At 46.3% G+C, this 230,686-nt stretch carries 202 protein-coding genes, 2 tRNA genes, 4 pseudogenes, 1 riboswitch and 1 other annotated feature (2 of these 210 running past the window's edge); of the genes and pseudogenes, 86 read left to right on the top strand and 122 right to left on the bottom strand.

Annotated elements, in window-relative coordinates; genetic code table 11:
* Both VV1_RS13140 and cspE read right to left on the bottom strand, forming a co-directional pair.
* On the bottom strand, nt 1-2 hold a 2-nt sliver of the coding sequence (locus VV1_RS13140; protein ID WP_043921104.1) for a DMT family protein. The gene continues 349 nt to the left of window position 1, outside the view; just 2 of its 351 coding nucleotides fall inside the window; the start codon is cut by the window's left edge — 2 of its three bases fall inside, at nt 1-2; its stop codon lies off the left edge, out of view.
* A 122-nt stretch (nt 3-124) separates the two neighbouring features.
* Nucleotides 125-337 (bottom strand): transcription antiterminator/RNA stability regulator CspE, encoded by a 213-nt coding sequence (gene cspE / locus VV1_RS13145; RefSeq protein ID WP_011080595.1) that lies wholly within the window; start codon nt 335-337, stop codon nt 125-127.
* A gap of 567 nt (nt 338-904) precedes the next feature.
* Here cspE and VV1_RS13150 point away from each other — a divergent pair.
* A complete protein-coding gene (locus VV1_RS13150; RefSeq protein ID WP_043921039.1) occupies nt 905-2,071 on the top strand; it encodes a GGDEF domain-containing protein in 1,167 nt (388 codons plus the stop codon).
* 146 nt (nt 2,072-2,217) lie between these two features.
* Here the strand turns inward: VV1_RS13150 and VV1_RS13155 are convergent.
* The 4 genes from VV1_RS13155 to VV1_RS13170 form a co-directional block, all read right to left on the bottom strand.
* A tRNA-Val gene (locus VV1_RS13155) sits at nt 2,218-2,294 on the bottom strand.
* 35 nt (nt 2,295-2,329) lie between these two features.
* Nucleotides 2,330-2,406, bottom strand: a tRNA-Val gene (locus tag VV1_RS13160).
* A gap of 147 nt (nt 2,407-2,553) precedes the next feature.
* Nucleotides 2,554-3,345, bottom strand: a complete 792-nt coding sequence (locus VV1_RS13165) for a hypothetical protein (RefSeq protein ID WP_011080597.1) — start codon at nt 3,343-3,345, stop codon at nt 2,554-2,556.
* 65 nt (nt 3,346-3,410) lie between these two features.
* Complete coding sequence (locus VV1_RS13170; RefSeq protein ID WP_011080598.1) at nt 3,411-4,076, bottom strand: DUF2726 domain-containing protein; 666 nt, start codon at nt 4,074-4,076, stop codon at nt 3,411-3,413.
* Between the two features lie 238 nt (nt 4,077-4,314).
* Between VV1_RS13170 and VV1_RS13175 the strand changes: the two genes are divergently transcribed.
* On the top strand, nt 4,315-4,494 hold the full coding sequence (locus VV1_RS13175; RefSeq protein WP_011080599.1) for a hypothetical protein: 180 nt from the start codon (nt 4,315-4,317) through the stop codon (nt 4,492-4,494).
* A gap of 61 nt (nt 4,495-4,555) precedes the next feature.
* Here VV1_RS13175 and VV1_RS13180 read toward each other — a convergent pair whose 3' ends face one another.
* Genes VV1_RS13180 through hppD form a run of 5 tightly spaced genes read right to left on the bottom strand, consistent with a single transcriptional unit; the run spans nt 4,556 to nt 9,344 of the window.
* Nucleotides 4,556-5,371, bottom strand: a complete 816-nt coding sequence (locus tag VV1_RS13180) for a substrate-binding periplasmic protein (RefSeq protein WP_011080600.1) — start codon at nt 5,369-5,371, stop codon at nt 4,556-4,558.
* A gap of 34 nt (nt 5,372-5,405) precedes the next feature.
* Nucleotides 5,406-6,074 carry a maleylacetoacetate isomerase gene (maiA, locus tag VV1_RS13185; RefSeq protein WP_011080601.1) on the bottom strand — a complete coding sequence of 223 codons (669 nt, stop codon included), beginning with the start codon at nt 6,072-6,074 and terminating at the stop codon, nt 5,406-5,408.
* 7 nt (nt 6,075-6,081) lie between these two features.
* The gene (locus VV1_RS13190) at nt 6,082-7,101 is read right to left on the bottom strand and encodes a fumarylacetoacetate hydrolase family protein (RefSeq protein WP_011080602.1); all 1,020 of its coding nucleotides are present in this window, start codon (nt 7,099-7,101) and stop codon (nt 6,082-6,084) included.
* A gap of 40 nt (nt 7,102-7,141) precedes the next feature.
* Nucleotides 7,142-8,278 carry a homogentisate 1,2-dioxygenase gene (locus VV1_RS13195; RefSeq protein WP_011080603.1) on the bottom strand — a complete coding sequence of 379 codons (1,137 nt, stop codon included), beginning with the start codon at nt 8,276-8,278 and terminating at the stop codon, nt 7,142-7,144.
* Nucleotides 8,271-9,344, bottom strand: a complete 1,074-nt coding sequence (gene hppD / locus VV1_RS13200; protein ID WP_011080604.1) for a 4-hydroxyphenylpyruvate dioxygenase — start codon at nt 9,342-9,344, stop codon at nt 8,271-8,273. Before hppD ends, VV1_RS13195 begins: the two co-directional genes overlap by 8 nt.
* A gap of 410 nt (nt 9,345-9,754) precedes the next feature.
* On the opposite strand from hppD, the gene VV1_RS13205 reads away from it, so the two are divergent.
* The 4 genes from VV1_RS13205 to pilW all read left to right on the top strand — a co-directional run bounded on the left by VV1_RS13205 (nt 9,755) and on the right by pilW (nt 15,007).
* On the top strand, nt 9,755-10,861 hold the full coding sequence (locus VV1_RS13205) for a M20/M25/M40 family metallo-hydrolase (protein WP_011080605.1): 1,107 nt from the start codon (nt 9,755-9,757) through the stop codon (nt 10,859-10,861).
* A 230-nt stretch (nt 10,862-11,091) separates the two neighbouring features.
* Nucleotides 11,092-12,996 carry a bifunctional metallophosphatase/5'-nucleotidase gene (locus tag VV1_RS13210; RefSeq protein ID WP_011080606.1) on the top strand — a complete coding sequence of 635 codons (1,905 nt, stop codon included), beginning with the start codon at nt 11,092-11,094 and terminating at the stop codon, nt 12,994-12,996.
* A 160-nt stretch (nt 12,997-13,156) separates the two neighbouring features.
* Nucleotides 13,157-14,098: a homoserine O-acetyltransferase MetA gene (gene metA / locus VV1_RS13215; RefSeq protein ID WP_011080607.1), complete on the top strand. Its 942-nt coding sequence runs from the start codon at nt 13,157-13,159 to the stop codon at nt 14,096-14,098.
* A gap of 174 nt (nt 14,099-14,272) precedes the next feature.
* Nucleotides 14,273-15,007: a type IV pilus biogenesis/stability protein PilW gene (pilW, locus tag VV1_RS13220; protein WP_011080608.1), complete on the top strand. Its 735-nt coding sequence runs from the start codon at nt 14,273-14,275 to the stop codon at nt 15,005-15,007.
* Between the two features lie 92 nt (nt 15,008-15,099).
* Here the strand turns inward: pilW and VV1_RS13225 are convergent, their stop codons facing one another.
* The 3 genes from VV1_RS13225 to VV1_RS13235 are packed head-to-tail and all read right to left on the bottom strand — an operon-like array spanning nt 15,100 to nt 16,978.
* The gene (locus VV1_RS13225; protein WP_011080609.1) at nt 15,100-15,315 is read right to left on the bottom strand and encodes a hypothetical protein; all 216 of its coding nucleotides are present in this window, start codon (nt 15,313-15,315) and stop codon (nt 15,100-15,102) included.
* A gap of 56 nt (nt 15,316-15,371) precedes the next feature.
* A complete protein-coding gene (rlmF, locus tag VV1_RS13230; protein WP_011080610.1) occupies nt 15,372-16,466 on the bottom strand; it encodes a 23S rRNA (adenine(1618)-N(6))-methyltransferase RlmF in 1,095 nt (364 codons plus the stop codon).
* Entirely contained in the window at nt 16,466-16,978 is a 513-nt protein-coding gene (locus VV1_RS13235; RefSeq protein WP_013571934.1) for a YgjP-like metallopeptidase domain-containing protein, read from the bottom strand. The genes rlmF and VV1_RS13235 overlap by 1 nt, the downstream gene beginning before the upstream one ends.
* 134 nt (nt 16,979-17,112) lie before the next feature.
* On the opposite strand from VV1_RS13235, the gene VV1_RS13240 reads away from it, so the two are divergent.
* Nucleotides 17,113-17,343, top strand: coding sequence for a glutaredoxin family protein (locus VV1_RS13240; RefSeq protein ID WP_011080612.1), 231 nt, complete (start codon nt 17,113-17,115; stop codon nt 17,341-17,343).
* A gap of 6 nt (nt 17,344-17,349) precedes the next feature.
* Here the strand turns inward: VV1_RS13240 and VV1_RS13245 are convergent, their stop codons facing one another.
* The gene (locus VV1_RS13245; protein ID WP_011080613.1) at nt 17,350-18,219 is read right to left on the bottom strand and encodes a LysR family transcriptional regulator; all 870 of its coding nucleotides are present in this window, start codon (nt 18,217-18,219) and stop codon (nt 17,350-17,352) included.
* Between the two features lie 94 nt (nt 18,220-18,313).
* On the opposite strand from VV1_RS13245, the gene VV1_RS13250 reads away from it, so the two are divergent.
* From VV1_RS13250 to VV1_RS13260, 3 genes are all read left to right on the top strand, one after another.
* Nucleotides 18,314-19,522 (top strand): MFS transporter, encoded by a 1,209-nt coding sequence (locus tag VV1_RS13250; protein WP_011080614.1) that lies wholly within the window; start codon nt 18,314-18,316, stop codon nt 19,520-19,522.
* Between the two features lie 72 nt (nt 19,523-19,594).
* Nucleotides 19,595-20,155, top strand: a complete 561-nt coding sequence (locus VV1_RS13255) for a DUF1415 domain-containing protein (protein WP_011080615.1) — start codon at nt 19,595-19,597, stop codon at nt 20,153-20,155.
* 148 nt (nt 20,156-20,303) lie between these two features.
* The gene (locus VV1_RS13260; RefSeq protein ID WP_011080616.1) at nt 20,304-20,879 is read left to right on the top strand and encodes a nucleoside triphosphate pyrophosphohydrolase family protein; all 576 of its coding nucleotides are present in this window, start codon (nt 20,304-20,306) and stop codon (nt 20,877-20,879) included.
* Nucleotides 20,880-20,976: 97 nt separating this feature from the next.
* Here the strand turns inward: VV1_RS13260 and btuD are convergent, their stop codons facing one another.
* The 8 genes from btuD to cobT form a co-directional block, all read right to left on the bottom strand.
* Entirely contained in the window at nt 20,977-21,741 is a 765-nt protein-coding gene (gene btuD, locus VV1_RS13265) for a vitamin B12 ABC transporter ATP-binding protein BtuD (RefSeq protein ID WP_011080617.1), read from the bottom strand.
* Nucleotides 21,731-22,726, bottom strand: a complete 996-nt coding sequence (gene btuC, locus VV1_RS13270) for a vitamin B12 ABC transporter permease BtuC (protein ID WP_011080618.1) — start codon at nt 22,724-22,726, stop codon at nt 21,731-21,733. The genes btuD and btuC overlap by 11 nt, the downstream gene beginning before the upstream one ends.
* Before the next feature lie 118 nt (nt 22,727-22,844).
* Entirely contained in the window at nt 22,845-23,873 is a 1,029-nt protein-coding gene (locus VV1_RS13275; protein ID WP_011080619.1) for a succinylglutamate desuccinylase, read from the bottom strand.
* A 242-nt stretch (nt 23,874-24,115) separates the two neighbouring features.
* Nucleotides 24,116-25,915, bottom strand: coding sequence for a M3 family oligoendopeptidase (locus VV1_RS13280; protein WP_011080620.1), 1,800 nt, complete (start codon nt 25,913-25,915; stop codon nt 24,116-24,118).
* 24 nt (nt 25,916-25,939) lie between these two features.
* Nucleotides 25,940-26,578 carry an alpha-ribazole phosphatase gene (cobC, locus tag VV1_RS13285; protein WP_011080621.1) on the bottom strand — a complete coding sequence of 213 codons (639 nt, stop codon included), beginning with the start codon at nt 26,576-26,578 and terminating at the stop codon, nt 25,940-25,942.
* Between the two features lie 9 nt (nt 26,579-26,587).
* The gene (cobU, locus tag VV1_RS13290; RefSeq protein WP_011080622.1) at nt 26,588-27,148 is read right to left on the bottom strand and encodes a bifunctional adenosylcobinamide kinase/adenosylcobinamide-phosphate guanylyltransferase; all 561 of its coding nucleotides are present in this window, start codon (nt 27,146-27,148) and stop codon (nt 26,588-26,590) included.
* Nucleotides 27,149-27,150: 2 nt separating this feature from the next.
* The gene (locus VV1_RS13295; protein ID WP_011080623.1) at nt 27,151-27,918 is read right to left on the bottom strand and encodes an adenosylcobinamide-GDP ribazoletransferase; all 768 of its coding nucleotides are present in this window, start codon (nt 27,916-27,918) and stop codon (nt 27,151-27,153) included.
* A gap of 1 nt (nt 27,919) precedes the next feature.
* Complete coding sequence (gene cobT, locus VV1_RS13300) at nt 27,920-28,948, bottom strand: nicotinate-nucleotide--dimethylbenzimidazole phosphoribosyltransferase (protein WP_011080624.1); 1,029 nt, start codon at nt 28,946-28,948, stop codon at nt 27,920-27,922.
* 536 nt (nt 28,949-29,484) lie between these two features.
* Here cobT and VV1_RS13305 point away from each other — a divergent pair.
* The 6 genes from VV1_RS13305 (at nt 29,485) to VV1_RS13330 (ending at nt 34,787) form a co-directional block, all read left to right on the top strand.
* Nucleotides 29,485-30,183 carry an oxidoreductase gene (locus VV1_RS13305; RefSeq protein WP_011080625.1) on the top strand — a complete coding sequence of 233 codons (699 nt, stop codon included), beginning with the start codon at nt 29,485-29,487 and terminating at the stop codon, nt 30,181-30,183.
* 73 nt (nt 30,184-30,256) lie between these two features.
* Entirely contained in the window at nt 30,257-31,678 is a 1,422-nt protein-coding gene (sbcB, locus tag VV1_RS13310; protein ID WP_011080626.1) for an exodeoxyribonuclease I, read from the top strand.
* Between the two features lie 46 nt (nt 31,679-31,724).
* Entirely contained in the window at nt 31,725-32,096 is a 372-nt protein-coding gene (locus VV1_RS13315; protein WP_011080627.1) for a CidA/LrgA family protein, read from the top strand.
* Between the two features lie 2 nt (nt 32,097-32,098).
* Nucleotides 32,099-32,776: an LrgB family protein gene (locus tag VV1_RS13320; protein WP_011080628.1), complete on the top strand. Its 678-nt coding sequence runs from the start codon at nt 32,099-32,101 to the stop codon at nt 32,774-32,776.
* 312 nt (nt 32,777-33,088) lie between these two features.
* Complete coding sequence (locus VV1_RS13325) at nt 33,089-33,481, top strand: SulA-like leucine-rich domain-containing protein (protein WP_011080629.1); 393 nt, start codon at nt 33,089-33,091, stop codon at nt 33,479-33,481.
* 202 nt (nt 33,482-33,683) lie between these two features.
* On the top strand, nt 33,684-34,787 hold the full coding sequence (locus VV1_RS13330) for a phosphoribosylaminoimidazolesuccinocarboxamide synthase (RefSeq protein ID WP_011080630.1): 1,104 nt from the start codon (nt 33,684-33,686) through the stop codon (nt 34,785-34,787).
* 73 nt (nt 34,788-34,860) lie between these two features.
* Here VV1_RS13330 and VV1_RS13335 read toward each other — a convergent pair whose 3' ends face one another.
* The 3 genes from VV1_RS13335 to VV1_RS13345 all read right to left on the bottom strand — a co-directional run bounded on the left by VV1_RS13335 (nt 34,861) and on the right by VV1_RS13345 (nt 38,818).
* The gene (locus VV1_RS13335) at nt 34,861-35,265 is read right to left on the bottom strand and encodes a hypothetical protein (RefSeq protein ID WP_011080631.1); all 405 of its coding nucleotides are present in this window, start codon (nt 35,263-35,265) and stop codon (nt 34,861-34,863) included.
* Nucleotides 35,266-35,503: 238 nt separating this feature from the next.
* A complete protein-coding gene (locus VV1_RS13340) occupies nt 35,504-36,271 on the bottom strand; it encodes a phospholipase A (protein WP_011080632.1) in 768 nt (255 codons plus the stop codon).
* A 201-nt stretch (nt 36,272-36,472) separates the two neighbouring features.
* Nucleotides 36,473-38,818, bottom strand: coding sequence for a helicase-related protein (locus VV1_RS13345; protein WP_011080633.1), 2,346 nt, complete (start codon nt 38,816-38,818; stop codon nt 36,473-36,475).
* A gap of 249 nt (nt 38,819-39,067) precedes the next feature.
* Between VV1_RS13345 and VV1_RS13350 the strand changes: the two genes are divergently transcribed.
* From VV1_RS13350 to VV1_RS13360, 3 genes are all read left to right on the top strand, one after another.
* Nucleotides 39,068-40,756 (top strand): NAD-dependent malic enzyme, encoded by a 1,689-nt coding sequence (locus VV1_RS13350; protein WP_011080634.1) that lies wholly within the window; start codon nt 39,068-39,070, stop codon nt 40,754-40,756.
* Nucleotides 40,757-40,889: 133 nt separating this feature from the next.
* Nucleotides 40,890-41,627 carry a SanA/YdcF family protein gene (locus VV1_RS13355; protein ID WP_011080635.1) on the top strand — a complete coding sequence of 246 codons (738 nt, stop codon included), beginning with the start codon at nt 40,890-40,892 and terminating at the stop codon, nt 41,625-41,627.
* A 205-nt stretch (nt 41,628-41,832) separates the two neighbouring features.
* Complete coding sequence (locus VV1_RS13360) at nt 41,833-43,203, top strand: SLC13 family permease (RefSeq protein WP_011080636.1); 1,371 nt, start codon at nt 41,833-41,835, stop codon at nt 43,201-43,203.
* A gap of 298 nt (nt 43,204-43,501) precedes the next feature.
* On the opposite strand, the gene VV1_RS13365 is transcribed toward VV1_RS13360, so the two are convergent.
* Nucleotides 43,502-44,830 (bottom strand): GGDEF domain-containing protein, encoded by a 1,329-nt coding sequence (locus VV1_RS13365; protein ID WP_011080637.1) that lies wholly within the window; start codon nt 44,828-44,830, stop codon nt 43,502-43,504.
* Nucleotides 44,831-45,159: 329 nt separating this feature from the next.
* Here VV1_RS13365 and VV1_RS13370 point away from each other — a divergent pair, with 329 nt between their 5' ends.
* A complete protein-coding gene (locus VV1_RS13370) occupies nt 45,160-45,984 on the top strand; it encodes a DUF2797 domain-containing protein (RefSeq protein WP_043921040.1) in 825 nt (274 codons plus the stop codon).
* A 38-nt stretch (nt 45,985-46,022) separates the two neighbouring features.
* Here the strand turns inward: VV1_RS13370 and VV1_RS13375 are convergent, their stop codons facing one another.
* Both VV1_RS13375 and VV1_RS13380 read right to left on the bottom strand, forming a co-directional pair.
* Nucleotides 46,023-47,267, bottom strand: coding sequence for a cysteine desulfurase-like protein (locus tag VV1_RS13375; protein ID WP_011080639.1), 1,245 nt, complete (start codon nt 47,265-47,267; stop codon nt 46,023-46,025).
* The gene (locus VV1_RS13380) at nt 47,251-47,910 is read right to left on the bottom strand and encodes a 2OG-Fe dioxygenase family protein (protein ID WP_011080640.1); all 660 of its coding nucleotides are present in this window, start codon (nt 47,908-47,910) and stop codon (nt 47,251-47,253) included. Before VV1_RS13380 ends, VV1_RS13375 begins: the two co-directional genes overlap by 17 nt.
* A 674-nt stretch (nt 47,911-48,584) precedes the next feature.
* On the opposite strand from VV1_RS13380, the gene trxB reads away from it, so the two are divergent.
* The 3 genes from trxB to cydC all read left to right on the top strand — a co-directional run bounded on the left by trxB (nt 48,585) and on the right by cydC (nt 53,153).
* Nucleotides 48,585-49,544, top strand: a complete 960-nt coding sequence (gene trxB, locus VV1_RS13385) for a thioredoxin-disulfide reductase (RefSeq protein ID WP_011080641.1) — start codon at nt 48,585-48,587, stop codon at nt 49,542-49,544.
* 107 nt (nt 49,545-49,651) lie between these two features.
* Complete coding sequence (cydD, locus tag VV1_RS13390; RefSeq protein WP_011080642.1) at nt 49,652-51,439, top strand: heme ABC transporter permease/ATP-binding protein CydD; 1,788 nt, start codon at nt 49,652-49,654, stop codon at nt 51,437-51,439.
* The gene (gene cydC / locus VV1_RS13395; RefSeq protein ID WP_011080643.1) at nt 51,432-53,153 is read left to right on the top strand and encodes a heme ABC transporter ATP-binding protein/permease CydC; all 1,722 of its coding nucleotides are present in this window, start codon (nt 51,432-51,434) and stop codon (nt 53,151-53,153) included. Before cydD ends, cydC begins: the two co-directional genes overlap by 8 nt.
* Before the next feature lie 126 nt (nt 53,154-53,279).
* On the opposite strand, the gene serC is transcribed toward cydC, so the two are convergent.
* A complete protein-coding gene (gene serC, locus VV1_RS13400; RefSeq protein ID WP_011080644.1) occupies nt 53,280-54,374 on the bottom strand; it encodes a 3-phosphoserine/phosphohydroxythreonine transaminase in 1,095 nt (364 codons plus the stop codon).
* A 123-nt stretch (nt 54,375-54,497) separates the two neighbouring features.
* A complete protein-coding gene (locus tag VV1_RS13405; RefSeq protein ID WP_011080645.1) occupies nt 54,498-55,760 on the bottom strand; it encodes a DUF945 family protein in 1,263 nt (420 codons plus the stop codon).
* 189 nt (nt 55,761-55,949) lie between these two features.
* Here VV1_RS13405 and VV1_RS13410 point away from each other — a divergent pair, with 189 nt between their 5' ends.
* The 3 genes and pseudogenes from VV1_RS13410 to VV1_RS13420 all read left to right on the top strand — a co-directional run bounded on the left by VV1_RS13410 (nt 55,950) and on the right by VV1_RS13420 (nt 59,137).
* Complete coding sequence (locus VV1_RS13410; RefSeq protein ID WP_011080646.1) at nt 55,950-57,893, top strand: ATP-binding protein; 1,944 nt, start codon at nt 55,950-55,952, stop codon at nt 57,891-57,893.
* Nucleotides 57,886-58,381, top strand: a pseudogene (locus VV1_RS13415) (response regulator). Before VV1_RS13410 ends, VV1_RS13415 begins: the two are co-directional and overlap by 8 nt.
* Nucleotides 58,382-58,588: 207 nt before the next feature.
* Nucleotides 58,589-59,137, top strand: a complete 549-nt coding sequence (locus tag VV1_RS13420) for a hypothetical protein (protein WP_011080648.1) — start codon at nt 58,589-58,591, stop codon at nt 59,135-59,137.
* Between the two features lie 326 nt (nt 59,138-59,463).
* Here the strand turns inward: VV1_RS13420 and VV1_RS13425 are convergent, their stop codons facing one another.
* The gene (locus VV1_RS13425) at nt 59,464-60,051 is read right to left on the bottom strand and encodes a TfoX/Sxy family DNA transformation protein (RefSeq protein ID WP_011080649.1); all 588 of its coding nucleotides are present in this window, start codon (nt 60,049-60,051) and stop codon (nt 59,464-59,466) included.
* A gap of 359 nt (nt 60,052-60,410) precedes the next feature.
* Here VV1_RS13425 and VV1_RS13430 point away from each other — a divergent pair, with 359 nt between their 5' ends.
* From VV1_RS13430 to VV1_RS13450, 5 genes are all read left to right on the top strand, one after another.
* Nucleotides 60,411-61,331: an HDOD domain-containing protein gene (locus VV1_RS13430; protein WP_011080650.1), complete on the top strand. Its 921-nt coding sequence runs from the start codon at nt 60,411-60,413 to the stop codon at nt 61,329-61,331.
* A gap of 346 nt (nt 61,332-61,677) precedes the next feature.
* Nucleotides 61,678-62,583, top strand: coding sequence for a LysO family transporter (locus VV1_RS13435; RefSeq protein ID WP_011080651.1), 906 nt, complete (start codon nt 61,678-61,680; stop codon nt 62,581-62,583).
* Nucleotides 62,584-62,780: 197 nt separating this feature from the next.
* On the top strand, nt 62,781-63,293 hold the full coding sequence (locus VV1_RS13440) for a hypothetical protein (protein WP_011080652.1): 513 nt from the start codon (nt 62,781-62,783) through the stop codon (nt 63,291-63,293).
* 115 nt (nt 63,294-63,408) lie between these two features.
* Nucleotides 63,409-65,070, top strand: coding sequence for a pyridoxal-dependent aspartate 1-decarboxylase PanP (gene panP / locus VV1_RS13445; RefSeq protein WP_011080653.1), 1,662 nt, complete (start codon nt 63,409-63,411; stop codon nt 65,068-65,070).
* Between the two features lie 310 nt (nt 65,071-65,380).
* Entirely contained in the window at nt 65,381-66,235 is an 855-nt protein-coding gene (locus VV1_RS13450; protein WP_011080654.1) for a MurR/RpiR family transcriptional regulator, read from the top strand.
* Nucleotides 66,236-66,298: 63 nt separating this feature from the next.
* Here VV1_RS13450 and VV1_RS13455 read toward each other — a convergent pair whose 3' ends face one another.
* A complete protein-coding gene (locus VV1_RS13455; protein ID WP_011080655.1) occupies nt 66,299-67,546 on the bottom strand; it encodes an iron-containing alcohol dehydrogenase in 1,248 nt (415 codons plus the stop codon).
* A 274-nt stretch (nt 67,547-67,820) separates the two neighbouring features.
* Between VV1_RS13455 and VV1_RS13460 the strand changes: the two genes are divergently transcribed.
* The gene (locus tag VV1_RS13460) at nt 67,821-68,084 is read left to right on the top strand and encodes a GrxA family glutaredoxin (RefSeq protein WP_011080656.1); all 264 of its coding nucleotides are present in this window, start codon (nt 67,821-67,823) and stop codon (nt 68,082-68,084) included.
* Between the two features lie 170 nt (nt 68,085-68,254).
* Nucleotides 68,255-69,937 carry an aspartate:alanine antiporter gene (locus VV1_RS13465; RefSeq protein WP_011080657.1) on the top strand — a complete coding sequence of 561 codons (1,683 nt, stop codon included), beginning with the start codon at nt 68,255-68,257 and terminating at the stop codon, nt 69,935-69,937.
* Nucleotides 69,938-70,051: 114 nt separating this feature from the next.
* On the opposite strand, the gene fabV is transcribed toward VV1_RS13465, so the two are convergent.
* The 7 genes from fabV to VV1_RS13500 form a co-directional block, all read right to left on the bottom strand.
* Nucleotides 70,052-71,254 carry an enoyl-ACP reductase FabV gene (gene fabV, locus VV1_RS13470; protein WP_011080658.1) on the bottom strand — a complete coding sequence of 401 codons (1,203 nt, stop codon included), beginning with the start codon at nt 71,252-71,254 and terminating at the stop codon, nt 70,052-70,054.
* 181 nt (nt 71,255-71,435) lie between these two features.
* Nucleotides 71,436-73,721 carry an acyl-CoA dehydrogenase gene (locus VV1_RS13475; protein ID WP_011080659.1) on the bottom strand — a complete coding sequence of 762 codons (2,286 nt, stop codon included), beginning with the start codon at nt 73,719-73,721 and terminating at the stop codon, nt 71,436-71,438.
* Between the two features lie 62 nt (nt 73,722-73,783).
* Entirely contained in the window at nt 73,784-74,410 is a 627-nt protein-coding gene (gene psrA, locus VV1_RS13480; protein WP_011080660.1) for a TetR family transcriptional repressor PsrA, read from the bottom strand.
* Nucleotides 74,411-74,880: 470 nt separating this feature from the next.
* The gene (gene nhaA / locus VV1_RS13485) at nt 74,881-76,050 is read right to left on the bottom strand and encodes a Na+/H+ antiporter NhaA (RefSeq protein ID WP_011080661.1); all 1,170 of its coding nucleotides are present in this window, start codon (nt 76,048-76,050) and stop codon (nt 74,881-74,883) included.
* 275 nt (nt 76,051-76,325) lie between these two features.
* Nucleotides 76,326-77,450, bottom strand: a complete 1,125-nt coding sequence (locus tag VV1_RS13490; protein WP_011080662.1) for a lipocalin-like domain-containing protein — start codon at nt 77,448-77,450, stop codon at nt 76,326-76,328.
* Nucleotides 77,451-79,904, bottom strand: coding sequence for an ABC transporter permease (locus VV1_RS13495; RefSeq protein ID WP_011080663.1), 2,454 nt, complete (start codon nt 79,902-79,904; stop codon nt 77,451-77,453).
* A complete protein-coding gene (locus tag VV1_RS13500; protein ID WP_013571971.1) occupies nt 79,885-80,556 on the bottom strand; it encodes an ABC transporter ATP-binding protein in 672 nt (223 codons plus the stop codon). Before VV1_RS13500 ends, VV1_RS13495 begins: the two co-directional genes overlap by 20 nt.
* Nucleotides 80,557-80,796: 240 nt before the next feature.
* Between VV1_RS13500 and VV1_RS13505 the strand changes: the two genes are divergently transcribed.
* On the top strand, nt 80,797-82,245 hold the full coding sequence (locus VV1_RS13505) for a DUF2867 domain-containing protein (RefSeq protein ID WP_193387256.1): 1,449 nt from the start codon (nt 80,797-80,799) through the stop codon (nt 82,243-82,245).
* A 105-nt stretch (nt 82,246-82,350) separates the two neighbouring features.
* Nucleotides 82,351-84,846 carry a cation:proton antiporter gene (locus tag VV1_RS13510; protein WP_011080666.1) on the top strand — a complete coding sequence of 832 codons (2,496 nt, stop codon included), beginning with the start codon at nt 82,351-82,353 and terminating at the stop codon, nt 84,844-84,846.
* A 40-nt stretch (nt 84,847-84,886) separates the two neighbouring features.
* On the opposite strand, the gene VV1_RS13515 is transcribed toward VV1_RS13510, so the two are convergent.
* From VV1_RS13515 to rsuA, 3 genes are all read right to left on the bottom strand, one after another.
* On the bottom strand, nt 84,887-85,549 hold the full coding sequence (locus tag VV1_RS13515) for a DUF2913 family protein (protein WP_011080667.1): 663 nt from the start codon (nt 85,547-85,549) through the stop codon (nt 84,887-84,889).
* On the bottom strand, nt 85,549-86,751 hold the full coding sequence (locus VV1_RS13520; protein WP_013571975.1) for a Bcr/CflA family multidrug efflux MFS transporter: 1,203 nt from the start codon (nt 86,749-86,751) through the stop codon (nt 85,549-85,551). The genes VV1_RS13515 and VV1_RS13520 overlap by 1 nt, the downstream gene beginning before the upstream one ends.
* Nucleotides 86,752-86,989: 238 nt before the next feature.
* Entirely contained in the window at nt 86,990-87,691 is a 702-nt protein-coding gene (gene rsuA, locus VV1_RS13525; protein WP_011080669.1) for a 16S rRNA pseudouridine(516) synthase RsuA, read from the bottom strand.
* Between the two features lie 73 nt (nt 87,692-87,764).
* On the opposite strand from rsuA, the gene radD reads away from it, so the two are divergent.
* From radD to VV1_RS13560, 7 genes are all read left to right on the top strand, one after another.
* Nucleotides 87,765-89,507, top strand: a complete 1,743-nt coding sequence (gene radD / locus VV1_RS13530) for a DNA repair helicase RadD (protein ID WP_011080670.1) — start codon at nt 87,765-87,767, stop codon at nt 89,505-89,507.
* 84 nt (nt 89,508-89,591) lie between these two features.
* A complete protein-coding gene (locus VV1_RS13535; RefSeq protein ID WP_011080671.1) occupies nt 89,592-89,981 on the top strand; it encodes a PepSY domain-containing protein in 390 nt (129 codons plus the stop codon).
* 11 nt (nt 89,982-89,992) lie between these two features.
* A complete protein-coding gene (locus tag VV1_RS13540) occupies nt 89,993-90,652 on the top strand; it encodes a response regulator transcription factor (RefSeq protein WP_011080672.1) in 660 nt (219 codons plus the stop codon).
* Complete coding sequence (locus VV1_RS13545; RefSeq protein ID WP_011080673.1) at nt 90,642-91,991, top strand: ATP-binding protein; 1,350 nt, start codon at nt 90,642-90,644, stop codon at nt 91,989-91,991. The genes VV1_RS13540 and VV1_RS13545 overlap by 11 nt, the downstream gene beginning before the upstream one ends.
* A 180-nt stretch (nt 91,992-92,171) precedes the next feature.
* Nucleotides 92,172-92,450, top strand: a complete 279-nt coding sequence (gene rplY / locus VV1_RS13550; protein ID WP_011080674.1) for a 50S ribosomal protein L25 — start codon at nt 92,172-92,174, stop codon at nt 92,448-92,450.
* Nucleotides 92,451-92,959: 509 nt separating this feature from the next.
* Nucleotides 92,960-94,588, top strand: a complete 1,629-nt coding sequence (locus tag VV1_RS13555) for a DUF1800 domain-containing protein (protein ID WP_011080675.1) — start codon at nt 92,960-92,962, stop codon at nt 94,586-94,588.
* Nucleotides 94,582-95,895 carry a DUF1501 domain-containing protein gene (locus VV1_RS13560; RefSeq protein WP_011080676.1) on the top strand — a complete coding sequence of 438 codons (1,314 nt, stop codon included), beginning with the start codon at nt 94,582-94,584 and terminating at the stop codon, nt 95,893-95,895. The genes VV1_RS13555 and VV1_RS13560 overlap by 7 nt, the downstream gene beginning before the upstream one ends.
* Before the next feature lie 14 nt (nt 95,896-95,909).
* Here VV1_RS13560 and VV1_RS13565 read toward each other — a convergent pair whose 3' ends face one another.
* Nucleotides 95,910-97,502 (bottom strand): sensor domain-containing diguanylate cyclase, encoded by a 1,593-nt coding sequence (locus VV1_RS13565; protein WP_043921043.1) that lies wholly within the window; start codon nt 97,500-97,502, stop codon nt 95,910-95,912.
* A 692-nt stretch (nt 97,503-98,194) separates the two neighbouring features.
* Between VV1_RS13565 and VV1_RS13570 the strand changes: the two genes are divergently transcribed.
* Nucleotides 98,195-98,416, top strand: coding sequence for a hypothetical protein (locus tag VV1_RS13570; RefSeq protein WP_011080679.1), 222 nt, complete (start codon nt 98,195-98,197; stop codon nt 98,414-98,416).
* A gap of 61 nt (nt 98,417-98,477) precedes the next feature.
* Here the strand turns inward: VV1_RS13570 and VV1_RS13575 are convergent, their stop codons facing one another.
* Nucleotides 98,478-98,726 carry a DUF1289 domain-containing protein gene (locus VV1_RS13575; RefSeq protein ID WP_011080680.1) on the bottom strand — a complete coding sequence of 83 codons (249 nt, stop codon included), beginning with the start codon at nt 98,724-98,726 and terminating at the stop codon, nt 98,478-98,480.
* Between the two features lie 196 nt (nt 98,727-98,922).
* Between VV1_RS13575 and VV1_RS13580 the strand changes: the two genes are divergently transcribed.
* The 8 genes from VV1_RS13580 (at nt 98,923) to VV1_RS13615 (ending at nt 108,366) form a co-directional block, all read left to right on the top strand.
* Nucleotides 98,923-99,369 carry an META domain-containing protein gene (locus VV1_RS13580; RefSeq protein WP_011080681.1) on the top strand — a complete coding sequence of 149 codons (447 nt, stop codon included), beginning with the start codon at nt 98,923-98,925 and terminating at the stop codon, nt 99,367-99,369.
* A 278-nt stretch (nt 99,370-99,647) separates the two neighbouring features.
* Nucleotides 99,648-100,793 (top strand): ABC transporter substrate-binding protein, encoded by a 1,146-nt coding sequence (locus tag VV1_RS13585; protein ID WP_011080682.1) that lies wholly within the window; start codon nt 99,648-99,650, stop codon nt 100,791-100,793.
* 38 nt (nt 100,794-100,831) lie between these two features.
* Nucleotides 100,832-102,532: an ABC transporter permease gene (locus VV1_RS13590; protein ID WP_011080683.1), complete on the top strand. Its 1,701-nt coding sequence runs from the start codon at nt 100,832-100,834 to the stop codon at nt 102,530-102,532.
* Nucleotides 102,498-103,148 carry an ATP-binding cassette domain-containing protein gene (locus VV1_RS13595; RefSeq protein ID WP_011080684.1) on the top strand — a complete coding sequence of 217 codons (651 nt, stop codon included), beginning with the start codon at nt 102,498-102,500 and terminating at the stop codon, nt 103,146-103,148. The genes VV1_RS13590 and VV1_RS13595 overlap by 35 nt, the downstream gene beginning before the upstream one ends.
* Complete coding sequence (locus tag VV1_RS13600) at nt 103,138-103,761, top strand: CDP-alcohol phosphatidyltransferase family protein (RefSeq protein WP_011080685.1); 624 nt, start codon at nt 103,138-103,140, stop codon at nt 103,759-103,761. The genes VV1_RS13595 and VV1_RS13600 overlap by 11 nt, the downstream gene beginning before the upstream one ends.
* A gap of 105 nt (nt 103,762-103,866) precedes the next feature.
* Nucleotides 103,867-105,396 carry a nitric oxide reductase transcriptional regulator NorR gene (norR, locus tag VV1_RS13605; RefSeq protein WP_011080686.1) on the top strand — a complete coding sequence of 510 codons (1,530 nt, stop codon included), beginning with the start codon at nt 103,867-103,869 and terminating at the stop codon, nt 105,394-105,396.
* A 203-nt stretch (nt 105,397-105,599) separates the two neighbouring features.
* A complete protein-coding gene (gene hcp / locus VV1_RS13610) occupies nt 105,600-107,261 on the top strand; it encodes a hydroxylamine reductase (RefSeq protein WP_011080687.1) in 1,662 nt (553 codons plus the stop codon).
* Between the two features lie 61 nt (nt 107,262-107,322).
* Nucleotides 107,323-108,366 carry an FAD-binding oxidoreductase gene (locus VV1_RS13615; protein ID WP_011080688.1) on the top strand — a complete coding sequence of 348 codons (1,044 nt, stop codon included), beginning with the start codon at nt 107,323-107,325 and terminating at the stop codon, nt 108,364-108,366.
* A gap of 68 nt (nt 108,367-108,434) precedes the next feature.
* Here the strand turns inward: VV1_RS13615 and VV1_RS13620 are convergent, their stop codons facing one another.
* From VV1_RS13620 to VV1_RS13635, 4 genes are all read right to left on the bottom strand, one after another.
* On the bottom strand, nt 108,435-109,367 hold the full coding sequence (locus VV1_RS13620) for a class I SAM-dependent methyltransferase (protein WP_011080689.1): 933 nt from the start codon (nt 109,365-109,367) through the stop codon (nt 108,435-108,437).
* A 20-nt stretch (nt 109,368-109,387) separates the two neighbouring features.
* Nucleotides 109,388-110,083 (bottom strand): TIGR01621 family pseudouridine synthase, encoded by a 696-nt coding sequence (locus tag VV1_RS13625; protein WP_011080690.1) that lies wholly within the window; start codon nt 110,081-110,083, stop codon nt 109,388-109,390.
* 113 nt (nt 110,084-110,196) lie between these two features.
* On the bottom strand, nt 110,197-111,813 hold the full coding sequence (locus VV1_RS13630) for a methyl-accepting chemotaxis protein (RefSeq protein ID WP_043921044.1): 1,617 nt from the start codon (nt 111,811-111,813) through the stop codon (nt 110,197-110,199).
* 133 nt (nt 111,814-111,946) lie between these two features.
* On the bottom strand, nt 111,947-113,374 hold the full coding sequence (locus tag VV1_RS13635; RefSeq protein ID WP_043921045.1) for a sodium-dependent transporter: 1,428 nt from the start codon (nt 113,372-113,374) through the stop codon (nt 111,947-111,949).
* Between the two features lie 352 nt (nt 113,375-113,726).
* On the opposite strand from VV1_RS13635, the gene cls reads away from it, so the two are divergent.
* A complete protein-coding gene (gene cls, locus VV1_RS13640; protein WP_011080693.1) occupies nt 113,727-115,181 on the top strand; it encodes a cardiolipin synthase in 1,455 nt (484 codons plus the stop codon).
* A 124-nt stretch (nt 115,182-115,305) separates the two neighbouring features.
* Nucleotides 115,306-116,514, top strand: a complete 1,209-nt coding sequence (locus tag VV1_RS13645) for a cystathionine beta-lyase (RefSeq protein ID WP_011080694.1) — start codon at nt 115,306-115,308, stop codon at nt 116,512-116,514.
* 71 nt (nt 116,515-116,585) lie between these two features.
* Here the strand turns inward: VV1_RS13645 and VV1_RS13650 are convergent, their stop codons facing one another.
* From VV1_RS13650 to pspA, 7 genes are all read right to left on the bottom strand, one after another.
* The gene (locus tag VV1_RS13650; RefSeq protein ID WP_011080695.1) at nt 116,586-117,155 is read right to left on the bottom strand and encodes a DNA-3-methyladenine glycosylase I; all 570 of its coding nucleotides are present in this window, start codon (nt 117,153-117,155) and stop codon (nt 116,586-116,588) included.
* A 60-nt stretch (nt 117,156-117,215) separates the two neighbouring features.
* Entirely contained in the window at nt 117,216-120,323 is a 3,108-nt protein-coding gene (gene vmeI / locus VV1_RS13655) for an efflux RND transporter permease subunit VmeI (RefSeq protein WP_011080696.1), read from the bottom strand.
* Nucleotides 120,316-121,431, bottom strand: a complete 1,116-nt coding sequence (locus VV1_RS13660) for an efflux RND transporter periplasmic adaptor subunit (protein WP_011080697.1) — start codon at nt 121,429-121,431, stop codon at nt 120,316-120,318. Before VV1_RS13660 ends, vmeI begins: the two co-directional genes overlap by 8 nt.
* Nucleotides 121,403-122,434: an efflux RND transporter periplasmic adaptor subunit gene (locus VV1_RS13665; protein WP_011080698.1), complete on the bottom strand. Its 1,032-nt coding sequence runs from the start codon at nt 122,432-122,434 to the stop codon at nt 121,403-121,405. The genes VV1_RS13660 and VV1_RS13665 overlap by 29 nt, the downstream gene beginning before the upstream one ends.
* Before the next feature lie 163 nt (nt 122,435-122,597).
* Complete coding sequence (pspC, locus tag VV1_RS13670) at nt 122,598-123,017, bottom strand: envelope stress response membrane protein PspC (RefSeq protein ID WP_011150055.1); 420 nt, start codon at nt 123,015-123,017, stop codon at nt 122,598-122,600.
* Nucleotides 122,980-123,213, bottom strand: a complete 234-nt coding sequence (pspB, locus tag VV1_RS13675; protein ID WP_011080700.1) for an envelope stress response membrane protein PspB — start codon at nt 123,211-123,213, stop codon at nt 122,980-122,982. The genes pspC and pspB overlap by 38 nt, the downstream gene beginning before the upstream one ends.
* A gap of 15 nt (nt 123,214-123,228) precedes the next feature.
* Nucleotides 123,229-123,900 carry a phage shock protein PspA gene (gene pspA, locus VV1_RS13680; protein ID WP_011080701.1) on the bottom strand — a complete coding sequence of 224 codons (672 nt, stop codon included), beginning with the start codon at nt 123,898-123,900 and terminating at the stop codon, nt 123,229-123,231.
* A 230-nt stretch (nt 123,901-124,130) separates the two neighbouring features.
* Here pspA and pspF point away from each other — a divergent pair, with 230 nt between their 5' ends.
* From pspF to VV1_RS13715, 7 genes are all read left to right on the top strand, one after another.
* Entirely contained in the window at nt 124,131-125,168 is a 1,038-nt protein-coding gene (pspF, locus tag VV1_RS13685; RefSeq protein ID WP_011080702.1) for a phage shock protein operon transcriptional activator, read from the top strand.
* 176 nt (nt 125,169-125,344) lie between these two features.
* Entirely contained in the window at nt 125,345-126,961 is a 1,617-nt protein-coding gene (gene sapA / locus VV1_RS13690) for an ABC transporter substrate-binding protein SapA (RefSeq protein ID WP_011080703.1), read from the top strand.
* Nucleotides 126,961-127,923, top strand: coding sequence for an ABC transporter permease (locus VV1_RS13695; RefSeq protein WP_011080704.1), 963 nt, complete (start codon nt 126,961-126,963; stop codon nt 127,921-127,923). The genes sapA and VV1_RS13695 overlap by 1 nt, the downstream gene beginning before the upstream one ends.
* Nucleotides 127,910-128,797: a putrescine export ABC transporter permease SapC gene (sapC, locus tag VV1_RS13700; RefSeq protein WP_011080705.1), complete on the top strand. Its 888-nt coding sequence runs from the start codon at nt 127,910-127,912 to the stop codon at nt 128,795-128,797. The genes VV1_RS13695 and sapC overlap by 14 nt, the downstream gene beginning before the upstream one ends.
* Complete coding sequence (locus tag VV1_RS13705; RefSeq protein ID WP_011080706.1) at nt 128,797-129,792, top strand: peptide ABC transporter ATP-binding protein; 996 nt, start codon at nt 128,797-128,799, stop codon at nt 129,790-129,792. Before sapC ends, VV1_RS13705 begins: the two co-directional genes overlap by 1 nt.
* On the top strand, nt 129,789-130,574 hold the full coding sequence (locus VV1_RS13710) for a peptide ABC transporter ATP-binding protein (protein ID WP_011080707.1): 786 nt from the start codon (nt 129,789-129,791) through the stop codon (nt 130,572-130,574). The genes VV1_RS13705 and VV1_RS13710 overlap by 4 nt, the downstream gene beginning before the upstream one ends.
* 52 nt (nt 130,575-130,626) lie before the next feature.
* A complete protein-coding gene (locus VV1_RS13715; protein ID WP_011080708.1) occupies nt 130,627-131,409 on the top strand; it encodes a DUF2927 domain-containing protein in 783 nt (260 codons plus the stop codon).
* Nucleotides 131,410-131,502: 93 nt separating this feature from the next.
* Here VV1_RS13715 and VV1_RS13720 read toward each other — a convergent pair whose 3' ends face one another.
* Both VV1_RS13720 and VV1_RS13725 read right to left on the bottom strand, forming a co-directional pair.
* The gene (locus VV1_RS13720) at nt 131,503-131,892 is read right to left on the bottom strand and encodes a DUF2750 domain-containing protein (RefSeq protein ID WP_011080709.1); all 390 of its coding nucleotides are present in this window, start codon (nt 131,890-131,892) and stop codon (nt 131,503-131,505) included.
* A gap of 131 nt (nt 131,893-132,023) precedes the next feature.
* Nucleotides 132,024-132,929: a manganese-dependent inorganic pyrophosphatase gene (locus tag VV1_RS13725; protein ID WP_011080710.1), complete on the bottom strand. Its 906-nt coding sequence runs from the start codon at nt 132,927-132,929 to the stop codon at nt 132,024-132,026.
* A gap of 178 nt (nt 132,930-133,107) precedes the next feature.
* On the opposite strand from VV1_RS13725, the gene VV1_RS13730 reads away from it, so the two are divergent.
* Nucleotides 133,108-134,322 carry a putative manganese transporter gene (locus tag VV1_RS13730; RefSeq protein ID WP_011080711.1) on the top strand — a complete coding sequence of 405 codons (1,215 nt, stop codon included), beginning with the start codon at nt 133,108-133,110 and terminating at the stop codon, nt 134,320-134,322.
* Between the two features lie 101 nt (nt 134,323-134,423).
* On the opposite strand, the gene VV1_RS13735 is transcribed toward VV1_RS13730, so the two are convergent.
* Complete coding sequence (locus VV1_RS13735) at nt 134,424-136,163, bottom strand: glycoside hydrolase family 36 protein (RefSeq protein ID WP_011080712.1); 1,740 nt, start codon at nt 136,161-136,163, stop codon at nt 134,424-134,426.
* Nucleotides 136,164-136,399: 236 nt separating this feature from the next.
* Here VV1_RS13735 and VV1_RS13740 point away from each other — a divergent pair, with 236 nt between their 5' ends.
* Complete coding sequence (locus VV1_RS13740; protein ID WP_011080713.1) at nt 136,400-137,317, top strand: sulfotransferase; 918 nt, start codon at nt 136,400-136,402, stop codon at nt 137,315-137,317.
* A gap of 89 nt (nt 137,318-137,406) precedes the next feature.
* On the opposite strand, the gene VV1_RS13745 is transcribed toward VV1_RS13740, so the two are convergent.
* The 5 genes from VV1_RS13745 to torE form a co-directional block, all read right to left on the bottom strand.
* Entirely contained in the window at nt 137,407-138,396 is a 990-nt protein-coding gene (locus tag VV1_RS13745; protein ID WP_011080714.1) for a porin, read from the bottom strand.
* A 741-nt stretch (nt 138,397-139,137) separates the two neighbouring features.
* Entirely contained in the window at nt 139,138-139,290 is a 153-nt protein-coding gene (locus VV1_RS25495) for a hypothetical protein (RefSeq protein ID WP_332178885.1), read from the bottom strand.
* A gap of 272 nt (nt 139,291-139,562) precedes the next feature.
* Nucleotides 139,563-142,025 (bottom strand): trimethylamine-N-oxide reductase TorA, encoded by a 2,463-nt coding sequence (torA, locus tag VV1_RS13755; RefSeq protein ID WP_011080716.1) that lies wholly within the window; start codon nt 142,023-142,025, stop codon nt 139,563-139,565.
* A gap of 24 nt (nt 142,026-142,049) precedes the next feature.
* Nucleotides 142,050-143,234, bottom strand: coding sequence for a pentaheme c-type cytochrome TorC (gene torC, locus VV1_RS13760; protein ID WP_011080717.1), 1,185 nt, complete (start codon nt 143,232-143,234; stop codon nt 142,050-142,052).
* A 50-nt stretch (nt 143,235-143,284) separates the two neighbouring features.
* Complete coding sequence (torE, locus tag VV1_RS13765; protein ID WP_011080718.1) at nt 143,285-143,464, bottom strand: trimethylamine N-oxide reductase system protein TorE; 180 nt, start codon at nt 143,462-143,464, stop codon at nt 143,285-143,287.
* A 578-nt stretch (nt 143,465-144,042) separates the two neighbouring features.
* Between torE and VV1_RS13770 the strand changes: the two genes are divergently transcribed.
* Entirely contained in the window at nt 144,043-144,837 is a 795-nt protein-coding gene (locus VV1_RS13770; protein WP_043921047.1) for an ABC transporter permease, read from the top strand.
* A 418-nt stretch (nt 144,838-145,255) separates the two neighbouring features.
* Here the strand turns inward: VV1_RS13770 and focA are convergent, their stop codons facing one another.
* Entirely contained in the window at nt 145,256-146,098 is an 843-nt protein-coding gene (focA, locus tag VV1_RS13775; RefSeq protein WP_011080720.1) for a formate transporter FocA, read from the bottom strand.
* A gap of 300 nt (nt 146,099-146,398) precedes the next feature.
* Entirely contained in the window at nt 146,399-147,784 is a 1,386-nt protein-coding gene (locus VV1_RS13780; protein ID WP_011080721.1) for a DNA repair ATPase, read from the bottom strand.
* Nucleotides 147,785-148,143: 359 nt separating this feature from the next.
* Here VV1_RS13780 and VV1_RS13785 point away from each other — a divergent pair, with 359 nt between their 5' ends.
* Nucleotides 148,144-148,377, top strand: coding sequence for a TIGR02647 family protein (locus VV1_RS13785; RefSeq protein ID WP_013572011.1), 234 nt, complete (start codon nt 148,144-148,146; stop codon nt 148,375-148,377).
* A gap of 138 nt (nt 148,378-148,515) precedes the next feature.
* On the opposite strand, the gene VV1_RS13790 is transcribed toward VV1_RS13785, so the two are convergent.
* Nucleotides 148,516-148,941, bottom strand: a complete 426-nt coding sequence (locus VV1_RS13790) for a PACE efflux transporter (RefSeq protein WP_011080723.1) — start codon at nt 148,939-148,941, stop codon at nt 148,516-148,518.
* 89 nt (nt 148,942-149,030) lie between these two features.
* On the opposite strand from VV1_RS13790, the gene VV1_RS13795 reads away from it, so the two are divergent.
* From VV1_RS13795 to VV1_RS13805, 3 genes are read left to right on the top strand one after another with little or no spacing between them, the layout of a single operon-like run.
* Nucleotides 149,031-149,906, top strand: coding sequence for a LysR family transcriptional regulator (locus VV1_RS13795; protein WP_011080724.1), 876 nt, complete (start codon nt 149,031-149,033; stop codon nt 149,904-149,906).
* 2 nt (nt 149,907-149,908) lie between these two features.
* Nucleotides 149,909-150,739, top strand: a complete 831-nt coding sequence (locus tag VV1_RS13800) for an SDR family oxidoreductase (RefSeq protein WP_011080725.1) — start codon at nt 149,909-149,911, stop codon at nt 150,737-150,739.
* Nucleotides 150,736-151,374 carry a YdcF family protein gene (locus tag VV1_RS13805; RefSeq protein WP_011080726.1) on the top strand — a complete coding sequence of 213 codons (639 nt, stop codon included), beginning with the start codon at nt 150,736-150,738 and terminating at the stop codon, nt 151,372-151,374. Before VV1_RS13800 ends, VV1_RS13805 begins: the two co-directional genes overlap by 4 nt.
* 102 nt (nt 151,375-151,476) lie before the next feature.
* Here the strand turns inward: VV1_RS13805 and VV1_RS13810 are convergent, their stop codons facing one another.
* Both VV1_RS13810 and cysS read right to left on the bottom strand, forming a co-directional pair.
* Nucleotides 151,477-152,055, bottom strand: a complete 579-nt coding sequence (locus VV1_RS13810; protein WP_011080727.1) for a thymidine kinase — start codon at nt 152,053-152,055, stop codon at nt 151,477-151,479.
* Nucleotides 152,056-152,135: 80 nt separating this feature from the next.
* The gene (cysS, locus tag VV1_RS13815) at nt 152,136-153,518 is read right to left on the bottom strand and encodes a cysteine--tRNA ligase (protein WP_011080728.1); all 1,383 of its coding nucleotides are present in this window, start codon (nt 153,516-153,518) and stop codon (nt 152,136-152,138) included.
* Nucleotides 153,519-153,723: 205 nt separating this feature from the next.
* Here cysS and VV1_RS13820 point away from each other — a divergent pair, with 205 nt between their 5' ends.
* From VV1_RS13820 to VV1_RS13835, 4 genes are all read left to right on the top strand, one after another.
* A complete protein-coding gene (locus tag VV1_RS13820) occupies nt 153,724-154,218 on the top strand; it encodes a peptidylprolyl isomerase (RefSeq protein ID WP_011080729.1) in 495 nt (164 codons plus the stop codon).
* A gap of 59 nt (nt 154,219-154,277) precedes the next feature.
* A complete protein-coding gene (lpxH, locus tag VV1_RS13825) occupies nt 154,278-155,009 on the top strand; it encodes a UDP-2,3-diacylglucosamine diphosphatase (protein ID WP_011080730.1) in 732 nt (243 codons plus the stop codon).
* A gap of 107 nt (nt 155,010-155,116) precedes the next feature.
* Nucleotides 155,117-156,331 (top strand): EAL and HDOD domain-containing protein, encoded by a 1,215-nt coding sequence (locus VV1_RS13830; RefSeq protein ID WP_011080731.1) that lies wholly within the window; start codon nt 155,117-155,119, stop codon nt 156,329-156,331.
* 75 nt (nt 156,332-156,406) lie between these two features.
* Nucleotides 156,407-156,910 carry a YchJ family protein gene (locus VV1_RS13835; RefSeq protein WP_011080732.1) on the top strand — a complete coding sequence of 168 codons (504 nt, stop codon included), beginning with the start codon at nt 156,407-156,409 and terminating at the stop codon, nt 156,908-156,910.
* 231 nt (nt 156,911-157,141) lie between these two features.
* Here VV1_RS13835 and hisIE read toward each other — a convergent pair whose 3' ends face one another.
* From hisIE to tet(35), 9 genes are all read right to left on the bottom strand, one after another.
* The gene (gene hisIE / locus VV1_RS13840) at nt 157,142-157,777 is read right to left on the bottom strand and encodes a bifunctional phosphoribosyl-AMP cyclohydrolase/phosphoribosyl-ATP diphosphatase HisIE (protein WP_011080733.1); all 636 of its coding nucleotides are present in this window, start codon (nt 157,775-157,777) and stop codon (nt 157,142-157,144) included.
* Entirely contained in the window at nt 157,774-158,547 is a 774-nt protein-coding gene (gene hisF, locus VV1_RS13845) for an imidazole glycerol phosphate synthase subunit HisF (protein ID WP_011080734.1), read from the bottom strand. Before hisF ends, hisIE begins: the two co-directional genes overlap by 4 nt.
* Nucleotides 158,529-159,266 (bottom strand): 1-(5-phosphoribosyl)-5-[(5-phosphoribosylamino)methylideneamino]imidazole-4-carboxamide isomerase, encoded by a 738-nt coding sequence (hisA, locus tag VV1_RS13850; RefSeq protein WP_011080735.1) that lies wholly within the window; start codon nt 159,264-159,266, stop codon nt 158,529-158,531. Before hisA ends, hisF begins: the two co-directional genes overlap by 19 nt.
* A 12-nt stretch (nt 159,267-159,278) precedes the next feature.
* Complete coding sequence (gene hisH / locus VV1_RS13855; RefSeq protein WP_011080736.1) at nt 159,279-159,893, bottom strand: imidazole glycerol phosphate synthase subunit HisH; 615 nt, start codon at nt 159,891-159,893, stop codon at nt 159,279-159,281.
* Nucleotides 159,894-159,919: 26 nt separating this feature from the next.
* Nucleotides 159,920-160,993 carry a bifunctional histidinol-phosphatase/imidazoleglycerol-phosphate dehydratase HisB gene (gene hisB / locus VV1_RS13860; protein ID WP_011080737.1) on the bottom strand — a complete coding sequence of 358 codons (1,074 nt, stop codon included), beginning with the start codon at nt 160,991-160,993 and terminating at the stop codon, nt 159,920-159,922.
* Nucleotides 160,994-161,062: 69 nt separating this feature from the next.
* Nucleotides 161,063-162,103, bottom strand: a complete 1,041-nt coding sequence (gene hisC, locus VV1_RS13865) for a histidinol-phosphate transaminase (protein WP_011080738.1) — start codon at nt 162,101-162,103, stop codon at nt 161,063-161,065.
* 13 nt (nt 162,104-162,116) lie between these two features.
* Entirely contained in the window at nt 162,117-163,412 is a 1,296-nt protein-coding gene (gene hisD / locus VV1_RS13870; RefSeq protein ID WP_011080739.1) for a histidinol dehydrogenase, read from the bottom strand.
* A gap of 5 nt (nt 163,413-163,417) precedes the next feature.
* A complete protein-coding gene (hisG, locus tag VV1_RS13875) occupies nt 163,418-164,314 on the bottom strand; it encodes an ATP phosphoribosyltransferase (RefSeq protein ID WP_011080740.1) in 897 nt (298 codons plus the stop codon).
* A 43-nt stretch (nt 164,315-164,357) separates the two neighbouring features.
* Nucleotides 164,358-164,494, bottom strand: a sequence feature (His leader region).
* Between the two features lie 180 nt (nt 164,495-164,674).
* Nucleotides 164,675-166,276 (bottom strand): tetracycline efflux Na+/H+ antiporter family transporter Tet(35), encoded by a 1,602-nt coding sequence (tet(35), locus tag VV1_RS13880; RefSeq protein WP_011080741.1) that lies wholly within the window; start codon nt 166,274-166,276, stop codon nt 164,675-164,677.
* A gap of 106 nt (nt 166,277-166,382) precedes the next feature.
* Nucleotides 166,383-166,562, bottom strand: a riboswitch (Lysine riboswitch).
* Between the two features lie 489 nt (nt 166,563-167,051).
* Here tet(35) and VV1_RS13885 point away from each other — a divergent pair.
* Nucleotides 167,052-167,459 carry an H-NS histone family protein gene (locus VV1_RS13885; protein ID WP_011080742.1) on the top strand — a complete coding sequence of 136 codons (408 nt, stop codon included), beginning with the start codon at nt 167,052-167,054 and terminating at the stop codon, nt 167,457-167,459.
* Nucleotides 167,460-167,504: 45 nt separating this feature from the next.
* Here the strand turns inward: VV1_RS13885 and VV1_RS13890 are convergent, their stop codons facing one another.
* Together VV1_RS13890 and VV1_RS13895 are read right to left on the bottom strand one after the other, a co-directional pair.
* On the bottom strand, nt 167,505-168,809 hold the full coding sequence (locus VV1_RS13890) for an inosine/guanosine kinase (RefSeq protein ID WP_011080743.1): 1,305 nt from the start codon (nt 168,807-168,809) through the stop codon (nt 167,505-167,507).
* Between the two features lie 116 nt (nt 168,810-168,925).
* Nucleotides 168,926-169,195, bottom strand: a complete 270-nt coding sequence (locus VV1_RS13895; RefSeq protein WP_011080744.1) for a hypothetical protein — start codon at nt 169,193-169,195, stop codon at nt 168,926-168,928.
* A 189-nt stretch (nt 169,196-169,384) separates the two neighbouring features.
* On the opposite strand from VV1_RS13895, the gene mnmA reads away from it, so the two are divergent.
* The 3 genes from mnmA (at nt 169,385) to purB (ending at nt 172,656) form a co-directional block, all read left to right on the top strand.
* Complete coding sequence (mnmA, locus tag VV1_RS13900) at nt 169,385-170,509, top strand: tRNA 2-thiouridine(34) synthase MnmA (protein ID WP_011080745.1); 1,125 nt, start codon at nt 169,385-169,387, stop codon at nt 170,507-170,509.
* A 10-nt stretch (nt 170,510-170,519) separates the two neighbouring features.
* Nucleotides 170,520-171,137 (top strand): high frequency lysogenization protein HflD, encoded by a 618-nt coding sequence (hflD, locus tag VV1_RS13905; protein WP_011080746.1) that lies wholly within the window; start codon nt 170,520-170,522, stop codon nt 171,135-171,137.
* Nucleotides 171,138-171,285: 148 nt separating this feature from the next.
* Entirely contained in the window at nt 171,286-172,656 is a 1,371-nt protein-coding gene (gene purB, locus VV1_RS13910) for an adenylosuccinate lyase (protein ID WP_011080747.1), read from the top strand.
* A 164-nt stretch (nt 172,657-172,820) separates the two neighbouring features.
* Here purB and VV1_RS13915 read toward each other — a convergent pair whose 3' ends face one another.
* The 9 genes and pseudogenes from VV1_RS13915 to htpX all read right to left on the bottom strand — a co-directional run bounded on the left by VV1_RS13915 (nt 172,821) and on the right by htpX (nt 180,014).
* A complete protein-coding gene (locus tag VV1_RS13915) occupies nt 172,821-173,354 on the bottom strand; it encodes a DUF3833 domain-containing protein (RefSeq protein WP_011080748.1) in 534 nt (177 codons plus the stop codon).
* Nucleotide 173,355: 1 nt separating this feature from the next.
* A complete protein-coding gene (locus tag VV1_RS13920) occupies nt 173,356-173,919 on the bottom strand; it encodes a chalcone isomerase family protein (protein ID WP_043921048.1) in 564 nt (187 codons plus the stop codon).
* Nucleotides 173,876-174,391 carry a DUF2878 domain-containing protein gene (locus tag VV1_RS13925; RefSeq protein ID WP_011080750.1) on the bottom strand — a complete coding sequence of 172 codons (516 nt, stop codon included), beginning with the start codon at nt 174,389-174,391 and terminating at the stop codon, nt 173,876-173,878. The genes VV1_RS13920 and VV1_RS13925 overlap by 44 nt, the downstream gene beginning before the upstream one ends.
* A gap of 4 nt (nt 174,392-174,395) precedes the next feature.
* Nucleotides 174,396-175,652, bottom strand: coding sequence for an SAM-dependent methyltransferase (locus VV1_RS13930; protein WP_011080751.1), 1,257 nt, complete (start codon nt 175,650-175,652; stop codon nt 174,396-174,398).
* A gap of 35 nt (nt 175,653-175,687) precedes the next feature.
* On the bottom strand, nt 175,688-176,455 hold the full coding sequence (locus tag VV1_RS13935) for a DUF1365 domain-containing protein (RefSeq protein WP_375294732.1): 768 nt from the start codon (nt 176,453-176,455) through the stop codon (nt 175,688-175,690).
* Nucleotides 176,456-176,457: 2 nt separating this feature from the next.
* Nucleotides 176,458-177,750, bottom strand: coding sequence for an NAD(P)/FAD-dependent oxidoreductase (locus VV1_RS13940; protein WP_011080753.1), 1,293 nt, complete (start codon nt 177,748-177,750; stop codon nt 176,458-176,460).
* Nucleotides 177,751-177,766: 16 nt separating this feature from the next.
* Nucleotides 177,767-178,492, bottom strand: coding sequence for an SDR family oxidoreductase (locus VV1_RS13945; protein WP_011080754.1), 726 nt, complete (start codon nt 178,490-178,492; stop codon nt 177,767-177,769).
* The gene (locus VV1_RS13950) at nt 178,489-178,908 is read right to left on the bottom strand and encodes a nuclear transport factor 2 family protein (protein ID WP_011080755.1); all 420 of its coding nucleotides are present in this window, start codon (nt 178,906-178,908) and stop codon (nt 178,489-178,491) included. Before VV1_RS13950 ends, VV1_RS13945 begins: the two co-directional genes overlap by 4 nt.
* A 240-nt stretch (nt 178,909-179,148) precedes the next feature.
* Nucleotides 179,149-180,014: pseudogene (gene htpX / locus VV1_RS13955) on the bottom strand (protease HtpX).
* 352 nt (nt 180,015-180,366) lie between these two features.
* On the opposite strand from htpX, the gene VV1_RS24960 reads away from it, so the two are divergent.
* Entirely contained in the window at nt 180,367-180,534 is a 168-nt protein-coding gene (locus tag VV1_RS24960; RefSeq protein WP_013572034.1) for a hypothetical protein, read from the top strand.
* Nucleotides 180,535-180,584: 50 nt separating this feature from the next.
* Here VV1_RS24960 and bioD read toward each other — a convergent pair whose 3' ends face one another.
* The 4 genes from bioD to bioB are packed head-to-tail and all read right to left on the bottom strand — an operon-like array spanning nt 180,585 to nt 184,267.
* Complete coding sequence (gene bioD, locus VV1_RS13960) at nt 180,585-181,268, bottom strand: dethiobiotin synthase (RefSeq protein WP_011080758.1); 684 nt, start codon at nt 181,266-181,268, stop codon at nt 180,585-180,587.
* A complete protein-coding gene (bioC, locus tag VV1_RS13965; RefSeq protein WP_011080759.1) occupies nt 181,265-182,074 on the bottom strand; it encodes a malonyl-ACP O-methyltransferase BioC in 810 nt (269 codons plus the stop codon). Before bioC ends, bioD begins: the two co-directional genes overlap by 4 nt.
* Nucleotides 182,074-183,231 carry an 8-amino-7-oxononanoate synthase gene (bioF, locus tag VV1_RS13970; protein ID WP_011080760.1) on the bottom strand — a complete coding sequence of 386 codons (1,158 nt, stop codon included), beginning with the start codon at nt 183,229-183,231 and terminating at the stop codon, nt 182,074-182,076. Before bioF ends, bioC begins: the two co-directional genes overlap by 1 nt.
* Nucleotides 183,215-184,267, bottom strand: a complete 1,053-nt coding sequence (gene bioB / locus VV1_RS13975) for a biotin synthase BioB (RefSeq protein ID WP_011080761.1) — start codon at nt 184,265-184,267, stop codon at nt 183,215-183,217. The genes bioF and bioB overlap by 17 nt, the downstream gene beginning before the upstream one ends.
* A gap of 140 nt (nt 184,268-184,407) precedes the next feature.
* Between bioB and bioA the strand changes: the two genes are divergently transcribed.
* Nucleotides 184,408-185,685: an adenosylmethionine--8-amino-7-oxononanoate transaminase gene (gene bioA / locus VV1_RS13980; protein ID WP_039553314.1), complete on the top strand. Its 1,278-nt coding sequence runs from the start codon at nt 184,408-184,410 to the stop codon at nt 185,683-185,685.
* Between the two features lie 62 nt (nt 185,686-185,747).
* Here bioA and serS read toward each other — a convergent pair whose 3' ends face one another.
* The 5 genes from serS to lrp all read right to left on the bottom strand — a co-directional run bounded on the left by serS (nt 185,748) and on the right by lrp (nt 192,768).
* Complete coding sequence (gene serS / locus VV1_RS13985) at nt 185,748-187,055, bottom strand: serine--tRNA ligase (RefSeq protein WP_011080763.1); 1,308 nt, start codon at nt 187,053-187,055, stop codon at nt 185,748-185,750.
* A gap of 91 nt (nt 187,056-187,146) precedes the next feature.
* Nucleotides 187,147-188,496 carry a replication-associated recombination protein A gene (locus VV1_RS13990; RefSeq protein WP_011080764.1) on the bottom strand — a complete coding sequence of 450 codons (1,350 nt, stop codon included), beginning with the start codon at nt 188,494-188,496 and terminating at the stop codon, nt 187,147-187,149.
* A gap of 6 nt (nt 188,497-188,502) precedes the next feature.
* A complete protein-coding gene (gene lolA / locus VV1_RS13995) occupies nt 188,503-189,099 on the bottom strand; it encodes an outer membrane lipoprotein periplasmic chaperone LolA (RefSeq protein ID WP_011080765.1) in 597 nt (198 codons plus the stop codon).
* A 72-nt stretch (nt 189,100-189,171) separates the two neighbouring features.
* Nucleotides 189,172-192,129 carry a DNA translocase FtsK gene (locus tag VV1_RS14000; protein WP_011080766.1) on the bottom strand — a complete coding sequence of 986 codons (2,958 nt, stop codon included), beginning with the start codon at nt 192,127-192,129 and terminating at the stop codon, nt 189,172-189,174.
* 144 nt (nt 192,130-192,273) lie between these two features.
* The gene (lrp, locus tag VV1_RS14005) at nt 192,274-192,768 is read right to left on the bottom strand and encodes a leucine-responsive transcriptional regulator Lrp (RefSeq protein WP_011080767.1); all 495 of its coding nucleotides are present in this window, start codon (nt 192,766-192,768) and stop codon (nt 192,274-192,276) included.
* A 155-nt stretch (nt 192,769-192,923) separates the two neighbouring features.
* On the opposite strand from lrp, the gene ald reads away from it, so the two are divergent.
* Nucleotides 192,924-194,048 carry an alanine dehydrogenase gene (gene ald, locus VV1_RS14010; protein ID WP_011080768.1) on the top strand — a complete coding sequence of 375 codons (1,125 nt, stop codon included), beginning with the start codon at nt 192,924-192,926 and terminating at the stop codon, nt 194,046-194,048.
* Between the two features lie 116 nt (nt 194,049-194,164).
* On the opposite strand, the gene VV1_RS14015 is transcribed toward ald, so the two are convergent.
* Nucleotides 194,165-195,367, bottom strand: a complete 1,203-nt coding sequence (locus tag VV1_RS14015) for a methyltransferase (protein WP_011080769.1) — start codon at nt 195,365-195,367, stop codon at nt 194,165-194,167.
* A 58-nt stretch (nt 195,368-195,425) separates the two neighbouring features.
* Nucleotides 195,426-196,400, bottom strand: coding sequence for an HTH-type transcriptional regulator CysB (cysB, locus tag VV1_RS14020; protein WP_011080770.1), 975 nt, complete (start codon nt 196,398-196,400; stop codon nt 195,426-195,428).
* A 336-nt stretch (nt 196,401-196,736) separates the two neighbouring features.
* On the opposite strand from cysB, the gene VV1_RS14025 reads away from it, so the two are divergent.
* From VV1_RS14025 to VV1_RS14035, 3 genes and pseudogenes are all read left to right on the top strand, one after another.
* Complete coding sequence (locus VV1_RS14025; RefSeq protein WP_011080771.1) at nt 196,737-197,501, top strand: hypothetical protein; 765 nt, start codon at nt 196,737-196,739, stop codon at nt 197,499-197,501.
* A 71-nt stretch (nt 197,502-197,572) separates the two neighbouring features.
* Nucleotides 197,573-198,346, top strand: a complete 774-nt coding sequence (miaE, locus tag VV1_RS14030; RefSeq protein ID WP_011080772.1) for a tRNA isopentenyl-2-thiomethyl-A-37 hydroxylase MiaE — start codon at nt 197,573-197,575, stop codon at nt 198,344-198,346.
* A gap of 131 nt (nt 198,347-198,477) precedes the next feature.
* A pseudogene (locus tag VV1_RS14035) lies at nt 198,478-199,778 on the top strand (IS4 family transposase).
* Between the two features lie 80 nt (nt 199,779-199,858).
* Here the strand turns inward: VV1_RS14035 and VV1_RS14040 are convergent.
* Nucleotides 199,859-200,257 (bottom strand): hypothetical protein, encoded by a 399-nt coding sequence (locus VV1_RS14040; protein ID WP_011080776.1) that lies wholly within the window; start codon nt 200,255-200,257, stop codon nt 199,859-199,861.
* 249 nt (nt 200,258-200,506) lie between these two features.
* On the opposite strand from VV1_RS14040, the gene VV1_RS14045 reads away from it, so the two are divergent.
* Entirely contained in the window at nt 200,507-201,175 is a 669-nt protein-coding gene (locus VV1_RS14045; protein ID WP_011080777.1) for a DUF2982 domain-containing protein, read from the top strand.
* A 58-nt stretch (nt 201,176-201,233) separates the two neighbouring features.
* On the opposite strand, the gene VV1_RS14050 is transcribed toward VV1_RS14045, so the two are convergent.
* The 7 genes and pseudogenes from VV1_RS14050 to VV1_RS14080 form a co-directional block, all read right to left on the bottom strand.
* Entirely contained in the window at nt 201,234-201,890 is a 657-nt protein-coding gene (locus VV1_RS14050; protein WP_011080778.1) for an MBL fold metallo-hydrolase, read from the bottom strand.
* 69 nt (nt 201,891-201,959) lie between these two features.
* The gene (gene mepK, locus VV1_RS14055) at nt 201,960-202,505 is read right to left on the bottom strand and encodes a peptidoglycan L,D-endopeptidase MepK (RefSeq protein ID WP_026130720.1); all 546 of its coding nucleotides are present in this window, start codon (nt 202,503-202,505) and stop codon (nt 201,960-201,962) included.
* 163 nt (nt 202,506-202,668) lie between these two features.
* Nucleotides 202,669-204,225, bottom strand: coding sequence for a L,D-transpeptidase family protein (locus tag VV1_RS14060; protein ID WP_013572045.1), 1,557 nt, complete (start codon nt 204,223-204,225; stop codon nt 202,669-202,671).
* 82 nt (nt 204,226-204,307) lie between these two features.
* Nucleotides 204,308-205,402, bottom strand: coding sequence for a DUF1513 domain-containing protein (locus tag VV1_RS14065; RefSeq protein ID WP_011080781.1), 1,095 nt, complete (start codon nt 205,400-205,402; stop codon nt 204,308-204,310).
* Nucleotides 205,383-206,408, bottom strand: a complete 1,026-nt coding sequence (locus VV1_RS14070; protein ID WP_043921050.1) for an imelysin family protein — start codon at nt 206,406-206,408, stop codon at nt 205,383-205,385. The genes VV1_RS14065 and VV1_RS14070 overlap by 20 nt, the downstream gene beginning before the upstream one ends.
* Nucleotides 206,409-206,417: 9 nt before the next feature.
* Nucleotides 206,418-207,797: a di-heme oxidoreductase family protein gene (locus VV1_RS14075; RefSeq protein WP_011080783.1), complete on the bottom strand. Its 1,380-nt coding sequence runs from the start codon at nt 207,795-207,797 to the stop codon at nt 206,418-206,420.
* Between the two features lie 72 nt (nt 207,798-207,869).
* A pseudogene (locus tag VV1_RS14080) lies at nt 207,870-209,131 on the bottom strand (imelysin family protein).
* A 219-nt stretch (nt 209,132-209,350) separates the two neighbouring features.
* Here VV1_RS14080 and VV1_RS14085 point away from each other — a divergent pair.
* Nucleotides 209,351-210,688, top strand: coding sequence for an IS4-like element ISVvu3 family transposase (locus VV1_RS14085; RefSeq protein ID WP_011080785.1), 1,338 nt, complete (start codon nt 209,351-209,353; stop codon nt 210,686-210,688).
* A 44-nt stretch (nt 210,689-210,732) separates the two neighbouring features.
* Here the strand turns inward: VV1_RS14085 and VV1_RS14090 are convergent, their stop codons facing one another.
* The 14 genes from VV1_RS14090 to sohB form a co-directional block, all read right to left on the bottom strand.
* Nucleotides 210,733-214,377: a zinc-dependent metalloprotease gene (locus tag VV1_RS14090; RefSeq protein WP_011080786.1), complete on the bottom strand. Its 3,645-nt coding sequence runs from the start codon at nt 214,375-214,377 to the stop codon at nt 210,733-210,735.
* A gap of 29 nt (nt 214,378-214,406) precedes the next feature.
* Nucleotides 214,407-215,273, bottom strand: coding sequence for a hypothetical protein (locus VV1_RS14095; protein ID WP_193387257.1), 867 nt, complete (start codon nt 215,271-215,273; stop codon nt 214,407-214,409).
* 230 nt (nt 215,274-215,503) lie between these two features.
* Nucleotides 215,504-216,334 carry an ABC transporter ATP-binding protein gene (locus tag VV1_RS14100; protein WP_011080788.1) on the bottom strand — a complete coding sequence of 277 codons (831 nt, stop codon included), beginning with the start codon at nt 216,332-216,334 and terminating at the stop codon, nt 215,504-215,506.
* A gap of 2 nt (nt 216,335-216,336) precedes the next feature.
* The gene (locus VV1_RS14105; protein WP_011080789.1) at nt 216,337-217,203 is read right to left on the bottom strand and encodes an ABC transporter ATP-binding protein; all 867 of its coding nucleotides are present in this window, start codon (nt 217,201-217,203) and stop codon (nt 216,337-216,339) included.
* An 18-nt stretch (nt 217,204-217,221) separates the two neighbouring features.
* Nucleotides 217,222-219,063 (bottom strand): extracellular solute-binding protein, encoded by a 1,842-nt coding sequence (locus VV1_RS14110; RefSeq protein WP_011080790.1) that lies wholly within the window; start codon nt 219,061-219,063, stop codon nt 217,222-217,224.
* Nucleotides 219,064-219,089: 26 nt separating this feature from the next.
* Complete coding sequence (locus tag VV1_RS14115; RefSeq protein ID WP_011080791.1) at nt 219,090-220,133, bottom strand: ABC transporter permease; 1,044 nt, start codon at nt 220,131-220,133, stop codon at nt 219,090-219,092.
* Nucleotides 220,133-221,155, bottom strand: a complete 1,023-nt coding sequence (locus VV1_RS14120) for an ABC transporter permease subunit (protein WP_011080792.1) — start codon at nt 221,153-221,155, stop codon at nt 220,133-220,135. The genes VV1_RS14115 and VV1_RS14120 overlap by 1 nt, the downstream gene beginning before the upstream one ends.
* A 542-nt stretch (nt 221,156-221,697) precedes the next feature.
* The gene (pyrF, locus tag VV1_RS14125) at nt 221,698-222,396 is read right to left on the bottom strand and encodes an orotidine-5'-phosphate decarboxylase (protein WP_011080793.1); all 699 of its coding nucleotides are present in this window, start codon (nt 222,394-222,396) and stop codon (nt 221,698-221,700) included.
* Nucleotides 222,397-222,480: 84 nt separating this feature from the next.
* Complete coding sequence (gene lapB / locus VV1_RS14130) at nt 222,481-223,650, bottom strand: lipopolysaccharide assembly protein LapB (RefSeq protein ID WP_011080794.1); 1,170 nt, start codon at nt 223,648-223,650, stop codon at nt 222,481-222,483.
* A gap of 15 nt (nt 223,651-223,665) precedes the next feature.
* A complete protein-coding gene (locus VV1_RS14135; protein ID WP_011080795.1) occupies nt 223,666-223,932 on the bottom strand; it encodes a LapA family protein in 267 nt (88 codons plus the stop codon).
* Nucleotides 223,933-224,070: 138 nt separating this feature from the next.
* The gene (gene ihfB / locus VV1_RS14140) at nt 224,071-224,352 is read right to left on the bottom strand and encodes an integration host factor subunit beta (protein ID WP_011080796.1); all 282 of its coding nucleotides are present in this window, start codon (nt 224,350-224,352) and stop codon (nt 224,071-224,073) included.
* 250 nt (nt 224,353-224,602) lie between these two features.
* Nucleotides 224,603-226,273 (bottom strand): 30S ribosomal protein S1, encoded by a 1,671-nt coding sequence (gene rpsA / locus VV1_RS14145; RefSeq protein ID WP_011080797.1) that lies wholly within the window; start codon nt 226,271-226,273, stop codon nt 224,603-224,605.
* Between the two features lie 109 nt (nt 226,274-226,382).
* Nucleotides 226,383-227,063, bottom strand: a complete 681-nt coding sequence (gene cmk / locus VV1_RS14150; protein WP_011080798.1) for a (d)CMP kinase — start codon at nt 227,061-227,063, stop codon at nt 226,383-226,385.
* A gap of 192 nt (nt 227,064-227,255) precedes the next feature.
* Nucleotides 227,256-228,317: a protease SohB gene (sohB, locus tag VV1_RS14155; protein ID WP_011080799.1), complete on the bottom strand. Its 1,062-nt coding sequence runs from the start codon at nt 228,315-228,317 to the stop codon at nt 227,256-227,258.
* 130 nt (nt 228,318-228,447) lie between these two features.
* On the opposite strand from sohB, the gene VV1_RS14160 reads away from it, so the two are divergent.
* From VV1_RS14160 to VV1_RS14170, 3 genes are all read left to right on the top strand, one after another.
* The gene (locus VV1_RS14160) at nt 228,448-229,191 is read left to right on the top strand and encodes a YciK family oxidoreductase (protein WP_011080800.1); all 744 of its coding nucleotides are present in this window, start codon (nt 228,448-228,450) and stop codon (nt 229,189-229,191) included.
* 128 nt (nt 229,192-229,319) lie between these two features.
* Nucleotides 229,320-230,003 carry a translesion DNA synthesis-associated protein ImuA gene (imuA, locus tag VV1_RS14165; protein ID WP_011080801.1) on the top strand — a complete coding sequence of 228 codons (684 nt, stop codon included), beginning with the start codon at nt 229,320-229,322 and terminating at the stop codon, nt 230,001-230,003.
* Nucleotides 230,004-230,005: 2 nt separating this feature from the next.
* Nucleotides 230,006-230,686: the start of a Y-family DNA polymerase gene (locus VV1_RS14170; protein ID WP_011080802.1), read on the top strand. Its footprint extends 717 nt past the window's final position; 681 of the gene's 1,398 nt are visible here — the first part of the coding sequence; the start codon lies at nt 230,006-230,008; its stop codon lies beyond the right edge, outside the window.

Consider the following 230,686-nt stretch of genomic DNA (forward strand, 5'->3'; position numbering starts at 1 on the left):
ACTTCTACTCTCGCCCACAAAAATTCGTTTAGATAAACTTTATCTAAATACCAACGAAAAACGGGTGCTCTTTCGAGCACCCGTTTAGTATTCTTCTCGTGGTTAAACCACAAGTAAAATAAGCTTAGATAACTGTAACGTTAGAAGCTTGTGGGCCTTTTTGACCTTCTTCAACGTTGAAGCTTACTTTCTGACCTTCAGCAAGAGTTTTGAAGCCTTCAGAAACGATAGCACGGAAGTGTACGAATACATCTTTGCCGCCGTTGTCTTGAGAAATAAAACCAAAACCTTTAGTCTCGTTGAACCATTTTACTGTACCAGTCATTTTACCAGACATAGTGACCTCTATTAAAAATTTACATTAAACATTTCTGGCTATTACAAGTGCATGAATGGTCTATCGAGAGAAAGTTTACGCAGGTTTAACGAGGTATATCGAGAACTAACTGAGAAGGAACTTTTACTTAATCTAACACATGCACTCTTTGTAAGAGCTGAGCAACACTATACTTGGTTCTTGGAAAAGAACAAGTGTTTTTAACAAAAAGAATGAAATCGTTTACCTTTGGCTATCTTACCGCCAGATAAGAAAATTATTTTTTCTGTAATTACTGTCGTTTTGTCTCGTTACAATCTCATTTTTGCTTTAAACAAAAAGGCCATATCTATTTATTCCTTTGAAAACAGCATGATAATGAATGACATATGAGTTTAAACTTCACTAGAGTGCAAGTTAAATAGGAGCGAACACAAGCAATAGAACATTCTTTCTTCAATTTGGTCACTTAAACAACACATAGAAGATTTAAGATCACTAAATAGAACATATCACCCTCATTAACTTGCCGCTAACTGGGCGATAACATAAAATCTTTTGACTGCTTTAAGAGGAATATGTCAGGGAATGACTTTCGTACTTGATCTCAGAACTTTGTGTGTGATCACAGCGGCTATTTGTTTGTCTTATGGCGTTGGCCTCGCGCTGTTCAATCGCGCCCACATTAAACGCCACAATCTTATGACGTTTGTTTGTGCCTTAACGCTCATTGGCATGGCCACGGCTTTGATTGGCTTGCGAGGGGTCGTTAGCGACTTTTTCTCAATCGTCGCGGCTAATGTGATGCTGTATACCGGTTTTTCGTTTTTTCTGTATGGATTCAGTCAGTTTAGGCAAATCAACAATCGCTTCAGTGCCCTTTCCTTTGCCCTCATTGTTCCACTCACTTTATCGTTTATTTACTTTACTTATCTTGCCCCATCACTCAATGCTCGGCTGATTATCATCTCATCATTTTTATCTTTGACGCTTTATATGACGGCGTACAATGTACATCGAGGCTCTGCCAATGACACTCGCTTGCCCGTGAATGTGATTGTCACGTCTTTTTGCATTGTCGGCACTATTGAGCTCATCCGAGCGATCAACTTTATTCTTGTTCCAGAGGATCGTTTCTTTAATGCATCTCAGCCCAGTATTTACATTCTCCAGTTGTCGTACCTACTCGGTACGCTGAATGTCACCATCACTGCTTTTAGCTTAGTTTGGCTGATCAACGAACGTTTGCTGACGTCATTACAAGAAATGTCGCTCAAAGACAACCTCACAGGATTCTTTAATCGTCACGGGCTTGAACAAAAACTGCCAGCACTGATTTCGTCTGCACAACATCGGCAGCAACCATTGATTGCGATGATGTGCGATATTGACCACTTCAAACTGGTTAATGACACTTATGGCCATCAAGAAGGCGATATTATTTTGCAACGCTGCGCCGAAGCAATTCGAGCGCAACTACCACAACAGCATTTAGCGTTTCGATATGGTGGCGAAGAGTTTCTGATCATTTTGTCGCAATACGAACTGGTCCGTGCTAAGCAGCTCGCTGAAACGATTCGAATGACGATAGAACAAAGCCAGTTTGTGCAACTCCCAGAAAGGCATTTAACCATGAGTTTTGGCCTAACAGAGCTCAGTACACTGGATAATGTAGAAAGCATGGTAAAAAGAGCGGATCAAGCGCTCTATCTGGCGAAGTCTCAAGGTAGAAACCAAGTAGTGGTTCATCAGTAGGCAGCAATTTATTAAGCGGAAGCTTACGGGGCAGGAAGAAATAAACCTAAAGCAGGCAATTGAAATGCTTATCACGCTATGGAACGCAGAAACGACAAAGCCCGCTCATTTGAGCGGGCTTTGCGTTTGTTCTAAAAGAACGAATATGGTGCGTCCAAGTGGACTCGAACCACCGACCCCTACCATGTCAAGGTAGTACTCTAACCAACTGAGCTATGGACGCTTTACGCACTGTTCTCGACTAACCATTCTTTTGAATGGTGCGTCCGAGTGGACTCGAACCACCGACCCCCGCCATGTCAAGGCGATACTCTAACCAACTGAGCTACGGACGCATCTCGTGAGAACGAGGAGGATATTAACCAGTGACGGTGTTAGGCGCAAGCATATTTTTGCCCTTTTAGTGCCGTTTGCTCTATTCCTAATCTTTTTGCTCTGTTTTTAGCCTTTTTCACTTTTAGTGATTTGATCTAATTCACATTTCATGGCGTGACAAGCTTGAGCACTTTGCGTTTATTCAATTGGAGCTGGGTGATCTCTGTCGCCCAATATTGATCGATCAACCGCTGCAATAAGCCACTTTGCTCCGCTTTGAGCAGCGCTCTCTCCAGCAATGCTTTATGCTGCTTTGCTCCTTCACTTAAGTAAAAACGAAAATCACGCTGATAAATAAGCAGCAAGTGCTGTTCGATTTCCAACTGAGGATTGAGTCTCGATTCGGCCATTACCTCGTTTACACCACGCGGGAAATAGTTAATGGCCCCTTGAGTTGAGAGTTTGTTATACAGCATTCGCCACTCACCATCTTGCTCATAAAATGGCAAATCATTGTGCAACCACACATCGGCATCGTACCACGCATAACCAAGCCCAGCCGTTAACCCACTTTGACGTAACTCATCAAGGCTATTGATTGAGTCATATTGGGGCTGAGCGCCTTTGGGAATAAGCAAAACGCGTTTACCAATCAAGCCATTGGTGACGGGCGCATTTACATAAGTGTATTGTGCATCTCTCTCTTTTGTTTGCAGTAACCACATCAAAGAAAGCTGGTTATTCTCCACCATCTTGACTAAGCGTTTTTGTGGAATGTGCTCAAAAGGCGTTTTGATGGTTAGCTTTACGCCAATGCTATCGAGCGATTGGCGCAATAACTCATGGTAAAAAAGATGGGAGCCATCGAGTTGGGTGGGAAGAACTAAAGTCAAGGTTTTGGGCTGAGCGGCCACGGCTGAAAAGTGAAACACGAACAACGCTATCGCAAACCATCTCATAGAACGCCCTCATTCTTATCCTTATATACAATATAGGTCGTTTTGGGCTATCTAGGGATGAAAGATCAATCATCCTCATCCACATCAAACACCACATTGTAGTTTTCGGTGTAGGTGCAGTTTGGCTGACGGCTACAGGTGAAAAAGCGCCGCCCTTTGAATTCTCCCTGGGAAGCAATTTTGATGATCATCGGACTGCCGCACTTTTTACAAAAGCGCACTTCTTTGTCTGGTTCAATCAAATCGATATGCGCGGCGAGCAAGCGTCTTAATCGTCCCACTTGATAACTGTGCTTAATCGACGTACCAATCAGTGGGATATTGGCGGTTTTGCACACTTGCATCAGTAACTTTTCCCGCTCAACTTTGACTTTGTTGAGCTCTTTACCGTTATCCAGTTCAATGATCACACGTGGCTCAAACGTACGAGGGTCGCAAATCACATAGTCAAAATACATACGTGAAATACGGTTGCTGGCGATAAACAACTGCTTTTTGCTATTGATATCGCGTGGCGCAACCACATTACTCATATTCACTTTGGCAAACACAACACCATGTTCGCCAACCGCGGTTTTCAATGCATTGAAAAATGCCACTTCATGCCCTTTCAACACCGAGCCTTTCGAACGATAGGCATATTCCTTGGTATCATCCTGTTTGACGACGTATTTCTGTATTACGAAAAAAAACAAAATCAGTAGCGCGACAATAATAAAGATATTCGTCATCGGTTAATTACACTCAAAACATAGCCTTACTTGTTAAATACACTATGTGTAAACCGGATTGATGACAAGTGAAAACCCACCCAAGCTAGGCTCGGGTGTTACTACTTTGGTAGAGTTCACGTTTCAGATTGATTTAGATCAAGCAATCATGGCGAAGCACTGATTACAGTGAGTTTGGTTAATGAATTGTTAACCAAAGACATATTCAGATAAAAGACAGGGATGTAGGAGATAAATCATGGAGTTGAAACAAGATCCACGCTGTTACACCGATGTGTGTATCGAAGGAAAGTGGTATCACTACGATCATTGCGGCACCACAGCGTATATGTTGAAAGGTGGTTGTTCAGAAGAGATTCAGCTCTCGCGCGAACCTAGCACCGAAAGTGAGTTGATTGAGCTACTAATGATGAGATGATTGAACGACGCCTATGCTGGGCGTCGTTAAACATTGGCCAATAGACACGAATCCCACTTTGCTAGCGATATTTACCCACGATGCTTTGATAGAAGGTTTGATTCTCATCATTGCTGGTGTGTTTTAGTGCATCAATGGCTTGCTGCAATGCTCTCACTGAAGCACCATCAACATCTTTGTTAAACGCATAATAGAGCTCCCCTTCTTGCAGAACATACACAGGTTCAAAATCCGCAGAGTTGAATCCACCTTTGGATATCCACCATTTCGCGACATTTTCTTCATAAGCCCAAAGATCGATCCGCCCTTTGTAAAGTTGCTCCGCCAAAGTAGAGGCATAGGAGCTCTCTTGCATTGAGTTACGCGGGACGCCTAGTTCAAGTAGGAGCTGTTCACCAACATCATCACGAATCACACCGATACGATATTGAATCAGGTCATTAGGGCGCTTAATAGAAATCTGCGCGCTTTTCTTAGCCATGACAACAATACGAGTGGCACTGATCGGCCCTACCCAATTGAACAAGTTTTCTCTCAATTTGGTGCGCGTGGTCGAAAAAAGCACCGTGTCTTTATTGATCAGCACGGTACGGTATGCTCTAGCCCAAGGTTGGACGGAAATGTCTTCTTTAGCGACAGGTTGCGTTGCCCTTGCCGTTGCTGCGACCAACAAGTCCACAGCGATGCCGTGCAGTTCACCATTTTCGGTAAAGTTATAAGGCGGGTATTCTTCTGTCAGATAAGTGATCGATTGAAGATCCGATTTCGCTATCGCGACTGCTGCCAACAAGGATGCAAATAGAAACAAAATTGAACGGAACATAACGCCCCCTAATTGTGATCCCTTGCAAGTAAATGTAGTCTTGAATTGACACATCTACCAACAAGGAATCACAACGCCACCTGTAAATTCAAAGTTGAGCGTCAGGCTGATTTTCGGGCTTAGCGAGATCGAATGCGGGCAGTTGATTACAAGCGGCGACGACGGCATTGATGGTTGGATACGGTGTCATGTTTACGCCAAAACGGAGCGCGTTATACACCTGAGGGACCAAACATATATCGACGATACTTGGACTAGAACTGACGCTAAAAACACACTCGCCATAGTGTTTACGGTGAGTCAATAGCTTCTCTTCCACCGCTTTAAAACCCATATGAATCCAATGATGCACCCACAAACGTTTTTGCTCTTCATCCACCTCCAAACTGCCTTCAAGATACTGCAGGACCCGAAGATTATTCAGAGGATGGACATCAATCGCGATGTCTTGCGCCAACGCCAACGCTTGATACTTGAGTGGCCCCATAGACGGGATCACTTGAGTCGATGAATAGTTATCATCGAGATACTGAATGATAGCCAATGACTGATTGAGTACCAGATCCCCATCCACCAACACGGGCACCAGCTCATTGGGGTTCAGAGCATGATAATGCGCGAGATGCTGCTCTCCGCCATTTTTCACTAAATGAATCGAGTGGTTTTCATAGCGGAGCTGCTTCAGGTTTAAGCAGATCCTCACGCGATAGGCGGCAGACGATCGCCAATAACCATAGAGTTTAAGACTTGTCTCCATACCAACCTCATTTATGCTGATAACGACTCACTTGTTGTTCAATCGCACCAAAAATAGATTGCCCTTGCGCATCAAACATTTCTAAGCGAATAGAATCGCCAAAACGCATAAATGACGTGCTGGCTTGACCATCACGAATTGTTTCAATCATACGAATTTCGGCAATGCACGAATAACCAACACCACCTTCTTCAATCGACGTGCCGTGATCGGTTCCTTGCTTATTCGACACCGTACCAGACCCGATGATGGCCCCTGCAGACAGCGGACGCGTCTTTGCCGCGTGCACAATCAGATCGGCAAAATCAAAGGTCATATCTACGCCGGCATTCGGTTTGCCAAACGGTTTATGGTTGTAGGTTGAGATCAGCGGCAGATGAAGTTTGTTTTCATACCAGGCTTCACCCAGTTCATCCAAAGTAACGGCGACGGGAGAAAACGCAGAAGAGGGTTTGGATTGAAAGAAGCCAAAGCCTTTGGCGAGTTCAGCAGGGATCAGGCCACGCAACGAAACATCATTCACCAGCATCACGAGACGAATCGCGTCTTCTGCTTGCGCAAAACTGGCCCCCATTGGCACGTCACCTGTGATCACCGCCACTTCACCTTCAAAATCAATGCCCCACTCTTCACTGGCAAATTCAATGTTGTCACGTGGTGCGATAAAGGCGTCGGAGCCCCCTTGGTACATGAGCGGGTCTGTCCAAAAACTTTCTGGCATTTCAGCACCGCGGGCTTTGCGCACTAATTCCACGTGATTGACGTATGCAGAGCCATCGGCCCACTGATAAGCACGAGGTAACGGTGAATGGACTAAGGTCTCTTCGAACGGTAAGCTTCCCGTCACCTCGCCTTGATTGAGCGCTTGATAAAGCTCTTTCAGCTTTGGCTCGCACACAGACCAATGATCCAGTGCAAGCTGCAATGTCGGTGCAATGTCGGTCGCGGAAACATAACGGCTCAAATCGCGACTAACGACGATCAACTCACCATCGCGATGCTCATTCTTCTTGGTTGCTAATTTCATCTCTCTTCCCTTCTCAAACCTTGCTGTTCTGTCGTCCGTATTATTTTTGATTTTCACGCCAACTGTAGACGTATTCTTTGTTTTCTACACTGTCGAGCTCTTGTGCAAACGTTAATGCATGGCGCGTATCAATCATCACCGCGACTTCGTCGGTGAACTTTTTCTTATACTCTTGGCCAGCTTTGAATGCCTTAGGATGCGGCCCGTGGGTAAAGCCTGCCGGGTGAAACGTCACCATGCCTGCTTCAATGTTGTCGCGGCTGAAAAAATCCCCCGCATGATAGAACAACACTTCATCATAATCGTCGTTGTTGTGATAAAACGGCACTTTCAACGCGCCAGGGTCACTTTCGATAGGACGCGGCACGAAGGTGCAAACAACAAAGCCGTTCCCAACAAAGGTGGTGTGTGCCGACGGTGGCAAGTGATAACGATGAGACATCAATGGGCGTATATCGCGCCAGTTCAGTTTCACTACGGAGAGATCACCATGCCAACCTATGGCATCCAATGGATTGAATGGGTAAGTAATCACGCTCACACTGTCGTGGCGTTTCACTTCCACACGCGTCTCTTGCTCTGAGTATTGCGCTTTGAACTGGTCGTTAATCGACGGCGTTTCAAGTACCGCAGGGTCAAATACCGCATGATTACCAACTAACCCTTTCTCTGGCAGTGAATACGCCGCATCGGTGTTTTCAATCATCAAAATAAACATCGCCTCTGACGGCTCCAAGCGCCAGTTGGTTGAACGCGGGATCATCACGTAATCCCCTTCTTCTACTGACAAATGGCCATAGTCACAGTAAAGGTCGGCCTTACCTTGATGGATAAAGAGCAGCTCGTCGCCATCGGCGTTTCGCGCCAGAAATTCCATTTTAGTTTGGGTTTTCCAGACTCGAACTTTACATTCGTGATTGTGAAGCAAATGCGGCACACTCCAAGGAGAAGCTTGATTGGCGCTGGTCACGCGAGTGAAATCAAACGCTCTCGGTCTTAAATCGCCTTGCCAATCGGTCCAGCCTGTTGGGGCATGTTGATGATGAAAATGCGCAGCGGGGCCAAAGAACCCACTACGCCCCGCTTCACGTTCGTAAATCGCCTCTTCAGGAAAATCGGCATGTGCCTGCTTGGAGCAGACACCTTCCCGATGAGGAAAGGTGATCCATTTATGCATTATTGAGTACTCCACGGCGAATTTGATCTTCTTCTATCGATTCGAATAGCGCTTTGAAGTTACCTTCGCCAAAACCTTCATTGCCTTTACGCTGAATGATTTCAAAGAAGACAGGCCCGATAACCGTCTGAGTAAAGATCTGTAGCAAAATGCCATCTTTTAGCGGTGCACCATCGATCAGGATGCGTAAATCACGCAATCGAGACACATCTTCTTTGTGCCCTTCAACACGGCTATCTACTTTGTCGTAATAGGTATCCGGCGTGGGCATAAAGTCCATACCTCGGTCGCGCAGCGTTTGAACCGTTTGGTAGATGTCGTCCGTGGTGAGCGCGATGTGTTGAATGCCTTCACCATTGTACTCACGAATGAACTCTTCGATTTGTGACTTATCGTCCGAAGATTCATTGATTGGGATACGAATTTTGCCACATGGTGCGGTCATCGCTCGGCTCACCAGACCGGTGAGTTTCCCTTCAATATCGAAATAACGAATTTCACGGAAATTACCAATACGCTCATAGAATCCCGCCCAAGTATCCATGTTGCCGCGTTTTACGTTGTGGGTAAGGTGGTCAATTTCATATAGGCCAACATCCGACTTCGCTAGGCGCTGAGCGGCGTCATCATAAAAACGAAAATCGACATCGTAGATACTCTGCTTACCATAGCGATCGACAAAATAGAGCAAGCTGCCACCAATGCCATACACAGCAGGGATACTCAGCTCCATCGGCCCGATTTCTGTTTTGTATTCTTCTGCGCCATTGGTTAATGCGTGCTTAAGTGCTGACGCAGCATCCTGCACTCGAAATGCCATCCCACATACTGAAGGTCCATGAACTTTTGCAAACTCCTCAGCCTGACTGTGCGGCTGAGCATTAACGACAAAGTTGATATCGCCCTGGCGATATAGCCAAGCTTCTTTCGAGCGATGCTTGGCGACTTCTGCAAAGCCCAGCGAGGAAAACAAATGCTTAAGCTGCTCGATACCTGTGTTATCTGCGGCGGTGTATTCGACAAACTCAAATCCGTCTGTGCCCAGTGGGTTGATTGCATCCACCATGACTTTCTCCTTTTAGACTGCTTTTTATTTTGGTTAACACTTTGTTAACTTGAACCAGAGTCAGAAGAATTGGAATAGCGCCTGTCTACTCAAGAAAAACTCATTCCCCCCGCAAAAATGTAAAGCATTTGTTACACCACAAACCAATAACCATAATTTGACACAAAAGCGTCCCATTCCCTCTTCGATTACCCCTTTGCGTTGTACGAGCCAATTTACACACCAATCGCAAATGTAAATTTTATGTTAACCAATGACTGGTGGTTATTTTTTCGCTGTTTAAAACGTCATTATTGTGTCAGTCAGTCCGTTTATTTGATTCAACGCAGTTTTATTGTCTGCCAACTATGCACAATGGAGCATTCTGTTCCTACACGGGCGCTGCCCACAGCAAAAGAGAGATCAGCCGAATGATTCCAGTAAACCAAGAACGTCTTATCGAGCATTTTTGTCAGTTAGTGCGTATCGACAGTGAGTCGATGAATGAAAAAGCGATTGCCGAAGCGCTGGCTGAACAGTTGGGCGACATGGGTTTTACCGTGCACAAACTGCCTGTGCCAGAGCACATCTCCAATGGCTTTAACGTCTATGCACGCCTAGAGGGTGAGCTTGAAGGTTCCATCTTGTTAAGCTGTCACATGGATACCGTGGCGCCGGGCAATGGCATTGAGCCTGTGATTGAAGATGGCATTATCCGTTCAAAAGGAAACACCATTCTTGGTGGTGATGACAAATCAGGCATCGCCGCCATTATGGAAGCGGTCCGTCTGTTGAAAGAGCAGAATCAACAGCACAAAACCATTGAGCTTGCCTTTACTGTGCATGAAGAAGGCGGGCTGTTTGGTTCCGAATATTTTGATATGAGCTACGTCACTGCTCAGCAAGCGATTGTACTGGATACCGGTGGCCCAATTGGCTCTATTGTCACGGCGGCACCTGGCCAACAGAAAATCGTCGCCACGATTAAAGGCCGCCCTGCCCACGCAGGTTTGGCACCAGAAGAAGGCATCAGTGCCATTATGGTTGCCGCCGATGCCATCAATCAAATGAAGTTGTTGCGTATTGACGCGGAAACGACCGCCAACATTGGCACGGTTCACGGCGGTCAGGCAACAAACATCGTCATGCCAGAGTTGAAAATTGTCGCGGAAGCTCGCTCACTCAATGCAGAAAAGCTCGATGCGCAAGTCGAGCACATGATCACGACTTTTGAGCGTGTCGCCGAAAAACATGGTGCGGAAGTGGAGATTGAGTCCAGCCGTGCTTACAACGCGTTTGTGCTTAGCGATGACCATCCTCACGTCGTGGAAATTAAGCAAGCTTTTGCGGACATTGGTGTAGACGCCATAACCAAAGGCACTGGAGGCGGTAGTGATGCTAATAACTTCAATGCCAAGGGTTTAACGACGGTCAATCTGTCAACCGGCATGTCAAAAGTACACACCACGGAAGAGTTCATTGCCATTGCGGACATGGTCAAAATCACCGAGTTTTTGACTCACTACTTAGCCAAGTAATCTCTTTGACGCACTGGCCCTGCCAGTGCGTTTTCTCTGTTGTTTGTTTCCTCTCCTATTTTTTCTCTCGGACCCAAGTTCTGATCACCCATTGCGTTGAAAGTTTTTTAGATCTCGCAAAGCCATGAAACGAGAGCTTATCTTTCATATATTTATCGATAATCATCACATTTAGTTGCTATTCAAATGATTACTATGCATTTGGTTTTAATTAATAACGTGATAATCAAATGAAAAAGACCCTGTTAACCAGTGCAATAGCGCTCTCCCTGACTTTTCCAGCCCTCGCCGCGAATGGCGATATCCATAACGTTACTATTCTCGGCACATCCGATCTTCACGGCCATTTTATGCCTTGGGACTACGCTGCGGACAAACTCAATATGAGCGGCAGCCTGAGCCAAATCGCCACCAAAGTAAAAGCGATTCGCCAAGAACAAAATAACGTCATCTTGGTCGATGCAGGTGACACCATTCAAGGCAACTTTGTCGAAACGTTTAAAGAAGAGCCGATCGATCCAATGATGCTCGGCTTCAATGAGATGAACTATGACGTTTGGGTATTAGGCAATCATGAGTTTGATTTTGGCTTGAACGTGCTTAATCGCTCTCTCACCCAATTCAAAGGCACCTCTCTGGCAGGTAACATTCAACGCCCTGATGGCAACCCTTTTTTGCCGGGTTACACCATCATTGAGCGTGGTGGGATAAAAATCGGCGTGATCGGAATGGACACCCCCATGACGCAAGTCTTCGCTGAAGGAACCAATCGCCTTGAAGGGATGACCTTCACCAACCCGACGCTGGAAGTGAAAAAAATCGTCAAGCAGATTGAGGGCAAAGTCGATGCGATTGTACTAGTTGCCCACATGGGCCTCGACAATGAAAATGACATCGCAGACACCGGTGTCACCGACATTGCCAACGGCAACCCTGAGCTCGATGCCATTGTGGCCGGCCACATGCATACGCGCATTGATAAAGCCGTGGTCAATGGCGTCATCATCACCGAGCCCGACAAATATGGCCGTGCGCTGTCACGCATTGACTTGCAGTTTGAAGAACAAAATGGCCAGTTCACCTTGATCAACAAAGACAGCTACACCTACAAGATCAAAGGCGTCGATTCGGATGACAAGATGGAATCGCTCTACGAACCGTATCACAAGCGTCTGCGTGAAATGGCCAACCGCGAAGTGGCGCAGCTTACTGGCGTGAATTTAGTACCAGAAAACGACATTCGTGGTATCCCGCAAGTGCATGTTCAAGACTCAGGGATCAGTGCACTTTTCCAAGAAGCGAGTTTTTTCTACGCACCTCAAGCCAACGTCATTGCACTGCAAATTGACAATGACAACGCCAAGTTGGACGTAGGCCCAATCAAAGCTAAAGACATCGCATACAACTACCAATATGCGGGTGGCGAGATCACGGTTTATCAAATGACGGGCAAAGAGTTGAAGCAGTACATGGAGTGGTCTGCTGGTTACTTCAATTCTGTGCAAGCGGGGGATGTGACATACAGCTTTAATCCTGAAAGACGCGCCTCAAAGTACTCAACCAACGACTTCTTCGCGGGCGTCACCTACACCATCGACTTAACTCAGCAAGCAGGCCAACGCATTACTGATCTCAAGTTTGCCGATGGTAAACCCGTGTTAGACGACAGCGAGATTCGCCTCGGCATGAATAGCTACCGTATGGGCCATTTGACCAAAAAAGGCGGCGTATTAGAGGGCCAAACCTTCCCTGTTCTGTTTGATACCGAAGCAAAATACGGTGAAGAACAAGGCACCATCCGAAATCTCACCATTCGCTACCTCACCGAGCAGAAACAGGGACAATACGTCGGCCAACCGATGCAACGTTGGAAACTCTCTGGTTTGCAGGGGTTTGAGAAAGAAGGGGCGATCGTCAAACAGTTGATCAACGAAGGCAAAATCGATGTACCTGCCAGTGAAGATGGTCGCTACACCAACATAGCTTCAATAAATGTCAAAGCACTGGTGTTCACCAATCCACAGGCTAAAAACGAAGCCATTACTTCTCGCCTTGCTAAAATTGAGGAAGCGAATCCTACGGAGAAACAACATCTTAAGCGCGAGTTGATCCTCATCGAAGCACTGAACCCATAAACCACATCTGTGCACCTCTTGGTAGGTGCACATTTTTTCTCTCGCAAAATTGTCACAATAAAATTCCCTTCCGCGCGCTTTTGCCTGTCGACATCACAAAAAAAATAGGATAGGTTTAGATGTATAGACGTCTAAAAGAGATTAGCTTAGGGAGAAAGCTGTGCCTATTCGTATTCCAGATCAATTACCAGCCGCCGATGTTTTGCGTACTGAAAACATCTTCGTAATGAGTGAAACCCGTGCAGCAAGCCAAGAAATACGCCCACTAAGAGTGCTGATTCTCAATTTGATGCCGAAAAAAATAGAGACAGAAACTCAGTTTTTACGCCTGCTTTCCAACAGCCCACTTCAGGTTAACGTTGAGTTACTGCGCATTGACGATCGCCCGAGCAAAAATACCCCAACCGAACATCTCGATAATTTTTATCGTCAGTTTGAGATGGTGAAAAACCGTAACTTCGACGGCCTGATCATCACTGGCGCGCCGCTTGGTTTGGTGCAGTTTGAAGATGTCATTTACTGGGATCACCTCAAAACCATTATGGAATGGGCCAAATCCCATGTGACTTCCACCCTCTATGTTTGTTGGGCAGCACAAGCTGGGCTCAAACTGCTCTACGACTTGCCGAAGAAAACGCGTAAAGAGAAGCTCTCTGGCGTGTATCACCACCGTATTCACAAACCTTACCATCCGGTTTTGCGTGGTTTTGATGATTCTTTCTTGGCGCCCCATTCTCGCTACGCCGATTTTTCGCCAGAGTATCTCGCAGAACACACCGATTTGGATATTCTCGCCACGTCTGACGATGCAGGCGTGTACCTAGCCACCACCAAAGATAAGCGCAACGTCTTTGTTACTGGCCATCCTGAATATGACCCGCACACGCTGCACAATGAATACATTCGCGATTTGGGTGAAGGCATGGAACCGGCGATTCCGGTTAACTACTACCCCAACGACAACCCAGATAATCCGCCAATTGCAAGCTGGCGTAGCCACGGCCACCTGCTTTTCTCGAACTGGTTGAACTACTGCGTCTACCAACAAACGCCTTACGATCTCGATCATTTCAGCGAAGAAGCGTTTACCAAGGACGAATAGCGCCACACGAAATCAAACCGTTCTTTTACAACAGGCCGCCTTTCACGTGGCCTGTTGTCGTTTATGCCAGACTCTCGTTTATGCAAAGTGACTCGCATTGTCGATGTCGATTGGTAGGCAATAGACCCCAAGGATTTATCATCTCTTCAGGCCACATTAAAAAGAACGAAAACGATGAAAAAACAAACTCTTCTTTTGCCGCAATTGGTAGCACTTACCCTTTTGACTGGGTGTGTCACAGTCACTGAAGGCCAAGCACAAAAAGATCCGGACCCAATTGGCATGGCAGAATCTCGCATTGCCTTGGGGCTTGGCTATCTAGAAAATGGCGCGATGATCAAAGCCCATGACAACTTACAACAAGCCCTGACTCACGCTCCTGATTATTACCGAGCGCAACTTTCCATGGCCCACTACTACGAGCGCGTTGGTGAAAACGGCAAGGCCGAGGATATTTATCAAAAATCGGCTCGTCAGCACCCAAAAAACGGCAACGTATTGAACAACTACGGCACGTTTTTATGTAAAAAGGGCGAGTATGACAAAGCGGATCGTTTGTTTAATCGTGCCATCGAGCAGCCTTACTACTACTTGATTCCTGCCAGTTATGAAAACGCCGCGTTTTGCGCTCTGAAGGCGGGCGACAATGTAAAAGCGCAAACCTATTTTACTCGTGCGATTGACTACGACCCACACCGTCCCAAATCGGTGCTCAACCTCGCTAAGTTGGAAATCGATACCGGTAACTACACCCAAGCGCGCCTGCGTTTGATGCGCTTCCACCAAAGCTATGGGCTGCAAATCCCCTCGCTTAAACTGATGATCGATTTAGAAGACAAAGCAGGCAATGTGGCGCTGGTGAAGAAGTATCAGAGTGAGTTGGACAAATTGACGGCCCGCCAAGGCTAGCGATTGCTGGTGGATGAATTCAAAAGACGCGACTAACAAAAAACCTCTGCCCAAAAAGCAGAGGTTTTTTATGGTTTTACCGCCCACATGACTCAACGTCTTGAGGTTGAGTTGCGGATTTTGTAGCGATCTTTTCGGTGCGTATTGCGTAACTTACGCACCTTCGTTTTTCTCTTAATCGTCAGATATTCACGGTAAATAATCCGAATAAACGCAATTAAGCCAATGATGAGCAGAATGGTAAAAACGCTCAGGAAGCTTTCACACAGCCAATCTGGCTGACAGGGTAGATAAATTTCAAAATCCATCGCATGCCCTCCTATTACGCAACCTATTCGTTTTTAACTCGGGATGATTGTCTCCATCACCCTCGCAGTTTGATCCACTCTCCTCTTTGTTGTTTGTCCATAAATGACCAAGCAACAAAGCGACTGACCTTTTGTCCTTGGCTCATTTCGACGACACGAATACTGCGTACACCTAATTTTTCCAACTGTTTACGTAGAGGTCTTACGTTGTCTTTCTTCGAAACGAGCGTACTGAACCACAAAACCTGATGGGCAAAACGCTCACTTTCGTTCGCCATGCGCTTCAAGAAGGAGGATTCTCCACCTTGACACCACAACTCAGAATTTTGACCTCCGAAGTTAAGTATAGGTTTGTTTTTCGAGATTTTTTGTGAACCAGCTTTTGCTGTTACACCTTTTTTCAAACGGTTGGCGGCGAGGTTGTCTAATTTTCGTTGCGTGCCAAACGCCGCTTCCTGTGCCGAAGCGTGAAATGGCGGGTTGCATGTCGTCACATGAAAGTAGTCTGTGGGGCCAATAATGCCTTGGAAAATATGCTGTGACTGGTCTTGCAATTTGAGCTCAAGCTGCCCCTGCAGCACAGGGTTAGAGTCAGCAATGCGCTGCGCTGACTCAATCGATTTAGGGTCAACGTCACTACCCGTGTAGCGCCAACGATAGTCACAAATCGCAATAATGGGATAGATGGCGTTTGCACCGACACCGATGTCCAACGCCTGAACTTTCTCATGAGGAAATTTACCTTTCACCTCTCCTTCCAAGAGCTCCGCTAGACGATGGATATAATCCGCACGCCCGGGGATTGGCGGGCACAAATAGCCTGCTGGGATGTCCCAATTTGCTACTTGGTAGTAAGCACTGAGCAGCGCTTTATTGAGCATTTTTACTGCCGTTGAATCTGAAAAAGAAATACTCGCCTCACCTTTAGGATTTTTGATCACAAAAGGAGCAAGCGATGGCAGCGCCTGCGTTAACTTAGCAAAATCGTAACGCCCTTGATGTTTGTTGCGCGAATGCAGCCCAGCACGCGTCACTTTGACAAAATCACAATTCGATTCAGACGCACTGAGATCACGACTCTTTTTCGTGCGCGGTTTTGGGGCTCGTTTCGCAGGCTCTAATGGCTTGGCGGATTTTCGTTTGTTCGTCATTATTTTTTTGCTTCCTGAGCTTTTAAATCGAGGTAAATCATAAACAGACGAGCATCCAGCTCCAGTTGGTGATAATCCGGCTCCATGTAGCAGCAAAGAGAGTAAAAGGCTTTATCATGCTCTTTCTCTTTAATGTGCGCCAACTCGTGCACAACCAACATGCGCAGCAAAGGCTCCGGCGCGTCTTTAAACACATTGGCAATGCGAATCTCATTTTTCGATTTGAGTTTACCGCCGTGGTTGCGAGAGACGACACTGTGCAAGCCGAGCGCGTTGTTAATCAGATGAATTTTCCCGTCGTACACCACTTTACTGATGGGGCCCGTTTTCTTCATAAACTGGTTCTTAATCTGCATCGCGTAGTCAAACAACGCTTTTTCACTGCGAATGTCGTGACGCACAGGGTAGCGTTTATCAAACCAAGGAATTAAACGTTGCGACTCAATCAATTGGGCCACTTGCTGCACGATATGCTGCGGGTAACCCTGAATGTAGCGAAGTGACGGATGCATCATGGAATCGGACCTGATCATTTTTCAAAGCGCGCTAGTTTACCTGACTCCGCCCCTTGAATCATCGCTTTTTCTTTTCGTCCGCAGCGAAATTGGCTACACTTGCGCCCCTTTTCATTACATGGCAAGACAAGATGAAACGTGTCGTCCTCTATATCAAAGACAAATGTCCACATTGCAAAGATGCGCAGCGCTATCTGGATAGCAAAGGCATTCAATACCGCTTGTGTAATGCCAAGATGCATCGCGGTCGTAAAGAGCTGGACGCGATTGGTGCGCGCTCTGTGCCTGTACTTAAAATCGGTGACCGTTTGATGATTGGTTGGAACCCAAAGAACTTTGAACGCATGTATGGCGATAAGTGATTACAGCTAAACATACTGCTTTATAAATTCGATAAAGGTGCGATCCGCCACCGACAGATAGCCGCCACGTCGCCAAGCCAATGCTAGGTTCAGAGTGACGGGCGGAGAAAATGGCACGCCGACCACGCCACTCTCATTCTCGGTCACCAATTGAAGCAGCGCAGTAATGGCAAACTCTCGCTTTACGATCTTCAAAATCAATGGCAATAGATTGGTTTCAAAAGAATACTGCATTTCAATGCCATGCTGCTGGCTAAAGTGATCGAGAAAATCGCGGTGGAAATAACCCGATTTGAACATCACCAGTTCATGTTGAAAAAACTCTTCAAAAGTGAGGGATGCTCGTTGCGATAACGAATGCTCACTGCCAACTACCGCCATCATCTGGCTAGAGAACAGGTGGTCTATTTCTAAATCGTCCGGTACGTCGTTTTCCGTGATCACGCCAATGTCCAAATCCCCTTCAAGCAGCATCTTACGAATCGACTGCGTCCCCGCTTCAATCAGTGTCAATTTTAGATTGGGATAGTGACTTTTAAACGCCATTAAAATTTCTGGAAAGAAGTAGCTGCCCATCATGCTTGGCGCACCAAGGCGCACCTCACCTTTCTCAAGCCCTTTCAGTTCATTCATCGCCAACTCGGCATCATGCAGTTGCTGCACAACACGTTTGGCATGCTCATACAAGGTTTGCCCTTCCGTTGTCAGTGCGATCTGTTTGTCATCACGCTTAAATAGCGTCACACCGAGGCTTTGTTCGAGCTTTTTGATTGAGACACTCAAGGCAGGCTGCGCGATATGCAAAGACTGAGCTGCACGAGTGAAATTTTTCTCTTCGGCCACCGCCAAAAATTGTTTGAGTTGTTTCGATTCCATCTAGATCAAAAATATATCGTCATCATATTTTTAATATATTTTGTTTATCACGACGTGACTGATACTGTGCTCACAAATCAGTAGGAGAATTAAGATGTACGAACTCGGCAGCTCTCAGTATCGCCATATCACCATTGCCTTAGCACTCGGTTCGTTTTTAGTTTTCTGTAATCTTTACCTCTTTCAACCTATGCTGCCTAAATTGGCGTTGGAATACACGGTATCGGAAACACAGGTAAACTGGGTATTTGCCGCCACCACACTGGGTTTATCCCTTAGCCTTGTCCCCATGGCGGTGTTGTCTGAAAAAATTGGCCGACGCACGGTCATGTTGGCGGGTTTATTCGCCATTCCACTGTGCAGTGCCGCTCTGCTGCTTAACGACTCTTTCTTGTTTATCGTCATTTGCCGAGCGCTCCTTGGGGTGGCGTTGGCGGCCTTTGCCGCCGTTGCGGTGGCGTACATGGCGGAAGAATTGCACCCCAAAGCGTTTAGCCACGCCATCGGCGGTTACATTGCGGCCAATTCACTCGGCGGCATTAGCGGACGAATCAGTGGCGGTTTGATGTCCGATTGGTTTGGTACCACGGTCGCAATTGAGGTGATGCTGGTCTTCACGCTACTGGGCGTGATTGCGGTGAGTTTTTTGCTGCCCAAGCAGAAACATTTCTCCCCCAGCACTCACAGCTTATGGCAACACAATCAGACCATCGTCCAGCACCTGCGCCACACCCGAGTTTGGTTGGCAATGGTGATCGGCGGGCTCAATTTTGCCCTTTTCGTTAACCTCTATTCAGTGATGGGATTTCGCCTGGTGGCGGAGCCGCATGGCCTACCCGTTGGCCTCGCTTCATTGATTTTTTTGTGTTACCTCGGCGGTACCATCAGCTCCAAATACACCGGCAAATGGAATCAACATTTTCATCCGGTCAGCGGCATGTTGCTGGGCGCGGCGATCAGTTTGTTTGGTATGCTAATCACTTCGATTGAACATTTAGCCGCCATGTTTATCGGTTTAGTACTGATTTCCTTCGGCGCTTTTTTCACGCACACTTTGGCGTATGGATGGGTCGGGCAAAAAGCCACTCATGCAAAAGCAACGGCAACCGCGATGTATCTGGTGCACTACTATGTAGGCGGTAGCCTTGGCGGATTCTTCTTGCTCTATTGCTGGCAACATTGGCAATGGAATGGTGTGATCATCGCAGCGCTGACTATGTATGTGTTGCTGTTTGCCGTGATACTGCAACTGAAAAAACCCAAATACGCGTGCATGGAAGAGGCCTTGGTCAAGCATACTTGAGTCGTCAAAGGGGATAGGATTGAACCCCACGAGTGGTTATACTGCCCCCTCAACACGCAATAGAATACGATCATGACTCAAAGCTCAACACAACAAACCATTCATCAAGAAGTGAACCAATGGCTCAACGATGTGGTGATTGGTTTAAATCTCTGCCCATTTGCCGCCAAACCGCAGCGCAATCAGCAAATCAAAATCCACGTCAGTGATGCCGATAACGAAGAGTTGTTGCTGCAAGATATTCTCAGCTTGCTGATGGAGCTCGATCAAACGGAGCCCAGTAAGTTAGAAACCACGCTGGTTGTTATCCCTAACATGCTCAGTGATTTTTGGGATTACAATCTTTTCATCGATTGGGTAGAAGCCTTGATCAGACAACAAGATTGGGAAGGCGTTTTCCAAGTGGCCACCTTCCATCCGGACTACTGTTTTGGTGGCGCCGAGCCAGAAGACGATGAAAACCTCACCAATCGATCGCCTTATCCGATTTTTCATCTCATTCGGGAAGAAAGCATGGAAAAGGTGCTGCGCCATTACCCTGATCCTGAATCGATCCCTGACACCAACATTGCTCGTGTTTCAGCGCTCAATGAAGAAGAACGTAAAAAGCTATTCCCTTATCTTTTTCGCTAAACAGCAAGGGCAAAGAACATCAACCAAATCTGAGGCAGCGGCCATGCACACTGAACCACAAGTGACGCTGCTTCAATTGGCAAGGGGATAGAGCTTACCTCTAGGCTCTGGTATCATTCGCCCTTACGTAAAACTATTGGAAAAACACATGCAATTGTCTCAACTTACCCAAGACATTTTTGATCACCTGTACCGTGACATCACTGAGTTCCGTAGCACGTTTGATTTGCCTGTGGCTGCACCTGAAAGCCTAGATGAAAAAGCGGACACGCTGCACACCTCTTTGATCATTGAAGAGATGACGGAGTTGGCAGAAGCGGATAGCAAAACAGAACAAGCAGATGCGATTGTTGATTCGGTCTACGTGCTTATGGGTCGCCTAGTCCACCTTGGCGCGGCAAACGTTGAAGACAATCTTGATATCAGCTACTTGATTGATCTGCTGCTAAACGTCGCCAAAAATCGTGGTATCGACTTTATTCCATGCTGGGACGAAGTGCACTCAAGCAACATGAGCAAAGTGTGCCGCAATGAACAAGAATATGCCGACACTGAGAAGTTCTATGCAGAGCAAGGTGTTAAGTTGATGGCGGTGCAAAAAGGTGATTACCTGATTGCAAAATGTGCCGAAGATTTCGAAGGCGAAGGCAAAACGATTCGTGCTGGTAAGGTATTGAAATCGGTATACTACCGCCCTGCAGACTTGGCTCCACTGACTCAGTAAGCCATCTGTTCTCAGTTGGCCATCCGTTTTTAGCAAACCAACTGTTTGATGAAGCTAGCCCGCTAAGTGCGGGCTTTTTATCGGCTTTCAATAAAAGCTAAGTGAAAATCAAATACGGCTGCCCGTCAACGGCCACTTTTTTCACTGGCGTTTCAAATACCTGTTGTAGATTTTCCACACTCATCACTTCGTCTGCGGAGCCATAAGCGGTTAACACGCCTTGGTTGAGCAACAACACCTTGTCCGCATGTTGATAAACACGATTGAGATCATGATTGGCGACAATCACCACCAAGCCTTGCGCAGCCATTTCATCGATAAGTTGATACAACCACTTCGCTTGGGCAACATCCAGTGGCGCGGCAGGCTCATCCAAGATCAGCAATTGCGAGTAAGGATTTAGCGAGCGCCACACTTGCAAGCACACCGCAGCTAGACGCACGCGTTGCCATTCACCACCCGAGAGGGCCTGCACGCTACGATGCAACTTGTCTTGCATTTGCACCAACTCCACCACTCTACGCACAGCCGCTTGAACCTCTGGCTCAGCCACATGCCTTCCAACCGGTAACGAGAGCGCCAACATCTGAAACACATCGACGTTAAACGCCGGTCTCGATTGCTGGCACAGGTAAGCCCGATAAATCGCTTGTTCCGCTAAAGGCAGCGTGAGTAAAGAGGTCTCGTTGATCAACACTTCCCCCTTGACTCCTTCACGCGAGCTCAGTGTGCCCGCAATGGCTGACAATAAGGTACTTTTTCCAGAACCGTTTGGGCCCGCGACATACACTTTTTCACCTGCAGCGCATTGAAAAGACAGGGGTAAAAGCCGATTTCCGACACTAATATAATTAATGTGCATCGTGGCTCCTTATCAGCATCCAGATAAAGATGGGCGCGCCAATGGTGGTGGTCATCACCCCCAGCGGCAGCTCTGCCGAATCCAATAAGGTTCTTGCCCAAATATCAGAAAAGACCAGTAACGTCGCCCCGGCAAACGCCGACAGCGGCAACAAGAATCGGTTTTCGGAACCAAATGCCATGCGCAGCAAATGAGGCACGACCAAACCAACAAAACTGATTATGCCGCCAAGGGCCACCGCACAGCCAATCAAGATGGAGATCGCCAAAATCAGCCGCCAACGTACCTTGTGCACATCAACGCCCAGCTGCGCAGCGTGCGTTTCACCGAGCATCAGTTTGTCCAAGGTTTGCCCCTGCAGACAGAGCCAAACCAAGACCGGAAGCAACACGAGTGTCACCAGATGATGGTGCCAACTTGCCCCGCCAATGCTCCCCATTAGCCAATACATCAGTTGACGCAAACTGAGGTCGTCACTGAAATAAAAGGCCCAAGTGACAAACGCGCCCGACAAAATACCGAGCGCCACCCCCACGAGGAGCATTCTCGAGGTCGACAAGTGCATCGCTCTTGCCATCCCCACCAAAATCAACGTAAAGACCAAGGCACCAATGATCGCTGCCAGCATAAACACCGTTGGCGTCGGCATCACTGGCAATAAAAAGAGCGCAATCACCATGGCCAAACTTGCCCCGCCGGAGATGCCTAACACACCAGGTTCAGCAAGCACATTGCCAAGCAAGACTTGTAACGTCGCCCCCGAGACCGCTAATGCCGCACCAATCACCATTGCCGCCACCAGTCGCGGCAGGCGCAGATCAACCAACAACTTGTGTTCAAAGCTGCTCAAGGAAGAAAACGGAGAAAGAAAGACTTCACCCACCATCAAATAGAGAGCAGAGAGAACCAAAAGCACAGCCAACATCACCAATAAGGTGGCTCGCCATCGCTTCTCTTTGTGGGCTATCAGTTGGTGCAGTTCCATGGGCAATGATTCAATTCGCTCGCTAAACAAAAGGCTTAACTCTAACGTTAAGCCTTTCAGAAATAAACCATTAAACTCGCTCTCTTGTTGCTCTTAAGCAGCCAGAGAGCAAAAGAGCTTAATCGTAAACCAGTTGATCGTCTTCAAAACGGGCTTTGACCTCACAAACCATTAGTGCGGCGCGTTGACCAATCGCCACGTTACGGTTAGGGAACACAATCGCTTCATTGTCATTCTTCGCCATCAACGGCTTATCACCATCGTGGCCAAACACTTCACCGTGCATAAACGAGGTAAAGTTTTCCACTTGATCGTCAAATCTGAAATCGAAGTCTTGATGCAAACGAACAATGGTGCGGCTAACACGATAAGTAATGGCTGGCTTAGGCAAATGCTCTGGGGTCACTTCTGCGATTAAATCACGCATGGTCAAATCCAACGCCGTAAAGCGCTCTAACTCATTCTCACCAATGCGAGCGACTCGGCCTAACTCCATCGTCAGTGCTTGAGCAGAATAGTATTCTGCACTAAACCAACTAAACGTACTGGATGGTGAGTTAGAGAGCAGCAACGCTTCGACATGGCTGTGGTTGACAAAATCGACCAACGCTTTTGAACGTGTCGGATGGCGTGTTTTCGGACTGATCGCGAACGAATAGTGCTTCGACGCTCGTATCGCGCAATGCAAATCTAAGTGCCAACGGCTTTCTACGGGCGTATTATCGAAAAACGCTTTCACCAATAACTTCAGTTGATCGGCAATCACCAACTCTTTGCTTGGCTGATGCTCTTTTTCATCAAACAGACGGTTGAGGTTTTCTTCAATAAAACGCGTGTGCGCATTGGTCGCTTCTGGATGAGCGATGATAAATAAACAACGCGCTTGCACATCTTGAAAGCCCGTTTCGATATCGTGAACAATCTTGTCAATCAGTTCCATCGGTGCGGTTTCATCACCGTGGATCCCTGACGATAAAATGATATTTTTTGTTTCCGCGCTGTTGTTTGCCGGAATGACTTCTAACACACCACGCTGATGCAGCTGCAATCTTACCCCATTGCTTAACGTCGTCGCTTTCGCCTCGACAGATTGCTGCATATTTAGGGTGTCTGACAAAAACGATTGGCGAAAGAGAGAATTCGTCATGCGTTACTCCTTAATTGCACGGCGGTATGTTAATAAAATGTACACAACATTTATGTTGCTAGGATCTCACTTATCAAGAGAAATCGAAGTTTTCACCGCAAAAAGCCAAGAATTGCGTTCATTCTGGACGATTTGCTGACTGAGATCACCGTCACCGAACACTTCTTAAACAATAACAGTATGTTAGGGAGTGAACTCTACCACATCCCTAACCATTTCCGTTATAACAAGATCACGGAATTTTATTTTCCGATCTGCACCAATAGTTGTTCAAATTCATCCACTTTTTCACGGATACGTTCGATGCTCTGTTGCCAGAAATCCGCTTGCGTCAGATCCATTTGCAGATGCTGCGCGACCACCTCTTCCGCCATCATCGCCCCTGTATCTCGCAGCAAAGCGACGTAATCACGATAGAAAGACTCTCCCTTTGCCGCACGCTGAGCGTAGATGCCTTTCGAGAAAAGGTAACCAAACAAATAGGGGTAGTTGTAGAAACTGATTTCTGAAATCGAGAAATGAAGTTTGCTGGCCCAGAAATAGGGATCGGATTCTGACATTGAATCGCCATACCACGCTTGCCAAGTTTCACTCATCAACAGGCAAATATCATCCGCCGACAATTCACCGCTGGCACGACGCTCATAGAACGCTTTTTCAAATTCGTAACGTACAGGAATATTGATGGTGAGCGCGTAAGCAGAAGAGAGCTCTTCCCACAACATTTCCAGTTTCTCTTCAGCGGTGACGGCTTGTGCAATCAGGTAATCCTGAACAATGTTCTCCGCAAAAATAGACGCCGTTTCTGCCAGCGTCATTGGGTAACGCGTTTGACAAAGGGGCATGTCTTTCATCACCCAGTTGTGGAACGCGTGCCCGAGTTCATGGGCCAAAGTCAGCAAATCCGAACGGCTGCCCGACCAAGTCATAAACACCAGCGGTGTACGGGTGGCCGCTAGTTTAGTGCAGTACGCACCGAGGCGTTTATTTTCCGAAGGCGCAGCATCAATCCAGCCATTTTCCACCATGAGGTCAACAAAGCTTGCCATCTCTGGGTTGACTTGTGCAAACGCATTGCGGATCAGTTCAATCGCTTCATCAAAGCCATACACTTTGGCCTCGCCATCAAACGCTGGCATTGCGGCCAAGTGATTCCAAGGCTTCATTGCCTCTAAGCCATGCACACGCGCCATTAGCTTCCCCGCCTTCTGGCCAACCGAGCGACTTTCCTTTGCCACAGAGATCATGGTTTCTAAGGTCTGAGCCTCAATACGGCTCTCATAAAGGCTTGGCTCTAAGAAGTGGATATTGCGTTGGTGCGAGCGCTTTTGGTATTCGGTTAAACGCCAGCCAGAAAGCGCATTCAAAATTGCCGCAAAGGTTTCACGATGTGTTGCCATTGCGTTTTGAATCCCACGCCACGCGGGTTCTTGACGAGAGAACTCGGCCCCATAAAGCAAACTGGCGGCTTGAGAAAAGCCAAGCGTTTCTTGTGTGCCATCTTCAGCATCTAGGGTGATTTTTAAGGTGCCAGTCAGGTTGTCGTAGAGACGGCCCCAACCATCGCGCCCGTCCACCTGCATCGCAGAAAGTAGTTGTTCCTCAGACACACTCAAGCTTTGATCCGCCAGCTTACGCAGCTGAGCAATGGAAAATACTTGACCAGCCACATCGGGATTATTGCTCTCTAAAACGTCGGCGATGAAATCGTCATCTGCGTGCATTAGCGCCAGTTGGTATGGGCTAAATGCCTGTTCCATTTCAGAACTTAGCTTGGCCATGCGTCCAACCAAAGCTTTGGCCTGAGGATGAGTCACATCCACCGAGGTATAACAGTTGGCAAAGGTGTAAACCGTCGAAAGTAAACGCCCTGCGGCTTCTCGGGTGACGATGGCATTTTGCATCACGCTCACCACTTCACGCTGTGACGCTTGTGTATTGAGCAGTTTGATGCACTGTTCGATCAGTTCGATATCTTGTTCGATACGAACATCGTTTAAATCTGCATAGGCAATAGAAAGATCCCAGCTTGGCGCGGTCATTCTGTGTTCCTTATGAATCTGTGACTAATCGACTGGATGATTCGTCTGTTCTTCCCTGATAGAGAGAGGCATCCCGATCATTTTGACTGTCGGAAACTGCGTTTGGTCACTATCGGTAAAAATCGTTATGTGTGTCAGACTTGCGTTCTCAATGGCCAAGTTTTGATACCAGTGAGGGCTTTGCCAGTCTACACCCAAAAGGTGAGCTAAGATAAGTCGAATTACACCACCATGAGTGATGATTAACACTTTGCGATGTTCTGCGCTGATGATTTGCGACCAGCACTGCACTACCCTTTGCTGAAATTCAGCCAACGTCTCGCCCTCTGGCAAAGAGGCATTGGCAGGGTCTTGCCAAAAGGCGTTGAGGAGAGGCCACAGATAGTCTTGAGTATCAAAAGGCACTCCGTCTAACAAACCAAAGTCCATCTCTTGCAGGTCTGCTTGCAATTGAATTGGCCAATGGTGTTGTTGACCCAGCAACTCAGCCAAGTCATGGCATCGAGAGAGAGGCGAGCTCACGATGAGTTCAACATCGTCATGCTGAGCGAACAACGCTTCGGCAATCGCTTGCTGACGATCCGCCGGTACCTTGGCATCGGTTCGGCCAAATAAACCCGCTTCCGCTGCTGTTTTGCCATGACGCAGTAAGATCACTTCCATCGTATTTCCCTATTGATGACCACTCGATTTCAGTATGAGGGGTAACCCCGCCGCGACAAGAGTGACGTTGTCACAAATCTTGGCAAGTGATTGATTCATACGACCGGCATTATCCACAAATAGGCGGCTGATTTGCCCTAAAGGCACCACGCCTAACCCCACTTCATTGGAGACCAAAATGATCTGCGCTGGGCTTTCTTTCACAACGGATGCCAACTGGGCAACCTTTTGCTCCAGTTTTTCGTTGCTCGCTTGCTCACCAAACTCAAACAGCCAGTTATTGAGCCACACCGTTAAACAATCCACCAGCACCACATCATCAGCACCAAACTGCGAGAGCCGCTCTGCTAAGTACAGCGGCGCTTCATGTTCACACCAACCTTGTCCACGTTGCTGTTGGTGATGGTGAATTCGCTCTGCCATTTCTTGATCAAAAGGCACCGCAGTGGCGACGTAGTGGCATTTTGCATCATGTTGTTGAGACCATTGCCGCGCAAGCTGTTCAGCAAAACGAGATTTACCCGAGCGAGCCCCACCCAACACCAGCGCTTTGTTGGTTGAATAACTCATCGTCACTGCACCACCGCAATCAGAACCAAATAAATGCCGAGTTCCATCAATTGTTGAGCCCCGCCCAAGCAATCTCCGGTAAACCCGCCCAAACGCGCCAGCAGCCAACGTTTGAATGCCCAGCGGAAGAGGATCGCAAATAAAATCAATAGCAAACCAACACCTAGCCCTAAGCTGATTGCCGCTAATACCCCCGTGAGGATCAGTATCGCCAGCTCCGTGGAGGATTGTGCATTCGCCAATGGCTTGCTTTTACTGGTATCGCTGTCAGAGACATAAGGCATGTCGTAAATCAGTGTGGCGGCAACGGCTCGGCTCAAGGTGTAGGCGACAACAATCATCAAGCCAAAGTCAGGTTGACGTGCCAACGTGGTGAGAAAAACGAACTTACCTATCAGCGCCATGGTTAATGTGGCGCTGCCATAGGTTCCGATACGACTGTCCTTCATAATGGTGAGGCGTTTGTCGAGCGTCATCCCTCCACCAATGCCATCCGCCATGTCAGTGAGTCCATCTTCATGGAAGGCGCCTGTCAGCAGTAAGCTAAACGCCATCATCAGGACAATCGCCACCTGATAAGGGAAAAACAGCGATGCAAACGCATAAACCAGTACGCACAGTAAGCCAAGCAACGTACCGACTAAAGCAAAGTAACGCCCAGCCTGATTCATTCTTTCATCACTATACGGTGTTGATTTCGGCACAGGCAAACGGCTAAAAAAGCTCACCGCCAAACAAAACAATTGGTACTGATACTGCCAGGTTTTCATATCAAACCGTTACTCCTGCGCTTTCGAAGCTTGCCATATTGTTGTAAAACTGCGCCGCCGCTTTTAATAGTGGGTACGCCAGTGCAGCTCCCGTTCCTTCACCAAGACGCAGCCCCAAATCCAACAAAGGCTTCGCTTCAAGGAGTGACAACACAATTTGGTGCCCTTGTTCTTCGGAGCGATGAGCGAACAACAAGTAGTCTCTCACCTCCGGTTTCAGCAACGTCGCGATATAGGCCGCGACCGAAACAATAAAACCGTCCACTAGCACTGGGGTTTTATGCTCAGCCGCAGCGATAAACGCGCCAGCCATGGTCACGATCTCAAACCCGCCGACTTCAGCGAGGATCGCATTAACCGATAGACCTTCACAGCGCCCCACGCCTTGCGCCACGACTTTAATTTTGTGCGACAGTTGCTCTTCATTAATGCCCGTACCTCTGCCGACACAGTGATCCACTTCGTGGCCAGATAACGCACTGAGCAGCGCCGCGGCAGAGCTGGTGTTGGCAATGCCCATCTCGCCAAACATCAATAAATCTGCGCCTTGAGCGATTTTCTCTGCCGCTATTTGTTGACCATTGCGCAAAGCTTGTTCGACTTGCTCAATCGTCATGGCCGACTCAAACGCAAAGTTGGCGGTGCGTGAGCCCAAACGACGTAAGATGAGATTCGGGGCGTCACTGTCGACAGGCAACAAAATGCCACAATCAACCACCGTCAGGTCGATGCTATGAAGCGCGCAAAAGCAGTTTATCGCCGCGCCACCTGCGAGAAAATTCAATACCATTTGTTGTGTCACCGCACTCGGTGCGATGCTCACCCCTTCATCCGCGACACCGTGGTCACCGGCAAAAAGCAGCATCTGCGGCTGCTTGAGCTCAATATGCGTTGCCGCTTGCTCTTTACCTTGGCTTTGGATGAGTGCCAATTGTAAGGCGACTTGCTCGAGTTGCCCCAGTGCGCCTAGCGGTTTGGTTTTGTTGTCGATGATGTGCTGGATCTCAGCGGCAAATTGTTGCTCTAACATAACTGTCCCTGTTGGTGTCGAAATGGCGTAAAAACAAGAAGTTCTCTAGTGTACAGGCGAAGGGATCGTGGAGAAAGAGTCAAGATACGCTTCATCGAGGGAAATGGCGGCAGACAGCCATTTTCTGCTGAGCACCCATTTGACTGATCGCGACTTAACCGTGGCCATCTCTGCGCTTCGATTTTCTCAAATTGCGAATCAAAACCACATTTTTTGCACAAAGTGCGCGGTTTCAGCACTCAACGTCCCCGAAACGGCGTTCAGATGATGGCATAGGATATGCAGGGATTATCCTGTCTCCAACACACTGAGGTACCTGTTATGTTTGCCAATCAAAGTCGTAGACCGAAATCGGGTGGCAATGCGAAGCGCCCTCAGAACAATCGACAAGTTCCATTGTCGATGACCTAACTCCCACACAGGGCCCTTTCGGGCCTTTTCTTTTGTTACCGCCATCAAACCCTCGAACGCTTTCCATTGCTAAACTCAAGAGAGTTCAACAAGATAACCCTCTTGATGGTTTTAGGAGCAACACGATGACGATTCGTGGTGAAAACACAGCAGTCATAGTCGCTGGCGGGACAGGCCTGGTGGGGTCACAATTGATTGAACAGATCTTACCGCATGAAGCAATCAGTACACTTTACGCCTTAACTCGCCGCCAAATTACCGTCAACATTCCCCAAGCGATCAAACTTGTTAATCTGATCGAGCCCGATTTGCTCATCTCCGATTGGCCAGATGAAAGAGCGAGGCCCACGGTAGGCTTCATCTGTTTAGGAACAACCAAAAAGCAAGCCGGAAGCCAAGAGCAATTGCGTCAGATTGATGTTGAACTGGTGTGCCAAGTCGCTCAAACCATGAAATTGCTTGGTGTCACACGAGTCGCAGTGGTATCAAGCCTCGGCGCAGACGCACAATCGCGCTTCCATTACCTCAAATGTAAAGGACAGATGGAGCGTGCTCTCATGAATATGGGCTTTGAACAGCTCGTCATCGTTCGCCCCGGCCCACTCAAGGGCCAACGCCACGCCTCGCGCAGTGATGAAAAATGGTTGCAACGCCTGATGCGCCCGTTTGTACCCTTAATGCGCGGCAAGCTCCGCAATTACACCCCTATCGATGCCAAAGAGGTCGCGCTAGCCATGCTCTATCGCGTTTTTGCACCTCATCCACAGAAAGTGGAAATTCTGCATAAAAACGAGATGGTTAAATTGCTCGAACAATACCGCTAAACACGGGAACTCATTGCCAGCAAGGGCTCACAATGGTCTAATACACGCTTCGTTTGAACGCTAGGTAAGCCGAATGCAGCAAGACAATCAGCCCACTTTCTTCTTTTTTGACTATGAGACTTGGGGAACCAGTCCAGCAAAAGATCGCCCATCGCAATTTGCTAGCGTTCGTACCGATGAAAACTTCAATATCATCGGCGAACCATTGGTGATTTATTGTCGCCCACCTGCCGATTATTTACCGGCCCCCGAAGCCGCACTCATTACCGGAATTACGCCACAAAAAGCGCAGAAAGAAGGCTTACCCGAGCCAGAATTTATCGCAAAAATCCACGCAGAGTTGTCGCGTCCGAACACCACTAGCCTTGGCTACAACAGCATTCGCTTTGATGACGAAGTCACGCGTTATACCTGCTATCGCAATTTCCTCGATCCCTATTCATGGAGCTGGCAAAACGGCAATTCACGCTGGGATCTGCTTGATGTGATGCGAGCTTGTCACGCATTAAGACCGGAAGGCGTAGAATGGCCGGAAAATGAAGAAGGCTTTACCAGCTTTAAACTGGAGCACCTTTCTGTGGCCAATGGCATTGAACACAGTAACGCCCATGATGCGATGGCCGATGTGATCGCCACCATCGAAATGGCGAAAAAAGTCAAAGCCGCGCAACCCAAATTGTTTGATTACTTCTTTAGCATGCGCCATAAGCGTAAGCTCAATGAGCTGATCGATATTGTTAACATGACCCCTTTGATGCATGTCTCTGGCATGTTAGGCCGAGAATGTCAATACACCAGTTGGATTGTGCCGTTAGCTTGGCACCCGACCAACAACAATGCGGTGATTGTGGTCGACTTAGCCAAAGATCCTCAACCCCTCTTTGATTTGGATGCCGATGCGCTGCATGAGCGTCTTTACACTCGTCATGATGAGCTCGGCGATTTATTGCCTGTGCCAGTTAAATTGGTGCACTTGAATAAGTGCCCGATTTTAGCGCCAGCCAAAACCCTCACAGCGGAGAACGCCGCCAATATCGGCATCGACCGAGAACAATGTTTGGCAAACTTAGCCCTTATTCGCCAGCATCCAGAAGTGCGAGAAAAGTTGGTGCAGCTGTTCTCAATTGAACGCGAGTTCGAGAAAAGTCATGATGTCGATACCATGCTGTACGACGGTTTCTTCTCGCCTGCCGACAAAGCCTCGATGGACATTATCCGCCAAACCGATCCAACGCACCTTGCCGCTTTGGACATCACGTTTAACGATAAACGCATCGAGCCACTGCTGTTTCGCTACCGTGCGCGCAATTACCCATGGACGTTGGATGAGAACGAACAGCGCCGTTGGGCGAATCATTGCCGCGAATACTTCGAAAGTCGAATTGAAGAGTACATGCTTAATTTGGAAAACTTAGTTCACGAACATGAAAGTGACGAAAAGAAAATGGCGATATTAAAATCCGTGTACCGCTATACTGAGAGCTTGATCTCATAATTGCTGGGAGCCAAAGGGCTCCCATTATAAAAATGACTCCCTAACTATGAAATTCTCCCCCAAAGATTTGTTTGGCCTTGTTCTATCATTTGGCCTTATTTTCCTAGCCCTGACGATTGGATCAGGCATTCAGCACTGGACAGGAACCTCAGTGCCAGGAAGTGTAATAGGGATGTTGGTGCTGTTCGTATCGATGGCGATTGGCTTGGTCAAAGTCGAATGGGTCAAACCGGGCGCAAGCTTATTGATTCGCTACATGATTTTGCTTTTTGTGCCCATCAGTGTCGGGCTGATGGAGCATTTTGACATGCTCATCGCCAACGCTTTACCTATTATTGCCAGCGCGATTGGTGGTTCACTCATCGTATTAGTCAGCCTTGGTTGGCTGCTGCAGCGCATTCTTGGTAAGGAGGCGTAATCATGTGGTTACTTGTTACTATTGCCGTCTTCTTATTTGCCCGTTGGCTTGCCATCAAAATCAACAATCCTTTGGCTAACCCGCTACTGATCAGTATCGCTATTTTGATTCCGATGTTGACGGTGTTAAAGATCCCGTTTGAAACCTATTACGCGGACAATCAATGGATCAGCTACATGTTGCAACCTGCGGTGGTCGCCCTTGCTTACCCTTTATATGAGCAGTTGCCTCAAATTAAAGCCAATTGGCGAATCATTGCCTTAGCATGCACTTTAGGCAGTGTCATGTCGATGCTCACCGCCATGCTCATTGCCGTCGCCTTCAAGGCAGACATTAGCTTGATCGCTAGCCTGCTTGGTAAGTCAGTCACAACGCCGATTGCAATGGAAATCTCAAGCCACTTAGGAGGCGAAGCCGCCGTTGCTGCTATTCTGGTGCTGCTCGTTGGGCTGTTTGGGGCAATCCTTGCCTACCCAATCTATAACTTGCTTGGCATTAAGCACCCTATCGCACGTGGACTCACCATGGGGACAGTTTCGCATGCACTCGGTACCGCGACCTGCGTGGAGAAAGCACCGGGCGACGCCGCCTTTTCTTCTTTAGCGTTAGTACTGTGTGGCATCATCACTTCTATTCTCGCACCAAGCTTTTTCGCCCTCGCGGTTTGGCTATACGGTTAACACCGACTTCTGACTAAGACGCCCTCTTGCTTATGCTGAGGGCGTTTTTTTATTCACGCTTTTATACAGTGCTATACAGTAGTTTTACTGTTCATCTTACCAATCGACTCAGCTACCAGTGATATTCGTCACAAATCCTCATACTTATCACTACGTACCAAACGAAATATAAACCAATAAAAATCAAATAGATAACAACATATCTTTTTCATCAGACAATCAGTTTAGGTGAAAAATCCAACAAAAAGAGTTGATCAATCGCCTTAAAAAAACTACTGTATACACATACAGCATGTATAAAGGAACAGTAAGATGCAGATTCAAACTCAAACTCGACCCTATTCTCGTTTTAACGTGTTAGCTCAGCCAACCGTACCTATGAATGTTTCTGATCAGTTGTTGCAAAAGCTGGCTAATCTTTCCGCTCAAAACCAGTGGATTTTGTTTACAGCCGAGTGCCCAAGACCTGACTTTGCACAACTTACTGCTTCCAATATCCGCTGCCAGAACGTCATCCAGATGAAAACTTCTCAGACGATGACTGAAATGGAGATCGTGATGAAAGCAATTCGCTCTGGCAATGCCGCTGCGGTTGTCGCATCCGATCAAATCGATTTGATTAACCAATCTTTGCTTAGCGATCTCGCTCGCGAGTATGGCTGTGAAGTGTTTTTCGTTGAAGGCAGAGCACACAAGTATCACTAACAAGTTCAACGTTATCCATCCTGCATCTCGCCTCCCAAATGGGAGGCATTTTTTGTTTCGTAAAAACAAGGCAAACGTTTGCTTTTTCTCTGGCGACTTCAAATAGTTCTGGTATCATGCCCCGGTAATCGATGAATCCGTTAGATTTTGTTGTCCGATTCATTTCCCGCATGACGTTTGAAATTATGATAGGAATGTCAAAATGAGCCTTGCTGACCAAGTACTTGCCGTCAACGATGACCTACCCATCCGCACCGATAAACCTGTACACAGTGGAAAAGTTCGTTCTGTTTACTGGTTGACCGAAGAAGACAGTGCCCGACTGATTAAAGAGAAAGGATACAATGTTGCCCCTGACGCCCCATTGGCGATCATGGTGATCAGCGATCGTATTTCCGCTTTTGATTGCATTTGGCATGGAGAGCACGGGTTGAATGGCGTACCGGGTAAAGGCGCTGCGCTCAATGCCATTTCAAACCATTGGTTTGGCTTGTTCAAAGAAAATGGCCTTGCTGACAGCCACATTCTGGATATTCCACATCCTTTTGTCTGGATCGTACAGAAAGCCAAACCGGTGAAAATCGAAGCGATTTGCCGCAAGTACATTACTGGTTCAATGTGGCGTGCTTACGAAAAAGGTGAACGTGAATTCTGTGGTATTCAGCTACCAGAAGGCTTGGAAAAAGACAAAGCATTGCCGGATCTGCTCATGACGCCATCAACAAAAGGCATTTTGAAAGGCATTCCAGGAGTTCCGGAAGCAGACGACGTTAATATCACCCGCCAAAATATCGCTGACAACTTTGCCGCGTTTAATTTCTCTAGTGCCGACGATATCGCGCTTTACGAAAAACTGCTGAAAGACGGCTTTGGTGTGATCAGTGAAGCATTAGCAAACGTGGGGCAAATCTTTGTCGATACCAAATTTGAATTTGGTTACGTCACGGATGCGGCTGGAAATGAAAAACTGATTTACATGGATGAAGTGGGTACACCAGACTCATCACGAATTTGGGATGCCCAAGAGTATCAAGCAGGCAAAATTGTTGAGAATTCAAAAGAAGGCTTTAGACAATTCTTGCTTAACTACTTCCCTGACCCAGATATTTTACTTAATAAAGATCGTATGCCTGAGCGTGAAGCGCTCGCTCGCGACAACGAACTACCTGAAGAAGCGCTGATGGCAGTGTCTCGTACTTACATCAACATCGCAGAGAAAATTACCGGCAGCGCGATCGTCTTAAGCGATAATCCAAAGCAAGAAATCATCGATATCCTTGGTCGCGAATACGGTTTGATTGACTAAGTCATCGCCAACGATTCAAAACAAAAAAACGCCTGCATCGCTGCAGGCGTTTTTTCTCGTCACTTGACATTACTTAATCAAACTGAGACTCACTGAGATCTTTCAAGCGGATCACGAACACATCTTGTTCTCGGCAGTCAATTTTGCTTTCGCTGCGATTTTGAATGAAGTCGATCTGGGTGGGCTCTAGCGCATACGGCATCACTACCGTCAGCTCGTCTATCCCCTCCAGTTTTGCCAGTTTGAGTAGCGTCACCAAGTTGGATTCATCGCTACGGCGTGAAGACATGCTCTTTAAGGCGGCGTCCCACAATCGATCTTCTGGTTCTGAAAGCTCTGCAATACTGTTCTTCCACATCACACCAAAAACTGGAGCAAAGGTGGTTAAGGCTTCTAAAAACGTCCATTTTTTACTGCATGAAGCCCCTAGAAAACTGGTGTAGTCGAATTCGACGTGTCTCTTTCCCTGTTTTTCCATTTTGTCCCCCGACAGATTGGCAACACAACATACTCAATATCAGTCAAGTGTTTTGATATAGCAATAGGATATAAAACAATGGTCTTTTATGCCCTAGTTTCGAGAGGAAAAGAAATATTAAAACCAGAGTTGTAACAATCGTCACTCAGACCCTTTAACGATATGCGTCGGATTGATTAATATTTTGCGTTTAAAACAAATACCCTCCCATTTAAGAGAGGGAGAGCATCGTTTTTACTTACCAGCGTACCAGCTTGAAACCGGCACCGATCCGAGTTTGATTGTGGTCATAATCGATCAGAGTTTCACCATAACCATGGTACGCCTGAATGTAGATGCCAATCAGATCATTAAAGTAAAAGGTATAGCCCACTTCTACGCCACCACGGCTGTCATCCCAATTGTAGAATCCTCGAGCATTAAATATGCCTGCCGCGCTGTAAAGCTTCATCCAAATTTCATACGGTGCGTAGTAATCTTCAATATCTCGGTTTTCTGATGTATCCCCCACCACAGACCAAAGGTGCACACCGTACTCCAACGGCCCATCCAAACGCTCTGCAGCAAGGTAGAGACGATCCCAACTACGAGATAACGCCGATGAACGACCATTAGACTCGTGCTTATAGCCCGCCTCCAAATGGTTAAAGATCAGCATATTGCTTTGATGAGCAATAAACAGCTGGGGCTTATAGTTGGTTTCTCTAAAGGGAGAAGAGATATCTGAATTGGCCAACTGCCAAAGGGATTTTTGCGTATAGGAACCCACGACGGCAGTGGCTTTATTGAATCGATAGAGGGGAACCGAAACCGAGAGCTGAAACTTCACTTCGAAGTGCTGCAAATTATCCATGCCGGAACCACTGGCTTCATAGGCTTCATCATTGATATCGGAGGTATAAGTGCCAAGCGCATAGTTATCTTCATAACTGGAAATGGTATTGAGGCTTTTCGCCTGAGCAAACAAAGGGGCGGTTAAGAGCAATGCGAGCGCTTTAAACTTCATTGTGTTCCTTCAGTGATAGATGCTTAGCCATTTGTTCGAGAACCGTTATTTCTCTTTCAAACACTAAACAAGGGCTTGAGCAAGTTGCCATAAAGCGGCAAATGAAAACATTCATCGCTCAATAAAGCAAATATTATTCCAGGCCAATCATTTCAAAACAAAATATCTCTCACCCACCATTAACACAATGAAACCCTTGTTTTAACGAACATCAATCACTCGACTCGCTTTACGATATTGCACTCGCCAGCCGGAAAAACGAGGCAATTCCCAACGCTTAGGATCGCCTTTGCGGTTGCCGCCAGCGAAGACCACTTGCACCAACTTGCCAGCAGGAAAATATTCCACCGTCAGCTGTAAATCAGGCAAAGAGAGCGATAACGGAAATTGCTCAGCAAAATCCTTGTATTGCCAATCTGGGATCCCTCGATACGGGAAATCATGGCTTTCAAACAGTGCCATTTCATCCACTTCGTTCACTCCCATGGCATCAAGCTGCTCGCGTAACCATTGGTCAAAGTCCAGTAATCCGATGGGGCGTTGCTCTTCATTCAAGCCTAACGCACAATACAAGTGCCAATGCGTCATTTGTGTCGTGACAAACGCATAGAGATCCGGCAGCAACTGGCCTTTTTTTACCAGAGCAACGATGGTTTCAATGGCATCCTCTCCTTGAGGTTGTTCAAGCCTGCTCTCCACCACTCGACCAGCGTAAACCAGTTGCATCTCCACTTCGACCGCATCGTTTGATGGGCGCGTTTCCCCTTGTCGCCACTCCCCTAACTCGAGTTCGTTAATCAAGGTCAACGGAGCGGGCATGATCACGCTGGCTAAGTTGAGCGTCTGTTTCACACCTTTCCCCGGCAAGCTATGGCTATCTAACACAAGAGCAAGCTCGTGTTTGTCAGAGAAACGGCTTTGGCGACCGACCATCATTTCCATCTTTCCATTCCCCAACGCCTCACGTCGTTTGGTTCGGCGGATAAAGACCAACTCTGGATGCAAACGAGCGATCGCCTTAACCAGTTCAACCCGCGTGTATCTCGAACTCACTTCAAGATCGGGCAGTTCAAACAGATCGCGCATTTGTTGAGACAAGCCTCGCGCTTCCTCTAACGCCCCTTCATCCACGATCACACCACTAAAGCGCTGACCACGAATGAGTTGAATCATTAACGTGGCGTCGCACTGTTGCGGCTCTTGTTCAAGTAGTGTCTCAACCTCTTCGCCACCCTTGATTTGATACAGCGCCGCAGGGACAGAGAGACCAGCGGCGAGATCAATCATCGCCTCTTTGAGTGCCTTGGTTGGCATGCGAGTGACAAGGTCGGCGTAAAGCGTGTCAACAGGTAAGGGATAGAGCTTTTGTCCGTGCTCGGTCACTTTGCCTTCGGCTGTGATGGCCTGCATGCCATTGAGTATCTTGTGTGCCTGCACAAGAGATTTCTCTGGCAAACCATCTAAAAACTCAAGCTCGGCCAAGCGATAGCCACAACACGCCGCTGCCAACATCGGCTCGCTGAGTTCTTCTCGCTGCAGTTCGGGGGGCGTGGCAAGTTCAAGTGGCGCGTGTTCACCGTACAGACGCAAACATTGGCCAGCCATAACACGACCAGCACGCCCTGCTCTTTGTGCCGCACTGGCCTTGGAAATATGGGAAAGGATCAAGGTTGTTCGACCATTTCGTTGTATGGTGCGTCGCTCTAAGCCACTGTCAATCACGGTGGTGATGTTCGGTATCGTCAGCGAGGTTTCCGCCACATTGGTCGCTAACACAACTTTGCGCTGGGCTTGCACGCTTAAAGCAATGCGTTTCTCTTCCTCTGACACTGAGGCATGCAGCTTTGCCACAACCAAAGAGGGTTGTGCTTGCAACTGACTGGCAAGGTTTGAAATCTCTTTCCTGCCGGGTAAGAAAACTAAGATATCTTGCCCTTCGGTTTGTAACACTTCCTTGATTGCTGCCAACACGTCATGCTCACACTGTTTCTTGCTGGGCAAGAGGTGACTCTCTTTGGCTCGATATTCGATGCTGACCGGGTAGCAGCGACCTTGAGATTGCAAACGTTCGGCATTGAGATATTTCGCCAGCTTTTCACCCGCCAACGTCGCTGAGGTTAAAACCAAGCGATGGTTATTTTGCGCTTTGAGCATCGCAGTGAGAAGATCCATGTCCCATCGACGCTCATGAAATTCATCAATGATAATGATATCAAACGCACTCAGACCATCTTCCGCTAACCAACGTAACGCTACACCCGGCGTAACAAACACGATATTGGTCTGCGCGTCATAAGCGGCCTGAAGTTTGATCGCATACCCGACTTTACTCCCCAATGGCTGACCAGATTGCTCAGCCAAAAACTCAGCCAATGACGTACAAGCAATTCGCCTTGGTTCAATCACCAGCACTCGACCATGCTCTGCCGCCCACAATGGCAAGCGAGTGGATTTTCCTGAACCAGTTTCAGCTTCCACCACAAGATGCGTGTGGCCAAGGTGATGATCAAATTGCGCTTTGATGATGTCGATAGGGAGTGTGGACATAAAATTTCACTGCGTTTAAATGTGTTTCGGAGTATACCCTTAAACTTTCATCACAGGGGCGTACTCTGGTCATTTCTCTGTGATTCAGTATTAAAACGCTCGGACGTGGATGTTTGAATGCTGATATTTCGCGCATAAAGCAACTTTTTTTGTGCGTTTGATTTGATGTATATCAAGCGCTATTTACAACCAATTAGTGAAGCCGTTATCATTTTTAGCGTTTCCTCAAAAACCCTACTAAGGCACCCAATGAATAACGATAAACGCCCACTCTACATCCCGTTCGCGGGTCCGGCGCTACTGAGTACCCCATTACTAAACAAAGGCAGCGCTTTTTCAGCAGAAGAACGCATCTCTTTTAACCTTGAAGGTCTGCTTCCTGAAACCACGGAAACGATTCAAGAGCAGGTTGAACGCGCATACATGCAGTACAAAGCGTTCGAGAGTGACATGGATAAGCACATCTACCTGCGCAATATCCAAGATACTAACGAAACCTTGTTCTATCGCTTGGTGCAAAATCACATCACTGAGATGATGCCGATCATTTACACCCCGACCGTGGGCGCGGCATGTGAAAACTTCTCCAATATTTACCGCCGTGGCCGTGGGTTATTCGTTTCTTACGCAAACCGTGATCGTATTGACGATATTCTGAACAATGCCTCTAACCATAACGTAAAAGTGATTGTGGTGACTGATGGTGAGCGTATTCTTGGTCTGGGTGACCAAGGTATCGGCGGCATGGGCATTCCTATCGGTAAGCTTTCTCTTTACACCGCTTGTGGCGGGATCAGCCCAGCTTACACCTTGCCTATCGTGTTGGATGTCGGTACCAACAACCCACAACGCCTTGCTGACCCGATGTACATGGGCTGGCGTCACCCGCGTATTACCGGTGCAGATTACGACGCGTTTGTTGAAGAGTTCATTCAAGCGGTTCAACGTCGTTGGCCAGATGCACTTATTCAGTTTGAAGACTTCGCACAGAAAAACGCGATGCCGCTACTTGAGCGTTACAAAAACCGCATTTGTTGCTTCAATGATGATATCCAAGGCACCGCGGCAGTAACGGTTGGCTCCTTGATGGCAGCGTGTCAAGCAGCTGGCAGCAAGCTCTCTGAGCAACGCATTACTTTCCTCGGCGCAGGTTCTGCCGGCTGTGGTATTGCCGAAGCGATCATTGCACAAATGGTCTCGGAAGGTATTTCGGATAAGAAAGCGCGCTCTCAAGTTTTCATGGTTGACCGTTGGGGTTTATTGCAAGAAGGCATGCCGAACCTGCTCGATTTCCAACAACGTCTGGTACAAAAACACAGCGTGACGGCGAAATGGGAAACCGAAGCCAATGGCTTCTCGCTACTTGATGTGGTGAAGAACGCAAAACCAACTGTATTGATCGGGGTTTCTGGTGCTCCTGGCTTGTTTACTCAAGAAGTCATTCAAGAGATGCACAAGCACTGCCCTCGTCCAATCGTCTTCCCACTGTCTAACCCAACTAGCCGAGTAGAAGCGGTACCTGCGGATATCATTCGCTGGACAAACGGTGACGCATTGGTAGCCACTGGCAGCCCGTTCGATCCTGTGATTCATGAAGGCAAAACCTACCCAATCGTACAGTGCAATAACAGTTACATCTTCCCGGGTATCGGTTTGGGTGTCTTGGCAGTTAACGCCAAACGCGTCACAGACGAAATGTTGATGGAATCCAGCCGCGCATTGGCGACGTGTTCTCCGTTGGCAATCAATGGTAAAGGCGCGCTCCTGCCACCACTTGAAGAGATCCACACAGTATCAAAACGCATTGCCTACGCAGTGGCGAAAAAAGCCATCGAACAAGGTGTGGCGTTGGAAATTGCTGACGATGCGCTGCAAGTCGCTATTGAACAACATTTTTGGCAACCGGTATACCGCCGTTACAAACGCACAGCGTTTTAATCCTAGTCAAAACAGCCCTCTTCGCGAGGGCTTTTTTGACAGCAAAAATTCGAGATTTCACCAGAAATTGACTTCAACTCTTCTGTGACTTTCCGTTAAGATGTGGACTTAGAAAGATATGGAGTGATATGTCGTGTTTCATCGCCTAGCCGGTTTGAAAAGTTGGATAAGTTTAAAACGGCTGATTGGGGGATCACTCGTTGCAATACTCTGCGCGATATTATTTGTCATTATCGTAGACCGCTGGGTAAGCTTGCAGGCCTCCGACAAAATCATCACCAGCTATGATCAAGTGGAAGGTTTTGATGTCGCCGTAGTGCTAGGAACCAGTAAATACATCGGTCGCACACTCAATACTTACTACACACATCGCATTGATGCCGCCATTGAGCTTTACCGACAAAACAAAGTGCAACACTTGCTGCTGAGTGGCGACAACGCGCATCGCTCATACAATGAGCCGTGGACCATGAAACGAGATCTCCTCAAAGCAGGCGTACCCGAAACGAACATCCACCTCGACTACGCAGGTTTTCGTACCTTAGACTCCATTGTTCGCGCAAAGAAAATTTTTGCCTCCGATCATTTCCTCATCGTCACGCAACGTTTTCACTGTGAACGAGCCCTGTTTATTGCCAATGCTTATCAGATCAATGCACGCTGTTTGGCCGTTTCCGGCCCAAGTAACAGCAAGCAAATTTGGTCGATGCGCAGTCGAGAAGTACTGGCTCGCGTCAAAGCGTTTATCGATCTTTACGTCATTAACACACAACCTCGCTTCCTTGGTCCACAAGAGCCCATTGCGCTCGAACCATTAGAAACGCCTCTTTCTCAATCACCAGCAGAAGGGTCCGATTCCCTTTCTCAATAAATGGGTAGAAATCTACACCTTTTACTTTTTAAACCTCACAGTTTGTTATTACAACGTTAATTATCACCAACACAATACCCACAAAACTCATAACATTCACGTAACGCAAGTCAGTATTTACGCCTCACATCTTTTTAAGTGGCATAGCCACTCAAGAAAAACAAAACAATAACCCTACAGAGGCGAAGCAAAAGGAGCACATGCTATGACCGCACTCGCTGTTACGTTAAAGAACTGGTTACTCACCAGAAACAGCATGATATTTATCGCTAATATCTTACTGTTCATTACTTTGATGACCACCTTACCTTTTGATCCTAAGGTGGTCGTTGGACTCAGTATCCTTGCTTTTGTCGCGGTACTTTGGCTTACAGAAGCCATTCACGTTAGCATCACCGCGCTGCTCGTCCCGATGCTCGCCGTCTTCATGGGCGTTTTTGATACGCAAGCTGCGCTGAATAACTTCTCCAACTCAATCATTTTCTTGTTTTTGGGTGGTTTTGCGCTTGCCGCAGCGCTACATAAACAGAAATTGGATCAAGCCATCGCAGATAAAGTGCTGATCCTAGCGAAAGGCAAGATGTCGACTGCGGTGTTTATGCTTTTTGGGGTTAGCGCCGGACTTTCAATGTGGATTTCGAACACCGCGACTACCGCCATGATGTTACCGCTTGTATTAGGGGTAATGAGCAAACTCGATAGAGAGAAAAGTCACAGTACTTACCTATTCGTTTTACTTGGTATTGCTTACTGCGCCTCGATTGGTGGTATCGCCACACTAGTAGGTAGCCCACCAAACGCCATTGCCGCAGCGGAAGTTGGCCTTGATTTCACTGGCTGGATGAAACTTGGTCTCCCTATCACCATCTTGTTACTGCCAATTGCATTGATTGTGCTTTATTCAATGACCAAGCCAAACCTTAAGCACTCTTTTGAACTGGACCACACGCCAGTGGAATGGACCAACGGCAAGAAAATCACCCTTGCGATTTTCCTTGTAACGGTGTCACTGTGGATTTTCTCTAAGCCAGTCAATGCGATGTTAGGTGGCTTCAAGAGCTTTGATACCCTTGTGGCTATCGGCGCTATTGTCGCGCTGGGTGTTTCGCGTGCGGTGGAATGGAAAGACATCGAAAAAACAACCGATTGGGGCGTACTCATTCTGTTTGGTGGCGGCCTTTGTTTGAGCAACGTGTTAAAAGCGACAGGCACCAGTGTATTCCTTGCAGAAGGCTTAGGTGCATTCCTTGAGCAAGCTGGCATCTTGTTGACCATTCTTGCTGTTGTCACCTTTGTGGTTTTCCTGACAGAGTTTGCAAGTAACACCGCCAGCGCTGCGCTTCTGGTACCTGTATTTGCCACGATTGCAGAAGCACTAGGGCTATCACCTGTTGTACTTTCTGCTTTGATCGCCATCTCTGCGTCTTGTGCCTTTATGTTGCCAGTGGCGACACCGCCGAACGCCATTGTTTTTGCAACAGGGCATATCAAGCAAAAAGAGATGATGCGTATTGGTATGGTACTAAACATCGTATGTATCGCCGCTCTGACTCTATTCGCAACGATGTTCTGGTAAACATCAATGAGCACTACAACTGCAGGTTAGAGAATACTCTGCACCCTCACTTCCCCCGGGTGGATCTGTAGTTTCCACGCTTTGGTGGCCTTTCNGCCACCTTTTTTTATANCTCGAATGTTANCTCTCTAAANGGTGTCTCACTCGTTGCCGAGCACGGTAAGCGCTATCTATACGCCTCTCAGATCCCTAATCTCAGTGATACGTTTGCTACGTAAAAATAAGCAATACAAAAACAAGCGACAAAAAAGCCACCCGAATCTGGATGGCTTCGTCTGTTCAAGGCAATTGCCGAGCTCTAACCGCATTCGCTGGTTATCTTCTGCATACCGTAATTCACTTCGACTCGGTTACGGCCGCGATGTTTGGCTTGATAGAGTGCGTCATCAGCACGAGCAAGAAACTCCGTTACCCGTTCTTCCTGCATCTGCGCCACGCCGATACTGCAAGTAAGCATGCCACCATGCACCCAAAGATGATTCGAAACATTTTTACGAATCATTTCTGCTTTTTCTACTGCTTGTTGCAGCGTGGTTTCTGGAAGAAAGACGATAAACTCCTCACCGCCCCATCGAACTAAGCGTTCACCTTCTTCTAAAGAACTGGCGACCACCAGCACGAATTCACGTAAGATGTCGTCTCCCATTTGATGGCCATAACGGTCATTGACACGCTTGAACTTATCCAGATCCAGATAGAGAACTGAAAGCTGTTCTTGCCCCCAACGTACCGTACGCGCTTTTTTCTCCAACCAAGTTCGAACCGCATGACGGTTCATCGCTCCCGTCAACGCATCGCGGTGAGCAAGTTCAGCAAACTCGTAATTCTGCGCGCGAAGATCCGCATTCATCTTCTTTAAATGCTCTTGGCGAAAACGAGACTCAGCTAGGGTGTGCTTACTTTTACGTAGTTCATTCAAAGAAAACGCCAGTCCCAATAATACCCAAGAAAGCAACAAAGCAAACAACAGGGTTTCCTGAGCTAAATACGCACCTTCAAACTCAATGCGTTCAATACGGATATGATGCTCTCCATTTGCCGCTCCTGAGCCTGTCGCCAACTCAATTCGTGTCACGTTGGAATATTCTGGTGCAGAATGTTCAATTGGAATCTTATTGTCGGCTAGCCACCAGGTCATGACTTGCAAGTTCGCCAACGGGATCTCAATGGTTTCCATGCTGGCACTCGGTGTGAACTCCATGCCGTTGTATTTGTAAGTGTACTCATTATCTGCGGTGGAATAAGCCGGATTAAAATTGCGCAAATAGAAGCGTAATCGACCATTGGATTCGCCCGTTTTGTCGTAGCTGAGTTTGAGCCGGATGGTGTGGTAGTTGGAAAGGTCGATACCTTTAGTCGCTTCAAGTGTGTCAGTAAAAATCGAAATGCCACAGTAAGGCCACGGGTAGTTAGCCGTTTGCATGTTACAGCTTAAATCTATCGTTTGGCCATCAATCGCCATTTCCGTCGTCGTAATACCGCCTGCTGCCCGATCATCGGTGGCAAAATAAGCAAAACGTTCTGGTGTGATGACAAGTTTTCTCGTGTCACCTAACACACTATAAAGCGCGACTAAACTGATGGTACATATTGCGAGAGCAAAAATAAGTTTATGTATCCATTTCATCATCAGCCTCCAAAAAACAACTCAACTTACTATTTAATATTTAATGTCAATCTTTTTATTGTTATTTTTTTACCTTTCTCAATAGCGACACACTATACCATGCGGAATAAGTGTGATGTTAATTCCAACGTAAATTAGCGTTCAGTTATGTAAGCAAATGCGACCTGGTTCACGCTGTTAAATAAGTTTTATAACAATAACTAAACCACTGGATAACCACTATCACCTCAATGGGGGATGGTAATCGCGATAACGCGAACCGACTCGCAACCTGCATTTTGTTACCGTTTGGGTATATACTTCCGCAAAAACAAATAATGAGTAATGTCATGACTACAAATGCGAAAGGCACGCTGGATAAAATGCGTGCAACTTTAGAGGGTGTGGTGCAATACCGATTGCCTGTTGGAGACACTGAAATCGAGTTGACGCCGTTTATCGGCCAGAGCATCACCCTTACCCACACAGGCAACATCTTTTGTTGTTCATGCGGTAAAAAAACCAAGAAGAGCTATGCGCAAGGTCACTGCTATGTTTGCATGAGTAAATTGGCAAGTTGTGATATGTGCATCATGAAGCCAGAAACCTGCCATTACGATCAAGGTACCTGTCGTGAACCCGAATGGGCAGACACACACTGCATGGTTGATCACTATGTTTATCTTTCGAATACCTCTAGCCTTAAGGTTGGCATTACACGCCATACACAGATCCCAACCCGCTGGATCGATCAAGGTGCGACGCAAGGCTTACCGATTCTGAAAGTGAAGACTCGCCAAATCTCCGGCCTGATTGAAGTCGAGCTGGCGAAGCACATTGCGGATAAAACCAATTGGCAAGCGTTACTCAAAGGGGATGGCACGCCCCTTCCGCTTGAAGAGCGAGCGCAACAACTGCTGCCATTGATTGAAGAGAAAATCTGTGAAATTCGCGCCAAGTACGGCGATGACAGTATCGAGATTCTTCAGGACGTAACCACCAGCATCCAATACCCAGTGGAGCAACATCCAAGCAAAATCAAGTCGCACAACTTTGATAAAAATCCGCTGGTGAGTGGTGTACTTCAAGGCATTAAGGGGCAGTATCTGATTTTGGATACGGGCGTGATTAATGTTCGCAAATTCACCTCTTATGAAGTGGAATTTGAAGCCTAATGATACAAAAGAGCCAGCATTCGCTGGCTCTTTCCTTACTATGCACTCGGTTGATCGACAATACTCTCTAAAACATTAAACAACAAGTCGACCTCTTCGACCGTGTTGTAATGCATGCAACCAATCCGAATCACTCCGCCGCTGAACTCCAACCCTAATTGCCGAATCAGGCCAAGGGCATAAAAGTGACCATTCCAGACACAGATGTTGTGCTCACCCAGTGTTTTTGCCATGAACTCTGGAGAATAGCCCTTCACTGTAATCGCAAATGTCGGGGTACGTTTATCACTTGATGCGTCGTTGATGCCGTATAACGTGACCCCATCAAGTGCCGACAAACGCTGCAAAAAATGCTGGCTTAATGTTTGCTCATGTTGAGCATAACGCGCGTAACTTTGCTCTAGCCGCTGGCGCAAACTAGCACCTTCTTCTCCGAACTGAGCGAGGTACTCAATGGCTGCAGACACACCCGCTAAGCCTTCAAAGCTTTGCGTACCTGTTTCAAAACGGCCCGGCCCAATGTTCGTGGCAGGCTCCACTTTATAAGGGCGCAGCGTCTCCAACCAAGGGGAAGCGACATAAGCAATGCCCACATGAGGACCAAAAAACTTGTATGCCGAGCAGGCAAGAAAGTCACAACCCAAGGCTTGCACATCCACTAAGTGGTGCGGCAAATAGTGCACCGCATCGACATACACCAAAGCGCCCACACTTCGAGCTAACTTCACCACTGACGCAATATCAACAATGGTGCCCGTGGTATTCGAGGCAAAGGTGACGGCCACTAATTTTGTGCGAGCATTGAGCAACTGTTTGAAGTGTTCCATATCCAAAGTGCAATCTTCAGGGTTAACCCGCACTTGGTGAACGGTCACGCCTTTGTCTTCTGCTGCCTGCTCCCAGCTCGAGACATTGGAATAGTGATCCAACGCGGTGACAATAACTTCATCCCCCGCCTGCCAATCTCGGCTAATGGCTCGACTTAACTGAAACGTCAAAGAGGTCATATTCGCACCGAAGACAATATTGTCTTGCGATGGCGCATTGAGTAATGCTTGCGCAGATTGGCGCGCTTGCTTCATTACCTCAACCGTCTTGTGACTGGAAAAATAGTGCCCGCCTAAGTTCGAGTTAAAATGCCCGAGGTAGCCGACCATGGCATCCAACACAGATTGCGGTACTTGAGATCCGCCCGGCCCGTCAAAAAACGTTACTGGTCTTTGGTTATGATACTGTGCCAACGCAGGAAACTGCGCTCGAACTTGATTAGGCGACCAATTCATGTGCCATTCCTTTTGCCGTCAACACAAACACATCCATATGACCTTCTCGTTCTTGTTCAATAGCGCGAATGGGTTTGGCGTTGTGCCACAACTTGTTGTCTGCCAGCATCGCGATTTCGCCATTATTCAACACTTTTCTAAAAAACGGCTCAGAGTGAAAATCACTGTACAGCATGATATCCCCCCCTTCGATGTTATTGCGGCCAACACCAACAATCGCAATATGATCAAATCCATCTTGGTGCACGCCTTCAGGGGCGACTTGCGTCTCGTCATATATTGCGGTAATGCGGATTTGATGCACTTCGATTTCCTGTCCATCTCTCAGGTCATTCTTCACCGCAAACAACTGACACATTTCACGAAAACCTTCGCTGTTTAGTGTGCTCTTTTCAATCGGAGAAAACTGTCGAACCACATCACCTTGGAAACGGTTGATATCTGAAGTCTGTACAAAGTCATGCTTGTCCAACTCAATCACGCTACCTTGATGCAAGGAGACGACGGAATAGCGTCTTAAACGGAATTTGCCATCCGCATGCTCCGTGTGGGGTAACTTGGAAAAAGATGGCGACAACTGTTCAATTGCGCGACGGCTGAGTTGAGTTAAATGTAGGGTACTCTCGTGCGAATGTAGCATCATTCACTCCTTTGATTGATACATTTGTTATTTTATTGTTAAACACAACTCAGACAGAATAATGCCAAATATCGCAAGATCAACTTTACACCACAAAAAATTCCAACCAAGAACAAAATAAAGCATTTAATTCCAGAATATAAGAAAAGACCAACACACAACACCAAAACAAAAACTTAACATTTTCAAAAAGCAGTTCAGTATTCTGCTAGGAAGAACTGAAGCTTAAAAAATCAATCAGATAGAGTATTTCTCTTTATAATCGAAACCCTTATCCGTCGCTCCCTCTACAGATGAAGCTAGCTATATATACCTAAGTGACTTTACGATGCAGGATTCAGAGCTTCATAATCTGGTTCAGTTCCAGGAAGAGAACGCAGCGGAATGGCGAGTCCTTTCCAAGTTCTTTGACGCAGAAATGAGACAGAACACGCGCTCCCAAAGGCGAGTTTAACTGGCCTCCATACTGCGTTATCGATTCTCGATGTAGAATGACGAGACCGTCAAATCAATGCCTTGTCTAAAGACCAGTTAACTCTCGCTGAAACTCGCATCTCGAGGTGACTTGGGTATAACCTATAACCAGAAATTCGTTATAACCTATTGGTTTATTCTTTTATTGACCGTGACTTTTCCATACAATCTGAAGAAACTTAACTGCCCGCTAGGGAGTGCAAATGAGCGATATGAAACACAGTAAATTACTAATTCTTGGTTCTGGCCCAGCTGGTTATACAGCGGCGGTTTACGCGGCGAGAGCAAATCTAAATCCTGTATTGATTACAGGTATGCAGCAAGGCGGCCAACTAACCACGACAACCGAAGTTGAAAACTGGCCTGGCGATCCAGAAGGTCTGACCGGCCCTGGACTCATGGACCGCATGAAAGAGCATGCAGAGCGTTTCGAAACCGAGATTATTTTCGACCACATTAACGAAGTGGATTTCTCCACACGCCCATTTGTCCTTAAAGGTGACGCGGCCAGTTACAGCTGTGATGCACTGATCATTTCTACGGGCGCGTCTGCAAAATACCTTGGTTTGGAGTCTGAAGAAGCATTCAAAGGGCGTGGTGTGTCAGCGTGTGCAACCTGCGATGGCTTTTTCTACCGCAATCAAAAAGTGGCGGTTGTAGGCGGCGGCAACACCGCAGTGGAAGAAGCACTCTATCTTTCTAACATCGCGGCTGAAGTTCATCTGATTCACCGTCGCGACAGCTTCCGCGCGGAAAAAATTCTCATCAACCGTTTAATGGATAAAGTCCAAAACGGCAATATCGTTTTGCACACTGATCGTGTTCTGGATGAAGTCTTAGGTGATGAAATGGGCGTAACGGGTGTACGCCTGAAAGATGTCAAAACAGGTGGCACAGAAGAGCTAGACGTTATGGGCGCATTTATCGCGATTGGTCACTCACCGAACACCCAGATTTTCCAAGGTCAGCTTGATATGAAAGATGGCTACATCTTGGTCAAATCAGGCTTGGAAGGTAACGCCACACAAACCAGTGTCGAAGGCATCTTCGCTGCGGGTGATGTGATGGACCACAATTATCGTCAAGCGATCACGTCGGCCGGCACGGGCTGTATGGCGGCCCTTGATGCAGAGCGTTACCTAGACTCGTTGAACGACAAATAACTTTTCACATTTGTGTCATATCCTTACAGCCCGGCGGTATTCCCGCCGGGCTTTCTTTTGTATACTAGGCCCCCTCTTAATAAAACAATTATCATTAAGCCTTCAAGATGGATAAAAAGAAACAACGCAGCTTGAATCTGTGGCTCAAACAGCAAAGCAAACTAGCCAAACGCTGGTTAATGATTGCCGTTGGCCTTGGCGTACTATCAAGTGTGTTTTTGTTGGCACAAGCCGCCTTGCTCGCCACCATTCTTCATCAATTAATCATTGAGAAAGTCGACAAACATCAGCTCATTACTCATTTCATCGCTCTTGTAGCACTGATTGGCCTGCGTGCTCTTTGCTCATGGGGTCGCGAGATTGCTGGCTACCGTTGCGGCGAGCAAATTCGCATCTACATCCGCCAGTTGATTTTCGATAAGCTGCGAGAGCTCGGCCCGGCGTACATTAAAGGCAAGCCTGCTGGAGCATGGGCAACCTTAGTTCTTGAACAGGTTGAGAATATGCAGGATTTCTTTGCTCGCTATCTGCCGCAAATGTCCTTAGCCGTGCTGGTGCCGTTTGTGATTCTTATTGTTGTTTTTCCTGTCAACTGGGCTGCTGGGCTTATTTTCTTGATTACCGCACCATTGGTCCCTCTATTTATGGCGATGGTGGGCATTAAAGCTGCTGACGCCAACAGAAAAAATTTCAAAGCGCTTCAACGTCTGTCTGGTCATTTTTATGATCGCTTACAAGCGATGACGACGATTCGCCTTTTTGATCGTACTCACGCTGAAGTCGAAGTGATGCGTGGTGCATCCGAAGTGTTCCGCACTCGAACGATGGACGTATTGAAAATTGCGTTTTTGTCTTCAGCGGTTCTCGAATTCTTTACTTCGATCTCGATTGCTCTCACTGCCGTTTACTTTGGTTTTGCTTTTATCGGCGAACTTAACTTCGGCGACTATGGTGCAGGCGTCACTCTGTTTTCGGGTTTGTTTATTTTGATCCTCGCTCCAGAGTTTTATCAGCCCCTTCGTGACCTGGGTACTTTCTACCACGCCAAGCAACAAGCGGTGGGGGCAGCAGAGAGCATCGTTGAGTTCTTGGAAACTGACGTCAGCACAGTGCGCAGCGGCGAGCAACAAATTGAACAAGGTCAACCTATCACCATCAAAGCGGAACACTTAGAAGTGTTTTCACCGGAAGGGAAAAAGCTACTTGGCCCAGTGAGCTTTAACATTGCCGCTCAACAAACCACGGCGCTTGTCGGTCCCAGTGGTGCAGGGAAAACCAGCTTGATTAACGCATTATTGGGATTCTTGCCTTATCAAGGGTCATTAACCATCAATGGCATCGAAAGAACGGAGCTTGACCTTGCTCAGTGGCGCAGCCAGATCAGTTGGGTGGGACAAAATCCGCTGCTCCTCCATGGAACTATTCGCGACAACGTCAGTTTAGGCAAGTCGGATATCAGCGATACCGATATCCAAGTGGCACTTGAAAATGCATTTGCTGCCGAGTTTGTCAGCCAACACGGATTGGATTACGCCATTTCTGATCGTTCTGGGGGCTTATCCGTCGGCCAAGCACAACGTCTTGCTCTTGCTCGAGCGATGGTACAAAACGGCCAGTTTTGGCTACTCGATGAGCCCACAGCTAGCCTCGATGCTCGCAGCGAACGTTTGGTGATGCAAGGCCTCGAAGGACAAATAGCGGGTAAAACAGCGCTCATGGTCACTCACCAATTAACACCGCTTAAACAAGTCGATTCCATCCTTGTGATGCGTGCTGGTGACATTGTTCAAGCAGGCAGTTATGACGAACTTGCTCATCAAGAAGGCTTGTTCCAAGAAATGTTATTGGCTAACCAAGCCCTCAAGCAACTTGATAAGGGGAATCTTGATGCGTGATTTAATTCCCTTCCTAAAACTGTATAAGAAACACTGGTTTGGTCTCTCTCTAGGGATGCTACTGGCGTTTTTAACGCTGTTCGCTTCTATTGGCCTACTCACTTTGTCAGGCTGGTTTCTTTCTGCCGCAGCCATTGCCGGATTGACCATTGCTCGTGAAACATTCAACTACATGCTGCCTGGGGCATTTGTGCGTGGTTTTGCGATGGGACGAACAGCGGGACGTTGGGGCGAAAGAGTGGTCAGCCATAACGCGACCTTCAAGCTCTTGACTGACCTGCGTATTTTCTTTTTCTCTAAGTTAGCGCCGCTGATCCCAGGACGAGTCTCCAATCTTCGTGACGCCGATTTGCTTAACCGCTTGGTAGCAGACATTGACGCAATGGATCATGTTTATTTGCGTTTGATCAGCCCTATGGTCGTCGGCACACTTGGCATACTGGGCTTAACGGCCGTGCTGTGTTGGTTTGATATGACATTGGGCCTAACACTGGGGGCAATTCTGACTCTGCTACTGCTACTCTGGCCTGTCCTTTTCTACAAGCTAGGGAAAAGCAATGGACAAGCGCTAACCCACAATAAAGCAGAGCTGCGTGTTGCAACTTTGGACTGGTTGCAAGGTTACAGTGAACTGACACTCTTTGGTGCCGAATCACGCTACCACCACGCTATTTTGCATGTACAAGAGAAATTACTGAAAAACCAATACTTTAACGCCCATTTTTCTGGTTTGGCACAAGCGTTATTGATGCTCGCAAACGGTTGGACCTTGGTATTGATGCTTTGGCTTGCCGCAGATGGCGTCGGTGGTAACGCACCCGATCCTATGATTGCACTAGTGGCCTTCGCCACCATGGCAAGCGTAGAACTGCTCATGCCAATTGCGGGCGCTTTCCAGCACCTTGGTCAAACCTTAACGTCCGCCCGTCGCCTCAATGAAGTTATTCTGGCTGAACCTGAAGTCCGTTTTGCCAAAGAGGATGTGGCTCACTCTGGTGAATACTCTATTGACTATCAGGCCGTATCGTTCAAATACCCGGATAGCCAAAGTATGGCCCTGAGCAATGTCAGCTTGACGATTCCAGCCCAGCACAAAGTGGCCATTGTCGGCCAAACGGGCTCAGGAAAATCAACCTTGCTGCAACTGCTCAATCGTTATTGGGATGTTAATCAAGGCTCTATCTTGCTTGCAGGCAAACCGATCACCGAGTGGAGTGAAAGCCAGCTACGCCGCTCCATCAGTGTTGTAAGTCAACGTGTAGATATCTTAAACGGATCGTTACGAGACAATTTATTGATGGCCTCCCCTAGCGCAACCGACGAACAATTGTCTGACATGCTCACCAAAGTCGGGCTAGAAAAACTGCTTGACGATAACGGGCTATCCGCATGGCTTGGCGAAGGTGGTCGCCAGTTATCCGGTGGTGAAAAACGCCGTATCGGTATTGCAAGAGCCTTGCTACACAATGCACCAATCTTACTGCTTGATGAACCGACAGAGGGCTTAGATAAGCAGACGGAACAGCAGATCATGCAGTTACTTGAAGCGCACTTTGACGGGAAAACCGTACTCTTCATTACACACCGTTTGGTCAACCTCGACAAAATGGACAGCATTTGCCTAATCGAACAAGGTAAGATTGTCGAATATGGTCACCATCAAGCGCTTTTAGCCGCTCGTGGTCGCTATTTTGAACTCAACCAAACGCTGTAAATTGCACTGCTATCACCTTTTAAATGGCTGGGCAGTATTACTCAGCCATCAATAGGACAATGGCAAACAAGAAAAAGGGAAGTGCTTACGCACTTCCCTTTGTTTTTCTCATCTATCGCACTGAAATTACGCGTTTTCTTGCTCAAATTGGCGCATGAAATCGACTAACGCCTTCACACCTTCAATTGGCATTGCGTTGTAAATGGAGGCGCGCATGCCACCCACTACTCGGTGACCTTTTAGTGATTTGAGACCCAATGCTTCAGCTTCTTTCAAGAATTTTGCGTCTAGCTCTGGTTTCACCATTTGGAACGGCACATTCATTAATGAACGGTTATCTGGATGTACATTGTTGATGTAAAAATCGGACTCATCAATGTAGTTATACAAAATCGCCGCTTTCTCACGGTTTACTTGCTCAATCGCTTTTACCCCACCCTGCGCTTTCAACCATTTGAAAACAAGGCCAGACAAGTACCAGGCAAAAGTTGGTGGCGTGTTAAACATCGAGTCTTGTTCTGCCAACACTTTGTAATTGAGAATACTTGGCAATACTTCTTTCGCCAAACCAAGCAAATCGTCACGTACAATGGCAATCGCAATACCAGAAGGACCGATATTTTTTTGCGCACCTGCGTAAATCACACCGTATTTTGATACATCAATTTCACGCGACAAAATGGTCGAAGACATATCGGCAACGATCGGCTTATCCGTCACTGGAAGATCATTGATCTCAATGCCATCAATGGTTTCATTGGGACAAAAATGCACGTAAGCCGCATCAGGATGAATTTGCCATTCTGAGGCAGGTAGTACCGCTTGCTTGCCTTCTTTTTCCGCTTTCGCAACAAAGACATCCGGCTGACAGTATTTTTTTGCTTCTTCGACAGCACTTTCTGCCCAATAGCCCGCATCAATGTAGGTCGCCGTCGTCGCGTCACCTAGCAGATTCAGCGGCACGGCCGCAAATTGAGCGCGCGCACCACCTTGGCAGAAAAGAACTTTGTAATTATCAGGGATATTCAGTAGATCGCGGAGATCTTGCTCAGATTGCTCTGCGACTGCAATAAACTCTTTGCTACGGTGGCTGATTTCCATAACGGAAGTGCCTAGCCCTTGCCAGTTCAACAATTCTTGTTGCGCCTGCTGCATAACAGGCTTCGGTAGTGCTGCTGGTCCGGCACTAAAGTTAAATACGTTATCCGTATTTTGTTCCATGACGCTCTTTGCTCCTGCTAGATGTAATAAAAACTCTGCAAGTAATATCACGTTTTTCGCTGTTGAAAAACAAGAAAAGAGGTCTTAAGACCTCTTTTTTATTCTAAGCAAATGAATCCGCAATTATTGCATTAGCGCAGGCATCAATAGCGCGAGTAGTGGGAACTGTTGTCCGTTATCAAACATCAATTTACCTTCAGCGATTTTGGCTTTCAAGGTATAGCCACCTTCGACTTGTTGCAGAATTTCCATCACCATCAACTCATCCACTCCTTCTTGGATAAATGGGTATTCCGCCACCAGCTCATCACTGAAATAGGTACTGAGATCGCCCGTCATTGATGTCATGATTTTCATTGGATCTTGCGTCACTTGCGCAGTGCCTTGAGGCATTGACAGATTCCAGGTGTTCTCAAATATCCCCTCACCCAATTTTAGAGATAAGTTTTTCACTGCCACATCAAAGCCCTTCTCAAACAAGGTATCGATATGTGGCATCAGTGATTGCACTTCTTCTTGCGTTAGAGACGCAGCGTTTTGATACACATCCATCAACTTATCGAAAGATTGCATATCCAGATTCGTTAGAGAGAAGTCCAGATTAAGATCTTTGACTTCACTGCCGTCAGACATCAACAGCTTTTTCGACTTAAAAGTAAACACGCTCGCCAAACGCTCCCCTTTGGTGTCCGGCTTAGTCTCACCAAGATATTGAGCGTCATACAAGCCAAACAAAGGTTGAGCAGAGGCATCTGCGACTTGAAACTCGCCCAATCGAATATCTTGTTGCCCTAACCAGTAACCGTTTTTGTGTTTGCCCTTGCCATTTCCTGTCAGATTGCCAACATGCAGCGATTCACCACTACTGAAGTCAAACTGAATCGACGGTACATCAAGCACAAAATCGACATCCCCCAACACCGTGGCATTGCCAGACAGCTTCATCGGTGCGGTAGAAACCGCAACACCTTCACTGTCACTGACAAAATTCCAACTATCAATCGTGGCAACAAAATCCGTGTTTCCATTCAATTGTGTGGTGGCTTCAATATGCAGAGGTAGCGCCTGCTCCCCCATCAAGTCAGAAACCGAGTCAAGCGAGGTAAGCCCATGCGTTAATCTCGATTGCATTTCGTAAACCAAAGGAAGCCCGTCCGTTTCAAATTGCTCAACTAACACAGGGTCAACAATGGTGTAACGCGTGGTGACTTCCGATGTGCGATAACCTCGGTCGTACTTGACAATTTCCGCTTGCAGTTGCGCACTATTTAGCTTGGCAACAGCATCTTCAATTACATTTTGACCAATCTGCCCCACCGCCAATGGCCAACACAATGCCAATGAGATAGCACCACCAACTGCACCGATTTTCTTTAAGTTGTTCATAATGTCACTTATTTGTGAATGTTTTGAGTGAGTCTACCCTATCTATACTCAGGTGAAAACATTGAGATAAATCAGACTATTGCTAAGTACACCAGAATGACTCACGAAATTTAAACTTAGCTCTCAACCAGATCTCGCGCTTCCTGTTACCTTATCTTAGTCGTTGTTTATGCTAAAAGATGAGGCTTTGTGAACCGTTACGCTATTTTGTGTTTGGACAACAATCCGATAAGTATCGAGCAATTTCGCCAAGAATTGGCGACGTTTTCTCATAAATTTGATGTATTTACTGCAGACTCAGTTGAAGAAGCACATCACGCGATCGACTATTTAGAGCAGGCGAACCAAACCATGGCGCTGGTCATCGCAAGCCATCACAGTGAATTGAACGGCGTTGACTTCTTGATTGGCTTAGACCACAACCCCAGAACAGAAGATGCCCGACGCATTCTAATTAGCTGCTCAACGGACATTGCCGCGATCATCACTGCGGTCAATGAAGGCCGATTGGATCACTGTTTAACCAAGCCCCTCCCCGATCATGTCCTTTTTCAAACCGTTCAAAAAGAGCTGACTCAGTTTATTCTTAAGTTTGAAAAAGAAGATTTGCTTGGCTTTAGCAGCGTGCTTGATCAAAATCGTTTGCTACGTGCACATATTGAAAATCAGATGCGTCACTACCAAGCAGGCTTTATCCACGATTATCACACCTTGTCTGACGCTGAACTAACGGAACGTTTCACCAATGCACTGCAAACTTTTTTCCAAGAAAAAGACGAAACAAGAGCCTGTAGAACGTATTCACCAGAACATCTGTTGACGGTCGAAGGTGAGGCGAACAAGTTCCTCTGGTTCATTACCTCTGGAGAAGTCGCGCTGTATAAACGCGATGAATTGGGCATGCAACGTGAAGTGGTCCGACATAAGAAAGGCAATCTCGTTGGGGGCATGTCATTTGTTACCGGAGAAAAATCGTTCTCAACCGCTCTCACTCTCACCAAGACGGAAGTGATCAAATTAGATCGCAACGTTTTTGCCCAGGTGATGCAATCCGATTCTAACCTTTTGCCTCTGTTTACCAACCTGTTGCTACGACACTTTAACCGGCGTTTGCAACGCAGTATCAATACAAAACTGCAGTTACAGAAAACCCTTGAATCGCTTGAATCTGCCCATCAACAATTGATCGAAAAAGAAAAAATGGCCATGCTCGGTCAGTTAGTCGCAGGGGTTGCCCATGAACTCAATAATCCCATCGCGGCAATTCTAAGAGGCATTGAAAACCTCAACCAAAATTTGGCAATGGTACTTTCAACCAGCGGCGCGCCAAATCAAACCACGAAAGGGATAGCCGTGTTAGAAAGTGCCAAAGCAAGTAAACCGATGTCAACCGCGGAGCTTAGAGAGCGCTCAAACCAACTTTTATCATGCGTTGACAACCGAAATATCGCGAGAAAATTAGTCGCCCTCGGTTTGGAACAGGACGACGAACTGCTTACGCAACTCAAGCAGCATCCAACGGAAGGTGCCCGTCAACTTGAACACCTTGAACACTACTTTTTGATTGGCAACGCACTGCGATCAATTGATGTGTGTGCCAGTCGGATTGCTGATATGGTCAAGAGCTTAAAAGGCTATGCTCGTGCAGATGATGAAAAAACGCATATTGCCGATATCCACGAAGGCATTGAAGATACGTTAGTGATTTTCGAAAATCGCCTCAAACTGCATAAACTGACCACACATTACTGTTCTTTGCCCCCTATTTATTGCCAGCCAATCGCGCTGCAACAAGTGTGGACTAATATGATTTCAAATGCGCTCGACGCCATGCCAGAACATGGTACTCTCGAAATCACCACTCAAATTGAATCACGCAATGACAAACCTTATGTTACGGTTTCATTTAGAGACAATGGCTGTGGCATACCAGCAGAGCAACAAGCCACGATTTTTGAACTGAACTACACCACCAAAAAAGAGGGAAATTTTGGTCTTGGCATTGGTTTGTCTATTTGCCATCAAATCATCCATAGTCACGGAGGATGGATCGAAGTGGATTCGATTCCAGCGCAGTACACCTGTATGACTATCTGGTTACCACTGGTTTCTGAAGGAGCATCCCATGAATAAATACTTGATTTTGTGTGTTGATGACGAACGAGAAGTGCTCGATAGCGTACTTCAAGATTTATCGCCATTTGAAGATCATTTTGTGCTCGAGGGCGCAGAGTCAGTAGCAGAAGCCAAAAATGTCATTGAAGAGTATGACGACGAAGGCGTTCCATTGGCATTAATTCTGTGCGACCACATCATGCCAGAACAAACAGGGATCAGTTTTCTCATTGAACTCAGTCGCGGCGAAACGACGCGCAAAGCGAGAAAAGTACTCTTGACGGGGCAAGCTGGTTTGGAAGATACCGTTGAAGCGGTGAATCATGCGAGCCTTATTTTTATATCGCCAAACCTTGGTACGGCGACGAGCTGAGAAACGCGATAAAAAACCAGTTGACCTCCTACGGATCGCAAATGACGACAATTTATTGTCATGGACATCGGTATTAGATCCAGAGAGAATTCTCAATGCAATGGCGGAGAAACGAAGTTCTTTCGGCGAATAACTGACTCATTACCAAGCACTTGTTAAGTCGAATCGACTCACATTAAATGGCATCAGAATTGCTTAATTATTGGCTAGACGACAAAACAATGGCATTTTTTGTTGGTGACTTGTCTACAAGTTGATTAATATGTCGCAATGAAATGAATGGGTTGAGCAGCCCAGACTCAACCGGGAAGTAACAAAATAAAGAAGGTTTACCATAGTTATGCGTAAGACAATTCTAGCTGCAGCTCTGCTGATTGCCTCTAGCCAAGTGATGGCCAAGGAAGACCCAAACCGTCCAGCAACCATGAGCAACTTTAGTTACGACTACATCGAAGCTCGTATCGGCGCTAGCCCAATGACTTTTGGTGCAGCCTACAGCAAGTCTGTTCACCCAAATGCGCACATTATTGCCCGTATCGATTCCGAATTTGAAAGTGACTTCGACGCTGCTGCAGGTTTTGGTTTCCACTCACCTATCAATAACTGGGCAGACTTAACTGGTGCAATGCTTATGCGTGTTGTAGAGCCAGCAAAAGCAAGCAGTGCCGATATCGGTATGGAACTTAACTTGGGTATCCGCCAATGGCTTGGTCCTCAACTTGAAGTTGGTGGTAAAGTTGGTTACGTCTCCATTGATAACGACGATGACTGGATTGGCTCTGTGTACGCTCGCTTCCATTCAACTGAGCTTTTCTCGTTGGGTGTTGAAGCGCGTATCAATGACTTCTACGATGATCAATTGATGTTTACAACGCGTTTTAAATTCTAAAGCACGATGAAGTTCAAGCTCTCATAGAACGAGTGGCTTGAACCTTTAACGTAGATATATACGTAAACGATTTGGCGTAGCTGATCGATAAAAGTGATAGCCAATTCTGTCACTGCTTTAAGTAGAACAAGTACAAATGAAAAAACCGAGGCAGCATTGTCTCGGTTTTTTATTTCGTGTCATTTATAGACAAGAAGATTTCTCTCCCGCTTTCAAGATGTATCACAACAAGAATGAGCGTACTTCGAACCAAACCTATGCGCTTTAAACCACCATTTGATTTCAGCGTTATCACTAAACGGTTTAGTTCGAGAGCAAAATGATGACTAGCAGCATGCTGCCAAAAGTTGTTTACGACGGGGCTCTTGAAGTAATTTCCAATGAATACCTTCTACCGCGCCAGCAAATTTCCATAGCAATTTGACATCAACGTCATTACCGTAAGCTTGCTTAACTCGATTAAAGACTTCAATCGCTCCTAATTCCATAAAGGTTTCAACGTCATCAATCCCTGCTTTTTTCACCATGCGTTCAAGTGTTAATTGCATGTTCGGTAAATCTCTTAAACGACGACTGGCAGATGATTTTTGGAAATTACGTTGCTTTACAGAGCACGCTATAGACTGCTTTACCAAACGATCCAACTGACCATCTCGATTATCAAGTAGATTAGATACTTCGTAGTAATTTACAGTAGCAGTGGTTTGCTTTTTGACATGGCGATACTTCTCACAGCCCAATTGGCAAAAAGTATCATCCAAACTGTCTCCACCACGAAGGTAGTAGCAACCATTACTCACCAATGCAAACATGGCATCTTCCGCAAACAGGCCGATACCACCGAACATTGAACGTTTCTGAAAATCACCAAATTGGTTGATGTAGTCAAAAAAAGCTTGTTCTGTCATATCCATTGACTCCTAATTCAAAGATTAACCCCGATTAGTTATGTCACCAGATAGCAGCATTTTATAATTAAGCGAAAATGATAGAGAAAGGTATTTAAATTATTTATAAGTAATTTTTATCAGCAACCCGAATCATACTTAATGAAAAAAAATAAGTCGGGATTCGCATCACAAATAAAGTTTCCTCTCCATTATTGATGAGATCCAATTCACATTATCAAACAATAGCGCATGTTGTACTTTTCGTTACATTAAGCACTACGGACGAAAAAGCAGCAATTAAACTATTGTCATGATGGCAATTTCTTGCACTGATCAACTCGCTACTAGTACACTGTACGAAAGCACTTTGGCTCAAAATATCTATGGAACACTTATCTTTTTTCTGGTTGCCGAATAATAAGGACTTACTGATTCAAGCGTTGGAAACTGAGTTCGCTCAACTGGTCGAGCAGTCGCTTGCTACTGGTAAAGTCGCTCTACCTCCAATCCCTGATGTTGTCTTAAAAATTCAACAACTTTGCACCCAAGAATCCACTGGCATCAACGATGTCGCTGAATGTCTTTTAGAAGACCCCGGGCTAGCCGCCATTGTCATTAGAGTGGCAAACTCAGTCATTTTTAATCGCCGCAATATCACCTGTACCGATTTGACCACGGCAGTATCTCGACTCGGCATTCTAAGAGTCAGAGACATTGTCACCGCTCAGGCCATCGAGCAGTTGAAGCATTCTGTCAATCTTAACAAAGAGTGCAATGCGGTACTGATTAACAGCGCTGCCGTTTCTCGCCAATTGGGCGCTGTAATGGTGATGGTCGTCAATGCCTTTAGAAAACATGCGGCAGCAAAGTATGACTATTTAGAGCCAGAAAAAGCCTTGTTGGTTGGCCTACTTGCGGATATTGGTCTGTTTTGCTTGGTCAATGAATACCACCTCTATCTGGATAAAGGAAACTACCTTGACCAACAAATCGCGCTACAAATATTCCAAACTCGTTGTGCTGCGACCAGTAAATTAGTCTTGGAAAACTGGGAGTTTGATAGTGACTTCGTCGAAGTATCTTCCAATCAAGCTTATCGCTCTCAGCGTCAGGAAGTGACTTATCTCGATATTGCGCGTATCGCAAACCACTTATTAATGTTTAGAAACCAAGATGAACGAATTGATGACCACGAAGTGGAGTTTAATTTAGTGGGTGCTGAGGTGTTATTTGAATTGAGTAATTTATCAGAAGATGAATTCCAGGAAATGGTGAATCAAGTACTTAATTCAAGTGGCTTTTAATACCTCCCTTTTTATGACATCGCATTAGCTTTTATAAAAACCACTTTTGATGTTATTCAATCGGTAACGTGTCTCTCTTTAAGGTAAAGTCTTCATCCCAGTTATTTCGTCGAAAACTGGGATGAAATCACGTAATAATATCACCCACAACCAATCATTCATCAGCTCAATAAATTTTACCTCACTGAGTCCTCTCTCAACTTAGCATTCTAAAATTTAAGGCTTTCTATTGAGATGTGATGGTTACTTCACATTAATTTCATGATAGTTTTACACCGTTGAATGGACTCAACGTCCCACGTACATATCTAACATTTCGCACTATCAATCTTACTCGGGAGCCTGCATGCTGTCAGGGATGCTGTTTATCTTCGCCCCACTTGTGGTGGGGTATTTAATACCAATCGCTAATCCTTCTACATTGGCTAAGATCAATAAGATTACATCACATCTTATCTATGTGATTTTATCGCTGATGGGATTAAGTTTGGCTGCGTTAGACAACCTGAGTGCAAATTTACAGGTCATCCTCACTTACACTGGCACTTTTTTCCTTTGCTTAGGTTTGTGTAATTTAGCCGTGCTTCCTCTTGTTGATCGTCTTTTGCCCGTTGAGACAGATACCTCACAAAAAAAGCCACCTCTTTCAGCCATGGCGATGGAGTCCTTAAAGCTTATTTTTGTTGTCGGTGGCGGCCTGCTTATTGGCCTCATGTTGCCGATCAGTTTAGATTGGGTAGACACCGCCAGTGAGTGGATTCTTTTCGTTTTACTTTTCTTTATTGGTATTCAACTGCGTAACAGTGGCCTAACCCTAAGGCAGATTCTCCTGAACAAACAAGGTATGGTCATCGCTTTAGTCATCATAAGCACCTCTATGGTTGGTGGCCTAATTGCAGGAAAAATTCTTGATATTCCAACTTACCAGGCGCTTGCCATGGCATCGGGCTTTGGTTGGTACTCACTGGCGGGCATTCTGATGGGAGATGCCTTTGGTCCTATCTTCGGCGGAGCATCCTTTATGATTGAACTACTGCGCGAATTGTTAGCGCTGGTGGTCATCCCTTTATTGATTCGTTCTCGCCCCTGCACCGCAATTGGCTACGCTGGCGCAACTGCGATGGATTTTACTTTGCCTGTGATTCAAACCACTGGCGGAGTACGTTGTGTTCCCATAGCCATAGTAAGTGGCTTTATTCTGAGCCTATTAGTGCCGGTATTAATGCTATTCTTTGTGTCACTTGCTAGCTAGATCGCATGATGGTGGATTCATTTCCGCTACACTAGCGAACAAAAATAATAACATACCTAAACTACTGGGATTTGCAGGTAGACGGTAAACCAATGGACTTCCATGCGCATAGGTCACTGTGTTTTTGGGGTCATTGAACTCAACCCGATCCACTACTGCTTCACGTAGAAAGGATATCGCTCAAAAAAGGAATCACTATGAAACGCTTCGTTGTTGCTCTAATGCTAGCGTCTACATCATCTTTTGCATTGGCAGCGAATGACCAATGTTTGGCCCAAAAATACGATGCGTACATCGATGCATCACTAAACTGGTATTCAGATCTTGCTGAGCTCACTAGCAGCAAATACCCAGATTTAACCGAAGTCAGCAACTGGTTTTTAGAAGGTCGAAAACATCATTTCGAACTCAACCGAGCTGCCGTACACTATTATCTCAAACATGACCCAAGCCGAGTATCCGTCGATAAACCGATTGAAAGTTGGCTTCAGCTTGAGCAAAGTGATATTAAACAGCTGGCGAGTCGTAGCGATGAGCTTGGTGAAATTGCACAACGCACGTTTAATGATCGCCAAGCGGCTAATCATGAGAAAAACTATGAGCTTCGCTCTGCTTTCGCCGATTTATTGAGCCATCCTCAACAGATCGACACCGCCTTGTCGCGATACAATAAAGCCATCGCAAAAGTAGACGAAGTTAAGTGTCAATAAGCCTTTCCCTTTCTATTCAGTAAACGATGATTTGTTAATTAAAACGGGACATTGTTCCCGTTTTGGTTTAGATTGTCTCGCTCGAACGACTAGTATAATTAAATCGATTTGTTATATGGCAATGGAACAAAAAACCGCTGATGTCAGCTTTGATAGCCTACTGAAGATCTTCACTATCCCAGAGGGTCCTGATTCAACACTGACTCAAATCGAAGCAAAGCTCTCACAAAACTTAAACAAATTCCTCGGTGAACACATCGTGGCAGAAGAAAAGCCTTTACGTGAAATCGAGAAAGACTTTTCTTCTGCTCAGATCCCAGAGCGACCGTCCTTTGTCTCAGACCATACTGAGCACCTACTCAATACTTTGGTATCGCACTCTGTGCATACGTCGTCACCCAGTTTTATCGGTCATATGACTTCTGCGCTCCCATACTTTTTGATGCCTCTATCAAAAATCATGATTGCGCTAAACCAAAACTTGGTAAAAATCGAGACATCGAAAGCCTTTACGCCGCTCGAGCGTCAGGTTTTAGGTATGTTACATCGCTTAATTTATTCGCAAGATGAAGCGTTTTACTCTCATTGGATGCACAGTGCAGAGCACTCCTTAGGGGCGTTTTGTTCAGGTGGAACCATCGCCAACATCACGGCCCTTTGGGTAGCACGTAACAATGCGTTACGTGCGCAAGGCGACTTTAAAGGTGTTGAGAAAGAAGGGCTTTTCCGTGCGATGAAACACTATGGCTACGAAGGGCTTGCGGTGTTGGTTTCTGAGCGTGGTCATTACTCGCTAAAAAAAGCCGCGGATGTTCTAGGTATTGGCCAAGCAGGCTTGGTGGCCATCAAAACCGACGAAAACAATCGTGTTTGTCCCGATGCTCTCGAAGCGAAAATTAAAGAGTTGCAAGCGCAAAACATCAAACCATTTGCCGTCATCGGAGTAGCAGGGACAACGGAGACGGGTAGCGTCGATCCATTAGCAGAAATGGCAAAAATTTGCCAAAAATATGGCTGTCATTTCCATGTTGACGCGGCTTGGGGCGGCGCAACATTAATGTCAAACAAGTATCGCTCCCTACTCGATGGTGTTGAACTTGCCGACTCTGTGACGATTGACGCGCATAAGCAACTGTATATCCCAATGGGCGCAGGAATGGTGCTATTCAAAGATCCTAACGCAATGAAATCGATCGAGCATCACGCTCAATATATTCTGCGGAAAGGTTCTAAAGACTTGGGTAGTCACACACTAGAAGGTTCTCGTTCAGGCATGGCAATGTTGGTTTATGCCAGCATGCATATCATCAGCCGCCCTGGCTACGAGCTGCTCATCAATCAAAGTATTGAAAAAGCAAAATACTTTGCTGATTTGATCAAACAACAGGATGATTTTGAGCTGATCTCCGAACCTGAGCTTTGTCTGCTCACCTATCGCTATATCCCAGCTCGAGTGAAACAAGCCTTAGCTGCAGCCAACGCAAAACAACAATTAGAGCTCAACGAGCTACTGAATGAACTCACCAAGTTCACTCAAAAACGCCAACGTGAGACTGGTCGCTCATTTGTATCGCGCACACGCCTTAATCCCGCACATTGGTCTCGCATGAACACCATTGTTTTCCGCGTTGTGTTGGCAAACCCACTGACCAGCTTTGACATCCTTGCATCCGTGTTGGAAGAACAAAGAAATATCATTGTTCATCAAGCGCCAAATCTGTTGGCAAAAATCAACAAGTTAGCAGATGGCATTCTAACCAGCACTCAGTCGAGCTGAGTCCAAACAAGTAACAGCAAAATGAAATTTTCTTTCGTTTTGCTGTAACTTCGACGTCAATATTGTGCCAGACTAAGAGCAATTACGCGCTTGAACATCCAGTTTTGTAGTTTAAACAAAATTTTGTTTGAGGCTTGTCAAATTCTCACCAAATAGTATGGCTATTTGGTTTAGACCCATTGAGTAATAGGTTTATACTCATTTCATGGCGCTGATAGCCGTTTATCAATTGGGGTATGCACTTTGCCCAAGAGCAGTCGTTGCCCAATGATAAAATCAGCGAGTTGTTCTCTATGCCCTCGTGAACACTATGAACACATTAGAAAAAATTCAAAAAAATCTGGAGAATTTCAGTAAATCTGAACGCAAGGTTGCCGAAGTAATCATGGCGTCTCCACAAACAGCTATTCACTCTAGCATTGCTACATTGGCCAAAATGGCCGATGTCAGTGAGCCTACGGTTAACCGTTTTTGCCGTCGCTTGGATACGAAAGGTTTCCCTGACTTTAAACTGCACTTAGCACAGAGTCTGGCGAATGGTACCCCTTATGTAAACCGTAACGTCGAAGAAGACGATGGCCCTGACGCCTACACGCATAAGATTTTTGAATCGACTATGGCGTGCTTGGATGTTGCCAAAAATAGCTTAGATCCTATGCAAGTGAATCGTGCTGTGGATTTGCTAACTCAAGCAAAACGCATCTCTTTCTTTGGATTAGGTGCCTCTTCTGCCGTGGCGAAAGACGCGCAAAACAAGTTTATTCGATTTAATATCCCGATTACTTGTTTTGAAGATGTCGTGATGCAACGCATGAGTTGCATTAACTGCAGTGACAATGACGTATTTGTTCTCATCTCACATACAGGCCGCACTAAGAGCTTAGTGGAGATCGCAAATCTTGCTCGAGAGAATGGCGCAACCGTTATTGCAGTGACAGCAAAAGATTCACCTTTGGAAAAAGCGGCCTCATTAGCCATTTCTCTCGACGTACCAGAAGATACCGACGTGTATATGCCAATGGCGAGCCGTGTGGTTCAAATGACCGTTATCGATGTACTTGCGACGGGCTTTACTTTACGCCGAGGAACCGGTTTTAGAGAAAATCTCAAGCGCGTCAAAGAGGCGTTGAAAGACAGCCGATACGACAAACTTACGCATTTCTAATCGCAAGCCAATTCTGGTTGAAAGCGATACTCTCAATACGAATCACGGAGCCTGACGGCTCCGTTATTTTATCTCATTCCCCATTTCGAGATTGTAGTCTTCACTCTCGATAAACTGTGCGCATCCAGTGGCTTCTTGCTGGGTTTGCTCAGAACGCAAACGGCACTGACAAACTTGCTCCAATATATAGATCAACCTCGCTTTAGTCAGTGGCAAAGGGTTTCCTTTAATCGCAACTGAGCGCAAGGCATCTTCCGCGACCGCATCAAACGATGTCGAACAGACACCAAACTGACTCAGCTCAGGAAGCTGCAACTTATCCAAGACACCTTTAACCCATTCCACGCCTTCTAACTCACTAGCGTCACCATTTTTTGTGACCAATCGAGCCAAAGACTTATAACGAGTGAGCACGTCGGCTCTGCCCGCTTCTCGCGCCGCCATAATATTTTCGTTCATCACATGTGGCGCGAGCTGCGCAGTGATCACACTGTGTGGTGCATCCAGCTTTCCACCAAGGGCTGAAGCTAAACCATGAGCCGCACCTAATTTAGCATTGGTGATCGCCATTCCACCGAGCATTGCGGAAAATGCCAAGTCTGAGCGCGCTTTGTAATCATCTTGTAAGCAACCCGGAATGATAGAGTGACTTAATCGTCGTAGCCCTTCTTCACATATCATATCCGTCAGCGGATTCGGCTCACCACAGACATAGGCTTCCATTAAATGGGTAAAGGCATCCATCGCGCCACGGCCGGATGTATAGGCATCAGTACCATAGGTGAGTGTCGGGTCGACAATCGCCACATCGGCAAGCATATCCGGACTGCGCAGACTCACTTTCACTTTATCCTGTCCCGATTTTAATACCGCATTTCGCGTCACTTCCGATCCAGTGCTGGCCGTCGTCGGAATGGCGATAAAGTGTATAGGTTGTGTTTTTAATGGCACATTTCTGCCCACCACTTCGACGTAGTCGTACACATCGCCTTGATTGGGGATGATCGCAGCCAGCGCTTTACCCATATCAATAACACTCCCCCCACCAATAGCGACAACCATGTCTGGCTTAAACTTTCTACCTATGACGGCCGTTTCCTCCACCATAGTAATATTAGGTTCACCACTGATCGCGACATGCTGATAACGAATATTCTGTGATTTGAAATAGCCAATAATGGGCATCGCCCTCGCAAGATCTTTTCCTGTGACCAATAAAGCACTGTAACCAAACTGACTGAGGATAGAGAGTGAGGACTGTAACGCGCCTTCGCCAAAAATAATTCGTGTTGCGGTCATAAACTGGAACATACTGCATTGCCTCTTAATATTAGAAACTACGAGTAAAATCTTAGGTGTCGTTTCACTTTGCCTATCTTTGTACGTAAAAAAATTGACCAAGTGCAATTTGTTGCCAATAACCTTAATTTTTATAAGACTTTATAGCCCGCCTCACACTGCAGATTGGAAAAACTGTTTAACTCTTATTCAATAGTTTTTTCCTATCGAAACAACAGGCATTTGTCTCTTTATTTCCGCTTACGGATCGGGCATAGTTGCGGTATCAAAATAAAGGAGAAAGAACATGTTCGTAGTTATTTTTGGTCGTCCGGCATGCCCTTACTGTGTTCGTGCTAAAGAACACGCAGAAACTCTTAAAGCAAAGCGCGACGATTTCAACTACCGTTACGTAGACATCCAAGCGGAAGGCATTTCTAAAGCTGACCTAGAAAAAACCGTTGGCAAACCCGTTGAAACGGTTCCACAAATCTTCATCGATCAACAGCACATCGGTGGTTGTGATGACTTCGAAGCTTACGCAAAAGAGCATCTTGGCCTGTTCGATTAATCGAATCTATGAAACCCGCTTCTAAGCGGGTTTTTTATTGCTTTTTGTTGTCGCTGGTTCAAAACAACGTAACTAATTACAGAACTTAAAAAATTTCACTTATCTTTTATTGATATTTCGTTACAATCCGAGTTTAACCCTGTTCCTGAACCAAACTTTTGAGCGACAACGTGAACATAGACGTCGTACTTCTTCTTCAACAAAATCCAATACTGCTGATTTTTGTTGTATTGGCTATTGGTCTTGCCTTTGGAAAAGTCCGTATTGCAAACATGCAATTAGGAAATTCAATTGGTGTCTTAATTACTTCACTCATCATGGGTCACTTGGGCTTCTCGTTTAATGCAGAAGCGCTCACCATTGGCTTTATGCTGTTCATTTACTGTGTTGGTATTGAGGCCGGCCCGAACTTTTTTGGTATTTTCTTCCGCGATGGAAAACACTACTTCACACTGAGTATGGTGGTGTTGGTGACAGCGGTGTCTATCTCCTATTTTGCTAGCCACTATATGGGCCTCGATTTTGGTCTCTCTGCGGGGATGATGGCAGGCGCATTAACGGCGACTCCGGTCTTGGTAGGTGCACAAGATGCGCTCAACTCAGGTTTGGCAACCATCCCGAGAAACATGGAGTTTTCACTGGTTTTAGAAAACTTGTCTGTGGGTTACGCCATGGCTTACCTTGTCGGTCTTATTAGCATGATTATGTTCGCTAAATTGCTACCAAGACTGCAAAAGCAAAACCTCTCTGATTCTGCGCAGCAAATTGCTCAAGAGCGTGGTTTGGGAGGCTCTGGACAACGTAAGGTTTACCTACCGATTATTCGAGCTTACCGAGTGGGTCCAGAGCTGATCAACTGGACTGACGGTAAAAACCTACGCGAATTGGGTATTTATCGTCAAACCGGCTGTTATATCGAACGAATTCGACGCCATGGCATCCTCGCCCATCCAGATGGTGATGCTATTTTGCAAGAAGGTGATGAAATTGCGCTGGTAGGCTTTCCCGACAGCCATGCACGTCTGGATCCAAGCTTCCGCAACGGCAAGGAAGTTTTTGACCGTAACCTTCTCGACCTTCGAATTGTCGAAGAAGAAATCGTTGTAAAAAGTGATGCGATCGCAGGCAAGCGATTATCCGATCTCAATCTATCGGAATATGGCTGTTTCCTTAACCGCGTTATCCGCGCGCAAATTGAGATGCCGATGGATCTCGATATCGTGCTTGCGAAAGGTGATATTTTACAGGTCAGTGGCGAAAAAAGCCGTGTGCATGGCCTTGCAGAGAGAATCGGCTTTATCTCGATTCACAGCCAAATCGCGGACCTACTCGCTTTCTGTAGTTTCTTTATCTTAGGCATTATGTTCGGTTTGGTCACCATGACATTTGGCCAAGTTTCTTTTAGCTTGGGCAATGCTGTCGGCCTACTGCTTTCGGGTATCACGCTAGGTTTCTTGCGAGCAAACCACCCAACGTTTGGTTATGTACCGCAAGGGGCTTTGAACATGGTTAAAGATCTAGGGCTGATGATCTTTATGGTCGGCATCGGTTTAAGTGCAGGTGGAAAAATGTTTGAACACCTGACACAAGTCGGTCCGCAGATCATTGGTATCGCGTTTTTGGTCAGTGTCGTCCCGGTCTTTTTTGCTTATTTGGTTGGGGCTTATGTGCTGAAAATGAACCGAGCACTGCTATTTGGCGCCATCATCGGTGCGAGGACATGTGCACCCGCAATGGACATTGTTAACGAGTACGCCAAATCAACGATTCCAGCATTAGGTTATGCTGGCACTTACGCGATTGCCAATATCTTAATGACCTTAGCAGGCACCATTTTGATCATACTCAGCTAACCAAACACACTCTTTGGATACAAAAAAGGCGCTTACAAGCGCCTTTTTCATTCTATTTGTCTGTTTCGTTGACGGTAGCACAACCCAGTTTGATGCTTTGCTACGGTATAGAAACTAGATAGCAATAAAATCCGTTGCAACGTCTGGGTTAACGTCTGCTTCGTAATCTACGCCATCAATGCCGAAACCAAATAGCTTCAAGAACTCTTCTTTGTACTCAACGTAGTCAGTCAGCTCTTTTAGATTCTCAGTGGTGATTTGTGGCCATAGGTTACGGCAATGCTCTTGAATATCATCGCGCAATTCCCAATCGTCGAGGCGAAGACGGTTTTTCTCGTCCACTTCTGCCGCACTGCCATCTTCTTTATACAGACGCTGGCTAAACATGCGGTAGATCTGTTCCATACAACCTTCGTGAACGCCTTCTTCACGCATCTTTTTGAAGACCATCGCGATATACAGAGGCATCACTGGAATCGCTGAACTTGCTTGAGTCACAACAGACTTAAGCACTGCAACATTTGCACTACCGCCAGTGGCAGAGAGTTTATCGTTCAGTGCAGACGCTGCGCGATCGAGATCCATTTTCGCTTTACCCAGCGCACCATCCCAGTAGATAGGCCAGGTTAATTCAGTACCGATGTAGCTGTAAGCAACGGTTTTACAACCGTCTGCCAACACACCCGCTTCTGCTAGCGCATTAATCCAAAGTTCCCAATCTTCACCACCCATAACCGTTACCGTGTCTTGGATTTCCTGCTCAGTTGCAGGTTCCACACTGGCTTCAATAATGATGTCTTTGTTGGTATCAACCGCCGTTGAGGTGTAAGTTTGGCCAATAGGTTTTAGCGCTGAACGAATAAGCTCGCCCGTTTCTGGTAACTTACGAACAGGCGAAGCCAAAGAGTAAACAACCATATCCACTTGACCCAAATCTTCTTTGATTAGGTCGATTGTTTTTTGTTTTGCTTCGTTAGAAAACGCATCGCCGTTTAAGCTTTTTGCGTACAAACCTTCTTCACGAGCCAGTTTCTCAAATGCTGCGGCATTGTAAAAACCTGCGGTGCCTGGTTTCTTCTCTGAGCCTTCTTTCTCGAAGAAAACACCGATAGTGGCCGCACCACCACCGAAAGCAGCTGCAATACGAGAAGATAAGCCGTAGCCACTGGATGCACCCACAACAAGTACGCGTTTTGGTGCGTTTTTGATAGGGCCTTGTGCTTTGGTGTAAGCAATTTGTTCTTTTACATTAGCTTCACAACCCACTGGGTGCGTTGTAGTACAGATAAATCCACGAATTTTAGGTTTGATGATCATATTCAACTTCCTTTAAAAAACTGTGTAAGGATAAAAGGTTCGTCGCCTATTCGCATCTAATTTCTGTAAAAATGCGCTGAAAATGCAAGTGGTTGGAGCTCTATGCACCGATTTCTATTGCTAACCATACGAAAAAGCACCTCATTTGAGGTGCTTGGTTCGTCTCTTCACTGCGATGGCGCTACGCCGCGCTAGTTAACTTCTTTTTTTTCTCAGGCGCATTGGTAAGCGTCTTTGAGAAGTCAAAGCTGAAGTGATCCACTTGGATTGCTTGGTAACGCAGTTTATCGGCGGCCAAGATTTTATCCACTTCACTTTGCGTTAGCACATCGGCGTCTAGCGCTTGTTGCAGACGCTCAGCCAGCAAGCCTTTACGAGCCACTTTGCCATCTTTTGCCGCTTTCATCAGCTTACGCTCCAGCGGTTTGATGTCATACATAGCAAGAAACGCTTGTTCCATTAAACCAACACTGTCCTCTTTCTCTTTGCCGATATAGCAGAGATTGGTCAGTCGGTCGCGCTGCACGCCTGGGGTCATCATCGCTTCCGCAATATCCACACAGAGTTCATCGCTTGGTTTAGCAAAGTTATTGCCAAGTGGGAATAGTAGCCCTTTGAGCACGCCACCGACATATTTCACTGGGAAGTTAGCATAGGCTTCGTTCAACGACTTCGCTGCGTGATGCAAACAGTGCTGCACTGCGTAATGGACGAAGTTGAGATCCGCTTGTTGGCGACCTTCATCTTCATATTTTTTCAATGCTGCTGAGGCCATATAGAGATAGCTAAGGCCATCACCCAAACGTGCAGAAATCATCTCTTTACGTTTCAATTCACCGCCTAGTGTTAACATGGCGAAATCGGCACTGACCGCCAAGGCGCGACTCAGACGAGTCATGTCTTTGTAGTAACGTTGCGTTGGGCCGCTCATGTGTGCTTTTACAAAGCGTGAGCCAGTTAGCGCGGCACCTAAGGCACCGAGCGTATTGAACGTGGCATGTTTAATGTGCTTAAACAGCAAATCGTCGAATTGTTTCGCACCTTCTTTGGCATCTGGGTTCGCTGCTGCTTCCATTTCTTTCAAAACGTAAGGATGGCATCGCGTTGCACCTTGGCCAAAAATCATTAGGTTACGAGTAAGAATATTGGCACCTTCAACCGTAATCGCTACGGGGATACCAAGATAATGGGTCGCTAGGTAGTTCATCGGACCATCTTGAATCGCACGGCCAGAGTGAATATCCATCGAGTCATCAAGAATCGTTCTCGCCATCTCCGTCATGTGATACTTAGCAATAGCGGTTACAATGCCAGGTTTTTCCTTCAGATCGAGCGATGTTGTGGTCAAAGTACGAGTGGCTTCCAATAAGTAGGTCAAACCGCCAATTCGTCCCATCGCTTCTGCAACACCTTCAAACTTACCGATCGACATGCCAAATTGTTTGCGCACATAGGCGTATGCCCCCGTTGTGCGCGTGGTCAAATGACCAATGGCTGTGCCAAGCGCAGGCAGTGAAATACCACGCCCAGCCGATAAACACTCCACCAGCATGCGCCAGCCTTTACCAGCATAATCCGCACCACCAATCAGCCAGTCCATCGGGATGAACACATCATGACCACGAGTTGGGCCGTTCATAAACGCCAGACCCAGAGGATCATGACGCTCACCAATCACCACACCTTCATGATCGGCGGGAATCAAGGCACAAGTGATGCCAACATCGGTTTTATCACCTAACAGATGATCAGGGTCTTGAAGTTTAAATGCGAGACCAAGTACGGTTGCGACAGGCGCAAGAGTGATGTAACGCTTATTCCAACTCAAACGAATACCGAGAACTTCTTTGCCTTCATGCGTGCCATAGCAAACCACGCCTTGATCGGGAATGCCACCGGCGTCCGAGCCTGCTTCTGGACCCGTCAACGCAAAACAAGGGATGTCTGTACCATCGGCAAGACGAGGTAACCAGTAATCTTTTTGTGCCTGTGTACCATAGTGAGAAAGGAGCTCACCTGGGCCTAATGAGTTCGGTACCATAACCGTTACGGCGGTACTGATACTGCGTGTCGCAATTTTGGTTACTATGGTTGAGTTCGCCAGTGCAGAAAACTGACGGCCACCATATTTCTTCGAAATGATCAGTGAGAAAAAACGCTCTTTACGTAGGTATTCCCACACCTCTTTCGGTAAATCACGATCTTCTTTCACAATCTTATGATCATCGAGCATTGCAAGCAGTGTTTCTAGCTCGTTATCAATGAAAGCTTGCTCTTCAACCGACAAGGTCGGTTTTGGATAGTGATGCAGTTTGGAGAAATCTGGCTTCCCAGAAAACAGCTCCGCGTCCCACCAAACACTTCCCGCTTCCATTGCTTCCTTCTCTGTTTCAGACAAAGGAGGAAGTACTTTTTTGAACATTTTAAATGCTGGGTCGCTGACCCATTTTTTTCTTAGAGAGCACATAGTTCAGATCCTTTTGTTCACTTGGTGGAACCTGTTGGTCCTTGTTTGTATTTTAATAATAGCTACTCAGCGGACATGCCGGCTGAGAGATAGGGAATCAATAGATCAACGACAGATTTCACGTCGGTCTGTTGATTAAATTTACTGTCTGCAATTTCCACTAACGCTTGGCTAGAAGCCATGGTGAAAACACACGTGCCTAAAGTGAAGTGCAAACGCCAGAATAGTTTTTCTTCCGTCAATGCTGGATTGGCTTTTAGGATGGAGGCGATAAAAAGCTCCAGCACTTCGGCGTAACGTGTCGTGATAAACCATCTTAGATGGCCCTGCACGTCGGTATAGCCTCGACCAATGAGAAGCATAAAAAGGCTGGTACCATTGGGCCTGACATCATTGAGCTCTCTTAGCGGCAATCGAAGCGACTCAAACACTTCATCCATCGTATAGCTCTCTTGACTGTTGAGCTGAGTCAGAGATTGCTTTACCGCAGGCATCAGAGCCTCCAAATAACGGTTGAGTACTGCACGAACTAAGGTTTTCTTATCGCCAAAATGGTAATTCACGGACGCAAGATTAACGCCTGCTTTACCCGTTATGGTGCGCAATGACGTGTCATTAAAACCGTATTCCGCAAATAAACCTTCGGCTACATCAAGGATTTTTTCTTTTGTACTGCTTCTTGGAGCCATTTTAATCACCCGTATCAAACAACTGTTTGAAATATACGTTTGACACCATAAATTAACAAGCAATTAACATCACACTTTTCAACATTGGTCCGACCAGGTTTAATCACTTCACTCTATCTGGCTGTTTTCCTGTTAAAAATTACTGGAGAAAAAATTTTTAAAAAAATGGGGAACTGTTTAAAAAAGGCAGGGTCTGAATAGATGTAACAAAAAGGGCAATTTAAAGTTCTACTGGCCGTCAAACTTGTTTCTTACTTTCTGTTACGTTGCTGCTTTATCTTATTAACTCCTATGTTTGTATCTGCCCAGACCCTATTGGTACTGGGCTTTTTTTTGTTTGTCACTCTCTGGTCAGTCTCAATTTAGGACGGCAAATAGTTAAGACAGCCAATAGAAACCAAAAAGCCTCTGCGATAGTTGCAGAGGCTTTTGAGTTTATTGCATCAATCTATGGTTTAGCAGTCTGTCGTTTAGCTGATTGCTTTCTCACTTTCCGCCGCTGTCTTTGGCAGCGATACATGCAGTAAGAAATAACCAAGCACTGCCGCTGTCGTCGATCCCATTAAGATACCTAGTCGTGAATAAGTATCGAAGTCTGGATTTGCACCACCGAAAGCCAGCGATGAAATAAAGATCGACATGGTGAAACCGATACCACAGAGCACTGACACGGCAAAGATATGCTTGAAGTTCACACCTTCAGGCAATTTAGCCACACCAAACTTCACCGCTGCCCAGCTAAACGTAAAGATACCCAGTGGTTTACCAACCAACAGTCCTAGCGCGATACCCAGCGGCAACATGGAAGTCAAGCCAGAAAGAGACACCCCTTCAAGCGAGATACCAGCGTTAGCAAAGGCAAAGACAGGTAAGATAGCAAAGGCAACATATGGGTGAAGCGCATGTTCCATGTGTTTCAACGGAGAGTGCTCACCTTTTTTACCCTGTAATGGGATAGAGAAACCAATCACGACACCTGCCAAGGTTGCATGGACTCCGGATTTCAGTACCGCAACCCACAAGATAAAGCCGACAACGATATACCAAATTAACTTAGTCACATTCTTAGCGTTTAGCATGAACAAGACACCCGTCATCGCGAATCCAACCGTCAACGCAAGTGTCGACAAATCGCCACTGTAGAAGAGCGCAATAATCACAACGACGCCCAAGTCATCGATGATCGCTAATGCCAAAAGGAACACTTTAAGACTGACAGGAACGCGCTTACCTAGCAGCGCCATGATACCCAAAGCAAATGCAATATCGGTCGCTGCTGGAATTGCCCAACCTTTAATCGCTTCCGGATCGTTTCCATTGAAAGCAACATAGATAAGCGCTGGCGCCAACATACCACCCACTGCGGCAATCGCTGGGAAGATCGCAGTTTCACGCGATTTCAATGCGCCTTCTAATAATTCACGCTTAACTTCCAAGCCGATCAGCAAGAAGAAAATTGCCATTAGGCCATCATTGATCCAGTGAGATACTGACATGCCAAATACATAAGTATGCAAAACCGCTTGGTAACTTTCATTGAGAGGCGAGTTTGCAATCACCATTGCGATGGCGGCAGCGATCACAAGCAAAATGCCACCAGCAGATTCCATTTTGAAAAAGTCACGAATGACATCGTTCATGATTTCACCCTTTTATTTATAATCGTAATCAACGAACTTTGAAGAATGTAAGCAGTGTATATATAACCATTTTGTAGGAATAATCGCTTGTTTGGATGTTTCACTTCGGTATTTCCGATGTAAGCAATTACCTCAGCCAACCACATTCTCAGTTCATCGACATTCAAGCCATTGAAAAGATTATAGCCAATTCGTTAAACGGATGTTAGTAAAGCGATTGATTATTCATAAATCGTAACAGATAAAACAATGGGCTCCATGAGGAGCCCATTGTTTTAATAACCCGTTAATTGCATAAAGCCTCTTCCAGACTTGCTACCTGCCACATTTATTGGCCCTTCCCAATAGGGAATCAAAAAGGGTAACCACATCTCTTGCTGTACCGCTTTCGTTTGCACGTAGATGTCTTGACTTGGAATTTCAATCACCCATTGCAATGGAATGCGCTTTCCGTCTGACAGCGTTGTATAGAGGATCGGATAAACCGTCACATCCTTTTCCGTTAACGGTATGACTTTGCCAGACGACGTTGATAGCGTACCAAAAATATAAGGAACTCGACTTTGATGACGGTAACGGCTGATGCTAAGTGCCTTGTCGTTGTCGAGGTTGAAGGTGAACCAATCCCACCCTTGCTGCCCTTCTTCGAAAAGGTTGCTGCCCCACTCTTTTTGTAGCCACGCATTGCCCGTTACTTCAATACGACGCCCTTCTAAGAACATACTGCCTTTTACATCGAGAAAGGGAGCGCTAATGCTGAATGACGCAACCGACTCGAGATCGTGTTTAACTTGATAGCCTTTATCACCATTGAGAACAAATGGGCCACCCGTCCTCGTCGCCAGCTCCAGCGAAAAATCATCGGTTGCTATTGTTAGGCTTCCTGGAAACGGCGTTGTACCCAACGAACGCCATGTCCAGTTATCGATCCACATACGAAAGGGTTTATTGGTTGACCCCGCTTGGCCTATCCCACCTCTGGCCACGCGTTGCTCCCGCCAGATCTTTTCTTTTCCCGTTAAAACAACGTTAGCGAGATAAAGCTGAGGGTTTTGCCAACCACTGACTTCTCTTTCATCAGTCGCGATGCGGAACAAACTAAACTGGACGGTGTAGAATTGACCAAATTCGTCTTGCAGCGTTGCAAAATAGTGCCACCATTCATGCTGGTATTGCTCATGAAATTTGAAATCTTCCGGCAACGAGACTTTTTTATTGGGTAATACAGGCTCAAAGATCGTTTTGTCCTGTATGCCCAAAGAGTTATTCAGTCGATATTCTTGCGCCTCATTGGTAGCGGATTGAGACCAATAAAAGCCCATCGCAGCTGTCACCATAGCCGCTAAAAGAAAAGTGAGCATTAATGCAAGATTATTGGATTTTCCAGCTAACCACTTCATCTAGAATGAATCCCTTAATGATTTCATTGGCGTGTTCTTAACCAGACGGATAACGGGTAATGCGCCAGCAAGCATAATCGCGATCATCGCCCAAAGAATGGTCTCTCCGTACTCAATCACATCGATTTGCAATTGCAAAGACCAACCAAACGACTGCTTAATCACTATGTCCACCACCAACGTGGCAAGCGCCATACCGAGTGGAACCGCGATAAGGGCGGAAATCACGCCGAACACAAATAACTGTAAACCACCAAGAATAATGAGTTCTTTACCCGAAACCCCCAGACATCTCAAAATAGAAATATTCTTTTGACGGCTCATCTCTCCTGCTAACGTCGCGAAGAAAAGGCCAAAAACGGCGATCACCAGCGTGATATTTCCTAAGGTATCTGCAATAGCGAAGGTATGATCAAAGACTCGCATCGCTTGACTATAAATGTTGTTGTTATCAAACACTCGTTCAGACGTCAGTCTAAAGATGTTTTCCAAGCGATGCTTGAGGCCCTCGCCATTGACGTTGTCTTTAAGCAACACGCCTAAGCCCACGTTGCCAGAGCCTGCAAACGCATACAGCCAGTTGCGGTGAGACAGCAACACTTGATTGTAAGGATTGCCGTAATCGTAATACACCCCAACGACCAGCCAGCCTCCACCTAATGGCGCAGCAAGATCGAGATAATCGCCGGGTCGGATATCGAGTTTTAACGCCATTGATTCACTGATCATGACGCTTTTACTGTGATGTAAATGATACCAATAATTAGGCACACCTAATTTTACGGTTAGTGCTTCCAACTCGCCGTCGCTTGGGCCAGTACTGACCACTTGAACGATATCACGCTCATCCGCCAGTTCTTTCTCCCAACGCCACCACACTTCATCCACTTCCGGTTGGGCTTCAAGCCAGTTACTCAATCTCGCCGCAGAATTGTTGGTTGGATAAATGTAAAGATCCGCAGCTAAACGCTGGGTTAACCACTTATCGGTGGTGTCTCTAAAACTGCCGACCATGGTTTCAACACCAATGTTGGCCGCCAACGCCAACATAAACGCCATCATGGCAACGCCACGATAACTCATACTGGCAGCCATATCGGCGAAAAACCAACGTAAATTCACCCAGCGCAAAGTATAAGAGAAGCTGTTAAATACCTTCCACATTAAAAAAGGCATGAACAGCGCCACACTCATCAACATCAGTGCAATGATTGTAAAGCCCGATTCTGGCGTCTTCGGAGCTTGATAAACGGCAATCGCCGCTACGGCGAAACCACAAGCAGCGAGAGCTTGCCAAGCGAACTCTTTGCCTGCAAAACGCACCAACGATAACTTAGCGGACAAACGAATGGGCTGAGATTTCAACAAGCGAATGAGCGGCCACAAGCACGATATCAATGCGCCAAGTACCGCCAGAAGCAAACTGTATAGGCTCGACTCCCAACTCCAGCTAATCGACAAGCCTACGTTGGCATCGTACAAATCCCCTAAACTAGCAGAAACAGCAGGGATCAATTCATTTGCCAAAAACAACCCTAAAACATTGCCACAAGCCCAAGCAACCAAAACCAAAATGGTCAGCTCGAGTAATAAAGCTTTGGCTAGCTGCATGCCAGTCACACCCGTTTGTCGCATAATACCAACAAGCGGTTGACGCTGGATAAGCGATAACGACATCGCTTGATAGAAAATAAATAAGCCAACGAGGAAAGAAAGCATCCCCATTGCAGTCAGATTAAGGTGAAATGCTTTGGTCAATGATTCCAGTTCATCTTGGCTGTTTCGAACCAGCGTCAAACCATTGGGCAAATAACGTTTAAGGTGTTCTAGCTTCTCTGGCGGCATTTCTGCACAAGCGATCACCGATAAACCTGAGCTGCGCTTTAGCATGCGTAACAATGAAATGTCAGCGACCATACGGCTGCCATTTAAGCGTTGTTCACGGTCAACACGTAAAGGCCCCAGTTGGCTGCCATCTTCTAAAGCAATAAAGTCGCCATCTTGCCACGCCATGTGTTCAGCAAGATCTTGGCTAATAAGAATGGGATAAGGCGGGTTCATTAACGCTAGTGAGGTGGCGCGATTTAAAGAGGTCTCTTTCTCCAACTGCAGCATGGCAACCGGATCCATACCAATCAACATCAACCCCATACCATCTGCCGTTTTGATATGGTGCATATCAAATGGCGTACATTGCTGAAAACCTGCTCGGCGTAATTGAATATAAAAACCTTGGGGAATCTTATTGGCGCTGTGTTTTGGGCGAATGCGATATGGCAGAGGGTTATTGAAGAGTTTCTCGCCGTTTTGATAGCTTTCTTGCGCATGGTGATTGATGGCTGTGACACCAACCAATAAAGACACGCCTAACGTGAGGCCAAGCCACACCAATAATATTTGTAGCGGGTAACGTCTGTAGTGACCGAGTAGTGCCTTAACTACGGGCCATAACATGCAGTTGCCCCCCTTGCAGGCGAATCATCCCTTCCATGTGTTTGGCCACTTTTTCACTGTGTGTTACCAACAATAAAGTGCAGTCTAGCTGACGGGTAAGCGAGGTGAGTAAGCGCATAACTGCTTCGGCATTGCGTTCATCAAGGCTGCCTGTGGGCTCATCCGCCAACAGCAATTTGGGTTCCATATACAACGCACGAGCAATGGCCGCTCTCTGCTGTTGTCCCCCAGACACTTCTTCCGGATAACGCCCAAGAAGCGGCATGAGATCCAAAGCCGATAAAATTTGACGCCACAACCCCTTATCATCAGGAAGGCCCTTTAATTGGCGGCAAAAACGAATATTGTCGGCAATATTGAGTGTAGGTAACAGGTTGAATTGCTGGAAGATATGGCCAATATTATTTCGACGGTAGGCAGTTCGCAGATGCTCTGGGGCATCGTTCATAGCAAATCCCGGAAACATGATTTCGCCAGAATCAACAATGTCGAGGCCGGAAATCAAATTCAACAAAGTGCTTTTACCGGAGCCACTTTCCCCCATCAAAGCAAGTTGTTCCCCTTGCTTCAGGGACAATTCAGCACCTTGTAGTACGGGATGAAACTCGCCTCCATCCACATAGCCTTTACATAGGTCTGAAAGTTGTAGCATTGATCTAATCACTTTGTTGCTTTGAGAAATTGGAACCAGAATCTACACTAAAAACCTGATAACCGGAAGTATTTTGAGCCCTACATCACGCTATTTTGGTTTTCTTTTGCCTTGAATCACCCCCCCCCTCCTTTTTAAGTCACTTACCGACAAAGTAGACAGCAAGCACTTGAGTCGACTATGAAAATGCGACAACATGAAAATACTCAGACAGGTGCATTACTCGTTAAGGAAAACGGAATGAAAAAAGTGCTGGTGTTAGGGGCTTCTGGCTACGTTGGTTCACAGTTGATCCCGCAGCTTCTTGAACAAGGTTATCAGGTTACGGCGGCGGCAAGGCATATCGATCATTTGCGAGCGCGAGTGCTGCCCCACCCTTCTCTGACCTTTCACTACCTCGATCTGGCCGATCAAGAACAAACCCAAGCACTGATCCCCCAATTTGAGCTCATTTACTTCCTCGTACACGGCATGGCCCATGGACACGACTTTGTCGACTACGAGTTATCGCTTGCCGATCATTTCTATCAAGCACTTGTGGGCAGCGATGTTAAGCACGTCATTTATCTCAGTGCCATCCAACCGCAATCGGGCTGCTCGCAGCATTTACTGGCGAGAAAAATGACCGGGGATGTGATTCGCAAAGCCAATATCCCCGTCACCGAGCTTCGTGCAGGCGTTATCATTGGCCCAGGCTCTGCGGCTTTCGAAATTATGCGCGATTTTGTTTACCACTTACCCATTCTGATCACGCCCAAATGGGTCGACTCAAAAGCCAATCCGATCGCACTCGACAATTTGAATCATTACTTGTTGCGTCTAGCGGAGGAAACACCAGAGCAGCATCACACTTACGAAGTCGGTGGACCCGATACCCTCTCCTACCGAGATCAATTTCGCACCATTTGCCAAGTCACCAAGATCCCGTTCCGCTTGGTCAGCTCTGCGTTACTCACGCCGAGGCTTGCCTCTCATTGGCTTGGGCTAATCACTTCGGTGCCCTCCAATATCGGCAAAGCCCTTTTGGCGGGCTTAGAGCACGACTACATTGCCAACTCCCAAGCAATACGAGAAAAATACCCTCAACCACTGATTCGTTACCAAGACGCTGTGGCTCAAGCGGTTGAAAATGAAGGTACTTTCGTGAGGAGCAATGTTTGGGGATTTGATCCAGCAGCACTTCAACGTTGGCAGCCAGGCTACGGTTACTACGCCAAACAGGCAGGAGCAAGCATACGCACCCAAGCAAGTGCAGAGTCACTTTGGACATGGGTGCAAAAAATTGGCAGCCGCAAAGAGGGGTACTTTTTTGCCGATATCTTATGGCGCACTCGAGAATGGCTCGATGTGCTCTTTGGCGGCTCTCGCCCTGTTCGACGCTCTCCCGCCGGTCCTGAGCTAAAAGTTGGCGACTATATCGATTCTTGGAAAGTGATTCGCTGCGAAAAGCAGCAATTTCTTTCGCTGTTTTTCGGCATGAAAGGGCCCGGTTTAGGTCGACTCGAGTTTACCATCCACGATCATGGTCATTATCGGGAGCTCAATGTCACCGCGTGGTGGCATCCGCAAGGTTTTCCGGGTCTACTTTACTGGTTTGCCATGATGCCTGCTCACCTGTTTATTTTTAATGGCATGGTAAAAGCGATCGCCAAAAAAGCCTCACGGGAAAAAGGGGGGACGACCAATTAGCACCGCTTTCGTTAGCATCTTTTTGGCATAACCGTATCAATCTCGGTCCAAACCTGACTTTGTTTCTATTATTAGAATTATCACTAAAACAAATCAGGCACGATTATGCACTTCGACTCCGGTCTTTTAGCGCTGCTTTTTGTCATTATTGCGCTTTTTATTGGTGCCCTTGTTCGGCATCTTTTGAAAGGTTCCCAAGTACCTTACACCGTTGCCCTGCTAATACTCGGTATCGCAATTGGTTTGGCTCATCGCGGCAACGCATTTACCGACAATTATACGCTTATCGGCGAGACATTAAGCCTTGCCTCTGAGATCGATCCTCATCTGTTTCTGTTTTTGTTCCTACCAACACTCATCTTCGAAAGTGCTTTTGCGATGGAAGTTCATCTCTTTCGCAGAATGTTTACCCAAATCGTCATTCTCGCCGTCCCCGGATTAATGCTGGCGATATGGTTGACCGCTGAACTCGTGGCATGGGTATTACCTGAACATTGGCAGTGGAGCTGGGCACTCTGTTTAATGTTTGGCGCACTCATCAGTGCCACCGACCCGGTAGCCGTGGTTGCCTTGCTAAAAGAAGTCTCATCGAGAAAACGATTGGAGACGCTCATCGAAGGAGAATCACTCCTTAATGACGGAACTGCGATCGTTTTCTTCTCCCTTTTTTATGGCTGGGTATTGATGGAATTCAGCAACCCTGGCGAAGCGATCACAGCGCCACCATGGCAAGCTGTCGCGCAGTTTTTTGTCGTGGTGTTTGTCGGACTCGCCGTCGGACTTATCCTTGGTGGCTTGTGTATTTTGTGGATAGATCGGGTGTTTAACGATCCTATGATTGAGATTTCGCTCACCATTGCCGCCGCCTATTCGGCATTCTTTATTTCCGAAAACTTCCATGTTTCCGGCGTGGTCGCGGTGGTCACACTAGCGATTATGTTTGCCAGTGTGGGGAGAACAAGGATCAGCCCCGAGGTGGCAGGCTTCTTACATCATTTTTGGGAAATGATGGCTCACATGGCCAACACCTTAATTTTTCTTCTTGTTGGGATCTTGGTGGCCATTCGCGTCCCACTCGACGATAAAGAAGCTTGGTTGGCACTCTTTGTTCTCTATCTGGGCATCATGGCAATACGAGCCTGCTCCATCACCGTGTTCATGCCCATTCTCAAACGAATCGGTATTGGCATCACCTACGAAAAAGCCGTGGTTCTCTGCTGGGGTGGCTTGCGTGGCGCGGTTTCTCTGGCTCTGGCCATGACCGTAGCATCCTCCGACATCATTCCTAAACAGATTGGCGATCATGTGCTGTTTCTGTGTGCGGGCATTGTGGTGTTAACCATCTTGTTTAATGGATCCACGATGGGACACGTTTTGAAGTGGTTAAATCTAAGCAGCTTACCCCCGGGTAAGCAAGCTACAGTGGACAAAGCACAGCACGAAGTTAACCGAGTATTGCACGATATGCTACCCACGATGATGACCAGTGATTTTCTCAAAGGGGCTGATTGGGAAACCGTGAAACAAGGCGCTAAATTACAAGTGCTCAAAGAGTGCAATTCGCCCACAGAAATCACGCAGGATGAATTGCACACTGCTTACTTGCGGCGTCTGCTCGAAACCGAACGTAAACACTATTGGACACAATTCTCTCAAGGTCTGATTGGCAAACAAGCAACCAACAAATTGGTCGAAGCGGTTGAACATGCTCTCGATGGCGATCCTATCATTGGCCCTCGCAATGAGTTGTTTACCACTTGGCGTTTGCCCGATTGGGTGGAACCACTTCGTCAATACAATAGTTGGAACAAGCTGCTGCTCAAAGTTTATTTCCGTCGTTTGGCGTTGGGCTACGATGTGGCTCGTGGCTTTATCCAAGCTCAAGAAGCACTCGAAAGTCACATTGATACCCTAGCACCTGATGCCGAGATCGCCGTTATGGTTCGCCAACAAGTGGAGCTCAATAAACGCCTCACGTTTGAGCGAATCGAATCGCTACGGATGAGCTTTCCTGAAATTATCCAAGCCCTGCAATCCCAGGCCGCGACAAGGTTACTGCTCAACAGAGAGCGAGCGGTGATCAACGATCAACTAAAACAAGCAGTACTGGACAAACCTGAGGCACAAAAATTGCTGAATATGGTTGAAGAGCGTATGGCAGCTCTGCAAAAAGAATCCATTTTTGACAAGTCGCAGGAGCAAAAGCTCATTAATGACATTCCTTGGGCTAGAGAGCTGAAGAGCAAAACTCGTGAAGAGCTCACCAGTTGGATAGAACACACCGTCTATGACGCAGGTCAGTTGATTTGTGAGAATCAGCGACCACTCAACCGAATTGGCATTGTCAGCCGCGGCAGCATCACGGAACTCTATGAAACGCGTTCCGACGACAACCTAGAGAAAGTTCGTACCACGATTGGTCCGGGAGAAACCTTTGCCTTGATCTCGCTGCTCACTGGCAAAACCAACGCTCAGTATGTCTCGGATACACCGACAGATATTATGTGGCTGCCCGTAGATAAACTGAAGCTACTCATGAATCAAGATCCCAATCTAACGGCGGTGGTCTGCCAACTATTTAAGCAGCTCAAATCGGTCTAAGCGCTAGAAAAACAAACGCCGCTTTTAAAGCGGCGTTTGTTTATTTTCCAGTAAAGCTCAGCGGGATCTCCGCCAATTGGTTACCGAGGTTGCTCGGGAACACCAAATATTCACCATGATATTTGACGTTAGATTTATAGTCCGTCACCTTGTGAACCATAAAACCCGCTGCGCTCGCTTTCTCAACGAAACCGGCATGGTGACCACGAACAAACCAGCTCATCGGTTTCACTAATAGCTCGCCGTCAAAACAGTTTTCGCACTGCTGCGCGCACAGTGCCAAAGAGTTCTGTCCTTCCGTGAAAATCTGCACTTTGCCACAGCCGACAATCGGATCTGAAGTCGACACTTCCCAGCCCGCGTTTTCCATTTCATCGAGAAAAGCTTCGATCTGTTTGTCGGTAATCGCTTTTGGTGCGCCCTCTTGGGCAAAGAACGAAGCATAAAACGCAGAAATACGTTGGAACGTTGGCAACAGCGCCGCGTCATTTCCTTTCGAGCGTCCTGCTTTTTGCCAGCGAGTTAAGTCCGCGACAACACAACGGTCGAAACGCTGACCTTTCAGCGCTTTGGTCACCCAACGTACCAAAAAGTGGTTGTTGGCAATCGGTGCGTCGACCAATTTGCCCGATTGATGTTCCGCAGCCAGCTCAGCGAGTGCGGTATTCACTAAGCGCTGAATTTCACTTGTGTAGTTCGACATTATGCTTTTCGTCCGAAAATCCAATAAAACAGTGCTGAAAGCACAGAGCACGCAGACATCACTAGCACCATAGGCCAAGTCACTCCTGATGGCAGTATCGCAACCAAAGCACCAACTAGAGAGCCAGTGCCAAAACGCAATGTGCCCGCCAGAGAAGACGCCGTCCCTGCCATATTAGGGTAGCCAGAAAGCAATAGCGCCATTGCGTTACTGCCGATGGTAGAAAGTGTGCCGATAAATAGAACCACGAATGGTACCGTGCCCCATAGCCCAAGGTCTAGTAGCCAACTGACAAATAGACCAAGACCGGCGATCAATTGAACAGTCAGCCCCAAACGCAACATGAAATGCGACCCTACTTTCTTCACCATTCGGCCATTTAGGCTGGTCATGATGATCATCGCAACGATGTTCAAGCCAAACAAATAGCCAAACTGATCGGGTGAAATACCATAAATATCAATATAGACAAACGAGCCTGCGGTTAAAAAAGCAAACATTCCGGAGAAAGAGAACGCGCCAGACAGAATCAACCCCATCGCTGTTTTGTTACAGCATAACTTTAAGTAGTTACGCATGGTCGTTTTGAAGCGCAATGGCTGTCGGTTTTCTACCTTGAGTGTTTCTGGTATTTGCCACCAGACAAGGGCGATCACGATAACGGCAAAAAACGCCAGCACCCAGAAAATTGAACGCCAGCCAAACCAAATGGCTAGGTGCCCACCGATCATTGGCGCGACAAGGGGTGCAATAGTGATCACCAATGTGACGAACGACATCGCACGCGCAAAGTCCTCGCGATCAAACATATCGCGAACCACGGCTTGAATGATCACCGCTGCCGCGGCCCCCGCAAAGCCTTGCGCGGTGCGTACATACGTTAACGCATCAATGCCATTGGTCGTGGCGCTGACCACCGCCGCTAGGCCAAAAAAGAGCACCCCAAGCAACAAAACCGGACGTCGACCAAAACTGTCTGCCAGTGGACCATGAATCAGTTGGCCGAGCGCAAAACCTGCGGTATAAGCGGTTAAAGTAAACTGCACCGCACCGGCATCGACGCCCAAATCGCGTGCTATGGTCGGCATCGCTGGTAGATACATGTCGATGGCCAAGGGTGTCAACGCACCGATGGCACCGAGTACAGCAAACAAAAAGAGGCTAATTTGTGATTGGCTAACGGCTTGAGATTGATTGGTCATTGATTCTCCGTTTTGGTTGCGATTGCGTCGCAACACTCCGGTCACAATACAATCTCGTTGCCCATGTTCCACAACAGTTTGCCAAACGTTGGCCGTTGTCCTTTCTGCTAGAAATTCTGGGAGGGAAATGATGGCGTGATGCCATAGCAGCCTGCGTGAAGAGGTTAAAGAAATGTCAGCAGGCTGAACTATTGTGATACAGATTAGGCAGAAAGACTAGTTCCGTATAGGAACTAAATCATTTCCAAACAGAGTCTATTTCTTCCTGAGTGAGGTAACGGTATTCTCCCGGCTCAAGACTTTCATCCAGCTCGATCGCGCCAATACGCTCACGATGTAATTGCTCAACTTTGTTACCCAATGCCGCGAACATGCGTTTCACTTGATGGTATTTGCCCTCATGGATAGTCAGCAGCACTTCGTTTTCATCCGCATTGACGATGGTCATCTGCGCTGGAAGCGTTAGCTCCTTTTCGTTACGCAATTGTACGCCTTCGGCCAGTTTTTCTGCATAATCACTGCCAATCGGGTCCGCCAACCAAACACGGTAAGTTTTGTCGCATTTATGCTTAGGCGAAGTAATACGGTGTGACCACTTACCGTCGTCGGTGATCAACACCAAGCCCGTGGTATCCACATCCAAACGACCTGCAAAATGAAGCTCATCCATTTTTACTTCGTCTAATAAAACAAACGCAGTGTGGTTGAAACCATCTTCATGCGAGCAGACAAAACCTTCAGGCTTGTAAAGCATAATGTAACGCGGTCCTTGCATCGCCAGCTCGCGCCCTTGCCATTCAACCACACACTCTTCCGTTACTTTTACCGCACCGCTTTTTTGCACTTGTTCGTTAACGGTCACTTCACCACTTTTTAGGATCTTAGTGGCCTCTTTTCGCGTCGCGCCAAGCGCATCGCAAAGAAATTTATCTAAACGCATGAATACCTCATCTGGTTAAGGTCGGGTATTATAGCGAGCTCACAAAGAATAGTTGAGTGATTTCATCGTTTCCATGTACACCCTCAGACCTTATCAAGCCGACTCAGTCAAAGCCGTTGTGCACTATTTTCGCCGCCATTCCACGCCGGCAGTCATTGTGCTGCCAACTGGGGCGGGCAAAAGTTTAGTGATTGCCGAATTAGCACGATTGGCGAAAGGACGCGTATTGGTGCTGGCGCATGTAAAAGAGCTGGTTGAACAAAATCACGCGAAATATGAGGGATATGGCTTACAAGGTTCGATTTTTTCGGCAGGATTGGGACGAAAAGAAACCCAACATCAGGTGGTTTTCGCCTCTGTTCAATCGGTCGTTCGAAATTTAGAGCAGTTTCGTAATCAATTCTCTCTGCTGGTAATCGATGAATGCCACCGAGTACCGGAAGAAAAAAGCAGCAGCTATCAAAAAGTCATTAGCCATTTAACGGATCTCAATCCGGGGATAAAAATCCTCGGCCTAACGGCCACGCCTTATCGCTTAGGCATCGGCTGGATTTACCAATATCACACTCGCGGCCAAGTTCGCAGCGAAGACGCGCGATTTTTCCGCGATTGTATTTTTGAATTACCCATTCGCTATTTGCTCGATGAAGGCTTTCTTACCCCAGCCAGAATGATGGACGCCCCCGTCTTGGCGTATGATTTTTCACAGCTGAAACCCGCTAACACAGGCCGCTATAAAGAAGCAGAGCTGTATATGGTGATCGATAAAGCCAAGCGTGCGACACCGCAGATCGTTGATCAAATCCTTCATCTCGCCCAAACCAAGCAGGGTGTGATGATTTTTGCAGCCACGGTGCGTCATGCCCAAGAGATCCACGGCTTATTGCCCGTAGATGACAGCGCTATCGTCATTGGTGACACGCCGACACCAGAACGAGATGAGATCATCCGTCGCTTCAAAGCGCGTGAAATCAAGTTTTTGGTCAACGTCTCGGTGCTCACAACCGGCTTTGATGCGCCCCATGTTGATCTGATTGCGATTCTGCGCCCAACCGAGTCCATCAGCCTTTATCAACAAATTGTTGGGCGTGGTTTGAGGCTCTCCCCCGGCAAAGAAGAGTGTTTAGTGCTCGATTACGCGGGCAACAGCTATGACCTTTATCAACCAGAAGTCGGCGATCCCAAACCAGACTCAAACAGTGAGATCATCACCATTCCCTGCCCCGCTTGCGGCTTTAATAACAACTTTTGGGGCAAGCTCGACAGCAATGGCTTTTTGTTAGAGCACTTTGGCCGACGCTGCCAAGGGTATTTCACTGACGAAGAGAGTGGAGAGCGAGAGCATTGTGGTTATCGCTTTCGCGCCAAATATTGCGGTGAATGTGGCGCTGATAATGACATTGCAGCGCGCATCTGCCACGAATGCGATGCCACTTTAGTAGACCCAGATAAAAAGCTCAAAGAGGCGTTAAATCTCAAAGATGCGTTAGTGTTTGAATGCCTTGAGATGGTGTTGAGTGTGCATAAAAATCCTGAAGGCAAATCGCAGCTAAAAGTCAGCTATCTCGGCGATAATCAAGCCCAAGTGCATGAATTTTGGCCTTTAACCACCGCCAAACAGAAATTGCTGTTTAAGAATCAGTTTGTGCGACCTCACTTGGCAGACAAACATCGTCCTTTCGAAGAGGCCTCGCCAACCAAAGTGGTAGCTCACCAGCATCGATTCCGACCGCCACAATTTGTCATTGCCCGAAAAAGCGGCCGTTTTTGGAAGATGCGCGATAAAATTTTTGAAGATGAACTGCAAGAGCGCTAGCCTGATTCGGACAGAGACAAGGTTCACTTTCGATTCATCTTTATTCATTTATACTCGGCTCACACTCTTTACCAAGGTAAGAACATGTTAAATAGTAAGCTCACTTGCGCTCTTTTATTCTCTTCTCTCCTTGTTGCGCCCGCCATGGCGCAAAACCTTGAGCAAGATGGCCACAGACTTGTACAGGACGTCTACAAAGAAGGCACGGCAATCGAGTTTGATGAAGATCAGAACGAAGTATACCAAGCTGTGCAGCAAGGGTTGATCAAGCCTTTTTCTGAACTTTATTCTACCGTCGACAAACAACTCAATGGTCGCCTGATCAAAGTCGAGTTAGAAGAAGATGATGACGAATGGATCTATGAGTTAAAATTGGTCCATGATAATCACATCATCAAAGTGGAGTACAACGCCACCACCTTGGAACTCATTGAGATAAAAGGTCGAAATTTACACGACGTCATCAAGAAATAGAGAAAGATCATATGAAAATTTTGGTAGTGGAAGATGACCCTCGTTTGGGCGAACAGATTATTGAATCCCTCGAAAAAACGGGCTGGGTGCCTGAGCTTTCTCAAGATGGAATCGATGCTTTGTACCGTGCGACGTCAGAAGAGTGGGATGCAATAGTGCTGGATCTAGGCCTACCGAAGTTAGACGGATTAACCGTACTAAAAGGCATTCGTGACGAAAACATCAACACACCAGTGGTTATTTTAAGTGCGCGAGATACCCTTACTCAACGCGTGGAAGGCTTAAACGCAGGTGCCGATGATTACTTAACCAAACCGTTTGAAATGGTTGAACTGATCGCTCGCATTCGCGCCCAATTGCGCCGAGCCTCCGGTAACGCGTCACCAGTAATGCAAATCGGAGACCTGAGCTTGGACACACGTACGTCAAAAGTGATGTGGCAGGGTCAGGCGGTGAGTTTGACCGCACTGGAATACAAAGTGGTTGCCTATTTTGTGCATAACGCCGATAAAGTGATTTCACGTACTGAGCTGGTGGAACACATCTACAAGCAAGACTTCGACCGTGATTCCAATACCATTGAAGTCTTCATTGGACGCATTCGTAAGAAGATCGCACCCAATATCATTAAAACCGTTCGCGGCCTTGGGTATCAGCTCAATGCCAACTAAGCGACCGCTTTTCAAGCACCTCAGCTTAAAAAGCCGCCTATTTTTGGCGGCTTGCCTGTGGGTGACCGCAATGATCATCGCTGCCGGTGTCGGGATTCCCAAGCTGGTTAAAGAGTATTTAGTCAGTGATGTGGAAAGCCAACTGCGCTTAGCGCTAGATGAAATTTCGGCCAACCTCGAAGCCGGTAAGAATGGTAGCATTGTTCTTTCATCACGACTTTCTGACCCTCGTTTCAGTCAGCCATACAGCGGCCTATATTGGACGGCAACGATCAACAACCAAACTCTGCGTTCTCGCTCTCTTTGGGATCGCACGATTCAAATCAAGCAAGGTCCCATACGAAAAACGGTGCTTGGGGCGAAAAATGAACGTTTAATTGTGTTAGAGCAGGATGTATTTCTCCCTGAGTACGTGAAACCCGTCCACATTGTGATTGGCATGGATGAAGCGCCGATGAAATCCACCTTGGACCATTTAACTGGACAACTGTGGATGATTCTCGGTCTGCTCTTTGTTGGCGTCATGACCGTGATTGGTTTGCAAATCGCTTGGTCATTCCGACCATTAGGGAAATTACAACGCGAGCTCAAAGCGCTAAGAGCCGGTAGCCAACAACAGCTCGAAGCCAGTTATCCAGCGGAAGTATCGCCGCTGATCGATGATCTCAATGCCCTGCTCTTCCATTATCAAGAGTTGTTGCAACGTGCTCGCAACCATGCGGGCAACTTATCTCACTCCTTAAAAACACCGCTATCTGTTTTGCGTAACGAAATCAGCCAATTGGATGTCGAATCAAGCCACAAGCTCTTACCACCGGTTGAACAGATTCAGCAGCATATTGATTACCATCTTGGTCGTGCTCGAATGGCAGGCTCGATGAATATTCTTTCGGTGAAATCCAACCCTTCTGAGCGTGTCGATGCCATTTCCATAGCGTTCGATAAAGTCTATGCCGAGCGAGATCTATTGCTTATCAACGAACTGGACAGTGAACTGGAGGTGGCCGTCGATCAAAGCGATCTCGACGAGATGCTGGGTAACTTACTTGAAAACAGCTACAAATGGGCGCGCAGCCAAATTCGAGTCCATAGCACACTAACAAGCGACGACCAGCTTACGCTCATCATCGAAGATAACGGGCCAGGAATCGCTGAGGAACACCTTACTCAGGTGCTGAAACGGGGTGTTCGCCTTGATGAGACCACGCCAGGTACCGGCCTGGGACTGAATATTGTCGCGGAAATGGCCTACAGCTATCGCGGCGATCTTACGCTAGAACGCAGCCAACTTGGCGGTTTACGCGCCAATTTAACCCTTAAGCTGGCAGCAAAGGGCTAGCGACGATAAGAAACCACTATAAAACAGCGCTTTTGGCGGAATATCAGTTGCTCAAAGCACGGTTGAGTGGTAGTATCCGCGCTCGCTTTGACAGGAAACTTCCTGTTGAAGCCATACTTACTTCTGTAAGGTCGCATTACAGGGTATGAAATTAACTTTTACTAATTTGAGAGTAAAACTATGAAATTTGAAGCAGTAGTACGTACTGAACTAGGTAAAGGTGCGAGCCGCCGCCTACGTCTTGCTGGCCAATTCCCAGCAGTTGTTTACGGTGGTGAAGCAGCACCAGTTGCAGTAGCACTAAACCACGATGACATCGTAAACCAAATGGACAAGCCTGAATTCTACGAAGCAATCACTCTAGTGATCGGCGGCGAAGAAGTTAAGGTTAAGCCACAAGACGTTCAACGTCACGCGTTCAAGCCAAAAGTTGAGCACATGGACTTCATCCGTATCTAATTCCTCACCAGGGAATTAATCGGATTTAATCCAACCTTTTGCATATATAAGATTCTCGGCCTTACCATCCGAACAATCTAAAAAATTCGAAACCCCAGAGACTTACCACCTCTGGGGTTTCACCGTTTTATGCCCTTTCCTACGTTTATACTCTCTCCCACATCGCTGCCTTCTTTAAGAAGCACCATCAAAACGCAAACCATCCAAAAGGCTTACTCCTTTTCATTCTATAATTTGCACTGCCTTTGCATTTTCTCTCGCATTCTCTGTAATCAGCTTCGACGCAACTTGAAGCAACAGCACATTAATCCTGATCGACGCTTTTAATTACCGCACGCTTTCTGCTACTTTCCGCTCAATTTTTTACTCTATCACCGTTTATATACAAACTACTTGGTGTGACAGTTCGGCAGCCAATAATCCTCCCTCGACAAACATCACGAGAAACGCTTTCGAGGGTGAGCTTTTTTGGGCCGATAGCACTGCGCCAGCAAGTAGGAAAGGAATCTATGAATTTTTGGCAAATACGCATTCTACCCGTCACTCTTTTGGGTGCTCTGTTATCGGGATGCGGCAGTGACAGCAGCAACTCATCCCCGGCAGAACCCAGCCGTCTAGAACCGAACCAACGCTACGATTTGCTTTATCGAGCGACCTTTGGCCCAACCCCAAATAGTTATCAACAAATGGCGTCAGTTGGCTACCAATCTTGGTTGGATCAGCAATTTTCAATGCCCCCCTCATTCCATCTTCCGCTCTTACAAAGTTATGTGATTGAGGGCGATACGCCCACTCAATCAGATCGCGTTGCAGTCTGGTGGCATCAGGCTAATCATGCTCCTGATCAACTGCGCCAGCGAGTCGCCTTTGCCTTGAGTGAGATCTTTGTTGTGTCACGTTATGGCGCCAGCCTCAATGGCCGTGCGCAAGAGCTCACACACTATTACGATATGCTGTTGGAACACGCTTTTGGCAATTATCGTGATCTGCTGGAAGCGGTAACTCGCCATCCCGTAATGGGCGACTACCTTTCGATGATGGCAAACCAGCACGCCGATCCGCAAAAGAACCGCTTCCCAGATGAGAACTACGCGCGCGAAGTGATGCAGCTATTTAGCATAGGTCTGTACCAACTCAACCAAGATGGCACCCCTTTACTCAATAACGGGGCCCTGCTCCCGACTTATTCACAAGATGACATCGAAAACTTAGCGCGAGTCTTTACCGGTTGGCACTTGGCGGACAAAAGTAATGGCAGTTGGACCAGTAAGCAGGGAGATTGGTTTCAAGCCATGGCACCTTATGCGGACAAACACGATAGCGATGAGAAGTTCGTCATGGGTGAGCGCTTCCCTGCTGGGCAAAGCATTGAACAAGATATGGCTCAAGCGATGGCGATGTTGACCAACCACCCCAATACCGGTCCATTCATCGCTCGCCTACTTATCCAAAGGCTAGTCACGTCCAACCCGTCCCCTCAGTATGTTGAACGTGTGGCTTTGGCCTTTAATGACAATGGCAACGGCATACGAGGCGATCTCAAAGCCGTCATCCAAGCTATTTTGCTCGACCCAGAAGCACTCAATGGCCCAACAGAGCGCTTGAAAGAGCCGCTGATTTCAATGGCCAATCTTTACCGTGCGCTCGAAGCCAAAAGTGCCGACCCAACCGGACGTTACCACAACAGCAATGGTACGTTTTTCGCCTTTGGCCAAGCGCCTCTCTCTTCTCCGAGTGTGTTCAATTTCTTCTCGCCGGACTACGCGCCAAATGTGCAAATGAAGGAAAAAGGCCTAGTAGCGCCAGAATTTCAGATTCTAAGCTGGAACAACTTCATTAATATCAGTAACCAGATGTGGTCTGCTACTGGAAACAGTCAATACGATTCAGAAGAGAACCCAAAGAAAATTGTCGTTAATCTCGCCCCGTTAGAAACGCTCGCGAATGATCATCCCGCGCTGATTGCCGAGCTGAGCCGACGCTTTCTGTCCGAGCAAATCAGCCCAGAACTTGCGCTCATCATTGAGCAGAACTTAAATCAGCTCAAAGAGCACCAACAAAACACCAAAGTGCGTAATGCGCTGCATATCATTTTGAACAGTCAAGAATTTCACACCGAGGTAAGCAACGCATGGTGACTCGTCGACAATTTATCTCTGCTCTCGCCGCCACACCTTTGGTATCGATGATAGGCAGCAAACCCAGCTTCGCTCTACCCACCAATGATTACAAAGCGCTTGTGTGCGTGTTTTTATTTGGTGGCAATGATGGCTTTAATATGTTGGTTCCGACCAGTGATGCCCATTACGATGAATATGCCCGCGCTCGGCCTGACATTGCGTTAGCTAAAGAATCGCTGTTGCCGCTGACATTGGCCACAGGTTCAACGCTCTCTTTGGGGCTTCACCCTGCCATGAGTGAACTGCAAGCATTAGTTAACCGCGGTAAAGCGATTCCCATTGTCAACAGTGGGGTACTCGTAGAACCCACAACCAAAGCAGAGCTCGTCAATGGAACTCGCGCTCTACCGCCTTTTCTTTTTTCACACAACTCACAACAAGCTGAATGGCAAAGGGGTTGGGCGGGCAGTTCCTCCACGTTAGGTTGGGCAGGCAGAATGATGGATGTGCTTTCCAATGGGCAGTTAGAAGTGAGCCCAACGTTCAGCATCAACGGCTATGTGCAGTGGCTGAATGGTGAGAAACAGCGCGCGAATCTGATCAACCCAGATGGCATGCCCACTTTATGGGCAAACAATAATACGTTGAGGAAACAAAGCTTTGACCAAGTTTTGGCGCTGCAGCCCGATAGCCTATTTGCACAAGCTTTTGATCAGGTGAAGAGCGATTCTATTACCATTCGAGATCAGCTTTCAGCCGCGCTAGAGTCCTCTCCTGAGGAGCCACACTTCCCAGATAACCGATTGAGCCAACAGCTTCATACCGTGGCAAGATTGATCAAATCCAGTGAACAACTAGGGCATCAAAGACAAGTGTATTTCGTTGGCATGGGTGGATACGACACCCATGCTAACCAATTGGTCGCCCATCAAACCTTGTTGGCTGAGCTAAGCCAATCCCTCGACGCCTTTAACACTTCGCTTGACAACGCCGGGATCGCCCATCAAGTCACTACCATGACAATGTCAGATTTCGGCCGAAGGCTTGCCAGCAATGGCTCGGGAACGGATCACGGTTGGGCAAGCAATCACTGGGTCATGGGTGGCGCTCTGCAATCTGGTCGGATTTATGGCCAATGGCCTTCCCTCATCCTTGATGGGGAAAACGATTTTAATCGCGGCCGAATGATTCCAACCACCTCCGTCGAACAAATCGGTGCCACGGTGGCAAAGTGGATGGGTATTCAAACTGAGCAGCAATTGCTCGATGTATTCCCCAATCTCAAGCATTTTGCGCAAAAAGATTTAGGATTCCTTGCTGGATGATGTCTTGTGGATGATCAGTTGCTTTCATTGGCTTTTTGCACTTGGACAACTCTTCCCTTGCCTGCGGATTTTGCTTGGTACATAGCGATATCCGCCTCGTGAATGAGGCTATCCACATTGGTTGACGTCGTCTCAACGTCAACCGTCACTAATCCAATACTTGCGCCAATGACGAGGGCTTTGCGCTCAACAATCACTGGTATCGCAATCGTCTCAAGCAGTGCTTGAGCGATTTGGGTCGCTTCTTGCGTCGATTGATTCTTCAATAAAACGATAAACTCATCTCCGGCATAACGAGCCGCCATGTCCTCCTGACCCACAGTATCCAGTAACCGCTGAGCGACCGCTTTCAAAAGGAGATCGCCGGTTTGGTGACCATACTCATCATTGACGGCTTTAAAGCCATCAAGGTCAATAAATAACAGTGAAAACGGCTGCTTACGCTCCAAGAATTTTGCTATCGCTTGTCTCACGGCAGTACGATTCGGCAAATCCGTGACAGAATCATGTGACGCAAGATGACGCGCAAAACGCTCTGCCGATTTCAGCTCTTTGGTTCTTTCTAAGACTCTAAATTCGAGCTCTTTTCGCCCACGATTCACTTCATTAGCCATGAGATTGAAGCTTTCCACCAACGCTTGAGTCTCTTTAATTCCAGTAAAACCTTCGATGGTTTCCAAATGAGAGATGTGGCTCTCCGTCATTCCTTGAATTTGTTTAGTGAGTTTCCTTATTGGCCGCATTAGCAGACCCGAGAGCTGCCAACTTAAGATAAAACAGATGACAAAACAGGCGATGGCTACCACAAACGTCACTTTTTTAAAATCGTTGATTGCAGCATCTAATTCACTCACGGGTTGAGGAATCATAATGCCCCAGCCTAACGTCGGCGTCACAGTAAACCCAGCAATCATGTCTGCCTTCATTGCCGGTGAATAAAAGCGCTCCACGCCGGTTTCCCCTCTTAACATCCGTTTTACCACACTGATTTTGGCAATATTTTTCGCCTGAGCTTGCCACTCTTTGTTCGGATGAGCCAATACGCTTCCGGTGTTATCGACAATAGCGGCATGCCCTTTCTCGCCAAAGCTCACCGCCTCTTGAAGCTGAGCAACATACTCATTCGCCATCGCCGCCACCCAAACTCGTCCGTATTTATCTTCACGATAGAGATAAATCGTGGGTTGAGGAAGAGACTGTGAAATCACCGGGGTAACTCGCGTGATTTGATCGGCGTTGAGATCCAAGGTTTTGGGAAAATAGACGGGCTCACCAAACAACACTCGACGTTGCATGGTGTTTTTTGAATAACGCGCCAAAGCATGTAAATTGAGCTGCTGGAGAAGGTTAATTTGTTGGGCAGAGAGTTCATTGCTATCAAACTCATCGCTGATCGATTCAAACACCGAGAGCACATCGACGCTGTAGCGCTCTAAAGCGGCACTCAGGTTTTTGGCAAGCAGTAAGTGCTTTTCATTCACGGCTCGATACTCTTTCTCAAGTGCATGCTGAACCGCCCAGTACGAAAAAAGCACAATAGGTACAACAGACACTAACAGCATCACTGATAACAAAATTGCACGCAGAGAAGGTCGCAATACAGGCATAAGCGTTCCAAACATTCGCAACAAGTTCATAAGCACCTTAGCTGTGCTTAACGTTAACCTGCGCCAACTGTCATTTATAGAAATTATAATGATTTATAAGATACGGCGTTTAGAGGTGGCATCAAAGTCATCATCTGTAGTTCGTGTCCGCCATTCATAATTTTTATGAATAAATTTGCAAGAATCTCACTTATTAGAATAGCGCTAACGCCGCTCGATACAAATTTCATGAGCGCGATGATCCCATCTTGATCCTTCATCGCCATTCACCAACGAACAAAATCGCACAAGGGTATCAAGGCTCGCTTGAACGAATGCTTTGCTATAAGAAAAACTCAAAATTAAAAAACGAACAAAAAATAATCAAAATACCATTGACGAGATGTTGGCCCACTTCTAAATTTGATCAGTACCTAAACAACCCACCCTCGACATGGTCGCTGGCTTGCAACCAAACGAGGAGGTTGCTATCGACTTAGATATAGACCGATGTCGTTTAGGTTTCATTTCACGTCTCTGAGAACCGTTAGATACGTGATAAGAGATGGCGTGCCTATCTGCTCTGAGACAATGTGTTTAATGCCAAGCGATTGATTTCAAATGGCCTCCAGAGAATTCGTACCACTAACGTACGAGTAAGAGCAGTTTTACGCCTTAAACACTGCTGCTATGTATTCACGGAGGTTAGAAATATGAAACGAGCCAGCAAATCCTATCGTCTACAGCTCATAAGAGAAGTGGTGACACGACGCGAGCTGCAAACCAGTAACGACCCTATGGCGAATTACATCTATCAACTGATGACAGACAAAACGCATTCAACGCATGACGTTGAACAAAATCATAAATTTATCGGTTGCCATTTTGATGAGCATGCCGGGGGGTGGGTAAACGATAAGTGGGGGCTAAAATAGTCATCAACGAATGCATTTAGCTCTCCTTAGTCAACAGATCTCAAAAGTGTACTAGGGAGAGTTAAAATAAATCTTGCTGCGGGCTTTGTACTTCTTCTTTTGTGCTTGATGGATCTTTACCCTGTGCAAGCTTACGACGATAACGCTGACGACAGAGTTTAATCACGTGCAGCTGTTCACTTGGTGTCATGTTTAGCCAGTTAAAACGCTCTTCACGTTTACGCATGCATCCATTGCAATAACCTTTGTCATCGACACTGCAAACCCCCACACAAGGGCTGGGTACAGTGAAAAACTCCAATTGCTCCATACCGCCTCCTGCTGCTTATCGCTCTCACTGTTCACTCTAATCGTATCTCCATGAGGTAAGAAAGCATTCTCTAATGAAAACATGACCATGGTTGCTTTAAACGACAAATTTTCATACGAAACTATGACCGTATTCTGACAAATACAGCGTTCGATTAACTATACTTCCCACGTTCCCTAAATTCGGAGTTAATATAATGAAGCTTAGTTCAAAAACACTACTTGCTGCTATCTCAATGCCTATCCTAGTAACTGCGTGCGTAAGCAATGGTGACAACGTGAAACAATTAACAGCTCAAGATTTACAGCACCATAATTGGGAACTCGTCAGCATTGATGGCAATGCCATTACAATCAACGAACATCAGCAAGCCCCTCGTCTTGAAGTGGGTGAAAACATGATGGCCAATGGTAACGCGGGTTGTAATAACTTCTTTGGCCAAGCCGAGCTGAAAGATAACCAGTTCCGCATTGAAAAAATGGGCATGACCATGAAGATGTGTATCGATGACGCGATGAACACTGAACAAGCCGTCTCTCAAACCTTGTCTGACTGGAGTGATATCACCCTTACAAAAGACAGCCTAGTGTTGAAAAACAGCAACCACACGCTCACATTCACATTGAAAGATTGGAAAAACTAATCCAGTTTGATCGATTTTTTAGGGCCGCTTTTCGCGGTCCTTTTTATTATCTCGCGACTCTATACCTCTCTTCCCCTCCTACATTCTCTCATCTTGCATCATGGGGCTTTCACTTTATTTCTCCGCATCTGTTCATAGAACCATCAAAAACTGAACAACTTGCACACAAAACTCGTAAACATTTCAATAAATTCAATTTTTTCATTCATAATGAAAGAAAACCGAGACAAGCACGGTCTCTGGTTGCAACACACAAAGCTCAACATGAAAGGAATGTTATGAAACGGCTGACAACACTACTGACTGGCGCGCTACTCTCTGCCAGCGTTTTTGCTACCACACCCTCTTGGCAACAAATCGAAGAAAAAGCACAAGGACAAACGGTCTTTTTCCATGCATGGGGCGGTAGCCAAGAGATCAATGACTATCTTCGTTGGGCTGGAGGCGAACTGAAAACTCGCTATGGTGTCACGCTTAAGCACGTCAAAGTCACCGATATTGCTGAAACCACCACTCGACTCATCGCAGAAAAAGCAGCGGGGAAAAACCAAGGCGGAAGTGTTGATATGGTTTGGATCAACGGTGAAAACTTCAAGTCCATGAAAAACAATGATCTGCTTTACGGACCTTTTGTTGAACAGCTTCCAAGCTGGCAATATGTCAATAAGACGCTGCCAGTAGACAGCGACTTTTCAGAACCCACACTTGGGCTCGAAGCGCCATGGGGTGTGGGCCAATTGGTGTTTATTCATGATGAAAAAACACTTAACAATCCGCCCAGTTCGTTTTCAGAAATGCTGAGCTATGCAAAGGCGTACCCGAATCGCGTCAGCTACCCACGCCCTCCTCAGTTTCACGGCACCAGTTTTTTGAAAGCGGTGCTCATTGAGCTAACTGATAACGACCCAGCATTAGCGAAACCGGTCAACGAGCAAGAGTTTCAACTCATCACTAAGCCACTTTGGCAATATTTGGATGAGTTTCACCGTGTTGCTTGGCGTCAGGGAAAACAATTCCCAACGGACAGCGCTGAGTCTTTTCAACTATTGGATGACGGCCAGTTGGATTTAGCCATCACCTTTAACCCAAATGCGGTTTACTCCGCCCAAGCGAATGGCACGCTAGCTGAATCAACCAAGACATTTGCTATGAGCAAAGGTGCGCTATCGAACATTCATTTCCTCGCCATTCCTTGGAATGCAAACGCAACGGAAGGGGCACTGGTTACCATCAACTTCCTGCTCAGTCCAGAAGCGCAGTCACGCAAAGGCGACCTGTCGATTTGGGGTGATCCCTCTGTATTAGAGAATCAGTATCTCACTGGCAGCGCTAAAAATACGCGCCTATTTAAATCGGTTGCTGAGCCACATCCAAGCTGGCAAACCGCGCTTGAAGCCGAATGGCAAAAGCGTTACGGCAATTAATTCGACCACAACCAAGAGCAAAGGCAAACGAGAGCACGATGTTTAGAGCCGCTTATTTGATACTGATTTTAGTATGCATTGCCCCCGTTATTCCGGGCTTATTCGGCGTGTTGCTCTCGTCTTTTGGTTATATTCCTCCCGTTGGCTTGCACCAATTGTCTTCGGTCGGATTTGATGCGGTATTCACTTGGACTGGCGTGGAAAAATCCATCGCTTTGACGGTGTTTAGTGCTCTTTTCAGTACCTACTTGGCTTGCTTGTTTACTTTCGCAATCTTGCAAGCCTTGTGGCAAAACCGCCATTGGAAAAAAGTGGAGTCGCTACTCTCTCCGCTGCTTGCGATGCCCCACGTGGCGTTTGCTATCGGTTTCGCCTTTCTCTTCTCTCCCACAGGGTTGGTTGCGCGAGTCGCTGCGCAAACGTTGGATGTTGGCCTATCAACGGACGATAATGCTTGGTTTGTCAACGATCCGTATGCGTTGGGGTTGACCATTGCCCTCGCTCTGAAAGAAATCCCATTTTTGTTGCTCATGAGCGTGCCAGTGTTGCAACAGTTAAACGTGGCTCAGCTCAGTCAAGTCTCTGCCTCCATGGGCTATTCACCAGCACAATTCTGGTGGAAAACAGTCCTGCCTCAGTGGCTACAAAAAATGCGTTTTCCACTGTTTGCTGTAATGGCTTATGGCGTTGCGGTGGTTGATCTCAGCTTGATCCTCGGCCCAACGAATCCTGCCACGTTTGCCGTATTGGTGTGGCAGTGGTTTAGTGATCCTGAGTTGGAGTTATTACCAAGAGCTGCCGCAGGTGCGATAGTTCTGTTTGTTATCGCCAGTCTGCTTATGGCAGCGATCGTACTGTTTGAAAAGAGTATCACGGGTTATTTTGGTCGCTGGCAGTATTCCGGTCGATTTGGTTTTTCGCTGCCAGGAAAAACACTCTTTGCTTTTTCAGCGTTACTGGCACTGACCATGTTTCCTTTGATGTTGCTCTGGAGCTTTGCCCACCGCTGGCGATTCCCCGATCTTCTACCCAGCCGTTATAGTGATCGCTTTTGGCAGGCCGAATGGCAAAACGTACTGCCAACCGTAGAACAGAGTTTGCTTTTTGCCCTCGCTACAGCATGCGTGACTGTGCTTTTAGCCTTGGTGGCACATGAATACCGCGATAAGCATCGCATTCATCTTCCAGGTTATGTGATTGCCTTGCCGATGTTGATCCCGCAGCTTTCAATCTTATTTGGATTGCAAATTGCGACGCTTTATCTCTCGTCCGATGCCTATTCGCTTTGGGTATTGTGGTCACACGTGTTTTTTGCGTTTCCACTTGTTTATTTGGCTTTGGATGGCCCTTGGCGCAGCTACAACCACAACTACACGCGCGCCGCGCTCAGTCTTGGTAAAGCACCGATTTGGGTCTTTATTCGCATCAAGATGCCCATTCTGATGCCGGCGATTTTGTATGCTTGGGCAGTCGGGGCAAGCGTGAGTCTTGCACAATATTTACCAACACTGATCCTCGGTGCGGGCCGCATCACCACCATTACCACCGAAGCGGTGGCGCTCTCGAGCGGCTCAGATCGTCGCGTGACTGCCATTTACGCATTGTGGCAAGCCATACTGCCATTCGTTTTCTTTTCTATTGCCCTCTTTATTGGACATTTGCAAACGCGCCGCCATCACGCTCGCGTTAAGGACACTAAAACTCATGACGTTTTGTCTCGAAAACCTCGCCATCCATAAACGCTCGGGCGAGACGCTGTTTTCCGACATCAATTTAACGATTGACGCCGGTGAGATTGTTAGCTTAATGGGCCCAAGTGGTTGCGGAAAATCCACACTACTGAGCCTTATCGCCGGTCATTTGAGTGACGAATTTGAATACTCAGGCACGCTTTCGCTTAACCAACGTGATCTCGCACCTTTGGCCCCACACCAGCGTCAGGTGGGCATTTTATTTCAAGATGATATGCTCTTTCCCCATTTGAATATTTGGCAAAATTTGGCGTTTGCACTGCCCAACGACATCAAAGGGGCGGAGCGAAAAGCACAGGCTATCAATGCTCTCGACAAAATCGCGTTGTCTGAGTTAGCCGACTCTTATCCAGAGCAAATTTCCGGGGGACAACGGGCGCGGGTCAGCTTGATACGAATGCTATTAGCCAAACCACAAATGGCACTGCTCGACGAGCCATTTAGTAAACTGGATAAAGAACTGAGAGTGCAATTTCGCGACTGGGTAATCAGCCAACTGCAACAGGCCAATATCCCAGCACTGATGGTGACCCACGATATTGATGACGTGCCGCCAGGAAGCCGAGTGCTGCATTGGCCTTGGGAGCAGTGCCATGTTAGATAGATTTAGCATTAAAGTGATACGTTGGCCGCTGACGCAAAGTGCCCAAGTGCTCAACCATTATGGTGTCACCGCCAATCAGATCACCGTGCTCGGTTTTGTCTTAGGCTGTTTTGCCCTTCCCGCCCTAATGGCAGAGCAATACCTGCTGGCATTGGCTTTTATTGTTTTAAATCGAGTCTGCGATGGGCTTGATGGGGCGTTAGCACGCCTCCAAGGGATCACCGACGCCGGTGGTTTTCTCGACATCAGCTTGGACTTTCTCTTCTACTCGCTCGTTCCTTTTGGCTTTGTCTTGGCTAACCCAGAACAAAACGCCATTGCTGGCGCGTTTTTGATTTTCTCTTTCATTGGAACAGGCAGCAGTTTTCTCGCTTTCGCGGTAATGGCAGGTAAACGGGGCATTGATAACCCGGTTTATCAAAACAAATCGCTTTATTACATGAGTGGGCTGACCGAAGGCACAGAAACCATTGCATGTTTTGTGTTGTTCTGCCTCTTCCCACACTCTTTCGCGACACTTGCTTACCTCTTTGGTGCCGCATGTTGGTTCACGACAGGGACACGTATCTACTCTGGCTTTCATACTCTCAATCAGGTTGATGAAGAGGAATAAGACAAATTGATCGACGTCAATAGAACATCAACTTTTGCCTGAATGCGATGTTCAAATGACAACACCTTGGTAGCATAACCGCTCAAAATCCCATAAGAGGCGGTTATGTCCCAAACGATTGACCAAGCGGTGTTGAAAATCGCACTGAATTTAAGTTCAACCCTATCAAGCGAACAACAGTACCAACACTTGATTGATGGCATCGCTTCAGTATTTCCTTGTGATGCCGCCGCGTTATTTGTATTTGACCAAGACGGTTTTCTTACGCCCGTTGCGGTGAAGGGCTTATCCCCAGCGGTATTAGGCCGACGTTATTTTCCCGCCACCCATCCCCGTTTAGAGCGTATTTTACAAAGTCGCCACACGGTGCGCTTTGATGCCGATTGCGCCCTACCCGATCCCTTTGATGGTTCGCTGCTCACCGAAGATCAATGTATCGATGTGCACGATTGTCTTGGCAGCAGCCTTTATGTCGACGGCCAATTGGTTGGTGTACTAACAATGGATGCTCTGACCGTCGGCGCCTTTGATTATCTCGACCCCGTGATGGTGGAAACCTTTACCGCCTTAACCGCGGCCACCTTGCGCAATATTGCCCAGTTCAAGGCCTTGAAAGCGCAAAACAAAAAGCAAAAAAGCGTCACGCAAACGCTGATCCAGCAAGCGCGATCCCAGCAAGGAGAAATGGTGGGATTTAGCCCGCAAATCAATCAGCTGCGCAAACAAATCACCACCGTTGCCCCTTCAGATTACGCAGTATTGATCATGGGAGAAACGGGCACAGGCAAAGAGCTGGTGGCGCATAACGTTCATGCGCAATCGCATCGCAGTGACAAGCCGATGATTTACGTGAACTGTGCGGCGCTCCCAGAAGGATTGGCCGAGAGTGAGCTGTTTGGGCATGTAAAGGGCGCCTTTACCGGCGCCAATCAACATCGTGCAGGGAAATTCGAGCTGGCTGATGGGGGCACTATTTTTCTTGATGAAGTGGGCGAGCTGCCTCTGGTACTGCAAGCCAAATTGCTGCGCGTGATTCAGCAAGGGGAATTGCAGCGAGTCGGCAGTGATAAACACCTGCTGGTGAATGTGCGCATCATTGCCGCCACCAACCGAGATTTGGAGAAAGAAGTCGAAACAGGCCATTTTCGCGCCGACCTTTTCCATCGTCTGAATGTTTTCCCAATCAAGGTTCCAGCCCTACGTGAGCGAGAAGGCGATATCCCAGTATTAGCCGGTTATCTGCTTGAAAAAGTTCGCCATCAATTCAATGAGCCTAACTTGCATGTTCACCCAAAACTTTTGAACCAATTAGAGCATCTACCTTGGTATGGTAACGTTCGTGAACTAGAACACACCCTCACTCGCGCCGCTTTGCATGCCATTCAACAAGGACAGACCACCATCAAAAGCGACCATATTGGGACACTGACAAATCAACTTGATGTCAAAAACACATCCACCCTCTTTCCTGAACAAACTCAAGGGATGAGAGAGTTGGTCGAATCCTATCAAAAACAATTAATTGAACACGCTTTATCCCAATCGGATGGAATTTGGGCGAAAGCCGCAGAGTTTCTACAGATGGACAGAGGCAATTTGTACCGGATGGGGAAAAAATTAGGGGTTAAAGCGTAGGCAACTGAGTATTTCTTGATGTAAAAAAGACACGGGTAGCGTGTCTTTTTTACATCACAGGCATGAGTAATTTAAAAATAAATTCTTTAATTTCATATAGATAACAGTTGGCACGCAATCTGCTCTTAGGTGAACGTTTTTAATCTAATAACAACAACCTAAACCCATTTCGTTTAGGGGTAACGACACCGGAGACGCCAACTATGTTCTGTATTCAATGTGAACAGACGATTCAAACCCCAGCCGTAAAAGGCTGCTCTTTTGCTCAAGGTATGTGCGGAAAAACCGCAGAAGTGTCCGATTTGCAAGACGTCCTTGTCTACTCATTACAAGGGGTTTCCTACTGGGCGACTCAAGCGCATCGATACGGCATCATTAACGATGAAATCAATCAATGGGCGCCAAAAGCGTTTTTCTCCACACTGACCAACGTTAACTTCGATCCTGAACGTATTCTGCAATTAACCTCTCAAGCCGCTCAATTTAAAGCACAGCTAAAAGACCAAGTACTCACTGCCTCTTCATTGGCAAACTCGCCACTGTCAGAGGTTCCTGCGGTTGCCGAGTTTGAACTGCCAGAAAACGCACAAGCCATTCTCGCCTTCGCCCCACAAGTTGCGGTTAATCGTGGCAAAGAAGGTGTTCATGAAGACGTCATTGGCCTGCGCTTACTCTGCCTGTATGGCTTAAAAGGAGCCGCCGCCTATATGGAACACGCACGCGTGTTGGAACAAACCAACAACGACATTTATGCGGAGTACCACGAAATCATGGCTTGGTTAGGCACCGATCCTGAAGATCTTGGCGAGCTGCTGGACTGTTCAATGCGTATTGGCCTAATGAACTACAAAGTGATGGAAATGCTCGATCATGGCGAAACCGCGACCTTCGGCCACCCGGTTCCTACCGCAGTCAACGTCAAACCAGTCAAAGGCAAATGCATCTTGGTTTCCGGCCATGACTTACACGATTTAGAAAAAATCTTGCAACAAACCGAAGGCAAAGGCATCAACGTCTACACTAACGGTGAAATGTTACCGGCGCACGGCTATCCAGAACTGAACAAATATCCACACCTGGTTGGTAACTATGGCAGTGCTTGGCAAAACCAACAAAAAGAATTTGCGAACTTCCCGGGGGCCATTGTGATGACGTCAAACTGCCTGCTGAACCCCAATGTGGGCCAATACGCAGACCGTTTGTTCACGCGTAGCATCGTAGGCTGGCCGGGTGTCGCTCATATTGAAGATGACGATTTCAGTGCCGTGATTGAATCTGCGTTGGCACAACCGGGCTTCCAACACGATGAGATCGAGCACATGATCACCGTCGGCTTTGGCCGTAACGCACTGATGAATGCCGCCCCTGCGGTGATCGATCAAGTGAAACAAGGCAACATCAAACATTTCTTCCTTGTGGGTGGATGTGACGGTGACAAGGCCGAGCGCAGCTACTACACCGACTTCACCGAAGCCGCACCAGAAGATACGCTGATCTTAACGCTTGCTTGCGGTAAGTTCCGTTTCAACAAAAACACCTTCGGTGACATCAACGGCATCCCTCGCCTACTCGATGTTGGCCAGTGTAACGACGCGTATTCCGCGATTCAATTGGCGTTGGCGCTGGCGCAAGAGTTTGACTGTGGCATCAACGAACTGCCACTAACGCTTGTCCTCTCATGGTTTGAGCAAAAAGCGATTGTTATCCTGCTCACCTTGTTCGCACTGGGTGTGAAAGGCATTTACACCGGTCCAACGGCTCCTGCGTTTTTGACCCCTAACCTGATTGCCATCATTCAAGAGAAGTTTGATATGCGCAGCATCGGTAATGTTCAGGACGATCTGAACACCATTCTTGCCGCTTAATCACTCGTGCCCTCCTTCGTGAGGGCACTTATCTTCCTTCTATCCCAACAAAGAGTGCTCTATGTTTTTTGAATGGCAAGGCAACGAACCCGCAACGTTGCAATGCGTAGACAAGTTTTTCGAAACCGATGACACGGTTTCCATCCGTCTCGCTGATCTCACTGAATCGCTGCTTTTTCAATTTAAGCCAGGCCAGTTCGTTAACCTTGGTGTAGAGATCGACGGCAAGATGGAATTTCGTGCCTACTCAATCAGTTCGCTGGCTGGTGAAGAATACCTTCAGTTCACCATCAAACGAGTTGAGGGGGGCAAAGTGTCGAACTTCATCATCGACTCTCTGCTTATCGGAGATACGGTTCAAGCCCTCGCCCCTGCGGGTGAGTTTAATTGTGTTGACCACCCACCACGTGAATTAGATGGACAAGGGAAAGCACTCTTGATCAGCGCTGGATGTGGTGTCACTCCCGTTTTTGCCATGGCCAAACATTGGCTGAATAACGAGATGAATGTCGATATTGAGTTTCTTCATATTGCCCGCTCAGCCCAAGAAACGATTTATTTTGATCACCTATCCACCTGCCAGTCGGCCTATGCTCATTTCCATTTAAAGCTGCTGCTCAAAGATGCCCAAGGTACAACGCACCCACAAGGGCGATTCAATGCGCAATGGCTGCAAGATTTGGTGCCAGACTTTGCCACTCGTACCATCTATCTCTGTGGGCCAAATCAGTTTATGCAAGACACGCAAGACTATTTGCAAGCCTTAGGGTTTGATATGAACCACTTTTATCACGAAAGTTTTACCCCAGAGAAAGTCGAAGCTATGGAAGCGAGCGATGAAGAGGTTTGTATTTCGGTGCCTGACTTCGCCCAAACCATCAACGCCAAGAAAGGTCAGTTGTTGGCGGATGTACTTGAAAATGCGGGTCTGCCGTTGATTGTCGCTTGTCGCAGTGGCATTTGTGGCTCATGTAAGTGCAAAGTGGCGAATGGCCAAGTGCGTTCCATCAGCCAAGAAACGCTCACCACCGAAGAAATTGCGCAAGGTTATGTTCTGGCTTGCTCATCGCACATCGAATCGGATCTGGAGGTGTGCTTGCACTAACAAGCTATGCATTTGATAAACAAACGCCCTCACGATTGAGGGCATTTTCACGTGCGGTGGATACGCTGTTAATTGAAGCGCAGCACTTTCAGCGCGGCTTCACTGTCGATATCCATAAACTCAGGGGGATTGTCCAAACGCTCACGGAAGGTCAACTGGGGCGCTTCTTCTTTCATGCTTTCAATCAAGAAATCACTGCTCACTGCAGGAGAGTTAACGCATGCCAACACCTCACCTTGGTCTGTCAATAACTCTGGCAGACGGCGAAGAATCTTCTTGTAATCCTTGGTTAGCGCAAAACTGCCCTTTTGAAACGACGGCGGATCAATAATCACCAAATCATAAGGGCCCGCTTTTTTGATTTTCCCCCAAGATTTAAAGATGTCGTATCCCAAGAAGCTAACCTGATTGATGTTGTGCTCATTTAACTTGTGGTTGTCACGCCCTTTCGACAATGACGATTTGGCCATATCGACATTCACCACTTTGTCCGCTCCACCTGCGATCGCCGCAACAGAGAAACCACAGGTGTAGGCAAACAAGTTGAGTACATTTTTGTGTTTGGCATTTTTGCGTACCCAATCGCGGCCATAGCGCATATCCAAAAAGAGGCCAAAGTTCTGATTTCGGCCAATATCTAATTGATATTTCAGGCCACTCTCGACAACCACAGGACGCGCTTCCAACTCGCCAACCAACACTTCGGCTGGATCACCATCGGCATAGCGGTGCTGAATCACCACGCAGCGACCAAGCTTCTCTTGCCACAATGGTGTGTTCGTTAGTGCTAACAAACCTTCTCTTAGACATTGTAAGAACGCCTCATCCACTTGTTTGAAGAGATTGACGATCAACTGGCCGTGCAGCCAATCACAGGTAATTTGTTCTAGCCCTTCAAAACGTCGGCCACGCCCATGAAAAAGACGGCGAATCTCATCGGGAGCTTGCTGTAACTGCGATTCGACATGCTGGAAAAATGTCGTTAGGTGTGATGCTTGCATCTCTGTCTCTACTCATTCGTTTATTTATTGATGGTTGGCCAGTTGAGTCGCCAAGGTGTTAACCATTGTTCAATCGCTTGGTTAAGCGCCTCGCTGTTCCATTTCTTCCCCAGGGCAGGTTGATTTCTCGGGTCGCACACAAAGTGGTATTGCTCACCTTGGTATTGGAAACCAAGACAAAACGCGTGCAAGTAACCACGATCGGAATCGCTGCCCGCATTGTAGATGGGATCGCCAACAATGCTTGAGCCTACCGATTTTAACGCCACGCGGATCTGGTGGGTTTTGCCTGTGTAGGGTTTACACAGAAAGGCACGTTCTCCCGGTTCTCCGGCAAGGGAAAAGAACTGAGTGATGGCGGGATTTTGCTTACTGTTGACCAGCTTCCAGCTGGCCCTTCGTGAGCGTTCCATATCGCCAATAACGGTACCTTGTTTTTTCTTTGGCTTCTTCGCGCCAATGGCGAGATAGAACTTCTCCACCTCTCGTTGCGCAAAGCGTTGTGAAAGCGCGCTGGCCGCCGTGCTGTTTCTTCCCAGCAGCAAAATACCAGAAGTCATTTTGTCCAAACGATGAATGAGGTAAAGCTGCTCATCGCCACTCACTTTCGCGACTTCTTGGAGCAACATGGTGTCGCCATCGTCCTTATGTACCGAAACATGCGGGTATTTGTTGATGATTAAAAAATCGGGATGGGTGAAGAGTATGTCAAACATGGCGTAAAAAGCGTTTAAGCCCAATGAAGCGTCAATGGCTGGTTTCAAGAATAAGGGCGAAGTATACCCTTTATCACCATGAATACCAGCCAAAGAGCCAGAGTGCGGCGGTGTTACGCGATACGGAACTTACCAATCAACTGTTCAAGCTGTGCCACTTTGCTTCCCAGCCCCGCCACGCTGGCTGAGCTGCGATTGGCAAGTGCAAGAGATTGCTCTGAGATGTCACTGATGGCCGTGATGTCAGAGGCGATTTCTTTGGTCACGGCGGTCTGTTCCTCTGCGGCGGTCGCGATTGAATTCACCATGCTTTGCACGTTCGCCGCTCCAGCCACGATCGCCTCCAGTGACGCGACTGCGCCTTGGCTTTGCTCAACACCAATTTCAACCAAACGGCAGTTGTCTTGAGTGTAAGTCACCGCATCATGCGTCCCTGATTGAATGGCTTGAATGATATCTGCCACTTCCTTGGTCGCTTTGGTGGTTCTTTCAGCTAACGCTCTAACCTCATCTGCTACCACCGCAAAACCACGGCCAAACTCACCAGCGCGGGCCGCTTCAATCGCCGCATTCAACGCCAAAAGGTTGGTTTGCGCTGCAATATCTTCAATCACCTTAATCACGCTACCAATTTGTTCGCTATGTGTTCCTAGTGCGTTCATTTGCACCGACATATCACTCATTTGCTGAGAGACTTGCTGAATGCTCGCCACCATATCGACGATCACTTTTCGCCCCTCTTCGGCTGAAGACTCTGAACGTTTGGCTTCCTCAAACGTTGAGGTGCCTTGTTGCGCGACTTCAGAGATCGTGAGGCTAAGCTCTTCGGCTGCGGTGGCAATCAAATTCGCTTTGTCAGCTTGCGCGGATGCGCCCTGAACAATGTCTCGGCTCACATTATTGAGATCGCCAGTCACCACTTGCACTTCACGGGTGACCGAAGAGATTGAGCCAATGAGACTCACAAGCGAATGCTGCATTTTATTGACGGACGCGGCGAGGTTAGCCAACTCATCGCCTGAACGATCTTCAATATCTTCTGCGGTGAGATCGCCACCAGCAACACGTTGAGCCACTTCATCTAGCTTACTCAAACGGACGGTAATCGAATTTGAAAGCAGGTAAGCGATTGCACAAGTCAGTACAATCCCAATCGCGGTGAGTATCATGATGGTACGCTCAATATTAGACAGAGAGTCCTCTAAGGCCCCCATGGCCGCATCTGCACCCGCAATTTCTTCCTCTGATGCCTCATCAAGCATGTTTTCAATTGGAATCAAGTGGGTTTGATACAACGTGCGTAAAGCCACAATCAGAGATTCATCAATGTCTCCCTGTCCATTTTTCGCCAAAATTTGAGCTTCAAATGCGTCAGTAAACTGCTTCATGGACGATTCAATTTTCTCAAGGCGGCGATCATCTTCTCCCCCTGGCGTTTCAAGTTTACGCACTTCTCTTAGTGCGTCCGCAAACTCCCCTTTGTTGTCACGGTAATCTTGCGCTGCGCCTTCTACGCCTGTCACAACCCCCATCGCATCACGGTAGACGTCTCCCGCTTCATCCACCAAAATTAAGTAGTAAACCACTTCTGGTACATCGTCTTGACGCACTTCATTGGCCACAGAATGCGACTCCGTCACTTCTATCCAAATCGTCGTCACCATCACCAGCATAATGGCTAAAATACTGCCAAAACCAGCGTAGAGCTTTTTCCTGACTGACATCTTCACAACACTTCCCTTCTTAATATAAATAGAGCAATCACCATTTATATCGACAAGCTAATCAATATGTTTAGTGTGATGCGTCGCAAAAAAAAACCTCCTTTTGAAGGAGGTTTTTATCACTCAAACGGATTTGAATTTAGAGTTTCTTCGACAGTAGCCCTGCGAAGACGAAGATGGAAATACCAAGAACCATGATCTCGCCTTTGCCGCTATCAAAGCCCGACTTGATGCCCATCACTGCTACGATGGCAATCGCTACAGGGATAATGTACTTCACTAGGTTGTACCAAACACCGAATAGTGGGAAAGAGACTTTGCCGTCGTTGGTGATCTCTTTTTCAAGATCTTCGCGACTCAAACGCCAGCCAGCAAAGATACACACCAACATACCACCCACCGCAAGGAAGATCTTATCGGTTAGCAAGTCGAAGATATCAAATGCACCAGTATCAAACAGTTTTGGACCCACACCACCGAGTGACAGTGAAGCGAAGATACACAAAGACGCCATCACAATACTTGATGAAATAACAGCCGTTGAACGCTTCATGCCTTTCTCATCGATGAGGTAAGAAACCACCACTTCAAGAAGAGAAACGGAAGAAGTCAGTGCTGCTACAGTCAAACCGATAAAGAACAGGAGCGCTAGAACTAGACCAATAACGCCACCCATTTCAGAGAACAACTGAGGCACAACAACAAATACAAGACCAGGGCCAGCGGCTGGCTCCATACCAAAAGCAAACATCGCTGGGAACATTGCGACACCCGCTAGGATAGCGACACCGGTATCCATCGCAGTAACCATACCCGTGGTTTGTACAAGGTTTTCTTGCTTCTTCAAGTAAGAGCCGTAGGTCATCATACAACCCATACCTAAGCTCAATGAGAAGAACGCCTGACCTAGAGCGGCCAGCACAACATTGCTGTCTACTTTTGAGAAGTCCGGCATAAACAGGAACTCAAGACCTGCCATCGCGCCTGGCAACATCAAACCTTTCACCGATACGATGATGAGGATGATAAATAGCAGTGGCATTAGGACCTTGCCCGCTTTCTCGATACCGCCTGAAACACCACGCATAACAATTACGATGTTCAGTAGTAGGTAGACACCCATCCAAAGCAGAGGTTGAACCGGATCGGAAATAAACGCACCAAAGCTCGAACCAATGGTGTCTGGTGTGCTTAATAGACCACCGCCCACTTTGAAGATGTAAGCCAGTGCCCAGCCACCAACCACTGGGTAGAAACCCATGATCAATAGACCACTGAATACACCTAATACGCCTGTGAACGTCCAACGACGATCCGTTGACTTAAATGCGCCAACTGCAGAAAGACCTGTCTTACGACCAATCGCAAACTCAGTGAGCATTACGCTAAAGCCGATAAAAATAACGAAAAATAGGTAGATCGCAACGAATGCACCGCCGCCACTCTCACCAGCTGTGTAAGGGAACTTCCATATATTGCCTAAACCGACCGCAGAGCCTGCGGCTGCCATCACGAAGCCTAGTTTAGACCCCCACGTGTCACGTGGTGCTGCACTTGTATTACTCATATCCACGCTCTATCTCCAAAAAATATGTTGTGTTTGCATCCAGATGAGCGTCTAAATAGGTTATGTACAAAATTTTTTACACACGAACATTGTTCGCTTGACGTCATCCTGCTAGCAAGTAAAACAGTTTAAGAATAAAATTGGAAGCCCGAACAGTCTATTTTCCCACCTTATCTTTCATTATCGCGATTAAGTGCTGATTTTTTAGCCACAAACACCTCATCAACCTTAATTCTACAAAATCTTTACAACTTTTCGCTATATGAACTCGGTTCTCTATTGAGGCTGCTATTTCTAATTTTTCTATTTCAGCTTACTATCTGAATCGTTTACTAGTTTCTACGAGATAGCGATGGACAAGTTCTACCATTTTCTCACCCTCGCAGGGATCGGACTTTATTGGGTCCTGATTGCTGGTGTGACGTTCCGTGTCGTGTTAAAGCGTCGTGCCGTGAGCGTTTCGCTCGCATGGCTAATGATCATTTACATTCTCCCTGTGCTGGGCGTCGCCTGCTATTTTCTGTTTGGTGAGCTAAATCTAGGCCGCAAACGAGCCGAGCGTGCCAAAGAGATGTTTGCACCCTTTGCCACTTGGTTCTCGCAACTGAATGACTGCCAAGCCCATGCGCCAGAGTCGATGGGACGCCACATCTATCGTATTGACGAATTGTGTAATACTCGGCTGGGCTTACCCGCACTCAGCGGCAACACGCTCTCTCTGCAACGTTCGCCTGAAGAGATTCTTCATTCCGTCATTCAAGATATCGAAAACGCGCAAAGTAGTATTCGCATGGTGTTTTATATCTGGCATCCCGGAGGCTTAGCGGATTCTGTCGCTTCAGCGCTTATCCAAGCCGCCAAACGAGGTGTGGATGTCAAACTGTTGCTGGATTCAGCGGGGAGTCCACGATTTTTCCGTAGCCATTGGCGTCAGATGATGGTGAACGCAGGCATTCACGTGGTACAAGCGCTAGAAGTGAGCCCATGGCGTATTTTTCTACGTCGTCTCGATTTAAGACAACACCGAAAAATCATCGTTATCGACGATGAGATTGCCTACACAGGTTCAATGAATTTGGTCGACCCTGCCTACTTCAAACAAAGCAGCGGCGTTGGGCAATGGGTGGATATCATGGTGCGTTTGACTGGTCCAACGGTGAACGTGCTTTCCGCCATTCATTGCTGGGATTGGGAAGTCGAAACTGGACATCGCCAATTACCCAGACTGCCTGAATGCCCGTTAGACTCGACGCAATACCAAAACCCCATTCAAGTGGTTCCATCGGGCCCCGGCATGCCAGAGAACTTGATTTCTCAAGTGTTGATTCTCGCCATCAACCAAGCGAACCACTCGGTCACGATTACCACACCTTACTTTGTGCCAAGCATCAATCTGCTCGACACATTAAAAATGACCGCTCAACGTGGCATTGATGTACAACTGATCATCCCACATAAAAATGACTCCCTCATGGTGCAATGGGCTTCCCGTTCCTTTTACAGCGAGCTTATGGAAGCGGGCGTGAAGATCTTCGAATTTTACGGTGGATTGCTGCACACTAAATCCGTTGTCATCGACCAAGAGTTTTGTCTCGTCGGGACGGTCAACATCGACATGCGCAGTTTGTGGCTCAATTTTGAAGTCACACTGGCGGTAGATGATGAGCATTTCACCCAACAAATGCACCAATTGCAACAAAACTACAAATCGCGCGCTCATCCTGTTCATCTGAGCGAATGGAACAAACGCTCGCTTTACTCGCGCTTTTTAGAGCGACTCTACTACCTCTTTAATCCTTTGCTGTGAAACTCACCCACAGTGACAACTTGAAAACATCCTCTTGTCGGGGATGTTTTTGCTTTGCAACCCTTGCCAAGCCTATACGCTCCATGTTTTAAATAGGGCATTCTCTCATAGACAAGGAATTAACATGTCGGAAGGCAAACAAACCAAGCTGGTCACCGCTGGACGCGATAAAAAATGGACAAATGGCGTGGTAAACCCGCCAATTCAACGTGCGTCGACGGTGGTTTTTGACACAGTGGCAGACAAACACCACGCGACCGTCAATCGAGCCAACAAAACACTTTTTTACGGCCGTCGTGGCACTCATACCCACTTCGCCTTTCAAGAAGCGATGACACAAATTGAGGGCGGTGCTGGCTGCGCACTTTACCCATGTGGCACCGCCGCCATTTCCAACGCGATTCTTTCCTTCGTCGAAACCGGTGATCACATTCTGATGGTCGATACCTGCTACGAACCAACTCGCGATTTCTGCGATAAGATCATGAAAAAAATGGGGGTAGAAACCACCTATTACGATCCGATGGTTGGAGAAGGCATTCGTGAGCTCATCAAACCCAATACCAAAGTGCTGTTTTTGGAATCTCCCGGCTCTATTACCATGGAAGTGCAAGATGTCCCTACCCTCGCACGTATTGCGCATGAGCACGGTATCATCGTGATGTTGGATAACACGTGGGGCGCCGGTGTCAACTTCTCACCTTTCGAGCATGGTGTAGATATCTCGATTCAAGCAGCAACGAAGTACATTGTTGGCCATTCGGATGTGATGTTGGGAACCGCTGTCGCAAGCGAGCCCTATTGGGATCAGTTGCGTGAGCAAAGTTATTTGATGGGACAGTGCGTCTCACCGGATGACGCCTACCTTGGTCTGCGTGGTCTGAGAACGATTGATGTACGTTTGCGTCAACACGAACAAGCCAGCCTAAAAGTAGCTCAATGGCTCGCAACCCGACCAGAAGTGGACCATGTTCGCCACCCAGCATTGGAGAGCTGCCCTGGTCACGAGTTTTTTAACCGTGATTTCACTGGCGGTAATGGCCTGTTTTCTTTTGTATTGAAGACCTCATACCCTCGTGCAACCACAGCGCTGCTCGATGGAATGAAACACTTCAGCATGGGCTATTCGTGGGGTGGATTTGAAAGCTTAATTTTGGCCAATGAACCAAAGAGTTTCTCAAGCTTACGTACTGTCGCCAATCCGAACTTTGAAGGTACCTTGATCCGCCTGCATATTGGTTTAGAAAATGTCGAAGACCTAATTGCCGATCTCGAAGCGGGGTTTGAACGTTATAACGCATTGATTCTTGAAAGAGAAACCTCTCTTAGCTAGCGGCGATTTACCTCATTAGGCGCTCCCCGCTATGCATATAAAACAGCCCCTCATCTCTGCGGGGCTGTTTTTTATCGATGTGCTTTACAGGGGCAATCAATTAAATGATCATCAACCATCCCGACCGCTTGCATGAAGGCATAACAAATGGTTTCTCCAACAAACTTGAAGCCACGCTTTTTAAGAAACTTGCTGAGCGCTTTAGATTGCTCCGTGACCGCGGGCACTTCATCCATTGATTGCCATTGGTTAACAATCGGCTGATGGTCGACAAACGACCACAAAGCGTTAGACAGTGAACCAAACTCTTCTTGAAGCGCCAATGCAGCGCGTGCATTACTAAACACCGACGCAATTTTCCCACGATGTTTCACCACATCGTACTGAGCGATGATCTCCTCAACTCTTTGCTCTCCCTGTTGCGCGAGTCGTTTGAGGTCATAGCCTTCAAATGCCTCTCGATAACCTTGACGCTTTTTCAGAATCGTAATCCAACTCAATCCTGCCTGTGCACCTTCTAACGTCATGAACTCAAAAAGTACGGTGTCGTCGTAAACAGGCTTACCCCATTCCGAATCATGATATTCACGTTCTAAAGGGTGATTCATCGCCCACGCACATGTTTTTTGTTCTGCCATCATCTAATTCCTTATAAAAACGCCCTCACAAGGTGAAGGCGTTTAGATTCCTAGGCCGATTAATTATTTCGGCACCGCCACTTTGTGGAAGAGACGATACAACACTGGCACGACAATCAGTGTCAGGATTGTCGCAAAACCCAGACCAAACATGATGGTGACTGCCATCGGCTTAAAGAAAATGTCGGGTAACAGAGGCACCATGCCCAGAATCGTGGTGATCGCCGCCATACAGACTGGGCGAACACGGCTCAACGCAGCATCCACAACCGCAACATACGGATCTTTGCCTGACTTCATCTCTATTTCGATCTGATCAAGCAATACGATACCGTTTTTCAACAGCATGCCAGACAAGCTTAAGAAGCCGAGTAACGCCATAAAACCAAATGGCGTATTGAGCGCTAACAAGCCAGTTGTTACCCCAATCACCGCTAGAGGCACCGTCAGCCAAACGATCAATGGCTCTTTCACTGAGTTAAACAAGAACACAGTGATCAAGAACATAAACAGGTAACCCATCGGCATGGTGGTAAAGAGCGACGCTTGTGCATCACGAGAGGATTCATATTCCCCACCCCATTCCAGAGAGTAACCTGGTGGCAGTTGAATGGCTTCGATTTGTGGCATCAAACGTTTCTGTAACGTTGACGCGGTCTCTTCACCAAGAATGTCAGGGTCAGCCATCACCGTCAGCACGCGTTTGCGGTTCTTACGCACAATAATTGGGTCTTCCCAAAGCAATTCATAGCCTAACGTCACCTGTTGAAGAGGAATGAATTCGCTTAACGCCGGGCTCCAAATTTTCATCCCTTCGATATTACGAATATCCACACGCTCTTCATCTGGTAAACGGGCAACGATCGGCATTAACGTCGTGCCATCACGATAAATACCAATCGCCATTCCCGAAAACGACATGGCAAGGAAATCGTCCACATCCGACTTTGTGATGCCGTAACGTCTAGCTTGGCTTTCGTTAAACTGTGGCTCAAGCACTTTGGTACGTTCACGCCAGTCGTGGCGAACGTTGGTTGCCCCTGCATCGGCGTACATGATATCCATCACCTGAGCGGCAATTGAACGCAATACCGTTGGATCCGAACCGATGATGCGCGCTTCGATCTTCGCACCACCGCCTGGACCTAACTCAATTTGCTTCAATTTGTAGTTGATCTCAGGGAAGTTCTCTTTGACATGCTGGCGGAATTTCGCCATCAAAGGATCAAGGGCTTCATAGCTGGTGACACGCGTAGTAATTTCACCATACGCGGCATAGCTCTTCTCTGGTGCGTAGGTCAGCATGAAACGCTGCAAACCCTTACCCGCTGTGGTCGTGATGTGCTCGACATTGTCTTGTTCGGCTAACCAGCTTTCCAACGCTTTAAGCTTGGTGTTAGTCGCGCGAATGTCCGTCCCTTCCGGCAGCCAAATATCGGCTTGGAACATTGGCGTGGTCGACGATGGAAAGAATGCCTGCTTAACCAATGTAAAGCCGTACAAACTGACGCCTAAACCCAGCACCAACACGATCATGGTCAACCAAGCTCGCTTCATACAGAACTCTAAGAAGTTCTTGTATACCACGAAGATCATGCCGTTATACGGGTCCACTTCTTCGCCCGATTCTGACACATTCACTTTCTGGCCTTTAAAGAAAATATCGGCGAAGAAAGGCGTTAAAGAAATCGCAGTGAACCAACTCAGCATCAGAGAAATCAGCAACACGGTAAAGAGAGTGCCACAGTATTCACCTGTCGCATCTTCAGACAGACCGATAGGAGCAAACGCGGTCACCGCAATGACCGTCGCCCCAAGGAGCGGCCACTTGGTTTGCGTAACAATGTCGGTCGCGGCCTGCAGACGCGTTCGGCCTTTTTGCGTGCCAATCAATATCCCCTCAACCACCACAATGGCGTTATCCACCAGCATCCCCAGTGCGATAACCAACGCGCCGAGAGAGATACGTTGCAAGTCGATCTTGAAATACTGCATGAAGATGAAGGTACCCAGTACCGTGAGCAGCAAAATCAAACCAATCAACAGGCCAGAGCGCAAACCCATAAAGAACAAGAGGACGATAATAACAATCGCTACTGCTTGCCCCAAACTCACCACGAATCCGCTGACCGACTTATCCACTTCCTTCGGTTGGCTATAAATCTCGGAGATATCAATGCCAACCGGTTGCTGGTATTTCAGTTCAGCTAGGCGACGGTCGAAGGATTTACCCACTTCCACCACGTTGACACCTTGTGCAAAAGAAACCCCGACGTTCAACGCCAGTTTGCCATTGAAGTTGATGATGTTGTTCGGCACTTCAACGTAGCCACGTTTGATATCGGCCACATCGCGAAGATAGATCAATCCCTGAGCTCCGCTCTCGGTAATAATGAGATCGCCCAACTGATCGACGTTTTGGAACTCACCCGTAGGATGGATACGGATGTATTCATCGCCAATTCGGATCGCACCAGCGTCAGACACCACGTTTTGCGTCGAAAGCAGGTTAAAGACCGTGTTTGGTGAAATACCTAAGCTACTTAAACGCTTCATCGATATCTCGATAAACACTTGCTCTTGCTGTTGTCCAGTGACGGAAACTTTGCTGACCCCATCGACCAGTTCAAGCTCACGCCTTAAATAATCGACATAATCCAGCAGTTCTTTATAACTGTAACCATCGCCTGTGACTGCAAGTAAAATCCCGTACACATCACCAAAGTCATCAATCACTTGCGGGTCATTCACTCCGGGAGGAAGCTGACCTTTAAGGTCGTTGACTTTACGACGCAGTTCATCCCAGATTTGTGGCAGATCATCCGGACCATAATTGTTTTTCATGGTCACAGTGATTTGAGATAACCCGCGGCTGGAAATGGAGTTAACCTCATCCACATAAGTTAATTGCTGAATCGCTTTCTCAAGCGGATAAGTCACCTCTTCTTCAACCTGCTGAGGTGTGGCACCCGGATAGGAAGTCACCACCATTGCGTCTTTGATGGTAAAGGCCGGATCTTCTAAACGACCTAAACCAAAAAACGCAGCCACCCCACCAATCAAAAAGATCAGCGAAATCATCCAACTAATCACACGATTTCGAATAAAATACGCTGCGACGCCCGTTACTTCATCATCGCTTTGAGGCGACACTACTGGTTTATCACTCATTGTTCGCCTCCTGAGAAATCACATTCACTTTAATGCCGTCGCGCAGTCGTGCGATACCCGCCACCACCACTTGCTCTGAATGCGTTAGCCCCTCAATAATTTGCGCACTCTCTTTCGACGCTTTACCTACAACGACTTGACGTTTGCTAACGCTATTGTCCGCGTTTAACACCCAAACAAATTTTTTCTCTCGATTCAGCTCATCCCCATCGGCATTAAAAATGGCCTCAATCGGTACACGAATACCCGAGTTCAACTCCAGCCCGACCCCTTCTCCTCGTGAAGTCACCTCAACGGCCATGCCGTCTAAGATGTACTCTTTTTCCGGCATCGGCATGGTCAGCGTGACCGTAAAGGTGCCTGTTTTTGGATCGGGCTCTGTGGTGAACTCTTTGATTTTTGCCGAGTACTCATTTCCACTGCGAACACGAACTAGGGCATCAACGTGCTCAAGCTTTTCTCTGGTGGGCTGATTGACATACAGCTGATCGGGAAGCTGAATTAAGATTTCGACTTCATCAACACTGTGAATGTTGACCACTTGCTGCCCAACTTGAACGTTTTCAAATTGATCAACACTGACCCGTGAAATGATGCCGTCAACAGGTGCTTTTAACTGTGTAAACGAGAGACGCAGTTTTGCCAATTCAAGTTCAGCCAGTGCAATTTGGCGCTGCGCAGCGATCTCATCAAACTGAGATTTTGCCAGTAACCCTTTTTTCACCAGCGGCTCCGAGCGCTTAAACTGGCTATCCACTACCGAGAACCTTGCTTGCGCGTTATCCACGTCTAAGCGGTAATCAGTGGGGTCAAGTTCAGCAATCACATCGCCTTTTTTTATCCTATCCCCTTCTTTGACGTATAAGCTCCTGACTTCTCCAGCGACTCGAAAACTGAGGTGAGAACGTTCTGCAGCGTTTGCTACAGCAGGGAAATAGAGGCTGTCGATCATCTCTTCGTCAGTCAACGAGACAATTTTGACATTTGGGTCAGCCATAGCGGCTGGCTGATTTTGTTGCCCACATCCGGCTAACAGTAAAGCGGCGGACAACGCGGTTAAACCAATCCATTTATTCACGTTATAGCCCTCGCTCTTTAACCCATTCACGAACTTTTATCCCTGACTCGATACCACTGACACCAGAAATAATGATTTGGTCACCATCATTGAGACCATTAACCACTTCGCGCTTGTCGTTAAGCTCCACTTCCGCGAGCTCAACAATGCTCTGATCATTCACTCGCCAAACATACTTTTTCTCATCTTGCTTAAAGATGGCAGAGGTAGGGATTTGTGTGGCAGATTGAGATTTGGCACTCACGTGGACACTACCAGCCATACCGGGGAGCACCCCAAGATCGGCAGGACGCTCCATGATCATAGTGACTTTATAACTGCCGGTTTTGGTATCCGCTTCGGTATCGATTTCTTGGAAGCGCAGGGGGAATTCGCTCCCTGGGAATGCGTCAAAACGCATCACCGCGTTCGGCTCAACACCCTGAGAGAAACGGCCCAATAGATGATCTGGCAATTGGAAAATCACCTTCATCAATTGATTGGTTTGGATATTCATTACGCCTTGTTTGGCCGCAACGTATTCGTGATTTTCAGCTGGAATAAGAGAAATGGTGCCATCATAAGGTGCAATCAGCTTAGTGTAACGAAGGTTGGCCTCAGCTTGCTCTAACGTAGCGCGCGCAGAGTTGTGGTTGGCTTGTGCTTGATCGAAGTCTTGCTCAGAGACCACCTTATCGGCGCGAAGCTTTTTGTAGCGCTCATATTGCACATCCGCCAGTTTAAAATTCGCTCTCGCTTGTTTTGCCAGCAACGCGTACTCATCTGGGTTCAAGGTGGCTAAAACCTGCCCTTTTGTCACTCTTTGACCTGCAGTAACATCAATGGTCTGCAATTGTCCAGGGACACGAAATGTTAAAACTGCCTTATCACCCGCTTCAGAAACAGCAGGAAAAGTTCGTTCAAATTTGGCGTCACCCACCGACACCGTGAATAACTTGGCAGGCCGCGAATCAGGCTCGGGAATAGGAGGAAGCTCTCGACCACATCCTCCCAATGCTGTGGCGACAGCAAGAAAAACCAATGCTTTTCTCATGGTTATCATCCTGTTAGAAAATGTTCTCTATACCTTAGATGAAACTATGATTTTGTTCCAGTTAACAGCTTTGTAAATATCTGAAATTTAATAAAATGAGAGCAAGGTTAAACCTTGCTCTCATGAAAATTGCCCAAGAAGGATTATTTTTACTAAAACAAACTTAAAGTTTGTTAAATTCGCGGTTCACTTTGAAGGTATCGGAAGTGACATACGCTTCCATATCACGCACTTTGTTTTCAATTCGATTGAAATCCGCTTCAAGGATCGCCAACAAGGATTCCGCCGTTTGCCCTTGCTGCCAAGGTTTGGCTTTGAGCTTATGGTCATGACGCATTTTTAAATCCTCTTGGTACTGGATTGGTTGCTTTTCCAACATAAATGTCAGGGCAACGTACGCCAGAATAACCAGAAAACTTCCGCCTAACAGCGCTGCAGAAATCACTAGGATTCGAATCAACCAAACTTCAATGGCCAAGTAGTTTGCAATACCCGCGCAGACACCACTCAATTTGCCGTTGACTGGGTCACGGTAGAGCTCTCGACTATTCATAGCGACGTCTCCAATTGGGGTTTTCCGCATCGAGGATACGTTCCAAGGTGTCTATGCGTGATTGAAGCTTTTCCGCTTGACCGGACAAAGACTCCAACTTCTGCAAATCTATGTCCGACAAACCGCTACCTACTTTGCGCTGACTGCGATAGTGAAGAAATAGCCACAGTGGTGCGACAAAAATCAGAAATACGATTAATGGCCCTGCAATCATAAATGTCGTCATAGATGGCTCCTTTGCTTATTTTTGTTGTGAGTTCACTTGTTCTTTTAACTTTGCCAACTCTTTTTCAATTTCATCCTGAGCTTGAAGCTCAGCAAATTCCTGTTCCAATGATTTTGATGAACCGGAGTTGGCGTAGAGATCCGCTTCAGCTTCCAGCTCATCCACTTTACGAGCGTATTGCTCAAACTTTGCCATCGCTTCATGCGTGCGGCCGGAACTCAAATGACGCTGAACATCACGACGATTGGAAGCCGTTTGATTGCGGATCATCAAAGCTTGCTGCTTCGCGCGCGTTTCGGCAATTTTGGTTTCCAATTTGCCAATTTCGCCAGTCAGTTTCTCAATGGTTTCTTCCACAAGAGTTTGCTCTGTATGCAAACCTTTGATCAAGTCTTGTAGCTTTTGCTTTTCAATTAATGCTGCACGCGCCAAATCTTCACGTTGCTTAGTCAGCGCCAATGTCGCTTTTTGTTGCCAATCCGAAATTTGGCTTTCCATTGCTTCCACTTTACGAGCAAGCTCTTTTTTATCCGCAATGGCTTTCGCCGAGTTGGTACGCACTTCGACCAGCGTGTCTTCCATTTCTTGAATGATGAGACGAATCATTTTTTCCGGATCTTCTGCTTTATCCAGCAGCGCACTGATATTGGAATTGATGATGTCTGCAAAACGAGAAAAAATACCCATGATGGAACTCCTCTATTAGTCTCGATATCGTGCTTTTGTCTAAAAATGCACTCAGTCAGTGTTCTAGTTATTAACGTTATAACAAGAAGCATGCCAAAGTTAATTTTCTTTATTTTTCAATAAAATAGAATTCAACTTGTCTCTCTCCGAACCTATGCTATGATGATTTTCACCAAATATTGGTGAATTTAACCAATTTCGTTTCCCAAACGCTCACTAAGAAGGAACTTATGAAGCAAAACTTGATCGGAGAATCACCTGCCTTTCTGTCTGTCCTCGACAAAGTGTCAAAACTGGCACCGATTGAGCGTCCAATCTTGATCATTGGTGAGCGAGGCACAGGGAAAGAACTGATCGCTCAGCGCTTGCATTACCTGTCTAAACGTTGGGATAAGCCCCTGCTCTCTCTCAACTGTGCCACTTTGTCTGAAGGTTTGATCGACTCCGAGTTGTTTGGCCATGAATCCGGTTCTTTTACGGGCTCAAAGGGGAAACATAAGGGGCGATTTGAACGTGCAGAAGGCGGTACCCTGTTTCTTGATGAGCTGGCCACTGCGCCTTTGATGGTACAAGAAAAATTGTTACGAGTGATCGAATACGGTGAGTATGAGCGCGTGGGTGGCCATCAGCCACTGACCGCGGACGTTCGCTTGGTGTGTGCGACCAATGCGGATCTAGTAAAAATGGCCGAAGAAGGTCAGTTTCGCGCTGACTTGCTCGACCGACTCGCGTTTGATGTCATTACGCTACCGCCATTGCGAGAGCGCCAAGAGGATATTCTGTTGCTCGCCGAGCACTACGCGATAAAAATGTGCCGAGAACTCAAACTCGACTATTTTGTCGGCTTTACTTCCCATGCTAATGAGCAGTTGACTCAATACCGCTGGCCGGGCAACGTTCGGGAGCTGAAAAACGTCGTAGAACGGGCCATTTATCGTCACGGTCTGAATCCAGATCCGATCGATGAGTTGATTTTTAATCCCTTCGCTACCGGTTGGGAGAGCGAAAAGGCCGAACAAGACCAACCGAATGCATCGAGTACTGCATCAAGTTCAACAAGCGACGATCAACTCTCTCCACCAGCAACGACCGAGATTTCGTTCCCGATTGATTATAAACAGTGGCAAGAAGAGCAAGACATTAAACTACTTAATCAAGCCTTGGAAGCCAGTAAATTCAACCAGCGCCAAGCCGCCGATCTTTTAGGGCTCAGCTATCACCAATTCCGAGGTATGGTAAGAAAATACGCCTTAGTGGGACAAAACTAGACCTAGGTCCAACAGCAAAATATCGCTGGAGTGTTACACTTAAAGCAGCTCGAAAGGCCCAATAACGCTTTGCTCAAAAACGAATTTATGTTTGGAGTGGGGTGAATAAAATGATAAATTAGCCGGATCTTTTGGGCGCTAACTTAGGCGTACTGACATACGAAACGTTTCATTTTATGAAAACACTAATACACCTCACATTGGGATTATTAGGCTTTAGCTTACTAACCGGGTGTGGCAAAGACATTGACCACAAAGAAGTACGCCAAACTGGCTTTGTTTTTTGTGGGCAAACCAACCTTAAAACCTTCAATCCTCAGTTGATTGATAGTGGTATTACGGCAGACACTCTCAGCCCGCAGATTTTCGATACCCTTTTGACGCTTGACCCACAAACGCATCAGCCCATTCCGAGCCTTGCTGAAAGTTGGAAGGTCAATAAAACCGGCACAGAATACACGTTTACCCTACGCAAAAATGTCGCTTTTCAAACCACTGACTGGTTTACCCCTTCACGCGCTCTTAACGCAGAAGACGTGGTGTTTAGTTTCCGTCGTATCATCGACCCTAGTCACCCTTATCATCTCGTTGGCGGAGGAAACTACCCTTGGTTTGCTGGCATAGACTTTGCCAACCTTTTGGTGGATGTGGTGCCCCTTTCCGATGACCAAGTGAAGTTTATTCTCAGCCGTCCGAATTTTGCGTTTCTTTCTAATCTTGCGACTGCGCACTCCGTGATCCTGTCTGCCGAATACGCCAATCAACTGGCGGCAAAAGATGCCAAAGAGCGTATCGATATGTATCCCGTTGGCAGTGGTCCGTTTTTGTTAGACGAGTATCAAATTAACGATTTGGTTCGTTTACGTCGCCACGAAGGCTATTGGCGTAACCCGGTAAAAATGGAACAGGTGGTTTTCGATATTTCACAACGTGGTACAGGTACGCTTGCCAAACTATTGCGTAACGAGTGCGATGTATTGCGCTCGCCAATCTCCAGCCAGATCCCGATTATTGAAAACAACCCCAATATGGAACTGACGGCAACGCCGGCCATGAACGTTGCTTTCATCGCCATCAATACCAGCCATTCTGCGCTAAAAGATGTGCGTGTGCGCCAAGCATTGAACCTCGCGATCAACCGACAAAATATCCTCGACTCCGTCTACTATGGGACAGGAACAAAGGCGTACACCTTGTTGCCGCCTAACTCATGGGCATACCAGAAAGACAGCGTTAAAGTGCGTTTTGATCGTAACTACGCACTTGCGCTGATGCGTGAAGCGGGTTACGAGAAAGGACTGTCACTAACGATGTGGGTACCACTAGAGCCTCGTGTCTATAACCCAAGCCCGAGAAAAACCGCAGAGTTGATTCAGTCTAATCTAGCGGATATTGGTATCGACTTAACCCTTATTACTGATGAAAGAAACGAACGTGTGACCACCGATCACACACAAGGCGATCTTTCACTAACGGGTTGGGTGGGAGACACTGGCGATCCTGATAATTTCTTACGCCCACTGCTTTCTTGCAGCTCTGAAAGAGCGGGGATTAACGTTGCCATGTGGTGTAACAGTGATTTTGATTTCTTGCTCGATCTCGCGTTAGAAACCGAAAAGAATCGTTATCGCCTAAACTTATATCGTCAAGCGCAAAATATTCTCAACGAGGAATTCCCTGTGATTCCATTGGCACACGGCGTTCAGTTCCGTGCTCATGACAAATCGCTGATTGGCTTCAAATCCAGTCCATTCAATTCCCAACCTTTCGACACGGTAGAGAGAGCTTATTGATGTTCTGGTATGCAGTAAGACGCCTTAACTTATTCGTCATTACACTGGCCATTTTAACCATGGTTGGTTTTTCGATCTTACGCTTAGACCCAGAGTCAGTATGGGCTCAAGCCGAATATTGGCATGGTTGGAGTATTTATCTTTCCGAACTCGCGCAACTTAACTTTGGAGTGAGTAAAAGCGGTGCCTCCATTTATGATGAATTGGCGGTGGTGTTTCCCGCCACATTGGAACTCTGTTTCTTTGCCTTTTTGGTCGCGCTCTTGATCGGCATTCCTTTTGGAACGATAGCAGGTATGAAACAAGGTAAGTGGGTCGACACCACCATCTCCTTTGTCTCCATGTCTGGCTACTCTGCCCCGCTCTTTTGGGTCGCACTATTGATGCTGATGGTGTTCTCTCTCCATTTCGAGATATTTCCTGTCTCTGGGCGCTACGATCTACTTTATGAAATCCAACACGTCACTGGTTTTGCCATCATCGATGCGTTTCTTGCTAAAGGGCCTTACAAAGCTCATGCACTGCAGAGCGTCATTGAACATATGGTACTGCCCTGCTTGGTCTTGGCGCTGGCGCCAACCACACAAGTGATCGGCTTGATGCGAGCTTCTGTGGCCGACGTTATGAGTCAAAACTACATACGAGCGGCCAGAATCAAAGGTTTAACCACACGAGAAATCGTCACCCAACATGTATTACGCAACGCGATTCCACCCATTATTCCTAAAGTTGGCGTACAACTTTCCAGCATGCTAACGCTGGCCATCATTACGGAATCTATTTTTAACTGGCCGGGTATTGGCCGTTGGTTACTAGATGCACTCTCGAATCGAGATTATGTATCGATTCAAGCGGGAGTGATGGTCGTGGCGACATTAGTGCTCACGGCCAACATTTTGTCCGATCTGATTGGCGCGATGATCAATCCACTGGTAAGGAAGGAATGGTATGCTAACCGATAGTGTTTACCAGGAAGAGCATATTCCGACTCAATTTGAGCGCTTTTGGCGTAGCTTCCGCAATAACAATCTCGCTATGTTTGGATTGTGGTGTTTGATCTTGTTGTTGCTGGTTACCATCAGCGCACCTTGGTTGGTCCCGCACGACCCTCAACAACAAACCGCGCAATTACTGGTGCCTCCTTCATGGAGCCCTGCGGGGACAGTCGAATATTTCCTTGGTACCGATGATTTAGGCCGAGACATCCTATCGCGCCTCATTATGGGAACGCAGCCCACTTTAGGCGCCGCGATCATCATTACTGCCATCGCCGCCATCATTGGCTGCTTTATCGGTGTTCTTGCAGGGATGACACGCGGACTTCTATCCAGTACGTTGAACCACTTACTGGATACGGTCATGTCCATTCCATCACTGCTTTTGGCGATCATCTTTGTCGCATTCTTTGGTGCAGGCGAATTCACCGTGTTGTTGGCCGTTGGGCTTGCGCTGATTCCACGCTTTATTCGCTCGGTTTACATTGCCATACACACCGAAGTTGAAAAAGATTACATCATGGCAGCGCGACTCGATGGCGCGAATAGCTTCTACTTGCTGTGGAACTCCATTTTGCCGAACGTACTGACCGTGATTGCGACCGAAATTACCTTGGCGCTGTCTGTGGCTGTTTTAGACATCACCGCGCTTGGCTTTCTGGGGCTGGGGGCACAAGCACCGAGCACCGAATGGGGCGCAATTCTTGGCGATTCCGTGGAGCTGATTTATCTCGCGCCTTGGACCGTAACACTGCCCGGATTGTCCATTATGTTTACCGTTATCGTCATCAACCTTGTCGGGGATGGCGTACGCCGAGCTCTCAATGCGGGGATCGAATAATGCCATTATTGGATATTCGTCATTTGACGATCGAAATTGAGACTCCGCAAGGCTTGGTGAAAGCCGTTGATCGCATGAGCCTCACGCTAAATGAAGGTGAAATTCGCGGCCTAGTTGGCGAATCTGGCTCTGGTAAAAGCTTGGTCGCCAAAGCCATCGTTGGGGTATGCAAAGACAACTGGAGAGTCACCGCCGACCGCATGCGATTGGGCAACATTGACCTACTGCAACTCACGCCAAGTGAGCGTCGACGTGTCATCGCCCGCGACATCGCAATGATTTTCCAAGAGCCGTCTACCTGCCTTGACCCGTCTGAAGAAGTGGGCAAGCAGTTGATTGAATCGATTCCATCACGCACTTTTGAAGGGAAATGGTGGGAGCGATTTAAGTGGCGTAAAAAACGCGCGATTGCACTTTTGCATAAAGTGGGCATTAAAGATCATCAACGCTTGATGAAAAGCTATCCCTATGAACTCACAGATGGTGAATGCCAAAAAGTGATGATTGCGATGGCGATCGCCACGGCGCCAAAACTGTTGATCGCGGATGAGCCGACTAACGACCTCGATCCGATCACGCAAAATCAGATCCTACGCTTGTTGAGCAGAATGAATCAGTTGAACAACACGACGATTTTGCTCATCGGCCACGACTTAACCAACATTACCCAATGGGCCAACCGTATTACGGTGATGTACTGTGGCCAATCGGTGGAATCGGCTGACACAGATCGTATTTTGGAAGCACCGAAGCATCCCTATACCGCAGCCCTACTGAAAGCCATGCCGGACTTTAGTCATTGGATTCCTCACAAGCAGAAGTTGCAGTCGCTCCCGGGCTCGATTCCTCCGTTGCAACATTTGCCGATAGGGTGCCGCTTGGGACCTCGTTGCCCATACGCGCAGCGCCAGTGTGTTGAGATTCCGTATGCGCGTCGTATTAAAAATCATAAGTTTAGCTGTCATTTCCCTCTTAACACGGAGAAAGATTCATGAGTGCGTTGTTAGAGGTTGAAAACCTGTCGAAAAATTTTGTTACCCGTTCAGGCTTGTTTAAACGGGAAGTACAGCAGGCAGTGAAACCGGTTAGTTTTACACTAGAAGCTGGCCAAACTATTGGTTTCATTGGCCAAAATGGCTCAGGAAAATCCACACTAGCCCGCATGCTGGCCGGCATGGTGGAACCGACTTCTGGCGAAATTCGTGTCAACGGCGAGCGACTTGAGCACAGAGACTACGCCACACGCTGCAAACTGATTCGGATGATTTTCCAAGATCCCAACACCTCGTTGAATCCACGTATTCAAATCGGGCGTATTTTAGAAGGTCCACTCAAGCGAAACACCAACATGCCGCCGGAAGCACGTCTAAAGCGGGTTAAAGACACACTGTTGCGGGTTGGCTTGTTACCCGAACACGCCTATTTTTATCCGCAGATGCTGGCAACCGGACAAAAGCAGCGTGTCTGCTTAGCACGGGCCTTGATTCTACAACCTTCTATCATCGTTGCCGACGAAGCGCTAAACGGCTTAGACATGGCAATGCGCTCACAAATCATCAACCTCTTTTTGGAACTGCAAGAAGAGATGGGCGTGTCGTTTGTCTATGTATCACAGCACATCGGTATCGTTAAACACATCACCGATAAAGTGATGGTGATGCATGAAGGTGAAGTGGTGGAATCTGGTGATACGCAAATCGTGTTAAGCGATCCACAGCATCCTCTTACACAACGTTTGGTCGAAAACCATTTCTACAAAACCCCTTCTCACTACTAGAAGCCATCTGTCAGCGTGATGAGAAAATAGTCAGCGAAGCAAGGAGCAATGCATGAATAGAGTTTGGGTGAAATCACTGATTGGCATTGCTCTCCTACTTTTGACATCGGGCACTCATGCACTGGAAAAAACGTGGCTTCAACCAGCCTTCGTCAGCAATGCATTCATTCAAGTGGCATTGCGCAATGAATATAGCCCTGGGGAAAAGAAAGTTCGCAAATGGCACACGCCTGTACGTGTGTACGTTGAACATCAGGTCGCAGATAAAGCGCTGCATGAATCGCTATTAAAAATGCACCTCCGTGATTTGTCCGCCATCACGGGCCTCTCAATTGAGACCACCAACGACAAAGCACAAGCCAACGTTGTTTGGGTGTTCACCCAAGAATCGAGCTATCAAAGTGAAGTCAAACGTCTCATGGGACGCAAATCTGCCAACAATCTGGGCAGCGCGGTTTGCAAAGCGGGTTTTAAAACTCGCCAAAGTGCCATCTATTACGCTGCGATTGTTATTCCTGTCGACAAAGCGCGCGAGCACGGCAAATTGGTCGCTTGTATTGTGGAAGAAATCACTCAGGTTCTCGGTCTGCCTAACGATTCAGATCAGGCTTACCCTTCTATTTTTAATGACAATTCCCCAGAAGAGTTACTTTCACCACTTGATATCGTCCTACTCAAATTGCTTTATCAACCTGAGATTAAGGCTGGTATGTCGGAGGCGGAAGTCAAACCAGTACTAAGTACACTGCTCACGCGTTTCGCCGACAATGGCACCTTATCTCAATCCGTCGATGTAGCAACGCAAACCGAGCTGTTTCAGTTTATTGGGTATTGATCGTTAAGCGGTTCAAAGCCGTTAAATTGCTATGCGGCGATGAAAAAACGGTGCTGAATCGCACCGTTATGTTCCGTGATTGACCAGAGCGTTTTATCTCTTCGCCGCCTGTTTTTTCAGTTCAAAATCAAACTCATCAGGGAACAACACCACCCCTTCCTCATTAATGCTCGGAAACACGACAACCGATAGTTCGTCGTCTTCTAAGCCACGAGTCCAGCGGCTGTGCCACTTGTTTAGCGAGATCGATTCCGCTTGGCACTCTTGCCAATCGCCCGTGGCCCACTCTTCAGCAAATTCTCTATTTGGCCAAACCGGTACGCACTCTTCCTCTTCGGTGTTGAGCATCACGCAGCCATGCTCATCAGTGAGGATCCATACTTGGCGCTGGGCGACAATTTCCTTAACGCAGTAACGTAAACGCTGCTCTTGATCGTAACTATTAATGGTACGAATTTGATCTTGGGATAATGGTGTGGTCATTGCGCCTCTCCACTTTTGCCTTTTGGCGACATTTAATTAAAAACGCCCACTTGCCGTGGCAAATGGGCGTTTCCATTATGGTGTAAAGTCTCACCTGGTACCAGAGAGACTCTTTCACTCTGTGCGACTGATTACGCAAGCTCAACTTGAAGCCAAGGCCAACCTTGCTTCTTACGACTTAGCGTGTTTTCCATCATCAGCAGGCCATCTTTTTCATGCTTAGCCAGTTTGTCTGACCACTCACCTTTGTAGATCAAGCGAGTCCAAGCTGTCGTGATGTCAGTTAGCATAACAGCAGCAAACGCAAGGCCATCTTCGTCACAACGACGTTGTAGGTCCGCTTCTAGTGCTTCGATCATGCCGTCGACTTGCTCAAGCGTTGCCAGTTCAACTTGGCCTACAACCACGTCACGACCGTTGAATGGGTAACCTTTCAGATCTTTCTCTACAAGTTGCGCAGCAGATAGACCTTCAATATTTGTTTTCGCGATCAGCAGATCTTTAGTAAACGCATCAACATCGGTAACGCCGGCAATTTGTGCAAGCTCTGCAACGGCATCTTTATCTTTTTGCGTACAAGTTGGAGAAGCAAAACCAACAGTGTCAGACAGGATTGCAGACATCATTAGCTTAGCGATTTTTTCAGAGATCGCGTGACCTTCAATCTTGAACATGTTGAACAGAACGGTGTTAGTACAACCAACAGGCCAGATCCATGCTTCCATTGGGTTTACGGTCATGACATCACCAAGACGGTGATGGTCAACGATACCCGCAACTTCAGCTTCAGCGATATCATCAGGCGCTTGAGCAAGATCTGAGTAATCCACCAACCACACCGTTTCACCGGCTACTGATGTACGTAGCTCAGGAACCTCTGCACCAGCCACTTCAAGAATGTGCTGTGTTTCGCGGTTGATTTCGCCTTGACGAATCGGCATCGCTTCAACGCCACGCGCTTTTAGCAGCTCAGTGGCTACGATGGCACTACAAATACTGTCACTGTCTGGGTTTTTATGACCTACAACTAGAATCATTATCTTTCCTATCCAAGTCTCGTTATTCCTGCTTAACCAAAAAGCAGGGTTGCTCACAAAGGGGCATACTTTACCTGAAATGAGCGGATTTGACACCAAGAAAAGTGACGTCCAGCTATTGCGAATAATTCTCACTTTTATATAATGATAATCATTCTTATTTGCATTGAGGGCAACAATGAACGCAACGAAATTTTTTAGCTCAACGCACCCATTGCTGCAACCGACGCAGTTTCGTCTCGCTCATAAACGGTTGATATTGCCTGTTGCCCTTTTGGTGTTGCTGCTTAGTGACACGACTCGACAAATCACCGTTACGACTCTCTCTGACTCTTTCTGGGCGGTTTCCTGTTACGTCGCGGCCACACTCGCCATTTACCACTATTTGTCTGGCTTTATGTCGCGCACCAATCGAGTCACACAACTTTATCGCGCATCACGCCACTACCAAGTCTTTTTTGCAGCATTACTGGGCGCTCTGCCCGGTTGTGGCGGCGCTATTGTTGTCACAACGCAATTCATCAGCGGCCGAGTTGGCTTTGGAGCGATTGTGGCCGTGCTAACCTCAACCATGGGCGACGCTGCCTTTCTGCTGCTCGCCGCCAAACCCGTGACTGGACTCGGCGTTATTGCGTTGGGCATTGCAGTCGGAACCCTTTCTGGCATGGTGGTGAACGCATTCCATAGCGACGATTTTTTACGGCCCAAAGTGAGCGATGAACCTAACCAACCACATTGTTGCCAAAACAAGCAAAACACTCACACCCCACTTGAACAGCGAGCCATTAACTTACAGGGCGCGTTTTGGAAATGGCTTCTGATACCTGCCGCGGGCGTCGCTCTGCTTGGTTCGTTTCAAGTGGATGTGAATTTGCTGCTTGGTCTTGAGGAAAACACCATCGAATGGATGGGCGCGATTTTCGCCGTCACCAGCATGTTCCTTTGGGCATTGACCAAAGAGCTCGGCAGCTATCAATCCGCCGTCTCTGAAGACGAAAAGATCATCGACTCCCATCCGATTCAAAAAGCCGCCCAAGACACGAATTTCGTCAGTGCTTGGGTGATTTTGGCCTTTCTCGTCTTTGAGCTGACTCGCTATTTTTCTGGACTGAATTTACAGGTGACGTTCTCAGGATGGGGCGTATGGATGCCACTCATCGGGGTTGCCGTGGGAATGTTGCCCGGATGCGGGCCACAAATTCTCATGACCAGCTTATATCTCTCCGGTGCCGCTCCGCTCTCCGCGCAGCTCGCTAACGCGATTTCAAACGATGGTGACGCGCTCTTCCCTGCCATTGCAATGGCACCGAAAGCGGCTTTGGTCGCGACGATTTACTCCGCCATTCCTGCGTTTATTGTGGGTTATGGTTATTTCTTCCTGTTTGAATATTAGTTTGTACAAAGCAAACAACCGTCAAACACCCCATCATCTCAACGGAAAAGAGCCTCTATAACGTGAGGCTCTTGTCTGGATATGCTTACGACTAAGCGCGCTTACGCTGTGACGATGGCTTTGGCATTCAAGCCTGGATTTAATTGGGTCACAAACAACTGGCAAGGCTCATCACTTAAGCGTTCTTGTGTCCAGTAGTCGTACCAATGCACTGGCGTATCAGAGATCAACGTAAACTCTTTGTCTTGCTGGCCGTCATAATTGAACAAACAGTGCAGATCGTTTTTCTCGGTTAGCTTCAAGAAGGCGTGGTTGAGACTGAACGCGGTAAATTTCGCCGCATTCTGATTGTGCTTTTGACGAACCATCAATTTGGCAAGACAAGATTTGGCGAATGGCGTGATCTCTGGAAGTGGATCGCCCGACAGCAGCAGCCCGCCACACGCAAGTAGGACATTGCGGTGAAATTCATATTCTTGCCTTTGCGCACCTTGGTTAGGTAGCGAAGTGAACGTTGCGCAGTCAGGATCAATCTGCCAAAGTTTTCGATGCTGCCAACTGCGGTAGAAGGTCTCTTTGGCAATTTGTTCGAAGCGATGTGCGTGGCGCTCAACGTCATCCGAAACGCGCATGGCATCAACCAATCCTAAAGAGGGCCACATAGGTGCGTTACAACCAAGTAGCCACGCTTCGCCCGCTCCTTGAGCAATGGCTTCCATTCCGAGTCGATACGCTTCAACACCTGTTATGCCTTTTTGGTAACGCTGCCCTTTTAGCGTTCCCCAATAGTTAGCGTCCAATTTAAAGAGCTCTACGCCCCACTCTTCTCGCATGGTTTTTACCACATGAGTTAGATGCTCCTGCACTTCAGGATGTGATGTATCAAGGATATACCAAGGTGTACAGCGCCAACCGCCATAAGTGATGTCCTCTGCTTTTAGCAGTGAGCCATCCTGATGTTTAACAAACCATTCGGGATGCTTACGAAAGATCTCTGATTCAGGCTGAGCAATAAAGGGCGCCAGCCAAATCGCTGGTTTTTTGCCACTCGCTCGAATTTGTGCAATCAGTTGTTTGACTCCCCCTGAAAACTTGTCAGAAGGAGTAAGCCAATCGCCCATAAAGGCCTGATAGCCATCATCAAGTAAGACCCACTCCAGCGCCTCTAAGCTGCCCTGCATCTGCTCGACATTCGCTAAGATATTTTGCTGGCTCACATCGGCATAATAGGCATACCAAGAACACCAACCTACTGGCGAATTCTGCTCCACCCCTGCTCTGATCGGATGATGAACCGCAATATGTTGCGCAAACTCAGCATAGAGCTCAGACAAAGACTCTCCTTCCAACAGCACCACAGATTCCAGCGTATTGGTTTCCCAATCTTGGATTTCCGTCTGTTCGCCATCAAGATAAGCGACAACATGCCAGTGGTTACCCGCCTGTTCCAGCTCAAAATAGCCAGCGAAGCGCCGGCATGAGGTAAAACCAAACAAGGTGTAACCCTGTGATTCCTCAATCACTAAGTAATTGTAGTAACGCTTAGGCGCATGCTGTGAATAAAGGCGATATTGTGGGTTATTGTCAGGACAACGACCGATGTCGATCACTTGGTCTCGAGTGCCTGTGGTCTGCGCCAACATTTGAAACCCGTCCCCCAAGAGCTGAGCCTGAGCTTCAAAATTGAAAGGAGTACGAAAAAGTTCAAATCGATCATCGATGGTACGGTTGTGCATACCGTGATAGCAGAAGTGAACTTCATTGTTATTTATCGTCACTTCCAGTTCATCATCATTCACCTCGAAAGGGATGTGATTGCCTAAGGTATAAGGGCTTTTCATGAAATCTGCTCACTGTGTTTTTCTTGTATTATCAGTCAATAGCAGCACTACAAATCGTTATCTTCATCACGATTTGCTGGCAAAGATTTTCAAATTGCCTATCAAATTGAGAATAACTCAGCACCGAAGAGTAAATTTTCCCTAACGAATTGTTATTTATAAAATTTCCGCTTGGCACAAGCTTTGCGTACAACCTTAAAGCAAGCAAAAAAACGACACTAAGATGGGACGATAGCATGATGACAAGCCAACCCGATCATCAAACACGATTATCAGCGCCAATCATTTTTATCGGTCCCGGCCGTTCAGGCTCGACCGTTATTTCTGAGTTTGTTATGGCTCATCACAGCCTTGGCTGGCCAGACAATTACTGCGAGTGGTTTCCGGCTCTACCATCACTTGCTTGGCTCACCCGACTCACCAATAACTCACTTTGGCACCTATCCGGCGAAAAAGCGCAGCTTAATCGCACGTTACCGCTCAATAACTTGCTCCCCAGACCCGCTGAAGCATGGCCCTTGTGGCAAAAGATCACTCGTGATGAGGTCGATTTTAGCCGCGGATTTTTGCTTCACCAGAGAGCCAGTGCAGAGGAGAAGCAACGGATTCGTCGTTATTTAAATCAGCATTTGCGAGCACAAGGCAAACCGCGTTTAGCAATGAAATTTACTGGCCCAGGACGTGTCGAGTATTTGTCCAGTATATTCCCAGACGCGTTGTTTATTAATGTCGTTCGCGAGCCCGTCGCCACCGTCAATTCACTGCTCAAGGTGCCATTTTGGCAAGCACAGGGGTTACATCAGCTGTGGTGGCGAGGTGCCTACAGCAACCACGAACTCGAAACCTATCAGCAAATTCGTCACGACCCGGTATGCAGCACCGCATTTCAACTGAGTAAAATCCTGAAAACCACCGAGGAGGAAATCGCACGAACAAAAGTAAAATCGTTGACGGTTCACTACGAGGACTTTGTTCGAGATCCGCAGTTTATCGTCCATCAAATTATGCATTTTTGTCACCTTCCCCCTTGCGAAAGAGTGCGCAACAAACTGAGAAACAGTCCCATTAGGGATCAAAACAAAGCAGCAAAAGTGAGTGGTATCGCGAAAAGAGTATCCGCTTGGTGTGAAAACGAAAAGACCCTCGAATCCTGAGGGTCAAAGAAAAGGCAGTGGATTATCGCCAAAAAAGCGTCCTGCTTTAAATGGCCCGCAATGCAGGCCATAAATTGCTAAGGAAGTTCTTAGAAGTCGTAAGCAACTTTGAAGAATGCTGCTAGATCATCGCTGTTGTTGTCATCAGACAAATCAACTTTGATGTCAACAAGTGCAGACAGCTTGTTAGTGAACTGGTAAGAACCACCGAAGTTAGTCCACTCTGAATCTACACCATTTGATTCGTATGCTTCTTGATTTGCGTAACCGATAGCTAGGTATAGCTTATCGATTGTGTAGCCTGCAGATGCGCTGTAAAGCATAGACTCATCACCGTTGAAACGCTCGTGGTTCGCAACATTCGCGCCGATAGCTAGATCACCGAAAGTCACCACACCGTTCACTAGGTAGATTTGCTCGATGTCAGTGCCACCAGCTTTCTCGTCGTTCTTCTCGTAACCAGCGTTAACTTGGAACTGTTCATTTTTGAAACCAACATAGCCGTTGAAACCACGTTGACCAGATGCGTCTGCTTCGCGGTCACCGTAGTAAGCGATGCCGTATTTGAAGCCTTCTTTCATGCCTTCAAATTTGATCACTTGGTTTACGTCAGAAGCGTCAGATGCAGATGCACCGTACTCGATAGTTAGATCCGCTGCACCATCTACTGCATCAAGTGCAGAGTCGTTTGCGTAACCGATAGACGCTACGCCAAAACCGGTTTTGTAACCAACCCAAGTGTCGATCACAGAGAACTTAGCATCCATTGAAGAGTAGTTTTCAGCTAGATCGAATTCACCTGCAAACTGACCGATTACGTTGCCTTTTTGGTAGTTGATGAATAGATCAAAACCAGTTACATCGTAGTTGTGAAATTCTTTTTTCTCGCCGTTTACTTTACGACCTTCTAGGTACTCACCACCGACAGCCACTTGACCACCAACAGAGAATTCTTCGCCAGAAAGGATTAGGTCGATCATTGACTCACGAGCACGCTCAGAAACGTTTTGGTTTACGTCTGCTGCGATCGCAGAACCAGCAACAAGAGATAGCGCCACCGCTAATACTGTTTTTTTCATTTTTATTTTGTCCTATCAATTTTATAGATTTTTTCACCACTCGACTTAGCCCGTAAGCGTCAGCCGTTGCGGCGAAATTATTCTCAAAGACAAAACTTTCCTAATAAAACATTACAAATAGATATAAATTACAACCACTAGAGCAAGGAAATTTTTCTAAAAAACAATGAAAAACGCGCTCTATTTAATCGATTAACTGTGTTTTTAGCGAACGCAATCACAAAAACAGCCAATAATTCACAAAAAAGTATAAATCTAAAATCAGCATATAAATTTTCAGTTTTAATCACTTTCAATGACACCCCACCAAATACAAGCGAAAAAAACCGCACCAAAACGCTCACAAAGCATACAGACCAACCAATTACTCAGCGTCTAATTTAACTCTTTATTTAGCATTAAAAATACGTTTCTAGGACTGCGGCGTCTTCTTATAACGTATATAGGTATCGGTACTTTGATCATAGATGTATGTGTTTATGTTCGGACTGTTCCAGCCGCAAATAGAGTGAACGGATATAGGCAAACGCTCATCTGAACTTGTTTCCACTTCGTGAATACGGGGAACATTAGTTAGCTCACAACTGATGGAGCTGAGCATATCTGAGACTTCTTTACCACCTTGTGTCGGTAATGTGGCGCCCCATACCTTGAGTTTATTGTTCTTCCATTGAACAAAAAGGAACTGGTTAACATGGAAATTTTGACCAAAAATATCTCCTGGCAATTTCGAACGAATGGTCATAGAGGGAAAAGAAAACTCCCTTTTTTATTCCCTTCGTAAAACAACTCTCGAACAACCGTCATCCCTTCCTGTGGCACTCCTTCAAGCATGATCACCCCATGCACTTCTGGAGACATCTCAACATCATATTTTTTAAATGGCCAAAACATGGCATTTGCTCCTGACGAAAAAGCCCCTAACGAAAACCGCACAAAACCAATAGCAGCGCGACTCTTTGAGCCATAGCCCCACTTTATTGAGTACATCCAGTTGAGATCATATGGAAAACGACAAAACAGCGAGCGTAATTCGCTAGAAGAAAATAATTTGTGGGAAGGAAATCGAAGAAATATGTAATGGATAATTCAATTTTTGCGTTATCGAAACAAAAAAAGGTCCGGCATGTATGCCAGACCTTTTCTCGTTCATTATCAAGCTGCGATTACGCGACTTCGATTGGACCACCAAATGAGGTGACTGGTGGAACTTTACCAGTGAACTTCTCGAAGTCTACGATACAGGTGTTCGCAGAAGTTGCCTGTGCCAACTCAGAAGAGCCGATGTCTTGAGTCAGTGTGTTTGGATCACCATATGTGTCGATTGCGCCCACTTTCTCGTTTAGAGGACCGTACCACGCGCCTTCTTCGATACGAATCACGCCACGTGGGTAGCTGTCCGTTAGCACAGCACCAGCAAGAAGCTGACCACGGTCATTAAACACGCGTACCAAATCACCCTCTTTGATGCCTTTTGCTTTTGCATCAAGTGGGTTGATGTAGACTGGCTCACGACCTTTTACTGCGTAAGTCGCACGGAACTCTTCAGACTCACACATCTGAGAGTGCAGGCGTTTGTCTGGGTGACAAGATTGCAACCAGAACGGATGTTTGTCTGAACCTGGTCCGCCGTGTGAACGTTCTGATTTCTCGAACCACATTGGGTGCTCTTGGCAGTGTTCGTAACCGTAACGACCGATCTTACGAGACGTGATCTCGATAAAGCCTGAAGGTGTACCCAGTGGGTTGATTTCAGGGTCTTGACGGAAGTCCGCGTGACGAACCCAAGGTTGACCTTGGCCGAAGTCCAGTACGCTCTTCTCCCAGAACTCATCAAACTCTGGCATCTCGAACTTGCCTTCGTTCGATTTCTTACAATCGTTGTATAGGCTGCGAATCCAATCCATTTCACTCATACCGCGAGAGTATTCTTCACTGCGGCCAAAGCGCTCAGTCAATTCCTTCATGATTTGGAAGTCTGGCTTAGATTGGAACAGTGGATCCACCAAACGGTGCATCGCAATCAAACCACGGCTTGAGTATGAACCGTATACGTCGATGTCATTGCGTTCCCACTGGGTACATGCTGGTAGCACGATGTCTGAGAAGCGACACGTCGCTGTCCACGCGAAGTCGATCGTCACAACAGTTTGTAGTTTCTGGAACGCTTGCTTCATGCGGTTGCGATCTTGATGGTGGTGCCATGGGTTACACCCCGAAATGACCATCATCTTGAAGTCTGGCAGCTTCACTTTGCCACCGTTGTAGTTGATCTCTTTGCCTGGCTCTAGCAGACAGTCGATCCAACGCGCAACAGGGATAGTACGGCTGTAACCATTGAAGTCATTGTTGTCCCACTTAGGTTTCATGCCTGCATCAAGGTTACGAGGGAAACCACCAGGGCCAGCAAAACCGGTTGAAGGCACACCGATACTTGAGTAGTGGTGACCATAAGAGATACCACCGCCAGGCAAGCCGATTTGACCAATCATTGCCGCAACAACCGCTGCTGCCCAGTAAGGCTGTTCACCGTGCTCTTGACGTTGGATACACCAACCCATCAGGATCTGAGTGCGACCTTTCACAAGCATGCGGGCAAATTCACGGATTTTGTCCGCTTTCACGCCACAAATAGGCGCAGCCCATTCTGGTGTTTTCTCAACTTTGTCCTTAGTTTTGCCTTGAACGTAGTTGATGAACTCTTCAAAGCCAAGACAGTAAGTTTCGATGAACTTCTTATCGTATAGGTTTTCAGTGTAGAGAACGTGTGCAATCGCCAACATAAACGGTACATCTGTCATTGGGTTGACATACAGATGATCGTTCTCTAAGTAACGCTGTGTTTTGTTCTTAACCGGGTCAACCGAAATCACGTTGATCTCGCCTTTGGCCACTTTCTCTTTTAGTTGCGCAAGGTAAGCGTAAGATTCATGCGTTTCACAGTTCCAACCCACTTGCAGGTTTTTCACTGGGTCGTTCGCCCAAAGAATAATGTTGTCTGCGTTTTCTAGAATCTCAGACCAAGACGTGCCTTGTGCGTATACTTCTGTAGAACCTAGCACGTATGGCAGAATCGTTTGACCAGCACCGGTTGAGTAATCACCCACTTTGGTGATGTAGTTACCGTGCATGCCAACAGCGCGCTGCATATGTGCAGTACAGTTGTTGAATGAACCGGTTTGGTTCCAACCTGTTTGGCCTGCGTGTAGCGCCCAAGGGCCGTACTCTTTTTGTACGCGCTCTAGCTCACGGTAGAACAGATCCAGCGCTTCATCCCAAGTCACACGTACAAAACGGTTGTTACCGCGCGTATCTGCGCTGTACTTGTGTTTTTTCAGCCAGTCAAGGCGCACCATTGGGTAACGCACACGTGAAGGGCTGTAGATGATGCCTTTGATGCCGTTTAGCATCTCAGTTGGGTTTTGGTCTAGCTCTATCGGTTTGATCTCTTGAACTTTACCCGCGTAGATGTGGGCGCGGAACGCGCCCCAGTGAGAACCAGATACTTTCCAAGTTCCTGTTGTTTCTACTGCGTTTGCAGAAGCCGACGCCAATAAGCTAGGACCGATAACAGAGGCAGCACTTGTGGTTGCTACGCCCTTAAGAAAACTTCTTCTTGTAATAGCCATTTAAATTACTCCATCCAATGCTTATTAGTGATGACCTTCAGCATAATCTGAAGAGTGCTTCTGTAGATATTTCAAGATCAGTGCTTCGCTATCCGTATCAAGGTTTACGAACGCTAGCATGCCGTCAAACATACCTGGCCAAGTATTGGCATCGAAGTGCGCTTCTGCAGGTTGTGTGTGACACACTGAACAGTTTGTTTTGTATGCTTCACGAGATTTTTCCCATACTGGGTTGATATCGTTCAGCATTGACTCTTTCTTGATCCAAACTTTCGCGGCCACTTTTTCCCATGGAAGACCAGTCAGCTCATCCACTTTCTCTTCACCAGTGGTGACAATCTTGTCATCCATAGACGCTTCTTTTAGTAGCGAAGCCACTGCGATGTTCTTGCCGAAATCTTCTTGGATTACACGACCAAAGCCTTTTGCTTTACGCCAGCCGTCGATCTCGATTTCGACATAATCGCCTTTGTCTTCCAATACTTTTACGGTAGACGCAGGGTTCAATAGACCCGCTTCGGTTTGACCTTGTGCATCAAAGTAGATTGGTAGGTGACGAACACTCACGAGCTCTTTACCCACAGAGTAATCGGTATTGGATGCCATCTGCTCTAGATCACCCACGATGCCGCCAATGCTATCCATACCTGCTGGTAGTTTGTGTGCGATACCTTTGTGACAATCAACACAGCTTTGATCTTTCTCTGCCGCTTGCTTCATTTGGATGCGAGCTGTTGGAGACATTTGCTCGAAATCCATCGAGTCGTAGTTATGACAGTTTTTACATTCAAGGGACTTGTTGGCTGAGAAGCGATCCCATTCGTGTTTTGCTAGCTCGATACGGCGAGCTTCGAAAACGCCCGGTTCATCGTAGTTGCCAAATACTTGCGCAAAAACTTCTTTAGACGCCTGCATTTTACGTGCAATTTTGTCCGTCCAGTTGTGGGGTACGTGGCAGTCAGGACAGGTCGCGCGAACACCTGAGTGGTTTTTCCAGTGCACAGTGTCTTGCAGTTCTTGGTACACATTGTCACGCATGGTGTGACAACTGATACAAAACTCTTCGGTGTTAGTCGCTTCCAACGCGGTATTAAAACCACCCCAGAAAATCACACCGGCAATGAAGCCGCCCACGGTCAGCACACCAAGGCTGATATGAACTGCTGGGCGCGTTACAGTACGCCACAATTTAATGATCAATGATTTCATTGTCTGCTCTCTTAAAATCTTTTCAAAAGTGTGGGGATAAGTTCACAGGCTTACATGCCGTGAGCACCTGGAGGTCCGAAGAAGAAAACTTGCAACATCCAAACGATGAAGCCATATCCACCAACGAACGCCACACTCAAGATTGGAAAGAGGACGACGGTAATGAAGAGGAAAGATTTCCACTCCAATGAGCGCTTTTCAGCACTCTCAATTTTGTTAACATCACTCATACATTTGCCTATTTTGTATTTAGTAATTTCAGTTGCCCCACCCCAACAGGATGAAACTTTTAACACTATCTAATGCAAAATGTTAGACCATACACAATGTGTGGTTCAATCAATTCCCTACGCCCTACCCTTGTTATTCAACACTTTTTTGAGCTCATCCAGAGATGTGTCGGATTGATATTTCATGTGTAAATTTGTGAATAGATGTGAAGAAATAAGTCTTTTGCATTATTGTTAAAAACAAAACAACCACGTAACATAAATGCTAGCAGAGTGACATTTTTTGGCTGGACTGATTCTTATTCTCTCACAAATAAAACAATCCGCATGATGATTATGTGATTTTACTGTTACCGTAATGTGAATACCAAAGGAGCAAAATAGCAGTCTAAAGTGGCCCTCTTAACGCAAAAACCGTTCAACATTTCAGCAAACAAGCAACTCAAGAAATACATACGCTGCGACTCACCGTTCGTGATTTACGCAGTGTGACTTCTGACAAGAAAACGAATCAGACGCCTTCCCATATCACCTCAGATTCGTTTCAATTCCGATATGACCAATGGAAAGAGATGGGTATGGAATCGGTTATTGATCTCACTTGGGGGGCACTCTTAGCGTTTTCCAGCCTCCTTGTTATCCCGCTAATCATTAGCCACTGCTATCAGCTGGCGATCGCGAAAGAAGCACTGCTGAGTGTTGGCCGCATGGCACTGCAACTGATTTTAGTGGGCTTCTATTTGGAGTACCTGTTTACTCTGAATGACTGGCGCATCAATGTGCTTTGGTTATTGGTGATGCTCTCTGTCGGCGCTTCTTCCATTGTCAGCAAAGCCCACTTGCCACAAAGTCAGCTACTCTTTCCTACCTTATTCGGGCTCGCTGGAGGTATGTTGCCAATACTCTCAGTGTTACTTGTTGGCATCATCGTGCCAACACCTTGGTATCACACACAATATATGATTCCTTTGGCTGGTATGCTGCTGGGCAACAGCTTAAGTGGCAATATTGTCGCTTTGCAAAATCTGTTTGATTGCTATCGTAATCGAAGAAATGAATACGAAGCTGCGATCGCCCTCGGTGCGTCGCCACGTTATGCGTCACTTCTGTTTGTTAGGCAAGCGATGCAAAAATCTTTTGCTCCTATTCTTGCCTCAATGGCGGCGACAGGGCTGGTCACATTACCTGGCATGATGACAGGACAAATCTTGGGGGGCGCAAGTCCGATGGTGGCGATTAAATATCAACTGATCATTATGATCGCGATTTTTGTCACCCTCACCCTTTCTGTTGTCATCACTTTAGAACTGGTGCTACATCGCTGTTTAGATAGAAATGGGCGAGTGAAAATAAACACACTGGATACAAAATGAGCAGTTCACTCTCTTTTTCTAACCACCTCTTTTCTAATCACTTTTAGCCGAAGCGAGATACCCACGAACTTTACGACAGGTTATCCACAGAAAATGTGGATAACCTCGTTCAGCGCCCATCGGTCGGTGTCTTAAAAACGCAGGAAGATCGTCACACGGCCGTCATGATTGAGACGTAACTTGCCTATAAAGCATCCAATGGAGAGGAAGAATATGGAGTATTCACAGCAATAGCACGATGAGCTGGAGCAAGATTGTCGAGAATGGTTAATTGATAAGCCCTTTGAATTGCCTCCGCAACCAACCGAGTTCTCATCAAACCCAAGTGATTTCTAAAGAGTATGAAAAACGAAAAAAGCAGACTTAACGTCTGCTTTTTAGTTATCTAAGAATCGCAGTGAATAGTGTCACTCAGCGATTAATCGCGCAGGTAGATTAACCAATACCACATGCCAACAAACACACCACCACCGATGATATTACCAAGCGTAACCGGCAGTAGGTTATTCAGCAGAAAGTCCATCATGTTCAGGTCGGCGTAATCGGCAATGTTTGCCCCCGTCATTTGCCAAAATTCAGCTGGGGCAAAGTTTTTGATACCAATCGCCATCGGCACTTGGAACATATTGGCTATACAGTGCTCAAAACCTGCCGAGACAAACATCGCAACAGGTAGAATCATCACGGCAATTTTATCCGTTAGTGTACGGCCGCTGAACGTCATCCACACTGCGATACAAACCAGCACATTACACATGATGCCCAAAGCTACGGCAGAGAAAAAGCTGTGGTGCATCTTATGTTGTGAAATCGCCATCGCGTTTAGGCCAACCTGTCCATGGTCAAACATGTACTGCTTAGTGATCAACATGCAAACCACCAGCAAAATGGCGCCAACCAAGTTACCGACATAAACCACAAACCAGTTTTTGATCAGAACACGCCAGGAGATTTTACCGCTGGCACGTGCAACTAAGGTCAGCACTGAACTCGTAAACAGTTCACCACCAGTCACAACAACAAGGATCAAGCCTAAGCTAAATGCTAGGCCACCGATCAGGCGTGTTATTCCCCAAGGCAAGTCCGCCCCACCAGTTGTTACCGTGGTATAAAAAACGAAGGCAATACCGATATGGATACCCGCTGAAATAGCAAGTAAAAATGATTTAACCGGGTCCTTGGTCGCTTTCCCTTCACCGATCTCTGCCGCTCTTTCCGCGGCCTGTGGTGGTAATAGCGAGTCAAATTGATTGAAGTTCATTGCAGGTTAACATTTGGAAACAATTTCGAGTGGCGCGGATAATCTCTCCTTTTCCAGAGTTTTTCAAGGGGTATTTTTTATGTTTACAAAAAATGTTGTTTTAGTGAGTTGAAATGAAAAACCAGGTTGCGACAACCTATTAGCATCTTCTGCTTTCAGTTTCTGTGCTGACGTTAAAAACGGCTCACCAATACGCCAGCGAGACACCGATATTCAAACGTGCTTTCGCAAACCGAAGAAACAAAAATGCCTCATATGGTTGAGGCATTTTCTAGGATTAGTGTTAGCGAAGCTCTGAGGTTATTCTGCTGCATTCTCTGGCTGCGTTTCTGGCGCTGCGGTTTCGCTACTCGCCTCAACGTCGCTTGCTGCTTCTTCAGTTTCAATCGCTTCGGCTTTAGGGGCTGCCTCTTCTACTTGAGGAGCTTGCTCTTCTAATGCTGTCCCCTCTTGCACTGGATCTGCCTGTTCCACAGTAGACGCAGGCTGATCTTTTGCCGCTAACTGAAGTTTCAGATTCGCGACCAACTCTTCCAAACTCTTGATATGCGCAGCTTCGCGTTCAATGTGGGCATTTAACGCCAGCTCACGTTGATTGGCTTTTTCCAATGCTGTTTTTTGCTCAGCCGACTTGGTTTCGAGCACTTTCACTTTACTGTTAAGCTCTGTCACCTGCTGAGACAAATCGGTGGTTTTGTTTGCTTCGTGCATGCGTTTCACGCTTGCAAGAATCTTCTCGCTTTGCTCTCTTAGCATCACATCACGGTAATCAGAACCATCGACTGCTTTAGAGATGGCGAGCAACTTGTTTTCAATTTCTAAAACTGAGTTTTCAAAAGCATCGTCTTCGACAGAAGCCAACAGTTTCACCTGATGCGTGACTTGCTTAACGTGTTCGATCTCAAACTGAGCGTTCGCCACTGCCAACTCAATTGCGGCTTTATCACGAGGATTGGTTTGAGCAATGTTTGCTGCAATATTAATAACGTTTTCCGCCGTGGCAAAACTCACTGGCGCAACTTCATTAAAATCTTCTTTCTTTAGGGTTTTCAGCTCTTGTTGAAGCGGTAGAATAAACGTTTTGTGCACTACCTTCACCTCAAGCTGTTTCGCGGTATTGAGGAAAACAACTTGTTTCTCTTGCGCTTCTTCTAGCTCATCAACCACAACGTAAGAAAATAGCTTCTTATACTGAGAAAGCACCTTGTTGTAATCATTCGCGTAGAGTTTCGCAGCATTGATCTCTGCTAGGTAATCCATCTGAGCAATAGAATCTGCCAGGATCACGTCCGCTTTCGCTTTCAGTTTTTCTAACGCTGCGAAATTTTGATCCACTAACTTAATTTGCTCTTGATACGCTTGCGCATAGGTGTCAGAAGAAAATAGAGAGTAGCTTTTCGATGCTAGAGAAGGATCTTTTTCCAGTTTTGTGTAGATCTCACTGGCTTCTTTCCAAGCCGATGTTAAATCTTTGAAGTTTTCCGGTGCGTAGATCGCCAGCTTCCCGCTGTCTTGTAGAGCTTGAGACCATTGTTGATGCGATTGTTGAATGCCAACAAACGGCGTGCTCGCATTTTCAGCGACTTCGTTTGTCACCTCTTGGGTGAGTTTTTCTTCTGGCGTAGACTGACAACCCACAATGGAGAGCATCATTGATGCCGCCAGTGCCAACTTCATTTTATTCATTCTGTTACCCTTTATGTCTTAGCTCATTGACGCGCAAGCATTTTTCGTCCCCCCTTCGCATCAACAGCCAAAAGGCTAAACGTGAAGAAATGGAGTACTCGCAAAAATATCATTACAAACGAGCGTTTTCTTACGCTCTGTTATCTCGAATAGACACGTAAATATATTATAAAAGTCTTAATAATGATATGTGGCATTGGTTAGATGAATAATAAAACAGCGTTTCTTATCAATCACTTCGATAGAAAGAGAGAAGAATTTGCGAATTTACCGACTGGCTAACAATTCTCGCTCTTTATGATTGTAACTATTGCCTAAGCGTACTAAGTTGAAGCGGAAAGATTTGTCGGAGTATGAGTATGAAATTTACAGAAGAACACTTAGCTGAAATGAACCTATTGCTACAATTTGACTTGAGTAGCGCTGCCACAGGGATAAAAGTGCACAAAGATGCGGCAGAATCGGCTCAGGCCGCGGTAAAACGTTTATTTGATAAGGGCCTATGTACTCAAATCGACGGAGGCTACCTCACTGACGAAGGTATTGAAGTAGCAGAGCACGCAGAAAAAACATTGAGAGTATTAAGCGCATAATGCTTTAGCGCAACTGACTGAGAATAATAAAGACTCGCTTTTGGTTTATTCAAAAGCGAGTCTTTTTGTTTCTCTAGCTAGGTGACGGAGCGTGCTAACAACACACTGTTGAATATTGCGAGCCCCGCAGAGCATTGTCTAGCGAGAAAATAAGGCATTCACCCGTTGATAGGGTTGAACGCGGTCATAAAACCAATTAAACCCCGTCGCGTAAAATAGGAAAAAGAGCAAAAACCCCGCTTCCAGTAGCAAGGCTTGTAATAACGAGATGCTAAGGAACCAAGAGATCACTGGAATGGTAATGAAGATGAGCCCTCCCTCAAATCCGAGCGTATGCAAAAGACGCATTTTTAATCCTCTCTCTGCTCGATTTGCACCAAACCATTGATCAAAATATTGGTTATAGATGTAATTCCAAATGACGGTAAAGATACTCAGCCCAATCCCGACAATAGCCAGTGCCGAAGCCCCTTTGCCAGTTATCAAAGATGTCGCTGGTACAATAATCGCCAATGCCAAAAGTTCAAACGCCACGGCATGAAAAAGTCGTTCACCTTGTGTCATCACAAAACCTCTTACTGATGCTTTTCAATCACACACATTCTATCTACCATTAAGATAGATAAAAGTTAGATACCATCTATAAAAGCGATATGTTTACTATCGAGCAACTACAAGCATTCGTCACTACCTCAGAAAAAGGCTCCTTTTCTGCCGCTGCTAGGGCGCTTGGTAAAGCGCAATCGGTCATCAGCCAACATATTATGAATATGGAGCTTGATTGCGGGGTGGCTCTTTTTGATCGCACAGGGCGATACCCTGTACTCAATTCATCAGGTTTAGCACTTCTCCCTTACGCAAAAGCAACTCTGGAACAGTTGAAGAGATTCTCTAATAAAGCCAGTTCGCTATTTGAACCGCGCGCGTCGCAACTGATTCTTGCCGTCGACGAAGGTGTACCGCTTTTAACGTTGCCACACGTTTTTCGTACCTTGGAGGCGTCATTTCCAGAGCTACAAATCGAGTGTTTAACGGCTTCAAGCCCCGATATTATTGAGTTGGTGGAATCTGGGCGCGCGACTACCGGCATCATTTTGAGTGAAACCGTACTGCCATCGACCATCGATTTTTCGAGCTTAGGCGCGGTTGCTTTTGATGTGTTCGTGTCCACTGAACATCCTTTGGCTTCGATGTCATTAACGCATAGCGACCAACTCAAGCTGCATCGGCAATTGGTCATACGATCTAAGAACGCTCAGTTCAGCTCCCTGAATCAAGCCTTTGGCCCAGACGTTTGGTACGCTGATAACTATTTTATGCTGTTAGAGATGGCAAAAGCGGGCTTCGGCTGGTGTCTGTTACCAGAACACCTTATCGGCGCAGAACAACACGGCTTGGTGAAAATACAAAATCCTCAGTTGCAATTTGGCTGGCAAGCCAATATCGATGTGATACAACATCAGAAATGGCACTCTGATCCAGTGCATTTGGAAACGCGTAGATTGCTGCGTAACTTATTTGGGAAATAGCGATGAAAAAGATATTAATCATTGGAGCCGGTTGGCTGGGTTTACCTTTTGCTCAACAATTGTCCGCGTTAAAACATCAGGCGATTGTCACTCGACGCTCTACAGACAGCCTTCGTGAAGTCCCTTTGGCGCAAGAAAGCAAAGCCGTACTCGATCTCGCCAATGATGACGCCGTAAAGAAGGTGCGAGAGCTCGTAGACAACAATGCCATCGATATTGTTGTTGGCAGTTTCCCCCCCGGCTTTCGAAAAGGTAGCGGTGAAGAATATGCCCATCAGTGGCAAAAAATCATCGATGGCATCAAGGATAGCGCGGTACAAAAAGTCATTATGGTCAGCTCGACGACGGTTTACCCAAATCAACCCGTCGAGATGAGGGAAGACGACGCAACACTCGCTAAGGCAAACAGCGAGAGCGACTTATTCAGTGACAAAGCACGCGTGATGTTGCAAGCAGAGCAATCACTGCTAGATTCAGGCAAAAACTTTACCATCTTACGGTTGAGCGGGCTCTTTGGGCCTCATCGCCACCCAGCCCGCTTCGTCCCTCACCTAAAACAAATTAGCAGCCGTGCGCCCGCTAACATGCTTCATCTTGACGATGCAATCAATGCACTTTTGTTTGCGCTTAGTGCTGTCGACCAGCAAGTGCTCAACGTATCAACGCCAACGACGGTCGATAAAGCGACCTTCTATCAAGCCGCGCTTGAATCTGCACAATTCGACATTGATTTCCCACCCGTTGTCGCCGTTGAAGACAAACGTATTGTGGTGGATAAGTTGCTGCAATCGGGTTTTCAATTTCAATATCAATCAACGCTGGATGCTTTATGAAACTTTTCCGTCAAATTGAACTGCTCTGGCAATACATGCAATTGCAGCATCGCTTAACCCCCGTCGATTGCTTGCTCGTGATGTGCAGTAACGATCTTCGAGTGGCTGAACATGCTGCGAATTTGTACAAACAAGGGTACGCGCCCTATATCCTCTTTTCTGGTGGTGAGGGACGTTTCACTGAAGGGCTATTTGAAAAAAGCGAAGCGGAGACTTTTGCCGAGCTCGCAAAAGCTTCAGGCGTGCCTGAAGAAGCGATCTTACTCGAAACAAAATCCTCCAATAGTGGGGAAAACGTCCGTTTTTCCGAGCAACTTTTGATCGACAAGGGGTTAGTGTTTGAGTCGTTTATTTTGGTCCAAAAACCCTTTATGGAAAGACGCGCCCTCGCGACGTTCGAGAAGCAATGGCAGGGGCCTTACTCACACCTGTTGGTGAGCTCCACCGGAGAGGCCTTCTTTGATTACATCAATGAAGAGATGCCTCTAATGTTGGTGCTTGAAGCGCTTCTTGAGGACTTTGAGCGCATTAAACGTTATCCAGCAAAAGGGTTCCAAACCGAACAACCACTGCCCGATGACGTCGAAGCCGCTTACCAATATATCCGAGAAAAGCTCACTTCTCTGCTTATTTAACGCAGCCACACCTTTAATGCAGTCCCCAATGAAAAAAAGCCACTGCACATAATGTGAGTGGCTTCATTGCATTCTTGTCGGTAGGGGTACTCAAAGACCCCGTTATTTACCCAACGCTTCTTTGTAGTGTTGACGACAGACTGACACGTAACGATCGTTCCCCCCAATCGCCACTTGGTCACCTTCTTTAATCGCCTTACCGTGCTCGTCGGTGCGGATAACCATGTTGGCTTTGCGTCCACAATGACAAATGGTTTTTAGCTCGACCAATTTATCAGCCCAAGAAAGGAGGTATTTGCTGCCTTCAAACAGCTCACCTAGAAAATCCGTACGAAGTCCGTAACACAATACAGGAATGTGCAGCTTATCGACCACTTCCGTTAACTGATACACTTGCTCTTTCGATAAGAATTGGCACTCATCCACCAAAATACAATGGCGTTTCTCCACTTCATTCAGAGCAGCGATCTCTTGATAGAGATTGGTGTCTGCTTTAAACAATTGCGCTTCGGCTTGCAAACCAATTCGTGAACTGACTTTACCAATACCATAGCGATCATCTAAAGCCGCGGTAAAAATAACGGGCGTCATACCACGCTCTTGATAGTTGAAAGAAGACTGAAGAAGAGTCGTTGATTTACCCGCGTTCATCGCTGAGTAATAGAAATACATCTGAGCCACAGAGCACTACCTAAGTAAAATTGGAAAATGTAAAAATATAAAGAAAAGGGCTGAATCAACAGCCCTTTAAAAAGATGCAATTACTTGCGACGCCACGTTGTTCCTTCAGGGCCATCTTCAAGTACGATACCCATTTCGTTCAGCTTATCGCGCGCCATATCCGCGTTTGCCCAATCTTTCGCCGCACGAGAATCGTTACGCAGTTTGATCAGCGCTTCAATTTCTGCCACTTCATCATCATTGCCCGCGTCACCTTTCAAAAACGCGTCTGGATCTTGATGAAGAATGCCGATCACGTCAGCAAGCTCACGCATCAAGGCACCTAAAGCACTGGCGTTGGCCAGATCTTCCGTTTTCAATCGGTTGATCTCACGCGCCATATCAAACAACACGGAATAGGCTTCCGGCGTGTTGAAATCGTCGTTCATTGCTGCGGTAAAGCGTGACACATACTCTTCACCACCTGCTGGCGCAGCCGAGAAATCCAAACCACGCAGAGAAGTGTATAGGCGCTCTAGTGACGCGCGAGCTTGGTTGAGATTTTCTTCGCTGTAGTTAAGCTGGCTGCGGTAGTGACCCGACATTAGGAAGTAACGTACGGTTTCCGCATCATAGTGACCTAACACATCGCGAATAGTGAAGAAGTTACCTAGAGACTTAGACATCTTCTCTTTGTCGACCATCACCATACCGCTGTGCATCCAAGTATTTACATACTGAGTGTCATGGGCACAGCAAGACTGAGCAATTTCGTTTTCGTGGTGAGGGAACTGAAGATCAGAGCCACCGCCGTGAATATCAAAATGATTACCAAGAATGGACGAGTTCATTGCCGAACATTCGATGTGCCAACCAGGACGACCTGGCCCCCATGGTGATTCCCATGTAGGCTCACCCGGCTTGGACATTTTCCAAAGTACGAAATCCAGAGGACAGCGTTTTGCTGTTTCTACATCGACGCGCGCGCCCGCTTGAAGCTGGTCAAGGTCTTGCTTAGAAAGCTTACCGTATTCGTCAAATTTATTGACTTCAAACATCACATCACCGTTGTCGGCGACATACGCAAAACCACGTTCAATCAGTCTTTCAACTAACTCAATGATTTCTTGAATGTATTGCGTTGCGCGCGGTTCCACATCTGGGCGCTTCATGTTTAGCGCATCGAAGTCAGCGTGCATTTCACCGATCAAACGTTCGGTCAATGAATCACAGGTTTCACCGTTTTCCGCCGCACGTTTGATGATTTTGTCATCGATATCGGTAATGTTGCGCACAAACGTCAGATCGTAACCTAAATAGCGCAAGTAACGAGATACGACGTCAAAAGAGACAAATGTACGGCCATGACCGATGTGACAGAGATCGTAAATGGTAACTCCACAGACATACATACCGACTTTACCGGCTGTGATTGGTTTGAATTCCTCTTTCTGTCTTGTCAGTGTGTTATATATCTTCAACATGATCTCTATCTGTATATTGATTGAACTAAAATGAATCGGCAGTATACCAACTACATTGTTTTTAGGTAATAACAATTCCGCTGAAAAACGATAATCGGCTAAACTTCCAACACAAAAGCGTAATTTGCTTAGTCCTTCGTTTTGCATGAGCCTTAACTTAGGCTAGAATTCTGACTTTAAACAAAACAGCACAAAGGAAAACAGCATGATCACCCTTCACACAAATTTTGGTGACATCAAGATTGAGCTAAATGCAGAAAAAGCACCAGAAACGAGCGCAAACTTTCTTCAATACTGCCGCGAAGGTTTTTACGACAACACCATTTTCCACCGTGTTATCGATGGTTTTATGATCCAAGGCGGTGGTATGGAGTCTGGTCTACGTGAGAAACCAACTCGCACGCCAATCAAAAACGAAGCGAACAACGGCCTAAGCAACAAAGTCGGTTCTATCGCGATGGCTCGTACTATGGACCCACACTCTGCTAGCTCACAGTTTTTCATTAACGTAAACAACAACACATTTCTAGACTTCCGTAGCGAAAGCCTAGACGGTTGGGGTTACTGCGTGTTCGGTGAAGTTGTTGAAGGTATGGACGTGGTTAACAAAATCAAAGGCGTTAGCACAGGTTCTTACGGCATGCACCAAGACGTACCACTAGAAGAAGTGGTGATCACTGGCGCAACCATCGAAGAGTAATATTACTCATCACCTTTTGAGATAGGTTTATGGGGAGGCTTAGCCTCCCCCTTGTTTCTATGACAACACTTTTTATTTCTGATTTACATCTTACTCCTTCTCGCACAGACATCACCGAGTGCTTTGTGCAATTTATGCGTAACGAAGCCGTGAACGCGGAAGCACTGTATGTGTTGGGTGACCTGTTCGAATTTTGGATCGGTGATGAAGATTGCACTCCCTTCGCCGAACGCATTCGCAACGAATTTAAAGCACTGACCACATCAGGTGTTCCCGTTTATTTTATTCAAGGCAATCGCGACTTCTTATTAGGTCAACGATTCTGTCGTGAAACGGGAATAACACTCTTAGACGATGTCTGCACCATCGACCTTTATGGCGAAAAAGTGGTGATCCTTCACGGTGATACTCTATGCATTGACGATTTAAAATATCAAGAGTTTCGCAAAACGGTGCACCAGCGATGGCTGCAATGGATCTTCAAACGGATTCCTTGGTTTATTAAGAAACGAATCGTTGCCAAAGTACAGTCTGGCGTTCGTGATGATAAGCAACATAAGTCGCTCGAGATCATGGACGTGAACCAGCAAGAAGTCGCTCAAGTCATGTCTCAGTTTTGCGTCAAGTTGATGATTCATGGTCATACTCATCGCCCTAATATTCATCACTTCGAACACGATAATCTCCCGTTAACACGCATTGTGTTAGGCGATTGGTATTCCCAAGGCTCTGTTTTAAAAGTTACTGCCGATGGATATTCGTTAGAACAACGCCCTTTTTTTACTGAGTGAATTATTACTACAACATCGCTAGCAAACTGTAACAATCGACATAGATCTTTTGGAAAAAGTCGCTATCATCAAATCTAAAGCACTTTAACAGAACAGAGTTCAGCAAATTGAAGTATTCCTACGTTGCCAGACAACCCATTCTTGATCAAAACAGAAAAACCATTGGTTATGAATTGCTGTTTCGCGATGGTCCAAAAAATACCTTCCCCGAAGTTGAACCAGAGTTAGCGACCAGTCGCTTGCTCTCTGATCATTTCCTTTCCACTCACTACAGTACGCTTGGAAACAAACTCGGTTTTGTGAACTTTCCATACCAGAGCCTCATCAACTTGGTACCAACGCTCTTTCCAAAAGAGAGCTTGGTGATTGAGATCCTGGAAGATTGTGAGCCAACCGATGAGCTCTACGAAGCCATTATCAAACTTCACAAAGCGGGCTACCACATCGCATTGGATGATTTCGTTCCTAATCGCGCGTGGAAACGCTTCTTGCCTTATATCCATATCATTAAGTTTGATATTCGCATCGTTCCTATTGAAAAAGCCGCTCAGTTTATTGCCTCACTACGTAAACTGAAAATCAAATTTTTGGCTGAAAAAGTCGAAACTTACCAAGAATTTGAACAAGCGATCAAAGCTGGATTTGATTATTTTCAAGGGTACTTCTTTAGCCGCCCTGAAATGATTCAAAAGAGAAGAATTAACCCGTCTTTTTTAACGGTCGTTCAGCTGTGTAAAGAGATTGCAGATGAGCCCATCGATTTTAATGAAGTGGAACGTCTATTTTCTATTGATGTCACGCTTTCCTATAAGTTGATGACTTACGTAAACTCAGGCTACACCCTTACGGCAAAGATAAAGTCTTTCCGCCAAGCTTTGATCTATTTGGGTGAGGAAAAACTGCGCCGATTTATTTCACTGGTCGCGGTGGCGTCCGTTCACGAAGATAAACCAGACTCACTCTATTCGTTAGCCGTTCAACGCGCGCGAGCTTGTGAACTGCTATTAGGGCATATGTCGTCCAAGTACGATCCTGGACAAGCTTTCCTGACCGGGCTTTTTTCTCTGCTTGATTCGTTGCTAGACCAGCCTCTCGGTGACATTATCGAAGACATTCCTGTTGATGAAGAGATCAAACTGGCACTCAGCGAGCGCTCTGGCCAACTTGGGATGATACTGTCCACCATCACCGCTTATGAACAAGCAAATTGGGAGCTGGCGAGTCAGTATCAGCAACAGCTGGGGATCTCCGAACATCAGTTGTGTATGGCCTATAGTAAAGCAACCGAGTGGACACAAGAATTGCTGTCGCAGACACCGTAACTCGTTATAATGACAAACAACCCCACAACAGTGGGGTTGTTTGTTTTATCGCTTTATTTGCTGAGATTTCAATTTATGGCTGCTTCTTGTCCTTGCGGATCAAACCGTACCTATGCTCTGTGTTGTAAAATTGCCCATAAGCATCACGCCAATGTGATCACACCGGAACAACTGATGCGTTCTCGTTACAGTGCCCACGTATTGGGATTGGTCGATTACGTTGTGAATACCTACCACCCAAGCTGCCATGCCGAAGAACAGCGCGAAGGCATCGCGGAATCCATTGAGAATGATTGGTGCAAGCTTGAAGTGGTTAAAGCAGAAGTAGGCAGCAACGAGAATGAAGGCTTTGTTGAGTTCAACGCTTACTTTGATGAAGACGGTAAACGCTACTGTATGACCGAACGCTCTCGCTTTGTGAAAGAAGACGGGCTTTGGTATTACATTGATGGCACTTTTCCTGAAGACGAGCCGGAGCCAGATCCGCGTTTAAATCAATCTGTAAGTAGCTTGAAAGTGGGCCGCAACGATCCGTGTATCTGTGGCAGCGGTAAGAAATTTAAGAAATGTTGTGGGTAAGAGCCAAGGGAAAACAAGGTTCTAGGTTCTAGGTTCTAGGTTCTAGGTTCTAGGTTCTAGGTTCTAGGTTCTAGGTTCTAGGTTCTAGGTTCTAAAAAACCTTAAATCTTTCCTTTCCGTAAGTAAAGCGCCCTGAATTCCATAACTCTTTCTAAAAAACGAAGTGCGCAGAGTCCCTGCGCACTCTCTACTAGGGCCCTAATCCCTATCAACCTTGACCTTGTCTCTATCTTACTTATGACGCTCTTTAAGCTTATTGATAACGTCATTCATCGATAGGCCTTGGTCTTGCAGCAATACCAGCAAGTGGTAAATCAAGTCTGCCGATTCACACACTAACTCCGCCTTATCGCCCGACGTCGCCGCAAGCGCGACTTCAACGCCTTCTTCGCCCACTTTCTGCGAAATACGCTTGGTACCACGAGCATACAGACTGGCAGTATAAGAGGAATCTGGACCGGCACTCTTGCGGGCAGCCAGTAGCTGCTCAAGTTGATGAAGCCACACCATTTGTGATTCTTCCTGTGGATCACCATCCCAGCAAGTGGTCGTGCCCGTATGACACGTCGGCCCAATTGGGTTGACTTTCACTAACAGTGTGTCGTTATCACAATCCAACGACATGTTCACCAATTGCAGTACGTTACCTGACGTTTCCCCTTTGGTCCAAAGACGTTCTTTGGTACGAGAGAAAAACGTTACTTGGCCAGTTTCACCCGTTTTCACCAAGGCTTCTTGGTTCATGTAACCCATCATCAGCACTTGGCTCGATTGGAAATCTTGTACGATGGCAGGTACCAGACCGTCCACCTTCTCCCAGTTGATTCGCTCAGCGAGCGAGCTGACTTCGGCGGTTTTAAAACTCATAGTCGTACCTCAATGCCTTGTTGCTTTAAATACTGCTTTAATTCACCAATATTGATGACTTGTTTGTGAAACACCGATGCTGCCAGCGCACCGTCCACATTGGCTTTTTGGTACGCTTCCGCGAAGTGCTCCATGGCACCGGCACCACCAGAGGCAATCAATGGCACCTTACACACTTCGCGTACCATATTCAGTTGTTCGATATCGTAACCGTTACGTACGCCGTCTTGGTTCATCATGTTCAATACAATTTCACCAGCGCCGCGTTTTTGTACTTCTTGCACCCAATCACGTGTTTCCCATTGGGTCGCTTTGGTGCGTTCTTCGTCACCAGTAAACTGATAAACCTGATACTTACCGGTCTCTTTGTCGTAGTATGAATCGATACCAACGACGATACATTGCACACCAAACTTATCGGCAAGGTCAGTAATCAGCTGCGGGTTAGCCAGCGCTGGCGAGTTGATAGAGACTTTGTCTGCGCCAAACTCAAGAATGCGCGCTGCGTCTTCTGCTGACTTAATGCCACCAGCGACACAGAACGGAATATCAATCACTTCTGCAACGCGAGAAACCCAACTTTTATCGACGACACGACCATCACTTGAAGCGGTAATGTCATAGAATACAAGCTCGTCAGCGCCTTCTTCCGCATAGCGTTTAGCAAGAGGAACGATATCACCAATGATTTCATGGTTACGAAACTGAACGCCCTTCACCACTTGTCCATCACGAACATCAAGACATGGAATTATTCGCTTTGCCAGCATGCAAATGCCTCCTCTGCTGTGAACTTGCCATCTAACAGTGCACGACCAACAATCACGCCAGCCACACCGCTGCCTTTTAGTGCTTCGATATCCGTTAATGAGCCGATGCCGCCTGAAGATTGGAACTGCACTTGTGGGTACTGCTTACATAGGTCGACATAAAGCTCGACGTTTGAGCCTTCTAGCGTACCGTCACGAGAAATGTCCGTACACAGCACGTGCTGTAGACCTACCGTTAGGTAATCGTTGATCAGCGCTTCAATGGTCACGCCTGAATCTTCTTGCCAGCCAGAAATCGCCACTTTACGTGTGCCGTCTTGGTCGATGTTGATGTCTAGCGCGAGAACGATTTTCTCCGCGCCATATTTTTCCATCCAACCTTTCACAAGCTCTGGCTGTTTTACTGCGGTCGAACCAACAACGACACGTTGAGCACCAGCTTCTAACAGATCAATCACGTCTTGCTCTGTACGCACACCACCACCGATTTGGATGTTCGCTGGCGTACTTGCTAATAGCTTTGCAATCAAATCAAGTTGACGCGCTGTTGTGTCTTTCGCGCCAGTTAAATCCACTAAGTGCAGCCAGTTGGCACCTGCTTGGTGGTACAAGTTGAACTGCTCTGCTGGGTCAACTTTGTATTCGGTGACCTGGCCGTAATCACCTTGATAAAGGCGAACCACCTGTCCTTCAATTAAATCAAGAGCTGGAATAATCACACTAAATCCCTTTTATAATTCTAAGAAGTTTTGAATAAGCTTCGCGCCCGCTTTTGAAGAACGCTCTGGATGGAACTGCACACCGTAGTAGTTACCACTTTGTACTGCCGCTGTGAACGAGTTGCCGTATTCACATTCAGCAATGGTGTAGTCCCCAACTGGCATTGCAAAACTGTGCACGAAGTAGAAGTACTCACCTTCTTCAATACCTTTGAACAGTGGGTTACCTGCTTTTGCAGACACCGTGTTCCAACCCATATGCGGCAGCGGTAAGTCGCCAGTTTGTAGCAGTTTCACTTCACCGTCACAAAGTCCAAGACACTCAACTAACTCGTCGGCTTTCTGCCCTTTCTCTTGAGATACTTTGCCCAACAGTTGCATGCCTAAACAGATACCGAGCAGCGGCTTCTCTACCTGTTTTACCAAGCTGATCAGATCGCGCTCTTCTAGGTTCTTCATCGCTTCACTGGCGGTGCCCACCCCCGGTAGAAATAGCTTGTCAGCCGACAATACCACTTGTGGATCTTTTGAAATCGTCACGTCATAGCCTAGGCGTTCAATGGCAAACTTCACCGAAGAAACGTTGGCACAGCCAGTATCGATAATGACAACTTTCTGTTCTGTCACTGTTTTTCTCCTTGCTTACGCTCGTCTTACAGCACGCCTTTACTACTTGGTAGCTCAGTGCCTTCTACTTTGATTGCTTGGCGCAGAGTACGACCAAACGCTTTGAATAGACTTTCAATGATGTGGTGATCATTGTTGCCCGCAGAAGAAAGGTGCAGCGTACACGCTAGGGTATCCGTCAAAGAACGGAAGAAGTGAACCACCATCTCAGTGGATAAGTCACCGACCTGCTCACGGCTGAACTGCGCGTCAAACTTAAGGTAAGGACGACCAGATAGGTCTAGTGCACATTGTGCCAAGCACTCGTCCATTGGCAGGCTGAAGCCAAAGCGGCCAATACCACGCTTGTCACCCAGTGCTTCTTTCAATGCTTGCCCCAGCGCGAGAGCGGTATCTTCTACCGTGTGGTGATCATCAATATGCAAGTCACCTTCCACTTTGCACACCATCTGGAAGCCACCGTGAGTGGCGATTTGATCTAACATGTGGTCGAAGAAACCAAGACCGGTTGATATCGCGTTACCGCCTTGTTCATCAAGATTAACGAATACTTTGATGTCCGTTTCTTTCGTGGTGCGAACCACTTCAGCAACACGCGCTTTCACCGTCAGATCTTTCAGGATCCGTTTCCAACCCATGATTTCTGGGTTGTATTGAATGCCACGAATGGCCATGTTCTCTGCAAGTTGAAGATCGGTTTGACGATCGCCAATCACGAACGAGTTCTGGAAATCCACTTTACCCGCTTGAAGGTACTCTTTTACTAAGCCCAATTTCGGTTTGCGACAAGAGCAATTGTCTTTTTCAAAGTGAGGACAGATCAGAACATCATCAAATTTCACACCTTGAGATTCAAAGATCTCCATCATCATATTGTGTGGAGCATCAAAATCTTCTTGCGGATAGCTGTCTGTTCCAAGGCCGTCTTGGTTGGTGACCATCACTAGACGGTATCCTGCATCTTGTAACGACAACAGGCTTGGGATAACAAATGGCTCTAGTTTTAGCTTATCTAAACGGTCTACTTGAAAATCGACAGGTGGTTCCACGATCAAAGTGCCGTCACGGTCGATAAAAAGGATTTTTTGTTGTTTGCTCACTCGAACTTCCTTATTGCTATTCTTTTGGCGCTCTCGCTGTTTAGCGAGTGCAATTCATTCTTTCTCTACTTATGAGTAGTAGTTTCTAATGAAACCCAGAGTTTTCTCACACTCATCTCGGCTGCCAACACTGATTCTTACGCAATCTTTGATTGGCGAGTTTCGCAAGATGATGCCGGACTCCCAAGCCGCCTTAAATAGCTCGTCGCCATTAGGGAATTTCACCAGCAGATAATTGCCCCACCCTTCAAACACCTCTAAACCTGCGATCATTGATAATCCCACTTGCAAATAGGCACGGTTTGCATTGAGGTCGAGCACTTGGAACTTGGCACGAGCCAACCCTGCTTCTGACAATGCTTGTGTCGCAATTTCCGCGACAGGCACTGGTACCGGATATGGCGCGATAACTTTTAGAAGTACATTAATCAACTCTTCATTCGCAAGTGTGAATCCACAACGCAAGCCAGCTAATGCAAAGGCTTTCGACAAAGTACGCAAAATCGCAAGGTTCGAGTACTGCGCAAGTAAATCGACGGTTGAGGCCTCTGGACAAAAATCGATATACGCTTCATCCATCACAACGATGGCTCTGTCTTTTGTCATCTCTAGCAAGGCGATGATGTCTTCTCGCTTCACTAAGTTGCCTGTTGGATTGTTTGGTGAACAAACAAAGACCAATTTAACCTTGTCCAAATTGGCTTCAATACCTGAAAGGTCTAATTGCCAATCCTCTGTTAGCGGTACGGTTTTACGCTCAACGCCAATGGTTTCAGCGCTCACAGAATACATGCCATACGTAGGAGGACAGTAAAGAATGGCATCTTCATTTGTTTCGCAGAAAGCGCGAATCAGCAATTCGATACCCTCATCCGCGCCACGCGAAGTAAGAGTTTGTTCTGGTTTAACACCTGCATAGGCAGCGTAGGCTGCAATCAATGCTTTCGGCTGACAATCACTGTAACGGTTCAAGCGCGCAAAGTTTGTGCGGTATTCATTGTCAAATGGTGATTCATTGGCATTCAACCAAACATCGCCGGTTCCACCGATACGGCGCGCCGAAAGGTAAGGAGTCAGTTTCTGTACACTTTTTCGAGCAAGTTTTTCCATTTTCTCTCTCTCCTTATCCACGTGCATTCAGCTTTTCGACACGAATGGTCACCGCACGTTTGTGCGCATCCAACCCTTCCGCTTCTGCCATTGTAACAACCGTAGGTGCCAGTGTTTTTAAACCTTCAGCCGATAGTTCTTGAATCGTCATACGTTTTGAAAAATCAGCCAAACCTAAACTTGAATACGTACGGGTGTACCCATACGTCGGCAATACGTGGTTGGTTCCTGACGCATAATCACCCGCCGATTCAGGCGACCAATCACCCAAGAAAATGGAACCTGCGTTATCCAGCAATGGCAACAACTCTCGAGGATTTTTGGTTTGAACAATTAAATGCTCTGGACCGTAATAATTTGAAATAGAAACCGCTTGGGTCAAGGAGTCAGCAATAATAATCAAGCTCGACGCTAGTGCTTTTTCAGCAATTGAGGCACGCGATAATTGCTTCAACTGTTTCTGCACAGCATCCGTTACTTGATCTGCAATCAATACTGATGGAGTCACCAAAACCACTTGAGAGTCTGGTCCGTGCTCAGCTTGGCTAAGTAAATCGGCGGCGATAAAATCGGCATCTGCAGTTTCATCAGCAATCACCAACACTTCTGATGGCCCAGCGGGCATATCAATAGCGGCACCACGAAAATCATTGCTCACTTGGCGTTTTGCTTCTGTGACATACGCGTTGCCAGGACCAAATATTTTATCCACCTTAGTGACACTTTCTGTCCCATAAGCCATCGCCGCTACCGCTTGCCCACCACCGACATTGTAAACTTCATCTATATTACAAAGCTTTGCCACATAGAGAATTTCATCGGCAATCGGTGGCGGTGAACATAAAACCACTTTACGGCAACCCGCGATTTGCGCAGGAACACCCAACATCAATACCGTTGAAGGCAGCGGTGCACTGCCACCAGGAATGTATAAACCCACTTTTTGTATCGGGCGAGTGACTTGTTCACACACCACACCCGGTTGTGTTTCGACTTTAATTGGCGTCGGTTTCTGGGCATTGTGGAACTTCGCGATATTGGCGTAAGCCTGCTCAAGCGCTTGCTTCATTTTTGCAGTTAAGCGAGCAGAAGCCTCCTCGATTTCTTGTTCAGTCACTCGAATCGATTCTGGTTTAACGCGATCAAACTTTTCCGTCAGTTCGAACAGCGCCGCATCGCCTTCTGCTCTGACTTTCGCAATCACTTCTGCTACTGCAGCGGTAATATTCGCACCTTCTGTTATCGCTGGACGTTCCAAAATAGCGTCTTGTTGCGTCTCACTAAGAGATTGCCAAACAACCGTTCTCATGAGCCTTACTCCATCATTTTTTCAATTGGTAGAACAAGAATAGAGCTCGCGCCAAGTTCTTTGAGCTGTTCCATCGTTTCCCAGAATAGGTTTTCTGTACTCACCAAGTGGACGGCCACTCGTTGTTTCTCTGCAGACAGTGGTAACACGGTTGGATCTTCCGCCCCAGGCAACAGTGCTTTGATCTGTTCTAGCTTATCAACTGGAGCATGTAGCATGATGTATTTGGATTCTTTGGCTTGCTGAACGCCTTGCATACGCGTTAACAGCTTCTCGATAAGCGCTTGCTTGTCTTGGGCAAACTCACCTGAACGTTGAATAAGTGTTGCTTTCGATTGGAAAATAACCTCAGCCTCTTTTAGGCCATTGGCTTCAAGTGTTGCGCCTGTTGAAACCAAATCAGCGATTGCGTCCGCCAAACCAGCACGAGGCGCAACTTCAACAGAGCCTGTCAGCATACAGGTTGAGAAAGGCACACCTTGTCGATCCATATACGCTTTGAGCAGTTGTGGGTAAGTCGTCGCAATACGTTTCCCAGCAAGATCTTGAGGGCCATTGTATTTTTCATCTTTATCAATCGCGATGGACAAACGACATCCACCAAAATCTAGACGACTCAAGGTTTCAAATTGACAAGCATCACCAGTGGCTTTGCGCTCTAGACGCACTTCTTCCAGCACGTTTTCACCGATAAAACCAAGGTCAACAACGCCATCCATGATCAGCCCTGGGATGTCATCATCACGAACTAATAACAGATCAATTGGCATATTTTCTGAGTGCACGACTAAACGCTCACCCATAATATTGAATTTAACGCCACACTTTTTTAAGAGCCCTTGGCACTCTTCACTCAGTCGGCCTTTTTTCTGAATTGCAATTCTTAAGCGTTGTGTTTGCATGACATTGTCCCTGTGCTTCAATTTGAAAATGATGAAAGTGAAAACTAAAAAACCCTCGAGAGATGTTGGTCTCCCGAGGGTTTAAAATCTGAATTTGATGATTTTCACCTCCGGGAGTTTCCTATCTCCCGGGTATGCGTACATCTCCCGAAAGACTAGACTGGGTGATGATGGTGATGAATGTTCATTACAAAATTACGCATACTTATATAGGCTCTTAGCTTGATTGCTTCGTTGATAACCACACTAACTAAGCTTCCCTTATTTTGCAACACTTTATTTAAAAAAATATCAATTTGTATAAGACAAATAAAAAGGGTAGACGAAGCCACCCTTTCAAAGTTCATATAAATGAAGACGTTACGCTTGTTGGCAAGACTCAATCTTTGCTTTTGACAACCAAGAGAGGATTGCACAAACGATGATGAATGCCATGGTTGCAGCCGCTAGTGAGAACATAACGGAAGCGGTCATACCCAATACAACGAAACCAATACAAGAAACCAACGCCACTGCAAGTGCATAAGGTAACTGAGTCGCTACGTGGTCAATATGATGACAACGAGCGCCCGTTGAAGAAAGAATCGTCGTATCAGAAATCGGTGAACAGTGATCACCAAAAACAGAACCAGCTAATACTGCACTTAGCATAGGAAGCATAAGAGCGATATCTGTCGCACCCGCCATATCACCCGCGATAGGTAGCATAATACCAAACGTGCCCCACGATGTTCCGGTAGAAAACGCCATCAAACCAGAAAGCAGGAATAGAATCACAGGTAGCCAATGAGGGTTAATATTGCCTTGTGCCATGGTAGACAAGTAGCTACCCGTTTTCATGTCGCCAATAACCGAACCGATAGTCCAAGCGAAAATCAGAATAAGGATTGCACCAAACATCGATTTAGCACCGATCCATAAAGTGCGAGCAATTTCTGCAACTGGAAGACCTTGTTTGAACACGGTGAACAAGGCCACAGCCAAACCAACCAGACCACCATAAATAAGCGATGTACCTACGTTGGTATTTTCGAATGCACCAAGCAAGTCAAAAGCTTTACCATCCGCCGCAAGTGCTTGGCCACCGGTATAGAGCATTGAAGCGACCGTTGCAATAATCAAAGCAATGATCGGCATAACAAGATCGGTCACTTTACCTTTATCGCTTTCACGGATATCAAGCTCTTCGTCAATTTCATGCGCTTCTTTTAGGTCAGTATCAGCGTCATTGTCAAAGCCACGACCTTGTGAGGCAGCAATTTCATGTTCACGCATTTTACCAATGTCTAAACCAAACCAAGCGACCGCAAACACCATTAACAAGGCGAAAATCGCGTAGAAGTTCATCGGTACTAAACGTAGATATGCGCCTAATGCGGAATATTCAGTGATGCCATGTGACACCAAAATACCGCCGATAATGGTCATGATGTACGCACCCCAACTCGATGCAGGCATCACCACACACATTGGTGCTGCTGTTGAGTCTAGAATATAAGCAAGTTTGGCGCGTGAAACATAAAAGCGGTCCGTTACTGGGCGAGAAATCGCACCCACAGCTAGGCTATTGAAATAGTCGTCTACAAAAATGAATACGCCTAAAAACGCTGCTAGTAATTTCGAACCTCGCTTACTTTTCACTCGAGTCTGTGCCCATTCAGCAAAAGCTCGAGTGCCTCCAGAAAGAGTCAGTAGAGCGGTGGTCATGCCCAATAACAACAAGAAACCAACAATACTCATATTCCAAGTATTGATGCCACCATCTTCAATAAAAACAGCTGAAACTTTATCTGTAATATAAGCTGCCGCAGAGCCTACCGAATAATCATTCAGTAACACTGCACCTAGAAGAATACCGACACCAAGCGATACAAGCACTTTACGCGTTAAAATGGCTAGCGTCAGTGCCACTATCGGCGGTAAAAGTGAAATGGGAGATGTAGCAAAATCTATTAAATTCATGATCTTCAAAAACCAAAGTTTGGCTAGAGATCTACTGCAGACAAAGTAAACAGGATGTCCGTTACTTATGTTGAACTAAGCGACAGGGAAGTGAACACTTCACCCAACCTACAGTAGCGCTCCATAGTTATACATTAAATACTATGGCAGTGTTGTTCCTTTCGGATGCAACCCCAGCAAACTGCTTTGATATGCAATTCACTTCGGCAATGGATACCTTTCACTATTATTCATTGGCATCACCCCAATAATAGTTACTCTTTACCATTGCGCCTCTACGTCGATAACAAATTCTTAACTATCTGCCGATTAAAAAAACAACAAATAATCTAATTTATCGCATCAGGTAGCGGCTATTGTACTCATGACGCTCCTCATTGCAACAGATCTGTCTTAAGTTGATTAAATTTGAAAAATCAATATGAGACAGGTTTTCTATTGCCGTTTCATTAATCCATTCTCTTTGCATCATGATACTAATAATAGAAAAAATGAGATCACAAACCACTTTCCATTGAACCATTTTGTTATAAAGCCATCTAATCATTCGTAAAATATTTTTGAGATAGCTTTTTGTTCAGTGAAGGAATTGCTTCTACAACTTTCGTCTGTCTTAGAAATTTTATAATCATTCTTTTTTAATTTTTTTACTTTTAATATTGCTTATATTGTATTGCGCGTTAATATTAGCATCGTAAGAATTAATCTAGTTTGTTTAATTTAATTCTCGGTATTATTATTAGACAATCGACTTAGCGAATATATAGGAAAGGTTATGTCTGAACTAACAAAAACTCTGTTGAACATTCGCAGCCTACGTGCGTTTTCTCGTGAACTTACTCTTGAGCAATTAGAAGAAGCTCTAGATAAATTGACAACTGTTGTTGCAGAGCGTCAAGAAGCGGAAGCAGAAGAACGTGCAGCGAAAGCTGAACAAGAAGCGAAACTAGCGGCTATCGCAGAACAAATTGCTAAAGATGGTATCGATGTCGAAGCACTAATCAGCGCACTTGCTGGCGAAACTAAAGTGAAGAGCAAAGGTAAACGTGCTCCTCGCCCAGCGAAATACAAGTACGTTGACACCAATGGTGAAGAAAAAACTTGGACTGGTCAAGGTCGTACACCTTCTGCAATCCAAGCTCAATTAGATGCGGGTAAATCTCTAGAAGATTTCGAAATCTAATACATTTTAGATATCAGTAAAAAGGCTCCTTTCGGAGCCTTTTTATTATCTTTCCCAATACGCTTCTTCTAAGCTATCTTCGCGTTCAGGTAAGCCACGAGATAGGCGCGGAGAATGTTGTACCAACACTTCATAACTGGCGCGGTTAGCATACTTACACACTTGAGAAAAAGATGAGTATGTCAAAAACTCATACACGTGCTTACTTGAGTTTGGCACGTTTTCTTTGTGATATTTGTTTGCCGCCATATCGTGCAGTACCGCTGAAAGTGCAGCATCACCTGCCCCATTGGTATTTTTAATTTTCTCAGGACCGCCCATATACGGTGAAATATGTGAATAGACTTTAATCGGGTTTTCACAAGATGCTTTTTTCGTTGGACGACTAAATTCATAACGATTGAATTCAGCAATGCAGCCTGGAAGTAACGGTAGAGATGTTTCACGCTTCGCGCTGTCTTCTGTATAACCGGCCATAAATAGACCAAGCGGACCCGCAGTACAAAGTACCATGTCTGCCCAATCCAGTGTTTTATCTGAAGCGGCTAAAGGATCGGACTCCCCAGTCAATGCTTCGGCTTCATCTTCATTCATCGCAACTACCGTCACATTATCACGAATAAATTCTTGCCAGAAGGTTGGGTCATCTTGAATCACAAATTTAGTGCCAAGCGTCAAAACAACAGGTACATCGTATTTTTTTGCGTACTCGATGGCTTTCATCGTCGCATCAGGCATTGGATCACCTTCTTTACAACGAATCAAATAAGCGGTGAGCACCAAAGCTGAGGCTTTTTTAAAGATCTTTTCCGGAATATTATCTGGATGAAGTTGGTTCATTTGACCTTCACTAATCGCAAAAGTGCGTTCACCATCTTCGGTAATCAACGCGAAACAGCGACCAATCGCGCCATCGACACCTTGCAGATAATTAAGATCCATACGGCTTGATGTGTTACATAAGTAACGGTATCCGTAACTACCAATCTTAATATCTTGACTCATCACGCCCAATAATGTCGAACGATCATCTGCGAGCACTGAGTAATTGTGCAGCGTATTGCCAATCGTACCGCCAGCGTATTCGTTGGTAATCAGATTTTCTTGCTTTAACTGCTGATATAGCGCTTCTGCCGTCACATCGTCAATAACCAGCGAGTGCCCTTTACTCAAACCGTATTTTTCAATCATTTCCGACGTCACTCTCGCTTCGATATCCACCAAAGTTTGATCAATACCGATAATATGAGTACGCGTCATTTTCTTGCTTTCCTGCGCCTGACTCACTAATGGGTCACGTGCATGTACGGGAAAATAGTGTTTTGATTTGCGCTGTCCGGGAAATTTCATAGTGTTTGTCTGAGTACGGGGTTAAAAGAAGTGCGGATTCTAACTCGCACTCCCATAGGCGGCAATAAAGGCAATTATAGCAAACGTTTGCTACGTACTTTTTATTTTGCGAGGCGCTATTCACCTTCCATAAAGCTTAAATCTGGCAGGCAATCCAAGTTTTCGCTGTAACGTTTTAAATTGAACTCGCCGTCATTTTTCATCACGTCGAAAATCTCAATTGACATTGCACACGCCATCATCGCCACCGCATCTTCACGAGGCGTGCCTGTCATCATTAGGCGCATCAACGTTTCTTTGACCTTGATTGGATTTCCATCTTCAAGTTGATTTTCAATGATCTCGATAAGATCCGCCTCTTGCATAAATTGCATTTCGTCAGTCATGATGTTTACTCATTAGGATTTTTTCCAACTATGCCACATTCCCACTCAGAGCTCGCGCGGAATTTCTTTTCGCTTGTCCTTTTGCTGAAAAAAGCAGCGAAAACGAATTGTGATTGCGATCTCGGATCTGTCACCCGTTTCTGCTTTCTGTTAGAATTCGCCTCCAGTTAATTTTAGTGGTGTTGAGTAATGTCTGATAACAGCCAAAAGAAAGTCATCGTTGGTATGTCTGGCGGTGTAGATTCATCGGTTTCTGCCTATCTTCTAAAACAGCAAGGCTATCAAGTTGAAGGCCTATTTATGAAGAACTGGGAAGAAGATGATGATTCTGAGTATTGTACTGCGGCAGAAGATCTCGCCGACGCTCAGGCTGTTTGTGACAAACTTGGCATTCACCTACATAAGATCAACTTTGCTTCAGAATATTGGGACAATGTATTCGAATATTTCCTTGCCGAATACAAGGCGGGCCGTACCCCTAACCCAGACATCCTTTGTAACAAAGAAATTAAGTTCAAAGCGTTTTTAGAATTTGCCGACGAAGTACTTGATGCCGATTACATCGCGATGGGCCATTATGTCCGTCGTTCTTTCCCTGAAAATGGTGAAAAGCCACAGATGCTGCGTGGTTTAGACGGCAATAAAGATCAGAGCTACTTCCTCTACACGCTAAGTCACGAACAAGTGGCACGTAGCCTCTTCCCTGTTGGCGACCTGGAAAAGCCAGAAGTTCGTCGCATTGCGGAAGAACAAGGTCTGATTACCGCGAAAAAGAAAGATTCTACCGGTATCTGTTTTATCGGCGAACGTAAGTTCACCGATTTTCTAAGCCGCTACTTACCAGCTCAACCGGGTAATATTGAGTCGCCAGAAGGCGAAGTGCTTGGTCAACACCAGGGTTTGATGTACCACACGCTAGGCCAACGTAAAGGCCTACATATTGGTGGCCGTAAAGGCGGTGGCGGTAACGAAGAACCATGGTTTGTTGCAGAAAAAGACCTTAAGCGCAATGTGTTGATTGCCGTTCAAGGACAAGATCACCCGATGCTGAAGTCCGAAGGCCTAATTGCTTCTCAGCTTCATTGGGTAGAACGTGAGCCAATTCGCGATGTGGTGAAATGCACGGTGAAAACTCGTTACCGTCAACAAGATATTCCTTGTACAATCATCCCTATTGATGACGAAAACATTAAAGTAATTTTCGATGAACCTGAGATCGCAGTGACCCCAGGTCAATCCGCTGTTTTCTACCAAGGTGATGTTTGTCTTGGTGGTGGTATCATCGAGAAACGCATTAAATATACTCAAGCTTAGGAGTCGTTACGTGGCGAATACACTTTATGACCGTACCATTGCTTTTGCTGGCATGTGCCAAGCTGTGGCATTAGTTCAGCAAATCGCGAGAAACGGACATTGTGATCAAGATGCCTTTGAAACTTCTATTAAAGCAATTTTGAATACCAATCCAGCCAACACACTTGATGTGTTTGGCAATGAGTCACAACTCAAACTGGGTTTGGAATGCTTAGTAAAAGGGATTGATAGTACCCCCACTGGTAGCGAAGTGACTCGCTACCTCATCAGTTTGATGGCGTTAGAGCGCAAACTGATGGGCAGGAATGATGCGATGTCACAACTTGGCGATCGTATTCAGATGGTACAAAGACAGACGGAACACTATGATCTTTTTGAAGAACAGATGATCAGCAATGTGGCCAGTATCTACCTCGATGTTATCAGCCCTATCGGCCCTCGAATCCAAGTGACAGGTACGCCGACGGTATTACAACAAACATCGAATCAACACAAAGTACGTGCGTTACTCCTTTCTGGTATTCGCAGTGCCGTGCTTTGGCGTCAAGTTGGCGGTCGACGCCGCCATCTGATCTTCGGCAGAAAGAAAATGGTTGAGCAGGCGCAGATCCTGCTGGCTAGAATGTAATTCGACCATTATTAGCTCGCGCCAGACGCGAGCTAATTGTTTTGGTCAAAATCACCTTAGCGCAAACGTTTGCGCAATATTCGTGACAATTGCCACAGTTATTGGTATAAAGCTCGCGAAATTTTGAAACCCAATTCAGGAGAACATCATGGAACTGTCAGCATTGACTGCTGTTTCACCAGTAGACGGCCGTTACGGAAGCAAGACAATTGCGTTACGCGAAATTTTCAGTGAATACGGTCTACTAAAGTACCGTACTATCGTTGAAATCCGCTGGCTACAAAAGCTTGCTGCTACTGCTGAAATTGCAGAAGTGCCAGCGTTCAGCGCAGAAGCAAACCAATTCCTCGACGATCTTGCTGCTAACTTCTCTGAAGCAGACGCATTACGCATCAAAGAGATCGAGCGTACTACTAACCATGACGTTAAAGCGGTGGAATACTTCTTAAAAGAGAAAGTCGCTGACGTTCCTGAGCTTCACGCTGTTAACGAGTTCTTCCATTTTGCCTGTACTTCTGAAGACATTAATAACACCTCACACGCTTTAATGCTTAAAGAAGCACGTGAGACGGTCATTCTTCCAGAAATTCGTAACCTGATTGACGCAATCAAAGCACTTGCTGTTGAATACCGTGACATTCCTCTTCTATCTCGTACACACGGTCAGCCAGCTTCTCCATCAACAATGGGCAAAGAAATGGCAAACGTGGCGTACCGTATGGAGCGTCAATACAAGCAAATCGAAAACGTTGAAATCCTAGCGAAAATCAACGGTGCGGTAGGTAACTACAACGCACACCTTTCTGCTTACCCAGAGCTCGATTGGCACAAATTCTCTGAAGAGTTCATCACTGAATCTCTCGGTGTTACTTGGAACCCTTACACCACGCAGATCGAACCACATGACTACATCGCAGAGCTATTCGATGCTGTGGCACGTTTCAACACGATTCTGATCGACTTCGACCGTGACGTTTGGGGTTACATCGCACTAGGCCACTTCAAGCAAAAAACCATTGCTGGCGAGATCGGTTCTTCAACCATGCCACACAAAGTGAACCCAATCGACTTTGAAAACTCTGAAGGAAACCTAGGTCTTGCAAACGCAGTGTTTGGCCACCTAGCACAAAAACTGCCAATCTCTCGTTGGCAACGTGACCTGACGGACTCAACAGTTCTACGTAACCTTGGTGTGGGTGTTGGCTACGCAATCATCGCTTACACATCGACGCTTAAAGGCATCAGCAAGCTTGAAGTCAGCCGTGAAGCACTTCTTGCGGAACTAGACAAGAACTGGGAAGTACTTGCAGAGCCAGTACAAACCGTTATGCGTCGTTACGGCATTGAGAAGCCATACGAGAAGCTAAAAGAGCTGACTCGTGGTAAGCGTGTAGACGGTGAAGCAATGCGTAATTTCATCGACGGTCTTGAGCTTCCTGAGCACGAGAAAGCACGTCTAAAAGAGATGACGCCAGCAAACTACATCGGTCAAGCTATCGAGCTGACAGACAAGCTGTAAGAGAATCGAGAATCGAGAATCGAGAATCGAGAATCGAGAATCGAGAATCGAGAATCGGATAATTGTTAGGGTTGACGTGAAAGCGTCAACCCTTTCTTTCTTTAGGGCGGAGATAAGGCTAGACTCCTATTCCCGAATCTCGGAGCGCAGCGTTCCTAACTGTTTTATTGCCTCTGGAAGAACAACGTAATCGTCCCTACCTCTACGCCAAACTTCTTAATCTTGGTGAGATTAAACACATGCTTTTCATCTTGGCGATAAAGCCAATCATCAAAGGATACCGTCAAGCTTGAACCATCGACTTGCAGTTCAAAATCATAGCGCCATTGCAGTGCATTACCCAGCTCCATTCCCTCAGCAACGCCGATAATATCGTCAGCTTCGCCTTGATAGCGACCATCGGACAATCGGGTAATCCGCCAAATGCGCTGATCAATCTCACCATCGTCAAAAACAAAATCTTCAACGAGCGTCAGTGTGTTATTGTCAACAGAACCAACAATCTCAACCTCAAAGCGTCTGGTTTGTTTACCGCTATAGTCTTGCACCATGCCCCAAGCTTTCACATTTCCAGAAAAATACTCAAACAGTTCAAACTTTGGAGATGCTTGCTGGTAGTCCTTAAGGTCACTCGAACAGCCGACCAAAACGTTCAATGTCATAACAAGCAAGACGATAAAAACATTATGTTTGTTCATCTTATTGATTCCATCCGATTAATTTTGCTCGCAAAGAGGGATATTGAGTTTTTGGCGATAACCAAATCGCGAGGAAAGCATCGTTAAGCTCCTGATCAGCCACATCACCGGCCACTTCAGCTTTGTCACTGTCATGTCGAATAAAAAGCAAACGCCCTTTTTCTCCATCAGTAATGTAGGTCAGTTTGTCGCCTTTTTTGATGTTGGGAAAAATCAGCTCGAGGCTATCTCTCCACGGTTTTTTCGCTGTGATACCCATCTTTTGCCACTGCTCTTCCGTTGCACTGAGTAGATCCTCACGTGAAATATCGCGTAAGTATCGAATCTCCAAGGCGAGGGGATGTGGCGTAACATCTGCATTCACCTCGAACTCACCATTTGGTGTAACCAACTTAGAATCATAGATATCAAAGACAAACCAGCTCAATCGTGCCTCCCCAACGGTCTGCCACTGCTGCCAAGTCTCAATGTCTGCTGCTCCTGTTTGACCATAAGAGCTAGACGAAACGCCTAGCAAAAGACTAAGAAACGTACTCCGAATGACACAACTTGCTTTTCTCATCATGGCGAAGAACCTTAATGATAAAGAGCGTGATGATTGCCCATTCTAAAAACACAATCGATGCCGTTATCAACACGCTGTAACCGTAAGCCACCGCATTGAGTTTATAACCTGCGTAGTAACTTAAGCAGCCCCCCAATGCACCTACTGTTAATACGTAAAACGGAGCAAAACGGAGCAAAATTCTTTTCAGTTGATAAGCGTACCAAGCAAAAACTACCCATAAGCTTAAAAGCCAAACGGGTAAGAAAGTCGACGTGAACTGAAAAATTGAGAGATATTGATTGAGCGAGTCGACTAGGCAGCCGACCACGGCAATCAACAGCGTTGGTTTCCAGGTTTTTTGGTCTACTCGGTACTGATACCCCAATGTCATCAAGGCAAAGCAGAGTGTGACCCATTGCCACTGCTCGGTGCCAATAACCGCAAGAAACCAAACGAGATTGAACCAAGCAGAGGCGAGAATAAGAGCCATGATACTAGGCTCTTTGAAGCGTCATGTGTACGGTACTGATGCTACGAGCTAAGAATCCCCCCTCACAATAACTTAGGTAGTAACGCCACATACGAATAAATCGCTCATCATACCCTAGTCTTTTGACTTGCTCTTCAGCGTGGTTAAAACGTCGGTGCCATTCTTGTAATGTTTTTGCGTAATCCATCCCAATATCAAACAAATCTCTAATCACTAAATCACTGTATTGGGTCGTGGCTTGAGCCAGTGAAGTCACTGACGGTAAAAATCCCCCCGGGAAAATGTACTTTTGAATAAAATCGACGTTGTTACTGTAATATTCGTAACGTTGGTCGGCGATAGTGATCGCTTGTATTGCCATCAAACCACCAGGTTTTAATAATGACTGGCACACCTTGATGTAAGACGGTAAATATTGCTTACCTACCGCCTCTATCATTTCGATAGAAACCAATTTATCAAACTGCCCAGTTAAATCTCGATAATCTTTCTTCAATAACTGAATACGCTCAGTCAAACCTCTTTCTGCAATCTGTTGTTTTGCGTAGTCATATTGCTCATCTGAAATCGTCGTGGTTGTCACCCGGCAGCCATAGGTTTCCGCCATGTATATCGCCATTGCCCCCCAACCTGTGCCGATTTCAATCACCTCATCACTGGGTTTTAATTGCAATTGCTGACACAAGCGATCCATTTTATTTATTTGTGCTTGCTCTAATGATTCACTATCCGAGTGATAAAGGGCTGACGAATATAACATTCTCTCATCCAAGAATACTCTGTAGAGGTCATTACCAAGATCATAATGGGCATGAATATTTTTACGCGAGTTTTCCTGCGTATTTCGATTGCTCCAATGACTGAGTTTGTAAAGCAGTTTGGTGACCCAGCTACTTTGGTTTTCTAATCCATCTAATGCATTCAGATTGAGCGCCATTAATTTCATTAACGAAGTTAAATCCGGACTGTCCCACCAACCATCCATATAGGCTTCACCTGCTGCTATACTCCCCCCTCTCAACACACGAGAATAGAAGCCGGGGTGTTTGACTTCGATTGTTGCGCTAATGGCCACACCCGGCTTGTGATTGTGTGCCCCTACAAAGCGTTCACTACGCTCTTGAGAGTCACTTTGAAAACTTTCAATGACCGTCAAAGTGCCGATTTCCATACGCTGTAAGCACTTAAATATCAGAGTCCTAGCCGCCTTTTGTGCTGTAGATAATGGAGAGGTAAATGCCATCGAAGAAGTATTTAACATGCAGAATTCTCCCTAAATTTATTATTCTTCACAGTTTAGTTGTTATTCTCAGTCCGGTTGGCTGGAGAGCGGTATTTGGGATGCGAGTAAAATGGTGCACCTTTTTTCCATAATTTGAACGCATGCCAGTAAATCCCTACCAACACTTTTACTGTTTGAATAGGCGTTACGATCAGTCGTTTTAGCAGATTGCTACTAGAAAATGGCTCTGCACTCATCGCCATGGTGGCATCAAACTGTTTATTTTCTTTGTGGCATTCCAAATGAATATGTAACTTTTCACTGAGCGGTTTAAGTCGCCAAATATAAGACTGTTCAATGGGGTTAAAGGGTGAAACGTGAAATGCTTTGGTTTGTTTCCAGCCAAAAGACGAGTCATGTTCATCCGCAGAAATAGCGTAATAATGACGCTCATTCCAAGGAGTGTTACTCACTTCCGCCAGTAAATAGCGCCAGTGCTCTTTCTCATCAAAAACGTAGTAGAAATTAACCGGGCTAAAGTAGAGCCCAAGATAGCGGAGGTGGCACACCGCGATAACCCTACCGCTGACTGACTCCCCGGTGAGCTCTGTGATTTTCTCTTGCACTGCGCGTTTGAGGCAGCCCTTCCCTACATAGTCGCTGCGTTTAAATCGCGCCCAATGCCACCAGCGAGTGCCAAACCCCCACACTTCTTTTTCAAGCTGCGTTAACTCGTCCAAATCGATCGCTGGCATGAACAATTGATAATTCAAACTATGCTCTACTGGGGTAAAGCGGCGGTGCCGAACATTACCCACAAACAGACGACTACTGATGGCCATGTTCACGCCGCCCCTTGGTGAAAAGAAGTCGCCTCTTCTTTCGCGTGCACAAGGTTGATGCCTCGCACCACATCCAAGGCGCTGCGAACGCCATCTTCATGGAATCCGTTGTACCAATACGCACCGCAAAACCATGTGTGATTTCGCCCTTGAATGTCATCTCGTCTCTGCTGTGCCGCGATCGACTCTGTGGTAAATACCGGATGGTGGTAAACAAACTTACGGATAACTTTGTCTTCGTCTATCTTGTCGCTGCTATTGAGCGTCACGCAAAACGTATGTTCTGCTTCAATGTGCTGGAGAATGTTCATGTTGTAGGTTAACGAAGGTAAGCGTGTGTCTTCTCCTTCCTTACCATCGAGTAAATAGTTCCACGATGCCCACGCAGCCTTTCTGCGAGGCAGCAAGCTGTCATCTGTATGCAAAACAACCTCGTTGGCTTGATATGCCATACGCGACAAAATCGAGGCTTCATCACAGGAAGCATCCTCCAATAGCGACCTCGCTTGATCGCTGTGACAGGCAAAAATAACGTGATCAAAACGTTGTGCTGCTCCTGCAACATATAATGTGACACCCGTTGAGTCGCGGATCACTTTTTCAACTGGACAGTTCAAACGAATACGATCAGAGAAGCCCTTCGTTAATGGCGGGATGTAAGCTTTTGAGCCACCATCAATCACGTACCACTGTGGTCGGTTGGTAACATCAAGAAGGCCATGATTGAGAAAGAAACGTAGAAAAAACGTAAGAGGGAAAGCACGCATATCCGCTAAGGTCGATGACCAAATCGCAGCCCCCATTGGCAAGATATAGTTGTCGCTAAAATAGTCACTAAAGCCATGCGTATCTAAGAACTCCCCAAGTGTTTGTTGGGCAATGTGGTCATGGTGCGCAGACGCTTTTGCCAGTTTGTTAAAGCGCAGGATTTCAAAAATAAAACCGTAGAACTGCGGTTTAAACCAGTTCCTTTTTTGAGCAAACAGTGTCGCCAGCGTGTGGCCATTGTACTCAAGTCCATTGCTGTCATTGCGAACACTAAAGCTCATTTGGGTTGCACGCCCAGTCACGCCAATTTCATCCATCATATTGATGAAATTGGGGTAGGTTCGATCGTTATAGACGATGAACCCCGTATCGACTGAGTAGTCTTTACCGTTGAGTGCAAAATCGATCGTCGCCGTATGCCCTCCAATGTAATCATTGGCTTCAAACAGTGTAATGTCATGCGCTTTGTGCAGATGGTAGCCACATGTTAATCCGGAGATGCCTGTACCTATTATTGCAATTTTCATACATTATCCTTTGAATTTATTGGGCAATTAATTTTGAAGCTAACGCCTTCTGCCAACGGTAAGGCAGTAACGCAAGTAACCGAATAAGAGCGGTAAACCGAGCGGGAAAATAGATGTGCTGCTTCCCGGATGCCAATTGTTGCCGAATCGCCTTTGAGGCTTGTTCAACCGTGATGATCATCGGCATTGCAAACGTATTTTTGTCCGTCAGCGGAGTGGCAACAAAACCAGGAAAGACAGTGACAACATCAATGCCCTTGGCTTGAAGATTGAGCGACAAGCTACGCGCAAAATACCCAATCGCGGCCTTAGACGCGCCATACGCTTCCGCTCTTGGCAGGGCGAGTTCCGAAGCAATAGAACCGACAATCACCACCTTGTGTCCAGGTTGAAAATGGGTTTGGCTGGCCTCGATACAGTTCACCACACCAAAAACATTGACGCTGAACACACGTTGCATCAATTGGGCATCAACGATGCCATCGTCCATGTATTCACAATCACCGGCGTTAAATATCCAAACGTTTGGAATAAAGGGCAGCACCGATAATGCCTCTCGCGTTTGCTGGTAATCCGTGACATCAAAACTGATCGTTGCTATGGCGGGGGAATAATCTTCTAGCTCTTGGAGAACCTGACGATTGCGTCCGCATGCAATCACTTTTGCACCTGCATCAGCAAAATCTTTCGCTAGCTGCTTGCCGATCCCCGATGTCGCACCGGTAATGAGCACTGAGTTCATTGCCCTAACCTCTGCTTTATGGCCCGAATGATCCCACCCAGTAACGGAAGGTTTTCATAGAGCATTTCGCCAAGGTCAAAATAGTCGCGGTGGTAAATCACCTTCCCCGCTTCAAATTTGAGGTGTGAAACGCCTTTAACCTCGACACTGGCCCCTTTTTTGAGTTTGGGATGCTGTAACGTCATCGTCCAAGTAAGAAAGCCTACATTGTCGATTTGGTGCTGCTCATGAATATCGAAACGGCAGTCAACCACGTTTTCATAAAGATTGGTAAAGTAAAGCTCCAACGCTTGCCAACCCTCTAAGCGATGTGCAGCATCCTCAAACACGACGTTTCTATGATATACATCCGCCAGTAAGTGAAGATTGTCTTTATTCAGTGCTCGGTACACATTACCGACCTTCATCGCGTCCATATTTCCCTTGTTCCATGGTTAAAGTGTTTTAAAAACAGTCACATTTAAAACATAGACTAGTGTAAGCAGTTATACCGATTGTTTTTTTGTATAACTTCTACTGAATACGAGAGGGGAAAAATTTGGATCACTCAAAACGAAAAAAGCCCAGAGAGAGTTCTCCAGGCTTTCTGTTTCGAATCCAATTCGCTGATGAGTTGACTCACCTTTGCATCGATTCGCGATTCACTTGTCGCATCATTAGAAATTGCGAAGGGCAGCGATACGCTTATCGAGTGGCGGGTGGCTCATAAGCAGTTCCGTTAGAGATTGCTTACCGTTGATACCAAATGCCATCATGGTGCCATCCAGTTTTGATTCTTGGCTCATTTTTAGACGCTCTAGAGCCGCTATCATTTTCTCTTTACCAACTAGACGGGCGGCTCCCGCATCGGCATGGAATTCACGATGACGGCTATACCACATGGTGATGAAGCTCGCGAGGAAACCAAACACCAGCTCAAGCGCGATAGAAACCGCGAAATACACCATCATGTTTGAACCTTCACCTTCTTCATCGCTGTTATTAGAAGCCACCATGTTGGCAATAAAGCGAGACAAGAAGATAACGAAGGTGTTCACAACACCCTGCATCAACGTCATGGTCACCATGTCACCATTGGCGATATGGCTCACCTCATGCGCCAGCACCGCTTCTGCTTCATCACGTGTCATGTTGTGCAGCAGACCCGTAGAAACCGCGACCAGCGAATCGTCACGCTTTGCCCCAGTTGCAAACGCGTTGATATCCGGCGAATCATAAATGGCAACGGTTGGCATACCAATGCCCGCTTGCTGAGCTTGGCGACTCACCGTTTCCAATAACCAGTGCTCTGTCTCGTTACGAGGGCTCTCGATCACCATTCCACCGACAGAGCGTAGTGCCATTCCCTTTGACATCATCAAGGAGATAAATGCACCACCAAAACCAAATACCGCAGCCATCACCAATAAACCTGAGAGGCTTCCTGGCTGCATTCCAGTTACAGCATAAACAATGTTCAACACAACGCTGAGGACTAGAACCACAGCTAGGTTGGTAATTAAAAACACATGACTCGCTTCATTACTTTTCTCCAAAGAAGCTTATTTATATTGATAGCCAGTTGAGCTGGCCTCTTTTGCTAATAGATATAGTCTAATTTGTTTAAAAACAAGGTTAAGTGATAAATTGCAACATTTGTTTACCAAGATGCTTATCTGTTAGAAATCAACACCATCGAATTTCTCTGCATCGTTTTGTTTCAAACGTCCTCTCACACGTTAGACTTTTGTCTTATTGTGCTTATTCGGCTTCGTGCTATTTTCAATGTCAGATATTCAATACTGCTCTGAACTAGGTCGAATCGTCTTATCTGTGCCAATGAAAAGCGTTTCAAACAGAGCAGAAATAAACCCATGTTAACAAAGGACATGATCATGGTAGAAGCTAACAACTATCAAATGGCTATTGATTTATTGTGCTGTCACCTAGGGATTTCTGAAGAAGAGGCAAAACAGCAGCTCGGCATTTCAACTGAGCAGCAAGTTGCAAAGCAAATCTCGGATACTCAACAGGCGCTTATGGGCTTAGTTCAAGACAAATAAGCGCAAGACCTGATAAAGAAAGGGCTGCCAACGGCAGCCCTTTTGATGTTTTAAAGCTCGAGTAACACATCCGCATTGATGTATTTACCGAGGTCTTTACGCTTGGCGCTTGGGATATAAGGAATTTCGCCCAGCTTTGGAACCTCCAAGCGCTCTTCCAACATATCAATGATCTCTGCGTAGTGCTCTGTGCCAGGATTCACTCGATTAGCAACCCATCCGACCAAATTAAGGCCATCGGCTTTGATCACTTCAGCGGTCAGTAAGGCGTGGCTGAGGCAACCCAATTTGATGCCAACAACCAACACAACAGGCAGATCTTCTTGCTTAACCCAAGTAGACAGGCTGTCAGTGTCTGACACTGGAACTCGCCAACCACCCGCACCTTCAACAAGCACGACGTCTGCATTCTCTTTGTGCTGCGCAAGTTTGCGGCTCAGCACAGCATAGTCAATTTCTACTTTTTCATGTTTTGCCGCAATGTGCGGAGACGCTGGCAACTCGAGGGCATATGGATTGATGTCCTCGTAATCAACGGCCACTGTCGCCGCTTTCTGCAGGTGCAAGGCATCTGAATTACGCCAACCTTCTGGCGTTTTATCGCTGCCTGCCGCTACTGGTTTATAACCAATAGTACGTAGATCTTTGGCCGCTAATGCGTGAAGAATCGCTTTAGATGCCACGGTTTTGCCCACATCGGTATCCGTACCTGCAATGAAAAATGCTTTCATCATAACTGTATAACCCCTAAACAAACCTTATAACTTGCCGGTACATGACCTAGATGGTTCTGAAATGTCTGGTACTCTCTTTCCACTCGTTTTAACGCTTGTCTTGTCGTTAAACCATGTGAGCGCCCGCTTACATGGTTCGCACCTATACCCTTAAGATCACGCATAACAGCAAACGCAGACTCGTACCAGACTGTGATATCGGTCAAGTCTAGATGATGGTTATGACTATGAGATTGCGCTAACGCAATTTTTACCTGATTGGCAGAGATAAAACGGTTGACGTGTTGATATGAGTCAATTTTTGCCCAGGCTTGCTTTAGCTCATTGAGTGAGCCATCCAGTAATGTGGAAAACAACACTTGGCCATGCGGTTTTACAACACGGTTCATTTCACGTAAAGGCCGCGATAAATCCTCGCACCATTGCAAGGCTAAGCTACTGAAGACAATGTCAAACTCATCACGTTCGAATGGCAAAGACTCCGCATCGGCAACGCGATACGACACCGACTCTAGCCCACAACGGGCCTTTGCCTGCTCAAGCATCTCATGCGATAAGTCGGCACATACGACTTCAGCGCCTCGTTGCAAAAGTTGCCACGAGAAATACCCCGTGCCACAACCAAGATCCAAAACACGCAAGCCCGATAAATCTTGGGGCAGTTTATCTAATAACTTATGTCCAACTTCTCGTTGAAATGCCGCATGCTGGTCATAGCTTTTAGCCGCCTTACCGAATGCTTGAGCAATAGCCAGCTTATCCACATACGCTTCCTCCGCAGTAAAGGATACCTTAGCCATTTCCATTAGTGCTCTCCTGTAACTGTCAGCAGTACTTGTGCCAGTGTGTGCATCTGTTCTTTTGTGTGATTAGCAGACAACGTGATTCTTAGGCGTGCCGTGTTTTGGGGTACCGTCGGCGGACGAATCGCTGTCAACCAAATGCCTTGCTCTCGGCAACGCTGTGCAACCATCACGGCTTGTTGTGTCTCTCCAATAAGCCACGGTTTGATCGGCGTTTGAGTGGCCACAAAACTATCGTGCTCCCCCAAATATTCCGCAAAAAGGGTTTGTAGCTCATTAAGCTTGTCTCGTCGCCACTGCTGCGTTCGAATCATCTCCACTGCATGCGTCAACGCGAAAGCTTGTGCAGGAGGAAGCGCGGTAGAGTAAACGTGGTGACGAGCAAATTGAGCAAGGAAATCACCGCTGGATTTATCCGTTAGAAGTGCAGCCCCCGATAAGCCGAAAGCTTTACCAAAGGTGACCACCAAAAAATCTGGCTTCACACTAGCGAGCGCACAGCTTCCGCGACCTTCTTCACCGAGCACGCCAACACCATGCGCATCGTCCACCATTAAGCTCGCCGAATGGCGTTGGGTGAGCGCGTGCATTTCAGCCAATGGTGAACAATCACCATCCATGCTAAATACGCCTTCCGTCACCACCAAACTTGGGCAATCAGATCGGTTTAAAATCGTATCTAGTGCTTTAAGATCATTATGCTTAAATCGCTTCATGGTAGCAGGAGACAAAAGCCCCGCCTCGATTAAAGAAGCGTGATTTAATTTGTCTTGCACTAGGAGATCGCCTTTTTCAAGCAGTGCAAACAACAACGCTTGATTGGCCGAAAATCCCGATCCAAACAAAGTGGCACTTTCATACCCTAGCCAATCGCATAAGGAAGCCGCGAGATTACTGTGCGCAGGCGTGTAGCCCGTCACCAATGGAGATGCCCCGCTGCCACAACCATATAAACTCAAACCCTGCTGCCAAGCTCGAACTAAAGATTGATCGTTCGCCAACCCCAAATAGTCGTTGGCAGAAAAATTGAGATAGCGCTTCCCTTGATGTTCTAAAACCGTTTGATTTCCCGAGAAAATCACTTCACTTTGGCGACTCAAGCCCTGTTCACGTCTCTGCTTCAGGGCTTGCGCGATTCTTTCGTTAAAGGCTTGCGTCATAAAACAGATCGTCTTTTGTTGGGCGAGCAGCCACGCTTTCGACTACGCGATCTAACAATTCGTTTTCTGTAATTTCATCAGGTTTTTGTGAGACTTGCTGACTGTTAATACCCAGCTTGTTAAACAGCTGCATGTCTTTATCTTCGGAAGGGTTTGGTGTTGTGAGCAGCTTACAGCCGTAAAAGATTGAATTGGCGCCCGCCATAAAACACAAGGTTTGCATTTGCTCATTCATGTTTTCACGCCCTGCCGACAAACGAACGGCTGAGGTCGGCATCATAATACGAGCAACGGCGATTAGGCGGATGAAATCAAACGGGTCAACCTCTTCAGCCGTTTCTAAAGGTGTCCCTTTCACCTTAACCAGCATGTTGATAGGAACACTTTCTGGATGCGTAGGCAGATTGGCCAACTCAACAAGCAACCCAGCGCGGTCATTCGCGCTTTCCCCCATACCGATGATACCGCCAGAGCAGATCTTCATGCCTGCGTCACGGACATGAGATAAGGTATCTAGGCGATCTTGATAAGTGCGTGTGGTAATAATGTTACCGTAATACTCCGGTGAGGTATCGAGGTTGTGGTTGTAATAATCCAAACCCGCGCTTGCCAGTTGCTTAGCTTGTTCTGGGGTTAACATGCCCAGAGTCATACAGGTTTCCAGCCCCATATCTTTGACGCCTTTGATCATGTCAGTCAGCAGCGGCATGTCGCGTTCTTTCGGATTCTTCCAAGCTGCTCCCATACAAAAACGAGTCGAACCGGCATTTTTGGCCTTTTGCGCGGCATCCAGAACACGCTCCACTTCCATTAATCGCTCTTTTTCAACATCCGTTTGATAACGAGCGCTTTGCGGGCAGTATTTGCAATCTTCTGGACAAGCACCGGTTTTAATCGAAAGCAAGGTACTCACTTGCACATAGTTCTTAGGGTGGTATTGACGATGAACTTGCTGCGCTTCAAACAACAAATCCATAAAAGGCATTTCCATCAACTCACGAACTTGCGCATGAGTCCAGTTATGACGTACTTCCACGTGTATTCCTTGCGTAATAGTTAACTTGCTATTTTTGTTCTGTTGACAGTCTACCGAGTCCCGATAAACTGTCAACATTAGCAAATAAATCAAAGTTTACATCTGGTTTGTTTTTAATCTATTTTTACTTGGATTTTATTATGGATTTGGCCTTCGACCGCCAGCACATCTGGCATCCCTACACTTCGACTCTCACACCTCTGACCTGCTATCCCGTGAACTCCGCAAGTGGTGTGTATATCAAACTGGAAGACGGAACCACGCTCATCGATGGCATGTCTTCATGGTGGTCGACCATTCATGGCTACAATCACCCTCACTTGAATCGAGCGGCACATCATCAAATTGATCAAGTATCCCATGTGATGTTTGGTGGTATCACTCATCAGCCAGCGATCAATTTGTGTAAAAAGTTACTGTCCTTGGCGCCAAATAACCTAGAGCATGTCTTTCTCGCTGATTCAGGCTCAGTGGCCGTGGAGGTTAGCTTAAAAATGGCCTTGCAATACTGGCACGCAAGAGGTGAGCGCAGGCCGAAATTTTTGACATTACAGCATGGCTACCATGGCGATACCTTTGCAGCAATGTCGGTCACCGATCCTGACAACTCGATGCATTCACTCTACAAAGGCTTCTTACCAGAGCACATATTTGCGAAATCACCGACTGGTGGCTTTTGGGATGAGTGGAAGCCAGAAGATCTCACTGACTTTGCGCAGAAGATTGAACAGCACCATCAAGAATTAGCCGCAGTAATCCTTGAACCCATCGTGCAAGGCGCGGGAGGAATGCGTATCTATCATCCAGAGTTTCTGAAAGGCGTTCGAGCACTTTGTGATAAGTATGGTCTACTGCTAATAGCAGATGAAATCGCGACTGGTTTTGGCCGTACTGGCAAGCTGTTTGCCTGCGAGCATGCCGATATCCAACCGGACATTCTGTGTGTCGGTAAAGCACTGACTGGGGGCTACATGACCCTTTCCGCGACCTTAACCAGCAAACACGTCGCCGATACGGTTTGTGGCGGTGAAGCAGGTTGTTTCATGCACGGTCCAACCTTTATGGGCAATCCACTCGCCTGCGCCGTCGCAACCGCCAGTTTAGAGTTGATAGAGCAAGGCCAATGGCAACAGCAAACCAAGCAAATCGAATCGCTGTTTTCTGAGTTACTGCCAAAACTTGAAGAATACGACTTGGTGAAAAACACCCGTTGGTTAGGTGCGATTGGTGTAGTGGAAACACATCGCCCAGTGAATATGGAAACCGTCCAAGCCCTGTTTGTTGAACAAGGTGTTTGGATTCGCCCCTTTGGCAAACTGATTTATATGATGCCGCCATTTATCAGCGAGCCGGCTCATATAGAACAATTGGTGAACGCCATTGAAACCGCACTTCAGCGTGCCGAGTGTTTTGTTTAGCCACGAGATAATAAAAAACCCAGCACAGTGGCTGGGTTTTGAGATTTTTTATGGTTAATCAATTAACCGATGTGCGTTGCGCCGCCCATGTACTTCTGAAGTACGGTCGGAATGGCAATGCGGCCATCTGCTTCTTGGTTGTTTTCTAGGATAGCAACCATGGTACGACCTACCGCTAAACCAGAACCGTTTAGTGTGTGTACAAGTTCAGGTTTCTTCTCGCCTTTACGACGGAAACGCGCTTGCATACGACGCGCTTGGAAATCCCACATGTTTGAACAAGATGAGATTTCGCGGTAAGTGTTCTGAGCCGGAACCCATACTTCCAAATCGTAAGTTTTGTGCGAGCCAAAGCCCATGTCACCGGTGCACAATAGCACCTTACGGTAAGGCAACTCTAGAAGCTGAAGCACTTTCTCAGCATGGCCAGTCAGCTCTTCTAGTGCATTCATCGAATCTTCTGGTTTGGTGATTTGTACCAGTTCTACTTTATCAAACTGGTGCATACGAATCAGACCACGAGTGTCACGACCGTACGACCCTGCTTCTGAACGGAAACACGGCGTGTGAGCAGTCATCTTAAGCGGTAGATCAGCTTCATCAGAAATCGTGTCGCGAACAAGGTTCGTTACTGGTACTTCTGCTGTAGGGATAAGAGACAGTTTACGTGGCTCTTCATCACTTGCCTTTTCTGTCAGCGGCTCTGTGTGGAAAAGATCTTTACCAAACTTTGGTAGTTGGCCCGTACCAAACAAGCTGTCTGCGTTCACTAGGTAAGGCACATACATTTCCGTATAGCCATGCTCTTCAGTGTGAAGATCAAGCATAAACTGAGCGATGGCACGGTGTAGGCGAGCAAATTGACCTTTCATCACGATGAAACGCGCACCAGTGATCTTAACTGCGCTTGCGAAATCTAGACCGTCACCCATTTCACCTAGGTCAACGTGATCTTTTAATTCGAAGTCGTAAGACTTTGGCTCACCCCAACGCGAAATCTCAAGATTATCGTTCTCGTCTTTGCCATTTGGCACTTCATCCGCAGGAATGTTTGGAACAGAAAGGATGATGTCATCTAACTGTGCCATCACTGCATCAAGTTCGATTTTTTTCGCATCTAAATCAGAGCCTAATGACCCGATTTGTTGCTTGATCTTTTCTGCGCCTTCTTTGTCACCAGCCGACATCAGTTGACCGATTTGCTTGGAGATGGAGTTACGCGTGGATTGTAAATTTTCAACTTCTACTTGAATGGACTTACGTTGTTCTTCAAGTTTACCGATTGTCTCTACGTCTAGCTTAAAGCCACGACGTGCCAGTTTAGCAGCTGTTTCATCCAGCTCTGTACGAAGTAATTTAGAATCCAGCATTGTTAATCCTATGCTTTTTGTTGTGAAGGTACGCACCCAATCCTGTCGAGCACGTTGAAAAAATTAACCGAACAAATGTATCCAAAAATGCCTACTTTTCATAGCGCTTTTGTGGGCTATTTGCGTCTAAATTAGCCAAGTAATCTAACTTTTCAGCGATTTTGCTCTCTAAGCCTCGATTTGTTGGCTGATAGTACTTGCGATCATCAATTTCAGCAGGCAAATATTGTTCGCCCGCGGCGTAGGCCCCTGGTTCATCATGAGCGTATCGATAACCTTCCCCATAACCAAGATCTTTCATCAATCCGGTCGGTGCATTACGCAAATGGAAAGGCACTTCAAATTCAGGAAGATTATGTGCATCCGACAGCGCTTGCTTCCAAGCGGTGTAGACCGCATTACTTTTCGGCGCGCACGCAAGGTAAACGATCGCCTGTGCAATTGCGCGTTCGCCTTCTGCGGGCCCAACACGGGTAAAGCAATCCCACGCGGAAAGAGCCACTTGCATTGCCCTCGGATCCGCATTGCCCACATCTTCAGAGGCAATGGCCAGCAAACGTCGCGCGATATAGAGTGGATCACAACCGGCAGCGATCATTCTCGCCGACCAATAAAGCGCAGCGTCCGGGTTTGAGCCGCGAATGGATTTGTGCACAGCAGAGATTAAGTCGTACCAAATGTCGCCTTTATTATCAAAACGAGAGACCTTCTCCCCCGCCACTTCCGCCAATAGCTTTAGCGTGATCTCTTTTTCACCCTGAGCATTGTCTTCTGCCATGTCATACAGCAGCTCAAGATAGTTAAGAGACATTCGCGCATCACCATTGACGAGCTCAGCCAGACGATCCAAGACATTATCAGCAAAGTGTGCTGGTGTATTACCCAGACCACGTTGTTTGTCGTTGATCGCTTGGTTTAATGCCAGTGAGATTTCTTCTTTGTTGAGTGACGTAAGCTTATACACACGAGCACGTGACAATAATGCGTTGTTCAGTTCAAACGATGGATTTTCTGTGGTCGCGCCGATAAAAGTCACTGTTCCATCTTCAATGTGAGGTAAGAAGGCATCTTGCTGTGATTTATTAAAGCGATGTACCTCATCCACAAACAAGATGGTGCGACGACCCGCCATTTTGTTCTCGCGTGCTTTTTCAATTGCGGCACGAATTTCTTTCACGCCGGACGTGACCGCAGAGACGCGTTCAACTTCCGCGTTGGCGTAGTTTGCGGCTACTTCCGCTAATGTTGTCTTGCCTGTACCTGGAGGCCCCCACAAAATCATTGAATGAATGTGGCCGGCCTCTAGCGCGCGACGTAATGGCTTACCAGGGCCTAAAATATGCTGCTGACCGATGTACTGTTCGATCGTTTCCGGTCTCATACGAGCAGCAAGGGGACGAAAATCTTCGTCCCCTGAAAAATCTAAGGTGTAATTTGACACTGGCAATTAGTTCCTTTGGTCATCCACTTCAACCCCTTCAGGGATGTTAAAGGTGAAGCGGGCAGCTGCAGGCTTTCCTAGTTTCATATCCGTAAACTTGAAGATGCCTTTTTGTCCATCTTGTTCAATGACATTAAAACCATGCACAATCCCTTTTGCATCAATATCAATTTGGAACTGCCCCTGGGTAGAGTCTGCCGCTTTCGGCACGAGAGTGAACACATTACCATCTTGCGTGATTTGATAGTTTTCCCAATCACTGGACTGATTACGAGTGAGTAAAACAAACGGTGTTTGTTGTACAGCTTGTTCTTGCCAGTAAATGCTTACCTGTTCAATAAATGGGCTGTAATACCATAAGGTTTTTCCATCCGAAACCAACAGGTTTTCATCCGGTAAAGAGGTACTCCAGCGAAACAGGCTTGGTCTGGCAATATCAACGCTGCCTTCCCCTTCCATCACGACTTCACCCTCTGGGCTTGTCACCGTTTGGTTGAAGTTTGCGCTAAAGCCATCATTCATGCCTAATCTCTGATTAAGCTCTTGCTGTGGATTTGCCAATGCTGACGCGCTAAGGAAAAATACAACTAACCATTTTTTCATTTTTATACCTATTTACGGCTAAGGTTTAAAAGGAGTTGCACGTTTTGACTCCTCCTTCTAAACGAAAGTTCATTATTCTCTTGGTGGTGCAGGAGCCAGCACTTCTCGGTTGCCATTATGGCCCGGTGCACTGACGATCCCTTGAGCTTCCAACTGCTCTACAATACGCGCCGCACGGTTATAGCCAATTTTGAAACGGCGCTGAACACCAGAAACCGAACCACGACGTGACTGAACAACATGTTCAACCACTTGATCGAAAAGGGGATCAAGGTCTTCATCGCTCTCCATTTGTTCGCCAGGTAGCAAACTTTCTGGCCCCTGTTCACCGCTGATGATCTCGTCAATGTAGTTTGGTTTACCACGCGCTTTCCAGTTGTTTACAACCGCATGCACGTCATCATCAGAGGCAAAGGCACCATGCACCCGGATGGTGTGACTCGAACCCGGAGGCAGGTAAAGCATGTCACCCATACCCAATAGCGATTCAGCACCGCCTTGATCGAGGATGGTACGAGAGTCGGTTTTGGTGGAAACGGTAAACGCCACTCGTGTTGGAATGTTCGCTTTGATCAGACCTGTAATGACATCTACCGATGGACGCTGTGTTGCTAGGATCAAGTGGATACCCGCCGCACGCGCTTTTTGCGCCAAGCGTGCGATCAACTCTTCCACTTTTTTGCCGACCACCATCATGAGATCCGCAAATTCATCCACAACAACGACGATATACGGCAGTTTTTCTAATAATGGTGGCTCCGTATCCATGCTATCCCCTTCTTGCCAGAAAGGATCGTGAATAGGATGGCCCGCGTCTGCCGCCATTTTCAGTTTCTCATTAAAACCTTTAATGTTACGCACGCCCATCACAGACATCAGTTTGTAACGACGCTCCATCTCACCAACACACCAACGTAATGCATTAGAAGCATCTTTCATGTCAGTGACAACTTCCGCTAATAGGTGTGGAATGCCTTCGTACACCGAAAGCTCCAGCATTTTCGGGTCGATCATAATAAAACGCACATCTTCTGGGCTTGCTTTATAGAGCATGCTAAGAATCATGACGTTTACCCCAACAGATTTACCAGAACCCGTGGTACCCGCCACCAGCACATGCGGCATTTTCGCCAAGTCTGCGACCAATGCTTCACCAGCAATATCTTGCCCTAGAACCACCGTGGTCGGTGACGTTGCATTCTGGAACTGAGGACTATCAATCACATCAGACAGGTAAACCGTTTGACGGCTCATGTTTGGCAGCTCGAGTCCCACGTAGGGTTTACCAGGGATCACTTCAACAACTCGTACAGCCATTGCCGACAATGAACGTGCTAAGTCCATGGATAAGCTCGAGATGCGGCTAACCTTCACGCCCGGCGCTAAATCAAGTTCAAAACGGGTAATTACAGGTCCTGGGAAGATCCCAACCACTTCCGCGGTGATCTTGTAGTCGGCCAGTTTAGATTCGACCAATCTTGCTACTTGTTCTAGCGCTTCTTTATCGATGAAATTCTCACGTTTTTCAGGGTGATAAAGTAGCTCAAGCGTTGGTAGCGGCTCTTTCGGCACCGGCAGTGAGGTGTCTTGTTTCATCAAAAACGGGTTCTGCGTCGCCGCCATATTTTGCTGTGCTTTAGAGACCATGTTTTGGAAAGCGACCACATCTTGATCTTGGTCTTCGTCCTCTTCCACATAATCTTCCATTTCTGGATTCACATCGCCCACACTGTCAGCAACAGGCAAGTCCACAATTTCTTCTTGAGTAGTATGTTGAGTAGTTTGTTCTACTCCTAGGTGAGAGAACATTGGCTCTGCCGACGACGCCATTGCGGATCTCTGCGCCTCATTGTGATGCAATGGTGCTTCTTCAGCAAAACCGACCATGACAGGCTCATCGATTTCTTCTGAGATCTTATCCAGTTCGGAAAGTGAGATAACGTGATCAAACTCTTCAACATCCACACTGAAATCTTGTGCATGTTCAACTTGTGTTGTTTGAGAGTGTTCTGCAGAAACTTGAGCGATATCGGCAACATTATAACGTGCACGCTCTGTACTCATGGTGTCATCAGGCAGGTCATTCACCGACAGCGCTTCTTGCTCTAACTCTTCAATTGTGGCGTTAAGCTTTTTCGCTCGCTCAAAGGAGTTATCCTCCAGTTCATCCAGCTCGTCAGAGACCGTTTGGTAGCTTACTGTTTGTGGCATATGGATCGGGTATTCTCTGCGCATTTGAACCACAGGCTCCACAGGTAGCGGATCAGGAATACGCTCTTCCTCAACAATCTCATCTTGCTGTGCTTCTATTTGTGGCTGAGCTTTAGGTTCATCGTCAGACAATGCGATCGGTTGTAATTCAGGGGCGATAACTTCTGTTTTTTCACCGCGAAGGCGATTCAGCGCCCACTGACAAACATCGAGAAACAGGCTACCGATCCATTCGACAATCGAGAGCCATGAGATGCCAGTAAGTAGAGTAAAACCCGCCCCCCAAGCAAACAGCAACACCAACGTTGTACCCAGTAGGTTCAGTGTGGGTAACGCAAGACTATTGAGAACATCGCCAAGCACACCACCAGAAGAAAAATACCAGATATCGTCAAAATTGATGTCCGCCAAACCACAACTGGTTAAAATAAGTATGGCCAAACCGAGTAAACGCGTTCCCCACAACATGAGATCAATGTGTTCATCTTCGTCTCTGGTTCGGAAAAAGACCCATGTCACAATCACCAATAGCACTGGCAACAAATAAGCCAACAGGCCAAATGTAAAGAAAAGTGTATCCGCTACCCAAGCACCAAATTGTCCACCGGCATTGCTGATATCTCCACCCCATGAGGTTTGAGACCAAGAAGGGTCCGCTGGGCTAAAGGTTAATAGGGCAATTGAAAGGAAAGCAGAAGTCAGTACGCCTAGAATAAGGCAGCACTCTTTGAGACGTTGAAAACCGTTCAGACGAGAAGACTGAGCCTCTTCGCTTGTTTTAATAATGGTTTGTACTTTTTTAGCGTTCTCTTTGAACATAAATCAACTTGAATCAACAGTAACTGAAACATTCCGAGCGGCCTATGCCGCTCGGATTCATAAGTCGATTTAACCATATCGAAAGGAAAAACCCAACGCTTGGAAGGTGAAAGCAGCGATATAAGCCGCTTTCCTTACAAGAATTTAACGTGTTTTAATCACAAGTTGGTTGGTTTGCTTCACTTCTTCCATTACAACGTAGGTTCGAGTGTCATTTACACCTGGTAAACGAAGCAGAGTATCACCGAGCAATTTACGGTAAGCACCCATATCAGATACACGCGTTTTTAATAGATAGTCGAAATCACCAGAAACAAGATGACACTCTTGGATATCATCCAGTTTTTGAACCGCGGCATTAAACTGTTCAAATACATCGGGCGCACCACGATTTAACGTAATTTCAACAAACACGAGCAATGAGGCGTCTAGGTATTGAGGGTTTAACAATGCGGTATAACCCGTAATGTATCCTTGACGCTCTAAGCGACGAACACGCTCTAAACATGGAGTTGGAGAAAGCCCCACGCGCTTAGAGAGTTCAACGTTTGAAATTCGACCATCTTTCTGCAATTCATTCAAAATATTGCGATCGATACGGTCTAGATCCTTGGACGGCTTTTTGTAGTTATCTACCATTTTTTATTCCACCTTATTACTTCCTTGCAAAAAAATATACTACAACTTTTTAATATTCAGTATCAAATTTTGCCACATCACATCTATACTAGGCACAAATTCGACATTACACCCTACACATAGTCAATACAACCAGAATAAAACGAGGAGTCAGGATGATTATTGGCGTTCCAAAGGAAATCAAGAACCACGAATACCGTGTTGGTATGATCCCAGCCAGTGTGAGAGAGCTTATCTCACATGGTCACCAAGTTTTTGTTGAAACTAATGCCGGTGCAGGCATCGGTTTTTCAGACGATGATTACATCGCTGTAGGCGCATCCATTCTTCCTACTGCTGCTGACGTCTTCGCGAAAGCAGAAATGATTGTAAAGGTAAAAGAACCTCAAGCTGTTGAGCGAGCCATGCTCAAAGAGGGGCAAATATTATTTACTTATTTGCACCTAGCTCCAGATTTTCCACAAACTGAAGAGCTAATCAAGAGCAAAGCTGTCTGCATTGCCTATGAGACTGTAACAGATCATATGGGTCGCTTACCACTACTTGCTCCAATGTCTGAAGTTGCTGGCCGTATGTCTATCCAAGCTGGTGCACAAACTCTAGAAAAATCTCACGGTGGCCGTGGTTTACTTCTTGGTGGTGTACCGGGCGTTGAACCAGCAAAAGTCGTTGTTATTGGCGGCGGTGTCGTTGGTGCTAACGCTGCTCGTATGGCTGTTGGCCTACGTGCTGATGTTACTATCCTTGACCGTAACGTGGATACGCTTCGTAAATTAGACGAAGAATTCCAAGGCCGCGCTAAAGTCGTTTATTCTACAGAAGATGCGATCGAGAAGCACGTTCTAGAAGCCGATCTTGTCATCGGTGCGGTGCTCATCCCAGGCGCAGCAGCACCAAAACTGGTCACAAAAGAACACATCGCTAAGATGAAGCCAGGTGCCGCTGTTGTTGACGTTGCAATCGACCAAGGCGGTTGTTTCGAAACTTCTCACGCAACCACACACGCAGAGCCGACTTACATTGTTGACGATGTCGTACACTACTGTGTTGCTAATATGCCAGGTGCCGTCGCTCGCACTTCTACTTTTGCCCTTAATAACGCGACTCTACCTTACATTGTTAAGCTTGCAAACAAAGGATATCGTGAAGCATTGTCAGCAGATAAAGGCTTCCTACTTGGTCTAAATGTGATTCACGGTAAAGTGACGTGCAAAGAAGTTGCAGAAAGCTTTAACCTAGAATACGTAGATCCAGCAGAAGCCATTCGCATGTTTAGCTAAGCTGAAAATTCTAATGCTCTCAGTAAAAAGCTCGCATAAATGCGAGCTTTTTTATTACGATGCGTTCTAAGTTATAACAACAAATTCTATATGTAACACTGCCAAATAAGCATTTTTTAGGTGTTCTTTCTGTCAGATGCGTGAATAAGAATATTTCTCGGAGTAATATCTCGATCGCAAAATTCACTTAGCGATACTTGATACCCTTGTTCTTGGAGATACATGGCTTTGTCATAAATAAGCCACATTTCAATTGCACGTTGAAAGATTTGCTGTACCAAGCTTAGCCTTTCCATACGCCAAAAACGTTTCGCACCTTCAGCCTCATACTGATCGAAGTTCACTTGCGGCAAGTTCCATTCTTTCAGCTCCGCAGCCCAACGACAAAACGCTTCAAAGCCAAGTGAAAGCTGTGACTTTTTAATACTCGGTACAGGCGCATACTCTTTAAAAGCACACTCTTGTCTTAGTAGCAAATCCAAACCAAGACGAAAATTCATCTCTAATTGTCGATGTCGCTGAACCCGGCTTCCACCAGTCACTGTCTGCTGCAATGGAATTCGCAGTTCACTTCGGCTAAGACGTATTGTCGAGAGCTTAGCCACACTCGACAATACTTGGTAAGCGTCGCTCTGAATGAGGTGATAACAACAAGGAGCAATCGTCATCGCTGCTACGCCTTTCTCGCAACCATACTGCATCATTCGAACATGTAAATCTCCGCAGGCATGTAAGGCGACGGCATGCTGTTCGGGCTTAAAGTATTGTTTAGATTGACATTCAAGAGCGTCACCTTGAACAAAATGCATGGGCAGATTCAGTGCATCCGCTTCGGATTGACCACTTTGGCACAAGGGTAACTGATACTCAAAACTCGTCACGCGTTGCCTGGTTTGGGAAGAAAGAACTCGGCCTAAATATCCCTTACCCGAGCACCATTCCAGCCATTCGCTCCCTTGGTGACGAGTTAGGCTATAAGAGCCCATTGCTTCAATTTGCTTAAGTTTTCGTCCTGGAATTCCGACACCAAAACGCTCAGCGAGTTTAATGGTCGTTATCGAGTGTGGTGCAAGTGCAATGTTCGCCAATACCGTTCTGCTATCTGGAATAAACCTACCAAGATCTGCCATCAAACTAGTGGGATCGAGTTTGTATTGTGATAACTCTTGCGCTGAGAGTGAGTTTAACCACGCACACATATCAGGATGCGTGTCGACCCAAGGAAGTTGTTCATGCAAACTTTGATGAAATGGTTCAAAACGCCAGAATCGTTGGTGCTCAGTAAGCCATTCATCGAGCAATTGAAATTGTTTTTGCATGTATCCCCCTAAAATTGCGACGCTATTTTAGGGGGAAGAAGCGGTGGAGGAAAGCGCTTTAACGAACGGGAAGAACGATGTCTTTAAACATTTCATCAATCTCAGCATTTGATTTCAACGAGATCGCCTGTTCTACTACTGGCCTTGTCAAATGAGGTGCAAATCTTTCCATAAAATCAAACATATATGAGCGTAGGAACGTACCTCGGCGGAAGCCGATACTGGTGGTACTTGCACCAAACAAGTGGCTCGCATCGATCGATACCAGATCTTTGTCTTGCTCTTTATCTACCGCCATGCTGGCAATTACACCCACACCGATCCCCATACGTACATAGGTTTTGATAACATCCGCGTCGGTTGCCGTAAAGACCACTCGCGGTGTTAATCCGACTCGATTGAACGCGGTGTCTAATTCAGATCGACCTGTAAAACCAAACACATAAGTCACTAATGGATAAGAAGCCAAATCTTGAATAGTCACTTTTTCCTTCTTAGCCAATGGATGCTCTTTAGGTACAACAATCGAACGATTCCAATGGTAACAAGGCAACATAATTGCGTCTTGGTACAAATGAAGAGCTTCTGTCGCAATAGCAAAGTTCGCCGTGCCTTTTGCAATCGCTTCGGACATTTGACTTGGCGTCCCTTGGTGCATATGCAGTGACACCTTAGGGTAACGCTTAACAAATCCTTTAATGACATCCGGTAAAGCATAACGAGCCTGTGTATGGGTGGTAGAAATATTCAGTGTGCCCATTTCAGGATGAGTATGCTCACCTGCCACAGCTTTAATACTCTCAACTCGAGCTAAAATTTCTTGCGAAATTCGCACGATATCTTCCCCAGCTCGAGTCACTTGAGTGAGGTGTTTACCACTTCGTTCAAATATCTGAATGCCTAACTCATCTTCTAAAAGCCTGACCTGCTTACTGATCCCTGGCTGAGAGGTATACAAGCTTTCGGCGGTCGCCGAGACATTTAGATTGTGATTAACGACTTCAACAATGTACTTCAGTTGTTGCAGTTTCATACTGGCCCCGTAATCCGTTACTAATAACAAATCTCACTCATTTGAGCAGAACTTGCGCATACTAAGTTCTCAAATATAATTATTAGTTATAACGTGTAACGTTAAAAATGAACAGTGAAATTGATAGTTTTCTCTGCCATTACTTAACTGGGGAGCTCATCAACGATGGTTTTTGTAATGCATACCTCATTCTTCAATCGGATTAGCAACTTTTGATTATTAAAGCTTTAAATAACAGCAATAATCACTAAGAATATGATTAATAGGTGCATGTCATTAAAGGAATCGTGTATCCTTACTCGTTAGCCGTTAATAAATAAAGCAGACAAAACAGATATGAATATTGGTTTAATCATCGCTCTGGTCGCCGTTTTACTTGTACTTGTTATTGGTTACAACGTTATGTTGCAGTACAAAGTAAAGGCAGAAACCGCGAAAAGACAGGAGTCAGCGCGTTATGTTGCCGTTATAGATGCAACAGAGGAGTTGATCGGACATGCACATCATATCCCTTACAGCAAAGACTTATTGGTTTGTCTCAACAATCGTATTCTTGATGCGTTAGAAAATATGGCGGCACTTGATCCCAAGAGCAAGCAACTTGCTCAACGGGTCGAAGCAATGAAGCAGCAAATCGAACACCTTAAGAACAACTACCAAGGCGGTGAAAGCACAGCCTTTAAAGTTCCGAACAGTGATAAGCAAGCGATTGTAATGCTGAAACTTGTCAAACGCCTGAGAGACACCATTCGTAACGAGCACAATAAAGGTCGCTTTGATACCCAAGCTTATGTAGAAGAAAATGCTCGCTTAGAAACGATGCAGATTCGCATTAACATTGAAAACGTCATAAAGCGTGCTCATGATTCTATTGCTCGCGGTCAAGCAGGTACGGCCGTTCAATTGCTGCGTAAAGGGATTGACGTGCTGAGCACTAAGAATGATACCTATTCAGTGCAAGCTAAAGAGAAGCTTGAAACCATGCTTAACGAACTGGATAGAAAACGTTCAGACAAGAATGCAGAAGAGTTGCAACAAATCGAAGAAAAAGAGCGTAACAACGACATGGATGCACTCTTCGGTGATAAGAAAAAGTGGTAACATTTACCACAACGATTCTCTTTACAAAGGTCGCAAAAGCGGCCTTTTTTCATCACTAGTTAAACTGATTTATGATATCTCTCGAAGCGTACCAAGATCTCCTTGACCCTATTAACCATTTTCTACAATGTGAAACACCTAGTGAATGGGTCGAAGAGGCCAAAAAACCAGAAAATCTTCCCACCATCCTGATAGATCATTTGCTTTGTGAGCTAAAGGCTGGGCAATCAGCTATGTATTTGATCCGTAAATATGCGGTGGATAAAGAAAGCTCGCATACCCTACTCGATTGGTTTAAGCCATACGAAAATTTTGCCTATCGTGGAATTGGCTCCATTGAAACACTAAAAGGCAAAAGTAATATTTCTAAAGCCATTATGGCTAAGTCAGACTCACCTTATAGCCAAGAGCTCATTGATAAAATGGTCTTACTCATTAAAGAGGAATTACACCACTTTTACCAAGTTCTGGAAATCATTTGTGCCAGAGGGATTGAATACGAAAATGTGACCGCAAGCCGTTACGCAAAAGGTCTGCTTTCACACATGAAAACACATGAGCCTGAAACACTGATCGATAAGCTTATTATCGGAGGGTATATTGAGGCAAGATCTTGTGAGAGGTTTGCAAAGCTCGCTCCTCACATGGACGATGACATTGCCAAGTTCTACGTTTCTCTGCTGCGCTCAGAAGCACGGCATTACCAAGATTACCTCACCCTCGCAGAACAGATCGCTGGCAAAGATATCAGCGAGCGAGTCGCCTATTTTGGCCAAATTGAAGCACAGCTGATTTGCTCAAAAGACGACGACTTTAAGTTTCACAGTGGCGTGCCTACACGCTGAAAAATATTGTTTATTGATTAAAATGATAAAAAGCCCGCTGGTTAGCGCAGTGTAGATCAGATAAGGATCGGTTGACCGATCCTTCTGATGAGAGACAATCGGAAACCTGTTTATAGGTTTCCGATTTTTTTATGTCTATCCAAAACTATTTTGCTGACTTTCTTGAAGAGAGTCCTGTTGATGTCGCTCAGCTCACCACCTTCTCCGAGCATATTCCTGATGAGTGGGTTGCTAAAGCGGCAACACTTTCCGATAAAGCGACAATTCGTCGACGTCGTTTACCTAGTGAGTTGGAATGGCGTTTTTCCGCAATGAGTCTATTGCAGAAGTCGCACGGCGAATGAATGTCTGTGCCGAGGGCTTAGCCGATGAGGAACTGCTAGCTAAAAGTGCTTTAACGCAAGCAAGGCAACGCCTTGGTAAAGCTGCTCCAGAATGGTTGTTTAGACAATGCAGTCACACATGGGGTCTAGAGCGTTACCCCGAGGATACTTGGCAAGGCTTACAAGTCTTCGCTATTGATGGGGCTCTTTTTCGAACCGCTGATACATCAGAACTAAGAGAACATTTTGGGTCAGGTAATACATCCAGCGAGAGGCAGACACCTCATCCAGTACTCAGGGTGGTGACCATGATGAATGTTCGCTCACATGTCATTGTAGACGCAGCTATAAGCCCCTATCGTCGTGGTGAAATACCGCTTGCAATGCCCTTTATTGACTCTCTACCTGATAACTCATTGACTTTACTAGATAAGAGGTTTTATGGCGCAGACTTACTTCTTTCTCTCCAAAATAGTGGCTCCAACAGGCATTGGTTGTTACCAGCGAAGAAAGGGGTGAAATTCAGACTTCTGGACGATGAAGAGAGCGACGACATGTTGGTAGAAATGAAAGTCTCTCCACAGGCTCGCAAGAAAAATGGCAAGTCAGAGCCGTTACTTATCAAGTACAAGGTAAGCACAAAACAGTGTTTACGTCTTTGCCTAGGGAAGAGTACGATACGGAATCAGTAGCCGAGCTTTACCATGAGAGATGGGAAATTGAGTTAGGGTACAGAGACATAAAAAGTTCGATGCAGCACAACGCGTTAGTGCTGAGGAGTAAGACGGTCGAGCTTGTCTATCAAGAGTTATGGGGGCTGTTGCTTGGTTATAACTTGGTAAGACGAGAAGCCAGTCAAGCGGCCGTAGCACATGGTCGAAATGGCCAATGAAATCAGTTTTAAATACGCTTGTCAGTTCATCACTAGTCAACTGAAAGTAATGAGCAAAGCGGTATCTCCAGGTAATACACCGAAGCGTCTAAAAAGTCTGCGCGGAGACTTATCCATCCTTTTTATAGACAAACGCCCTAAGCCAAATCGGCCTAGGGCGGTAAAAATATCAAAGACCCGATATCCTGTTAATCGCAAGGCAGCTCCTCTTAAGTGAACTACATTGCAATCAATTGGGGGCTTCTTACTTGAGTTTTCGTCACACTCGATGACAAACCGCCTAGGCGAGTCAGCGCATTACGCCAACTTGTAGATCACCTTGTTACCTGCAAGCTGCTCTTTCTGCACTAGGTTATCTTCAAGCAATTTTTTCAGTGCACCTGTTGCCCAAGAAGCCGCTTTGGCATCTTCTTGACCCGCTGCAAGGCCGATGCTTTTCGGGTTAATGCCTTCCGCATTAGCGGCAACGATATCCAGCACTTGTTGCTGCTTAGGCGTCAGAGAAATCTCTGTGTTTACTGCAGATGAAGCAGCCACTTTGGTCGCAACGACTTTTTTCTCAGCCACTGACTTAGAGATAACGGTTTTTTCTGCAGCTGGCTTAACTGTATTTGATGCAGCAGCCAAATTCGCTACAGCTGCTTTAATGCGTTTTTGCAGTTTCATCTGCACTTTACGCTTATGAGCAAGTCTCATTAAATGTGTCTCCAGTTCACTGCTTATCAGCAGGGATGAAAATTTGAAGCGCGTTTTATACCAAAATTTCAGCTCGATTTGTAGGCTTAAGCAGTGAACAGTGGCGAAAAATGCGTTATGAACGGAGAGAGACTATTCTTTAATCAATAAGATAATGAACTTAATTGGGTATCCAAACGTAAAACGTCGTTATCGTTCGCGTCATTCCGCTGCGTGGCGCTAACGGCTCAAAACGAGTTGAGGAACACAATGCAAACTCTCCAGTTGTCAAACCGATATCAGCTTGCCAGCTCAGTCTTTGTTAAAGGACTGGTGGTGGTATTTGCGATTGTCGGCGCTTTGCTCCTGTTTCTGTCTCCAAGCTGGCCACAAGCGCTGCTCTCTGTTGGCCTGCTCATCACCGTTGCGCTGTTTGGTGTCTACCTGATACAACGCAGCACTGTCGCCTATACCCTCACGCCCACACACTTCCAGCAACATCTCTTTCAAGGTGGTTGGGTTGTAAAATGGAAGAACATCGAAAAAATTGGCATTTGTACCTATGAATCGGAAGGGTGGCATCAGCCTTTGCCGTGGATTGGCATCAAACTGGTGCACTACTCACCCTATTTGATGGCGATCTGCCCTCGCGTTTCGACGGAAATTCTGCTCAGTCAACGTGCACTGCTTTACCTCGGTGCGCGGCAACATCAGTGCGAAAGCCAATTTGAAGAGATGGTATTGGATCCCCAGCCGTATATTGATGAGCAAGGCAAAGAGCACACGGGTTTACAGGCGATGCTGGCAAATCGCATGAAATATCAAAGGCGTTTTTTCGATTACGATATTTTTATTTCAGCGCTAGATTTGGATAGAGAAGCAGAAGAGTTTGTTGGCCTAGCAAGGCGCTACTTGGCGGCGGCGGAGCCCGATCAATAAAGCCAACCAAAGAAACACGACGAGTTGTCTCCTTAGCTGGCTTACACGTTACAAACCGTTAGTACAGTGGCATTTCGTCAGCCACGAATGGATTGGTACGACGCTCGTGCCCGAATGTCGACTCAGGGCCATGACCTGGGATAAAGGTGACGTCATTGCCCAGCGGCCATAGCTTATTCTTGATTGACGCGATCAGCGTATTGAAATCGCCTTGAGGGAAATCCGTTCGACCAATACTGCCATTAAATAGCACATCCCCGACAAACGCACGACGCGCTTCTTCACTGTACAACACCACGTGACCAGGAGTATGCCCAGGTGTATGAAGCACTTGCAGCACTTGATTGCCAAAACACACTTCGTCACCATCATTGAGCCATTGGTTTGGTTCAAACGCCTCTGTCAACGGAAAGCCAAACATTTGACTTTGTCCTTCCAGACCTTGTAGCCAAAAGTTGTCTGCCTTATGAGGACCAACAATCTCGATACCATCAAGCATTTCAGCCAGACGCTCGGTTCCGCCAACGTGATCCAAATGACCATGGGTTAATACCAAATTGACCACTTCCACACCCAGTTCTTTGATGATCACGGCAAGTTGCTTTTCATCACCACCAGGGTCGATGACGATACCTTTCATGGTGTCATCACACCAAACAATCGAACAGTTTTGTGCAAATGGAGTAACGGGAACAATCTGATATTTAAGTGCCATAGCAACCTCGGTCAATTTCGAACTGGGCGAAACTATGACACCGGAAGCGTCGAAAAACAAGGTGAGCCATCACCAAGAGCGAACCGGACCCGTGTCGATATGAACAAAATTACTGCCCGGATAGTAGCCGACCCCACCCGCTTCGAGACTTAAAGCGGCATCACGCACTGTTGAAAGCTTCACGCCATCAAGGCGAAAGTCGATGGCCCGTCCAAGCATATGGTAGCTTTTCTTCGCCACACCAGAGGATTTAGCGCGCAGCGCGGCGTTGGTTTGTGGCGATCGGTAGCCTGAAATGATTTGGACTTCGTTTTCTGTACCAATCAGTTTTTGAATTTGAGTCAGGTGATCAAACAAACGGCGATCCATGGGGTGCACTTCGTTTTGGCGGAAATCTCGGCAAATCTTATCAATACGCGCCAACTCTTCAATCAGATAAGTCGAACCGTCGAAATAGCACGTTTCAAGTAACTCACCAGTGTGTAGATTGTTGAGCGCAAGAGTACGAGGCTGATCAGGATACGACGCCATCGCAAGTTTCGGCATGGCTGACGCCAGCAATAAACCCCCACCGGTCATACGTAAAAATTGTCGTCGAGAATATTGATCAGACATGAATAAAGTCACCACTTAAAATTACTTCAGCAGCGAACCTTATCGGAAGGTATTTTTCACGTCAAATGCATAAAACGCGCCCAAATAGGGCAAACTTCGCTAAAAGAGTGATTAGTTATTGAGTAAACAATCTTTTTTTCTTATGTAAATTTTTGTTCAATTTTCAGCCTTTGTGATCATCCACGAGATCGTACTGATAGATATCATCGCGATAGTTCAGCTCTTCCCCTTCAAACCACACTGTCTGATAGATGATATGGACGGGAATACGACGCTTGAGGGGGATCATAGTGTTGGCTTCTTGCCGAGTCGCTAAATTGGAGAGCTCTTCCTCCAGCCCTTGGGTTTTCAGCAATTGCAGCGCAAACTGATCGGCATTTTGAACCCGCACACACCCAGAGCTGAACGCTCGGCTGTCTTCTTGGAACAAACTTTTCGACGGAGTGTCGTGCAAAAAGATCGCACGCTTATTGGGAATATTAAATTTGTACAGCCCTAACGCGTTTTTATCTCCAGCCAGTTGACGCATCTTGTATGGGAAGGATTTGAGTGACACCTTTGTCCAATCAATGGTTTGTGGATTCACCGCGGTTTGCGAGTCCCACCCTTCAACAATTTCAATATTTTGTTTGGTTAAGAAGCTTTGGTCATATTTCACTTTGGGCAAAATATCTTTGACCATAATGGTTTTCGGCACGTTCCATACGGGATTTAGCACCACCCCATCCATCTTGCCCACCATAATCGGCGTTTTTCGGCTCTTTCTGCCAACTACCACTTTGGATTCAAAGATCTCCTCGCCCTTATACCAAAACTTCATCTCATAGCCTGGCACATTGACCAAGACCAGCAGATCTCGTTCTTCTGGCCAAAGTCTCGAGCGCTCAGAGTTCAACGCCATCGAGTGCAGCCGCTGAGCGGGAGTCATGTTAAGCCATTTTAAGGTAATAGGCCCGACAACACCGTCTTGCGTCAGCCCATGCATTTTTTGAAATTGTTTCACCGCCAGTTCAAGCTGCGTGTCGTAGTATTTGATATCCCGCTTCAAATGGCTGGTTTCAAGACCCACCACTTCTAAACGTTTGATCAAATTGGCTCTATCAGGCAGTTTATCCCCCAGCTTCAATAAACCCACCTGATGAAAAAGCGGCACGGCGTGATCTCGCGCCTTTAGTAAACGACTATAACGATTGGCAAACTGCTGATGGCGCTGCAACGGCGAACGCAATGAACGGACAAACGTTGCTAAATACCCAGCCTGAATATCTGCAGATAAACGATTCATTGATGAATAAGAAGGTGCGGGCAAACTTTGGCTTAACGGCTGTGTAAAGAGCCACTCTTTGCCATGTTGGGGGAGTTTTTCCAAGTAGCTGATGTAGGAAAGCAGTAGGTCGGTGGCAACAATGTCATACTCAAACCATTTTTGCTCGTTTTTATAGCGCCTCAGTTTACTGATTTGGTAGTCGAAATAGGGGCTGACAGACGCGGTTTTGATCAGTTCTAGCTGGAATTCAAGTTGCGAGGTCGCTTCATTATCAGACCAAATGAGTCGATGATGATTTCCTTGATACAAGCGCTCAACATGCTCAGGAAACTGGACATAGGCAAACACGGCGGAGTTCCCATCCAACCACTGCTTCTCTTCTAATCCGGTCAGCGACCAAGTAGGACTAGAGAAGAAAATGCCTATCAGAAGTAACACTCGTTGCCACCGCATCTCTGCTCCTTGAGAACTCAATCCACTCAGTAAGTATGGCAAATTTCCCAAAGAACAGAGGTGTGATTTTAAGCGAAGTCACTCACAATAATTTTGACCAGTGATTATCCCATTGAATATTCGATTGAATCTCAGAACTGCCCATCTGGACCGATGTGGTGATCACTTTTCCGGCCCCAGAACTCACGCGAAACTGATCTTGGTAAACCACCACGCCTGAGGCATCAGGCAATGCAGCTAATTCCACCAATTCTCCACTAGCTTTTGACCAGATACCATAGCAGTTGCCTGGTGGTGAGGTGGCCAAAATCCAATCGGATGTTGCCGCAATGCTGGCGATGTAATGATTAAAACGTGCCCACTGCTCTGGTTCAGCACGTAATGACATCATCTCCCCCCCACGAGTGTGCATCGCCAGCAGCGATGGGTACTCATCCGGCTCACCTCGATACTGCTGGCCACACAACACCGTTTCCGCACCATCGTGGGCGAGATGCCGAATGCTTAGCTTAGGATCCGATAAAGCGACTTGCTCTAACAGTTTCCCTTGTTGTGAAAGGTAACTTAACGATGGTCGCATAGTGTCCAGATTCAATGGTGCTCGACCATGGGTATGAACGCCGCCAACACCAATGGCCAACACACCATCAGGCATCATGATCACCTCATGAGGGCCAATGCCAAATCCGCTGAGCTCCGCGACTTTTTTATAACGGTTGCGGACATCGTACACACCGATGATACCTCGGCTTGTACTTCGCTCTCCCTCGGTGGCAAAGAGGTAATCCCCGGCATGAGAGTAGACGCCGTGGCCATAAAAATGCCTTTCGGGATGCGCACTTTGCAGATGGATGGTTTCTCCTGAGTGATAATCAAACACCATGAAGAAACTACCCGGACGACGTGCAAATACCGTCGCATGTCCTTGCGCATTGGTGGCGACACCATGACCACGCTCAGGAAGCGGCAACTGCTGTAGTGGTCGGCCATATTGATCAGCCACTACCGCTGTATATTGGTGACGTCCACGAATCGCGCATCCCACCAATGCGGGTTCAGCTTGTCTCGCATCTTTATTGGTTGATGCACAGCCAAAAGGCATGAGCGGTGCACTCACGCCAAACAGTGCAGCTTTTAATAAAGCTCGTCGTTGTTCGTTAGTCACCATCGGTTGCATTGAATCCTATAACGACACCTAACTCGACCGCCACTTCATCGTGGATGAGGTACTTTAACTGCTCCAGTTTGCGTAACTGAGTCAACGCCATTCGATAGCCTTCTTTGTCTTGCAATGCTGCAAACAAGCTCTTTTGCTCAGGCCAAGTCGCTAAAGTGACATCAAACTGATTCACCACTCGATCTGCCAACTCTGCTTTATCCATTCCCCTCAATGTAGCGTCTAGCCCCTCTCCATTGGCTAAATAAAGCGCTTTTAATGCTTCCACGTTCGCTTTTAGATTGGAAAGGGAGGTTTGAGAGCGCCATGATTCAGAAAAATAGGGGCGAGGTTGACCAATATTGGCTAACGGACGGCTCAGCTTTTTCATAGCATATTCCAATTGGTTTGACAGCAGTGAAATGTACTCTGAGTGCCACTCTTTCTCATTGAGCGATGCCCAAGGGTTACTTGACCATGCATCTGAAATACGTTGCGTGTTTTGATTGAGATGACGGCTAATCGCGACCCCAGTTTGGCAAGTTTGAGCATTTCGACTGAGATCTGAACTTTCATCATAAAGTAGCCATTCAATCGCACCAAGACCTTGAACTGTCACACTTTGTACCGCGATGTCATCTGCTTTCCATGTTTTGTTCTGCTGAATCAACGCGGACATCTTACGTCCTGTGGTGTTCTTTTTATCTGGCCAAAATTGTACGTTCCAGCTTTGCTCAAGCGCCGCTGCAGGTCCGCGCTCTTGACCTTGCAACGCCATCCAGCTCAACATACTGCGGTGCCACTGTTTCTTGACGGTGTCCATGCCCGCCTCTGGTAGCTGGCAGTAATGCACAAACGCGCTAACAAGTTCTGTAGTTTCTTGAGCCAAAGTGGCTGCCACCGCTCGTTCGATATGGAAAACCGCGTCGCTACGATGTTGTGAAACCTTGTGCGAGTCTGTTGTTGATTGGCAACCGACGAAGAGCAGCGCCGCGCCCATTGCAAGTGAAATGTGTATGGTTTTCATTGCCACTCCCTATAGCGAATTGAGGAAAGCGATCAACGCATCGCGCTCTTTTGCTGACATCTTCAACACGTTTTGCTTGGCTGCTTCCGCTTCACCGCCATGCCAAAGCACCGCTTCCATCAGATTTCGTGCTCTTCCATCGTGTAAAAAATAAGTGTGATCATTCACTTCTTGCGTATAACCAATGCCCCACAACGGTGGTGTTCGCCACTCTTGACCATTGGCTAGGTATTCTGGTCGATTGTCTGCCAAACCTGGCCCCATGTCGTGCAACAATAAATCAGTATAGGGATGAATGGTTTGTTCTGACAATGCAGGCAATGCCTCACGTTTGGCGGTTTTCACCGTCTGCTTATGACAACTCTCACAGCCTGATTGAACGAACAGCGTCTCGCCGAGCTTGACCTGCGGATCATTCACGTTGCGACGAATCGGCACCGCTAAATGCTGAGAATAGAACTCAACAAAATCCAAAATGTTGTCACTCACCTCTGGCGAGCCACCATTGGGCAACTTGCGACAGAGATCTTGTCTATCGGTGCAGTTTTCTTGCGGGAAGAGATGGCTGGTTAAGCCAAGGTCGCCATTAAACGCCGCCGCGTTTTGTTGCATTAAGGTTGGCTGCCCCGCTTTCCAACCAAAACGACCAATTGCGAGGGATTGAGTTTGCACATCCCACACTTTATTGAGTTTTCCTGAGATACCGTCTTGATTGCGATCGTCTTCATCTGCCCACTGCAACAGGGTTTCTTCGGCTATCGATTCAAGCAGCCCAAGACCGATCATTGGAGGTGCGACACGAGCAGAAAGCAAGGTTTGTGGATGCATCTCTCCATAAGCCAGATCACGGATCTCTACCGTCGGCTTACGCAACACCACCGTCGTCCCATCACTGAATGTAACAGGTACATCGCTGTAACGGATGCTGATTTGCCCTTCCGGTTTTTGGTCTTGAAGAGCAAAATCTTGCAACTGACCACCGTAAGTCGGTTCAGGAATGACACCACTGGTGATCACCGCTTTTTTCTGCTCCGCCGTGAGTGCTGGAATGCTCAAGCGCACCAGCATTGATACAGCATGACTATCCCCTTTTTCAGGAGGATGCCCCCGACCATCTTTAATGTGGCAGTTTTGACAACCATTCGTGTTAAACAGTGGACCAAGACCATCACGTGCATCCGTTGAGGCCGGTGCAGACACCCAAGGGTTGCGGAAAAAACTGTTACCTACACTAAAGTCCAATCTTTTGCTCATTGGAAGATTGGCCGCTGGTAATGAAAAAGCATTTGGACCCTCTTTTTTAACGCTGGTGTCACCACCAGATTTAAGGTCGTTGGCAAATGCGGTTGAAGAGAGCACGATGAGAGTGCTGAGCAAGTACGGCTTCATTGAATTGCTTCCTACTAAACTGCATAAACAGCAAAAGGGCTCTAATGAGCCCTCTAAATATGATAATAATTATTAGAATTCGTGATCCGCGGTGTCTGGATTCAGACTGTCGATGCCAACAATCTTAGCCGCACGTTCGATCGCGGAAGTTTGCGCCACCAATGACATGATGGTTTCGTTCACTAGCGCATTGCCTTGCGCATTACCCGCTGCGATCAGTTGGTCAAAATGTTGATTTTGCTTTTCCGCAGATGTGACTAACTTGCCTACTTGCGCACGAGTGGTATCAAACTGCGCTTGGATCTCTTTGGCCGCATTTTTATCTTGTTGTGCCACCAAATCATGTAGGCTTGGTCCTGTGAGCAGTGAGCCATCAACACGTTTGTAGATACCGGTGTAAACGTTATAGATACCTTGCTCGTTGTAGTAGTGTGAGTTATGAGTGTTGTCCGAGAAACAATCGTGCTCATCCTCTGTCGAGTTTGCTTCTAGTGCCACTTTCATACGCTCACCGGCCAATTCACCAAGCGAAAGCGAGCCCATGCCAAACAGCATTTTACGCAAACCATTTTCAGCCGACTGAGCAAGCAATTCTTGACGGTAGTTACCTTTCTCTTGCGCAGACCATTGTTTTTCCATCCACTCAAGATCCGTTACGAGGAGCTGAGCCGCCGCTTTTAGATAGGCGCCACGGCGATCACAGTGACCATTGGTGCATTGCGAACCCACAACAAAATCCGTGTAAGCACGTTGACCAGCACCAGCATTTGTACCGTTAAGATCTTGACCCCAAAGTAAAAACTCAATGGCGTGATAGCCAGAAGCCACGTTAGCTTCAGAGCCACCGACTTCGTTGAGCTCTGCGATCAACTCAGGTGTAATCACGGAAACATCCAGTTGAGACGCGCCGATTTTCAGCGTTGTGTTCGCAACGATATTGGCTTTCGCCCCTTCGTTACCCAGCTCATATTGGTAGTCGGTTGAAACATAATCGATCAAACCTTCGTCTAATGGCCAAGCATTCAACTGCCCTTCCCAATCATCCACAACGGTATTACCGAAACGGAATACTTCAGATTGTTGATAAGGCACTCGAGCATCTAGCCACGCCTGCTTAACCTCTTCTAACTTTGCCGCTGAAGGCGCAGACAAAAACTGTTCAACTTTCTTTTCAAGTTGTTGTGCGGTTGTCAATGAATCCGCAAAAACAGCGTGGGCAACGTCAGCATAATGCTCGACAACTTGCTGATTGGTAACATTCGCGGCAAGCAGGTGACCACTGGCAAACAGTGTTGTACTGCTAAAGACTGGACTAATAGAGTTTTTGCATTCATCTGAAGCATCCTTGTTGAGCATTTCTTACTTGTTATTCGTAGTGCTAATTATTCTTATTTGCACTTTTAGTCGCCAGATAATACAAAGTTACAATTTTTTTGCAAGTGACAAACAAAAAAAGCTCCACAACTGTGGCAATGTAGATCAGATAAGGATCGGTTGACCGATCCTTCTGATGAGAGACAATCGGAAACCTGTTTATAGGTTTCCGATTTTTTATGTCTATCCAAAACTATTTTGCTGACTTTCTTGAAGAGAGTCCTGTTGATGTCGCTCAGCTCACCACCTTCTCCGAGCATATTCCTGATGAGTGGGTTGCTAAAGCGGCAACACTTTCCGATAAAGCGACAATTCGTCGACGTCGTTTACCTAGTGATATGGTTCTTTGGCTTATTGTTGGAATGGCGTTTTTCCGCAATGAGTCTATTGCAGAAGTCGCACGGCGAATGAATGTCTGTGCCGAGGGCTTAGCCGATGAGGAACTGCTAGCTAAAAGTGCTTTAACGCAAGCAAGGCAACGCCTTGGTAAAGCTGCTCCAGAATGGTTGTTTAGACAATGCAGTCACACATGGGGTCTAGAGCGTTACCCCGAGGATACTTGGCAAGGCTTACAAGTCTTCGCTATTGATGGGGCTCTTTTTCGAACCGCTGATACATCAGAACTAAGAGAACATTTTGGGTCAGGTAATACATCCAGCGAGAGGCAGACACCTCATCCAGTACTCAGGGTGGTGACCATGATGAATGTTCGCTCACATGTCATTGTAGACGCAGCTATAAGCCCCTATCGTCGTGGTGAAATACCGCTTGCAATGCCCTTTATTGACTCTCTACCTGATAACTCATTGACTTTACTAGATAAGGGGTTTTATGGCGCAGACTTACTTCTTTCTCTCCAAAATAGTGGCTCCAACAGGCATTGGTTGTTACCAGCGAAGAAAGGGGTGAAATTCAGACTTCTGGACGATGAAGAGAGCGACGACATGTTGGTAGAAATGAAAGTCTCTCCACAGGCTCGCAAGAAAAATCCTAACCTACCTGAAAAATGGCAAGTCAGAGCCGTTACTTATCAAGTACAAGGTAAGCACAAAACAGTGTTTACGTCTTTGCCTAGGGAAGAGTACGATGCGGAATCAGTAGCCGAGCTTTACCATGAGAGATGGGAAATTGAGTTAGGGTACAGAGACATAAAAAGTTCGATGCAGCACAACGCGTTAGTGCTGAGGAGTAAGACGGTCGAGCTTGTCTATCAAGAGTTATGGGGGCTGTTGCTTGGTTATAACTTGGTAAGACGAGAAGCCAGTCAAGCGGCCGTAGCACATGGTCGAATGGCCAATGAAATCAGTTTTAAATACGCTTGTCAGTTCATCGCTAGTCAACTGAAAGTAATGAGCAAAGCGGTATCTCCAGGTAATACACCGAAGCGTCTAAAAAGTCTGCGCGGAGACTTATCCATCCTTTTTATAGACAAACGCCCTAAGCCAAATCGGCCTAGGGCGGTAAAAATATCAAAGACCCGATATCCTGTTAATCGCAAAGCAGCTCCTCTTAAGTGAACTACATTGCGCTGGTTCGCGGGCTTTGAGTTATTTATCAATGATTAGTGTGCGTGTAAGTCATCAGATAAGTAACTAGTACGGTTATATACTGGTAAATTCTCCAGAGACTTCAACTGGTAGGCATACTTCTTAAGCAACTCAGCTCGTTTTTCAGCATCTTGATAATCTGCAAGCACCACAGCTTCTAAAGTCACCGTTGTCAAATCAACAGAGGCTGCTTCAGCTTCTTGCAACGCTTTAATGTCATTCGTGAATGCAATCATATTCCAAGCGTAGCTGTTTTCTGGTGTAGCGTAGTAAGTAGTGCCGTTTGAGCGTTTAAACGTACGTAAATCACTCATTGAGCCAACAGGTTCACTTCGCATACTGATCTTGCGAGCTAATACTTCATCACGCTGATCCACCATATTTCCTGCTGAATGCCAAACCATTGCCGTCAAAATAGCTTTGGTCAATGGAACTTCTTCGAAACGAGGAAGCGCAAAGTAATTACGTACACTCCAACTACCGTAATATGGCATAGTTTCGACTTTATCGTCCCATGTTATTGCAGTGAAGTCACCTTTTGGTCGAGAGTAATTACCTTGTTCATCTTTGAAGTTCAGATAAAGAAACTCTTCACCCAAAATCAAAGTATCTAGCAAGAGATCCCCTTTCGGATAGAACTGGAAAAATCCATTTGCTAACCCTGTCGTTTCTGGTAATTCTAACAGTGATGTCGTAGAGCGATCTGTTGAACGACGCATACCAACACGATCAACTAGTGCCACGGATGCCGCTAGTTTATCTGGCCAATGACCGATGTAATCGATGTAGTTAGAGTAGTTATTTACTGGAGCAGGACGTGGAGCCTTGCCACTGTTTAGGAACTTACCTATCTCACCTACAACTTTTTCCCCTGTTGCTAATGACGCTTTGATAGTGTCATCAAAACATGTCGTCGGGACGAAGTTGATAGGGAAATTATTACGCATTGAATAATTGCCCATGATCTCTGCAAGTTTCTTGTAAGTAAATGAACCGTCAGCTTTCTCAATTTCACACGTATGGTCTGGAGTAATCAGGATGTTTACAAGTTGATCACGCGCTTTATCAACAGCTAATGGAGCACCACAGTAAACGGCAAATGGCCAACGAGTTGCATTTGCTTCATCACTACAGAACGCTTCCTGTGCTTTTGGCAAGCCCTGCATTTGGATATGTGAAAGAGGGCTAGAGAATACTAACTCACGGTAGCGATCGTATACATGTAGGGCATTACGCCAATCTTGGAACTCTTGAACTCGACGAACTGTGTAACTCATCATCGTCCCTTCAGAGAAGTTCTCTCTCATACCACGTACTGTACGTTTGTAGTACAGGTCATCGTAAGTTTCTAACTTGTAAGACATAATTTCAGAACGGTTGCGCCCTTCATCATGACGGTTACAGTCATCATTTAAACTTACATTTCCGTCAGTACAAAACGCAAAGTCTCTCATCGGAATCGCAGGGTTTTCCGATGCTAGCGCTTTGATTGTACCGTCACTTAGAAGATCCGAAGGTGCCTTGTAAGGATCAAGAATCTCCTCGCGAAGCTGCGCATCATACTGGCCAGCATCGAGATAAACAGTTTGCTCGCTCGTGGTATTGTCTGCTTGATTCACTACCGTTTCAGTAGCTTCAACTTGACGCTTATAACCAAAACGTAAAGCGGCCAAATCATAAGGACCAAAAACTGGTAGTGCATTCAATAGCGATGGGTTGTAATCCATGATCGATGAATACCCAGGTACTACTTTCAGACCGTGCTCGGCAAGCTCATGATCTTTAAAGTAGTTTGAAGCATCATTACTACCTTTGAAGTTGTGACGAAGACCAAAGTTATGGCCTAGCTCATGTACAAGCGTTTTCGCATAGAATACGCCAACAATGAACAGGCTCAGCTCTTCTTGTTGTTTCTCCGTCAAATCAGCCCATTCTTTTAGGCTACCAACTTCGCCTATTTGACCATTGTTCCAAAGAGATGCATCTTGGAAGTTGAAGCTCATACCACCAATAGAACTTGGCAGACTCTTCAATGTAGCACCAGATCGAAGCGCTGAAACTGGGTACATATTGTTCTCAGCCCACAGACGACGCTCCAACTCTTTGATAGCACTTAAATCTTCAAATGAGACATTCTCATCATTGGCTTCAAGTTCTTCTTTAACAGCGGCAATGACATCGGCCATAGACTCATTCGCCATTGGAGATTGCTCAAACGCAACCATATCTCCCAAAGAAACAACTTCTGTAGACTGAGACGCTTCAGTAATAGAGGCGACAGAGTTTGATGTAGTTGATTCTCCAGTGCTGTTTGTCGCGTTAGATGTAGAACCTGTATCCGGTTTTGCAACTAATTCAACTCGCCCTTTGTTATAATCTTGAGCAATACGATCCCATAGCCAATCAGAGATTGAACGCAAAACACCTGAGTACTGGTTTACATGTGCGTGAACAATTTCGCCTGTCAACGGGTTAACCGCTGAGGGGCCATACCCAGCCAAACCATTGTCTAGTGGCTCATCAATCAAGTTGATAACATTGTATCTCAAATCACCTGACAACTTACCTGAAGGTTCGTGAAGACGAATTTTGGGAACACCCACTTTCTCTAACTGTGGATTAATTCGGTCAATAACATCTTTCGTGACCTGCTTAAAGAACCGTGTTTCTTCGTTTTGATCAAAACTGTCCGAAAGATGGTAATCAATAAATTCTAGGCTTGGGTTAAAACGGTGAAGATAGCTAAACTTCTGATCAAATTGTCCATCTACATACGATGGATCAGGACGGCCTACTTCATTAGCAAAGAAGCCAAAAGTATCCTCATCACCTTTCAGATACATCACTGGTTCATATTCTGTCGATGAAGAGCGAACAAGGTCGAGAGGCACAAGAGAATAGAATTGAGATGCCGTAAACGACAACTTATCCATGTCAAAGCCGTTACTACTTAAGGAGTTAATCATGCAGCGCCAGTTGTTTGCGATACGATAATCTTGTTTAACTTCAAAGTTAATTACGCCATCGGCTGTAACTTCGTATCCCTTCCAACCCGTGTTAGCGTTTGCAGCAACTCGAGGGCTACCCACTTTCGTATAACATCCACTTGCGAATGTGAATAACTGGTTCCATGTTGCTTCAGCAACTTTTACATCATCAAAGCTAGGTTCAAAAAAGCGGCGGTCTTGCCAACGCACTTCATTGTTATCTACTTTTTCTTCTTTATTCGTACACTCCCCGTAGTCATTTTCACGACATTGGTAGTCTACGTAGTCAACTGGAATGGAAAGAACTAGACTTGTGTCGTCTGGATTATTGATCCAACGTCCTAATTGACCTTTATCAATTTCTCCCTGGCTAATGACGTCAGGGCTAATCATTCGTACCTTCAACTCGCCAGATCCCGAGTTATCCTGGCTCGCTTCAAACGCCAAAGTTACAAGCTTTTCTTGTCCCTGCATAAACGGGGCCATTGAGCCTGCAAACTTAGGAGCGTTCGCCATAGATGGCATATAAAGATAAACTTGGTCTGTTTTTACATTCGTTTTTTCAAACGAATTTTCTGGTTTGCTTAGTGTGTCATATGCTTGGTCATCTGCGCCACAGCCGGCTAAAATAGCTGTTATTGCAGACGCTAATGCTACTTTTTTAAAATGCATATTATCGTCCTGTTATAATATTTTTTTCCCTAGAAAGAGAACGTTAGTTGTGCAATATAGGTCGCTTTATCAGTATCGAACAAATCGATATTGCCTAGCGTTCCTCGCTCTGCGTCTGAATAGAAACCTGCCGTTGATACCGTGAATGACGTAGACCAGTTATCAGTAATCCCATATGAGGCATATGCTGACGCCCCATAAGTAAACTGACGACTGCGAGTTCCTTTGTAACTCATGCCATTACCGCCTAAAGCCGAAGCTCCAATCGTTAGATCATCAAAACTATAACTACCGCCTACAGAGATGGAGTAAACCCATTCGGTTAAAACTCGGCCATTCATGGTTTCATACTTGTAAAAGTTTTTTCTCACTCTAGGCGTAACGGAATAATTTCCGCCTAGCATTTGAAAACGAATTGGGGTTGATATCCGAATCGCTGTATATAGCTTGGTGTCTTGTGATATTTCTGACGTAGGAATGGTTAGCTGGCCACTTAACCCTATCTTACCTGTCTCACCAAACTCGTAGATATTGGAGTAACTTGCTCCAAAAACAGAGTCTGTTGCATAAGTACCGACTTTATCTTCTAAGGCTCTATAGCCACCTGTAGAAAAATATAGGCCAGTCTTATTTGATAACTTGTAGTTAAGAGTTCCATTCCATGAAAAGTTTCTAACCGAGCGATAATCATTCGTGTCGTATAGATTACTGTCATAGGCAAGTGAAGCAGAACCGCTGACATTACACCAAATACACGAAGACTGTGCTTCTGAGGTCGATTCCGTGTTGCTTTCGCCATTAGTTTGACTATTTTCTTCTGCATATATAGAAGAAGAAAATAATGCACCTAATAGAATAGCGAGCGGCGTTATCTTCCACTTTGTTGTGTGCTGCATATTGTTAACTTCCATGAGATTTAAGTTTATTTGAATAAACTTAAGTTAAACGGTTTACCGAATTACATTTGCACGTGTCCTTCGTAACAAATTGTTCCGATAAGCCTATTAACCGTAAAGAGTTCTCTTTACGGTTAAATTCCATATTTATTTTTCAATTTAACGCTTGTGCTACTTTATAGAAAATAATATTAAATTCTAAAAAATTCACTTTTTCTATATGTAACAAATTATGATATTTTTCGAGTCACTTCTCTTTTTTTAACTCTGTATTTTGGATGCGTTATTGGTATCGCTGAAAGCAATTTTTTTGTGTAGTCATTTTGTGGATTATTGTATAGCTCTACTGATTTACCATACTCCACGATTTCACCAAAATACATCACTGCAACATTATCTGACACTTGTCTCACTACTGATAAATCGTGTGAAATAAAGATAATGGCTAAGTTCATTTCTTGCTGTAATTTTAAAAGCAAGTTAATGATTTGCGCTTGGACAGAGACATCGAGCGCGGAAACCGATTCATCACAGATAAGCAGCTTGGGTTTTAATGCAATCGCTCTTGCGATACCAATACGTTGACGCTGTCCACCGGAGAATTCATGTGGATACCGATTGATCGCGTTCGCAGGGAGCCCCACCTTCTCGAGTAACTCCAATACCCATTGCTTTCTTTCTTGCTGCGTTCCTACTTTGTGAATAATGAAAGGCTCTTCCAAAATCATACCTATCGTATGTCGCTGATTTAACGACTCAAGTGGATCTTGAAAGACAATTTGCATCTCTTTACGCAAAGGACGCATCTCTTTTGCAGAGAGTTTCGTAATATCACGTCCTTCAAAGAAGATCTTTCCGTCTGTTGGCTCAAATAGCTTGAGAATAGTGCGACCAAGCGTGCTTTTCCCACACCCCGACTCGCCAACAAGACCTAAAGTTTCTCCTCGTTTCACTGTTAAGGAAACACCGTCAACGGCTTTTACGGTATATCCCTTGGAAAAAAGTTTTTTCCCTGAAACAAAGTGTTGCTTCAATCCTTCGATTCTCAGTATCTCATCCATAATTAACCTCGAAACTCAGGAAATTTTGAAACGTCAATCGGCTTAATTTCGATCAATTGTTTAGGTTCATGCTCTAAACTTGGCATCAATCCCATCAACCGTTCTGTATAAGGGTGTTTAGGGGCATCAAACAATTCAAAAACATCGGCATATTCGACTATCTTGCCGCCATACATGACCGCTACATCATCACATATCTCCGCAACGACACCGAGATCATGGGTAATAAAGATAACCGCCATGCCGGTTTCTTCTTGCAGTTCGTTAATCAACTCCAAAATTGAGGCCTGAACGGTAACATCTAGAGCGGTTGTGGGTTCGTCGCAAATCAGGATCTCAGGCTTGCAAGCCAACGCCATTGCGATCATGACTCGCTGTCTCATACCACCAGATAAATTATGTGGGTACTCATCTAAGCGCTTTTCAGGCATTGGGATGCGAACTTTTTTCAACATTTCCAACGCCTGTTCACGACGGGCTTTTCTATCCAAATCAGGTCGATGAAGCTTCAATACTTCCATAAGCTGCTTACCTACCGTATGGACAGGATTGAGTGCTGTCATAGGATCTTGGAAGATGATCGAAATACGATCGCCACGCATGGCATACATTTCATCCGCTGGAAGAGTGACGAGATCTTTGCCTCGATAGAGGATTTCGCCACCAATAACTCGTCCATACGGCTTAGGTAGCAAGCCCATGATAGACATGGACGTGACACTTTTCCCGCATCCGGATTCGCCAACCAAACCTAGTGTACGTCCTTTTTTTACATCAAAACTTACACCGTGGAGTACTTGTACAGCACCATCATCCGTTTGAAACTCAGTCTCTAAGTTTTTAACGCTTAGAACTACTTCACTGTTCATCTTCCTGATCCTACCTAATTACATCTTGTATCTGTCATCAACAACGGCAACTTTCGGGAATGTCTTACCTGACTTCATCGCTTTCTCAGTTTCCTTTTTGAGCTCTTTATCGATCCAGAAATTTCCGATATCCATTGGATGGAAGATGTTTTCTGTCGCCTTAGTCATTGCTGTTTGAGGTGTTTTCAACCAACGCCAATGAACTGCGCGGGTGTAAGGAACCATGTAACCAGGGACAATAATATTGGCTTCTGCTACGTACTCTTGAATTTGGTGAGAAAGTGCAAAACGTTTCTCTTGGTCAAATTCAGCATCGTATGCTTCGATCAACTTATCTAACTCAGGACTGCTGTAATTGGTATGAGCGTTGGTTTGAGGTTTATTGGCATTGTCTGAATGCAAATATTCCCAATATGCAGGGATTTCACCTGAGCCCATGTTGAGAAATGCCAGTTGATGTTTCTTTTCAAGGATGTATTTAAAGGCTGAAGAGCCATCCACCAGGTTCAAAGTAAACTCCAAGCCAGCTAGTTTAGCTTGCTCTTTTAAGAAGGCGATTCGAGGAGTCCACGATTGGTAGCCGTAAGTAATGGCAAAAGACAATCTTTGCCCTTTTTCGTTCACGCGAATACCATCAGCACCGATTTTGTCGAAGCCTGCTTTCTCAAAATATGCGATGGCTTTTTCTGCATCAAATTCAGGTGCTTTATTGTCTGGTTTGTCATATTGTCCGTGACCGAAACCAAGACCATGAGGCTTACGGGAATAATCGCCACGCATGATGTTCGTGATCATACCGTCATAGTCTGTTGAAAGCATGATCCCCTTACGAACATTGATGTCATCCAGTAGCGGCATAGCAGTATTCATCCACAAACCACCAGCGCCCTGTGGAGCTTGGTTGTAACCCCAAAACTTCTGGATATACCCTTTCTCAAAGCCTTCAGAATCGGCTTTGCTGTGCCAATACTCTGGTAGAATCATATCGAAGAAATCAAGACTGCCTTTTTCGAAATGTTTCAAGGCAATATCTTGATCACGAATGACATTGATGCGAACTTTGTCAACATTGTAGCGGTTTTGATAATAGCGATTACTGTAGCCCCACCAATCCTCGCCAACGTGCTTAAAAGTAACGCGTTTGCCTTTTTCTACATTGTCCATGTAATAAGCGGCTGTAGTGGGTTCTGCCTTAAAGTTAAATGCACGAACAAAGTTGTCTGGCATACCATCTTTATTGTCGTCTTTAGTGCCTTTAAAAAAGTGCTCAGGACGAGGTTGCACACCATTACTTGGCATGTTGATCAGCACCATTAAAGCATCATCACTCTGCGCAGTGGCCGTTTTGATAGCAATGGTGTAGTCGTCATACTTGACAACTTCTTTTATGCTGTTGGTGAAGAAATCGTTATACCAAGGGTCGATGATGTCCTTTGACTGATAATACTTCATCATAAACACATAATCGTCGGCGGTAACACTTTCACCATCAGACCACTTTGCGTTCTTATCCAGCTTGAAGTAGACGGTTTTGTTGTCCGCATCAAAAGCCCAAGAGTCTGCTAATTGAGGAATCCATTTGCCTGTATTAGGGTGACGCTGCGCGAGTTTTGGCGCGCCATCCATGAAGTAATGGCGTAAACCAGAGTTAGCATCAGGACCAACACTTCTCAGTGTCTGAGGAAAACTCACCATATAGGTCGTTAGCGTACCGCCACGTTTGGCCTCTTCTGAAGCAAATAGCGGCTCGTTTTTATTCGTTAACCAATTAAGGTCACTAGGCAGAGATTGTGCGAATGTCTGAAAACTCAAAGCAGACAAAGCGGCTAATGTAGCGAGACTTACTTTTGTGTATTGCATCTGTGTATCTTCCTTGAAACTGATACTTATACGTATCGAGTAAATTTCTTTGGATCAAAGGCTGCGCGAATTGCTTCACCAATAAAAGTCACCATAACTAATACCGCTACGATAGACGTAACGACAGATGACACGATCCAAGGAGAGTCTAAGTTCGATTTACCTTGTTGTAATAATTCACCCCAACTTGGTGTTGGTGGCATTAGGCCTAGCCCTAAATAGTCTAAAGCGGTTAGCGCTGTAATGTTACCCGCAATGGTGAACGGAGCTAGGGTTACTATCATCACCATTGTATTCGGCAAAATATGGTGCAATAGAATTCGCATAGTCGAGGCACCTAGCGCTTTCGCAGCCATGACATATTCTCGAGCAGATTCTTTATATGTCATGGTACGCATGTACCAAGTCATCCCCATCCAGCCAAATAACACGTTTATAGCGACAAATAACGCGAAGGTTGGTTGGGTGATAGAAACGAGAATCATAATGACATAGAGGAACGGCACCATAGACCATATTTCAATCAGCCTTTGGACGAACAGATCAAACTTGCCACCAAAGAATCCCATTGCACAACCGACTACGGTGCCAATCGCATAGGATATCGCCATCGTAACTAGCGCAAATCCCATCGCAGTTCTAAAGCCATACACCAAGCGCGCTAAAATATCTCGTCCGATGACATCAGTCCCTAGATAATGCTTCGTCTCTGCATTGGGCGCGGTTGGAGGAAAGTCACCCGAGAAATCTTGTTCGTACGGATTCCAAGGAACAATTGGCATGAGTACAAAGTTGCCTTCATCCGCTTGGGCAAACTTTTTCTGCAGCACACGATAATCCGCTTCACTAGCATAATCCAAACCGAAATCTGTTCCTGAACGTACATCACTAATCACAGGGAAAAACCAATCCCCTTGGTACTTTACGATAAGAGCTTTGCTATTAACTAATAACTCAGCGAATAGAGACAGAACCAGTAAAGTAGCGAGAACAATAAATGACCAATAGCCACGTTTAATATTCTTGAACGCCTTAATTTTCTTTTGAGTTAATGGGCTTACAGTAAACATCAGGCACCAAACCTTACTCGTGGGTCAGTTAATGCCACACAAAGATCTGAAAGAATATTGCCCACCATCAACATAACAGCATTAATAGCAACAATACCCATTACAACGGGGTAATCACGCTCAATAATAGATTCGTAACCAAGAAGCCCTATACCATCGATATTAAAAATAACTTCGATCAAAAATGAACCTGTCATAAAGAACAATAGAGAATTACCAAAATGACTTGCGATTGGAATTAAGCTATTTTGCAAAGCATGCTTTTTCACTGCTTTTTTAAAAGGCAGCCCCTTAGAAATCGCGGTACGAATATAATCTGAAGAAAGGTTTTCCATTAAACTATTCTTCATCGTCATTGTTAACGTCGCAAAGTCGCCAATCAAATAACAAATAAGCGGCAAGACTGCGTGCCACATAATATCTTTAAATTGAAGCCAGAAGGTTTCATAGTCGTCAAAGTCATCGCCGACAAAACCACCCATAGGAAACCATTCAAGGTTATAGGCAAAAACGGTGATCAAAAATACGCCAACAACATAACCAGGCAAAGCATAACCAACAAAAATCATTATCGATGATGCAGAGTCAAAAACAGAACCGTGCTTTATAGCTTTGTAATAACCTAAGGGTATGGAAATAAAATAACTGATAAAAAACGTCATGCCGCCATAAAATAAGGAAACAGGAAGACGCTCTGCGATCATAGTCCCAACAGGCTCATAATAGCGTGTGGATTCACCGAAATCTAAGACAAGAAGACGAGTCAACCAATCCCAATAAGCTTCAACAACTGGTTTATCTAAACCGTAGAAAGCGTTTAGCTCTGCCATTTGATCTTCGGAAAGGGCCGAATTGTTACCAGCGACACTGACCGTAGCGCTATCACTGCCAGAATGCATGCTTGCCAGCATACGCTCTACAGGGCCACCAGGCACAAAACGGGTAATGGCAAAAATTAAGATGGTAATGCCAAGAAACGTCGGCACGATTAACGCCATACGTCTGAGGATATAAGATAACACCTACGCTCTAACTCCATGCTGTGACAAATTGATTGCCTTAAGACCACAACGACCTTGTTGCGGCCAAACGATAACTTCTGATGATATATAATCACAAAAGTATCAATAAGTACGTTCTCAGTTACAATCCGCAACATTTGAACGCTCAGTCTTACATATATTTTTTAGTCAATCACACGGTAAAACGTATGAAAGTGTGGTTATGATTACGAATAATTAACACACAAGCATCAATTAAAAACCAAATGTTAGGGTGATATCAAATTCGGCTTTTCTAATATAGAGCGCGTTACGGATACAAACATGCATAGATAGTCGACTCCCATTCACTTTACCGCATAACAAACCCATTCACCGAACCAATAGAAAACTCAACAATCCAAAAGTCATTTGATTTTACTTGCCCTATCAAATAAAAATGCACTCTTTGATAGTCACAAAGAGTGCATAAAAATTCAATATAAATATTTTCATAACGCGCCATTTATTTTGCGACAAGTATCACAATAAAAACAGCATAAGTATCAATCTATGAGCTCAAGCTATTTGGTTAGGCTTGTATTTATAGCTTGCAAGACTGCCGCAGGATCTACTGCCTGCGTAATTGGCCGTCCGATAACAAGGTAATCAGAACCTGCTTGTACCGCTTCAAGTGGTGTCATGATACGACGTTGATCTCCTTGTTCTGAGCCGAGCGGGCGAATACCTGGCGTAACCAATTTAAACTCTTTGCCCAGCTCATTCTTCAGCAGAGAGGATTCTTGAGCAGAACACACAACACCATCCAAACCAGAATTCTTCGTCAACGTAGCTAAGCGAATCACGTGTTCTTGTGGTGCAACGTCCAAACCAATGCCTGCTAGGTCGCTTTGCTCCATGCTGGTGAGTACGGTCACACCAATCAGTAACGGGCGATCTTTACCATAAGGTTCAAGAATCTCACGAGATGCTGTCATCATGCGTTCACCACCACTTGCATGTACATTCACCATCCAGACACCCAACTCAGCTGCTGCTCGAACGGCTTTTGAGCATGTATTTGGGATATCGTGAAACTTCAGATCTAGAAATACAGAAAAACCACGTTTGTGAAGTTCACGTACGAAATCAGGACCAAATAGAGTAAACATTTCCTTGCCTACTTTTAGGCGACATGACGCAGGATCAATTCTATCTACGAAGGCCAGTGCATCGGCTTGATTATCGTAATCCAGTGCGACAATAACTTTTTGGTCGATCATTTCATCTCCTAACTGTTTTTGGTTCTTATTAAATAAAATGTTAAAAAAATGCAGCTGACAGAAACTCTGTCAGCTGCATTGAAACTATTCGCCATCCAATCCTCGGATTGGCTTGATCGTCCCCCACCCTTTACAGGAAGGACAATGCCAATAAAGGGAATGCGTAGAAAAGCCACATTTTCGACATCGGTAATGAGGCTTAATTTTAAGCTGTTCTCCGACCATTGCCTGCAGCGTCGTCAAGCTTTCTTTGGCCCTTCCATCTTCCGCTTCTGCAAGATGATAATCCATCAATCTATAAAAACCTTTCATAGTCGGGTTTTTAATTAATTGTCTTGTTAACAACTCTTGAGCTGCACCAACACTCTCGTGATGTGCAACCAATTGGGCCAGCATTAGCTCAGCAGACACACCTGCTTTTTTACTAATACACGCGCGCAGAAATTCGACAAGTTGATCTTCTTGACCTAGATGGTGGTAACACTCAGCAAGAATAGGCAACGCTTCACTAACGAAATCCGCATCTTGTTCTAGAACATGTTCCAGATACTCGATCGTCTTGCGATATTCTTCCATCTCGAGGTAAATACGTCCAAGAGAAATCGATGCTCTAACACATTTAGGATCTTCTTGCAGTGCTTTTTTGAAATGGCTGATGGACTTGGTTTTATTGCCATCCGCTTGTTCTAACATCGCTAGCTCACACCAATAATGGGCGATGTTTTTTCTAATCGATTTTTTCCCCGTCTTTACTAACAGGTGTGCATAGTGAATCGCTTTATCCCACTCTCGTGTCTGCTGGTAGATTAAGACTAATTGCTGTAAAGCGGCATCACGATGTTCCGGCTCTTCAACTAACTGCTCGAATATTTTTTCCGCGCGGTCCAGAAAACCCGACACCATATAGTCTTTCGCCAACTGTTGTAGCGCGATGTTTTTTTGTTCAATGGTCAAGCCGGAACGAGAGATCAAATTTTGATGTATGCGAATGGCGCGATCAACTTCCCCTCTAGAACGGAAGAGATTTCCTAATGCCAGATGAGTATCAATCGTGTCGTTATCGACTTGAAGCAACTCAATAAAGTGATCTACCGCTTTGTCCGATTGATCAGACAGCAGTAAGTTCAGCCCCGTCACATATTGTTGAGAGATCTGATTGGAGTGCTTCTGCTTGTCATCCTGTGCACTGCGATGGCCCATATACCAACCATACGCAGCGGCAATAGGAAGTAACAAGAAGAGTAATTCAAGCATTAAACCGATTCGCCCTTACGCTTGTTTTTCGACCTGTGTGCTTTGCTTTTTGATCTGTTTGTTTAGCTTTCTGATTTTTAATCGCATCTTAAACTGCAAGCTAGCAAAAATAGCCCATGCTAATGCAAAGCCTGCGACAAACACACCGCCCAGCAAAGTGGACAAATGAAAATCCCCTTTTGCCAGTAAGTAGTTGAAAGTAACAACTTCTTGATTCTGAGAACCTAACGCCAGTGCAATAAGAAAGAGAGCTATTACAGCAATGATTTTTATAATTTTCATCTGTCATCACCTTGAAGATATCAGCCGATACAATTATGCAGGAAAACCCACCTGCCGACCACGGATAATAACAATTATCTGACGATAAAAAAGCGGCATACTCTAGGTATGCCGCTTTTAAATCACGATTTATGTAAATCAGCCAATGTTTACGCGCTCGCGCAACTCTTTACCAGGCTTGAAGTGCGGTACGTATTTACCTTCTAGTTCCACTTTATCGCCAGTCTTTGGGTTACGACCAACACGCGGTTCACGGTAATGAAGCGAGAAACTACCGAAACCACGAATCTCGATACGATCACCGCTTTCTAAGGTTGAAGCCATATGCTCCAAAATATCTTTGACAGCATCTTCTATCTCTTTGGCTGAAAGATGTGTCTGTTCAGCGCAGAGTCTTTCAATCAGTTCAGACTTAGTCATAGTTTCCCTCTTCGAGTCATTTTTATCACTTATTATAGTAAGTAATATCAATTACACCAAATACTTGCTACAAATTGTAGTGAAAAATCCGCTACTTGGATGTAATCCTTTTGGGGAAATTTCATTTAAGCCCCAGCTAAAAGCTAAGCGGCAATATTCAGTGGAATTACTACTACATTCACCATTAAAACTTATAGCAGACTTTCGTGTAAAAAAAAGGAGCCTTTCGGCTCCTTTTTTAAGACGTCTATTATTCGCCTTTAGCTGCTTTGAAAGCGTCAGCCATAGCATTACCAAACGCAGCTTCGTCAGCTTTGTTGATGCTTGCCATTGCTTCTTGCTCTTCAGCTTCGTCTTTCGCTTTGATTGAAAGGTTGATTACACGGTTCTTACGGTCAACACCAGTAAATTTCGCTTCAACTTTATCACCAACGCTTAGGATCAGTGTTGCGTCTTCAACGCGGTCACGTGAAACTTCAGACGCGCGGATGTAACCTTCTACGCCATCTTCTAGCTCGATAGTTGCGCCTTTAGCGTCAACTGCAGTTACAGTACCGTTAACTAGAGCACCTTTCTTGTTGTCAGCAACGTAAGCATTGAATGGGTCGTTTTCCATTTGCTTGATGCCTAGAGAGATACGCTCACGCTCTGCGTCTACTGCTAGAACTACTGCAGAGATTTCGTCGCCTTTCTTGAATTCGCGAACCGTTTCTTCGCCAGCTACGTTCCAAGAAATGTCAGATAGGTGAACAAGACCGTCGATACCACCGTCTAGACCGATGAAGATACCGAAGTCAGTGATTGACTTGATCTTACCAGTTACTTTATCGCCTTTAGCTTGAGCTTCAGCGAATGACTGCCATGGGTTAGCTTTACACTGTTTCAGACCTAGAGAGATACGACGACGTTCTTCGTCGATTTCAAGAACCATAACCTCAACTTCGTCGCCAACATTAACAACTTTAGATGGGTGGATGTTCTTGTTAGTCCAATCCATTTCAGAAACGTGTACTAGACCTTCAACGCCTTCTTCGATTTCAACGAAACAGCCGTAGTCAGTTAGGTTAGTTACGCGACCAGATAGTTTGTGACCTTCTGGGTAACGCTTAGCGATTGCTACCCATGGATCTTCACCTAGCTGCTTAAGACCTAGTGAAACGCGAGTGCGGTCACGATCGAACTTAAGAACTTTAACTAGGATCTCGTCACCAACGTTAACGATTTCAGATGGGTGCTTAACGCGCTTCCACGCCATATCAGTGATGTGTAGAAGACCGTCAACGCCACCTAGATCTACGAACGCACCGTAGTCAGTTAGGTTCTTAACGATACCTTTAACTTCAGAACCTTCTTGTAGAGTTTCTAGAAGCTCGTCACGTTCTACTGTGCTTTCAGATTCGATAACTGCGCGGCGAGATACAACTACGTTGTTACGCTTCTGGTCAAGCTTGATTACTTTGAACTCTAGCTCTTTGTTTTCTAGGTGAGCAGTGTCACGGATAGGACGTACGTCTACTAGAGAACCTGGAAGGAAAGCACGGATACCGTTTAGTTCAACAGTGAAACCGCCTTTAACTTTACCGTTGATGATACCAACAACAGTTGCAGCTTCTTCGTAAGCTTTCTCAAGAACGATCCAAGCTTCGTGACGCTTCGCTTTCTCACGAGAAAGTTGAGTTTCACCGAAACCGTCTTCTACAGCGTCCAGAGCAACGTCTACTTCAGAACCAACTTCAACTTCAAGTTCGCCAGCAGCGTTCTTGAACTGTTCAGCAGGAATTGCAGACTCAGACTTAAGACCAGCGTCAACAAGAACGTAGCCGTTTTCGATAGCTACTACAGTACCTTTAACGATAGTACCTTGTTGGAATTCAGTCTCGTTTAGAAACTCTTCAAAGAGTTGAGCAAAAGATTCAGTCATTTATTTAATCTTCAAAAAATTAAACTTCCATGGGTATCCTACCGCATGGGGTTATTAACTTCGCCAATCATCATCCTTGCGATCGACGTTCTTACCTGCCTGAGTGAAATTACTCAGCCAGCTTAGATTCGATATATTGTAGTGCCTTTTCGACCACTTCGTCGATACTCATCGAGGTGGAATCTAGCACAAGCGCATCCTCAGCAGGGCGTAATGGTGCCACTGGGCGGTTACGATCTCGATCGTCACGCTCTTGGATCTCGCTTAAAAGGTCGTCAAATCTAACATCTAACCCTTTATCTTGCAACTGTTTAAGGCGACGATGTGCACGTTCTTCCGCGCTCGCATCAAGAAAGATTTTGGCTTTGGCATTTGGAAAAACAACCGTTCCCATATCACGGCCATCGGCCACCAAACCAGGAGCCGCTTCAAATGCTCTTTGACGACGCAGTAAAGCTTCACGAACACGGGGTAATGCTGCCACTTTTGAAGCCGCCATGCCCGTTTCTTCTTTACGCAATTCTTTAGAGACATCCTCGCCTTCAAGAATCACTTTAACCAAGTCGCCTTCAGCAACAAACTGTACGTCCAAATGGGTGGCAAGTGGGACTAATGCATCTTCAGACTCTGTGTCTACGCCATGATGAATAGCAGCCAGTGCTAATACACGGTAGATCGCACCAGAATCTAATAATTGAAAGCCGAGTTTCTTTGACAGCAGCATGCAAAGGGTACCTTTACCCGCACCACTTGGTCCATCTACGGTCACTACCGGAGTCTGAGACGACATGTTTTTCTCCACCTTTTGTTTTCTTTCTCGGGTTAATACCCAGTTTCAGAGGCGCGTATTATAAAGGGAATCGCTAATTGGGGCGAGGAGAAATCCCTAAGTAATCGATTACATCGACGATCTTATTGACCACAATGAAAAACGGCGAAAGTAAGAACCTTCGCCGTAATGATGACTGCCTGTGCGTACGCATTAAACAATGGGCTTTTGTCCACGCTCAGCCAGTTTAAGAATCACACTGTCTGCCACTTTTGCCGCGCTACCGGCTAGTTTATCTGCCAGTTTTTTCTTTTGTACATAATGTACTGCCAGCACGGTTTTTTCTTTGCATGCCGCAACAATAAGATCATCAGAAGTCGCAATGTCATCCACTAATCCTAACGCATGGGCCTGCGTTCCAAACCAGTGCTCCCCTGTTGCGACTTTTTCAAGCTCTAATTCAGGACGACGCTCACGAATAAAATCTTTAAACAGATCATGCGTTTCTTCCAATTCTTGCTTAAATTTCTCACGAGCTTTGTCGGTATTTTCACCAAACATGGTTAAGGTGCGTTTGTATTCACCAGCGGTCATTTGTTCAAACTCAATATCATGCTTCTTTAATAGCTTGTTGAAGTTTGGGATCTGGGCAATGACACCGATTGAGCCAACGATGGCAAATGGAGCAGAAACAATTTTATCCGCGACACAAGCCATCATATAACCACCACTGGCCGCCACTTTATCAACTGCAATCGTGAGCGGTAATCCCGCGGCTTTAATACGATCCAATTGTGACGAGGCCAAACCATAACCGTGAACCATGCCGCCGCCAGATTCTAAACGCAGCAATACTTCATCTCCTTCGCCTGCAACGGCTAGAATGGCGGTGATCTCTTCGCGTAATGATTTCACTTCTTTCGCATCGATACTGCCATTGAAATCCAATACAAACAGATGCGGTTCACGCTTGTGATCCAACTTACCTTCTTTGGCGGCTTTTTTTATCTCTTTTTCACGCAGCTTATCTTTTTCTTTTTCTTCCTTTTTCTCCGCTTTATGACGAGCTTTGAGATAAGCCTCATCGTGAAGATAATGCTCTAAGTGTTCAACATTGCTCTTGTGCAACTCCGACAAGTCCGTAATTTCTAACTCGCCTTTAATTGCGGAAGATTTTCCACTCACAGATTTGGCCAGTATGAGTAACACGACAACGGCCACAATAAAGGTAACGACTTTCGCTAAAAACAAGCCGTAATCTAATAAAAATTCCAATGTAATATCCCCTAGAGTGTGAATTGGTGTATTGTAACCATCTTGTCACGATTACCAAGACTTTCCGTTGCATATCTGTTTGATTTTGCAACGCAGGATAGAACAAATAGAAATATAAGGATTGAGCACAGTGGATTATTCAATCTCTACAGATGCCCTGAAAGATAAAGTTATACTGGTGACGGGTGCTGGTGCTGGCATCGGTCGTCAAGCTGCATTGACCTACGCAAAACATGGTGCCACCGTAATTCTCTTAGGGCGCAACGTTAAGAACCTCGAATCCGTCTACGATGAAATAGAAGCCTCTGGTTACCCACAAGCGGCAATCATTCCTCTTGATCTCAAAGGTGCCACCAAACAAAACTACATCGATATGTCTGAAACCATTGAGGGCCAATTCGGTCGCTTGGACGGTTTACTGCATAACGCAGGCGTCTTGGGTACCTTAAGTCCTTTCGATCAAATCAGCGAAGAAGACTTTGATGACATCTTACAAATCAACGTCAAATCCGAATTTTTAATGACCCAAGCGTTATTGCCATTGCTGCGTAAAGCACAAGCAGGTCGCATCATATTCACCTCATCCACCGTAGGCCATTCTGGCCGCGCATTTTGGGGCACCTACGCCATTTCTAAATTTGCGGTTGAAGGGATGATGCAGATCCTAGCCGACGAATTCAGCAATTCTCCAATTCGTGTTAATGCTATTAATCCAGGTGCCACACGCACACGCATGCGTGAAAAAGCCTACCCTGGTGAGGATGCCAATACACTGAAAACACCCGCAGATTTGATGCCGCTTTATCTCCATTTAATGGATCCTGCAACCACCGACGTGAATGGCCAATGCATTGATGCACAACCAAAGCGCTAGCGCAGATTCTCGTTACTTCCACCGATTAGAAAGGCAGCAAACGCTGCCTTTTTTCATTTTCTGTACGATAAAAATCTTGCGCCTTTCTGTTAGTTAAATATACTGTATGTATATACAGGTATTTTATTATGAAGAACATCATTCAGACCTTAAAAAACCAACAGTTGATTTGGCACGCAAATTCAACAAGGTGCGCTAATGAATCTTGTTACCAAACTTCTGGTATTGATGAATTAGATAAACTGCTTGGCGGTGGATTCCCACAGCATGGTGTGGTGGAAATGGAATCTGCACTCGGCATCGGTGAATTACGCTTACTGGCTAATTATCTTAAACAGCAGCAGGATCTGATCGTACTGATCCACCCCCCTGCAGTTTTGAATGCCGCCTTTTGGCGTAATATGGATTTTCCCTTAGCCAATTGTCTCGTGATCCATTCAGTGTCAACCAAAGAAGCATTATGGGCCGCCGAGCAATGCCTAAAAAGCGGAGTGTGCCGTACCGTGCTCCTTTGGCAAGAAGAGATGGAGATTCACCAAGTCAAACGCTTACAAGTGGCTAGCGAGCAAGGGGGTTGTGTACTGTTTATGTTCCGCCCTTATCAATCACATCGCCTTTCTTTACCACTGTCCTTAAGTCTGCGTCTTTCGCCTACCGAGCACGGCATACATGTCGAACTCTTAAAACGCCGAGGAGGATGGGGAAAAGGAGCGGTTGATATTGATTACCACAATCAGTATCCCCACCTGACACTGGCAAGCCAAATCCCAAACCATACTGTCATTCCTTTTCCCGTCGCTATGCAGGGGTGAACATGCATTTATGGTTATATCTGTCGTTTCCTCGACTGCAAACAGACTCTATGCTAGTGACACAACATCCTCTTGCTGTGGTGCATCCTCAGTCACACCAAGTGCTTCAAATAAACGATTTGGCCTCAAATGCGGGTCTGGCTGTCGGTATGGGATTAGCCAGTGCTGCGACTCTTTGCTCCCAGCTACAAGTCATTGTTTATGATGAGAAGTTGGAACATCGCAAACTCAAAGAGATCGCACAATGGCTCTATTTTATGACGGCAGACCTCGTGTTAGATCCTCCGAGTGGCCTATGGGTTCGTGTCAGCCATATGCTGAATCTCTATCAAGGGCTTGATAATTACTGGCACACTCTCAGTGAGCACCTAGCGACACTGGCAGTCAGCTACCACGCTTCGACGGGGTTTTCTCCCCTATCGGCGAAATTACTGGCCAAAGCAGGGCATCCGCTCATTAGCGACAACCAAACTGAGCTACTCACAAAAGTAAAAAAGCACCCACTCACATTTAGCGAATTAAAAGCCACCACTATCGAAAAACTGCAACGTATCGGTATTCATACATTCGATGCATTGCTGACGCTTCCTTTACAAGAGCTCGCACGACGTTTCGATATCGAACTGGTTAATTACATTGGAAAGTTAACTGGTCAACTCAAGCACCCAGTGGACTTTTATCAT

Origin of the sequence: Vibrio vulnificus CMCP6, assembly GCF_000039765.1 — a bacterium.
GTDB lineage: Bacteria > Pseudomonadota > Gammaproteobacteria > Enterobacterales > Vibrionaceae > Vibrio > Vibrio vulnificus_B.

Bases quoted from the DNA above. Each gene is read 5' to 3' on its own strand.
- cspE (WP_011080595.1), bottom strand. From the start codon at position 337: ATGTCTGGTAAAATGACTGGTACAGTAAAATGGTTCAACGAGACTAAA.
- VV1_RS13150 (WP_043921039.1), top strand. From the start codon at position 905: ATGACTTTCGTACTTGATCTCAGAACTTTGTGTGTGATCACAGCGGCT.
- VV1_RS13165 (WP_011080597.1), bottom strand. From the start codon at position 3,345: ATGAGATGGTTTGCGATAGCGTTGTTCGTGTTTCACTTTTCAGCCGTG.
- VV1_RS13170 (WP_011080598.1), bottom strand. From the start codon at position 4,076: ATGACGAATATCTTTATTATTGTCGCGCTACTGATTTTGTTTTTTTTC.
- VV1_RS13175 (WP_011080599.1), top strand. From the start codon at position 4,315: ATGGAGTTGAAACAAGATCCACGCTGTTACACCGATGTGTGTATCGAA.
- VV1_RS13180 (WP_011080600.1), bottom strand. From the start codon at position 5,371: ATGTGTCAATTCAAGACTACATTTACTTGCAAGGGATCACAATTAGGG.
- maiA (WP_011080601.1), bottom strand. From the start codon at position 6,074: ATGGAGACAAGTCTTAAACTCTATGGTTATTGGCGATCGTCTGCCGCC.
- VV1_RS13190 (WP_011080602.1), bottom strand. From the start codon at position 7,101: ATGAAATTAGCAACCAAGAAGAATGAGCATCGCGATGGTGAGTTGATC.
- VV1_RS13195 (WP_011080603.1), bottom strand. From the start codon at position 8,278: ATGCATAAATGGATCACCTTTCCTCATCGGGAAGGTGTCTGCTCCAAG.
- hppD (WP_011080604.1), bottom strand. From the start codon at position 9,344: ATGGTGGATGCAATCAACCCACTGGGCACAGACGGATTTGAGTTTGTC.
- VV1_RS13205 (WP_011080605.1), top strand. From the start codon at position 9,755: ATGATTCCAGTAAACCAAGAACGTCTTATCGAGCATTTTTGTCAGTTA.
- VV1_RS13210 (WP_011080606.1), top strand. From the start codon at position 11,092: ATGAAAAAGACCCTGTTAACCAGTGCAATAGCGCTCTCCCTGACTTTT.
- pilW (WP_011080608.1), top strand. From the start codon at position 14,273: ATGAAAAAACAAACTCTTCTTTTGCCGCAATTGGTAGCACTTACCCTT.
- VV1_RS13225 (WP_011080609.1), bottom strand. From the start codon at position 15,315: ATGGATTTTGAAATTTATCTACCCTGTCAGCCAGATTGGCTGTGTGAA.
- rlmF (WP_011080610.1), bottom strand. From the start codon at position 16,466: ATGACGAACAAACGAAAATCCGCCAAGCCATTAGAGCCTGCGAAACGA.
- VV1_RS13235 (WP_013571934.1), bottom strand. From the start codon at position 16,978: ATGCATCCGTCACTTCGCTACATTCAGGGTTACCCGCAGCATATCGTG.
- VV1_RS13240 (WP_011080612.1), top strand. From the start codon at position 17,113: ATGAAACGTGTCGTCCTCTATATCAAAGACAAATGTCCACATTGCAAA.
- VV1_RS13245 (WP_011080613.1), bottom strand. From the start codon at position 18,219: ATGGAATCGAAACAACTCAAACAATTTTTGGCGGTGGCCGAAGAGAAA.
- VV1_RS13250 (WP_011080614.1), top strand. From the start codon at position 18,314: ATGTACGAACTCGGCAGCTCTCAGTATCGCCATATCACCATTGCCTTA.
- VV1_RS13255 (WP_011080615.1), top strand. From the start codon at position 19,595: ATGACTCAAAGCTCAACACAACAAACCATTCATCAAGAAGTGAACCAA.
- VV1_RS13260 (WP_011080616.1), top strand. From the start codon at position 20,304: ATGCAATTGTCTCAACTTACCCAAGACATTTTTGATCACCTGTACCGT.
- btuD (WP_011080617.1), bottom strand. From the start codon at position 21,741: ATGCACATTAATTATATTAGTGTCGGAAATCGGCTTTTACCCCTGTCT.
- btuC (WP_011080618.1), bottom strand. From the start codon at position 22,726: ATGGAACTGCACCAACTGATAGCCCACAAAGAGAAGCGATGGCGAGCC.
- VV1_RS13275 (WP_011080619.1), bottom strand. From the start codon at position 23,873: ATGACGAATTCTCTCTTTCGCCAATCGTTTTTGTCAGACACCCTAAAT.
- VV1_RS13280 (WP_011080620.1), bottom strand. From the start codon at position 25,915: ATGACCGCGCCAAGCTGGGATCTTTCTATTGCCTATGCAGATTTAAAC.
- cobC (WP_011080621.1), bottom strand. From the start codon at position 26,578: ATGGAAGTGATCTTACTGCGTCATGGCAAAACAGCAGCGGAAGCGGGT.
- cobU (WP_011080622.1), bottom strand. From the start codon at position 27,148: ATGAGTTATTCAACCAACAAAGCGCTGGTGTTGGGTGGGGCTCGCTCG.
- VV1_RS13295 (WP_011080623.1), bottom strand. From the start codon at position 27,918: ATGAAAACCTGGCAGTATCAGTACCAATTGTTTTGTTTGGCGGTGAGC.
- cobT (WP_011080624.1), bottom strand. From the start codon at position 28,948: ATGTTAGAGCAACAATTTGCCGCTGAGATCCAGCACATCATCGACAAC.
- VV1_RS13305 (WP_011080625.1), top strand. From the start codon at position 29,485: ATGACGATTCGTGGTGAAAACACAGCAGTCATAGTCGCTGGCGGGACA.
- sbcB (WP_011080626.1), top strand. From the start codon at position 30,257: ATGCAGCAAGACAATCAGCCCACTTTCTTCTTTTTTGACTATGAGACT.
- VV1_RS13315 (WP_011080627.1), top strand. From the start codon at position 31,725: ATGAAATTCTCCCCCAAAGATTTGTTTGGCCTTGTTCTATCATTTGGC.
- VV1_RS13320 (WP_011080628.1), top strand. From the start codon at position 32,099: ATGTGGTTACTTGTTACTATTGCCGTCTTCTTATTTGCCCGTTGGCTT.
- VV1_RS13325 (WP_011080629.1), top strand. From the start codon at position 33,089: ATGCAGATTCAAACTCAAACTCGACCCTATTCTCGTTTTAACGTGTTA.
- VV1_RS13330 (WP_011080630.1), top strand. From the start codon at position 33,684: ATGAGCCTTGCTGACCAAGTACTTGCCGTCAACGATGACCTACCCATC.
- VV1_RS13335 (WP_011080631.1), bottom strand. From the start codon at position 35,265: ATGGAAAAACAGGGAAAGAGACACGTCGAATTCGACTACACCAGTTTT.
- VV1_RS13340 (WP_011080632.1), bottom strand. From the start codon at position 36,271: ATGAAGTTTAAAGCGCTCGCATTGCTCTTAACCGCCCCTTTGTTTGCT.
- VV1_RS13345 (WP_011080633.1), bottom strand. From the start codon at position 38,818: ATGTCCACACTCCCTATCGACATCATCAAAGCGCAATTTGATCATCAC.
- VV1_RS13350 (WP_011080634.1), top strand. From the start codon at position 39,068: ATGAATAACGATAAACGCCCACTCTACATCCCGTTCGCGGGTCCGGCG.
- VV1_RS13360 (WP_011080636.1), top strand. From the start codon at position 41,833: ATGACCGCACTCGCTGTTACGTTAAAGAACTGGTTACTCACCAGAAAC.
- VV1_RS13365 (WP_011080637.1), bottom strand. From the start codon at position 44,830: ATGAAATGGATACATAAACTTATTTTTGCTCTCGCAATATGTACCATC.
- VV1_RS13370 (WP_043921040.1), top strand. From the start codon at position 45,160: ATGACTACAAATGCGAAAGGCACGCTGGATAAAATGCGTGCAACTTTA.
- VV1_RS13375 (WP_011080639.1), bottom strand. From the start codon at position 47,267: ATGAATTGGTCGCCTAATCAAGTTCGAGCGCAGTTTCCTGCGTTGGCA.
- VV1_RS13380 (WP_011080640.1), bottom strand. From the start codon at position 47,910: ATGATGCTACATTCGCACGAGAGTACCCTACATTTAACTCAACTCAGC.
- trxB (WP_011080641.1), top strand. From the start codon at position 48,585: ATGAGCGATATGAAACACAGTAAATTACTAATTCTTGGTTCTGGCCCA.
- cydD (WP_011080642.1), top strand. From the start codon at position 49,652: ATGGATAAAAAGAAACAACGCAGCTTGAATCTGTGGCTCAAACAGCAA.
- cydC (WP_011080643.1), top strand. From the start codon at position 51,432: ATGCGTGATTTAATTCCCTTCCTAAAACTGTATAAGAAACACTGGTTT.
- serC (WP_011080644.1), bottom strand. From the start codon at position 54,374: ATGGAACAAAATACGGATAACGTATTTAACTTTAGTGCCGGACCAGCA.
- VV1_RS13405 (WP_011080645.1), bottom strand. From the start codon at position 55,760: ATGAACAACTTAAAGAAAATCGGTGCAGTTGGTGGTGCTATCTCATTG.
- VV1_RS13420 (WP_011080648.1), top strand. From the start codon at position 58,589: ATGCGTAAGACAATTCTAGCTGCAGCTCTGCTGATTGCCTCTAGCCAA.
- VV1_RS13425 (WP_011080649.1), bottom strand. From the start codon at position 60,051: ATGGATATGACAGAACAAGCTTTTTTTGACTACATCAACCAATTTGGT.
- VV1_RS13430 (WP_011080650.1), top strand. From the start codon at position 60,411: ATGGAACACTTATCTTTTTTCTGGTTGCCGAATAATAAGGACTTACTG.
- VV1_RS13435 (WP_011080651.1), top strand. From the start codon at position 61,678: ATGCTGTCAGGGATGCTGTTTATCTTCGCCCCACTTGTGGTGGGGTAT.
- VV1_RS13440 (WP_011080652.1), top strand. From the start codon at position 62,781: ATGAAACGCTTCGTTGTTGCTCTAATGCTAGCGTCTACATCATCTTTT.
- panP (WP_011080653.1), top strand. From the start codon at position 63,409: ATGGCAATGGAACAAAAAACCGCTGATGTCAGCTTTGATAGCCTACTG.
- VV1_RS13450 (WP_011080654.1), top strand. From the start codon at position 65,381: ATGAACACATTAGAAAAAATTCAAAAAAATCTGGAGAATTTCAGTAAA.
- VV1_RS13455 (WP_011080655.1), bottom strand. From the start codon at position 67,546: ATGTTCCAGTTTATGACCGCAACACGAATTATTTTTGGCGAAGGCGCG.
- VV1_RS13460 (WP_011080656.1), top strand. From the start codon at position 67,821: ATGTTCGTAGTTATTTTTGGTCGTCCGGCATGCCCTTACTGTGTTCGT.
- fabV (WP_011080658.1), bottom strand. From the start codon at position 71,254: ATGATCATCAAACCTAAAATTCGTGGATTTATCTGTACTACAACGCAC.
- VV1_RS13475 (WP_011080659.1), bottom strand. From the start codon at position 73,721: ATGTGCTCTCTAAGAAAAAAATGGGTCAGCGACCCAGCATTTAAAATG.
- psrA (WP_011080660.1), bottom strand. From the start codon at position 74,410: ATGGCTCCAAGAAGCAGTACAAAAGAAAAAATCCTTGATGTAGCCGAA.
- nhaA (WP_011080661.1), bottom strand. From the start codon at position 76,050: ATGAACGATGTCATTCGTGACTTTTTCAAAATGGAATCTGCTGGTGGC.
- VV1_RS13490 (WP_011080662.1), bottom strand. From the start codon at position 77,450: ATGAAGTGGTTAGCTGGAAAATCCAATAATCTTGCATTAATGCTCACT.
- VV1_RS13495 (WP_011080663.1), bottom strand. From the start codon at position 79,904: ATGTTATGGCCCGTAGTTAAGGCACTACTCGGTCACTACAGACGTTAC.
- VV1_RS13500 (WP_013571971.1), bottom strand. From the start codon at position 80,556: ATGCTACAACTTTCAGACCTATGTAAAGGCTATGTGGATGGAGGCGAG.
- VV1_RS13505 (WP_193387256.1), top strand. From the start codon at position 80,797: ATGAAAAAAGTGCTGGTGTTAGGGGCTTCTGGCTACGTTGGTTCACAG.
- VV1_RS13510 (WP_011080666.1), top strand. From the start codon at position 82,351: ATGCACTTCGACTCCGGTCTTTTAGCGCTGCTTTTTGTCATTATTGCG.
- VV1_RS13515 (WP_011080667.1), bottom strand. From the start codon at position 85,549: ATGTCGAACTACACAAGTGAAATTCAGCGCTTAGTGAATACCGCACTC.
- VV1_RS13520 (WP_013571975.1), bottom strand. From the start codon at position 86,751: ATGACCAATCAATCTCAAGCCGTTAGCCAATCACAAATTAGCCTCTTT.
- rsuA (WP_011080669.1), bottom strand. From the start codon at position 87,691: ATGCGTTTAGATAAATTTCTTTGCGATGCGCTTGGCGCGACGCGAAAA.
- radD (WP_011080670.1), top strand. From the start codon at position 87,765: ATGTACACCCTCAGACCTTATCAAGCCGACTCAGTCAAAGCCGTTGTG.
- VV1_RS13535 (WP_011080671.1), top strand. From the start codon at position 89,592: ATGTTAAATAGTAAGCTCACTTGCGCTCTTTTATTCTCTTCTCTCCTT.
- VV1_RS13540 (WP_011080672.1), top strand. From the start codon at position 89,993: ATGAAAATTTTGGTAGTGGAAGATGACCCTCGTTTGGGCGAACAGATT.
- VV1_RS13545 (WP_011080673.1), top strand. From the start codon at position 90,642: ATGCCAACTAAGCGACCGCTTTTCAAGCACCTCAGCTTAAAAAGCCGC.
- rplY (WP_011080674.1), top strand. From the start codon at position 92,172: ATGAAATTTGAAGCAGTAGTACGTACTGAACTAGGTAAAGGTGCGAGC.
- VV1_RS13555 (WP_011080675.1), top strand. From the start codon at position 92,960: ATGAATTTTTGGCAAATACGCATTCTACCCGTCACTCTTTTGGGTGCT.
- VV1_RS13560 (WP_011080676.1), top strand. From the start codon at position 94,582: ATGGTGACTCGTCGACAATTTATCTCTGCTCTCGCCGCCACACCTTTG.
- VV1_RS13565 (WP_043921043.1), bottom strand. From the start codon at position 97,502: ATGCCTGTATTGCGACCTTCTCTGCGTGCAATTTTGTTATCAGTGATG.
- VV1_RS13570 (WP_011080679.1), top strand. From the start codon at position 98,195: ATGAAACGAGCCAGCAAATCCTATCGTCTACAGCTCATAAGAGAAGTG.
- VV1_RS13575 (WP_011080680.1), bottom strand. From the start codon at position 98,726: ATGGAGCAATTGGAGTTTTTCACTGTACCCAGCCCTTGTGTGGGGGTT.
- VV1_RS13580 (WP_011080681.1), top strand. From the start codon at position 98,923: ATGAAGCTTAGTTCAAAAACACTACTTGCTGCTATCTCAATGCCTATC.
- VV1_RS13585 (WP_011080682.1), top strand. From the start codon at position 99,648: ATGAAACGGCTGACAACACTACTGACTGGCGCGCTACTCTCTGCCAGC.
- VV1_RS13590 (WP_011080683.1), top strand. From the start codon at position 100,832: ATGTTTAGAGCCGCTTATTTGATACTGATTTTAGTATGCATTGCCCCC.
- VV1_RS13595 (WP_011080684.1), top strand. From the start codon at position 102,498: ATGACGTTTTGTCTCGAAAACCTCGCCATCCATAAACGCTCGGGCGAG.
- VV1_RS13600 (WP_011080685.1), top strand. From the start codon at position 103,138: ATGTTAGATAGATTTAGCATTAAAGTGATACGTTGGCCGCTGACGCAA.
- norR (WP_011080686.1), top strand. From the start codon at position 103,867: ATGTCCCAAACGATTGACCAAGCGGTGTTGAAAATCGCACTGAATTTA.
- hcp (WP_011080687.1), top strand. From the start codon at position 105,600: ATGTTCTGTATTCAATGTGAACAGACGATTCAAACCCCAGCCGTAAAA.
- VV1_RS13615 (WP_011080688.1), top strand. From the start codon at position 107,323: ATGTTTTTTGAATGGCAAGGCAACGAACCCGCAACGTTGCAATGCGTA.
- VV1_RS13620 (WP_011080689.1), bottom strand. From the start codon at position 109,367: ATGCAAGCATCACACCTAACGACATTTTTCCAGCATGTCGAATCGCAG.
- VV1_RS13625 (WP_011080690.1), bottom strand. From the start codon at position 110,083: ATGTTTGACATACTCTTCACCCATCCCGATTTTTTAATCATCAACAAA.
- VV1_RS13635 (WP_043921045.1), bottom strand. From the start codon at position 113,374: ATGAGTAATACAAGTGCAGCACCACGTGACACGTGGGGGTCTAAACTA.
- cls (WP_011080693.1), top strand. From the start codon at position 113,727: ATGGACAAGTTCTACCATTTTCTCACCCTCGCAGGGATCGGACTTTAT.
- VV1_RS13645 (WP_011080694.1), top strand. From the start codon at position 115,306: ATGTCGGAAGGCAAACAAACCAAGCTGGTCACCGCTGGACGCGATAAA.
- VV1_RS13650 (WP_011080695.1), bottom strand. From the start codon at position 117,155: ATGATGGCAGAACAAAAAACATGTGCGTGGGCGATGAATCACCCTTTA.
- vmeI (WP_011080696.1), bottom strand. From the start codon at position 120,323: ATGAGTGATAAACCAGTAGTGTCGCCTCAAAGCGATGATGAAGTAACG.
- VV1_RS13665 (WP_011080698.1), bottom strand. From the start codon at position 122,434: ATGAGAAAAGCATTGGTTTTTCTTGCTGTCGCCACAGCATTGGGAGGA.
- pspC (WP_011150055.1), bottom strand. From the start codon at position 123,017: ATGCGGAAAACCCCAATTGGAGACGTCGCTATGAATAGTCGAGAGCTC.
- pspB (WP_011080700.1), bottom strand. From the start codon at position 123,213: ATGACGACATTTATGATTGCAGGGCCATTAATCGTATTTCTGATTTTT.
- pspA (WP_011080701.1), bottom strand. From the start codon at position 123,900: ATGGGTATTTTTTCTCGTTTTGCAGACATCATCAATTCCAATATCAGT.
- pspF (WP_011080702.1), top strand. From the start codon at position 124,131: ATGAAGCAAAACTTGATCGGAGAATCACCTGCCTTTCTGTCTGTCCTC.
- sapA (WP_011080703.1), top strand. From the start codon at position 125,345: ATGAAAACACTAATACACCTCACATTGGGATTATTAGGCTTTAGCTTA.
- VV1_RS13695 (WP_011080704.1), top strand. From the start codon at position 126,961: ATGTTCTGGTATGCAGTAAGACGCCTTAACTTATTCGTCATTACACTG.
- sapC (WP_011080705.1), top strand. From the start codon at position 127,910: ATGCTAACCGATAGTGTTTACCAGGAAGAGCATATTCCGACTCAATTT.
- VV1_RS13705 (WP_011080706.1), top strand. From the start codon at position 128,797: ATGCCATTATTGGATATTCGTCATTTGACGATCGAAATTGAGACTCCG.
- VV1_RS13710 (WP_011080707.1), top strand. From the start codon at position 129,789: ATGAGTGCGTTGTTAGAGGTTGAAAACCTGTCGAAAAATTTTGTTACC.
- VV1_RS13715 (WP_011080708.1), top strand. From the start codon at position 130,627: ATGAATAGAGTTTGGGTGAAATCACTGATTGGCATTGCTCTCCTACTT.
- VV1_RS13720 (WP_011080709.1), bottom strand. From the start codon at position 131,892: ATGACCACACCATTATCCCAAGATCAAATTCGTACCATTAATAGTTAC.
- VV1_RS13725 (WP_011080710.1), bottom strand. From the start codon at position 132,929: ATGATTCTAGTTGTAGGTCATAAAAACCCAGACAGTGACAGTATTTGT.
- VV1_RS13730 (WP_011080711.1), top strand. From the start codon at position 133,108: ATGAACGCAACGAAATTTTTTAGCTCAACGCACCCATTGCTGCAACCG.
- VV1_RS13735 (WP_011080712.1), bottom strand. From the start codon at position 136,163: ATGAAAAGCCCTTATACCTTAGGCAATCACATCCCTTTCGAGGTGAAT.
- VV1_RS13740 (WP_011080713.1), top strand. From the start codon at position 136,400: ATGATGACAAGCCAACCCGATCATCAAACACGATTATCAGCGCCAATC.
- VV1_RS13745 (WP_011080714.1), bottom strand. From the start codon at position 138,396: ATGAAAAAAACAGTATTAGCGGTGGCGCTATCTCTTGTTGCTGGTTCT.
- VV1_RS25495 (WP_332178885.1), bottom strand. From the start codon at position 139,290: ATGTTTTGGCCATTTAAAAAATATGATGTTGAGATGTCTCCAGAAGTG.
- torA (WP_011080716.1), bottom strand. From the start codon at position 142,025: ATGGCTATTACAAGAAGAAGTTTTCTTAAGGGCGTAGCAACCACAAGT.
- torC (WP_011080717.1), bottom strand. From the start codon at position 143,234: ATGAAATCATTGATCATTAAATTGTGGCGTACTGTAACGCGCCCAGCA.
- torE (WP_011080718.1), bottom strand. From the start codon at position 143,464: ATGAGTGATGTTAACAAAATTGAGAGTGCTGAAAAGCGCTCATTGGAG.
- VV1_RS13770 (WP_043921047.1), top strand. From the start codon at position 144,043: ATGGAATCGGTTATTGATCTCACTTGGGGGGCACTCTTAGCGTTTTCC.
- focA (WP_011080720.1), bottom strand. From the start codon at position 146,098: ATGAACTTCAATCAATTTGACTCGCTATTACCACCACAGGCCGCGGAA.
- VV1_RS13780 (WP_011080721.1), bottom strand. From the start codon at position 147,784: ATGAATAAAATGAAGTTGGCACTGGCGGCATCAATGATGCTCTCCATT.
- VV1_RS13785 (WP_013572011.1), top strand. From the start codon at position 148,144: ATGAAATTTACAGAAGAACACTTAGCTGAAATGAACCTATTGCTACAA.
- VV1_RS13790 (WP_011080723.1), bottom strand. From the start codon at position 148,941: ATGACACAAGGTGAACGACTTTTTCATGCCGTGGCGTTTGAACTTTTG.
- VV1_RS13795 (WP_011080724.1), top strand. From the start codon at position 149,031: ATGTTTACTATCGAGCAACTACAAGCATTCGTCACTACCTCAGAAAAA.
- VV1_RS13800 (WP_011080725.1), top strand. From the start codon at position 149,909: ATGAAAAAGATATTAATCATTGGAGCCGGTTGGCTGGGTTTACCTTTT.
- VV1_RS13805 (WP_011080726.1), top strand. From the start codon at position 150,736: ATGAAACTTTTCCGTCAAATTGAACTGCTCTGGCAATACATGCAATTG.
- cysS (WP_011080728.1), bottom strand. From the start codon at position 153,518: ATGTTGAAGATATATAACACACTGACAAGACAGAAAGAGGAATTCAAA.
- VV1_RS13820 (WP_011080729.1), top strand. From the start codon at position 153,724: ATGATCACCCTTCACACAAATTTTGGTGACATCAAGATTGAGCTAAAT.
- lpxH (WP_011080730.1), top strand. From the start codon at position 154,278: ATGACAACACTTTTTATTTCTGATTTACATCTTACTCCTTCTCGCACA.
- VV1_RS13835 (WP_011080732.1), top strand. From the start codon at position 156,407: ATGGCTGCTTCTTGTCCTTGCGGATCAAACCGTACCTATGCTCTGTGT.
- hisIE (WP_011080733.1), bottom strand. From the start codon at position 157,777: ATGAGTTTTAAAACCGCCGAAGTCAGCTCGCTCGCTGAGCGAATCAAC.
- hisF (WP_011080734.1), bottom strand. From the start codon at position 158,547: ATGCTGGCAAAGCGAATAATTCCATGTCTTGATGTTCGTGATGGACAA.
- hisC (WP_011080738.1), bottom strand. From the start codon at position 162,103: ATGGAAAAACTTGCTCGAAAAAGTGTACAGAAACTGACTCCTTACCTT.
- hisD (WP_011080739.1), bottom strand. From the start codon at position 163,412: ATGAGAACGGTTGTTTGGCAATCTCTTAGTGAGACGCAACAAGACGCT.
- hisG (WP_011080740.1), bottom strand. From the start codon at position 164,314: ATGCAAACACAACGCTTAAGAATTGCAATTCAGAAAAAAGGCCGACTG.
- VV1_RS13885 (WP_011080742.1), top strand. From the start codon at position 167,052: ATGTCTGAACTAACAAAAACTCTGTTGAACATTCGCAGCCTACGTGCG.
- VV1_RS13890 (WP_011080743.1), bottom strand. From the start codon at position 168,809: ATGAAATTTCCCGGACAGCGCAAATCAAAACACTATTTTCCCGTACAT.
- VV1_RS13895 (WP_011080744.1), bottom strand. From the start codon at position 169,195: ATGACTGACGAAATGCAATTTATGCAAGAGGCGGATCTTATCGAGATC.
- mnmA (WP_011080745.1), top strand. From the start codon at position 169,385: ATGTCTGATAACAGCCAAAAGAAAGTCATCGTTGGTATGTCTGGCGGT.
- purB (WP_011080747.1), top strand. From the start codon at position 171,286: ATGGAACTGTCAGCATTGACTGCTGTTTCACCAGTAGACGGCCGTTAC.
- VV1_RS13915 (WP_011080748.1), bottom strand. From the start codon at position 173,354: ATGAACAAACATAATGTTTTTATCGTCTTGCTTGTTATGACATTGAAC.
- VV1_RS13920 (WP_043921048.1), bottom strand. From the start codon at position 173,919: ATGATGAGAAAAGCAAGTTGTGTCATTCGGAGTACGTTTCTTAGTCTT.
- VV1_RS13925 (WP_011080750.1), bottom strand. From the start codon at position 174,391: ATGGCTCTTATTCTCGCCTCTGCTTGGTTCAATCTCGTTTGGTTTCTT.
- VV1_RS13930 (WP_011080751.1), bottom strand. From the start codon at position 175,652: ATGTTAAATACTTCTTCGATGGCATTTACCTCTCCATTATCTACAGCA.
- VV1_RS13935 (WP_375294732.1), bottom strand. From the start codon at position 176,455: ATGGCCATCAGTAGTCGTCTGTTTGTGGGTAATGTTCGGCACCGCCGC.
- VV1_RS13940 (WP_011080753.1), bottom strand. From the start codon at position 177,750: ATGAAAATTGCAATAATAGGTACAGGCATCTCCGGATTAACATGTGGC.
- VV1_RS13945 (WP_011080754.1), bottom strand. From the start codon at position 178,492: ATGAACTCAGTGCTCATTACCGGTGCGACATCGGGGATCGGCAAGCAG.
- VV1_RS13950 (WP_011080755.1), bottom strand. From the start codon at position 178,908: ATGGACGCGATGAAGGTCGGTAATGTGTACCGAGCACTGAATAAAGAC.
- VV1_RS24960 (WP_013572034.1), top strand. From the start codon at position 180,367: ATGGTAGAAGCTAACAACTATCAAATGGCTATTGATTTATTGTGCTGT.
- bioD (WP_011080758.1), bottom strand. From the start codon at position 181,268: ATGATGAAAGCATTTTTCATTGCAGGTACGGATACCGATGTGGGCAAA.
- bioC (WP_011080759.1), bottom strand. From the start codon at position 182,074: ATGGAAATGGCTAAGGTATCCTTTACTGCGGAGGAAGCGTATGTGGAT.
- bioF (WP_011080760.1), bottom strand. From the start codon at position 183,231: ATGACGCAAGCCTTTAACGAAAGAATCGCGCAAGCCCTGAAGCAGAGA.
- bioA (WP_039553314.1), top strand. From the start codon at position 184,408: ATGGATTTGGCCTTCGACCGCCAGCACATCTGGCATCCCTACACTTCG.
- serS (WP_011080763.1), bottom strand. From the start codon at position 187,055: ATGCTGGATTCTAAATTACTTCGTACAGAGCTGGATGAAACAGCTGCT.
- lolA (WP_011080765.1), bottom strand. From the start codon at position 189,099: ATGAAAAAATGGTTAGTTGTATTTTTCCTTAGCGCGTCAGCATTGGCA.
- VV1_RS14000 (WP_011080766.1), bottom strand. From the start codon at position 192,129: ATGTTCAAAGAGAACGCTAAAAAAGTACAAACCATTATTAAAACAAGC.
- lrp (WP_011080767.1), bottom strand. From the start codon at position 192,768: ATGGTAGATAACTACAAAAAGCCGTCCAAGGATCTAGACCGTATCGAT.
- ald (WP_011080768.1), top strand. From the start codon at position 192,924: ATGATTATTGGCGTTCCAAAGGAAATCAAGAACCACGAATACCGTGTT.
- VV1_RS14015 (WP_011080769.1), bottom strand. From the start codon at position 195,367: ATGCAAAAACAATTTCAATTGCTCGATGAATGGCTTACTGAGCACCAA.
- cysB (WP_011080770.1), bottom strand. From the start codon at position 196,400: ATGAAACTGCAACAACTGAAGTACATTGTTGAAGTCGTTAATCACAAT.
- VV1_RS14025 (WP_011080771.1), top strand. From the start codon at position 196,737: ATGAATATTGGTTTAATCATCGCTCTGGTCGCCGTTTTACTTGTACTT.
- miaE (WP_011080772.1), top strand. From the start codon at position 197,573: ATGATATCTCTCGAAGCGTACCAAGATCTCCTTGACCCTATTAACCAT.
- VV1_RS14040 (WP_011080776.1), bottom strand. From the start codon at position 200,257: ATGAGACTTGCTCATAAGCGTAAAGTGCAGATGAAACTGCAAAAACGC.
- VV1_RS14045 (WP_011080777.1), top strand. From the start codon at position 200,507: ATGCAAACTCTCCAGTTGTCAAACCGATATCAGCTTGCCAGCTCAGTC.
- VV1_RS14050 (WP_011080778.1), bottom strand. From the start codon at position 201,890: ATGGCACTTAAATATCAGATTGTTCCCGTTACTCCATTTGCACAAAAC.
- mepK (WP_026130720.1), bottom strand. From the start codon at position 202,505: ATGTCTGATCAATATTCTCGACGACAATTTTTACGTATGACCGGTGGG.
- VV1_RS14060 (WP_013572045.1), bottom strand. From the start codon at position 204,225: ATGCGGTGGCAACGAGTGTTACTTCTGATAGGCATTTTCTTCTCTAGT.
- VV1_RS14065 (WP_011080781.1), bottom strand. From the start codon at position 205,402: ATGCAACCGATGGTGACTAACGAACAACGACGAGCTTTATTAAAAGCT.
- VV1_RS14070 (WP_043921050.1), bottom strand. From the start codon at position 206,408: ATGAAAACCATACACATTTCACTTGCAATGGGCGCGGCGCTGCTCTTC.
- VV1_RS14075 (WP_011080783.1), bottom strand. From the start codon at position 207,797: ATGAAGCCGTACTTGCTCAGCACTCTCATCGTGCTCTCTTCAACCGCA.
- VV1_RS14085 (WP_011080785.1), top strand. From the start codon at position 209,351: ATGTCTATCCAAAACTATTTTGCTGACTTTCTTGAAGAGAGTCCTGTT.
- VV1_RS14090 (WP_011080786.1), bottom strand. From the start codon at position 214,377: ATGCATTTTAAAAAAGTAGCATTAGCGTCTGCAATAACAGCTATTTTA.
- VV1_RS14095 (WP_193387257.1), bottom strand. From the start codon at position 215,273: ATGCAGCACACAACAAAGTGGAAGATAACGCCGCTCGCTATTCTATTA.
- VV1_RS14100 (WP_011080788.1), bottom strand. From the start codon at position 216,334: ATGGATGAGATACTGAGAATCGAAGGATTGAAGCAACACTTTGTTTCA.
- VV1_RS14105 (WP_011080789.1), bottom strand. From the start codon at position 217,203: ATGAACAGTGAAGTAGTTCTAAGCGTTAAAAACTTAGAGACTGAGTTT.
- VV1_RS14110 (WP_011080790.1), bottom strand. From the start codon at position 219,063: ATGCAATACACAAAAGTAAGTCTCGCTACATTAGCCGCTTTGTCTGCT.
- VV1_RS14115 (WP_011080791.1), bottom strand. From the start codon at position 220,133: ATGTTTACTGTAAGCCCATTAACTCAAAAGAAAATTAAGGCGTTCAAG.
- pyrF (WP_011080793.1), bottom strand. From the start codon at position 222,396: ATGATCGACCAAAAAGTTATTGTCGCACTGGATTACGATAATCAAGCC.
- lapB (WP_011080794.1), bottom strand. From the start codon at position 223,650: ATGCTTGAATTACTCTTCTTGTTACTTCCTATTGCCGCTGCGTATGGT.
- VV1_RS14135 (WP_011080795.1), bottom strand. From the start codon at position 223,932: ATGAAAATTATAAAAATCATTGCTGTAATAGCTCTCTTTCTTATTGCA.
- ihfB (WP_011080796.1), bottom strand. From the start codon at position 224,352: ATGACTAAGTCTGAACTGATTGAAAGACTCTGCGCTGAACAGACACAT.
- rpsA (WP_011080797.1), bottom strand. From the start codon at position 226,273: ATGACTGAATCTTTTGCTCAACTCTTTGAAGAGTTTCTAAACGAGACT.
- cmk (WP_011080798.1), bottom strand. From the start codon at position 227,063: ATGTCGTCTCAGACTCCGGTAGTGACCGTAGATGGACCAAGTGGTGCG.
- imuA (WP_011080801.1), top strand. From the start codon at position 229,320: ATGAAGAACATCATTCAGACCTTAAAAAACCAACAGTTGATTTGGCAC.